Annotated in this window: 177 protein-coding genes, 1 other RNA gene and 1 riboswitch (2 of these 179 only partly in view); of the genes, 123 read left to right on the top strand and 55 right to left on the bottom strand. The window is 52.3% G+C overall.

The window, feature by feature from the left end; translation table 11 throughout:
* Together JNUCC32_RS23870 and JNUCC32_RS23865 are read right to left on the bottom strand one after the other, a co-directional pair.
* Nucleotides 1-818 carry the 5' portion of a hypothetical protein gene (locus JNUCC32_RS23870; protein WP_192570070.1) on the bottom strand. 241 nt of this gene lie to the left of the window's left edge, so the window shows 818 of its 1,059 coding nt (coding positions 1-818); its start codon is at nt 816-818; its stop codon lies off the left edge, out of view.
* Nucleotides 819-1,135: 317 nt separating this feature from the next.
* On the bottom strand, nt 1,136-1,900 hold the full coding sequence (locus tag JNUCC32_RS23865) for a DeoR/GlpR family DNA-binding transcription regulator (protein WP_145040375.1): 765 nt from the start codon (nt 1,898-1,900) through the stop codon (nt 1,136-1,138).
* 251 nt (nt 1,901-2,151) lie between these two features.
* Here JNUCC32_RS23865 and JNUCC32_RS23860 point away from each other — a divergent pair, with 251 nt between their 5' ends.
* Genes JNUCC32_RS23860 through phnX form a run of 6 tightly spaced genes read left to right on the top strand, consistent with a single transcriptional unit; the run spans nt 2,152 to nt 7,646 of the window.
* Nucleotides 2,152-2,904 (top strand): ABC transporter ATP-binding protein, encoded by a 753-nt coding sequence (locus tag JNUCC32_RS23860; RefSeq protein WP_192570069.1) that lies wholly within the window; start codon nt 2,152-2,154, stop codon nt 2,902-2,904.
* Nucleotides 2,897-4,513 carry an ABC transporter permease subunit gene (locus JNUCC32_RS23855; protein WP_192570068.1) on the top strand — a complete coding sequence of 539 codons (1,617 nt, stop codon included), beginning with the start codon at nt 2,897-2,899 and terminating at the stop codon, nt 4,511-4,513. Before JNUCC32_RS23860 ends, JNUCC32_RS23855 begins: the two co-directional genes overlap by 8 nt.
* On the top strand, nt 4,486-4,680 hold the full coding sequence (locus tag JNUCC32_RS23850; RefSeq protein WP_192570067.1) for a hypothetical protein: 195 nt from the start codon (nt 4,486-4,488) through the stop codon (nt 4,678-4,680). Before JNUCC32_RS23855 ends, JNUCC32_RS23850 begins: the two co-directional genes overlap by 28 nt.
* A gap of 44 nt (nt 4,681-4,724) precedes the next feature.
* Complete coding sequence (locus JNUCC32_RS23845; RefSeq protein WP_192570066.1) at nt 4,725-5,714, top strand: extracellular solute-binding protein; 990 nt, start codon at nt 4,725-4,727, stop codon at nt 5,712-5,714.
* A gap of 22 nt (nt 5,715-5,736) precedes the next feature.
* Nucleotides 5,737-6,831 (top strand): 2-aminoethylphosphonate--pyruvate transaminase, encoded by a 1,095-nt coding sequence (phnW, locus tag JNUCC32_RS23840; protein WP_192570065.1) that lies wholly within the window; start codon nt 5,737-5,739, stop codon nt 6,829-6,831.
* Complete coding sequence (gene phnX, locus JNUCC32_RS23835; protein ID WP_192570064.1) at nt 6,828-7,646, top strand: phosphonoacetaldehyde hydrolase; 819 nt, start codon at nt 6,828-6,830, stop codon at nt 7,644-7,646. Before phnW ends, phnX begins: the two co-directional genes overlap by 4 nt.
* Nucleotides 7,647-7,851: 205 nt before the next feature.
* Here the strand turns inward: phnX and JNUCC32_RS23830 are convergent, their stop codons facing one another.
* On the bottom strand, nt 7,852-8,061 hold the full coding sequence (locus JNUCC32_RS23830; protein ID WP_192570063.1) for a hypothetical protein: 210 nt from the start codon (nt 8,059-8,061) through the stop codon (nt 7,852-7,854).
* A 311-nt stretch (nt 8,062-8,372) separates the two neighbouring features.
* Entirely contained in the window at nt 8,373-9,305 is a 933-nt protein-coding gene (locus tag JNUCC32_RS23825) for an alpha/beta hydrolase (RefSeq protein ID WP_323373381.1), read from the bottom strand.
* A gap of 236 nt (nt 9,306-9,541) precedes the next feature.
* Here JNUCC32_RS23825 and JNUCC32_RS23820 point away from each other — a divergent pair, with 236 nt between their 5' ends.
* Nucleotides 9,542-9,988, top strand: a complete 447-nt coding sequence (locus tag JNUCC32_RS23820) for a DUF3888 domain-containing protein (protein WP_192570061.1) — start codon at nt 9,542-9,544, stop codon at nt 9,986-9,988.
* 121 nt (nt 9,989-10,109) lie between these two features.
* Here the strand turns inward: JNUCC32_RS23820 and JNUCC32_RS23815 are convergent, their stop codons facing one another.
* Together JNUCC32_RS23815 and JNUCC32_RS23810 are read right to left on the bottom strand one after the other, a co-directional pair.
* The gene (locus tag JNUCC32_RS23815; protein ID WP_096774939.1) at nt 10,110-11,858 is read right to left on the bottom strand and encodes a M28 family peptidase; all 1,749 of its coding nucleotides are present in this window, start codon (nt 11,856-11,858) and stop codon (nt 10,110-10,112) included.
* Between the two features lie 161 nt (nt 11,859-12,019).
* Nucleotides 12,020-12,781, bottom strand: coding sequence for a kanamycin nucleotidyltransferase C-terminal domain-containing protein (locus JNUCC32_RS23810; protein ID WP_192570060.1), 762 nt, complete (start codon nt 12,779-12,781; stop codon nt 12,020-12,022).
* A gap of 79 nt (nt 12,782-12,860) precedes the next feature.
* Between JNUCC32_RS23810 and JNUCC32_RS23805 the strand changes: the two genes are divergently transcribed.
* The 4 genes from JNUCC32_RS23805 to JNUCC32_RS23790 all read left to right on the top strand — a co-directional run bounded on the left by JNUCC32_RS23805 (nt 12,861) and on the right by JNUCC32_RS23790 (nt 15,982).
* Complete coding sequence (locus JNUCC32_RS23805; protein ID WP_096774912.1) at nt 12,861-13,259, top strand: hypothetical protein; 399 nt, start codon at nt 12,861-12,863, stop codon at nt 13,257-13,259.
* 98 nt (nt 13,260-13,357) lie between these two features.
* Complete coding sequence (locus tag JNUCC32_RS23800; RefSeq protein ID WP_192570059.1) at nt 13,358-14,071, top strand: SAM-dependent methyltransferase; 714 nt, start codon at nt 13,358-13,360, stop codon at nt 14,069-14,071.
* A gap of 281 nt (nt 14,072-14,352) precedes the next feature.
* Nucleotides 14,353-14,946: a TetR/AcrR family transcriptional regulator gene (locus tag JNUCC32_RS23795; protein ID WP_192570058.1), complete on the top strand. Its 594-nt coding sequence runs from the start codon at nt 14,353-14,355 to the stop codon at nt 14,944-14,946.
* A gap of 292 nt (nt 14,947-15,238) precedes the next feature.
* Nucleotides 15,239-15,982, top strand: a complete 744-nt coding sequence (locus JNUCC32_RS23790) for an SDR family oxidoreductase (RefSeq protein ID WP_192570057.1) — start codon at nt 15,239-15,241, stop codon at nt 15,980-15,982.
* Nucleotides 15,983-16,157: 175 nt separating this feature from the next.
* On the opposite strand, the gene JNUCC32_RS23785 is transcribed toward JNUCC32_RS23790, so the two are convergent.
* Nucleotides 16,158-16,736: an LOG family protein gene (locus tag JNUCC32_RS23785; protein ID WP_012818487.1), complete on the bottom strand. Its 579-nt coding sequence runs from the start codon at nt 16,734-16,736 to the stop codon at nt 16,158-16,160.
* 215 nt (nt 16,737-16,951) lie between these two features.
* Here JNUCC32_RS23785 and JNUCC32_RS23780 point away from each other — a divergent pair, with 215 nt between their 5' ends.
* A complete protein-coding gene (locus JNUCC32_RS23780; protein WP_192570056.1) occupies nt 16,952-17,269 on the top strand; it encodes a MazG nucleotide pyrophosphohydrolase domain-containing protein in 318 nt (105 codons plus the stop codon).
* A 165-nt stretch (nt 17,270-17,434) separates the two neighbouring features.
* Here the strand turns inward: JNUCC32_RS23780 and JNUCC32_RS23775 are convergent, their stop codons facing one another.
* The 3 genes from JNUCC32_RS23775 to JNUCC32_RS23765 form a co-directional block, all read right to left on the bottom strand.
* Entirely contained in the window at nt 17,435-18,412 is a 978-nt protein-coding gene (locus JNUCC32_RS23775; protein ID WP_192570055.1) for an electron transfer flavoprotein subunit alpha/FixB family protein, read from the bottom strand.
* Nucleotides 18,413-18,685: 273 nt separating this feature from the next.
* Entirely contained in the window at nt 18,686-19,453 is a 768-nt protein-coding gene (locus JNUCC32_RS23770) for an electron transfer flavoprotein subunit beta/FixA family protein (RefSeq protein ID WP_192570054.1), read from the bottom strand.
* A gap of 38 nt (nt 19,454-19,491) precedes the next feature.
* The gene (locus JNUCC32_RS23765) at nt 19,492-20,082 is read right to left on the bottom strand and encodes a fatty acid metabolism transcriptional regulator FadR (protein ID WP_009590197.1); all 591 of its coding nucleotides are present in this window, start codon (nt 20,080-20,082) and stop codon (nt 19,492-19,494) included.
* 483 nt (nt 20,083-20,565) lie between these two features.
* Between JNUCC32_RS23765 and JNUCC32_RS23760 the strand changes: the two genes are divergently transcribed.
* The 13 genes from JNUCC32_RS23760 to JNUCC32_RS23695 all read left to right on the top strand — a co-directional run bounded on the left by JNUCC32_RS23760 (nt 20,566) and on the right by JNUCC32_RS23695 (nt 38,334).
* The gene (locus JNUCC32_RS23760) at nt 20,566-22,746 is read left to right on the top strand and encodes a (Fe-S)-binding protein (RefSeq protein WP_192570053.1); all 2,181 of its coding nucleotides are present in this window, start codon (nt 20,566-20,568) and stop codon (nt 22,744-22,746) included.
* A complete protein-coding gene (locus JNUCC32_RS23755; RefSeq protein WP_192570052.1) occupies nt 22,743-25,184 on the top strand; it encodes a 3-hydroxyacyl-CoA dehydrogenase/enoyl-CoA hydratase family protein in 2,442 nt (813 codons plus the stop codon). The genes JNUCC32_RS23760 and JNUCC32_RS23755 overlap by 4 nt, the downstream gene beginning before the upstream one ends.
* Nucleotides 25,185-25,530: 346 nt before the next feature.
* Nucleotides 25,531-26,721 carry an acetyl-CoA C-acyltransferase gene (locus JNUCC32_RS23750; protein WP_012818493.1) on the top strand — a complete coding sequence of 397 codons (1,191 nt, stop codon included), beginning with the start codon at nt 25,531-25,533 and terminating at the stop codon, nt 26,719-26,721.
* A gap of 591 nt (nt 26,722-27,312) precedes the next feature.
* Nucleotides 27,313-29,103: an acyl-CoA dehydrogenase FadE gene (locus JNUCC32_RS23745; RefSeq protein WP_192570051.1), complete on the top strand. Its 1,791-nt coding sequence runs from the start codon at nt 27,313-27,315 to the stop codon at nt 29,101-29,103.
* 101 nt (nt 29,104-29,204) lie between these two features.
* A complete protein-coding gene (locus JNUCC32_RS23740) occupies nt 29,205-30,881 on the top strand; it encodes a long-chain-fatty-acid--CoA ligase (RefSeq protein ID WP_192570050.1) in 1,677 nt (558 codons plus the stop codon).
* 100 nt (nt 30,882-30,981) lie between these two features.
* Entirely contained in the window at nt 30,982-31,431 is a 450-nt protein-coding gene (locus JNUCC32_RS23735; protein WP_192570049.1) for a PaaI family thioesterase, read from the top strand.
* 301 nt (nt 31,432-31,732) lie between these two features.
* Complete coding sequence (secG, locus tag JNUCC32_RS23730; protein ID WP_009593367.1) at nt 31,733-31,963, top strand: preprotein translocase subunit SecG; 231 nt, start codon at nt 31,733-31,735, stop codon at nt 31,961-31,963.
* A gap of 192 nt (nt 31,964-32,155) precedes the next feature.
* Nucleotides 32,156-34,792, top strand: a complete 2,637-nt coding sequence (rnr, locus tag JNUCC32_RS23725; RefSeq protein ID WP_192570048.1) for a ribonuclease R — start codon at nt 32,156-32,158, stop codon at nt 34,790-34,792.
* A 152-nt stretch (nt 34,793-34,944) separates the two neighbouring features.
* The gene (gene smpB / locus JNUCC32_RS23720; RefSeq protein ID WP_036664873.1) at nt 34,945-35,424 is read left to right on the top strand and encodes an SsrA-binding protein SmpB; all 480 of its coding nucleotides are present in this window, start codon (nt 34,945-34,947) and stop codon (nt 35,422-35,424) included.
* 309 nt (nt 35,425-35,733) lie between these two features.
* Nucleotides 35,734-36,098, top strand: a transfer-messenger RNA (tmRNA) gene (ssrA, locus tag JNUCC32_RS23715).
* A gap of 94 nt (nt 36,099-36,192) precedes the next feature.
* Nucleotides 36,193-36,390, top strand: a complete 198-nt coding sequence (locus tag JNUCC32_RS23710; protein WP_192570047.1) for a hypothetical protein — start codon at nt 36,193-36,195, stop codon at nt 36,388-36,390.
* Nucleotides 36,383-36,961 carry an ATPase gene (locus JNUCC32_RS23705; protein ID WP_192570046.1) on the top strand — a complete coding sequence of 193 codons (579 nt, stop codon included), beginning with the start codon at nt 36,383-36,385 and terminating at the stop codon, nt 36,959-36,961. The genes JNUCC32_RS23710 and JNUCC32_RS23705 overlap by 8 nt, the downstream gene beginning before the upstream one ends.
* Before the next feature lie 494 nt (nt 36,962-37,455).
* On the top strand, nt 37,456-38,334 hold the full coding sequence (locus tag JNUCC32_RS23695; protein ID WP_228468814.1) for an AAA domain-containing protein: 879 nt from the start codon (nt 37,456-37,458) through the stop codon (nt 38,332-38,334).
* A 62-nt stretch (nt 38,335-38,396) separates the two neighbouring features.
* Here the strand turns inward: JNUCC32_RS23695 and JNUCC32_RS23690 are convergent, their stop codons facing one another.
* Nucleotides 38,397-38,657 carry a hypothetical protein gene (locus JNUCC32_RS23690; RefSeq protein WP_192570045.1) on the bottom strand — a complete coding sequence of 87 codons (261 nt, stop codon included), beginning with the start codon at nt 38,655-38,657 and terminating at the stop codon, nt 38,397-38,399.
* A gap of 1,015 nt (nt 38,658-39,672) precedes the next feature.
* The gene (locus JNUCC32_RS23685; protein ID WP_192570044.1) at nt 39,673-40,680 is read right to left on the bottom strand and encodes a hypothetical protein; all 1,008 of its coding nucleotides are present in this window, start codon (nt 40,678-40,680) and stop codon (nt 39,673-39,675) included.
* 147 nt (nt 40,681-40,827) lie between these two features.
* Here JNUCC32_RS23685 and JNUCC32_RS23680 point away from each other — a divergent pair, with 147 nt between their 5' ends.
* From JNUCC32_RS23680 to JNUCC32_RS23575, 22 genes are all read left to right on the top strand, one after another.
* Complete coding sequence (locus JNUCC32_RS23680; RefSeq protein WP_192570043.1) at nt 40,828-41,343, top strand: hypothetical protein; 516 nt, start codon at nt 40,828-40,830, stop codon at nt 41,341-41,343.
* 642 nt (nt 41,344-41,985) lie between these two features.
* A complete protein-coding gene (locus tag JNUCC32_RS23675) occupies nt 41,986-42,891 on the top strand; it encodes an ABC transporter ATP-binding protein (protein ID WP_192570042.1) in 906 nt (301 codons plus the stop codon).
* 27 nt (nt 42,892-42,918) lie between these two features.
* Nucleotides 42,919-43,662 (top strand): ABC transporter permease, encoded by a 744-nt coding sequence (locus tag JNUCC32_RS23670; protein WP_192570041.1) that lies wholly within the window; start codon nt 42,919-42,921, stop codon nt 43,660-43,662.
* Nucleotides 43,663-44,835 (top strand): sensor histidine kinase, encoded by a 1,173-nt coding sequence (locus tag JNUCC32_RS23665; RefSeq protein ID WP_192570040.1) that lies wholly within the window; start codon nt 43,663-43,665, stop codon nt 44,833-44,835.
* Entirely contained in the window at nt 44,836-45,441 is a 606-nt protein-coding gene (locus tag JNUCC32_RS23660) for a response regulator transcription factor (protein ID WP_036664865.1), read from the top strand. It begins immediately after the preceding gene.
* A gap of 689 nt (nt 45,442-46,130) precedes the next feature.
* Nucleotides 46,131-46,988, top strand: coding sequence for a hypothetical protein (locus tag JNUCC32_RS23655; RefSeq protein ID WP_012818510.1), 858 nt, complete (start codon nt 46,131-46,133; stop codon nt 46,986-46,988).
* Nucleotides 46,989-47,153: 165 nt separating this feature from the next.
* Nucleotides 47,154-47,750 (top strand): hypothetical protein, encoded by a 597-nt coding sequence (locus JNUCC32_RS23650; protein WP_012818511.1) that lies wholly within the window; start codon nt 47,154-47,156, stop codon nt 47,748-47,750.
* A gap of 171 nt (nt 47,751-47,921) precedes the next feature.
* Nucleotides 47,922-48,125 (top strand): hypothetical protein, encoded by a 204-nt coding sequence (locus JNUCC32_RS23645; protein WP_228468813.1) that lies wholly within the window; start codon nt 47,922-47,924, stop codon nt 48,123-48,125.
* A 227-nt stretch (nt 48,126-48,352) separates the two neighbouring features.
* Complete coding sequence (locus JNUCC32_RS23640) at nt 48,353-49,147, top strand: sensor domain-containing protein (protein ID WP_192570039.1); 795 nt, start codon at nt 48,353-48,355, stop codon at nt 49,145-49,147.
* Nucleotides 49,148-49,535: 388 nt separating this feature from the next.
* Nucleotides 49,536-51,593 (top strand): pectate lyase family protein, encoded by a 2,058-nt coding sequence (locus tag JNUCC32_RS23635; RefSeq protein ID WP_192570038.1) that lies wholly within the window; start codon nt 49,536-49,538, stop codon nt 51,591-51,593.
* A gap of 325 nt (nt 51,594-51,918) precedes the next feature.
* On the top strand, nt 51,919-53,751 hold the full coding sequence (locus JNUCC32_RS23630; RefSeq protein WP_192570037.1) for a cache domain-containing sensor histidine kinase: 1,833 nt from the start codon (nt 51,919-51,921) through the stop codon (nt 53,749-53,751).
* Nucleotides 53,752-53,761: 10 nt separating this feature from the next.
* Nucleotides 53,762-54,526 (top strand): response regulator transcription factor, encoded by a 765-nt coding sequence (locus tag JNUCC32_RS23625; protein ID WP_192570036.1) that lies wholly within the window; start codon nt 53,762-53,764, stop codon nt 54,524-54,526.
* A 170-nt stretch (nt 54,527-54,696) separates the two neighbouring features.
* Nucleotides 54,697-55,989 carry an ABC transporter substrate-binding protein gene (locus tag JNUCC32_RS23620; protein WP_192570035.1) on the top strand — a complete coding sequence of 431 codons (1,293 nt, stop codon included), beginning with the start codon at nt 54,697-54,699 and terminating at the stop codon, nt 55,987-55,989.
* Nucleotides 55,990-56,015: 26 nt separating this feature from the next.
* Nucleotides 56,016-56,708 (top strand): hypothetical protein, encoded by a 693-nt coding sequence (locus JNUCC32_RS23615; protein ID WP_192570034.1) that lies wholly within the window; start codon nt 56,016-56,018, stop codon nt 56,706-56,708.
* Nucleotides 56,709-56,734: 26 nt separating this feature from the next.
* Nucleotides 56,735-57,682: a carbohydrate ABC transporter permease gene (locus JNUCC32_RS23610; RefSeq protein WP_096774888.1), complete on the top strand. Its 948-nt coding sequence runs from the start codon at nt 56,735-56,737 to the stop codon at nt 57,680-57,682.
* Nucleotides 57,672-58,529, top strand: a complete 858-nt coding sequence (locus tag JNUCC32_RS23605; RefSeq protein WP_009593372.1) for a carbohydrate ABC transporter permease — start codon at nt 57,672-57,674, stop codon at nt 58,527-58,529. Before JNUCC32_RS23610 ends, JNUCC32_RS23605 begins: the two co-directional genes overlap by 11 nt.
* Nucleotides 58,530-58,563: 34 nt before the next feature.
* Nucleotides 58,564-59,919: an FAD-dependent oxidoreductase gene (locus JNUCC32_RS23600; protein ID WP_192570033.1), complete on the top strand. Its 1,356-nt coding sequence runs from the start codon at nt 58,564-58,566 to the stop codon at nt 59,917-59,919.
* 446 nt (nt 59,920-60,365) lie between these two features.
* Nucleotides 60,366-61,622: a DUF438 domain-containing protein gene (locus tag JNUCC32_RS23595; protein ID WP_192570032.1), complete on the top strand. Its 1,257-nt coding sequence runs from the start codon at nt 60,366-60,368 to the stop codon at nt 61,620-61,622.
* A gap of 263 nt (nt 61,623-61,885) precedes the next feature.
* Complete coding sequence (locus JNUCC32_RS23590; RefSeq protein ID WP_192570031.1) at nt 61,886-62,365, top strand: DUF5381 family protein; 480 nt, start codon at nt 61,886-61,888, stop codon at nt 62,363-62,365.
* 170 nt (nt 62,366-62,535) lie between these two features.
* Nucleotides 62,536-63,789, top strand: coding sequence for a mechanosensitive ion channel family protein (locus JNUCC32_RS23585; RefSeq protein WP_192570030.1), 1,254 nt, complete (start codon nt 62,536-62,538; stop codon nt 63,787-63,789).
* A 176-nt stretch (nt 63,790-63,965) separates the two neighbouring features.
* Entirely contained in the window at nt 63,966-64,850 is an 885-nt protein-coding gene (locus tag JNUCC32_RS23580; RefSeq protein WP_192570029.1) for a glycoside hydrolase family 43 protein, read from the top strand.
* Nucleotides 64,851-65,009: 159 nt separating this feature from the next.
* Nucleotides 65,010-65,684, top strand: coding sequence for a uracil-DNA glycosylase (locus JNUCC32_RS23575; protein ID WP_192570028.1), 675 nt, complete (start codon nt 65,010-65,012; stop codon nt 65,682-65,684).
* Between the two features lie 120 nt (nt 65,685-65,804).
* Here JNUCC32_RS23575 and JNUCC32_RS23570 read toward each other — a convergent pair whose 3' ends face one another.
* Together JNUCC32_RS23570 and JNUCC32_RS23565 are read right to left on the bottom strand one after the other, a co-directional pair.
* A complete protein-coding gene (locus tag JNUCC32_RS23570) occupies nt 65,805-66,575 on the bottom strand; it encodes a response regulator (protein ID WP_096774883.1) in 771 nt (256 codons plus the stop codon).
* Nucleotides 66,575-69,514: a histidine kinase gene (locus tag JNUCC32_RS23565; RefSeq protein ID WP_192570027.1), complete on the bottom strand. Its 2,940-nt coding sequence runs from the start codon at nt 69,512-69,514 to the stop codon at nt 66,575-66,577. Before JNUCC32_RS23565 ends, JNUCC32_RS23570 begins: the two co-directional genes overlap by 1 nt.
* A gap of 242 nt (nt 69,515-69,756) precedes the next feature.
* Here JNUCC32_RS23565 and JNUCC32_RS23560 point away from each other — a divergent pair, with 242 nt between their 5' ends.
* The 3 genes from JNUCC32_RS23560 (at nt 69,757) to JNUCC32_RS23550 (ending at nt 74,586) form a co-directional block, all read left to right on the top strand.
* Nucleotides 69,757-73,398 carry an S-layer homology domain-containing protein gene (locus JNUCC32_RS23560; RefSeq protein WP_228468812.1) on the top strand — a complete coding sequence of 1,214 codons (3,642 nt, stop codon included), beginning with the start codon at nt 69,757-69,759 and terminating at the stop codon, nt 73,396-73,398.
* Nucleotides 73,399-73,692: 294 nt separating this feature from the next.
* On the top strand, nt 73,693-74,112 hold the full coding sequence (locus JNUCC32_RS23555) for a DUF1259 domain-containing protein (RefSeq protein WP_012818536.1): 420 nt from the start codon (nt 73,693-73,695) through the stop codon (nt 74,110-74,112).
* 54 nt (nt 74,113-74,166) lie between these two features.
* The gene (locus JNUCC32_RS23550) at nt 74,167-74,586 is read left to right on the top strand and encodes a DUF1259 domain-containing protein (RefSeq protein ID WP_192570026.1); all 420 of its coding nucleotides are present in this window, start codon (nt 74,167-74,169) and stop codon (nt 74,584-74,586) included.
* A 64-nt stretch (nt 74,587-74,650) separates the two neighbouring features.
* Here the strand turns inward: JNUCC32_RS23550 and JNUCC32_RS23545 are convergent, their stop codons facing one another.
* The 5 genes from JNUCC32_RS23545 to JNUCC32_RS23525 all read right to left on the bottom strand — a co-directional run bounded on the left by JNUCC32_RS23545 (nt 74,651) and on the right by JNUCC32_RS23525 (nt 80,190).
* Nucleotides 74,651-74,827, bottom strand: coding sequence for a hypothetical protein (locus tag JNUCC32_RS23545; RefSeq protein WP_012818538.1), 177 nt, complete (start codon nt 74,825-74,827; stop codon nt 74,651-74,653).
* 184 nt (nt 74,828-75,011) lie between these two features.
* Entirely contained in the window at nt 75,012-76,013 is a 1,002-nt protein-coding gene (gene pdxA / locus JNUCC32_RS23540) for a 4-hydroxythreonine-4-phosphate dehydrogenase PdxA (RefSeq protein WP_192570025.1), read from the bottom strand.
* On the bottom strand, nt 76,010-77,305 hold the full coding sequence (locus JNUCC32_RS23535) for a four-carbon acid sugar kinase family protein (RefSeq protein WP_192570024.1): 1,296 nt from the start codon (nt 77,303-77,305) through the stop codon (nt 76,010-76,012). The genes pdxA and JNUCC32_RS23535 overlap by 4 nt, the downstream gene beginning before the upstream one ends.
* A gap of 54 nt (nt 77,306-77,359) precedes the next feature.
* Nucleotides 77,360-78,343: a 2-keto-3-deoxygluconate permease gene (locus tag JNUCC32_RS23530; RefSeq protein WP_192570023.1), complete on the bottom strand. Its 984-nt coding sequence runs from the start codon at nt 78,341-78,343 to the stop codon at nt 77,360-77,362.
* Nucleotides 78,344-78,504: 161 nt separating this feature from the next.
* Nucleotides 78,505-80,190, bottom strand: a complete 1,686-nt coding sequence (locus tag JNUCC32_RS23525) for a sigma-54-dependent transcriptional regulator (RefSeq protein WP_192570022.1) — start codon at nt 80,188-80,190, stop codon at nt 78,505-78,507.
* A gap of 241 nt (nt 80,191-80,431) precedes the next feature.
* On the opposite strand from JNUCC32_RS23525, the gene JNUCC32_RS23520 reads away from it, so the two are divergent.
* The 22 genes from JNUCC32_RS23520 to JNUCC32_RS23420 all read left to right on the top strand — a co-directional run bounded on the left by JNUCC32_RS23520 (nt 80,432) and on the right by JNUCC32_RS23420 (nt 112,937).
* Nucleotides 80,432-83,218, top strand: coding sequence for a glycoside hydrolase family 3 C-terminal domain-containing protein (locus JNUCC32_RS23520; RefSeq protein ID WP_192570021.1), 2,787 nt, complete (start codon nt 80,432-80,434; stop codon nt 83,216-83,218).
* A gap of 354 nt (nt 83,219-83,572) precedes the next feature.
* Nucleotides 83,573-83,773, top strand: coding sequence for a cold-shock protein (locus JNUCC32_RS23515; protein WP_006207692.1), 201 nt, complete (start codon nt 83,573-83,575; stop codon nt 83,771-83,773).
* A gap of 218 nt (nt 83,774-83,991) precedes the next feature.
* Nucleotides 83,992-84,234, top strand: a complete 243-nt coding sequence (locus JNUCC32_RS23510; protein ID WP_096774876.1) for a cold-shock protein — start codon at nt 83,992-83,994, stop codon at nt 84,232-84,234.
* Between the two features lie 65 nt (nt 84,235-84,299).
* A complete protein-coding gene (locus JNUCC32_RS31635) occupies nt 84,300-84,527 on the top strand; it encodes a helix-turn-helix domain-containing protein (RefSeq protein WP_228468811.1) in 228 nt (75 codons plus the stop codon).
* A 302-nt stretch (nt 84,528-84,829) separates the two neighbouring features.
* Nucleotides 84,830-85,288 carry an Hsp20/alpha crystallin family protein gene (locus JNUCC32_RS23505; RefSeq protein WP_192572719.1) on the top strand — a complete coding sequence of 153 codons (459 nt, stop codon included), beginning with the start codon at nt 84,830-84,832 and terminating at the stop codon, nt 85,286-85,288.
* 158 nt (nt 85,289-85,446) lie between these two features.
* Nucleotides 85,447-86,151, top strand: a complete 705-nt coding sequence (locus JNUCC32_RS23500) for a PspA/IM30 family protein (protein WP_192572718.1) — start codon at nt 85,447-85,449, stop codon at nt 86,149-86,151.
* Between the two features lie 27 nt (nt 86,152-86,178).
* A complete protein-coding gene (locus JNUCC32_RS23495; RefSeq protein WP_009593950.1) occupies nt 86,179-87,210 on the top strand; it encodes a TFIIB-type zinc ribbon-containing protein in 1,032 nt (343 codons plus the stop codon).
* Nucleotides 87,207-87,995, top strand: coding sequence for a TPM domain-containing protein (locus tag JNUCC32_RS23490; RefSeq protein ID WP_192570020.1), 789 nt, complete (start codon nt 87,207-87,209; stop codon nt 87,993-87,995). Before JNUCC32_RS23495 ends, JNUCC32_RS23490 begins: the two co-directional genes overlap by 4 nt.
* A 21-nt stretch (nt 87,996-88,016) precedes the next feature.
* Nucleotides 88,017-89,036: an SPFH domain-containing protein gene (locus tag JNUCC32_RS23485; protein WP_192570019.1), complete on the top strand. Its 1,020-nt coding sequence runs from the start codon at nt 88,017-88,019 to the stop codon at nt 89,034-89,036.
* Nucleotides 89,037-89,424: 388 nt separating this feature from the next.
* Nucleotides 89,425-91,650, top strand: coding sequence for an AraC family transcriptional regulator (locus JNUCC32_RS23480; protein ID WP_192570018.1), 2,226 nt, complete (start codon nt 89,425-89,427; stop codon nt 91,648-91,650).
* Between the two features lie 173 nt (nt 91,651-91,823).
* Nucleotides 91,824-92,759 (top strand): ABC transporter permease, encoded by a 936-nt coding sequence (locus JNUCC32_RS23475; RefSeq protein ID WP_113059096.1) that lies wholly within the window; start codon nt 91,824-91,826, stop codon nt 92,757-92,759.
* Nucleotides 92,760-92,943: 184 nt separating this feature from the next.
* The gene (locus JNUCC32_RS23470) at nt 92,944-93,810 is read left to right on the top strand and encodes a carbohydrate ABC transporter permease (RefSeq protein WP_192570017.1); all 867 of its coding nucleotides are present in this window, start codon (nt 92,944-92,946) and stop codon (nt 93,808-93,810) included.
* A 108-nt stretch (nt 93,811-93,918) separates the two neighbouring features.
* On the top strand, nt 93,919-95,469 hold the full coding sequence (locus JNUCC32_RS23465; RefSeq protein WP_192570016.1) for an extracellular solute-binding protein: 1,551 nt from the start codon (nt 93,919-93,921) through the stop codon (nt 95,467-95,469).
* A 302-nt stretch (nt 95,470-95,771) separates the two neighbouring features.
* Entirely contained in the window at nt 95,772-98,672 is a 2,901-nt protein-coding gene (locus tag JNUCC32_RS23460; RefSeq protein ID WP_192570015.1) for a DUF4855 domain-containing protein, read from the top strand.
* A 411-nt stretch (nt 98,673-99,083) separates the two neighbouring features.
* A complete protein-coding gene (locus tag JNUCC32_RS23455; protein ID WP_012818556.1) occupies nt 99,084-99,272 on the top strand; it encodes a hypothetical protein in 189 nt (62 codons plus the stop codon).
* A 367-nt stretch (nt 99,273-99,639) separates the two neighbouring features.
* Nucleotides 99,640-100,749 (top strand): BMP family lipoprotein, encoded by a 1,110-nt coding sequence (locus JNUCC32_RS23450; protein WP_192570014.1) that lies wholly within the window; start codon nt 99,640-99,642, stop codon nt 100,747-100,749.
* Between the two features lie 383 nt (nt 100,750-101,132).
* Nucleotides 101,133-102,665 (top strand): ABC transporter ATP-binding protein, encoded by a 1,533-nt coding sequence (locus JNUCC32_RS23445; protein ID WP_192570013.1) that lies wholly within the window; start codon nt 101,133-101,135, stop codon nt 102,663-102,665.
* A complete protein-coding gene (locus JNUCC32_RS23440; protein WP_192570012.1) occupies nt 102,658-103,713 on the top strand; it encodes an ABC transporter permease in 1,056 nt (351 codons plus the stop codon). Before JNUCC32_RS23445 ends, JNUCC32_RS23440 begins: the two co-directional genes overlap by 8 nt.
* A gap of 6 nt (nt 103,714-103,719) precedes the next feature.
* The gene (locus JNUCC32_RS23435; RefSeq protein WP_192570011.1) at nt 103,720-104,673 is read left to right on the top strand and encodes an ABC transporter permease; all 954 of its coding nucleotides are present in this window, start codon (nt 103,720-103,722) and stop codon (nt 104,671-104,673) included.
* A gap of 182 nt (nt 104,674-104,855) precedes the next feature.
* Nucleotides 104,856-111,110, top strand: coding sequence for a 5'-nucleotidase C-terminal domain-containing protein (locus JNUCC32_RS23430; protein WP_192570010.1), 6,255 nt, complete (start codon nt 104,856-104,858; stop codon nt 111,108-111,110).
* 352 nt (nt 111,111-111,462) lie between these two features.
* Nucleotides 111,463-111,951, top strand: a complete 489-nt coding sequence (locus JNUCC32_RS23425; RefSeq protein ID WP_009593946.1) for an RNA polymerase sigma factor — start codon at nt 111,463-111,465, stop codon at nt 111,949-111,951.
* A 68-nt stretch (nt 111,952-112,019) separates the two neighbouring features.
* A complete protein-coding gene (locus tag JNUCC32_RS23420) occupies nt 112,020-112,937 on the top strand; it encodes a hypothetical protein (protein WP_228468810.1) in 918 nt (305 codons plus the stop codon).
* Between the two features lie 138 nt (nt 112,938-113,075).
* Here JNUCC32_RS23420 and JNUCC32_RS23415 read toward each other — a convergent pair whose 3' ends face one another.
* The gene (locus JNUCC32_RS23415; protein ID WP_192570008.1) at nt 113,076-113,951 is read right to left on the bottom strand and encodes an AraC family transcriptional regulator; all 876 of its coding nucleotides are present in this window, start codon (nt 113,949-113,951) and stop codon (nt 113,076-113,078) included.
* Nucleotides 113,952-114,104: 153 nt separating this feature from the next.
* Between JNUCC32_RS23415 and JNUCC32_RS23410 the strand changes: the two genes are divergently transcribed.
* Nucleotides 114,105-115,430 carry a sulfatase-like hydrolase/transferase gene (locus JNUCC32_RS23410; RefSeq protein WP_192570007.1) on the top strand — a complete coding sequence of 442 codons (1,326 nt, stop codon included), beginning with the start codon at nt 114,105-114,107 and terminating at the stop codon, nt 115,428-115,430.
* Nucleotides 115,431-115,548: 118 nt separating this feature from the next.
* Here JNUCC32_RS23410 and JNUCC32_RS23405 read toward each other — a convergent pair whose 3' ends face one another.
* Complete coding sequence (locus JNUCC32_RS23405; protein ID WP_192570006.1) at nt 115,549-117,465, bottom strand: beta-N-acetylhexosaminidase; 1,917 nt, start codon at nt 117,463-117,465, stop codon at nt 115,549-115,551.
* Nucleotides 117,466-117,903: 438 nt separating this feature from the next.
* Between JNUCC32_RS23405 and JNUCC32_RS23400 the strand changes: the two genes are divergently transcribed.
* The 9 genes from JNUCC32_RS23400 to JNUCC32_RS23360 all read left to right on the top strand — a co-directional run bounded on the left by JNUCC32_RS23400 (nt 117,904) and on the right by JNUCC32_RS23360 (nt 142,871).
* Nucleotides 117,904-118,917, top strand: a complete 1,014-nt coding sequence (locus JNUCC32_RS23400) for a LacI family DNA-binding transcriptional regulator (protein WP_192570005.1) — start codon at nt 117,904-117,906, stop codon at nt 118,915-118,917.
* 158 nt (nt 118,918-119,075) lie between these two features.
* A complete protein-coding gene (locus tag JNUCC32_RS23395) occupies nt 119,076-120,746 on the top strand; it encodes an ABC transporter substrate-binding protein (protein WP_036664819.1) in 1,671 nt (556 codons plus the stop codon).
* 101 nt (nt 120,747-120,847) lie between these two features.
* Nucleotides 120,848-122,758, top strand: a complete 1,911-nt coding sequence (locus JNUCC32_RS23390; protein ID WP_228469018.1) for an ABC transporter permease subunit — start codon at nt 120,848-120,850, stop codon at nt 122,756-122,758.
* A gap of 12 nt (nt 122,759-122,770) precedes the next feature.
* Entirely contained in the window at nt 122,771-123,601 is an 831-nt protein-coding gene (locus JNUCC32_RS23385; protein ID WP_145040227.1) for a carbohydrate ABC transporter permease, read from the top strand.
* Nucleotides 123,602-123,628: 27 nt separating this feature from the next.
* Nucleotides 123,629-125,773 carry an alpha-L-rhamnosidase C-terminal domain-containing protein gene (locus tag JNUCC32_RS23380; RefSeq protein WP_192570003.1) on the top strand — a complete coding sequence of 715 codons (2,145 nt, stop codon included), beginning with the start codon at nt 123,629-123,631 and terminating at the stop codon, nt 125,771-125,773.
* A complete protein-coding gene (locus tag JNUCC32_RS23375) occupies nt 125,773-128,178 on the top strand; it encodes an alpha-L-rhamnosidase-related protein (protein WP_192572717.1) in 2,406 nt (801 codons plus the stop codon). The genes JNUCC32_RS23380 and JNUCC32_RS23375 overlap by 1 nt, the downstream gene beginning before the upstream one ends.
* Before the next feature lie 106 nt (nt 128,179-128,284).
* A complete protein-coding gene (locus JNUCC32_RS23370; RefSeq protein WP_192570002.1) occupies nt 128,285-132,118 on the top strand; it encodes a DUF5722 domain-containing protein in 3,834 nt (1,277 codons plus the stop codon).
* Between the two features lie 48 nt (nt 132,119-132,166).
* Nucleotides 132,167-134,854, top strand: a complete 2,688-nt coding sequence (locus JNUCC32_RS23365; protein ID WP_192570001.1) for a family 78 glycoside hydrolase catalytic domain — start codon at nt 132,167-132,169, stop codon at nt 134,852-134,854.
* 433 nt (nt 134,855-135,287) lie between these two features.
* Nucleotides 135,288-142,871 carry a pullulanase gene (locus tag JNUCC32_RS23360; protein ID WP_192570000.1) on the top strand — a complete coding sequence of 2,528 codons (7,584 nt, stop codon included), beginning with the start codon at nt 135,288-135,290 and terminating at the stop codon, nt 142,869-142,871.
* Nucleotides 142,872-143,086: 215 nt separating this feature from the next.
* Here the strand turns inward: JNUCC32_RS23360 and JNUCC32_RS23355 are convergent, their stop codons facing one another.
* Genes JNUCC32_RS23355 through JNUCC32_RS23340 form a run of 4 tightly spaced genes read right to left on the bottom strand, consistent with a single transcriptional unit; the run spans nt 143,087 to nt 147,526 of the window.
* Nucleotides 143,087-143,863 carry a PHP domain-containing protein gene (locus JNUCC32_RS23355; RefSeq protein ID WP_192569999.1) on the bottom strand — a complete coding sequence of 259 codons (777 nt, stop codon included), beginning with the start codon at nt 143,861-143,863 and terminating at the stop codon, nt 143,087-143,089.
* A 37-nt stretch (nt 143,864-143,900) separates the two neighbouring features.
* Nucleotides 143,901-144,710: an energy-coupling factor transporter transmembrane component T family protein gene (locus tag JNUCC32_RS23350; RefSeq protein ID WP_192569998.1), complete on the bottom strand. Its 810-nt coding sequence runs from the start codon at nt 144,708-144,710 to the stop codon at nt 143,901-143,903.
* Entirely contained in the window at nt 144,685-146,643 is a 1,959-nt protein-coding gene (locus JNUCC32_RS23345; protein ID WP_192569997.1) for an ABC transporter ATP-binding protein, read from the bottom strand. The genes JNUCC32_RS23350 and JNUCC32_RS23345 overlap by 26 nt, the downstream gene beginning before the upstream one ends.
* Nucleotides 146,636-147,526 (bottom strand): DUF8171 family membrane protein, encoded by an 891-nt coding sequence (locus JNUCC32_RS23340; RefSeq protein WP_192569996.1) that lies wholly within the window; start codon nt 147,524-147,526, stop codon nt 146,636-146,638. Before JNUCC32_RS23340 ends, JNUCC32_RS23345 begins: the two co-directional genes overlap by 8 nt.
* Nucleotides 147,527-147,724: 198 nt before the next feature.
* Between JNUCC32_RS23340 and JNUCC32_RS23335 the strand changes: the two genes are divergently transcribed.
* From JNUCC32_RS23335 to JNUCC32_RS23320, 4 genes are all read left to right on the top strand, one after another.
* Complete coding sequence (locus JNUCC32_RS23335; RefSeq protein WP_192569995.1) at nt 147,725-148,567, top strand: MurR/RpiR family transcriptional regulator; 843 nt, start codon at nt 147,725-147,727, stop codon at nt 148,565-148,567.
* 429 nt (nt 148,568-148,996) lie between these two features.
* The gene (locus tag JNUCC32_RS23330) at nt 148,997-149,740 is read left to right on the top strand and encodes a hypothetical protein (RefSeq protein WP_192569994.1); all 744 of its coding nucleotides are present in this window, start codon (nt 148,997-148,999) and stop codon (nt 149,738-149,740) included.
* Between the two features lie 15 nt (nt 149,741-149,755).
* Nucleotides 149,756-151,444 (top strand): vWA domain-containing protein, encoded by a 1,689-nt coding sequence (locus JNUCC32_RS23325; RefSeq protein ID WP_192569993.1) that lies wholly within the window; start codon nt 149,756-149,758, stop codon nt 151,442-151,444.
* Nucleotides 151,445-151,500: 56 nt separating this feature from the next.
* Nucleotides 151,501-152,640: a toxic anion resistance protein gene (locus JNUCC32_RS23320; protein WP_192569992.1), complete on the top strand. Its 1,140-nt coding sequence runs from the start codon at nt 151,501-151,503 to the stop codon at nt 152,638-152,640.
* Nucleotides 152,641-152,717: 77 nt separating this feature from the next.
* Here the strand turns inward: JNUCC32_RS23320 and JNUCC32_RS23315 are convergent, their stop codons facing one another.
* Nucleotides 152,718-153,341, bottom strand: a complete 624-nt coding sequence (locus JNUCC32_RS23315) for a TetR/AcrR family transcriptional regulator (protein ID WP_192569991.1) — start codon at nt 153,339-153,341, stop codon at nt 152,718-152,720.
* A gap of 245 nt (nt 153,342-153,586) precedes the next feature.
* Between JNUCC32_RS23315 and JNUCC32_RS23310 the strand changes: the two genes are divergently transcribed.
* The 7 genes from JNUCC32_RS23310 to JNUCC32_RS23280 all read left to right on the top strand — a co-directional run bounded on the left by JNUCC32_RS23310 (nt 153,587) and on the right by JNUCC32_RS23280 (nt 160,891).
* Nucleotides 153,587-154,534: a phosphotransferase enzyme family protein gene (locus tag JNUCC32_RS23310; RefSeq protein ID WP_228468808.1), complete on the top strand. Its 948-nt coding sequence runs from the start codon at nt 153,587-153,589 to the stop codon at nt 154,532-154,534.
* A gap of 310 nt (nt 154,535-154,844) precedes the next feature.
* Nucleotides 154,845-156,443, top strand: a complete 1,599-nt coding sequence (locus JNUCC32_RS23305) for an ABC transporter substrate-binding protein (protein ID WP_096774844.1) — start codon at nt 154,845-154,847, stop codon at nt 156,441-156,443.
* Between the two features lie 99 nt (nt 156,444-156,542).
* A complete protein-coding gene (locus tag JNUCC32_RS23300) occupies nt 156,543-157,493 on the top strand; it encodes an ABC transporter permease (protein ID WP_096774843.1) in 951 nt (316 codons plus the stop codon).
* 15 nt (nt 157,494-157,508) lie between these two features.
* On the top strand, nt 157,509-158,414 hold the full coding sequence (locus JNUCC32_RS23295; RefSeq protein WP_145040211.1) for an ABC transporter permease: 906 nt from the start codon (nt 157,509-157,511) through the stop codon (nt 158,412-158,414).
* Between the two features lie 22 nt (nt 158,415-158,436).
* Complete coding sequence (locus tag JNUCC32_RS23290) at nt 158,437-159,459, top strand: ABC transporter ATP-binding protein (protein WP_192569990.1); 1,023 nt, start codon at nt 158,437-158,439, stop codon at nt 159,457-159,459.
* Nucleotides 159,443-160,429: an ABC transporter ATP-binding protein gene (locus JNUCC32_RS23285; protein ID WP_012818590.1), complete on the top strand. Its 987-nt coding sequence runs from the start codon at nt 159,443-159,445 to the stop codon at nt 160,427-160,429. The genes JNUCC32_RS23290 and JNUCC32_RS23285 overlap by 17 nt, the downstream gene beginning before the upstream one ends.
* Before the next feature lie 42 nt (nt 160,430-160,471).
* On the top strand, nt 160,472-160,891 hold the full coding sequence (locus tag JNUCC32_RS23280) for an OsmC family protein (protein ID WP_192569989.1): 420 nt from the start codon (nt 160,472-160,474) through the stop codon (nt 160,889-160,891).
* 154 nt (nt 160,892-161,045) lie between these two features.
* Here JNUCC32_RS23280 and JNUCC32_RS23275 read toward each other — a convergent pair whose 3' ends face one another.
* The gene (locus JNUCC32_RS23275; RefSeq protein ID WP_145040207.1) at nt 161,046-161,459 is read right to left on the bottom strand and encodes a DUF2500 domain-containing protein; all 414 of its coding nucleotides are present in this window, start codon (nt 161,457-161,459) and stop codon (nt 161,046-161,048) included.
* 261 nt (nt 161,460-161,720) lie between these two features.
* The gene (locus JNUCC32_RS23270) at nt 161,721-162,314 is read right to left on the bottom strand and encodes an NAD(P)H oxidoreductase (protein WP_036664794.1); all 594 of its coding nucleotides are present in this window, start codon (nt 162,312-162,314) and stop codon (nt 161,721-161,723) included.
* A gap of 203 nt (nt 162,315-162,517) precedes the next feature.
* Between JNUCC32_RS23270 and JNUCC32_RS23265 the strand changes: the two genes are divergently transcribed.
* Complete coding sequence (locus tag JNUCC32_RS23265; protein WP_009593955.1) at nt 162,518-162,856, top strand: winged helix-turn-helix transcriptional regulator; 339 nt, start codon at nt 162,518-162,520, stop codon at nt 162,854-162,856.
* 388 nt (nt 162,857-163,244) lie between these two features.
* Complete coding sequence (locus JNUCC32_RS23260; RefSeq protein ID WP_192569988.1) at nt 163,245-165,263, top strand: bifunctional diguanylate cyclase/phosphodiesterase; 2,019 nt, start codon at nt 163,245-163,247, stop codon at nt 165,261-165,263.
* Between the two features lie 104 nt (nt 165,264-165,367).
* Here JNUCC32_RS23260 and splB read toward each other — a convergent pair whose 3' ends face one another.
* Nucleotides 165,368-166,393, bottom strand: a complete 1,026-nt coding sequence (gene splB / locus JNUCC32_RS23255) for a spore photoproduct lyase (protein WP_192569987.1) — start codon at nt 166,391-166,393, stop codon at nt 165,368-165,370.
* 228 nt (nt 166,394-166,621) lie between these two features.
* Here splB and JNUCC32_RS23250 point away from each other — a divergent pair, with 228 nt between their 5' ends.
* The 8 genes from JNUCC32_RS23250 (at nt 166,622) to JNUCC32_RS23215 (ending at nt 181,408) form a co-directional block, all read left to right on the top strand.
* Complete coding sequence (locus JNUCC32_RS23250; protein WP_192569986.1) at nt 166,622-167,782, top strand: GntR family transcriptional regulator; 1,161 nt, start codon at nt 166,622-166,624, stop codon at nt 167,780-167,782.
* Between the two features lie 451 nt (nt 167,783-168,233).
* Nucleotides 168,234-169,469, top strand: a complete 1,236-nt coding sequence (locus JNUCC32_RS23245) for a glycoside hydrolase family 125 protein (protein ID WP_192572715.1) — start codon at nt 168,234-168,236, stop codon at nt 169,467-169,469.
* A 59-nt stretch (nt 169,470-169,528) separates the two neighbouring features.
* The gene (locus JNUCC32_RS23240; protein WP_009593953.1) at nt 169,529-170,809 is read left to right on the top strand and encodes an ABC transporter substrate-binding protein; all 1,281 of its coding nucleotides are present in this window, start codon (nt 169,529-169,531) and stop codon (nt 170,807-170,809) included.
* Between the two features lie 41 nt (nt 170,810-170,850).
* Nucleotides 170,851-171,771 carry a carbohydrate ABC transporter permease gene (locus tag JNUCC32_RS23235; protein ID WP_009593927.1) on the top strand — a complete coding sequence of 307 codons (921 nt, stop codon included), beginning with the start codon at nt 170,851-170,853 and terminating at the stop codon, nt 171,769-171,771.
* Nucleotides 171,772-171,798: 27 nt separating this feature from the next.
* Nucleotides 171,799-172,689: a carbohydrate ABC transporter permease gene (locus JNUCC32_RS23230; protein WP_192569985.1), complete on the top strand. Its 891-nt coding sequence runs from the start codon at nt 171,799-171,801 to the stop codon at nt 172,687-172,689.
* Between the two features lie 76 nt (nt 172,690-172,765).
* Complete coding sequence (locus tag JNUCC32_RS23225; RefSeq protein WP_192569984.1) at nt 172,766-174,883, top strand: glycoside hydrolase family 76 protein; 2,118 nt, start codon at nt 172,766-172,768, stop codon at nt 174,881-174,883.
* 790 nt (nt 174,884-175,673) lie between these two features.
* On the top strand, nt 175,674-180,776 hold the full coding sequence (locus JNUCC32_RS23220) for an AAA family ATPase (protein WP_192569983.1): 5,103 nt from the start codon (nt 175,674-175,676) through the stop codon (nt 180,774-180,776).
* Complete coding sequence (locus tag JNUCC32_RS23215) at nt 180,755-181,408, top strand: response regulator (RefSeq protein ID WP_096774829.1); 654 nt, start codon at nt 180,755-180,757, stop codon at nt 181,406-181,408. The genes JNUCC32_RS23220 and JNUCC32_RS23215 overlap by 22 nt, the downstream gene beginning before the upstream one ends.
* Before the next feature lie 204 nt (nt 181,409-181,612).
* Here the strand turns inward: JNUCC32_RS23215 and JNUCC32_RS23205 are convergent, their stop codons facing one another.
* Together JNUCC32_RS23205 and JNUCC32_RS23200 are read right to left on the bottom strand one after the other, a co-directional pair.
* Nucleotides 181,613-182,089, bottom strand: a complete 477-nt coding sequence (locus JNUCC32_RS23205; protein WP_192569981.1) for a hypothetical protein — start codon at nt 182,087-182,089, stop codon at nt 181,613-181,615.
* Nucleotides 182,090-182,248: 159 nt separating this feature from the next.
* Nucleotides 182,249-183,604, bottom strand: coding sequence for a sodium-dependent transporter (locus tag JNUCC32_RS23200; RefSeq protein ID WP_192569980.1), 1,356 nt, complete (start codon nt 183,602-183,604; stop codon nt 182,249-182,251).
* Nucleotides 183,605-183,931: 327 nt separating this feature from the next.
* Here JNUCC32_RS23200 and JNUCC32_RS23195 point away from each other — a divergent pair, with 327 nt between their 5' ends.
* Nucleotides 183,932-184,159, top strand: coding sequence for a DUF896 domain-containing protein (locus tag JNUCC32_RS23195; RefSeq protein ID WP_012818607.1), 228 nt, complete (start codon nt 183,932-183,934; stop codon nt 184,157-184,159).
* Nucleotides 184,160-184,280: 121 nt separating this feature from the next.
* Here JNUCC32_RS23195 and JNUCC32_RS23190 read toward each other — a convergent pair whose 3' ends face one another.
* From JNUCC32_RS23190 to JNUCC32_RS23180, 3 genes are read right to left on the bottom strand one after another with little or no spacing between them, the layout of a single operon-like run.
* Nucleotides 184,281-185,576 (bottom strand): glycosyltransferase family 2 protein, encoded by a 1,296-nt coding sequence (locus tag JNUCC32_RS23190; protein WP_192569979.1) that lies wholly within the window; start codon nt 185,574-185,576, stop codon nt 184,281-184,283.
* The gene (locus JNUCC32_RS23185; protein ID WP_176502464.1) at nt 185,569-185,712 is read right to left on the bottom strand and encodes a hypothetical protein; all 144 of its coding nucleotides are present in this window, start codon (nt 185,710-185,712) and stop codon (nt 185,569-185,571) included. The genes JNUCC32_RS23190 and JNUCC32_RS23185 overlap by 8 nt, the downstream gene beginning before the upstream one ends.
* Nucleotides 185,713-185,751: 39 nt before the next feature.
* Complete coding sequence (locus tag JNUCC32_RS23180; protein ID WP_012818610.1) at nt 185,752-186,627, bottom strand: GGDEF domain-containing protein; 876 nt, start codon at nt 186,625-186,627, stop codon at nt 185,752-185,754.
* 303 nt (nt 186,628-186,930) lie between these two features.
* On the opposite strand from JNUCC32_RS23180, the gene JNUCC32_RS23175 reads away from it, so the two are divergent.
* Nucleotides 186,931-187,830, top strand: coding sequence for a sigma-70 family RNA polymerase sigma factor (locus JNUCC32_RS23175; RefSeq protein WP_192569978.1), 900 nt, complete (start codon nt 186,931-186,933; stop codon nt 187,828-187,830).
* Here JNUCC32_RS23175 and JNUCC32_RS23170 read toward each other — a convergent pair.
* From JNUCC32_RS23170 to JNUCC32_RS23145, 6 genes are all read right to left on the bottom strand, one after another.
* On the bottom strand, nt 187,799-188,245 hold the full coding sequence (locus tag JNUCC32_RS23170; protein WP_009593821.1) for a carboxymuconolactone decarboxylase family protein: 447 nt from the start codon (nt 188,243-188,245) through the stop codon (nt 187,799-187,801). The genes JNUCC32_RS23175 and JNUCC32_RS23170 overlap by 32 nt on opposite strands.
* A 215-nt stretch (nt 188,246-188,460) precedes the next feature.
* Entirely contained in the window at nt 188,461-190,110 is a 1,650-nt protein-coding gene (locus tag JNUCC32_RS23165; RefSeq protein ID WP_192569977.1) for a DUF4179 domain-containing protein, read from the bottom strand.
* Entirely contained in the window at nt 190,097-190,630 is a 534-nt protein-coding gene (locus JNUCC32_RS23160) for an RNA polymerase sigma factor (protein WP_036664778.1), read from the bottom strand. The genes JNUCC32_RS23165 and JNUCC32_RS23160 overlap by 14 nt, the downstream gene beginning before the upstream one ends.
* A gap of 274 nt (nt 190,631-190,904) precedes the next feature.
* Nucleotides 190,905-193,709 carry a glycoside hydrolase family 3 protein gene (locus JNUCC32_RS23155; protein WP_192569976.1) on the bottom strand — a complete coding sequence of 935 codons (2,805 nt, stop codon included), beginning with the start codon at nt 193,707-193,709 and terminating at the stop codon, nt 190,905-190,907.
* Between the two features lie 407 nt (nt 193,710-194,116).
* Entirely contained in the window at nt 194,117-194,866 is a 750-nt protein-coding gene (locus JNUCC32_RS23150) for a Crp/Fnr family transcriptional regulator (protein WP_192569975.1), read from the bottom strand.
* A 22-nt stretch (nt 194,867-194,888) separates the two neighbouring features.
* Nucleotides 194,889-195,953, bottom strand: a complete 1,065-nt coding sequence (locus JNUCC32_RS23145; protein ID WP_192569974.1) for an FAD:protein FMN transferase — start codon at nt 195,951-195,953, stop codon at nt 194,889-194,891.
* A gap of 159 nt (nt 195,954-196,112) precedes the next feature.
* On the opposite strand from JNUCC32_RS23145, the gene JNUCC32_RS23140 reads away from it, so the two are divergent.
* From JNUCC32_RS23140 to JNUCC32_RS23120, 5 genes are read left to right on the top strand one after another with little or no spacing between them, the layout of a single operon-like run.
* A complete protein-coding gene (locus JNUCC32_RS23140) occupies nt 196,113-196,493 on the top strand; it encodes a NusG domain II-containing protein (RefSeq protein WP_009593819.1) in 381 nt (126 codons plus the stop codon).
* The gene (locus tag JNUCC32_RS23135; protein WP_009593823.1) at nt 196,477-197,022 is read left to right on the top strand and encodes a Gx transporter family protein; all 546 of its coding nucleotides are present in this window, start codon (nt 196,477-196,479) and stop codon (nt 197,020-197,022) included. Before JNUCC32_RS23140 ends, JNUCC32_RS23135 begins: the two co-directional genes overlap by 17 nt.
* Before the next feature lie 16 nt (nt 197,023-197,038).
* Entirely contained in the window at nt 197,039-197,914 is an 876-nt protein-coding gene (locus tag JNUCC32_RS23130; RefSeq protein WP_192569973.1) for an energy-coupling factor transporter ATPase, read from the top strand.
* Nucleotides 197,863-198,720, top strand: coding sequence for an ATP-binding cassette domain-containing protein (locus JNUCC32_RS23125; protein WP_192569972.1), 858 nt, complete (start codon nt 197,863-197,865; stop codon nt 198,718-198,720). The genes JNUCC32_RS23130 and JNUCC32_RS23125 overlap by 52 nt, the downstream gene beginning before the upstream one ends.
* A gap of 45 nt (nt 198,721-198,765) precedes the next feature.
* Nucleotides 198,766-199,557 (top strand): energy-coupling factor transporter transmembrane component T family protein, encoded by a 792-nt coding sequence (locus tag JNUCC32_RS23120; protein ID WP_192569971.1) that lies wholly within the window; start codon nt 198,766-198,768, stop codon nt 199,555-199,557.
* A gap of 59 nt (nt 199,558-199,616) precedes the next feature.
* Here JNUCC32_RS23120 and JNUCC32_RS23115 read toward each other — a convergent pair whose 3' ends face one another.
* The 8 genes from JNUCC32_RS23115 to JNUCC32_RS23080 all read right to left on the bottom strand — a co-directional run bounded on the left by JNUCC32_RS23115 (nt 199,617) and on the right by JNUCC32_RS23080 (nt 208,265).
* Nucleotides 199,617-200,552 (bottom strand): MORN repeat-containing protein, encoded by a 936-nt coding sequence (locus tag JNUCC32_RS23115; protein WP_192569970.1) that lies wholly within the window; start codon nt 200,550-200,552, stop codon nt 199,617-199,619.
* Nucleotides 200,553-200,785: 233 nt separating this feature from the next.
* Complete coding sequence (locus tag JNUCC32_RS23110; protein ID WP_228468807.1) at nt 200,786-201,967, bottom strand: PCYCGC motif-containing (lipo)protein; 1,182 nt, start codon at nt 201,965-201,967, stop codon at nt 200,786-200,788.
* Nucleotides 201,968-202,057: 90 nt separating this feature from the next.
* Nucleotides 202,058-203,062, bottom strand: a complete 1,005-nt coding sequence (locus tag JNUCC32_RS23105) for a polyprenyl synthetase family protein (protein ID WP_192569968.1) — start codon at nt 203,060-203,062, stop codon at nt 202,058-202,060.
* 32 nt (nt 203,063-203,094) lie between these two features.
* Nucleotides 203,095-203,532 (bottom strand): hypothetical protein, encoded by a 438-nt coding sequence (locus tag JNUCC32_RS23100; protein WP_009593826.1) that lies wholly within the window; start codon nt 203,530-203,532, stop codon nt 203,095-203,097.
* Nucleotides 203,533-203,655: 123 nt separating this feature from the next.
* Nucleotides 203,656-205,530, bottom strand: coding sequence for an FAD-dependent oxidoreductase (locus JNUCC32_RS23095; RefSeq protein ID WP_192569967.1), 1,875 nt, complete (start codon nt 205,528-205,530; stop codon nt 203,656-203,658).
* A 50-nt stretch (nt 205,531-205,580) separates the two neighbouring features.
* Entirely contained in the window at nt 205,581-206,492 is a 912-nt protein-coding gene (locus JNUCC32_RS23090; RefSeq protein ID WP_012818625.1) for an FMN-binding protein, read from the bottom strand.
* Between the two features lie 158 nt (nt 206,493-206,650).
* On the bottom strand, nt 206,651-207,583 hold the full coding sequence (locus JNUCC32_RS23085; RefSeq protein WP_192569966.1) for a dihydroorotate dehydrogenase: 933 nt from the start codon (nt 207,581-207,583) through the stop codon (nt 206,651-206,653).
* Nucleotides 207,564-208,265: a dihydroorotate dehydrogenase electron transfer subunit gene (locus tag JNUCC32_RS23080; RefSeq protein ID WP_192569965.1), complete on the bottom strand. Its 702-nt coding sequence runs from the start codon at nt 208,263-208,265 to the stop codon at nt 207,564-207,566. Before JNUCC32_RS23080 ends, JNUCC32_RS23085 begins: the two co-directional genes overlap by 20 nt.
* 165 nt (nt 208,266-208,430) lie before the next feature.
* On the opposite strand from JNUCC32_RS23080, the gene JNUCC32_RS23075 reads away from it, so the two are divergent.
* The gene (locus JNUCC32_RS23075) at nt 208,431-208,967 is read left to right on the top strand and encodes an NAD(P)H-dependent oxidoreductase (protein WP_192569964.1); all 537 of its coding nucleotides are present in this window, start codon (nt 208,431-208,433) and stop codon (nt 208,965-208,967) included.
* A 132-nt stretch (nt 208,968-209,099) separates the two neighbouring features.
* Here JNUCC32_RS23075 and JNUCC32_RS23070 read toward each other — a convergent pair whose 3' ends face one another.
* From JNUCC32_RS23070 to nikC, 4 genes are all read right to left on the bottom strand, one after another.
* A complete protein-coding gene (locus JNUCC32_RS23070) occupies nt 209,100-210,104 on the bottom strand; it encodes an ABC transporter ATP-binding protein (protein ID WP_192569963.1) in 1,005 nt (334 codons plus the stop codon).
* Entirely contained in the window at nt 210,101-211,114 is a 1,014-nt protein-coding gene (locus tag JNUCC32_RS23065; protein WP_192569962.1) for an ABC transporter ATP-binding protein, read from the bottom strand. Before JNUCC32_RS23065 ends, JNUCC32_RS23070 begins: the two co-directional genes overlap by 4 nt.
* Before the next feature lie 1,670 nt (nt 211,115-212,784).
* Entirely contained in the window at nt 212,785-213,708 is a 924-nt protein-coding gene (locus tag JNUCC32_RS23060) for an ABC transporter permease (protein WP_012818632.1), read from the bottom strand.
* 19 nt (nt 213,709-213,727) lie between these two features.
* The gene (gene nikC, locus JNUCC32_RS23055; RefSeq protein WP_096774799.1) at nt 213,728-214,624 is read right to left on the bottom strand and encodes a nickel transporter permease; all 897 of its coding nucleotides are present in this window, start codon (nt 214,622-214,624) and stop codon (nt 213,728-213,730) included.
* Between the two features lie 160 nt (nt 214,625-214,784).
* Here nikC and JNUCC32_RS23050 point away from each other — a divergent pair, with 160 nt between their 5' ends.
* The 4 genes from JNUCC32_RS23050 (at nt 214,785) to JNUCC32_RS23035 (ending at nt 218,479) form a co-directional block, all read left to right on the top strand.
* Nucleotides 214,785-216,434, top strand: a complete 1,650-nt coding sequence (locus JNUCC32_RS23050; protein WP_096774798.1) for a glutathione ABC transporter substrate-binding protein — start codon at nt 214,785-214,787, stop codon at nt 216,432-216,434.
* 288 nt (nt 216,435-216,722) lie between these two features.
* Nucleotides 216,723-217,055 carry an ArsR/SmtB family transcription factor gene (locus tag JNUCC32_RS23045; protein WP_228468806.1) on the top strand — a complete coding sequence of 111 codons (333 nt, stop codon included), beginning with the start codon at nt 216,723-216,725 and terminating at the stop codon, nt 217,053-217,055.
* Nucleotides 217,056-217,131: 76 nt separating this feature from the next.
* On the top strand, nt 217,132-217,674 hold the full coding sequence (locus JNUCC32_RS23040; protein WP_192569961.1) for an SRPBCC family protein: 543 nt from the start codon (nt 217,132-217,134) through the stop codon (nt 217,672-217,674).
* The gene (locus JNUCC32_RS23035) at nt 217,655-218,479 is read left to right on the top strand and encodes an alpha/beta fold hydrolase (RefSeq protein WP_192569960.1); all 825 of its coding nucleotides are present in this window, start codon (nt 217,655-217,657) and stop codon (nt 218,477-218,479) included. Before JNUCC32_RS23040 ends, JNUCC32_RS23035 begins: the two co-directional genes overlap by 20 nt.
* 73 nt (nt 218,480-218,552) lie before the next feature.
* Here JNUCC32_RS23035 and JNUCC32_RS23030 read toward each other — a convergent pair whose 3' ends face one another.
* A complete protein-coding gene (locus tag JNUCC32_RS23030; RefSeq protein ID WP_192569959.1) occupies nt 218,553-219,410 on the bottom strand; it encodes a LysR family transcriptional regulator in 858 nt (285 codons plus the stop codon).
* Nucleotides 219,411-219,535: 125 nt separating this feature from the next.
* On the opposite strand from JNUCC32_RS23030, the gene JNUCC32_RS23025 reads away from it, so the two are divergent.
* The 7 genes from JNUCC32_RS23025 (at nt 219,536) to JNUCC32_RS22995 (ending at nt 227,188) form a co-directional block, all read left to right on the top strand.
* Nucleotides 219,536-220,447: a DMT family transporter gene (locus JNUCC32_RS23025; RefSeq protein WP_192569958.1), complete on the top strand. Its 912-nt coding sequence runs from the start codon at nt 219,536-219,538 to the stop codon at nt 220,445-220,447.
* Between the two features lie 231 nt (nt 220,448-220,678).
* A complete protein-coding gene (locus tag JNUCC32_RS23020) occupies nt 220,679-221,638 on the top strand; it encodes a LacI family DNA-binding transcriptional regulator (protein WP_012818640.1) in 960 nt (319 codons plus the stop codon).
* Between the two features lie 164 nt (nt 221,639-221,802).
* Nucleotides 221,803-223,065: an ABC transporter substrate-binding protein gene (locus JNUCC32_RS23015; protein WP_192569957.1), complete on the top strand. Its 1,263-nt coding sequence runs from the start codon at nt 221,803-221,805 to the stop codon at nt 223,063-223,065.
* A 168-nt stretch (nt 223,066-223,233) separates the two neighbouring features.
* The gene (locus JNUCC32_RS23010) at nt 223,234-224,109 is read left to right on the top strand and encodes a carbohydrate ABC transporter permease (RefSeq protein ID WP_012818642.1); all 876 of its coding nucleotides are present in this window, start codon (nt 223,234-223,236) and stop codon (nt 224,107-224,109) included.
* Nucleotides 224,109-224,945, top strand: coding sequence for a carbohydrate ABC transporter permease (locus JNUCC32_RS23005; protein ID WP_009595886.1), 837 nt, complete (start codon nt 224,109-224,111; stop codon nt 224,943-224,945). The genes JNUCC32_RS23010 and JNUCC32_RS23005 overlap by 1 nt, the downstream gene beginning before the upstream one ends.
* Entirely contained in the window at nt 224,942-225,703 is a 762-nt protein-coding gene (locus JNUCC32_RS23000; RefSeq protein ID WP_192569956.1) for a polysaccharide deacetylase family protein, read from the top strand. The genes JNUCC32_RS23005 and JNUCC32_RS23000 overlap by 4 nt, the downstream gene beginning before the upstream one ends.
* 51 nt (nt 225,704-225,754) lie before the next feature.
* Entirely contained in the window at nt 225,755-227,188 is a 1,434-nt protein-coding gene (locus JNUCC32_RS22995; protein WP_192569955.1) for a serine hydrolase domain-containing protein, read from the top strand.
* A 68-nt stretch (nt 227,189-227,256) separates the two neighbouring features.
* Here JNUCC32_RS22995 and pruA read toward each other — a convergent pair whose 3' ends face one another.
* Nucleotides 227,257-228,804 (bottom strand): L-glutamate gamma-semialdehyde dehydrogenase, encoded by a 1,548-nt coding sequence (gene pruA / locus JNUCC32_RS22990; protein WP_192569954.1) that lies wholly within the window; start codon nt 228,802-228,804, stop codon nt 227,257-227,259.
* Between the two features lie 198 nt (nt 228,805-229,002).
* Between pruA and JNUCC32_RS22985 the strand changes: the two genes are divergently transcribed.
* A complete protein-coding gene (locus JNUCC32_RS22985) occupies nt 229,003-229,923 on the top strand; it encodes a proline dehydrogenase family protein (protein WP_192569953.1) in 921 nt (306 codons plus the stop codon).
* 149 nt (nt 229,924-230,072) lie between these two features.
* On the opposite strand, the gene JNUCC32_RS22980 is transcribed toward JNUCC32_RS22985, so the two are convergent.
* The gene (locus JNUCC32_RS22980) at nt 230,073-230,537 is read right to left on the bottom strand and encodes a hypothetical protein (RefSeq protein ID WP_192569952.1); all 465 of its coding nucleotides are present in this window, start codon (nt 230,535-230,537) and stop codon (nt 230,073-230,075) included.
* A 136-nt stretch (nt 230,538-230,673) separates the two neighbouring features.
* Nucleotides 230,674-230,686, bottom strand: a riboswitch (cyclic di-AMP (ydaO/yuaA leader) (it continues 160 nt past the right edge of the window).

Here is a 230,686-nt window from a genome sequence, read left to right as displayed (position 1 = left end):
CAGAAGACGGCTTCCCGATGGCTTCCGTTTAGGATCAGCTCGCGGCTGCCGTCAATGGCAATCGGTCTTGCTTCCGGCGTAATGTCACTGCTGAAGAAGAAGGGCGTCTTGGCAATCGCAGCAGCGGCGTCGAAGGTGCGGGCCAGTCCGTTGAGATGATTCATGGCTTGCTCGGCAGTCATGTCTTTACAGCCCAGCAAACGTAACAGCTCCTCGTAGACCTGCTCTTGGTTATATTCCTTCAGCACGTCGCGAACTGCCGCATAGCGGAGTCTGACCGTGGGGTTGCGAAGCCCGGCGACCAGAAGCATATGGGTGGTTACGCCGGTAGGGAACAGCCAAGAGGTCACCTGGCGATGCCAAGGAGCGGAAGGATCTATGGATTGGAGGCCGTTCATGATACGTTCGCGCACGTTCTCACAGCGGCGGGTGACCCAGATCCGGTCGGCAAAGTGCCGCGAGACGTCCGTCTGCAGCTTGCGCAGCTGCCCGGTCGGGTCGGACATCAGGGTGTCTACGCGGAAGCTGCCGGCCAGATGGTAGGACGTTAATACTTGCTCGGGCGAAGCTAGGTCCTGCCAGGACAGATAGGTGACCTCGATCAAGGCGTCCTGGTAGATAAACTTCCCCGGTTTCAGCGGGGGCTCCGGATCCGCGGTGACTACAACGACGTCAATGTCTGATGACGGAGCCATCTCGGCATCGTCCGGCTTGCCGACCGTGGAGCCGCTGAAATAGGCACCCATGAATCCAGGCTCCCTGCTGGCATGCTGCAAGACCCAATCCGTTGCCGCTGCTCGTGCTGATCCAACGTTCATAATCAGATTCCTCCTCTACCTGCATGGTGTCGCAGAACATAACAAAAATATCCTAATTTTCATTCCTTCATCATTATATGGACTTCCCTTCTAATGTACAACCGCTTACAAAGGGGGCTTGGTCCGTCATCCACATAAAAAAGAGATGGAGATGCATGCAAAGAGAAGATTAATCCTTATGGATGCAGGATACTGGAAAAGGCTCGATACATATAAGCTAGCACCGGTCTCCGCCAGTGTGAAATAAAAAACGGACGTTCCCATACTCGCTGTCGTTCGGCGATCGGTAATGTCCGTTTTTGGCGTGATTCTCTATTCTATTCATCTGCAATCACAAGCGTTGTATTGGTTTTCTTGAAAGTTGGAATAAAGCTTGGATGGACGTTCGCATCCGTCACGATGGTATCGATTCTGTCGAGCGGAGCGATGGAAATGGTAACGTCTTTGCCAAACTTGGTGCTGTCCGCCATGACAATCACCTCTTTGGACAGCTCGATCATTTTTTTGCGCGTGATGGCTTCTTCCAGGTTGTAGTCGGAGATGCCTTTTTCGATGGTGATGCCGCTGCAGCAGATAAACGCCTTCAGCACATTCAGCTCATGAAAGTTGAAGATGTATTCATACGCGACGACGGATTGCTCCTCCCGCCGGATTTTGCCGCCGATCATAATCAGCTCCACGTCGCTGTCCATCAGTTCGATCGCAACCGGAAGTGAATTCGTAACCACCGTCAGCTTCTTCTTATGCTTCACGTATTTGGCGATTTGGTACGTGGTCGAGCCGCTGTCGATGTAGATGCAGTCGCCGTCATGAACGAATTCGCTACATTTGCGGGCGATCCGGTCCTTTTCTTCCAGCTGGCTGACCATGCGCTCATCCATGGAGGATTCGCCGAACCGGGACTCCACGAGCTTCACCCCGCCATAGATCTTCTCAATCCGCCCTTGCTTGGTCAGGGTGTTCAAATCCCGTCGCAGCGTATCCACGGAGACGTTCAGCTCTTCCGTAAGCTCCGTGATCTTCAGTACTTTTCGAATCGTAAGCAGCTCAAGTATTTTCTTTTGCCTCTCCAATGGAAACATTCGCTCACCCATTCAATCCGCCTTAGTGGTTGATGCCTGTATTCATGTCTAGTTTACCGATTCGCACGGCCATGTTCAATACAATTACCTACATTATTCATAAGTTAGGCATCTGTTAAGGATGAATATGGTCAATAGTTAGTATTGATTTATGAATGATATATGCATAATTTACTTACATTTAACAGTTCCCATGATTCTTATTTACATATGGTTTCTATACTGAGGATGTGTTTAAGGAGGTGAGCCGTTTGCTGAAGCTAGAGCATATCTGCAAACAATTCGACGATAAAGTGGTTTTGGATGACATCAACGTAGAAATCGGCACGGGCGAGATTGTATCGCTGCTCGGTCCGAGCGGGAGCGGGAAGACCACATTGCTGAATATTATTTTGGGACTCACCCGAATGGATCAGGGAAAAATCGTGTTCCAGGGTCAAGATCTGAGCAGCGTACCGATGAAGAAGCGGGGATTCAATATCGTGTTTCAGGACTATGCCTTATTCCCGAACTTGAATGCCTACGACAATATCGTATACGGCCTGCGCAATAAGAAGGGGAGCGTAAGCGAGCAGGAGGTCCGTGAATATATCGATTTTCTGGAGCTCCAGCCCCACTTGGACAAGCGGATCGGCGAACTGTCAGGGGGGCAGAAGCAGAGAGTGGCCCTGGCCAGAACGCTAGTCACGAAACCGAAAATCCTGCTGCTTGATGAGCCGCTCAGCGCGCTGGACGGCGTGATCAAGGAATCGATCAAGCAGCGGATCCAGTCGATCGCCAGGGAATTCAAGCTGACCACGATCATTGTGACGCATGACCCGGAAGAGGCGCTGACGCTCTCGGACAAAATCCTGATCATCCATCAGGGACAGATTGCCCAATTCGGCACGCCCCAGGAGATTGTCCATCATCCGAGCAATGATTTTGTGAAGCAGTTCATTATCAAGCAGCTGCATATCAAAAGGCAGAACATCTACAACCTGTTCGGTGAACAGTATGCGTAGCGCGAAGCCGGAAATGCGGGTTATCTTTACCGTCATCCTGTTATTGTTCGCCGTGTTTCTGTTCCTGCCGCTGCTCATATTGCTGATCCGCTCCTTCGGATCCGATCAGGGATTTACCCTTGGACACTATGCATCCATGGGGTCGAATCGGGAATTCGTCGCGGCGATCGGCAACAGCGTGAAGGTATCGGGCGTAACGGCCGTAATCACGACCGTTCTGGGGTTCGTACTCGCGTATTCCATTCATTGCACCAAAATATACCGGCCCGTCAAAGGCCTGCTGAAAACCGTCATCATGGTCCCCATGCTGCTTCCGACCATTACCTATGGGTTCGCCATCATGTATTCGTTCGGTAACCAAGGCTTGATCACCCGGCTTGCCGGGCGCAATCTGTTCGATATCTACGGATGGAACGGGCTGCTCATCGGCTACGTCATTTATACGCTGCCGCCGGTTTTCCTGCTGATTCATAACGCGTTTAAGTACATTGATAAAAAATTCATCATCGTATCCAAGTTAATGGGTGACGGCACGATGAGAAGTTTCATGAATACGATTTTGCGTCCCCTTGCGGGAGCCCTTGGCGGGGCCTTTGTGCTGTCCTTTATCTTAAGCTTTACGGATTTTGGGATTCCGGCTTCCGTCGGCGGTACCTATCCGGTCGTGGCGACGCAGCTGTACCAGGTGATGCTGGGTTCCATTCCGGACTTCAATCAAGGCGCTGTCATTGCGGTGATGATGCTGATTCCGGCCGTGTTCGGCATCTGGCTGCTGAATTATCTGGAAAAGTGGAATTTCCACTATGACAAGCTGTCGGATATCGAGCTGCCGCGGCAGCGCGTTCGGGATATCGCCTTCGGCGTGATGTCGTCGGCCATTGTGACGGGCATGCTGTCCATTTTTGCGGTGATGTTCATCGCTCCTTGGTTGAGCAGTTACCCCTATGACATGACCTTCACGTTCCAGCATGTGCGGGATGTGATTCAATCGAGCGACTTGACGGGGGTATATCGCAATTCGCTCTGGGTCGCCTTCTTGACGGCGCTGTTCGGTACCTTGATGGCGTACTTATCCGCGCTGCTCAATGTGCGAACATCGTTAAAAGCCCGGTCCGCGGTAGACATCGTATCCATGATAACCAATACGGTGCCCGGCATGGTGCTGGGGATATCCTACCTGCTCTTCTTTAACGGGAGCAGCCTGAAGGGAACCTTTATCATTATCGTTCTGTGCAACATCGTTCATTTCTTTACGACGCCGTACCTGATGGCCAAGAACTCTCTGTCCAAGATGAATCCCTCCTGGGAAACCACGGGAGAACTGCTGGGGGATAGCTGGTTCAAGACCGTGTATCGGGTGATCCTGCCGAACTCGGCCTCAACCGTCATTGAGATGTTCAGCTACTATTTCATCAACGCCATGGTGACGATCAGCGGCATCATTTTTCTCGTATCGGCCCAGACGTCGCTCGTCGCCAGCAAAATCAAAGAGCTGCAGCATTTCGCCAAGTTTAATGAGATCTTCGTGCTGTCGATGCTGATCTTCTTCACGAATCTGATCATTAAGCTGGTGTGCGACGCATGGCAGAGGAGAACGGCGCAACGCTAAAGCTGCCCTATTACGTGCTTGTCCGCTATGTTGCCGGATATGTGGTTGAAAAACATACACCCGGCAGAGACGACGTGTCGTACTGGGGACGCGAATGCGTTCGCCTTTGTCTGCGGATTTCTAGATCGGAGGTACGATACGGTATCGCAGCGGACATCAAGCACTGAACCTATTTTAAAGCCAATAAAAACATTCAAGGAGTGAGTTAATCATGATGAAGACGCTGAAGGGAATGCTGCTGTCATTGATCGCAATCAGTATGGTGTTTGCTTTGGCCGCTTGCGGCAGCGCGGGGGAAGCGAAGAAGGTAGTCATCTACACCAATGGGGATGAAGAAGCCGTTGCGGCAATGGAGACCTCGTTGAAGAATGCCGGATATGAAGGACAGTATCTTGTCCAATCCCTGGGCACCTCCGAACTTGGGGGCAAATTGATGGCGGAGGGGAACAAAATCGAGGCGGATCTCGTCACCATGAGCTCCTACTTCATCGAAAGCTCGCAGAGCAAGCATTCGATGTTTAAGGTTCTGGCCTTTGACGCAGGCGCTACCGATTCTTATCCGGCATATTACACGCCGATTCTGGCGAATACCGGCTCCATCTTCGTGAATACGGAAGTGCTGAAGGACAAAGGATTGCCGATGCCCACCTCCATCACGGACCTGACCAAACCGGAATTCAGCGGACTCGTATCGATTCCGAACATCATGGATTCTTCCACCGGCTGGCTGCTCGTTCAGGCCATTATTACGCAATACGGCGAAGATGCGGGACGTAAGGTGCTTCATGACCTGATCGCCAACGTGGGACCGCATCTGGAGAGCTCGGGCTCCGGTCCGATCAAGAAAGTGCAGGCGGGCGAAGTGGCGGCCGGGTTTGGACTCCGCCATCAGGCGGTAGCGGCTAAAGCCACCGGTGCACCGATTGACTACGTAGATCCGGTCGAAGGAAACTTCTCGCTGACCGAATCGGTTGCGGTCGTGGACAAGAAGAATGCAACGACGGATCTGGCGATGAAGATGGCCGAGACCATCGTAAAGGATGCCCGCAAAGATCTGATTGCGAACTACCCGGTGGCCCTGTACGAAGGGGAGACCGTCGATGAAGTCAACAAACCTGCATACTCGATGACCTTCGAGAAGCCGCTGACCGTGGAGCTGCTGGAAGAGCATCAGCAATTCTTCAACGGATCCAAAGAATAAGCCGAATTAGGAGCGATGCGACATGAAAACCTACAAGCTTTTGACACCGGGACCTTTGACCACAACCAAGGCGGTAAAAGAGGAAATGCTCTTTGACCGCTGCACGTGGGATGATGAATACAAATCGATTACGCAAAAAATCAGATCGCAGCTCCTGGCACTGGCCGAAACGGATCCAGAGCTGTACACCGCCGTGCTGATGCAGGGAAGCGGCACGTTTGCCGTCGAAGCCGTCATGACGTCCGCCATTTCGAAAGACGATAAGGTGCTGATCGTAACGAACGGCGCTTACGGCGAGCGGATCGTGAAGATGGCGGAGTACATCGGACTGAATTACGCGGAGTACAAGGTGAATTACGATGAACATCCAAGCGAGGATGAACTGCGGGCTAGGCTCCATGAGGATCCGCGGATTACGCATATCGCGATGGTTCACTGCGAGACGACCACCGGCATTCTGAACCCGCTGGAGATGATCTCGAAGCTGTCCAGGGAATATGGAAAAACCCTCATCATTGATGCGATGAGCAGCTTTGGCGGCATGGAGATCGATGTTCAGGGGCTCGGCATCGATTACCTGATCAGCAGCGCGAATAAATGCATTCAAGGCGTTCCGGGGTTTGGCTTCGTGATCGCCAAGCTGGAGAAGCTTGCGGCCTGCGAAGGGATTGCGCGCAGCTTGTCGCTCGACCTGTACGACCAATGGAAGGGCATGGACAAGGACGGCAAATGGCGTTATACCTCGCCGACCCATGTCGTGGCGGCTTTCTCCAAAGCGTTGGATGAGCTGAATGAAGAAGGCGGCGTCCCTGCCAGGTTCAACCGTTACCGGAATAACAATCGCCTGCTGCGGGAGAGATTGGGGCAGATCGGCATCCAGGCTTATATCACCGATGACAAACAATCCCCGATCATCACCACGTTTTTATTCCCGAACGAAGGGTTCAACTTTGAGCATTTTTACGCTTATATTAAAGAAAGAGGTTATGTGATCTACCCGGGTAAGCTGACCGACGTGGATACCTTCCGCATCGGGAATATCGGGGAGATCTATGAAAAGGATATCGAGCAATTATGTGCGATTATTGAAGAATATATGGGGGTGACGGCACAATGAACCGAATCGAAGGCGTTATATTGGACTGGGCCGGAACGGCCGTGGATTTTGGATGTTTTGCGCCCGTGAACGTGTTTGTCGATATTTTCAAGAATTCGGGTATTGAGGTAACGATGGAGGAAGCGAGAGCGCCGATGGGGATGCTGAAGATCGACCATATTCGTGCCATGCTGTCTATGCCGAGAGTGTCTGCGCTATGGGAGGCGAAGTACGGCAGAGCTTTCGGTGAGCAGGATGTAGAACGGCTGTATGCGGAATTCGAGCCGGCCTTGATGGTCTCCTTATCCGAGTACACGGACCCGATTCCGGGTGTCATTGAGGCGGTTGAAGCGCTGAAGGCGCAAGGCTTGAAAATCGGTTCCACGACCGGTTATACGAGCGGCATGATGGAGGTCGTGGTTGCCAATGCGCGGCAAAAGGGGTACAGCCCGGATGTTTATTTCACGCCGGATGACACGCGCTCCCAAGGAAGACCTTACCCCTACATGATCTACCGGAACATGGAGTTTCTTGGATTATCGGCTTCATGGAAAGTCATTAAGGTCGGCGATACCGTCTCCGACGTGAAAGAAGGCGTGAACGCAGGCGTGTGGTCGGTTGGCGTTGCTATCGGCAGCTCCGAAATGGGCTTGGGCTTGGAAGAGTTTCATGCCCTGTCAGAGTCGGACCGGGAAGCCGCGATCTCGAAAACCGAGGAAACGTTTATCCGTAACGGGGCGGATTTTGCGATCCGGACGATGAGCGAGCTGCCGCAGTTGATCGAGAGCATTAACGGCATGCTGGCTGAGGGAAAAAGACCGGGCATTCAGCGCTAGGATGGTATTTAATGAAGAAACCGCGAATGATATTCTTCGCGCATAAGCTCTGGTCTCGGTTTCTACTTTGCTTTTTTGTTGGCTTCCTTCATTGAGAGGGTGCTCACTTTAAACCTCAATAAAACAGATCCGGCAGAATTGCCGGGTCTGTTTTAGATTGAGTTAAGTTTCTAACGCGAATCGCTAACAATGAATGAGGTAGCATTTAGATTTCTTTATTCTTACGATCCCCAAGTGTTTTTGCCGAATGATCTACTAGCAATTTCTTTATATCTATCAATTCGTTCTTGAGACTATCCATTTCCGATTTCAACCCTGAATTTGAAATAGCATTACTAACAATCAGGTAAATTAGTAAGTAATTTGCTGCTAAAATAATGATAAAAAAAATGAGTTCTTGTACTCCAACAACCATGAAGAATCCATCCTTTCAACAATGGAACTAAAAACCTTTTAGTTTATTTACTCATTCCAAAAATAATGTTTGTTTACAGAATATTCTAATTATAGCATGACTCTGAATCTAAACAGGAACATGTAGTTGATCTCTGAGGGAAACCAGGTCAAGTGGTCTCATATCATGCATCCAACATTTATGTTCTAAACCTGAGTTCGCTCAAATGGTATAGCTCACCAACATGGGCTTAATTGTGACCGCAAAGCTGATCAGGGGTATATTCACCTCACCGAAAAAGAGCAGTCCGCATGGACTGCTCTTCTTTCAATTTATTGCACATACGTGCCGATAAACTCCTTCACTTCCCGGTCGTACCCTTGTGGATCGAACTGGCGTGCCAGGCCGTGGCCTGCATCGGGGACGATGAACAGCTTCTTTTGCTCCGGACCGTTCTCGTACAGCTCATACACCATCTCGGTAGGGACGAACAGATCCCCGCCGCCGTGTATGAACAGCGTCGGCGTCTTGGATTTCTTCACCTGCTCCAGCGCGGAGGCCTCGCCGAAGGAGTATCCGGCCCGGATCTTGGTGAGCAGGCTCGTGGATTGAACCAGCGGGAAGGATGGAAGCTTATACATGCGCTTCAGCTGATAGGTCAGCTCATCCGTGACCGAGGTATACCCGCAGTCCTCGACGATGGCTTTTACCTGGGGCGGAAGCTCTTCGCCGCTGGTCATCATCACCGTTGCCCCGCCCATGGACACGCCGTGCAGGACAATCTGGGCGTCTTTCCCTGTATGCCGGATGACACGTTCAATCCATCTGAGATAATCCATCCGCTCCGGCCAGCCGAAGCCGATGTAATCGCCTTCGCTCTTTCCATGGCCACGCGCGTCGGGAAGCAGGACGTTGTAGCCCAGGTCCTCATGGTACATTTGGGCGAATCCGCTCATCTGCTCCGAATGGCCGGAGTATCCGTGCGCGATCATGACGGTTTTATCCGTAGGCACTTCGGCAGGTAAATAGTACGCATGCAGTTTCAAGCCGTCGTCTGAGGTAAGACTCCATTCCTCGAAGCTTTGCTTGGCCCACCAATCCTTGCTGTCCGCAAAGGGATTGTCGATATTCGAGTTGGCTTCCAGGTCCGGGTTGCCGTTCAGGAAGGCCTTGTCGGCCCGGGCAATAGCGACGTTATAAAAGTAGAAGCTGGCTGAAATTATAATGATTGCTAGTAAAGCGATAATAGCTGCAGACATGGTCATAATCCTTTTTTTCTTAATGATGTATATCCTCCCGTCGGTGTTGATCGTATGCGCCGAAGGCATGCCGAGAGGAAGGAATGTGCCGAATCGATAGCTTCCTTCCACCTATCATATCGTACGTAACTTGATTCATCCATATGGCAGATCACATTCGTTTCGGATGGCGTTACATCAATCTTATCGGATGGGAGAACCTAATCCATAAGAGCTGTGGCAGGAGGTGCGAAGAGAGGAACATGAACAAATGCTTTATCGGCCTGATCCTTGCCGTCGTCACGATTTTCGGCTTGCCGCTGCCATCCCATGCCGAGGTGACCGATTATACATCACCGAAAAAGGATAGTGCCCAGCTGCAGTATCAAGATATACTGATGCTGTTTCTGCTTCCCCATATCGATGAAGTGGTCGATCGGCATTATAGCCATACGTTGAAGGAGCTTCCGGTTGTCTATCCCTATTTCGTGGACGTGATTCAAGTGAAGAGAGTGAACGGATTCCGCGGCTTTCATTTCGTCATCACGCTGGAGGCGCGCCCGGTGGTCGGCCCCCATATCCCGGTGGGCAAGGACCGCCTTGTCTTTGAGGTCGCTCCGACGATTCCCGGCGGTATGGTGAAGCTGGTAGAATACAAGCATCTGGAGACGTATGAGCTCCCTACGCATTGGCAAGACATCGTGAAGTAACGGGGGCTGGGCTGTTCAATGTAAAAAAACAAGCAAACGCGGTGTTCGCGTTTGCTTGTTTGGCATGCAGGATAGAGTGCACTTATCAGGTGTAACAACTATCAGTTGCTCTAGGGGAACCCTATCGGCTCTCATAAACCGGCCGATCCGGCCCGGGTTCAGCTTGGCTCCAGCCGATGCCGAGCAGGACAACGATGGCGATGAAAGCAGCCGGCAGCACCCATTTCCAAGAATGCGCGAGCATTCGAACTGCCGGGGACATCAGGGCCAGTATCAGTCCGATCAGCACAACGCTGAACAGATGAATCCCCGGCGGGAGCAGGAGGAATACGATGTGAAAGACCGACGTGAACATCAGAACCGGGATAAGCGACGTTCCCAGCACGACGGCCGGATGGGTTAAGGTTTCGCGCGGGTCCCGGGTAAATGCCGCCCACGTCAGAGCCGCGAAATGAACCAGCAGCGGTATCGCGAATAAATAACTTGCGCCCGGCAGAAGCCAGGTCGAGCCGATGAGCAGCAGCAGGAACAGGAGTGCGCCGCCAAGCAGCATCTCCACTTCATTTGCTTTTCGCACCACCCAGCGGGTAAGCGCGACATGAGCGATGAGGGTCACCAGCACAAAGCTGACGCTGTACAGAAGCGAATCGTAGGTTGCGCCTGTAGGCTGCGTCATTTTGCCTGCCCACAACGCATCGATGAGCGTCCACAAGCCATAGCTGAGCGCGGTTGAGAGCACGACGGCCAGAATCGGAGTTCCGAGCCCGATCAGGCTTCCCTTAACGGTAAGCAGGGAGAAGCGGGCAAACAACCAAGCAAAAGCCAGCCATAGCGCTGCGATCGCCACAGTGATCGGAATCGCCCATTGCGCAGGGTAATGAACCAGCAGGCCAAACAGATTGAAATAGATGCGGTCGCCTGTGGAGGTCAGGTCAGCCAAGTCCAGATTGCCAAAATGCTTTGCCATGGCGAGCGCATTCTCGCCTTGATGCTGCATGGTCTCAAGGGAGACATTCTCCGTGTTGTCCATCGGGGTATGGTAAGCTGCCCACCCGTCGCCATAGGCAAAGTTCAGCCCCGGGAGGCCATGCTCCAGCGCCACCGTCAGATCGGTATCGTTCGGCAGTTGTTTGTAGAGATCCACCAAGAGGGAGTTGCTGACAGGATTGGATACGGCCCGGGCATATTCTTCAATGATCCGTCCATTGCCGTCGCTGGTCTGGAACATGAAGGACGAGCCCTTCGATCCCCGCGCTTCAAAATTCGCAATCATGCCGATCTCGCGGTGCGCCGGGTCCTGAAAGAACACCTCGGCACCGAGCAGGCCTCTTTCCTCCCCGTCTGTCAGCAGGATCCAGATGTCATTTTGCGGCGGAGTTCCGGCCTGGATCGCTCTTGCCGTCTCCAGCAAGGAGGCTACGCTGACCGAAGCATCATTCGCCCCGGGGCCGGTAGGGACCGAGTCATAGTGCGACATCAGAAGGAGCGGTTTACCAGATCCGGTTCCTTTAATGACGCCGAGAATGTTCGTAAGCTGCACGTCGGCGTCGACGTACTTGGTTGTCAGACGGTCATTAAACTCCTGAACCTCCGGGTTCAAGCCGAGCTGCTTCATCTGTTCCACCAAATAAGCCCGGACTTCCGCATTGGCAGGGGACCCCATCGGGTGGGGCTCTTGGGCAATCCGTTCGACATGTGCCATGGCGCGTTCCGCCGAGAACTCGGTTGCGGGTGCATCGATCTTTCTGGCTTCCGGCGGCTTCTCGAACCACAGCATGAGGGAGATAAAGAGTATGACGGCCAGGATGGTTGTAAGCGGCAGCCAATAAGGAGGTCTGCGGTCCGGCGGTCTGCTCAATTGAATTTGCATGATCAATACTCACTTCCTTTTAGGATCATTCAGGGTCATTCGCGGTGTGATCTTTCATCATATGTAAGAAATAGGCCCTTACACAGCGTAGTTCCAGAATATGACATGTGTCAATATAAGATTGAGAACGATGGCTCCTTACCCTAACAAAAGAGCCTCCATCAGAATGGAAGCTCCTTTAATTTATATTCGATATTCATCTGTTCATACCATGCGTTTAGTCCGGTCCAGAGCTGCTCGCAGAGTTCATAGACATGATCGATTTGGAGAAGCTGTCCGCGCATGACCAACTGTGCCAGCTCGTCATAACCGGAAGGTCGGGATGGGAGGGTAAGGGATTCCTCCAACGTCCGGGCCCTAGTATGATAAAAGGTTCGGTTGGCAAGCCCAATCAGCTTGGCCGTCTGCCAGGTCAGGTCCTTAGCGCCAAGCGGGAGATAGTTTAGGTTCCCGGACTGGACGTTGTTTCGGATTTTGCCCATCGTTTCGTAGGGCTCCCAAATCATGAATTCCCGCATCGTTTCTTTGATCGCCTCGTCCGAAACTTCAAGGGGCAGCTTCCGAATCTCGGCGAGCAGGTTCCCCAGATCGTAGATTTCCTGCAGGTGTACATAGGCGCCGGCTTTAATTGCCCAGGAGTCATCCACTGACGCGGCAGCCTTGAAGATGTCCTGTTTCTGTTTCATTCCGATTTCGATTTTGAATGGGGGATATATGAATTCGTATCCGGGCAGGGAGACTCCGTCCTGCGTAACAACCCGAAGCTCAATGTCCGAGTAAGGGCCATCCATTCCTTGCGCAATCGAACCGTACAGGCCGATGGCCAGAATGTCATCGCCGTGCAAGTGAAGCAGCCGGTCTTTGATGTGATGAATGATGTTCATTTTCTCTTCTCTGGTCGTAGCCGCAGGATAAGATAGCATAAAGAAATCCCCTCCGAAGAAAGTTAGTTATCTATATTATAGTATAAATAGAACGGGTGCATTAGGGGGTGACGGGTTTTTGAAGTTTAAGAGCGTTCTAACCGGGTTCGTCTTGGCGACGGTGATTGGTTGTTCTGGATTAAGCAAGATAGCTGTGCCTGAGGATCTGCTGGCGGAAGAAGATGAATTACGAATTCATTATTTCTACGAGGATGCAAATGCCGCGAAAGGGCCGAATGAGCAGACGCATGTTGCATGGTGGAGTGAAGAGGTCCGTATGTCCGATGCCGATCGAGAGGTTTTGCAGGCTGCCATGTTGCATAATGTAAGGGACGAGACCGGCAGGCAAAGGGCGGATGCTATAGGACTAGCCAGATTTCCGATTATTGTATTGGTGAATGATAAGGAAATCGTCTTGAAAACGGATGACTTAGATGATGTTATAGATTTTCTTAAAAAGAACAGGCAGGGATCATAATATTCCAATTCCCTTACCCCATATTATGGTAGTATATCCTTGCGGAGTGTGCAGGAGCTGCCGCATCCGCAGCCAATCTATAGCTGAGGTGAGAAGAGATGAGTAAAGCTGAGCAGAGTAGAGGTAAGACCAAGCAGGAATTGGACCGGGTTGTATTCATTGGCCGCACGTTTGAAGAGTACGCGCACATGTTTGATTTGAAGATGCCGGAGCTTGCCGGTAAAAGGGTGCTGGATTGCCCTTCCGGCGCGTGTTCGTTCACCGCTCACGGTTCGAAGCAGGGTCTCGATATAACGGCAAGCGATATTGCTTATGATCACAAACCGGATGATCTGGAGGCCAAGGGACTGCGGGATATCGGGCATGCCATGGAAACGATGGAGCAGGCAAAAAGCAATTATGTCTGGGATTATTACGGGGATGTGGAGGGGCTCCGCCGGCATCGCGAGCAAGCGCTCCGCGATTGCGTTAGGGATATGCGGGAGTTTCCGGATCGCTATGTCGCTGCGGTACTGCCGGAGCTGCCTTTTGATAACGAACAGTTTCACCTGGTGCTGTCCGCCCATTTTCTGTTCATGTACAGCGACCGATTGGACTATGACTTTCATGTCCAGACGGTTCGGGAGCTGCTGCGAGTGGCCTCGGAAGAGGTGCGCATCTTCCCGTTGACCGATTTATCGGGGAGCCGCTACGTCCATTTGGACCGTCTGATTCATGAGCTGGAGGCAGAAGGCTTGCGGGTAGCGGAAGTTAAAGTACCCTATGAGTTTATGAAGAACGGCAATTCGCTGCTAAGCATTCGCAAGATATAGAAGCTTGAGAAGGCAAGAAGCGAGGAAGCCGGCAATGTGCCGGCTTCCTTTTTTTCTGGGGATGGTGATTGTAGCCAGAGCAGCAGGATCTGTCGTATTCATTGATCCCATGTATGCTTCAATCCTACAGGAGCACGGAGAATGGTATTCATGGTGGGAAGGACAAATGACAAAAACTCAATATTGATATGATGAAGTTGTTTGCTATAATGTGTTCAACAGAGAGGGGGCGTGAAGGTGGGCGGTCGGGTGTTAACGTAAACCCCGATGCCCATGAACCTATGGCACATGACCAACCACTAACGAAAGAAGCTATATTAGATGCGGCTGAGCAGACGCTTCGGCGTTATGGCCCAGACAAAACTTCGGTTGTCGATGTGGCCAAAGCGCTGCAGGTGAGCCACGGCTCGCTGTATCGGCATTTTCCCAGCAAGGCCGCTCTCAGAGAAGCCGTCACGGAGCGGTGGCTGCAGCGGATTGCGGAGCCGCTGCAGATCATTGCAGACGGGACGGACGGCAGCGCCACCGATCGCTTGCGGTTATGGACGGATACCCTGATCCGGGCTAAGCGGACTTACGTTCTCGAGGATCCCGAGATGTTTGCCATGTACGCGTCCGTGACGCTGGAAGCTGTCAAGATCATTGATACGCATGTGAATTTGTTAGTCGGGCAGATCGCCCAGATCATGGATCAAGGGATGCGAGCCGGTGAATTCAAGCCAGGCCAGCCGGAATCGGCGGCGAAGGCTTTTTTCATGGCCACCTCCTTGTTTCACCATCCAGCCCATGCCTATCAATGGACTTCGGATGGGATCGAAGCCGCCTTTGAGTCGGTGTGGACGTTATTGTTGGCCGGGATTTCGATGAACGGTTAGCGGGAATAGGGATACGGCCAACCGCCGTCATCAGAATGCGGCAGGGCACTTTGGGAGCTAGCATGAAGAGATCATTCCTTATGTAAAAAAGATGCTATTCTTGGCGATACTCGCATGGGATAGCGTCTTTTTTGTTTTGGTTCGTTTACGAATGACAAAATTATAAATCTGTCACTTGTAATTTGTTATTGGGCGACATATAATCAAATTACTAATAATAAGAAGTTGCAAATCAGAACATCGATCTGGGGCAATAATCGTGTATCTCAATTCATATGCGGGAGGTTTTATCATGACAAAGGGCTTATCGGGCAAGGTAGCAATCGTAACGGGAGCATCGAGAGGCATCGGGCGTGAAATTGCAGAGAGACTTGCGGAGAACGGAGCCAAGGTTGTCGTAAACTATGCAAGCAGTCCGGCTAAAGCCGAGGAAGTGGTGGGCCGCATTAAGCAGGGCGGCGGCGAAGCACGGGCCATTCAAGCCGATATTAGTCAGGTAGCGGAGGTCGAACGGCTGTTTCGTGAAACGATCGAAGCCTATGGCGGAATCGATATCCTCGTGAACAATGCCGGCATCATGACCACCAAGCCGATTGCGGCCATGACGGAGGAGGATTTCGATCAGCAGTTTGCGATTAACGTGAAGGGGACTTATTTTGCGATCCAACAGGCTTTTCATCATATGAATTCGGGCGGTCGCATTATCAATTTCTCGACGTCGGTCGCTGGGCAGATGTTCCCGACTTACAGCGTGTATGCAGGGACGAAGGGAGCTGTGGAGCAGTTTACGCGTCAGCTGGCCAAGGAATTCGGGCCTAAAGGGATCACGATTAACGCAGTGGCGCCCGGGCCGGTTAATACGGAGCTATTTACCGTTGGCAAATCGGAGGAACAGATTGCGGGGATTGTCAAAATGAATGCCTTCGGACGTCTGGGGGAAACGGATGATATTGCAGGTGTCGTGCTGTTCCTGGCCAGCGAAGAGTCGAAATGGATCACGGGTCAAACGCTGCGGGTGAACGGCGGGTTTGTATAATATCGCCTCTATCTCTATGGGAAAAAATAAAAATGCACCGGGATTCCGGTGCATTTTTGAAATGCGGCAGGCCACGCCGATGCGTCATAATGCCTGCAACATATTCTTGTACCCAAGGATTTTTCTTTAGAGAGCGCTATTTCCCTCAAGCCCCTCAAGCCCCTTCAAGGCACCCTTAATCCAGGTCCTTCCACTTCAGGTCCAGCGTCGGAGGCGTGTAGCTGTCCATGAGCTCTAACAGCTTGAGCGGATCATCGGACATGTTGATCAGGTTCAAGTGAGAGGAGTTGGAGAAGCCCTCGGTAATGCTGTACTGAATCAGCTTCATGAACGGTTCGAAATAATCGCGGATACTGAGCAGCCCGATCGGCTTCTGATGAATGCCGATTTGCGACCAGCACAGCACCTCGAACAATTCCTCATAGGTTCCAAAACCGCCCGGCATGGCAATAAACCCGTCGGCCAGCTTGCCCATCGTCGCTTTGCGTTCATGCATATCGGCTACTTCAATGAGCTGGGTCAGCTCGGTATGTACGATTTCCCCCTTGAACAGCCCTCTCGGCATGACCCCGATCACTTCGCCGCCATTTTGCAATACGGCGTTGGCTACTTCACCCATCAATCCGATGTTGGAGCCGCCGTACACTAATTTGTATTGGTTGTGGGCAATATGCCTGCCAAGTTCGGCCGCTTTTGCTTTATAGTCCGGATGCTCGCCCATGTTCGATCCTGCAAATACGCATATGGATTTCAATTTGCACACTCCTTACCCAGATGTTGATATTTCGTTCGAGTAATTATACTATATATAGTGATTTATGTCATGGAATGCTCGGCATATCCTTTCGGCGCCGACATGGCACCTTTTTATTTTATGGCATGCATGTTCGTTTTATCATGGATTTAATCTCGGATTGTGTAAAAAGAAGGATGCAGTCATCCCAAGAAATCGCGGAGGTAACACACGTCATGGATATGAATGAAGCGCAGCAATGGATTAAACAGTTCTACGGTGAAAGAGGCTGGGCCGGGTACGGTCCCTTTATCCGGGTTGGATTTTTGATGGAGGAAGCAGGGGAAACGGCGCGCGCCGTACGCGCTTATGAGATCGGCAGGGACCGCCCCGATGAGGAGGTTCAGTCGAGGGAACGGCTCAAGCAGGATCTGGTCGAGGAGATCGGCGACGTGCTCGGCAACATTTCGCTGCTGGCGGATCTCTATGATATTTCGCTGGAAGAAGCGTTTACGGCGCATCAGCAGAAGCTGTTGAAACGGTTTGGTTCTTAAAGGGGACAGGCTAGTGCCTGTTCCCATTCAGTTGTGGTAGTCCTTCGGAATGCTTTATAGGCGAAGGATGCTGCAGGCGCAAAACTTATGAAGTAAAAGGCTGCTCCAGGTTCCCAGACCTTTTGGAGCAGCCTTTTTTTGAATATGATAAATCGTTATGAAATCCTAGGATACCAACACCTTGCGGAATTCCTGCGTCAGCAGCGGGACGACATCGAACAGATCGCCGACGATGCCGTAATCGGCAACTTTAAAGATGGGCGCCTCCGGGTCCTTATTGATGGCAATGATGACCCGGGATTGGCTCATACCCGCCAAATGCTGGATCGCGCCGCTGATGCCGCAGGCAATATAGATCTCGGGCGTGACGACTTTGCCGGTCTGCCCGATCTGGAGCGCGTAATCGCAGTAGCCGGCATCGCAGGCGCCGCGCGATGCGCCGACCGCCCCGCCGAGCAGGTCGGCGAGCTCCTCCAGCGGCTTAAAGCCGTCCGCGCTCTTCACGCCGCGCCCGCCGGAGATGACGATTTTGGCTTCCGATAGGTCGATTTTTCCCGTGGTTTTGCGGACAACGTCCTTTATCACGGAGCGCAGGGAAGGAGCCGGGTAAGCGATGTCCTCAATGCCGGCGCTGGCGCCTTCGATGGCTTCCGCGGCGGGAATATTGTTCGGTCGAACCGTGACCACCCACGGTCCGTTCTGAAAGACGCGTTTCTCAAAGGCTTTACCCGCATAGAGCGGACGCGTGAATACCGCTTCTCCGCCTTCGTTGTGAATGGCGGTGACGTCGGAAATCTGTCCGGCATTCAAGGAAGCGGCCACCAGCGGTGCCAAGTCGCGGCCGATGGCCGTATGTCCGAAGAGGACGGCATCGGGCTGTGCCTGACGGATTACCGCTTCGATGGCGGCCATATAAGCTTCGGGATTATAGCTCTCCAGATCCTCATGCTCGACGGTATAGATGGTATCGGCACCATAGCCGTTCAGGGCCGATACGGCCTCCGTAATGTTGGAGCCCGCAACCAGAATACGGATGCTGTCGCCATCTTCCGCAATTAAACGGGCAGCGCCAAGCGTCTCGAGAGCAACCTGACGCAGCTTCCCATCCCGGTTCTCGGCATACACTAATATCGTTTTGCTCATATCATAACCTCCTAAGATCCATTTGGGGTTGAAAGTAAAGAGAGTTTTACGATGTCGGCCAGCCTGAGCGTCCAGAGCGAATGCGGGTCATTCCTACAATCGCTGCTGCCCCCGATTTCCAAGACGCATTAAGCGAAAAGCGTGCATGACGGACATCCCGTAAACCATACAATCAGAATACATAAGGCACGATGGCAGGGGCTCTGCCGCTGCCATGTAACCGCATTCAACAATGAGAATCGAAGGAATTCACAGGTTCAATTTGTCCTTTTATTAAATCACTTTCGACTGCGTCCGCAGCAAGGATACCAGCTCATGCGCCACTTCGGCAGGCTCCCCCTTCAGAATGCGCCCGGCGCTTCGCTCCGGCGGCAAGGACAGCTCGCTTTGCTTCGTTGCCGGCTGAATATCGGGTTCGGATAACCCGAGATCATCCAGGCTCAGCGTCTGAAAAGGCTTCTTCTTGGCCTTCATGATGCCCGGCAGCGACGGATAACGGGGTTCGTTCAATCCCTGCTGTGCGGTGAAGATGGCCGGCAGCTGGACTTCAAGCACTTCCAGATCGCCTTCCGCATCCCGGTGCACTTCAGCGGTGGTCCCGTTCAGCGTAAGTTTGGTAATGGAGCCGGTGTGCGAAATGCCGAGAAGCTGTGCCAGGCGGATGGCCACTTGGCCCGAGCCGCGGTCCACGGAGAAGTTGCCGCCGAGGATCAGATCCGGGCTTTCCTTGGACAAATACGCATGCAGCACCTTTGATACCGCATATTCATCGTCCGGAATCCGTTCGTCGGAGATCAGCACCGCATCGTCCGCCCCCATCGCAAGGGCGGTCCGAAGGGCTTCTGCCGTACGGTCGGGTCCGACCGACAGGAGCGTCACGCTGCCGCCGTGGTCATCCCGAAGCTTCACGGCTTCTTCTACCGCATATTCGTCATACGGATTGATGACGAATTTCACCCCATCCTCGGCAATCGATCCGTTCTCAATCGTGATTTTTTCCTCCGTGTCAAAGGTCTGTTTAAGCAATACGACAATCTTCATCGGTTAAACTCTCCCTTCAATATGAATATCAGCAGGACTTATTGTCCGCCGGAAACACCGCTCAGAAAAAAGCTTAGCGTCTCATCCGCTTGATCGGACAACGAATATTTACGGCCGGAGATCAGCCAAGAGGTTACCGCTTCGTCCATCGCACCAAAAATCAGGTTGCGGACCAGCTTGACGTTCAGATCGGAACGGAATTTCTGTTCTTGGATGCCCTGTTCCAGGATATTCTCGATCAGTACGATATATGGCTTGAGCGCGCTGCCGATTTCCTTGCGCAGCTCCAAATCGCTCTGCCGCAGCTCAATCTGCGTGACATATGCAAGTTCGGGATTGCTCTCCAGCTCAGAGAAATGGATGCTGCACACCGTCCGCAGCGCTTCCACGGCGTCCGTGGTTCCTTCCACGCTTTCGTGGAATTTGCCGACCAGCTCCCCAAGCTTTTCTTGGAACAGGCGGATCAGGATATCCTCCTTCCTCTTAAAGTACAGATAGATGGTGCCGTCGGCCACGCCGGCAGCCTTGGCGATCTTGGATACCTGGGACCGGTGATAGCCGTTTTCGGCAAAAACTTTCAGGGCGCCCTGGAGGATCAGGTGGTATTTTTCATTTTTTTTACTTGTCATATGCTCACCCCGGTGTTAGAATACAGTTAAAATTATGAATGAATACTCATTCATTTCTTGTATCCATCATAAAATACGTTCATGTCATTGTCAACGATGGGTTATCGATGACGCGTAAAATGAATGAAGCAGACCTGGAAGAGCAGCAGAATAAGGCGTTCATATCAGAGCAATAGACGGCAGTTTAACCGGAAGAAACGAATAGCTGGGTATCCGAAAGGCAAGTACACAAATAGGATGTAGCGTTGTACAGATGAAGAGATGCAGCTAGCAGTCATGATGTTCGGTTTAGAGTGGTCGGCACGGCACGATGTGGAGGTCTTATTTTTGTCTCTATAATGAAAGCGCTTCATATATTGCCCCAATCTTGACACAATGACGAGCCGGTTTTGGAAGGAGTGACAGGAGCTGTAGAATTGGACGCTGCAGAGACGAAATGAAGGGTGTTGAAGAAGGATCTTTTAACGCAAGGGGCTGAGAGGGATGATTCCAACATTAATCAACGCGCTGCTCTTTGTCTTGATCACGGGCTGGGCAGTGTACATGTTCGCCACCGTGGTGTATCGCCGTTACCTGTATATCCGTTTGGGCAAGCCGGCGAATCTGAAGAAGGATCTGAAGGAGCGCCTGAGCCAGTTCGCCATCCAGGTGTTCGGACAGAGCAAGCTGTTTAAGGACCGCAAGAGCGGCATCATGCACTTTATCGTGTTTTACGGATTTATCATTTTGCAGTTCGGGGCGCTCGATATCATCTGGAAAGGGCTATCGGGTCACAGCTTGCCGATTCCGGGCCATGCGGGCTTCATCCTCATGCAGGAGATTACGGTTGCGCTGATTCTGCTGGCCATCGGTTATGCGGCATATCGCCGCTATGGCGAGAAGCTGAAACGGCTCAAGCGAGGATGGAAGCCAAGCATTGTCGTGTTTTTCATCACCACGCTGATGGCTTCGGTGCTGCTGACGATGGCCTTTGAACGGCTCATGGAAAGTCTGGCATGGTCGGCCATGGCACCGATCTCCTCGAGTATCGCGGCCGCGTTTGCCTGGATGCCGCCGGTGGCTGTAACGGTGTGTTATTACGTATTCTGGTGGCTTCACCTGTTGATTCTGCTGTCTTTCCTTATTTATGTGCCGCAATCGAAGCATTTTCACCTTATTACGGCGCCGATCAACATTCTGGTTCGTCGCACGGATCCCCCGGGCAAGCTCAGCAAGCTTGACTTGGAGGATGAAGAAGCCGAGGAGTTCGGGGTAGGCAAAATCGAGGACTTCACGCAGAAACAGATGCTGGATTTCTATGCCTGCGTTGAATGCGGACGATGCACCAACGTGTGCCCGGCCTCGAACACGGGCAAGCTGCTGTCGCCGATGCACATGATCGTGAAGCTGAGGGATCATCTCACGGAAAAAGGTGCCGCGCTCACCTCCAAATCGGCGTGGATGCCTGCTTCCGTGTTTGGGTCGCCGGGCGTCCACTCCATGGGCGCAACGGATTTGGCGCTTGTCGGCTGGAAGGGCGAGGGCATCACCGACATCGGACCGACGATGGATGTGCAGAAGCGTTCCTGGCACCAAGTCGAGGGCGTAGACCCGAAGGATATTCAATTGATCGGCGGCGTCATGACCGAGGAAGAGATTTGGGCGTGCACGACCTGCCGCAACTGCGAGGATCAGTGTCCGGTCGCAAATGAGCATGTCGACAAAATCGTGGATCTCCGGCGACATCTCGTTCTGATGGAGGGCAGCGTGCCGCAGGAAGGCCAGCGAGCCATGCAAAACATCGAACGACAAGGCAACCCTTGGGGAATCAGCCGCGCGGACCGGAGCAAGTGGGTGAAGGAGGTTGACCCGGAAGGGACATTGGATCTGAAGATCCCGACCGTGAAGGAAAATCCGGACTTCGACATTCTGTTCTTTGTCGGTTCCATGGGTTCCTACGACAATCGCAGCCGCAAGATCACCCGAGCCTTCGTCCGGCTCATGAATGAAGCGGGCGTCAACTTCGCCATTCTCGGCAACGAGGAGAAGAACTCGGGCGACACTCCGCGCCGGATGGGCAATGAATTTCTGTTCCAGCAGTTGTGCATGGAGAACATCGAGACGTTTCAGAAATACGATGTGAAACGAATCGTCACGGCTTGCCCGCATACCTTCAATATTTTCAAGAACGAATATCCGGAATTTGGACTGGAGGCTGAGGTCGTCCACCATACGGAGCTGCTGGATCAACTGGTGAAGGAAGGGCGTCTTAAGCCCAAGTATCAGGTTCAGGAGAAAATCACCTATCATGACTCCTGCTACCTGGGACGGTATAACGACGTATACGATCAGCCGCGCAGCGTGCTTCGCGCCATTCCCGGCGTCGAGCTGCTGGAGATGGAGCGGAATCGCGAGAACGGGATGTGCTGCGGCGCCGGCGGCGGTCAGATGTGGATGGAGGAGGACGCAGGCAAGCGCGTGAACCTGGCGCGTACCGAGCAGGCGCTGGCCGTATCTCCGACGATGATCAGCTCCGCCTGTCCGTTCTGCCTGACGATGCTGGAGGACGGCACGAAGCTGAAGGAAGTGGAAGAAAGCGTGAAAACGCGAGATATTGCGGAAATTCTGGAGTTATCCGTATTCGGTCTATCCGAAATCCATGAACAGGAGGTCGTTGTGCAATGAGTAATACCATTACCAAAGAAGCCGTCAGCGGTTCCGGGGTCGCAAGTCGAAACATCACTAAAGCCGCCGTGATCGGCTCGGGCGTCATGGGATCGGGGATCGCCGCCCATCTTGCCAACGCAGGCATTCCCTGCCTGCTGCTCGACATCGTTCCGAATTCCTTGACCGCCGAGGAGGAGAAGGCCGGCCTGACGCTGGATCATCCGAAGGTACGAAACAGGCTTGCCGCCAAAGCGATTGCGGCTCTGCCTAAATCAAGCACCGCTCCGCTCTACAGCGCTGATTTTGCGGGCCGGATCACGCCGGGAAACACCGAGGACCATCTAAGCCTGTTGAAGGATGTGGACTGGATCATCGAGGTGGTTACGGAACGCCTGGAAATCAAAAAGAGCATCTTCAAGCAGATTGAAGGCGTGCGTAAGGAAGGATCGATCGTCAGCACGAACACCTCGGGCATTTCCGTCAATGCGATGGTCGAAGACTGCAGCGAGGAATTCCGCAGCCACTTCCTGGGGACGCATTTCTTCAATCCGCCGCGTCATATGAAGCTGCTGGAGATTATTCCGGGCTTTGATACCGATCCGGACATTACGAAGTTCATGGTTGAATTTTGCACGAAGCGCCTTGGGAAAGGGGTTGTGCTTGCGAAGGACACGCCGAATTTCATCTCGAACCGGATCGGCACCTACGGACTTCTGGTCACGCTGCAGGAGATGGTGAAAAACAGCTATACCGTGGAGGAAGTAGATGCGGCCACGGGTCCCGTTCTGGGACGTCCAAAGAGCGCCACCTTCCGCACGCTGGATCTGGTAGGCATCGATACGTTTGTCCATGTGGCCAGAAACGTGTACGACTCCGTACCGGACGGCGAGGAGAAAGACGTGTTCACGGTGCCTGACGTCATGAATGAGCTTGTCGCTCGCGGCTGGACCGGGGAAAAGGGTGGCCAGGGCTTCTATAAAAAAGTAAAAGGCGATCAAGGCAGCAAAATCCTATCGCTCAATCTGTCCACGATGGAGTACAATCCGAGCGCCAAAGTGAGCTCCGCTTCCATCGAAGCCGCCAAAGCGGTAAAGGGAGCCAAGCGGAAGATCAAGGCTTTCCTGGGAACGCAGGATCGTTACTCGGAGCTGGCCTGGAATGTATTGAAGCAAGTGCTCGTCTATGCGGCCGGCAAGCTGGGAGAGATCGCGGATTCCATCCAGGACATCGACAACGCGATGAAATGGGGCTTCAACTGGGAGCTCGGTCCCTTCGAGACCTGGGATCTGATCGGACTGCCGGAATCCGTGCAGCGCATGGAAGCAGAGGGCGTGACCGTCCCGGCGTGGGTGAAGGAGTGGGTTGCCGCAGGCAACAAGTCCTTCTATCAAGAGAAGGACGGCGAGGTGTTCCATTATTTCAAAGGCGAGTATAAAGGCGTTGAGGTTCAGCCTGAGCTGATCTCGCTGCAAGCGCTCAAATCGCAAAACCGGATCATCCGCTCAAATACGGGGGCGAATCTGATTGATATTGGGGATGGCGTTGCGTGCCTTGAATTCACTTCGCCGAACAACGCGATCGGCGCCGATATTCTGGTCATGATTCAGCAGAGCGTGGAAGAGGTCAGGGCCAATTACCGCGGACTGGTGCTGGCGAACGAAGGCCGGAACTTCTGCGTCGGCGCCAACCTGATGCTCATGCTGATGGAAGCGCAGAGCGGCGACTGGGATGAGGTGGATTACATCATCCGTCTGTTCCAGGGCAGCATGATGAAGCTGAAGGGGCTGGAGAAGCCGGTTGTGGCCGCGCCTCACCGGATGACGCTGGGCGGCGGCGTGGAGGCGTGTCTGCCGGCGGACCGGATCATCTTCTCGGCGGAGACCTATTTCGGCCTGGTGGAGACGGGGGTCGGTCTGATACCGGCAGGCGGCGGCTGCAAAGAGCTGGCGCTGATGACCAGCAACCGCCATCCCGACAAGGACAGCGACCTCCAGCCGGAGATCAACAAAATCTTCGAGATGGTGGCGATGGCCAAGGCATCGACCAGCGGACATGAAGCCATCCGCATGGGGTATGGACGCAGCGGGGATACGGTGGTCATGAATCAGGATTACCGGATCCATGAAGCGAAGCAGGCCGTGTTAGCGATGGACCGGGCGGGTTATGTCCCGCCGCAGCCGGGCAAAGCCCGCGTTGTCGGCCGCGATGGCCGGGCCGTGCTCCAAATGGGCGCGATCGACATGAAGCGAAGCGGCTATATCAGCGATCACGATCTGTTGATCGCGAAGAAGCTGGCGCATATCCTGACGGGCGGCGACGTCCCTGCGGGAACGGTCGTGAGCGAGCAGCATCTGCTCGACCTGGAGCGAGAAGCGTTCCTCAGCCTGCTCGGGGAGGCCAAGACCCAGCAGCGCATGCAGCATATGCTGGCAAAAGGCAAGCCGCTGCGGAATTAAGGCGATTCAGCTTGGACTGTACTTCCTTGGCAATTTTGAGCGTCTTGCCTTCCGGTCTCTCCTTGCCTGCGGCATCTTGAAAAGCAATCAGGACATGACGAACGATAATGTTGGTATAGTCCTTAAAGCTTCACAGCTAACAGATCAGCTATCGTCCGCAACGTGCGATTTGCCAAATCAAACGTGCATACGGTACATGCGGCAAACTGTCCGCACTGCTGGATGTTTGGGTGATGGCGGCTCTTTAATCAGTTCCACCCGTTACGTACTCATTTCAAGGCCGATGAAAGGCCAGCAATCATATCGGTATTGGATCCAACCATTTCTAGTTGATGAGGTGAATGGCATGAGAGAAGCAGTCATAGTATCCCTTGCTCGCACCCCGGTGGGGAAGGCGAAGAAGGGCAGTTTTGCCCAGACGCGCGTAGAGGATCTCGGCAAAGCCGTACTGGAAGCCGTCATTGAGCGTGCGCCGGGCCTGAAAAAGGAGGACGTCGAGGACATTATCCTCGGCTGCGCGATGCCGGAAGGCGAGCAGGGCCTTAACGTTGCGCGGATTATTTCCTTGTATGCGGGTTATCCGGTCACGGTGCCGGCCTTGACCGTCAATCGCTTCTGTTCGTCCGGACTTCAGGCGATCGCTTTTGCTGCGGAACGCATTATGCTCGGCCATGCCGAGGTCATCGTCGCCGGCGGCGTCGAGAGCATGAGCCATGTGCCGATGACCGGCTTCAAGCCGGCACCGCATCCGACGATCGTCGAAGAGATGTCGGAGGTTTACATCGGCATGGGCCATACGGCGGAGGAGGTAGCACGCCGCTTCGGCATCACCCGCGAGGCGCAGGATGCCTTCGCGGCCAGCAGCCACCGCAAGGCCGCAGCCGCTATCTCCGAAGGCAAGTTCCGGGACGAGATCGTACCGGTGAACGTAACGCTGGCTGCTGCCGATGAGCAGGGCAAAGTGCGCAGCAAAACCTTAGCCATCGATACGGATGAAGGAGTTCGGCCGGACACAACACCGGATGTGCTGGCCAGACTGAAGCCGGCCTTTGCCCTCGGCGGCTCGGTTACCGCGGGCAACGCGTCGCAGACGAGCGACGGCGCGGCGGCGGTAGCCGTCATGAGCCGCGAGAAAGCCGAGGAGCTGGGCCTTACCCCGCTGGCTACCTTCAAATCGTTTGCTCTGGCCGGCGTGGAGCCGGAGATTATGGGCGTCGGCCCCGTCGAAGCGATCCCGAAGGCGCTGCGCATGGCGGGCATCGAGCTGGATCAGGTGGATGTGTTCGAGATTAACGAAGCGTTCGCTTCGCAATGCCTCCACATCATCCGCGCGCTGGGGATCGACGAGAGCAAGGTCAACGTCAACGGCGGCGCCATTGCACTCGGCCATCCGCTCGGCTGCACCGGCGCCAAGCTGACCGTCAGCCTCGTCTCCGAGCTCGCCCGCCGCGGCGGCGGCTACGGCGTCGTGAGCATGTGCATCGGTGGCGGAATGGGCGCAGCGGGAGTGTTCGAGGTGCACGCCGCTGGGGCGTAATTGCCTCTTCCGAAGGAGTCGTAACTCGTTCGTTATTGAAATAAAAACCAATCCTGTCAGTTGTCAGGCCCAGGGAAGCAGCCTCCTTCTTGACTGGGGGAGAGCTGGAACAAGTCCCAAGGAGGGAAATGTGGCCAGCCAAGATCACCAGGGTCGACGACCAATCCAAGCATGCCCCGGACCACGCATCGTGCGCACGGGGAGCAGTGCGCACGATGTACCCGTGTCCGCTCCGTACACGACCGGACACGGCACCACTCACTCCAACCACAGGGGAGTGCAAGGATTGCCGGAGGCAGGGGTTTGAACTTAGGGGATTAACTAGTTTGAAGCTAACCCAGCGGAGAGGGCGGAATTGTACTGGATAAGCGGCAGCGGTCGCCTTTGAGTTTGGATTTCTACTATAGATAGATCCATTCCCCGAAATCCAAACTCAACAGCGATCGGAAGTACAATCCGCACGCGGAGCGCCAATATTGCGCCGCAGTAACACATACACCATCTATGATCAACCAGCAAGTTCGCAACCTAGCAACACCAAGGCCACCATTGCACTCCACCTTATTCCAATTCCGAAAGGGGAAACCAATCATGAGCGATAACCAAACCAAAGAACCGAAAATCAAAGGCGGCAGCTTTGTCATCGACAATCCCGATATGCAGCGCATCCTGACACCGGAGGATTTTACGGAAGAGCATCGGATGATCGGCGAGACGGTGCGCGATTTTATTGACGGCGAAGTGGTGCCGCACGATGAAGAGCTGGAGAAGCTGAATTACGAGATGACGGTAGACCTGCTTCGCAAAGCAGGCGAGCTGGGCCTGCTCGGAGCCGATGTGCCGGAGTTGTTCGGCGGAATCGGACTGGATAAGGTCAGCTCTACGATTATTAACGAAAACTTGGCGAAGGGATCGTCCTTTGCGCTTTCTTTCGGGGCTCATGTGGGCATCGGTACGCTGCCGATCGTGTTCTTCGGCACGACCGAGCAGAAGCAGAAGTACCTGCCGGATCTTTCGACCGGCGCGAAAATCGCGGCTTATTGCTTGACGGAGCCGACCTCCGGCTCGGATGCGCTGGGCGCCAAAACGACGGCACGCCTGTCCGACGACGGGGAGTATTATATTTTGAACGGATCGAAGCTATATATAACTAACGCCGGATTTGCGGATATCTTTATCGTCTACGCCAAGATTGACGGAGAGCACTTCACCGCGTTCATCGTTGAGAAGGAGATGGAAGGCTTCACGCTCGGGCCGGAGGAGAAGAAGATGGGCATCAAGGGCTCGTCGACGCGTCCGCTCTTCTTCGAAGACGTGAAGGTGCCGAAGGAGAACCTGCTTGGCGAGATCGGCAAGGGCCACCGGATCGCCTTCAACATCCTGAACATCGGCAGGTACAAATTGGCAGCCGGCACCGTCGGTGCAGCGAAGGAATCGATCGAGCTGAGCGCGAAATATGCTAACACCCGCAAACAGTTCGATACGCCGATCTCGCAGTTCCCGCTCATGCGCAAAAAGCTGGCCGACATGAACATCACCGCTTTCGTGATGGAGAGCATGGTGTACCGTACGGCAGGACTGCTGGACGAAGCGATGCAGGACATCGATTACAACAGCGAAGATGCAGGCATCCACTCGGCGGCCGCGATCTCCGACTATGCCATCGAATGCTCGATCAACAAGGTGTTCTGTTCCGAAGGACTGGATAACGTGGCAGACGAAGCCGTGCAGATTCACGGGGGCTATGGGTACATCCAAGAGTATAAAGTGGAACGCATCTATCGGGACTCCCGCATCAACCGCATCTTCGAAGGCACGAACGAGATCAACCGGCTCCTGATTCCGGGCACGCTCGTGAAGAAGGCGATGAAAGGCGAAATCGCGCTCCTGCAAAAAGCGCAAGGCCTGCAAGGGGAGCTGCTGCAGCTGGTACCGGGCCAAACCTTTGAAGGAACGCTGGAACAGGAGGCGCATTTCCTGGACATGAGCAAGAAGATTTTCCTCCTCGCCGGCGGTCTGGCCGTTCAGAAGTTCGGCACGAAGCTGGAGAAGGAGCAGGAGGCCTTGTCCAACCTGGCGGATATGATGATTGATATTTATGCCCTCGAAAGCGCATTGCTGCGCACCCGCAAGCAAATCGAACGCACCTCGGAGGAAAAGGCAGCGAGCATGATCGAGATGACGCAGGTGTTTGCTTACGAGGCGTTCCAGCGCATTGAAGCGCTCGCCAAAGAAACGCTGGCTTCGGTGGAAACCGGCGACATGCTGCGGATGCAGCTGTCGGTGCTTAAGAAGCTGACGCGCTGCACGCCGGTCGATACGGTGGCCCTCAAGCGCAGCATCGCAGCCCGCGTGGTCAAGAACGAGCGGTACACGGTGTAATACGCGTCAACGCCAATACGATGCGTAAGTAACCGCAAAAGAGAGAGATTTTTCTTGGAGTAGGAAAGAAGGAGCATTCCTTAGGAAAGGGTTGGTTTTGTATGGATACAAAGCCTTGGCTGCCGTTTTATCCGCCCGAAGTAGCCCCCGCTTTTGATTATCCGAAACAGAATTTGGCATTATTTCTCGTAACGTCGGCGCAGAAGTTTCCGAATCGTCCGGCCCTGTATTTCATGGGAAAGACAATCAACTACAGAAGTTTGCTGGATGCGTCCTACCGGATGGCGAACGCGCTCCGCAGCAAAGGGATCAAGAAGGGCGACCGGGTAGCGATCATGCTGCCCAACTGCCCGCAGGTCGTTATCTCCTATTATGGCGTGCTGCTGGCCGGAGCCGTGGCCGTCATGACCAACCCGCTCTATATGGAGCGGGAAATTGCGCATCAGATGAAGGATTCCGGTGCCAAGATCATCATTACGATGGATATGTTCGTATCCCGCGTTGAAAAAGTCATCGAGGAGACGGAACTGGAGCATATGATCGTCACGTCCGTGGCGGATTATCTGCCGTTCCCCAAGAATCTTCTCTACCCGATCAAAGCCAAGAAGGAAGGCCCTCTTCCGGTCGTCGACTATGGAAGCCGCGTCCATGCCTTCAAAAAGCTGCTAGCGGGCGCGCCGAATGATCCCGTCTGCGAATCGGTGAAAGCGGAGAAGGATTTGGCCCTGCTCCAGTATACAGGCGGCACGACCGGCGTACCCAAAGGCGTCATGCTGACGCATATGAATCTGATCGCCAACACCGTGCAGTCCGCGAACTGGTGCTTTCAGGTGGAGGACGGGAAGGAGCGGTATTTAGCCGTTCTGCCGTGCTTTCACGTGTTCGGTCTGACCGTGCTGCTGAACCAGGCGATCTATCGTGCGGGCATGCTGATATTGGTACCTAAATTCGAAGTGACGATGATCCTGAACCTGATCAAAAAAATGAAGCCGACGCTCTTCCCGGGCGCCCCGACCATGTATATCGCATTGATTAATCATCCCAAGATCAGGGAATACGACCTCTCTTCGATCAATGCCTGCGTCAGCGGCTCTGCCGGGCTTCCGGTCGAGGTGCAGGATAAGTTCGAGGAGCTGACCAAAGGGCGGCTGATCGAAGGCTACGGCCTGACCGAAGCGTCCCCGGTTACCCATGTGAATCCGATATGGGGAAGGCGGAAGATCGGCACCATCGGCGTCCCCGTTCCGGATACGGACGCGAAGGTCGTGGATCCGGAGACGGGCGAAGAAATGCCGGTCGGCGAGCCGGGCGAGCTGATCGTGAAGGGTCCGCAGGTGATGATGGGCTATTGGAACCGGCCGGAGGACACGTTCGACACGCTGCGCAACGGCTGGCTGTTCACGGGCGACATGGCCACGATGGACGAAGATGGGTATTTTACGATCATTGACCGCAAGAAAGACATGATCATTGCAAGCGGTTTCAATATTTATCCTCGGGAGATCGAGGAAGTGCTGTATGAGCATCCGTCCGTGAAGGAAGCCGTCGTGGTCGGAACGAAGGACGATTATCGCGGCGAAACCGTAAGAGCGTATATTGTGTTGAAGGACGGCGCGTCTCCGGACCCTTCGGGTCTTGAGAAGTTCTGCCGCAGCCAGCTGGCGGCCTATAAAGTGCCGCGCGAGTACGTGTTCCGCGATTCTCTGCCGAAGACGATGGTAGGCAAGGTGCTGCGCCGCAAGCTGCTGGAGGAGGAAGAGGAAGGCAGAACGGGCTGAAGCGAAAGAACAGCCGTGCAGGTACGACCAACGATTCATGTTATCCCGCTGGAATGGATACAGTATCTAACAACGTCAGAAGAAAAAAGGAGGCGGCCTGATGAATCATACCAATGTCAACCCCGACGCGAAGGCCGAACAGCCGGGATTCGACCGGGAGGCGTACATCGAGGCCATGACCAAAGCGGCAGAGCCCACCTTCTGGGGATATCTCGGCTGCAAGCTTGCGTCAGCCAGCCCGGAGGCGGTTGTTGTCACGCTGGATGCGCAGCCTCATCATATGAATATGATGGGCATCGTGCATGGCGGCGTACTCTCCTCACTGATGGATAACGCCATGGGCATTGCCGTCATGCTGGAGCGTCCCGGCGAATCGACGGTGACAAGCAATCTGAACGTGCATTTTGTCATGCCGGCCAGGGCCGGAACCCTTACGGTTACGGCAAGCATCGTGCATCAGACGCACCGTTCGGTCACGACGGAATGCAGGATAACGAATGATAAGGGCGAGCTAGTCGCGATCAGCACAGGGTCGTTCCGAGTGAAATAATGCAGCTTTCCGCTGCTAAGAAACGGATGGTCTGTCATCTCAACAGGGGGCAGGCCATTTATTTTTTGGCGAGCGAATCAAGGTGTGGCCGGATATGAAGCGTCAGTCCATGCCGCCAATCGACGATGTTAGGCGACTTCCAACCGGCTGGCCGAGCAGATTTTCTGTCGGGATTGTTCTTCGCACTTCTTGTCAGGCCACTAAAGCTGTGGTACAATAAGAATGCTGTTTTTCATGTAGAATCTAGAATGTCTCTTAAGATCATAAATTTAGATGTTTACATACGTAGGAGGTGGAAGTCATGGTTGTATTTTTTGAAGTATTGCTCGTTATTTTCTCCATCGGGTTGATTACTGTCGTTCTTCTCCAAAAAGGGAAAAGCGCAGGTCTTGCCGGTGCCATCTCCGGCGGTGCGGAACATCTTTTTGGTAAAACGAAGGCTCGCGGTATGGATCTCGTACTGCAGCGTACAACGGTAGGTCTTGCAGCAGGATTTATGATTTTGGCCATCGTTGTTGCCATGTTGAAATAACAATTGCGTTACCCTCGCTTTTTCACTCTTGGAAGAGCGGGGGTTTTTTATTGCCTGAATTTCGGATTACATAGGTAAGGGCGGTGTTCGGAAGGATACCGGGGATTAAATTCGTGTATACTAGGGTATGAGTATATAAAGGTAAAGAATGGATAGAGGAACGATGAAATTGCAGGTTCCCGAGGTGATAACATGATAACTGAAGAAACATTACTGAACTTTATGCGGGAAACTGCATACAAACCGATGACGTACCAGGAGCTGGAGCGGCATTTTGCGATTGAGGATGCCCATGAATTCAGGGAGTTCCTGAAGCTGCTGAATGAACTTGAGCAATCCGGAAAAATCATTCTGACGAGCACCGAGCGCTATGGCGTGCCGGAACGGATGTCTTTGCTGCGCGGACGGCTGCAGGCCCATGCGAAGGGTTTTGCTTTTCTGATTCCCGATGACCGCGAGCATCCGGACGTGTACATTCATGCCAATGACCTGAAGAGTGCGATGAATGGAGATACCGTGCTGGTTCGGATCAGTTCCAAAAGCAGCGACGGCGGCAAAATGGAAGGCGAAGTGGTCCGCATCGTGACCCGCGCCGTTACCCAGGTGGTGGGCGTGTTCCAGAACCATGAAGCCTATGGCTTCGTGCTGCCGGACGACAAACGGATTAACCGGGATATTTTTATTCCGAAGCATGCGATCAATGGTGCCGTTGACGGCGTGAAGGTCGTTGTGAAGCTGGTGAGCTATCCGGAAGGAAGAGCTGCGGCAGAAGGCGAAATCGTGGAGATTCTGGGGCATAAGGATGATCCGGGCGTCGACATCCTGTCCATTATCCGCAAGCATCAGCTGCCGGAGGGCTTTCCGGAGGAAGTGCTGGCCGAAGCGGACGCAGCGCCCGATGCGATTACGGAAGAAGAGATCGTGCAGCAGGGCCGCCGCGATCTGCGCGGTCTGAACATCGTGACGATTGACGGCGAAGATGCAAAGGACCTGGATGATGCGGTCAACGTGGAGCGTCTGCCAAACGGGAATTACCGTCTGGGCGTTCATATTGCCGACGTCAGCTATTACGTGCGTGATCGGTCCGAGTTGGATAAGGAAGCGTATAACCGCGGCTGCAGCGTGTATTTGGTGGATCGGGTCATTCCGATGCTCCCTCATCGCTTGTCCAACGGCATATGCAGCTTGAATCCGCAGGTGGATCGTCTGACGATGTCCTGCGAGATGGAATTCAATGAGCAGATGAAGGTCGTGAAGCACGACATCTTCACCAGTGTTATCCGCACGAAAGAACGGATGACGTACAACAACGTGCGCAAGATTTTGGTGGATGAAGATCCGGAGCTGATCGAGCGCTACGGCGATCTCGTGGAGGATTTCCGCTTGATGCGCGAGCTGGCCCTGAAGCTGCGGAACCGACGGATGCGCCGGGGCGCGGTGGATTTCGACTTCGTGGAGTCGAAGGTCATCGTGGACGAGAACGGCAAACCGGTGGATATCGTCAAAAGAGAACGCTCCATCGCGGAGCAGATCATTGAAGAGTTCATGCTGGCGGCCAACGAAACGGTGGCGGAGCATTTCCACTGGATGAAGGTTCCCTTCATTTATCGGATTCACGAGGATCCGGATCAGGAAAAGCTGCAGAACTTCATGGCGTTTGCGGCGAATTTCGGGCATCACGTGAAGGGACGGGGCAATGCGATCCATCCACGGGCTCTGCAGAATCTGCTGGAAGCCATTCAAGGCACGAAGGAGCAGACGGTGCTCAGCACGATGATGCTCCGTTCGATGAAGCAGGCGAAATACGATGCGGAGAGCACGGGTCACTTCGGCCTTGCCGCGGAATACTATTCTCACTTCACGTCCCCGATTCGGCGGTATCCCGATCTGGTCATTCACCGGGTCATCCGGGAAGTGCTGGAGAACGGCGGGTCGCTGAATGAGAGCCGTCATGAGCAGCTGGCCGGCCGGATGGCCGACATTGCGCAGCAATCCTCGGAACGCGAGCGCGTAGCCGTGGATGCGGAGCGTGATACGGAAGCGCTCAAGAAGGCCGAGTTCATGCTGGATAAGGTCGGCGAAGAATTCGAAGGCATTATCAGCAGCGTCACCAGCTTCGGCATGTTCATCGAGCTGGAGAACACCGTTGAAGGCTTGATCCGCCTCAGCGCGATGACCGACGATTATTACCATTTCGATGAAGGCCATATGGCTCTCATCGGGGAGCGTACGTCGAAGGTATACCGCATCGGCGACGATGTGAAGGTTCGCGTGGCGAACGTGAACATGGATGAGCACACCATCGATTTTGAGATGGTGGACATGAAGCCGCGCCGCCAAGGGCGCGGCGAAGGCGACCGCGGCGGCAGCGGCGGCCGCGGGTTCGGTGCCCGCGACGGTGGAGGTCGCGGGGGCAAGGGCCGCGGCGGCAAACGCGGCGCGGCTGAAGGCGGCGCGCCAGGCGGGCGCCGCAATGACAGCGCCGGCGGCCAGGGCGGCCGCGGCAAGCGCGGCGGCGAGGCGCCAGCTGGAGCGGGCGCTGGTGCTGGCGCTGGCGAGCAGCAGCCGGCGAGCTTCGCCTTTGGCTCCGGCAAAGGCGGCTACAGCTCCGCCAGCGGCGGCGCTCTTGGCTTTGACCGCAACGCGCGCTCCGGCGGCGCTGGCGGGAAGGGCCGACGGAAGAAGACGTCGGGCAGCGGCATTTTCATCGGCGAAGGTCCAACGCCGGGCGGCGGTAACGCTGGAGGCAACTCCGGCGGGGGTGGCCGCAAACGGAAGAGCAAGGGCGGAAACGGCACGGCCGCTTTTGTCCGCAAGAAGAAAAAGTAAGAATCCTCTCTTGATCCATCGAGGGAGTCGCTTGCCCCGCCTTGCTTTTGGAGGCTGACGTTTGATACAATGGACTTCTGGTGAGATTGCATGTTGGCGGTCTGCCGGAAGTCCTTTTTCCATTATCATTGTTGATGACAAGGGGTGAGACCATGGGTAAGAAAAGTGACGGGAAGGTTCTGGCCCAGAACAAAAAAGCTTCCCATGATTATTTCATCGAGGATACGTATGAAGCCGGGATGGTGCTGACCGGAACGGAGATCAAATCCATACGGAACGGCCGTGCCAACATCGGAGATGCATTCGCAACCATCAGGAATGGCGAAATTCATATCCATAATATGCATATCAGCCCGTTCGAGCAAGGGAACCGCAACAATCCGACGGACCCTACGCGTACACGGAAGCTGCTGCTGCACAAGGAGCAGATCCGCAAGCTGCTGGGCCTGTCCAAGCAGGAAGGCTACGCGATCGTACCGCTGAAGATCTACATCCGTAACGGCTATGCGAAGTTGTTGCTGGGCCTCGGTAAAGGTAAGCGTCAGTACGACAAGCGCGCCGATGCTGCTAAGAAGGATGCACAACGCGATATCCAGCGTGCACTGCGCGAGAAGCAGAAGATTGCAAGGTAATTACGGCTATTCGTGGCATGTCGCTTAAGAAATCGGCATCATGTGTAATGAACGTTGTGGGATGGCAGCTTTTAGCTGTGTTACCTGCATTGTATATATCATTTTGATGTCGAATGTGATATACTAAGTGATGTAAGAGATCAATAAGATCTTTGACAATCGGCATACAGTTGGCGCATTCTTCTTTCTTGGAGGGAAAGAGTGTGTGGCATCAATCGACTGCTATGGCTGAATATTCTTTGATTTAATCCGATAGCCCTTTTTGGCAGGAACGCTAAGGTGCGAAGCACCGGCATTTCTCCAACTTAAGGGGGCGTTTTTGGATTCGACGGGGATAGTTCGGGCATGAGTAGCGGGTAGTGGGGACGCGTCCACTTCATCAACGCTAAAGCCAATTAAACGGCAAACAACAAAACAACTACGCTTTCGCAGCTTAATAACCTGTGAGCGTGCTCTCGCTCTGTATCGCCCATGTACCGGGATGAGGGCTCAACTTTAGTGGGATACGCTGTCTAGTCTCCGCCTGGGGCTAGCTGAAGAAGACAATCAGGCTGACCTGAAGGGAATCCGGTGACAGGGAGTTCCTAGGGTGACATCAAATCTGTCACTACACCCGTAGAAGCTTGTGTTGTCGTTATCTTCGGACAGGGGTTCGACTCCCCTCGCCTCCATACATAACAATGATAGAGCCATCAGCCAGTGATCTGGTTGGTGGCTCTTCTGTTTATGATATAATAAGCGTAATTAGAAAACTGGAGGGGACTCAGGATGGTTGCCAATCGAGAGCAGCTCCAAGAAATTCTGAAAAAAGCGAATCAACATGCACGCAAGCAAGCCAGAGAGTCAGGGGCATCCATTTACTATATCAAGAATAATAAACGAGTACGTGAGGATGCTAACGGTAATAAGTTCGAAATCATTTATGATGCAACCGGAAATCGACATGAGTTCGAATATCATGAATAAACTAAAACCAGTTATGACGGTTTTTGCAGGAACAAATGGGGCGGGAAAAAGCACGCTCAGTATGCAGATGAGAGCATGGTTAGGCGAGTTGGTTGACCCTGATCAGATTGCCCGTGAACTAAAACCAGATGATCCAAGAAGTGTCGATCTTTCGGCGGGAAGAGAAGCGGTCAAAAGAATCAGATCGTTGATAAAAAGACAGGAGCATTTTGCAATTGAAACTACACTATCAGGTACATTTGTTCTAAAGCATATGCAAATTGCTAAGGAAAGCGGTTATGACATCGTCATGTACTATATTGGACTTCAAGATGTGCAAATGCATATTGACCGTGTGGCCTCTCGTGTCGAGCAGGGTGGACATTGGATTGCTGAAGAGGATATTCGTTTTCGATACGGTCAGTCATTGCAAAATTTAAAGCCTGCACTAGCCATTGCAGATCAGGTTTTTATTATAGATAACACAAACCAACCAACGATTGTTGCTGAAATCGCAGAAAGTAAGCTGATATATTGCATAGAGAATATACCTGCTTGGTCTGCGAATGTTATTAGGGATCATAGTTGGTAGTGCGTTTTGGGGTGGTATGGCAATTAGCTTAATAACCTTGCACGTGTGCTCTCGCTCTGTATCGCCGTGTACCAGGAAATGAGGGCTCAACTTTAGTGGGATACGCTGTCTAGTCTCCGCTTGAGGCTAGCTGAAGAAGACAATCAGTGACCTGAAGGGAATCCGGTGACAGGGAGTTCGAGTATCGCATACGATGCTAGCATTGCTTCGCAATACTTTCAGGTGACATCAAATCTGTCACCACACCCATAGAAGCTTGTGCTGTCGTTATCTTCGGACAGGGGTTCGACTCCCCTCGGTTCCATCATAATGAACACCATCCGCATGAGGATGGTGTTTTTGTTTTATATTAATACTATAGGTTAGAACATGTCGTACAGATGGAGTGAAATCGATGAATCATAGTCATGATGGAGAGGAACCATTGATAACGGTACTCAATATGGATGGGCAACAACTAACACCATGTTTACCCCATCGGGCTTGGCGGGAAGTTGAGCGATCGCGAGCTTGATGTCATTGAACAGGAGATTCTGTTGGGGTACCTCGAAGCGGCAGCAGGTCATGCGGATATCGGCTTTGTGACGCCTTACCGTAAGCAGGTGGAGAAAGCGACCCAGCAATTCACTGCTGATATAGAGAGTGACACGATCCATAAATATCAGGGACGTGAGAAGTCCGTTATGATCATGTCTACGGTGCTCGACCGAACGAGAGCAGGAGGCATGGGGATGAAATTTGTTAATGATCCTTGCATGATTAATGTGGCTGTGTCCCGTGCGCAGGAGAGGTTTATTCTGGTGACCGATCAGTCTGCGTTTCGCAAGTATGGGAATGAAGTGGGAGATCTCATGCGATATATGGAATATAGTACGCTGGACAACAACGTCGTGGAGAGCCAGATTCATTCTATATTTGACTTGTTATACAAGGAATACTCTGATCATCTGCAGGAATTTCGAGAACGCGTACGTTTCTTTAATAAATCAAGGCATCGGAGCGAGAATATTATGCACGCCTTGCTCGACCAGATACTACAGGAGCCTATGTTCAAGGATTTTGAACTAGGGAATCAGGTTTTACTAATGAATTTGTTTACCGACCTGGAACGGTTAAATGAGGAAGAGCGCAGATTCGTCAGAAATCGTTCTTCTGTTGATTTTGTGATTTATCATAAACTGGACAGATCGCTAGCGATGGCGATCGAAGTCGATGGATTTGCCTTTCATGAGAACAATCCTGAACAACTAAAGCGAGATGAGAAAAAAGAAGAGATTTTCAAGAAATTTGGAATGGAATTAACAAGGTTCCGTACAAACGAGAGCGGGGAAGAACAGAGGATTAGGGAGCTGTTAAACTCTATGTTGTATTAGGTGGAATGACTTAAATAGAGCTAAACATCACCGATTCAACTTATTAGTTGCAGGTTTACCTTTTAATGTTCGACTCCCCTCATCCATGAGTAACCACTGTCGGGAGCAATGCAATCCTGATCCGGACGATCCTTTACGAAATGGAGGACTGCGTAGTAGGCTCCGTTATGAAAAACGCCGGTCCAGTCCCGAATGACTCCATGAAATGTGAATCCCGCAGACTCGAAGTAATCCCACATGTCCAAGATGACCGTATTATAGTCTTTTAGGCGGTTCTGGATACCAACCTTAGTAGTGTTTTCGACTCGTTCATATGTCTCCATTGTTTCTATATCCCTCCCTCTCTAGCATCCAGAAGCATGAATGTTGAAATAAATCTGGATGTAGTGCTCGTCAACGATGTCATATGCCCTGACTATCAGATGTAACGAGTAAGAGTTAAGAGTTTCGGCAATACAGCTCCTTTCCCCTGATGAAATATACTTCTCCTCAATCGTGTCGAGTTGTTCTGAATCGATACGGCTCTCCAATGCAGTAATTCGGTTTACATTGGGAAGGCATAAGATCAACCGGTCATCACTATAAACTTGTAGCATCCTCAATACGTCTTTTTTCAAATACTGTCTCCAAGCTGCTCATCTCTATTTCCTCCTAAAATTTGGACATAAAAAAGAAGGCTATAAAGCATACGTGTAGCGCGTATGCTTTATAGCCCTCCTGTTTCAATCCGATTTTTTATTAGCTGTAGCCAGCTATTCACCATCTTTACCGGATTAATGATGGCAAAGAAAATACAAAGAGAAATCTTAGTGATTTTATTTTAAAGCTGGATAAATGCGTTGTAAATAAAGAAGAACACAAGAATCTCCTAGTTATTAAAATTGAAAATATTTATAACTAGAAAAGCCCTGATCTTCCGTACCATCACGAGTAATCAGAGGTTTAACATTATTTTGGTGTTTATTCGTTTAGCATTGCCCGTTCCGGATCAAGATGGGAATAAACATGCAAAGTCATTGTTTAGCGCTTGTTCAACGTATTGTGGTACGGATGGAGCAACTGAAGGATTGCCAATCCTGAGCCGCTTGAAACAATGGCTTATTTTTTAGCCATTTCTTTTGTGATAGCACTTTCTAGTAAATTTTAAAAGAGTAAATTCTCGAAAAAATTCAGTTACGGCGCGAATTATGGCGATATTACGATAAAATTAATCAATAAATTTAGCTTCCAACTTCTATATTCTCTATATAAAAAGCCGGCAATCTGCATAAGAATAGCTGTCGAGTAAGTCTCGACAGCCTTCAAGTCTTCTCTTATTTTTTATTTTTTATCAAAAAATTATGGAGCAAGATCAAGCGGACCACCCGCGTAGTGTGGAAAAACACTTAATACTTCTTTTTTATCATAATCTCGGTAAATAATAGCTCTAACTGGATCCTTTAAGTAAGTGTTACCTTCTGAAACTGCTAAAGTTTCAATTTGATCGTACAATTCTCCCCAAACATTTTTTGTTTCAAGTTTAGAGCTTTCAGTAAGTCTGCCATTAAGGTAGCCTCTCTCGGAGTGTCTTTCATTCGTTTGTACATTATTAGAAGAAGCCTTTAATTGCCATGTTGATCCATTTTTAACCCAAACATACTTCATTTTTACAGCATAGGATATTAAAGCGTCGTGAGTATCAAAACTAGTATACCCTTGGATTGCAGGCCACCAAAATTCGTGAAATGATGCTTCAAAGAGTTTGGACTTTCCAGCCGCTCTTTGAATCAATACGTCAATAACTTTTTCTCTTGCTTTGGCGAACTCGAAAGGTTGTTTCATTAATTTTATTGAATCGTAATGTTTAACTAACGGAGCGCCACCTCCATTTTTCGGAACAGCATAATTCACCCAAATTGTATGGCTTCTACCATTTACAGTAATAGTTTTTTCACCGTAAGTAAGCATGTCAACATATGGGTATGGTCCCCATGTGGGTGGGCCAGCTGTAACATGGTTTCCATTTTCCGCACTTAAATATGTAGATTTATTTAGAATAGTGCGTTCCTCTTCTGTTATAGGTCGAACTCCTTCAGCCTCAAGTAAATTAATTAACTCTTCTTCCTTGTCGTCTAAAGCTTGTATAGGTGTAGAAGCAGTATCAGTTATTAAATTTGCAGGATTAATTGTTGATTTTTCTAACCTAACAGAGATAAGATCATCAATTAATGATTCAATCTTAAGTTGATGATCCTTATCAAATGCTGGGGCTTTTAGATCTTGGCTAGAAGCTGATGCCATGCCAGAAAAACAAGACATGGCGGTTGTTACAGCAAGCATCATGGTTAAAAGTTTCTTTTTATTCATGCGGCACCTCCACTATTTTTGATTTGAATATAACAGGTTAATAATGGAAATACAAGGATAATTTATATTTATTGATAAAATAAGGATACTTATATATAATAGGAGAATCTTATAGCAGATTTCATTACTGGAGGTGCTTCGCCAACTATGAAAAGGTATAAAAAAAAAATGATTATTACTTTCGTGTCAATTACTGTAGTTTTAGTATTATTAGCTGTATATTTCTTTAGAACATTTACTCCCGAAGGGATACTTTGGAAAAATGGAATATCGAGCAAAGAAGTTATGTTAATATCAAAAGAGGACTATCAATTTCACCATTACTTATATGAAAAGAACGGTAAAATTAAAGGGATTATTACTCTTCAGAAAAAAGGTTGGAACTTATGGTCCCTATATAATCACGCTTATCAGCAAAAAATAGAGTCTTCAGACATAGAAATCATAAAAGCTTCCTATCCAACGTACAAAGATAACCATTTAGAGCACATTCCAGTTTGGGGTGGTGTTGTTATATTAGGAGATGAAAACTCATTCAGCATTCGAATAAAAAATAAAGAACAGGTACCTAATTTAACAGCGAAAATTGATGGGAAGATGTATTTTTTCTACAGTTCACCAGATCTTAACGATGATGACGAAATTGAAGTGACTAAGCCTTGAAAATGATTTTCAACCTTCAAATTGGATTATATAAATCTTCATTTCCATGGGTGTGAATGTTGCTGCTATATAGATAAACACCATCGAATAGAAAAAGTTTGATACTTTTTTAAATTAGTCTAAACGCAGTCGATGTTAATGTGCGTACATATGTCTAAGGGGTTTTGTGAAATAGTCTGTCGCTCCGATCCCCAAAACAGGCAATTTTCGACGCTGGCGGACAATTAGGTGTTTCCGAATTTAGAGTGCCTAGTTTAATGCCCTTATCCATCTTCCCAAATGGCGTTGAACCAGAAACTGTAGCTACTAATGTCGCGCCTTCCGAACACCTGATAGCCTGTACACCCGCATTGTCCGTTGAATCATTCATGGGGTCACTTCAGAGGTTGTGGATTTTTCTGTGTTCGATTAAAAGTGTAAAATCCTTAGCTATAAGTTTGCAAAGCAGGACACCTCACTCAAAGAGTGTCAAATGCAGTTATGCTGAAGAAGGGCCTAGAGGTCCTTCTTTTTTTTGCTTTCTTTTTTCTGACATTTGTCATAACCGGCTTGTGACAACCCACACTAATTGAATCTCGCGCTTTTTCAATATAATGAGGACATCAAGTAACGAAAGAAGAAATTAGCGGAGGTTAGGACAAAATGACAAAGGCGATTGAATGTATAAATCTAGTGAAGAAATTCGGCGATTACTGTGCCGTTGATCATATGAATCTATCATTTGAGAAAGGCCAAATAACAGCATTGCTCGGACCGAATGGGGCAGGCAAGACAACAACCATTTCCATGATACTCGGAATGGTCAAGCCAACATCAGGAGAAGTCAGGGTCTTGGGGATGCCGTCTGGAACAAAGGAATTACGGCAGCGTGTTGGAGCGCTTTTGCAGGATGTTAAAGCGGCAGATGGACTTACGGTGAAAGAAGTGCTTCAATTGTTCCGCAGTTATTATCGTAATCCGATGTCGCTAGAGCGATTGTTAGACATTTCGGGTCTCCACGCAGATCAGAAACGACGCGCATCCTCGCTGTCTGGAGGACAACGTCGTAGATTAGCTTTCGCCCAGAGTTTGGCGGGAAATCCAGAGCTTCTCCTGCTGGATGAACCAACCGTCGGAATGGATATCGAGGCTCGTGGCCGCTTTTGGGACACCATCCAAGCGCTGGCAAGTGACGGACGTACGGTGCTTTTGACTACACATCATTTAGATGAAGCTGATGCTGTCGCAGATCACATCGCACTCATCGCCAGGGGACAGGTTGTTGCGGAAGGGACTCCGGAACGTTTAAAGGCTCAAACAGCACTTAGAACCGTTTCATTTCGAGCGGCGAACGCGCCAGCGGAGCAGGAATGGCTCACATTACCTGGTGTAGAAAAGGCAGAATGTAGTGGCGAGCGAATTCGTCTGTATGCTCAAGAGACCGATGTGTTGTTATTTACACTGATGCAGTCTGAATGGGGAATTTCAGATATTGATATACAATCCGCCAGTTTAGAAGATACATTCCGAAGTCTTACAGGCTCAAATAAACAAGCGATTATACGATAATAAAACATTTTTAGGAGGAAAATAGCCATGTTACATATGTTTGTTGCCCAGACCAAAGCAGAAAGTATACGAATTATCCGCAGTCCGTTCTTCTTACTCTTCTCCATTGCGATGCCGCTTGCTTTCTACTTTTTATTTGCAAGTATGAATGGGGTAGATCAATCGATTCAATCAACAACTTGGGGTGTCTTTTCATTGATGTCAATGACTGCATTCAGTTTGATTGGTACAGCCGTATCTCAATTCGGTATCCGTCTATCGTTCGAGCATCAAGATGGGTGGGTACGCCTGTTGAAGCTGACTCCACTATCTCCTGCCGTCTGGATTGGCAGCAAAATCGTATCGCAAATGGCTGTTCACTTGATCGTCATTGTTGTTATATTTGTATCTGCCAGCCTTGTTCATGATATACAATTGACAGCCGGGCAATGGATATTATGCGGATTATGGTTATGGATTGGGAGCATATCTTTTCTGGCGCTTGGTGCCTTGTTAGGAACGCTTAAAAATGCGAATACTTCCGTTGCCATCGGAAATGTGTTACAGATGGGGCTTGCCATTGTGGGGGGGCTTTGGATGCCGCTTAGTACTTTGCCAAGTTGGATGGGCTCGGTCGGGGAATGGCTTCCATCTCACCGTTACGCTAATGGGGCATGGAATATGATCGCTGGACAAAATCCAGCAAGCATCGATTTCATAATTTTGACAGGATGCGGTCTCCTCTTTATGCTACTATCAATCTATATATACAATCGACGGGATGCGGTCTAATTGAATAGAGAAAAGTGGCGTCTCTTTCCAAAATCGGAAGGAGTCGCTCCTTATATTTTGTTAACAAATGTAATGATACCCATGTACTTTCTACTCTATGAGCCATCAAGTATACAGTGGCTTGGCTTTGTTCTGTTAGGCATATTCGTTCTATTGTTTCGACAATCCTACTTTTATTTAAAGTGGGCCACGCCAATATTGATCGTTCAGGTGGGTATACTTTTAATTTTAGCAGCTGTATTTCACCCTATGTATACGTTTATGGGTTTTATGATAGCTGCTCCGCTGAGCAAACAAAAGCTGCCGATATTACTCTCTATAACGATCGTTTTCACTGTAGCTATGGGATTTATCGCCGTTCCTTACTTGGATCGGATGGGCAGCCTAGTATGGATAGGGCTGGTGCCTATGTTTGGCATCTGTATTCTGCCGTATATTATTCGAACTTCGACCCGATTTCAACAGAAGTCTGCTCGGCTGCGGGCAGAAACTGCTGAACGAATGGCACAGCAGGAGGAGCGCCAGCGGATCGCACGTGAATTACATGATACATTGGGACATACGCTGTCATTAATCGCACTAAAAGGTGAGGTCGTTGAGAAATTGGTCAATCGTCAACCCGAGAGAGCGATAGAAGAGGCTCGTGAAATACGAGAAACGGCACGCGCAGCCTTGAAACAAATGCGAGAATTGGTTACGGAGATGAAAGTTACATATCTCGCTGACGAATATAAGCATGCTGTATCGTTATGTTCAGCAGCGGGCATACCGCTTTTATTTCAATATCAATCGATTTCAGATCCCAGACCTTCTAATGTAGGGACGGAAGACGCTTTAGTGAACAATCCGCTTCCGTTAACACCCTTGCAGGAGACGATCTTGGCGATGTGTTTTCGCGAGACGATTACAAATGTGGTTCGTCATAGCCGAGCAACAAGTTGCAGCGTTCTTCTCGACATTCAGGAAGGGGAAGTTCGTGTATCCGTAAGTGATGACGGTATTGGGGCAGATATGGATCAATTCTATACTAGCAGTAATGGCCTCGCCGGTTTACGGCAGCGGTTGGTTATGATCGATGGTCGTATGTCGCTGTCTTCGTCCCCAGGCAAGGGGACGAAAGTCACCTTACATATACCTAGGGTAATACGAAATGAAAAGGTAGGTAGTGCTTAGATGATTCGTATTGTTTTGGCAGAAGATCAAAAGTTATTAAGGGGAGCACTGGCAACGTTACTCTCGTTAGAAGATGATATTGAAGTCGTCGGTCAAGCTGAAAATGGGGAAGAAGTGATGTCCATGATTCAGCAATATGAACCCGATGTAGCTGTTCTGGATATTGAGATGCCGCTGAAAACGGGGTTAGATATTGCGGAATTAATTCAAAAGAATAAGTCAGCTTGTCGTGTCATCATCTTGACGACATTCGCGCGTCCTGGATATTTCCAGCGGGCTATGCAGGCAGGAGTTTATGGATATCTTCTTAAAGATACGGGCAGCGAGGAACTGGCTGATGCGATTCGTCGGGTCTATGATGGGAAACGTGTCATCAATTCAGAATTGTCGCTCGCGGTATGGGATGATCCATGTCCATTATCACCCAGGGAGCGTGAAGTCATGAAGTTGGCTGCCCAAGGCTTAGTTCTTCAAGATATTGGAGCACAGCTGTTTCTATCCTATGGAACGGTACGGAACTATATGTCTGAGGCGATTGGGAAGCTCGGGGCGAATACACGGATCGAGGCAATCGATATCGCACGTAGCAAGGGATGGTTGGATTGAGGAGAACTCCGAGGTATGGAGGTAAGCGGATCACCCCACTCAAGGGATGATGCAGCCAGCCTATAGAGAGCTTTAGAAGCTCTCTTTTTTTTTATGATCCGCTGCTTAGCATACCGTAACCTAATCCATACACTGCGGCGAATTGTGGATTTGCATAGCCACGGTTCGCCTCCATACATACCATCAGAAAAGCGACCGTTATCGGTCGCTTTTCTTGCTGTGAAGAGGCAATGGTCTCCGAGCTCCCAACATACTGAATGTACTCTCTTTTCATTGCGCATGTGCCGGGGAGTTTCTTGGGAGACATCAAAACTGTCATTACACTCGTAGAAGCCTATGTGATGTTACCTTCTCCCCTCAATACATACCATAAAAACCCGCTCATTGAGCGGGTTTTTTCTCGTTGTATTTATGGTTCTGTATAAGTTAAAAGAAGAACGTCTTCTCAGCATTGGGCAATCTTTTAATTTGATATGAGTTCAAATAATAGATTTTCAATAGATTTTTAAGGGAAAATATTCCAATTTCGCTAAAATAGTATATACTAAATAACAGGAGGTGACCCATATTATGGAATAATACAACAGTTTTTTGCTATTTAAACAAGAAGACTTTGGTGCGCGGCTCTCAAATCAGTCAATACATAGGAAGATAAAGCAAATTTCAATTCAATATTAGGAGGAACGCTTGTGAAAAAAAGTTTAAAAACACTTTCTGGGTTATTAGCGCTCGTCATACTATTCATTTCCTTTATACCAGCAGCCCAGGCCAACGCCGATAGTGATCCGGTTGCAATCGAAAAGCTGTCGTATTTAAGCGGTGAAGAACAGTTAGACGCCCTTTTAGAAAATGGACTCGTATTGCCTGAAGCATTTGAACAGGACGAGTATACGGTAAATGCCGTAAAAACGATCGTAGCTGATATTCAGCGAGGAGTAACGACCGTAGACCGCATACCGTATAACTATACGGAGTTAGCGGAGCTGGCCAAGAGAATCCTGGATGTGTCCGGGCAAGAAAGCATATCTGCTTTAGCGAACTATACGTTAAAAGATAGTACGGTAATAGGAACATGGTCGAACAGCTATACAGGATATAATTGCTACGGGTATTCCATAGGCGTGCATGTCTTTCAAAATCCGGGCTATCATTCCAATCAGAGCTTCAACATGAATCTATCGATTGCAAGTATGGCAGATTTAGTCGTTGATGATCTGGAGGCCCTTGGATATTGGGGTTATAAGACTGCGACTAAACCATCATCGTTGGCTAATTATGAACGTGTGGTGGCAATCCGAAAAGGAAGCGTCGATTACCATTTCATGAAAGGAACGACGACGGCTTCGGATTGGACTCATAAGCCAGGAGGGACGAATCCTTTGAGATGGAATTATTCTTCGCCTGGGTATAAAACTTGGACAAATGAATATTCCTACAATAATGTAAGTTATCAAGGAGACATCACCTACAATAGCTCCATTTATTACATCATCTATTGGCCTAAAAACGTCGGTCCACAGCCTGACAAGATTGATTTTTCAATTTGAGTGAAAAAGGCGATTCCTTTCCAGTAGTCGCCTGCGTCAAGAGCTAATCCTAAGGAATAGGAATTGTTGTTCTTGGAGGTGTTGGACTAAAAGGATTTCCTTTTCAATTTATCGGTGATTTGAAGTTGATTTTATCCTTATTCGTACACAGGAGGTGCCGGGTTGATGTCCAACATAATCAAAGTCGGCGGACTTAAATTACTGTTCATCTGTGCGGGCCTGGGATTGATTCTGCTTGGCGCCGGGTGCGCTCCGAAGACGGAGGAAGATGTGAAACCGGAGGTTGTAAACGTACCTGCGGAAGAAATGATCGCCATACTTTGGAATAAAGGATGGTCACCGGCTATCAGCGTCACTCGGGGCATTCCGTTTGAACTGAGCGGCAGTGATGAAATCGCGTATGACATATCAGGCGATACCGACTACTTATGCGCGGAAATCAAGGGCAGGCTTGAAAGCATGAGCAAGACGGGAACCTCAAGGAAAGCGGGAGAGCAATTTTACTGGAGCCCTCTCTGCGGGGACCCTCCGGCTGATCTCGCCGAAATTGAAACTTCATGGGTCACCGTCGTTCGTAAACAGGATGGGTATCCGACCGGAATGGTTCTGGTCAGGATCTCGCCGGAGCGAGACAACGGGAATGGAGGATTGACGTTCAAGGCAGACATCATCGCGAGTTTGGCTTTTCCCCAACAAGACGGGGCTTACCAAGACATTTCTGACGAGGATTTAAAGGAACTTGAAGCCACCTACAAAAATTGAAAGGACAGAGGCTCCATTCCCACTCAAAGATTATTTGCTGATTTAGAAGTATGAATTGTCCATAAAATGTATGGAAAAGTCATCAGCCCATGTTCGGGTTGGTGACTTTTCCATTTGTGGTATAATAACCCGAAATGTCCACATTAACTGAAGATTGGCTGGTGAATTGGAATGAGCGAAAAATTCTGGTTAGTGGTACAGTATCCTCTGAAAAGTGCAAAAGGCAGCCAACGCGACCACTGGTTAAGAGAAAAAGTAATGGAATATTTAGAATTATCTCTAGCGGATGCCGATTTAGGCCATGTTGACGGCTTTGATATGGGGACATGCATATGGAAAAGAAGAAGAAACCTTCATTCTGAAGTATGCCTATAAGAAGGGCGTTACCGATTTTTCACTATAGCCTATACGGTGTTTAAATGTCGTTCGGCGAGTTGGTCATAGTGTCTTCGCTTCAATAAATTCACCAGAGCCAGGCCCATTCCTAGTCTAAGGTCTAGGTTCAGATACCCCCTAAGACGGTTATGTCAGCCAAATAACGCGGATATAATGGATTTATAAACTTGGAGCGTGACTTATGAAGCCATAAGGGGTGTTTGAATATGAAGGCAACAGAAGCGACTGCCATGTCGCGGGCAGGCAAGGTGAATTGGGTGCTTTTTAATCCGAAAACCTATGCAACGATTCTCTATTTATTGCTATCTCTCCCGTTAGGGATTATTTATTTTACAGTTGCGATAACGGGACTTACCTTATCCATCGGTTTGACTCCGATATTTATCGGAATACCGCTGTTTTTTGGAGTAGCTAAGCTATTGAATGGGATTGTGGTTTTTGAACAAAGCATGATTAGACAAATTTTGGGTTTACCTAATCCTACTGTATCGTATACCTACAATCAACAGTCTGAAGCTGGGCAGAATTGGTTGAAACGAATGGTGAGCGGTTTTGACGGAGCGCTCTTTATTCGAAACCTGCTGCTCGTATTCCTAAGATTTGTTACCGGCATCGTATTCTTTGTTATTATGGTAACGGTGATTGCACTGGGACTCGGATTGATTGCTCTTCCGGTCGTGCATATCATTTTGATGAATGAACTGCAGCTTGATATTTTGGAAAATAGCTTGTTCAGTTATTTTCATATCGATTGGACCTATAATCAGCAATACCTGCTGTACGTAGGCGTAGGCCTTATCCTGTTCTGGGTTGCGCTGCGCGTTGTGAATGGGCTTATGCAAATTCTGCGCAGAATCATGTATGTGGATGAGCCCTATCAGCAGCCGTCAGTGCCGCCGATGGAAGCACAAATCCATGCGCCCGTTCAGTCGCAATATTACGAGTACCCAGAGGATCACCCCACTCAAGGGATGATGCAGCCAGCCCATAGAGATCTTTAGAAGATCTCCCCAAAGCGACCTTAACCGGTCGCTTTTTCGTTTTTGCGTCCGGTTTAAGCCTGAAATATAGCCCGATCTACGCCTTGTATCTGCAGCTTTCAGCCGTTCACGACCATCCCGGATGGATGTTGTCCAAGAGAAAGTGTCATTTCCCCGACCTATAATCATTAACTCAGAATATCGCGGAATGCGCAGGTTATAACAAAATGATTGTTTCGGAACTGTTTCCGCAGCTGATAAGCTGTGGGTGGAATTCCAAAATTTGTTGATTTTAAACAAGGACATTGTTTGACAGACAGGGTCCATAAAGCGAGGAGGCTGATAAGAAAGCTCTAATTTATTGCAAGCGATTACAAAGTACAAGTGAATAAAAAAAGGAGGAGATGAAATGAAGAACAGCGTTGCAAAGGTAACCGGCATGGTATTGTTGTTTTCTCTGGCGCTAGCTCTCATAGCGGGAGGATGGGTGAATAAGACAACGGTCGATGCTGCCGGTCTTTCGATTATCGGCGGCGGGGGCTGGAATGAAACGGCGTATATAGAATGGTCACCCGTGAGTAATGCGGAGGGATACAATGTCTACGTGAAACACGCCAATGCGCCGGATTCCAGCTATCAACAAATGGATAATGAGCTGATCCGGCAATACCCTTCCTATTGGAGAGCAGATGCCGTTGGACTCGCAGCAGGAAATTATGTGATGAAGGTTGAAGCCAGGCTGTCGGACGGTTCAACGGTAAGTGTCGTTTCGAATAACCTATCCGTAGCGCCGCATGATCGATACGGATTTGCTTTTTCCTCAGACTCGCCATACGGGACTGGCTCGGGTGCCTACAATGATGACGGTACGCTTAAAGATGGTGCACAAGTTATTTATGTGACCTCCGAGACGGCACGAACCGTAACCCTTGATGTGAAAATCAACAGCTCAGGCGGGGTTCAAACGGGCGTGGGGATCGGCGAGATTTTGACGCTAAGACAAAAAGGCTATGACACAACCCCTCTTGCGATCCGGTTTATTGGAAAAGTTACCGATGACGACATGAGCGGACAGCTGAATAGCAGCGGCTACCTTCAAGTAAAAGGCAAAAACAATTACTCGGAAATGAATATGACGATCGAAGGGATCGGAGACGACGCTTATGCTTATGGGTGGGGATTGCTCCTTAGATACGTAGGGAATGTGGAAGTAAGAAACCTCGGGCTCATGTTGTTTCCTGATGATGGAATTTCCATGGATACAGGAAACGTCAACGTGTGGGTGCATAATAACGATCTATTTTATGGAACCGCAGGAGGAGATGCCGACCAGGCCAAGGGCGATGGTTCAACGGATCTGAAAAAAGGATCGACCTATATTACAATCTCCTACAATCACTACTGGGATTCGGGAAAAGCGGCTTTGGTCGGGTTGAGTGAATCGGAGGAATTCTTTGTCACCTTCCACCATAACTGGTTTGATCACTCGGACTCCCGCCATCCGCGAATCCGATTGGCATCGGTTCACATCTATAATAACTTCTATGACGGAGTCTCAAAATATGGGGTCGGTGTGACAACGGGAGCTTCAGCCTTCGTGGAATCCAATTACTTTAGACATGCCAAATACCCGATGTTGAGCTCCTTGCAAGGTACCGATGCTTTAGGGGAAGGGACCTTTTCGGGCGAAGACGGAGGCGTGATTAAGGCCTATAACAATAGGATCGTAGATGCGGACAGCCTGATTTATGCAAATTCCAATACCGGGACAGCTCCGGCAAATGTAACCTCATTCGATGCATACTTGGCTTCGTCAAGAAATGAAACCGTACCAAGCTCATACAAAGCATTCGTGGGAGGAACGGCTTATAATAACTTCGATACAACCGTCAATACGGGAGTGAATAGCGCCGACATCGATAACGTGAGCGATGTAGAACAGATTGTTACCGCACAAGCCGGACGCCTGAATAACGGGGACTTCACCTGGGAATTCAATGATGCCGTTGACGACACATCCTATGCCCTCAATACAGCTTTAATGGCTAAAATAAGCAGCTACACCAGCGGGCTTGTATCCGTAGGCGGGAATTCAACCGGGGCGGAGCCGGAACCAGAACCAGAGCCGTCCACCGGAGAACAAGTTCACAACTTTACAACGTCCGGATTGGCAAGCGATTTCTTTAATATTGTAGGGAATCTCTCCACAACCAAGGGAACTGTGGCGTATAACGGCTTGACGCTAACCCAATGTTTGAAAATCGAGAGTTCAACCCGTATTACCTTTACCTCTACGGAAACGGCAACATTAACATTAGTGTTTAATTCGGCAGACGGAACCAAGATCAAGATTGATGGAACGAGTTATCCGATGACGAATGGTGTTGTCAGGGTGTCGCTTGCTCCAGGAGCGCATACGATTACCAAAGATCATACGACGAATCTATTTTATATGGCGTTGGAGTAGAGCAGGACAGGGTTTGTGCTCCCGCGCGTCTCTCATACGAATATAAAAAGCGACCGTGATTCGGTCGCTTTTTATATTTTATCTGTTGATTTGGTTATTGGGACACCATGCTTCTGAAATGTAGCTGCTAAGCCGGGAAACTGATATTTATGATTAACCATATCTACCGTAAAATCCTCAATCGTTATAACAATTATGAAATCGATACTCACAGTCTAACTCTAGCCAACTTCGGGATTCGATTTAGTACCCCATAGTCATCCCCACCATGTTCCTGTACAATGAAGTGAAAATAAACGGGACTGGCGGAAGGGGTGTGGCCAGCGTGTCTTTCAGGTTCAAACCGCTTAAATCCTGGAGTCTTCGCGCTAAAATTTTGCTGATCTTCCTGCTGCTCATTTCGGTTCCGCTCAGCCTGCAGGGCGTGGCGACCTACGTGGGTTTTTCCAACTCCGTTGAACGAAGAACCTCCGATTATACCGCCCAATTGGTGGACCAGATCAACCGGAATTTGGACAGGACCTTGATGGAGATGCAGAGATTGACGTTGATGCCTTTATACGATTCGGGGGTATTGTCCATCTTGCGCAAGTACAGGGAGGAGGATAGTCTACATCAGCAGCCTACGGTGGAAGAACGCTCCAAAATGCAGCTTTATATTGCCAGCATGACCTTCGACAGGCCAGAGATTGACAGTATCCAGATTTTCGCCGGAAGCGGTTACACCTTCTCGAGCCTGGCTCCTAGCGCAATCGCTGCCTATTCGGACATGGAGCGGCAGCCCTGGTACCCTGGAGTGGTAGAAGCGAGAGGAGCTTGGGTGCTGCTTCCGCCGCATCGGCCTTCTTACTATCTGGACGGCAATCAAAGCTATTTTTCCGTAGCCCGGCTGATCCGTGAGCCCAATACCAACCGGACGCTCGGGTTAGTCAAAATCGATTTGAAGCAGACTTTGTTCAAGCAGCTTGTCGAAAATGTCAAGCTGGAAGAGAACGGCGGCATTGTCGTGCAGAATAGCCGGGAAGAACTTTTCTACACGGCGACCGCAGATGGGGATACGGAAGCCTCCAAGCTGCTTTCGGATCGGATTCTCGGCCTTTCAGGGCGTTCGGAAACGGCCAGCGAGATTCTGCATATGGAGGGCAGCAAGTATTTGGTTGTCTCCAACTATTCCCGATATTCCGATATTAATATCGTCAGCTATATTCCGGTCGCATCCCTGCTTGTGGAGACCAAGGAACTTCGCAACTTTACGCTTCTAGCCGGCCTGATATGTCTCGTTATGGCCGGGGCCTTAGCCATCTACTTCTCTTATCGGCTGACCCAACCTCTCGGGACGCTGGTACGAAAAATGCGACTCGTGGAGCTCGGCGATTTCAAGCAGAGCGTGCCGGTAACTGAGGATGAAATCGGTCGGCTTGGTTCCGGCTTCAACCGGATGGTAGAGGAAATCGACCGGCTCGTCCATGAAGTATACGTGCTCGGCATGAGGGAAAGAGAGGCGGAGCTAGCCGCGCTGCAAAGCCAGATCCAACCCCATTTTATATATAATACACTGGAGTCGATCAGCATGCTTGCCCGGCAGCGCAATAATGAGGACGTCTCGGAAATGGCCACGGCTTTGGGACGACTGATCCGCAGCGCAGTGGAGCAGGACCGAAGCCTCATCCGGCTTGGCGAGGAGCTTGAGACGGCGGAGTCGTATATTCGCATCCAAAAGATGCGCCATGGTTCCAGGCTGCAGGCTATGTTCGATATCGAAGAAGGGTTGGACGATTGCCTGGTCCCGAAGCTGCTGCTCCAGCCGCTCATTGAAAATGCGATAATGCACGGGATTGGAGACCGCGAGCAAGGGGGCACGGTATACGTTACGGTGGCACGATTTGAGGATGAAGTGCTGTTGACCATTCGGGATGACGGGCGGGGCTTGTCGGAGGATGAATTGGCGGCTTTGCAAGCCTCATTGGAAGAGGCCGGGGATGATGTGGCAGCAAAAACGCCGGCGATGCCATTACGTGGTCATGGAGTTGCGCTGAAAAATATTAAACAGCGGTTGCGGTTGATTTACGGCCGGGACTGCGACTTCGAAATCGATGGAAGCTTGGGACAAGGTGCGGCTTTTACCGTGACGCTGCCGTTCGCGAAACAAGAAAAGTAGGAGGTCATCCATGATCAAGCTCATGTTGGTGGAAGACGAGGACATTATCCGTAAAGGCATCCGCGATTTGATCGGCCGTGTGGCTCCTGATTTTGAGGTCGTATACGAAGCCGCTCACGGCAAGGAAGCGCTGGCTTATCTGGAACGCAATGTGGTGGATGTGCTCATTACGGATATTCGAATGCGGGAGATGGACGGGCTTCAGATGGTGGAAAAGCTGCGGACCGCAGGCCATGAGATGCCGATTGTCATTATTAGCGGCTATGGAGATTTTGTATACGCCAAAAAAGCGCTGCAATTCGGGATCGCCGATTACCTGCTGAAGCCCATAGACCGTAAGGATTTTACGGTTGCATTGGACAAGATTCGGCTAACCCTGAATTCTTCAAATCGCTATGCGGGTGGGACTGAGCCGCAAAGCGAGGCGGACGGGGGGCCGCCATCCAGCGAGGGGCGCAGGATGATCCGGAAGCTGAAGGCGTATATCGCTGAAAACCCCGACGGTGATTTGCGTCTGCAGACGTTAGCGGAGATGGTGCATTTAAATCCTTCCTATCTAAGCCAGCTCTTTAAGCAGGAAGGGGGCGGCAATTTGTCCGATTATATCGCCGAAACGCGCATCCGGCGAGCCTGCAAGCTGCTGGAGACGACCAACCTGAAGGTTTACGATATCGCCCGTTTATCGGGATATCAAAGTCCGAAGCATTTTATGCTGGTATTTAAACAGCATATCGGAATGACGCCGGGAACCTACCGGGAACAATACAGTGTGTAATACTACATAACAAATTATGTTATGTAGTTCTTTTTTATGGGCTAAAACGGAAATGACCTAAAAAAATCGTACCTTTTCTGAACGTTTAGTGATTTTTTATATGACCATATGTAAATATAATTAACCACATCACAACCTTAACTTGAACAATGCAGAGGGGGAAGCGGTATATGAAAAAATGGTTGACCGGTTTATTGGCATTAACACTTGGTGTAGGGCTCATGGGCTGCGCCGGGAAAGAACAGTCGAATCATACGCCAGGCGAAGCCAGTGGCGAGAAGGTACTGCTCAAATTCGCGACATGGGGAAATCCGGCGCAGCTTGAGCTGTACAAAGGGCTGACCGACGCTTTCACGCAGGAGCATCCGAATATTGAGGTGCAAATTGACACGATCCCGTTTGCGGATTATCAGCAAAAAATGTCCGTACTGGCGGCAGGCCAGGAGCTGCCCGACATTGCCTGGGTATCGGAGCGGATGGTACCGCAATTTATGGCCAACGACATTCTGGCCGATGTCACGGATATCGTTCAGGATGATGCTTTTGACATCGATGACATTATACCTTCGACGCTTGAACTGTTTCGCCAGGACGACAAGCTATATGGACTGCCGTTTTCCACTCCGCCCAGCGTGGTGTTCTACAACGAGGATCTGTTCAAGCAAGCGGGCTTAAGTACGCCGAACGAGCTTGCGGAAAAAGGCGAATGGACGTGGGAAACGTTCGAAGAAGCCGCAAAAACGATCAAGACGAGCGCTGCTTCATCGAACGTTTACGGGGCTAACTTTTTCCGCGACTGGAAGACATGGATTATTCTCGCTTCGTATTCTTGGTCAAACGGGAGCGGACCCTTTAATCCAGAGATGACGGAATACACTTGGAATGATCAATACGGGGTTGAAACCTTGGACATGCTGAAGCGCATGATGTTTACGGAAGGCTCGCACCCGAAGGCGGGAGAGCAGGTTAATTTTGAATCCGGGCAAATCGGCATGATTTTCGACAACTATAGCTTTGTATCCAAAGCCAGGGAGATCCAAAATTTCAAATGGAGCATTGCGCCAATGCCATCGGGTTCGAAAGGCAGCGTTCCGATGATGGGTCAGGCGGGTTACGTGCTATTTAAAGAAGGAAAACATCCGGAGGAGGCCAAGGAACTATTGAAATTCCTTGCCGGCAAAGAGGGTGTGCAGAAAACGTCGGCCTTCTTTGTGCCGCCGCGCCAATCGGTGTTGAACTCGGATGAGTTCCTGAGCGTGGAGGGCAATCCGGATGCCGGGCACATCAAGCAGGCGGTCATCGACGAAATGCCTAAAGCGGTCGTGCAGCCGGGACATATCCGCTGGCAAAACATCGACACGGAGATTTTGACTGGCTTTGACGAGTTATTTGCCGGGCAGGGCGAATCGCAGAAAATTCAGGATGAGGTAAAAAGCAAGGTGGATACTCTGCTGAGCAAATAGAGGCAGTTACGTTAGGAGGAATGGGCATGAATCGTTTGGATAAAGCATTAAACGAAGCGCCGGGGCTGCAGCTGTTCGTCAGCCTCCCGGCCAATGACATCAAGCTTGCAGAGGCAGCCTTGGCTTCGGGCGCCGACGGCTTGAAAGTCCATATCAACGTAGGGCACCGGGCCAGCGGCAATCGCTTCGGCACGCTGGACAGCTATGCCGACATTTTCAAGGACATTCGCTCCCGCTTTAACGGCCCCCTTGGAATTGTGCCCGGAGGCTCGGTGGAAGAGGTAAACGCGGAGGAAATCAACCGGCTCCCTGAGCTTGGCGTCGATTTCTACTCGATTTATGCCTTTCATCATCCTGCTTCTCTGCTGCAGGCCCCGGGGCTGGCAAGAACGTTTGCAATCGATAGCGAGTTCGACCGGGGCGTCGTGGAAGGAGGCCGGACCTTCGGCATCAGCGCGCTTGAGGCTTCCATCGTTCCCGGCCATGAATATGGTACCAGGCTTACCCTTGCCGATCTGCTTCATTACCGCTGGCTGGCGGCACACGGCGGTTTGCCGGTCATTGTGCCAACGCAGCGTAAAATCGGCCCGGAGGATATCCCGGCCTTGGCCGATAGCGGCGTCAAGGTGCTGTTGGTCGGAGCGGTGGTCACGGGCAATGAAGCGGAAGGCATCCTTAGGGAGGTTGCCGCTTTACGGAATGCAATCGATCGTCTGTAGAGGTGCCCCACAAGGAGGAAAGCGACATGACCACACTTGAAACGATAAAATCTGAAGGGCCCGGCCGTCCATTCCGTAGGAAGGCAAGGAAGAACAGGCCCTTAAACCGCGGAGACCATTTGGCGGGCTGGCTGTTCGTGCTGCCGATGGTGCTGGGGTTCGTTCTGCTGCTGCTTGTCCCGCTCATGATGGCGCTTTATATGAGTTTTACGGATTGGCCGCTGCTGGGTGAGGCCAAGCTCATCGGATTTGAGAACTACCGCACGATTGCGGGGGACGCAGAATTTTGGCGCGTGCTGGGCAATACGCTTTATTTTGCCGCCGGACTTGTTCCGCTGAACATTATTTTGGCATTGCTGCTTGCCATCCCGTTATCAAAAAATATTCGCGGAGCCGGCTTTTTCCGGACATTGATCTTTATTCCGGTTATGACCTCGCTGGTGGTCTGGTCGATTGTCTGGAAGTATATGTTTGCCACGGATTCCGGGTTCATTAACCAGCTGCTGCGTATGATCGGCATTACCGGACCGGCCTGGCTGTACGATACCCGGCTTGCCATGCCCGTTGTTATCGTGACCAGTCTCCTGAAAAATGTCGGTTTGAATATGGTGTTGTTCATTGCGGCGCTGCAGCAGGTTCCGGCGCAGCTCTACGAGGCGGCCAGGATCGATGGCGCAGGGAGAATGCGGATTTTTTTCCGAATTACCGTACCCATGATCACGCCGACGATTTTTTTGACCCTGATGATGACCATTATCGGTTCGCTGAAGGTGTTCGGACAAATTTACGTGATGACACAAGGGGGTCCTTCCGGAAGCACCAAGGTGCTCGTCTACAACATTTGGGAACGAGCCTTTAAGCTGTTCGAGTTCGGATATGCTTCTGCGCTGGCTTATGTGCTGTTTATCATCACCCTGCTGCTTACGCTGGCACAATGGCAGATGAGAAAAAGGTGGGTTCTGAATGAAAGCTAGTCTATTTGCTAAAAGGGGCAACCCGGCAGGCGGGAACCTGTTCCATTATCTGCTGCTGCTTGCCGTTTCGGTGGTCATGATGACCCCGTTCGTGTGGATGGTCTCTACTTCGCTCAAACAGCCGGCTGATGTGTTTGTTTTTCCGCCGCAGCTGATTCCGTCGCCGATACGATGGGCGAATTATGCGGAAGTGCTGGAGACGATCCCGTTCCATCTATTTTATGGCAACAGCGTATATATCGCCCTACTGGTTACCGTGGGCACCGTGCTTTTCTCTTCCATGGCGGGGTATTCTTTCGCACGAATTCCTTTTTGGGGGAGAAGCCTGGTGTTTCTGCTGCTGCTGAGCACGATGATGATTCCGAACGAGGTCATTGCCATTCCGATGTTTCTGTTTATGCGTGAGCTGGGTTGGATCAATACGCATTTACCGCTGATTATTTTGCCTATATTCGGCGCGGGCGGTGTGTTCGGGGTGTTTGTGATGCGGCAGTTTTTTCTGGGGATTCCGAAGGAGCTGGAGGAGGCAGCGATGATCGACGGCTGCTCGCGGCTGCGGATTTATTCCACAATCATGTTGCCGTTAGCAAAACCCGCGATCGCCACGCTGATCATTTTCACGTTTTTGACGAGCTGGAACGATTTTTTTGATCCGCTGATCTTTATTAATGACCGTAAGCTGATGACCTTGCCGCTGGGATTATCGCTGTTTACCGACGAGTCGGGAACATCGTGGCATTTGCTGATGAGCGCTTCGGTTATGGCGACATTACCACTGCTCATTGTGTTTTTCTTTGCGCAGAAGCAGTTTGTCGAAGGGGTATCCATGACGGGTCTCAAGGAATAGGGTAAATAACGCTTAAAAGGAGGAGTGAAAAGAGATGGACAGCAGGACAAGGATCATGGAGGCGGACGTGGTAGTTATAGGTGCAGGGCCGGCGGGCATTGCCGCCGCCATTGCCGCCGGCAGGCAGGGGGCAAGCGTCATCTTGATTGAACGGTACGGATTTGTCGGCGGGATGTCTACGGCTGCCGGGGTTTATCCTTGGATGACGTTTCATACACAGCAAGGGGTACGGGTCATCGGCGGCATTGCACAGGAAATTGTGGAGCGCCTGATGGAGCGCGGGGGCTCGCCCGGCCATCTTCGCGATACCGTCGGTTTCGTGCATACGCTGACGCCGTACCATCCAGAGATATATAAGGTGCTTGCCGTCGATATGCTGCGCGAAGCGGGGGTGAAGCTCGTCTCACACAGCTTCGTTGACGAAGTCGGGCGTGAAGGCGAATACATCCAATCCGTGACCCTTACTGGAAAATCGGGGCGAATCAAGGTGGACGGGAAGATGTTCGTCGATGCGTCCGGGGATGCGGATGTCGCTTATCTGGCGGGAGCGCCGACGCTTCAGGGGCGCGAAAGCGACGGGCTGTCGCAGCCGATGACGATGAAATTCCGGATGCGGGGCGTTGACGTGGAGGCGATTCGGAAGGCGATGCTGGCTGATCCCGACAACTTTTATCACAAGACGCCGTTTGCCGAGCTAGAGAAGGAGCTTATTCCGCTCACGGGGGTTTCCGGCTTTTATAAGGAGTGGAAAGCTGCCGAGGTCCCGATCAACCGCGATCAGGTTCTGTTGTTTATCGGACCGGAGAAGGATGAGGTGCTGATCAATTGTACGCGGGTACAAGGCTTAAGCGCGACCGATGTCGAGGAACTGACTTTGGCGGAGGAGGAAGGGCGCAAGCAGGTGCTGATGATGGCGGAATTTTTGAAATCGCGGGTGCCCGGATTTGCCGAGGCCTCCATTTCCTCGGTCGCACCCCAGATCGGAATTAGGGAGTCGCGCCGAATCGACGGTCTGTATCGGTTAACGATGGAGGACGTGGTGACGGGACGACATTTTGAGGACGGCATTGCGAGGAGCGGTTATCCGGTTGACTTGCATGATCCGTCAGGCAAAGGGATTATGGAGGCTTCCATCGAGAATGACGGTTCCTACAGCATTCCTTACCGCTGCCTGGTGGCCCGAGGGCCAGTAAATCTGCTCGCGGCGGGGCGCTGCATTTCAACCACGCATGAAGCACTGGCGACCACGCGCTTGACGCCAAGCTGCATGGCTACGGGTGAAGCGGCGGGCACCGCGGCGGCCCTGGCCTGCAAGGCGGGAATCACCGCGGCGGAAGTCGATGCATCGCAGCTCAGGGAGATGCTGCACGCCCAAGGGGCGATTGTGTGAAGAGACGCGGGCTAGCCGCTCCGGTATTAAACCTGGGGCGGCGCCGTATTTTTGCTGATTCAGAAGTATGAATTGTCTAAAAATCTATGTGATCGTCATCACCTGTGTTACGGATTTTTCAATATAGGGGTTTGACTACCCTCCATATATTCAATAAAAAAGCGACCGTGACCGGTCGCTTTTTGTGTGCCAGCTCAATACAATTCGGAAACAAGGGCTGCTGCTACGTATTTATGGCTGAGCGGGCTTCGCGTCAGTCGTGCGGGCCATTTCGTCCAGCGGACAAATATTTTTCGAAGAAGACGGGTCACCTATTGTTGTTCAATGAATTTTCATTCCCTATGTGCTTTTAATCACAAGTCATGGAGTATGAGGATGCTAGTTTAGAGATGTAAACAGAATAGAAATTCATCTTTATATATTGAAACAAAACAGAGGTGATGAACATGAGTGAATTCATTAATAACCGTGAGGAAGGAATTTCTGCTCATCGAACGGCCCGTATACATTTGCTCAAGGAAATCATTAAAGAGCTGCACCATGGAAAAAGCGTGGAAGAAGTGAAGTCAAAATTCAATCAAGCTGTAGGCGAAATATCAGTTGATGAGATTTCGGAGCTGGAACAAGTGCTGATGCAGGAGGAAGGAATACCGGTAACCGAAGTACAGCGACTGTGCAGCGTGCATGCTGCTGTATTCAAAGGTTCCATCCAAGACATTCACAGAGCTCATAAACCCGAAGAGCAGCCTGGACATCCTGTGTTTACGTTTAAGAGGGAGAACCAAGAAATCGATCGACTGGCAAATTTCACAATCGCGCTGCACCTGGATCAATTTCTGAAGGATCAAGGGGAGGCCAATCGCCTCAAATTGCTTGAGGATTTCAGTCTCCTCTATGACGTAGACAAACACTACAGCCGCAAAGAAAATTTGCTCTTTCCATTTCTCGAGAAATACGGAATTTATGGACCGACCAAAGTGATGTGGGCAGTCGATGACGGTATCCGAATGGGAATAAAAGAAGTGAAAGCCAAACTCACTGATTTTGAGGGCAATGCGCAGAGCGTAGTGGACCTTGCCAAACGCGTCTTAAATGAAGTAACAGAAATGATCTATAAAGAGGAACATATTTTATTGCCAATGGCTCTGGAGAAGTTGACGGAAGATGAATGGCTTCAAATTGCTGCCCAAAGCGAAGAAGTCGGTTATTGCTTGGTTGCGCCGGATCAACCATGGATTCCTGAAAGGGCAGCTGAACCTGGCGCAGATCAGGGATTGGGGTCTTCTCCGCTGCAAGAAGGTTACATCCGGATGAGTACAGGCATTTTATCGGTCAAACAGATGGAATCCATCTTAAATCATTTACCGGTCGACCTAACCTTTATTGATGAACATGATATCGTTCGATATTTTTCACAGGGCAAAGAACGAATCTTCGTTCGTACCAAAGCGGTGATCGGCCGAAGTGTTCAGAACTGCCATCCTCCGCAAAGCGTTCATGTCGTCAATCAGCTGCTCGCTGATTTCAAAGCAGGTGTCAAAGATGCAGAAGATTTCTGGATCCCGGTTAAAGATAAATTTGTCTACATTCGTTATTTTGCCGTAAGGGATGAAGAAGGAAACTACTTAGGCACGCTGGAATTCACTCAAAACATTAAGCCGATCCAGGAGCTCACCGGTCAAAAGCGGATCCTCTCACCGTAAGTTTCGTATGTTCAATTTAGTCAAAATGCGATCCGGCGAACTGTGGTTTCTAACAGCCACGCTTCGCCATCATACATACTAAAAGGGGCTGTCTCAAAAGTCATCGTAAATGACGGAGACAAGGCCTCTTTTTCATCTAGCCAAACAAAAAGAAACGGCTCTTTGATACAATAGAGGTATCACCACGGTACAGCTTAAGCAGTCGAAAGTGGAGTTAGCTGGATTAAAGGACTGTTCAAATCATTTTAGAAAGGCGCTAAATCATGAACGGGATATCGTATCGAAAATCCGTGGCATGGGGCAAAGCACTTGGTAGTTTATTGTTTGTGCTGGCCTGCCTGTTTCTGCTGTACGCGGCCTTTATTATGGATACTTCCTTTATTCGTAAGTTTTTTTGTATCACATCAGCCATAATAGGGATTCCGTTTTTTGGAGGTTATCTATATGTCAGCTTGCCAAAGGCGCTGAAATCAGACACGCAGCTGTTGATCTACGATCAAAATTCCATTTCAGATGGAACGCGGACCATGGCCTGGACGGAGATTACAAGTGTCAGCTATAGCGGCCCTTCCATTCGGAAGTGGCTGCTTCCGAAATTTCCTGTGCTGATTTTTCATTTGAACAACAGAGAGATCTGGACTGTGAATACGTATTATTTGTTGACCGATACCGAAATTCAGTCTGTCATGAAGCGCCTGCGAGGGTTGATCAGCCGTAACGGAAAGGAAACGAAACGGATCTGATCGAATCAGACCAAGAGAGCACCCTTTCGGTGCTTTTTGTTTTTCAAACAGACCGTCTTACACCAAGCATCTTCCAAATCAACCCAGCGATGTCTGATTCTGAACTTTGCGCAGTACTAGAATCTCCTCTATAATAATAGGCTAATCTTAAACTGCGTCAGGAGGAAGCAATGGACTTTATCAAAAATCAACTAGACGGATATGGCATGAGCGAACAAACCATTGGATATCTCTCGAATATGATCATGGTCGTTTTTATCGCGGTGGTCTCCATACTGGCCAATTTTATTACCAAAAAAATCGTGCTGAAGACGATTATTCATATCGTCAACAACAATCGGTACACATGGGACAATATCATCGTGGAGAAAAAAGTGTTCCACAAGCTGTCGCATCTTGTGCCGGCAATCATTATTTATTTTTCGGCGTCCATCTTTCCGGCGTACCAAATTCTGATTGAAAAAGCGGCCATGACGTACATGATTATCGTCACCATCACGGTGTTGAATGCGCTGCTTAATGCTTTTGATGACATTTATCGTTCATTTGAAGTTTCCAAGATCCGACCGATTAAGGGATACATTCAGGTGGTGAAAATCGTTCTGTTCATCATCGGAGGCATTGTGGTGATCTCGAACCTCATCGGGCAGAATCCTTTGATCATTCTCAGCGGGCTTGGTGCTCTATCGGCCGTTCTGATGCTGGTGTTCAAGGACTCCATACTGGGCTTGGTGGCAGGCGTTCAATTATCATCGAATGATATGGTGCGCGTCGGCGATTGGATTGAAATGCCGAAATACAATGCGGACGGCGACGTCATCGACATTACGTTGAATACGGTAAAAGTGATGAATTTCGATAAAACGATCACGATGATTCCCAGCTATGCCCTCATCTCGGACTCGTTCAAGAACTGGAGAGGCATGCAGGTATCCGGCGGCCGAAGAATTAAGCGAAGCTTCTATGTCGATACGAGCAGCATCTGTTTTTGCACCAAGGAAATGATCGAGGAATTTCAGAAGATACACTACCTTACCGATTATGTCACGACAAGACTACATGAGATTAACGCATACAACATCGAGAATCAGATCAATACGGAAAGCAACGTGAACGGCAGACAACTTACGAATGTGGGCGTGTTTAGGGAATATATCCATCAATACCTGCGGAATCATCCGAAAATCCATAAGGATATGACGCTGATTGTCAGGCAGTTAGCGCCGGGAGATAACGGACTGCCCTTGGAAATCTATGCGTTCAGCAATGATACCAACTGGGGTGTGTATGAATCGATTCAAGCGGATATCTTTGACCATATCTTTGCCGTTGCGCCGACCTTCGGGCTCCGTGCCTTCCAAAATCCAACCGGCCACGATATCGTCCATCTCAAAGAAAGCCCGGAATATTCCCGGGGATATTGAGAACGATTCCGGGGGGAGTTCAACGAGTTACAAGGATTTCATGCGGGAGGAGATTGGCTATCCGTTGTAGAAGCAATGGTAGAACGAGGCTATCGCTCAATCGAGCGCCATTGGTCGGGGACGATGCCCTCTCGCTCGAACTCGACATTGCCAGCACAGGAAAGGAGTGTCTACCATTGAACATCAACAATCCGATCATACCCGGCTGGTATGCAGATCCCGAAGCCAGAACGTATGAGGGAAAGCACTGGATTTATGCAACGCGGTCCTTCACGGAATATACGATGCAGATGAATTTGGACGCATTCAGTTCCGACGATCTGATCCATTGGGAGAAACACGAAGGCATTATCGAAATGGCGGATTTCCCATGGATATGGAGGGCGGTTTGGGCACCGACCCATATCGAGCACCAAGGGAAATATTATCTCGTGTTTGCATCGAACGATATCCAATCGGACGAGGAAACCGGCGGCCTGGAGATTGCCGTTGCGGACCGTCCGGAGGGGCCGTACAGAGGCTACTTAGGGAAGCCGCTCGTGGATAAGTTCATTCATCAGGCACAGCCGATCGATGCGCATCTATTCAAGGACGAAGATGGAACGATCTATCTGTATTATGGCGGATGGGGGCATTGCAACGTTGCGCGGATGAATGAAGAGATGACGGGATTCGTTCCATTGGCCGACGACGGCAATGAAATTTTCCGTTCCATTACGCCGGAGGGATACGTGGAAGGTCCTTGTATGATTAAGAAGGACGGACTTTATTATCTGATGTGGTCCATGGGCGGATGGACGAATGGAACCTATCGCGTAGCCTATGGCGTAAGCGACAATCCGCTCGGTCCATTCAAGAATGAAGGCACGATTCTGGAGCGTCAGGAGCCGATTGCCGAAGGACCCGGCCACCATGGCTACTTGCATTTGCAGGAGAAAGATGAATGGCTAATCGTATACCACCGCCGGATCATTGGAGACACCGAGCCGGGACATCGCCAGTTATGCATAGATCGGATGCGGATCGGCAACGGCAAGATTGAGCCGGTCATCATGACTTGACTTAGGGGGAATCAAGGGTGAAAAAGCGACTCGTGCAATCGGTCGCTTTTTTGCGTCTTCGTGAGGGTTAGGTGTCAGGAAAATACCGGAAATAATCCATATGATATAATCTAGTTATATCTTATTTCTTATGACCATGGCAGGAGGAAAGAACCCGAAATGGCGATATTGAAGAATGACTGGGCGACATATTTAGAGCAGGAGTTTACGAAGCCATACTACTTACAGCTGCGGGAATTTCTTATTGAGGAATATCGGACGAAGACCATTTTTCCCGATAAATACGATATTTTTAACGCGCTGCACTATACACCGCTGGCCGACACCAGGGTGGTCATTTTGGGCCAGGATCCTTATCATGGACCGGGTCAGGCCCACGGCCTAAGCTTCTCTGTCAAAGAGGGCGTCAGCACGCCTCCTTCCTTGCAAAATATGTACAAGGAGCTTCAGGATGATCTGGGCTGCTTCATTCCCAATAACGGCCATCTGATAACATGGGCGAAGCAGGGGGTACTGCTTCTAAATACGGTGCTCACCGTAAGGGCCCATGAAGCGAATTCTCATAAAAACAGGGGATGGGAAAGCTTTACGGATAAGGTTATTGAGACGATCAACCGGAAAAATGAGCCTGTCGTGTTCCTGTTATGGGGAAGCCACGCCCAGAAGAAGGCGGGGCTCATTACGAACCGGCAGCATAAACTGATTCGTTCGCCGCATCCGAGTCCGTTGTCTGCGCATCGAGGCTTTTTTGGCAGCAAGCCGTTTTCTCGCGCGAACGAATTTCTACGCAGTATGGGGCTTCAGGAAGTGGATTGGCAGATTCCGAACTTGTAAGCGGAAGGAGAGGGCATTAGCGAAACCTCTGCATTCCGCAAGCGATAGTATCTAAACAAAAAACCACATCCGCATGAGGATGTGGTTTTCGTTTACTATTAAGGATAGACTCTTGCTTTTCTAACGGCCCGATTCGAAAGCGTAGGCCCACAGATATCCTTTCGATTCCAATAGAAGGGCATCCGGCCTTTCTTTCGGCTTCATGACGATGCTGTTGTTCGCATTCATGATATAACCATCATTCACTCGTTCGATGACGATGGGAATATCGAGCTCCATAAACAGCTGACGCATCCGGTAAATCGTATTGTACAGATTGGAAAGCGCTCGTTTTTCCTCCACGTTCGTCCAGAGATCATCGAGGATTCTCCACTTCGGGCACAATTTATTCTCATGCAGCAGCAAATAGTAAAACAGCTCCTCCGTGATGCGGGTTGGCCATTTGACAAGCTGCTCGCCTTTCATAACGGAAGCTTCCCCATATAACTGGACGTCGAGTTCCTTCTTCTGGGCCTGCTTTGGTCTCTGGCCGTAATACTTCTGAAGGCGTTCATCCAGATGCTTCACCATATTGATGGTCATCGGTTTCAAGAGATAATCCAGGGCTTGCACGCGAAAGGCTTGCACGGCATACTGCTGGTGAGCGGTCGTGAAGATCACAGGCACGTCGATCCCGTTCTCCACCAAGTTCTGAGCCAGCTGAAGTCCCGTCATTCTCGGCATTTCAATGTCGAGCACGAGTGCGTCCAGATCCAGCTTCGGTATTTCCTGCAGCGCATCGAACGGCGATTCGTAGCAGCCTACAACCTGAAACGGGCCATGCGTTTCAAGCAAACGGGCATGCAGGCCCAGAATCGGTTTCTCATCCTCCACGATAATGATCTTCCACATTACCCTTGTCCCTCCTTCACGGGAATCGTTATTTGAATGGTTGTTCCGTTGCCCGGCGACGAGTGAAGCTCCAGGCTTCCTTGGGTAAGATCATGTACGCGCCGACGTACATTCGTGAACCCGATTCCGGCATTGGCGGCCGTTCCCCCCATCAACTGAGCGCACTGCGCGGCCGACATGCCAACGCCATCATCAGCGACGCGTATGTTCAGGCGGGATGCGTGCAGGGAGATGGTGACCTGGACATGTCCCGGACCTTCCTTGTCGAATAGGCCGTGGCGTATCGCATTCTCGACTAAAGGCTGCAGGAGCAGGCTAGGAATCCGAACATGCTCCGCGGCAATGGACGGATCGATGTCATAAGCGAAGGTTAATCGTTCGCCGAATCTGGCTTTTTCCACCTCGACATAGGCCTCGATAATTTCCAGCTCCTTTTGCAGGGTGGAGAATTGTCCATCCCGGCTCGTTTCAAAGATATAACGCAGGAAAGAACTGAGCATCGTTAGAAGATAGGCAGCACGCTCCCCGTCCGTATAACAAAAGGCAATGATGTTGCTAAGCGCGTTGTATAGAAAATGCGGTTTAATTTGGGTCTGCAGAAAGGCCATTTCATACTCAATCGCCTTCAGCATCGACTGCTTCGTTTGTTCCGCAGCGTTCAAGCGGGCCATCAAGGTCTCTTTGGAAAAAGGCTTCAGCAAATAATCATTGGCACCGGCTGCAAAAATCATTTCAACATGTCTGGGATATTCGGAAGAAATCATCATCAAGATCGGCAGGTCCATTAAGGATGCCTGTGTACGGATTTGCCGAAGCAATTCCAGACTATCCATGTCGCCTGGAATGATGTCATCCATGATCATCATCGCGATTTCCGGATGATTCCTGTAGTAGTCAAGCGCTTCTTGAGCCGAATAAGCGATTCGTACCTTGTAAGCGTCCCCCAGCATATCCCTCATGACTTCCGCATGCATCACGTCATCATCCACAATCAGGAGCGTTCCTAACGTCCGATCTTCTGCGTGCGCCGCAGACTGTAGATCGTATTCATGCTCCGCTGCGTTAACCGGCTCTTTACATTCGCTGAAAGCCAGGGTGACCGTAAAGCGAATGCCGCGTTGCAGGCGTTCGTATGCGATGCTTCCATTCATCTGTTGGACGAGTTCCTCCGTCATCATAAGCCCCGAAGAATGCGGGCGCTCCCGATTCGCTGCCATGGATTCGCCGCTTGACGTCACTCGAAGCAGGACTTCCGTGCCCACCTGTACGGCTTCAATGCTCAGCCGATCATCTACGGTATCGTGAGAGATCTCGGTCATGATCCGGATGAATACCTGCGTCAGGCGCTGCTCATCCGCCCATACGTAAAGCTGCTTCGGAATCTGTTCATTGATTGCGATCTTCTTCTTCGTGAAGGTAAACTGCATCAGCTGAATGACATGGAGCATGACCATCCGAACATTGGTGGACTTGAGCTGGATCGCGTAATCATCAAACCGAATGCGGGTGAAATCATGCAGATCCCTCAATAAATACACCATGTTCCCCATCAGCTGTTCAGCCAAGTACAATTGCTCGCCTTGCTTCTCGCGACGGGGTTCCCGGTTGATGGACCCCACCAGATGAACGGCATCGTGCAGAGGCCTCTGCAGGTCTTGCGTCGTGACCTTCAAGAAGGCATCCTTCGCATCGTTAGCCTTCTGCAGCCTGGTGCTCAGCTTCTCCGATTCCTCGGCCCGGTTCATCAGGCGTATGCCCAGAAAAACATTCATCGTCATGACAAACCCGACCAGCCCGATTCGGTTCATATAGTTGCGCCCGGTGAAGAATAAGCTGTCCGATGAAGCGCTTATCGCGAATACGGCTAGAAACAGAAGCATCGACATGAGAATGACGGCTTCATTCTTACGGATGTTGATTCGCTTCTTCATCGTCAGATAGAAGATGCGAATAATAATGCCTAAGATTAATCCATCGTTGTAATAAAAGAGCGGATACTGCGTAATCGACATGGTTCTGGCCGGAAGAACCGCATTGAAGAACGCGTAGGCCAGGATCGGCAGAAACAGCAGATACATCGTCTTTCGGCTCATGATGGAAGGAATCATTTTGACGATAAAGACAATCAGCAAGGTGGAGGCCAAGAAGGTCAAGCTGTCCTGCAGGCGAAAATAGAGCTCAAAGGGAAATGACGGAAATTCCCGAATGAACAGCCGCTCTCCTCGCAGCACGATGACCCATGCCAATAGCAGAAAGTGCAGACCGCTGTACAAGAAGGCCTCGTCCTTCGTTCGCAGCATGTAGATCGTGATATGGAACATGCTGAACAGCAGCAAACATAAGGTAGCCGTCCATTCCAAGGAAAGATCCCGCTGTACGTCTTCCTTCATCTGCTCGGCGTCGCCGAAATCGATCGGCAGGACGATGCCGCCTCTCGTGTTATAGAAATTGGAGGCATGAATGGTAATCAGCAGCTGCCGGCCCTCCGGTTTAAAATACGCTTCATAGGCAGGATTATCCGGGGTTGTCGCATGTTTGGTTGCTGCCACGGTCCCTTTTTTCGATAGGGGTACGCCATCAATATAGATGGTGTGGGCAGACCAGATATTCCGAACACGGAGACCGATCTCATCGGTCCAGTGGTCCGGCAGGTAGACGATTAACTGATAGGATCCCCACTCGACATCCGATGCCCAGGGACCGGGTACTGAAAGATAATCGGTTTCGCTTGAAAAGTCGGCCGGGTCGACAAAAGATTCGGCGGTGAATTTCCAATCGCCGGCTAGCGATACAAACGGCGAATCCTTGAGCTCTCGCAAGTCAAGCACGCCGTCTACGGCTTTGATATGGACGGCACCCGTGTCCCGGTCGCTGAAAATCATATAGAGAATGGCGATTAAGGCGCAAATTGCACCCAGATAACCCATCCACTTTTTCATGTATAGTCACACCCTTATGGACTCTATCATATGGCAAAGATCTCTCAAAAATCTACCTGTCGATAATAGTCGAAATTTGAGAGATTTTTGAGAGATGCTTCTGATATGTTGAAATTAACAATTTTTACAATCTGCTTCGTTGGAGGGAGTTATCCGCACAAATTTATATCTGAATGGGACAAGGGGTCAAGGGTCGTTGTTGGATGTCATACGGTTACTAACTTACAGGATGGGTGAAATAGTTGAAGAAAAAGATAATTTCAATGATCATGGCAACGCTGTTAATTGTTACGAATATGCCAATGGCATATGCGCTCTCGCCGGTAGCAGAGGTTTACTATAATGCCGGAACGAGCATCTATGATTCCAGTGATTTTGAGAGCCAGTTGAATGATGCAATTAAAGCCCGGTTGAGCGCACAAGGCGTAAATCCTAAATATGTGTCCATCATGGACGCGAGCGCAGACCGGACAACGGTAACGGATACGACGTATGTGCATGCCGGATATGACAGCTGGTATATAGACCAATTTGGCTATGCGATTCCCCCGGCGGTTGAAACTGCCGATTACAATCACGTTCAAGCTTCCAACGGCGGCAACACGTTAACCTTCTATGGTTATACCTCGCCCGCGTATAAGGATTTCATGCTGACGCAGGGAAGCCCTTCAGGCAAGAAGATCATTACCTTCGACATGGATGAATCCAAAGTGGATTACCACAGCATGGAAGGCGGCGGTTTTCTATTTAATACCCAAATCGACGTCAGCGGGAAATTAAGCGGGTATGCGATTTTATATGTTCAAGGTGCCATCAATGTATATAAGATCGATGGCGTAGACGCATCCGCTCTGCACAATGAAACATGGAGTCCTTTGAGTTCCATGTCAGGCGTTACCTCCATCGGAAGTTTTCCGAAAGGGGCATCCACCCACCACAGCATTAAAATCGTCGTAACGGATACGACGCTGAGCATGTGGGATAATGGCGACCAAATCATTCGTAATCTAGCCCTCCCGGACGTTTACGGAGATGAATTTGGTCCGATCGTCAGCCATATAGGCCATGGCTGCGAGATCATTTCGATTTTTTCGTTCGACAATATGAAATTATATTCAACTTCGAGTAAGCCGTTGGATGTAGCGGTCGATAATATCCTGTGGGGGACGTCGCCGCTGCGTTATGTCGTGAACATTAACGATGACCCGCGCGGGGATTTGGATCAGGGAACGAACCAATCCAAGCTGACGGAGTCGTTCAATAACAAAGGCACACAGTATATCGGCGTTACGGAGTCGACTTATACGGACACCAACGATGATTTTATCCGCGGCCTGAACGAAGGCGGACTGCATGTCGATTCCGACAAATCCACCGACGACATCATTCAAGAAATTGCGAATCGGATCGCGGATCAGCTTGTTTCCGATTATAAAGAAGCCATTCAAGCCATTGAAACGGCAGAGGACAAAACCGATATCGAGTACCATCCCGGCGACACGAAAAATTCGGTGAAAAACAATTTAACATTGAAGCAAGACGATGACGTCACTACTACCTGGTCCTCCGACCAGCCGTCGGTCATCGCACCTGATGGAACCGTGACGAGACCGGTTACGAACCAGTCGGGAACTTACGTGACCTTGACGGCAACCATCACCAAAGACGGGCTGACAAGCGAGAAGACGTTTACCGTCTATGTTCTTGCCGCAGATCCGGCTCCCTTAAGCACATTGAGCGCTGTTGCGGGCAATGGGCAAGCGACATTGAAATTCCCTGCTTTAACAGGTGCAACAAACATCGTGGTTGAACAGTCTACCGACGGTACCAACTTCACGCAGGTAAGACCATCGGAAACGCTGGATGCGTCTTCAACAAGCGCAACCGTAACCGGATTAACGAACGGTGAAACCTACTATTTCCGACTGAACGTCGAATCCGGACTATATGACGGCGTATCCAACGTAGTCCAAGCCTCGCCTTCGAAATCGTTAACCACGTTATCGGCCGATGCAGGCAATGGGCAAGTGACATTGAATTTCCCGGCATTAACAGGTGCAACGAGCATTGTGGTTGAACAATCTATGGACGGCACCGCGTTTACTGCGGTTAGCCCATTGGAGACATTAGATGCTGCTTCTACAAGTGCAACCGTAACCGGTTTGACGAACGGCGAGACCTATCATTACCGATTGAACGTCACATCGGGTCCATATGCTGGCTTGTCCAATGTGGTTCAGGCTTCCCCTTCGGAACCGATCACCACGTTGTCGGCCGTTGCGGGCGTTGGACAAGTGACATTGAATTTCCCTGCTTTAACGGGGGCAACGAACATCATTGTGGAAAAATCTACGGACGGCACCACGTTCACGCCGGTCAATCCAGTGGAGACCTTGGATGCCGGTTCCACGAGTGCAACCATAGCCGGTTTATCGAGCCGTGAAACCTACTATTTCAGATTAAATGTCGAATCAGGTCCACATGCAGGTTTGTCCAATGTGGTTAGCATCAAGCCAAACGCGCCTGCGGTACCAGTAGAAAATCCGCCTGCAGGGAATACAAACGTCGTACAGCAACCTGCACCTACTATGAAAACGGACGTTGTTGTTTCCGATCAAGCCAACGGGGGCAAGGTCGTTCAGGACAAAATTACGAAGCTCGTCGGAGACAGTCTGAAAGTATCGGGGAAAATAAAATCGGCAAACGGTCAAGAATTGAATCTGCCGAATATTGTCATGAATCAGGACGGCAGCTTTACGCTTCCAAAAGTTGCATCAGGCGAATATACGTTGTCGCTGAACGTGATCGCGCCTAACGGAGAGAAGCTGGCTGGCCCTGCCGGCAAGCTAAGCGTCGATAGCAATGGAAATGCCAAGTTATCGGTTGATTTGGTTGATCCATATGGCACGATTCTCGATAAGGTGACGGAACAGCCAGTTGCAGGCGTGAAGATGCAATTGTATTGGGCCGATACGGAGCTGAATCGTTCCAAAGGCAGAGTGCCGGGAACGCTTGTCCATTTGCCTGAGCTTCCGGATTTTGCACCCAACAAGAACCATAACCCGCAAATGAGCTCAGACAGCGGTCAATATGGCTGGATGGTTTACGCCAATGGCGATTACTACTTCTTGGGCGAGAAGAACGGATACGTTGTTTTTGACAGCCGTACCGATAAGCGTGAAGAGCGCTTTGGCGCTGACAGTTATATTAAGGACGGAGTCATCCACGTCGGCGACACGATCGTGAAATTCAGCTTCTCCCAGGAGCCGAAAGTGAAGGCCGCAGGCGATCATCGCGCATACATGGTCGGATATCCTGACGGCACGTTCCAAGCGGATCGTGGCATTGTCCGGTCCGAAATGGCTGCGATCCTGTCCCGTTTGTATACATCCGCAGCGAGCTCGAAGAAAGTATCGTATTCGGATGTGAGTGCGAAACATTGGGCAACGAACGCGATTACGACCGCAACCAACAATAAATGGATGGTCGGTTTCGGCGACAATACGTTCAAACCGAAGAAACAGATCACGCGGGCGGAATTTGCACAGATTCTCATGAATTTGTATAAATGGGACGCTGCCCAGGAGAGCACATACACGGACGCAGCGGGACACTGGGCTGAAAAAGCCATTGCAACGGCTCAGGAGCAAGGTGTGCTGTTCGATTTCACGGAGGAGACCTTCCATCCGAATCAGCCGATTACGAGATTAGAGGTTGTTCGAATCCTGAACCAACTGCTGGATCGTAAACCTTGGGATATCAAGGTTGAACCGAAGTGGACCGATGTTCCGGAAAACCACGACTATTATTCAGACATCATGGAAGCTTCGATTCCGCATGGGTTTGAGCAGCTTGAGACCGGAATTGAAGATTGGAAGGAATAGGGGCGTCAGCGAAAGGTGGCTATCAATAGTCACCTTTCGCCTCCACGCATACTTTAAAGACCACCTTTTTAAGGTGGTCTTTTGCCGTTGGATATACATTTTGGTTCTGCGAAACGACGTATATATATAATTTGAAGACGACAGCATCATAAGGCTGTCGCCTTCAAATTTTAGAGTTGGGTATAGACGCAGATATATTAATATCTTTTTATTCTTATAAATAAGTTATTGGTCCAATACTATTTTCTCCTTCGATCATATGATACCTAGAATACGATTAAAGGAGGACTTATCATGGCTGAACAGGTTAGAGTGAGCCCGCAATTCAAAAGGCTTTGCAACCAATTTGGAAGAATCCTAGGCGGCGAATCGGAAATCGAAGAAGGTCCGGTTTGTTTTGTCACGCGGATGACGAACTTAAGAGAGACGATTTTGGGAAGAAGAACGCGTTCCCCTTTGGTTCAAATGCAGATGTTTTCGTTTGAATCGCTTGATCAGTCGGGCCGCGCGCTTTGTTTGGGTGAGACTGCCGTGCATCAAAACCAGGTGAATCGATTGATGTCGAATCTCCGCAAACGGGGGATTAAAGTAACGGCGCTCCATAATCACTGGCTAAAAGAACAGCCTCGTTTAATGTATATGCATTGGGAATCGATTGACAATCCGGTTGCGTTTGCCAGAAAAACAAAAGAATCCATTGCCTTCTTGGGTTGATGCAGTTGGGCTATATCGTTCGTATTCTATCATTTCATGAGAGGATGATTTCGTATGGCGGAAGTGCAAGCAAGTCCTCGTTTTAGAAGGTTATGTAACCAGTTCTCAGCCATTTTAGGCGGAACGGAGCATGAAATTACAAAAGGTCCGGTTTGTTTTGTCTCCAGAAATAGAATAATTAAGGCATCTATTTTAGGCAGACGTACCACTTCTCCTTTGGTCCGTTACCAACTCTTCTCGTTTGAATCGCTGGATAGTTCCGGTCGCGCGCTTTGTTTGGGAGAAACGGCTCTCTTCCAAGGCCAAGTGAATCGATTGCTGTCGAATCTTCGCAAGAACGGGATTAAAGTAACGGCCGTCCACAATCACTGGTTGTTTGAAAATCCCCGCCTGATGTATGTGCACTGGGAGTCCGTCGATGATCCCATTGCATTTGCAAGAAAAGTAAAGCGTTCTATTGCATTTTTAGGTTAACTATCGGATGGGAAAATATTAGAAAAGCGACCGTAATCGGTCGCTTTTTTACGAGTTTATATCTCTAGTGATAGTTCTTGGACTCATTCTCCTTGTATTTGCCGTCGCTGTCATGCAGAGCCTGTTTACGGCGATCATTGCGGGCTTGCTGCTGTTGCTGGGCCTCATGGCTGTTCACGGGTGTCTCTGCCAATTGTTCCACCGTGTTGATCAGGTTCTTGTCCGGTTGGTTCGTGCTCAATGGAAAGGTCCTCCTTATTTACTGGAATCGATTGTGATGTTTATTATGTGCTGGCGGTTGTGCAGCTATTCGTAACTACAGCTTTGGTTTGAACGAGGGCCTAGACTTGTTCTCTCCAGGCATAGAAAAAAAGACCCGGCGGAAGCCGGGTCTTCTACATATGACATCTTCGATCATCAATCGATTATATTTGATCCTTCGGGGCAAGTTCAATGGCAGAACGAATCGCGGCGAGCATGCTCTTGTCATCGGCGATGTTCTTCCCTGCAATATCGAAGGCGGTGCCATGGTCGACCGAGGTGCGGATGATGCCGCCTTTCAGTCCGACCGTAATGTTCACGCCCTCTTCGATGCCCATGACCTTGATCGGGGCATGTCCCTGGTCATGGTAGCAGGCCACGACGATATCGAAATCGCCTCGGCCGGCTCTGAAGAACAACGTATCCGCAGGGAGGGGGCCAACCACGTTAATGCCTTCCCGTTGGGCACGCTCGATGCCCGGGAGCAGCTTTTCTTCTTCTTCGCCGTTGCCGAACAATCCGTTTTCGCCCGCATGCGGGTTGATTCCGCAGACCGCGACTCTTGGATTGTCGAAACCGGCCTTTTTCAAGGTATCGTGGGCCAGTTTGACGACGGTATACGTTCTTTCCGGGTTGATGCTCTGAATGGCCTCGATCAATCCCATATGCGTCGTCAGATGAATGACCCGGAGGTTCGGGGTCGTCAGCATCATCGAGAAATCCTTGGTATCCGTGAGATCAGCCAAAATTTCGGTGTGACCCGGATACATATGTCCACCTTGATGCAGAGCTTCCTTGTTCAGCGGAGCCGTACAGATGGAATGGATCTTCCGCTGCTTCGCCAGATCGATGGCTCTGGCCAGAAATTGAAAAGCGGCATCTCCCGCGACGGCTGATACCTCGCCGAATGCAAGGTCAGCCGGCACGAGGTCCAGATCGATGACGTCTACGGTGCCAAACTCGTATTTTGCCTCGGAGGGCTCTTGAATGGCGTTTACCTTCAGGCTTGAGCCGATAATCGGCAGCACGCGTTCCAATATTTTGGCGTCGCCGATCACGAGCGGGTTGCAGTTATCGTACATCTCCTGATGGGATAAGGCCTTCATAATGATTTCGGGTCCGATGCCTGCCGCATCGCCCATCGTAATTCCAACCGTCGGTTTCATGCTGGATTACCTCCTTTTATCGTTTGAATCGCATGGATAAATACGTCCGGCTTGCCGAATCCGCCTGCCTTGGTGACCACATACAGATCGTCAATCCCTATAAATTTCGAGATCGGCACGCCGATTTCCAGCTCGTCCAGCAATTCGAAGCCGCTAATGCTCCATTGCATGCAGATTTGTTTGGCCGTGTCTCCGCCTGTCATGGATACGCCCTTGAAATAACCTTGCTCCAGCAGCTGAGCACAGATTTCTCCCATGACGCGGACAATCTCATTACTGACCTCGGTGTGATTGAGCCCGCGGGCTTCGCCTACGGCACGGGCCTGTTCGATGTCGGAAGACTCCGCCGTCGAATAGATTACGATATCTTTGCCTTCCAGTGCGTGCAGCTTGACTTCTTGATATACGCGATCCATTTCTTCCGTGCGCTCCGCTGAATCGGACACAGCCTTATAAGACACGAATTGCACGGGAACCACGTCGGTATGCTCAAGCAAAAGCTTCAGCTGGGCACGGGAGTTCTTGTTCACGCTGCCGACCACGGTAAGGATGGGTCCCTGATTCTGCGCGATAGCTAGCTCCCTCGGTTTGGACGAAATATGGTAATGGGCGGGCAGATAATTGGCGATGCCTGCAGAGCCGGCCCATGCGAATTTGTATGGAAGCTGCTCGGTGATGTGCAGGATGAACTCCAGATGAGCTTCTTCCGTGGAATCGATCAGCACATACGGTATGTTATGTTCTTGAAACTCTTTTAATTTGCCTTCAATGCGGCCTGCTCCAGCCTCCAGATCACGGACTGAGATCTCGCCGACGGCATACTTGGTTTGCAGCTTCAGCAAGTCGGGAAGATAGGAGTGGGTGACAGGCGTTTTGGGATCATGGGCAATCTCGGTTTCGGCTAACGGTACTCCATTCAAGTAATGGGTAGCGTTAAGAATGGTTCGATTGTTCTTGGGATAACCCGGAGCGATCATCATAAAGTCCGGCTTCGCCACATCATACAGCGCATCAATTTCGGTCCCGATATTGCCGCGCATGGTGGAGTCCATTTTTTTGAAAATCGTATCAAACCCGGCATCCGTTAAAAATCGAGCGGCCCGGCTTACTCGCTGATAAGCTTCTTCGGGTGTTATGGAACGGCTGTCCGTATCGAAAACAACGGCATCGTAATGACGAATGTTGTCTTTGTCCATATCGAACAGAACGCTTGTTTTAAGGCCATGACGAGCGAGTTGGACCCCGCTGTCATTGGCGCCAGTCAAATCATCTGCAATGATGGCTAATTTCATGCAGTTACCTCCTCCTTGAGAAAAACGATGCATTCGAGGGGTTAGGGATAACCTCTATGCTGCAGGGTTGTTGTATTTTTCGACGCCGCCTGATTTCTCCAGTCGCTTGGACAGGAATCCAATAAAGACAGGCAGCAGTATGGCGGTCGTCACGACGCTCGCGGCGATTTGCACGGTCGCGATTTCGGCAATCGGCGCGAAGGAAGCATTCGCGGCGACGATCGCAGCCGGCGTGCCTACCGCATTACCCGCTGTGGAGCCCTCGGAAGCACCGACAATCGGATTCCAGCCGATCGCCTTGAACAGAAGAAAACCAATACCGCCCGTGAGCAGGACCGTCAGCACGCCAAGCAGAATACCGCTCAGTCCGCCTTGAATGATGGATGAGAAATTGATGCCCATACCGAGCGAGAAGGCAAAGAACGGAACCAGCTTGTCACTGCCTTTATGCAGCCATTCTGCCATATTCCGGTCCAGGTTCCCGATGACGACGCCGACGAGCAGCGGAAGCAGTACGGCAACGAAAGACATCGCTGAGAACATGCCGTTGGCAAAACCCATGGCACCGAAGATCGAGAGCGCGACCATCGTCAAGAACGGTCCGTCGCTTAATGCCAGGAAAGGATAGGCTGCTTTGTCATCCTCTTTTCCGTATTGTCCGGCTAACGCAATATACAGTCCGCCGTTTGAATTCGTCATGGCCGCGATAATGGCCAGAGGGGCAAGGCCCAGGAATAATCCGCTGGAATCCGCAAACAGGATGGCGACCAAGCCTAATAGCGCGCCGATCGTCCACTTAAACACAAGCAGCGTGACGCCTTTTCCCACCGACGAACCCGCCGTTTTGAACGTGATCTGCGTGCCGGCAATCAATAAGAAAAGAGCGATGAGCGTACTCGAGCTATTCACGAATAAGGCTTCCGTAAACCCGCCGATCCGCAAAGCGTTTGGTGCGAATGTATTGATGCACGCTCCGATGAGGAGGGGAACAACCATCATACCGCCAGGGATACGATCTAATGTCGCTTTAATTTTCATAATGTTAGCTCCTTGTGTAATCGTTTTATTGAAGCGCTTGCAGTAATTATACTAGTTCAAATTGTTTATTTTAGCAACATATAATTTCTGTAAATATGAAAAATCTAATAAATTGTTTAAAATTGCAACACTAAAGATGAAAAAAAAGCGTAAACTTAAATTTATTCTTTAAGTTTACGCCAAAGCGTGGCCCGATTAATCCCTAATCGTTCGGCTGCTCTAGATTGGTTATTCTTTTCCTCGTGGAGTACGTATTGAATAATGTCTTTCTCGATCTCCTTCAGAGTCCCTTTCAACGGAACAGGGGTTGAGGCTGGAGGCTGATGATCGAGCAAGCGTGCTAGCGTATCGGCTGAAATCACATAGTCCGTTTCGTTCATCGCAGCCTGTTTAATGAGCTGCTTTAATTGGCCGATCGTCATGTGCGAAGCATTCTGCCTTATCAGCTGCAAGGCCTCTTCCTTTATTTTGACCGCCGCCGTCCCGTATTTTTGATGGTATCGGCTTAAAAAGAGCTGAATAAGCGAAGGCAGATCCTCCAAACGGTCCGAAAGCGAAGGCATGATGATCGTATTCAGGCTCATGTTCGGGGTTTCGTGTAGGTCAATCGCCCGATCGCTAAGTATGAATACGCCAATCCGCCTATTTAGGCAGGTCTCCACAAAGGCTATCAAATTCGGATCCTGTATGCATTCTTCCACATGGATGAATTCCACAGTCTTGGCTTTGGTCAGCGGAAGGGTTCCTAACTGATCCGGGGAAACTTGGGCTAGATCGATCTGGAGCAGCAAACCGCCGTCCGAGTACAATTGATGAATATACTTCACGATGAAGGACTTGCCCGTATCTTCCCGGCCAAGCAGATGGATGGGCTCATGATGTTGATACAGAGCTTGGATGCTAGCCAACGTGGTGCGCATGGCAGCGGATTCGGCAATCATCGGCTCTGCTAATGATTCAGCGTAGGCTTTGATGCCTGACTGCGCAAATTCATAGGGCCGCCCTTTTTCCAAGGAGTATACTTTATAGCTTCTGTTCTCCAATGAGGTTTCATAGGCTGTGACGGAAAGCTGGTAATCGTCCATCGTAAAAACATTCTGCACTTGGGATTTGTGGAATTCCACATTAGTATTGATCAGATAGATATGGTTATCCGTCAAAGGGCTGTGCTCAAAATCGGCCAATTGCTCGTACACGATTTCATTCTGATCGTTAAAAATCACGAGATTGGGATGTTCTTTGGCAACCAGGTCGTTCAGAATGGCCGAGACGGTATGGTTGTTGCTCAGGTAGCGGTAGATGAGCTGGGCATCGTCCAGGGCTCGCATGATGGATTCTTTGCCGGAATGGATGAGGAGGCCCTTTAACCCGTAAGCCTCGGCCGTATGGACGGTGATGACATCCCCCACTACCTGCCGGTATCCGGCAGCTTTCAGCTCCAGCAATAACCGTGCAACATCTTCGGAGCTGTGTATGGTATACACTTTTAAAGGCAGATCCATTAAATCAATAATCGATTGGGCGCCCGATGTAATATTGGAAAAGCCGACAATCGCGGTTTTTCCGTTAAACTGGCTCGCCAGCGTCAAGGAACGGATCATGTCGTATCCGGACAGGTGGACGTCAATGACGGGAATCGATACCGCGGCTTTAATCAGCTGGGCCGTTCCGCCGCGGCTGATAATCACCTCGGCTCCGTTGTTTTGAGCCGAAGCTGCCAGCTCGGCCCCTTTTTGCAAGTCGCCGACGGCGTATTGTATGTCTAACTGGGGAAACAGAGGAATGCACTCTTGTATGATGGGAACCATCGCTTCATAAGGAGCGATCATATGGACACGTATACGCATAACTGATCCTGCTTTCATTCAAAATCATCCAATCGCATATCCCGTGATCGCGGAATATCGATGTTTACATTATTATAGCCAACTTCATCGCATCCTGCGAACATTGCACTGTATTCCCCTACGGAATTTGTTACTATGATAGTACATAGATGCCTAATACCTATTGTTGGAATTCGTCAGGCATTTACAATCTTTCTTCATATGGCTTGGTGATTTGGAGAAACAAACAGGAGGGAACATATTGAATACACAGAGAGTGGGAGCTCCTTTGGAAGGCTTTGCGGAGTTCAGCCGAAAAGTCGCCGCCGAAGGTGCCGTACTGTTAAAGAATGAAGGACAGGCTCTGCCCCTGCAGCCGAACGAAACCGTTTCCGTTTTTGGCAGGACGCAGATCCATTATTACCGCAGCGGTACGGGGTCTGGAGGCAGCGTTCATGTTTCCCATACAACGAATCTGCTGGGCGGTCTTCGGGATAAGAAGGGCATCGCAATCAATGAAGAATTGGCTGCCGTTTATGAGCAGTGGATCGAGCAGAATCCTTTCGATAACGGCGGGGGCGGCTGGGCGGCTGAGCCGTGGCATCAGAAGGAAATGCCTTTGACCGATGAACTGGTCTCCGCGGCAAGACGCGCATCCGACAAGGCGATCGTTGTCATCGGACGGACGGCCGGAGAAGATCAGGACAACGCCAATGAGCCGGGCAGCTACCAGTTAACGTCCGAAGAAAAAGCCATGCTGCAGCAGGTAACCAAGCACTTCGAGCAAACCGTTGTGGTGCTGAATGTGTCCAACATTATCGATATGAGCTGGCTGCTCGATGAAGGTTATGGGCATCCTATTTCTTCGGTCATTTATGCTTGGCACGGCGGCATGGAGGGCGGCAACGCCATTGCAGACGTATTGGTGGGCGAGGTTACGCCCAGCGGCAAACTGACGGATACGATTGCTTATTCCATCGAGGATTATCCATCGACCCGCAACTATGGCAATGAGCTTAAGAACCTGTATCAAGAGGATATTTATGTGGGCTACCGTTTTTTCGAAACGTTTCGACCCGCAGTCGTCCAGTATGAATTCGGGTTTGGATTGTCCTATACGCAGTTCCGAATCGAGCCGCAAGAAGCCAAACTTGCGGTTAGAGAGGGAGCGCCAACCGTAGAGATCGGCGTGAAGGTGACCAATATCGGGACCGCCTATGCAGGTAAAGAGGTTGTGCAAGTTTATTATGAAGCACCGCAAGGATGGCTGGGCCAGCCTGCCAAAGTTCTGGCCGCCTTCGGGAAGACGCAGGAGCTCCAGCCGGGGGAATCGCAGCAGCTAACGCTCCAGTTCCCGGTTCATGCCATGGCCTCCTATGACGATGCAGGCGTGACGGGCCACCGTTCAGTCTATGTATTGGAGGCCGGAACGTACCGTCTGTACGCGGGAACCAGCGTGAGAAATGTGCAGCCTATCGGCTTGGATGGTCAAGAAGGTTATGTTGTAGAAACGCTGCAAGTTGTCGAGCAGCTCCAGGAAGCCATGGCGCCAACGGAGAGCTTCACGCGAATGAAGCCGGGCAATCGCAGGGAGGACGGCTCGTACGAGCTTACTTTTGCGGAGGTGCCGAAGCGCACGATTGCCATGGAAGAGCGCATTCACCAAAACCTGCCGCCGACCTTGGAGCAAACGGGCAATCGAGGCTATACCTTAAGGGACGTCCATGAGGGGAAAGTCAGCATGGAGGCTTTCATCGCCCAGCTTAGCGATCAAGATCTGGCGGTCATCGTCAGAGGAGAAGGCATGAGCAGTCCGTTGGTTACGGCGGGGACGGCATCGGCTTTTGGCGGCGTGAGCGACCGCCTGCTCGACTACGGCATTCCGGTGGCTTGCACCGCGGATGGACCGTCCGGTATTCGGATGGACAGCGGGCAGCAGGCAACGCAGGTGGCGATTGGCACCCTGCTTGCAGCAACGTGGAATACGGAGCTGGTCGAAGAGCTCTATGTGATGGAAGGCCGGGAGCTGCTCAGCTACAACATCGATGCGTTGCTGGGCCCAGGTCTGAACATTCGGCGCAGCCCGCTGAACGGTCGCAATTTCGAGTATTTCTCGGAAGATCCGCTCATCTCCGGCGCCTTTGCTGCGGCGTGCACGCGCGGGATTATGAAGGGCGGCTCCAGCGCCACGCTGAAGCATTTTGCATGCAATAACCAGGAGAAGCATCGGAGCAAAGTCGACGCCGTCGTATCCGAACGGGCCCTTCGGGAAATTTATCTGAAAGGCTTTGAAATCGCGGTGAAGCAAGGCGGGGCGAACTCCATCATGACCTCGTATAACCCGATCAATGGGCACTGGGCGGCATCCAATTATGATCTGAACACCACGATTCTGCGCGGAGAGTGGGGATTCCAGGGCATCGTCATGACGGATTGGTGGGCCATTATGAACGACGTGGTAAACGGAGGCCCGGCCGATCGGAAAAACACGAACTGGATGGTCCGTGCCCAAAACGATTTATACATGGTGGTCATGAACTACGGAGCAGAAATCAACGCCTGGGAAGACAACACGCTGGCATCCTTGGAAAATGGCACGCTGACCCGCGGAGAGCTGCAGCGCAGCGCCATGAACATCTGCCAATTCCTGATGCATGCGCCGGTCTTCTCCAGAAAGCAGGTGATCGAGGAAGCCGTGGGTTCATTTAAAGCCGATCCTTCCCTCGGGTCGGTACCAGCACAAGCCTTATCGGAGAATACGCAAGTGAAGCCGGCTGCTGCGGGATCGACTTATGTGAAGGTGGAGGAGTCCGGCGAGTACCGGATCATTGTGCGCATCATGTCGCCGGAATCGGAACTGGCCCAAAGCGCCTGCAACGTCACGCTGAACGATCAGCCGGTAACCACGATTCAAACGAATGGTACCGACGGCAGATGGATTCGGCAGAAGCTTGTCAAAGTGGAACTGGAAGCGGGTTATTACGAGATGAAGCTGGACTTCGTCAAGCCGGGCCTGCAGATCGAGTGGATTGAATTTAAACGGGTTTAGATTTAGAACACTATGGGACATCGCAAAGTAAACCGTTTAGGAAAAAACTTGATTCATTGATGCATGAAATTTAATGGTAAATGTCCGATGCTTCTCGTTTCAACATAACGAAGGTGGCCCGCTCATGGAGCGGGCCACCTTTTAGGGTTTCTTAAAAATTCCGGCTGTGAATTGGGAAACATTCGTCGTTTGCTATTCCAGATCTGTTGAGGTATAATAAGTTTATTGGGATTTTGACCTGAGATTCACATATTGCAGAGGGTTATTATTTTGATTATGAACCTTGTGCAATATGTGAATTTTTTGTTTTTTAACCAAAAATGAGAAAATCATATAAATTTAGGAGGTGTTTCTATGCAAACAGGAACAGTGAAATGGTTTAACGCAGAAAAAGGATTTGGTTTCATCGAGGTTGAAGGCGGCGAAGACGTATTCGTACACTTCAGTGCAATCACTGGCGATGGCTTCAAGTCGCTTGACGAAGGACAACGCGTTGAATTTAACGTAGTTCAAGGCAACCGCGGACAGCAAGCCGAGAACGTTGTAAAACTGTAGACGTGAAAGGATCCCCAAACGTATCGTTTGGGGATTTTTTTTAAGATATCAGAAAGTATGAATTTCGGAGGATCTGCTGCCAGGTATTGCAAGAAAAACTACCGCTAATCGCGTCTGTTTTCTTAGAGAGTACGTCGATAGACATTTTTCATATAAAGGGTAGGCTTGCTGGTTTAAGGTACGAAAGCGTTAAAAAATGTAGCTGAGGGGGAAATGCATTGTCTTATTCTTGGAATAAACCACTGGAAAATCTGCCGGAGGAGATGACCGCCATCTGGTCTTGTACGAAGGAAGGGTGTAACGGTTGGATCCGAGACAACTTCTCGTTCAAGGAAGTTCCCGTTTGTTCACAGTGCGCGTCGTCCATGGTCAGCAGCAATAAAATCCTGCCGATTCTCGTTTCGTCGGATCAGCAAATCAAGCTTTACCGCAAGAATCAGCGCAAGGACGCGAAGTCGTAGGGCAGTTCTCACAGCCCCATCACCATCCTGTCTCGTTCGTTGCGTACAAGAAAGGTTGAGATTTCATGCAGGCATTCGAAGATTGGAATCTAAAGGTGAAAAAAACGTTTAATGCTACAAGTAACAAGGAGGTATTAACCGTTTCTGAGGCAGGTCATTTGTTAGGTCTGTCCAAAGATCAAATGAAGATCTATGTCGACCAGAATAAGCTGACTAAGGTTCCGATCATGCGAAGCGTGCATCGATACCTTTTGTTGAAAAGTGAAATCGATCAAATTATGGAAAAGCAATAAAAACAGAGCCTCGCGCTCTCCGATCAGTATCGATCTTCCAGATGAATATATAAGAGAAGAGAGTGCCCTAAGGGCGCTCCTTTTTATTTCATGCCTCTAGTCGATCGGTGGAATTTTTAAACCAATCATCTTAAAGGTCAAAAAAGGTCAAATTTAAAGATCCAAACAAATTCTGTTGTCAAACCGGCCGATAACGAGCTATTTTAGCGCAAATTCCTGCATCATCGGTTTTGGCATTTAAACGTTCCGGGCATATAATAAAAGCGTAAGGTCAAATAAGGTCAAAGAAAGGGGAATTCATGATGTTTGAATTGATGCCATTCGGCAAGCGCAGAGAGGATGCCTTCGGACAACTGATGAAGTCATTTCATGATGCCTTTAACGACGCTTTTCCTGATGATGTATTCGCGCCGTTCAAGGGTTCGATGATGTCGTTTAAGACGGACGTCAAGGAGACGGAGCACGCTTATCTGGTTGAGGCGGAGCTGCCCGGTTTTCGCAAGGAAGACATCGAAATCAGCTACGCTGACCCTTACTTAACGATCAAAGCCGTGCGCAAGGAAGATCAGAGCGTGGAGGATTCGAACCAGCACATCGTCCGCAAGGAGCGCCGTTACGGCGAGTATGTGCGCAGATTTTACGTTCAGAGCATAGCCGAGGACCAAATCGACGCTTCCCTGAAGGATGGAGTCCTTAAGCTTGAAATACCAAAAAAGTCTGACCCTGGTAAGAAACGCATCCAGATCCGGGATGAAAACTAATAAACATGCCCTCCGATCCAAAAGGTCGGGGGTTATTTTTTTGTGTTTTCTTAGTCATAAATTTACATATATGCCAATGAATTTCGGCAAATGAAACCTATCGGGAGTATATAGGGTATTATAAGTTAAATGTAAACTTTTCGAGGGGGACGCACATGATGGGAATCTTATCGAGGTTTAAGGATATTATGAGGGTGAATGTGAATTCGTTATTGGAACGGACGGAAGATCCGGAGAAAACGATCGATACCTATATGCGGAGCTTGAACGGCGATCTGGGTAAGGTGAAGGCGGAGACCGCTTCCGTGCTCTCGGATGAGCGGAGAGCGAAGCGGGCACTGGATGAGTGCAGCGCCGAAATCCAGAAGCTGCAGCGGTATGCGGAGAAGGCCGTGGAAGCGGGGAATGAAGGCGATGCCCTGAAGTTCCTGGAGCGAAAAGCAGCGCAGGCCGAGAAGCTAAGCGACCTGCAGGCAGCTCACGAATCGGCTTCCGCAAACGCCGTCAGGATGAAGCAATTGCAGGATAAGCTGGTATCGGATATGAGCCAGCTGGAAGCTCGCTATGCCGAACTGAAAGGGAAGATCGCCGCTGCGAAAACCCAGCAGGAGCTGAATGCCGGCCGATCCTCCTTGGGCGGTGCCAACGCGGCATTCCATACCATGGAGGAGAAAGCGAACCGTGCTTTGGATGAAGCGGAGGCCCTGGCTGAGCTGCGCGCAGGAGCGAAGGAAGATGACCTGGACGATTTGATCGCGGAGTTGGAGAAGAACATGGGCAAGGACGGAGTTGCCCCGACCGCACCTCCTAATGCCGAGGATGAACTGGAAGCGATCAAAGAAAAGCTGAACAAGAAGGAGTAACCATTTCATTGTTATCGAGGTGAGCAAATGCCGGTAATTGAATACAAATGTCCGAACTGCGGCAGCGGCATGGTTTTTGACGGCGATACGGGAATGTTGTCTTGCCCCAGCTGCGGAAGAAAAGACAACATCGAGGAAATCCCCGACCCGCTGAAGAAGCAGGTGTTCGCGGAAGACGAGGTAAAGGAGTACCATTGCAATAGCTGCGGAGCCGTGATCGTGACCGAGCCGGAGACCAGCGCAACGACCTGCAGCTTCTGCGGATCGGCCGTCGTGCTCAGCGACCGCTTGAGCGGCGAGCTTGCTCCGGTGAAGGTCATCCCTTTTTCGATTACGAAGGAAGAGGCGATGAAGGCGTTCAAGAAATGGTGCCGGAACGGCCTGTTGACGCCAAGCGGATTTATGACAGCGGACCGGATCAAGGGCATCACCGGGATCTACGTCCCCTTCTGGCTGTATGAGCTGCATAATCGGGTTGAGGTTCATGGCCAAGGCACCAAGGTGAGAACATACACGCAAGGAGATTACCAGTACACGGAGACCGAGCATTTCGACATCTACCGGAAGATTCGCTTGAATTATGTGAAGGTGCCGATCGATGCTTCCGAGAAAATGAACGATGAGCTGATGGATAAGCTGGAGCCTTTTCCCTATCAGCAGCTGAAGGAATTCAAGACGCCTTATCTGGCCGGGTACATAGCGGAAAAATACAGCCATGACGACGAGCAGCTTCTTCCGCGCGCTAAGGAAAAGATCAGTTCCTTCATTGATTCGTATATTTCGTCGGCGGTCTCAGGATACACGACCGTGAGTTATACCAACAAACGGATCGATACCACCAAGAAACAGGCCGATTACGTTCTCCTTCCGGTATGGATGGTGCACTATGATTACAACAAATCGGAGTATACGTTTGCGATGAACGGCCAGACGGGCAAGGTGGTCGGCAAGCCGCCGATCAGCAAAGCGAAGGTGGCCGGGTGGTTCGCGGGCATTTCGGGCGTCTCCTTGCTATCCTTGAAGCTGATCTCCTGGGCAATGGGAGGAGGGTTCCTGTGAGAAGACGATATGCGTTATGGACGGTCTTATTTTTACTAACGGCATATTTGATAGCGCCCTCCGGGATCGTCAAAGCCGCGGATGATAAGCCTTTGATCTTTGATGAAGCCAATCTGCTTAGTCCGGAAGAACGGAATGAGCTGAATGCGATGGCGAATGAGTACGGCGCCGAACGCGAGACGGATTTTATGATCCTAACTGCTAACCGTGTAGAAAATGATGAAGTTGAGGCATGGACGGAAAACTTTTACGATGAATACGCACCTGGGTATGACAGGCGGCACGGCAATACCGTCATTTTGACCATCGTATTGGATACCCGCGATGTGCATTTGGAAGGTTATTATAAGGCCGAAAAGTATCTCGACTCCGGTAGGCTGTTAAAGATACAAAACAAGATTACTCCGGACTTGTCGAGCGGCAATTACAAGCAGGCTTTTGAAAAATACATCAAAACCGCTCATCGGTACATGGGCTTTGAGCCGGACGTGAATCCGGATAATATTATATTTAATCTCTGGTTTCAGCTGGGAGCTGCCGCTGCCATCGGCGCGATTGCCGTGGGCATCATGGCTTACCGCTCCGGCGGGCGCGTGACGGTCAACAGCCGAACCTATGAGGATGCCAGCACATCGGGGATCTTGAATCAGCAGGACCGATATATCAGAACGACCGTGACAAAGCGGAAAATAGAGCGCAACACGAGCAGCGGCTCGGGCGGCGGAGGCGGAGGCGGCGTCACCGGCGGGGGCCATTCGCACAGCAGCAGCAGCGGAAAATTTTAATGGGAAGGGAATGTAGCATCAATGGGATTTTTCAAGAACCAATTCTCCAACGTAGTGGAATGGGAAGAGTTTAGAGATGACATGATTTTCTGGAAATGGCGCAACCGGGAGATCAAAAAAGGAAGCAAGCTGGTCATTCGCTCCGGTCAGGATGCGATATTCATCAATAACGGCAAAATCGAAGGGATTTTCGAGGATGAAGGCGTATATAATATCGATTCGGATATCATCCCGTTCCTTTCTACCCTAAAGGGATTTAAATTCGGCTTTAACAGCGGCATGCGCGTGGAAGTGCTGTTCGTGAACACCAAGGAATTCACCGTTCGATGGGGTACGCAGAATCCGGTTCTGATCCCGACGCCGCAGCTGCCGGGCGGCATGCCGATCCGTGCCAACGGCACGTTAAATTTTAAAGTGAACGATTACGTAACGCTGATCGACAAGATTGCCGGGATCAAAGAAAGCTACCTTGTGGAGGACGTGAAAATCCGGATCAGTTCGGTGCTCGATCAATTGTTGATGAAGTGGATCAGCCGCGAAGGCAAGGATATGTTCAATCTGCAGGCGAACGCTTCGGACATCGCCAGAGGGATTCGGGAAGACCTCGACATGGAAGTGATGGACAACGGGATGACGATTACCGGCTTCCAGGTGATGAGCTTCAATTATCCGAAGGAAATTCAGGACATGATCACGAAGACGGCCTCCCATGAAATGATCGGCAATCTGCAAAAGTACCAGCAGGTCAGCATGACGGACGGGATCGCGTCCGGCAAGGTGAAAGGCGGCGGTGCGGCTTCGGATATGGCAGGCATGATGATGGGGATGAACATGGCCAATGAAATGATGAAAAATATGAATCAGAACCAGGGCCAACACAATCCGAATCAAAGCCAGCAGTCTCCGGCCGCGAAGGAGCAATCCGCCCAAGCAGCCTCGTCCTCTTCCGAAGGAAACAAGAAGCCCAATTTCTGCCCGAACTGCGGCGCGAAGAACGAAGGGGCGAACTTCTGTCCGAATTGTGGTCATAAGCTGGGTTGAATGAAAGCCAACAGCACGAATAAATGCACAACCTTGGGATGGACCTAAAGGTTTTGATGTCACGGTTAAAACGATGCGAACTGCGTTATTTCTTCTATATAAAAGTCAATTTAACTCACGACAGCTCCCCTCACTTATGAAGTGAGGGGCTTTTTTGCTATGAACGCCGTAGCTGAGTTATGTTGCTACCTTTCCGCAGAGGGAAGTGGCTCACAACTGGAATGAAGAACAGTCTCCGAGGGCAGGAAGGAAGGTGCTGCAGCGCGAATCCGGAGAAATAGAACTTGACGGACAAATGAGAACTAGGCAAATGGAAAAGGGGTACATTATGATAGGACATATCGGTCATAAGAGAACTCCGAAAGACGAAGGGGGACAGGGGGATACTATGTTCAGATCGACATCCTGGCGCATATTTGTGATTAGCGGCATCTTTTTTGCAATGACCATCATACCGTTCTCGTTGTTTCTGGCCAACCGATTTTCCCATTTCGCATACTCGCAGATGGGAACGTTTAATCAGGACCGCATCGATGAAATGGCGGAGCGGGTCGAGTACATCCTGGCCAAGCTGAAATGGTACAGCCTGACCATGTACGAGGATCATTCCGTGCAAAACTGGATGTATGCTTCAGCCGACAATCTGCTGCAAAATGCCAGCACGATGGGGGTGTTATCTAAATATTTATCTCACGAGCCTTATATTGAAACCGCTTACTTATTCAGCATCCGCAAACGTGAGGTGATCGACGCCAAAGCTGGATTACTTTCGTTCGAGGAATTTGCCGATCAGGCGATGCTGCAGCGGATCGAGCGCACTCCCGGGAATTTTCTCCGCTATTTTGATCACCGGATAGGAAACCAATCGTATTTGGCGCTTCAGCTTCCTTCGACACCTGTGCAGAAAAACCGGGACGGGTATCTTGTCGTCCTGTTCGACAAGAAGGAGCTGCAGAAGCATTTGATCTCAGGCGACGAGAGGGCGGATACGCTGCTTTCAATCGTGGATGATCGAGGAAGATTGATTCTGGGCGAAGGGGATGGTCGGCTCGAGGAGACCATCGATAACATCCAGACGGGGCAGAAGCGGGGATCATTCGAGATGAACAGCGCCGGAGGAAAAGCATTCGTCAACTATGCGCGGATGGGATCGCCGGAGTGGACCATTATATCTGTCACTGAAATGAAGCAATTCCGCGAAAAGGCCGGGGCGTTCAAAACAGTCATCATCGTCTGCTCGCTCCTGCTGCTCGTGGCGCTGCTCCTGGTCGCCTATTGGAATTCGCGCCGTTTCGTCGGGCCATTCCGCCGGCTGGCGGATCAACTGCAGCGGAAGCTGGGCGTGAAGGGGGAGAACGATTACGGCGTTATCGAGCAGGGCGTCGTTATGCTTCGCGATCATTATCCGCTGATCAAGACCGAATATTTGCGGCAATGGCTGCTGCAGGGCAGGCTGAGCGACGGCGCCAGAGCGGCGATTGCGCGCGAATCGTGCCTGCTTGACTATGGGTGGCTTCGGTTGGCTGTTATCAAGATCGATTCCTATTATGAGATATCCGAGCGGTATGATTTCTTCTCTCGCAAGCTGCTCAAGTATGCAATCGGCAATATCGCAGAGGAGCTGCTCGGCACATCAGAACGGCCGATCGAGGTGGTCGATTTTGGGACCGACCATCTGGTCGTGCTGGTTGGCACGGCCAGTTCCCTCCCTGATCCCGAGTTGACCCAAGAGCTCAAGGAGCTTAGCCGTCAAGTCAGCCGTTACGTAAAGCTGGACGTGACGATCGCCGAAAGCGAAGCGCGGCGCGTACATGACGATTTACGCAAAGTATACGACGACATGAACGAACTGACATTATTCAAGTTTGTCAGCGGTGATGACAAAATCTACGTCGAACAAGACTTTGAACGGTATGCCGATTTACAGGCGCCGATCGACTCCGCCGTGCATGAAAGCTTGATCCAGACGATTCGAAGCGGCAAAGAGGAGAAGGTGCTGGCCATGCTGGACGAGGTGTTTACGCGCCTGCAGACGATGAAATATACCGAGTGCCAATTCCAACTGAAGCTGCTTCTGTTTGCGATCGTCAAGTCGTTCAGCAAAGTGATGTCTATCCAGAGCGTTGAAGGGATTGAGCGCCATTTGAGGCAGTTCGCCACGCTTACCGAGGTCCGCGAATGGCTGAAGGAAGAGACCGGGCGGATGATCCGGCAGCTTAGCGACCAAAAGGGATTCAATCGCAAGGAAAAGCTGATTGGGGAAATCATCGAGTACGTCCGCTACCATACCCATGACCCGATGCTGTCGGTAGACGATATCGCTGACCATATCGCTTTGTCGGCCAAATACGTCCGGCAGCTGTTTCACGAACATTACGGCATGCCTCTATCGAATTTCATTTTGAACGAGCGGCTCGGGAAGGTTAAGGAGCTGCTGGAGCAGACCAGCATGCAGATCACCGAAATTGCAGAGCAGTCCGGTTTTCAGACGAAAAGCCACTTTTTCACCGCATTTAAAAAAGCCACCGGCATGACGCCGAGCCAATACCGCGACAGCAAGGCGGGCGAGCGGATGGAGCGGACGCGGCAGATAGCCGGGAACTCTGTGAATTAGAAAGGTCAGCGGGCGATTGAGAACCGGCCAGACCAATAACAACCGGTCGAACGCTCGCGAATCGGCCGCGCGAGAACCGAATCCGGCCAATGAGAACTAGGCAGCAGCAGCCGTGAATGCTACGATGGCTCCGTTCGAATCCTGCAAGCCGAACAAGAAAGGAGGGACGCTCTTTGGAGCGACGTAGAAGGTTCGGCGGGTCGTTTGTGCGCGAGCTGTCGCGGAACCGGTATTTGTACTTGCTGGCGCTGCCTGGCATTGCGTTTCTGGTCGTATTTGCTTATATGCCCATGGCCGGGCATCTGCTCGCCTTCCAGGATTACCGACTATCCGATGGAATATGGGGGAGCGAATGGGTCGGATTTAAAAACTTCGAGTTTTTCTTCAATGGGAAAGACTGGCTGCGGGTGACGCTGAATACCGTTTTCCTGAATGCACTGTTTCTCGTAACCGGTCTCGGCAGCGCGGTCGTGCTGGCTATCTTTCTGAACGAAATCCGTAACAGGCTGTTCAAGCGAATCACGCAATCGTTTATTTTTTTACCGTATTTCATTTCTTGGCTTGTCGTCAGCATGATGACGTTGACGCTATTCAGCACATCCGAGGGGCTGATTAACCGCGCGCTTGCCGCTCTTGGCTACGAAGGAGTGGACTGGTATTTGACGCCTGGCGTATGGCCGTATATCTTAACCGTCATTAGCGCCTGGAAGATTGCCGGCTATAATTCCATTATTTTTTTAGCCGTCATTACGGGCATCTCCTCGGAATATTACGAGAGCGCCCGAATAGAAGGCGCGAGCCGGATGCAGCAGATGCTCTACATAACGCTGCCGTTGATGCGGCCGACCGTGATGATATTGGCGCTGCTTGGCATTGGCCGTATTTTCTACGGCGATTTCGGCATGATTTACGCGATCATCGGAGATAACGGCATACTCTTTCCAACGACAGATGTCATCGATACGTATGCGTTTCGTGCGCTGAGGCAGCTGGGGAACTTCAGCATGTCCGCTGCCGTTGTCGTGTACCAGTCCTGCATGGGGCTTGTCACGATTCTGATCTTCAATGCGATCGCGCGCAAGGTGGACGCGGATTCAAGACTATTCTAAAAGGAAGGTTGGGCGAGTTGGCATGAGGCCGGACTTGGGCTTCCGATCGCTGTTGTCCCCGAATCGTTATGATCGTGTAAGCTCGTTAAGCGGATACGATTCGGGAACAAAGGCGACCACTTGCGTTTCTCCAGCTCCGAACCGGCCCTTTGCTTCAGTCCCAACCAGTTAAGGTGTGATCGAAGTGAGAGAACGGTTGTTTCTTGTTTTGATGTACGCGGTGCTGGGCGCTTTTGCGCTGTTTTGCTTCATTCCGTTCTGGATTGTGTTCATCAACTCGTTCGCCGACGAATCGCTTCTGCAGACGGCGGGGTACCAGTTGCTGCCGAGCAAATTCAGCCTCCATGCGTACAAATTTTTGCTTTCCGGCAAGCAGGTGTTTCTAAGCTACGGCATTACGATTATCGTGACGATCGCCGGCACGGCGCTGGGCGTACTCTTGACAGCCGCTTATGCGTACACGCTGAGCCACCGGAAAGTGAAGTACCGCAATATTTTATCGTTTCTAACCTTCCTGACGATGCTGTTCGGCGCAGGACTTGTCGGCTTTTACATGCTGATCGCCAACTGGCTGCAGCTGAAAGACTCGGTGTGGGCGCTCATTTTGCCCTATCTGCTGAATCCGTTCTATGCCTTCATTCTTGTCTCTTACTACCGGACGCTGCCGTATGAATTGAATGAAGCTGCGACTGTGGACGGCGCCAATGATCTCTATATTTTCTTTCGCATCATCTGGCCGATTTCGCTGCCTGTTATCGCCACGGTGAGCCTGTTTTACGCGCTGCAATATTGGAACGACTGGTACTTGTCATTGCTGTTTATCGACAATCACAAAATGCTGCCGCTGCAGATGATGATCCGCCAGCTTATGTCCAATTTGAATGTTATGGCTTATGTGAGCGGGAGCCAGACGCAGTACAACGTCGTCGTGCCGACCTATGGCATGCAGCTGGCGATCGTCTGCGTTACCATCGGCCCGATCGTGTTCGTCTATCCCTTCATCCAGCGCTTCTTTATAAAAGGTTTGACGCTTGGTTCGGTAAAAGGATAGAGCGGCAAACGTGAGGGGCGTTTGGCCGGTTCGAGCTTTCAATCGCTGCTGTTTATGAACCGGCTCATCCGCCTATTTTCTCTATTATTGATTCAGGGGGAAGGAACCATGAAAAGATTATTGTCCATCGCGCTTGTGTTATTGATCGCGCTCGTCGCGATTGCGGGTTGTTCGGGCAAGAACGAAGGGGAAGGGAAGATGCCCGGACCGTCGGGTCAAACCGGAGACAGCGCCGGCGATGACGCCAAACTTGAAGAGGTGACGCTGAAAATCATGATTCCCGGCGATCGGCCGTCGGATATGGATTTGGTCATCGCCGAGGCAGAAAAGCGGATGAAGGATACGATCAACGTCAAACTCGACGTCGTCTTCGTACCCTGGTCCGATCTGGCGCAAAAGACACAGGTAACGCTTGCTTCCGGCGAAAACATCGATCTCATCTTCGATGCGCCATGGCTGCACATCAATCAGATGATTGCAAACGGATTCTATGAACCGCTGGATGACCTGTTGGCCCAGTACGGCCAAACGGTGCTGGAGAAACGGCCGCAGCAAATGTGGGACTACAACAAATACGGCGGCAAAATTATGGCCGTTCCGCTCGGCGTCAGCTACATGTCCGGCAATTCGTACATGGTGCGTAAAGACATTCGCGAGAAGCTGGGCGTACCGCCGATCAAGACATATGAAGAATTGATCGCTTTCGCATACAAGGTAAAGGAGCAAGAGAAAGGCATTATCCCGATGAGCGCAGGCTCCGCCACTTATTCATTTGTCGCTCACCATGCGCTGAACGATTACGAAACCCATGTCAGACCGACCCACGCCCTGGGCAACAGCCTGATGCTCTACTACAAGAACAATGACGGCAAAGTTTACAATTTGCTGGAGGATCGGGAGCCGATCGGAACGTGGCTGGCGAACACCCACAAATGGTTTAAAGACGGACTGATCTTCAAGGACATTTTGACGACAAAAGATTTTCACCAGCCGATTTCGGCAGGCAAAGTAGCAATCGTCACAAACGGCGCGTTCGGCATCGGCGATTCCCTCAAGAACACGTTCAAGAACAACGTACCGGGAGGCGAGCTGGAAACGGTCACCTTCTTTAACCCGGAAAAAGGCGCGAATTTGACCAATTTTAAACAGTGGAATTTCCTCGCTGTTCCGAAGGTGAGCAAGAACAAGGAGCGGGCGATTATGTTCCTGAACTGGGCGAATGAGAAGGAAAACTACGACCTGCTCTCTTATGGAATCGAAGGAAAGCACTGGGAAGCGGTAGGAGAAGACAAAATGAAAAACCTGGATACATCCGGCTATTCTGCATTCGGCTATGTTTGGCTATGGAATCCGGTCGATGAGCGCAGTGTTGTAGGCGGCGATCCGCAGAATGATGAAATGGATGCCGTGCTTCGCGATGCCGACATGTTCACCACCGACATTTTGGCCGGCTTCGAATTTGACAGTACTCCGGTGCAGAACGAAGTTAGCCAGTACAATACAGTCGACGGGCAATACTACACGGCGTTGTTTAACGGGGTTATTGATCCGGAGGACACATTGAAGAAATTCGAAGCGGAAGCCGGTCCCGCCCTCCACAAGATTCAGCAGGAGCTGCAAAAGCAAATTGACGAGTTTCTGGCGGCGAAGGCGGAATAAAACAGAATCACTTGAACACGGATAAACCAAAGTTTACTTATCCACTGCCTATCCACACCTCAGATCGCTTGAAGTGCGGAGTGTTTGGCTGCGCTGTACTACTGCCGTTGCCACTGGAAACTTCGCCCGGCGGTAACGGCTTCCTCTTTCCGGAGGAAGCCGATCTTATACGCTTTGCTGCTTGCTTATGGCGGAATTCGGGAAAGGGGGGATTAAAATCTAGCGTTCACCCGGAACAGAAATAAGGGTTTAAAGTTTTTGATATTTCTGTACTCGAGAATAAAGAAAAGGAGCTGGCCTTGATGAATTTGAATAAAAAATGGTTATCAGGATTAATGGCAGCCGTATTACTACTGACTCCGCTCTCAGCGGTTCAGGCGAAATCGCTTGATCCGGATGTGACTGTCCTGCAGGCAGCAGGTGCAGACCAGATGGAAGCAGGGAATGATTCGGGTAATCCACAGGTCGATCTAGATCAATTGACGGATGCTGGTGAACCGGCAGCGGAACAGGTACCACAAGCAATAGGCGAAAATCAAGCGGCAGTATCTTCGGCTGTGCAGGAGACGCAATTCCGCAATCTCGCGGCAGGTCTTCCGTATGAATGGTCTGAAGCTCCGGAAGCTTCGCATCCCGATGACGGATACAAGCTTACGGACGGAAAATACGGCGCATTGGATATGAACGACCCGGCATGGGTAGGACATCTGCGCGGAAAGGCTCGCGAAGTTGTGTTCGATCTCGGTGAGGAAAAGTCAATTGGAAAGATCACGGCTAATTTCTTTCAAGATTTTCCTACGAATTCGATTCTCGTGCCGCTGTCGGTATCGATGTATGTCTCCGACGATAAGGAAAATTGGGGGCTGCTTTCCCATAACGCTACGCAGCTTCTGTGGGGAGAAGGACCGCCCAGACAGGAGACCTTTGAATGGGATGGCAGCCGGGATGGAATCAAGGGCGGGAATACGGATGGCAAGCTGGCTTATGCCCGTTATGTGAAGGTGACCTTTTATATGCATCCTACACAGCGGGAATATATTGACGAAATCGAAATTATGGGTATGGACGGCAAGATTGAAGGGGCGGTAAAGGTTCCTGCCGAGCAGCCTCGTTTTTTGGAGCCGGGGGAAGCTACGGCCGGGATCCGGAATCTGAATCTGTTTTATAACGGACAATATGCGAATGGTTTGGGCGATTGGAACAAGGAACGGATTATCCCAAATATCAGTTATGTAAATAAAGACGGCGAGCCGGTCGATTGGCTCTATGACGGCGTTCTATATCTCGGGATTGCTTCGCCTGCCGGCCGCGATTTCGGTCAGGGACAAACGAACCTGGACGATTGGAAATGGTATTTGGATAAAACATTTGCAGCTACGGGCGATATGCAGCAGTTGAATGAGGCTGCCAAGGAAGTTGGGGCCAAGCTGAAACAGCCCGATCATCAAGTCAAGGTTGTGTTAATGATTCCGAATCCAGGGGAATCCTTAACCAATTTTGGCGACATTGACGGCAGCGGCTCCTTAAATTTCAACGACTCCGTCGTAGGCAAAGAAAAAGCGTCTGAAAACAGAGGAAAAGCGGTGCAGTGGTGGCTGGACCAGACCCGGCAAAGATGGCAGGCTGCCAACTACTCGAATCTTGAGCTTGTCGGCATGTACTGGATGCCGGAACAAATCGACATATCCGAATCGGGACCGGACATAGCTCGCATGGTGTCGGATAAAGTGCACGCCATGAACATGAAGGTTTTCTGGATTCCACACTCCTATGCTTACAAAATGTTTATGTGGAAAGACGTAGGGTTCGATGCCGCGGCGCTTCAGCCTAACTATTTCTTCGGCGGAATGGATTCCGACCGTCTGGACGATGCTACGGATACTGCAAAGCGATACGGAATGGGGAACGAAGTTGAATTTGATGACGGAATGCTGACAGATCCCGTACTTCGTCAGCGTTTTGTCGAATACTTGGACAGCGGCGTTAGATCCGGTCTGATGCAAAATGGCTTCAGAGCTCACTATCAAGGTAATAATGCAGTATACAACTTAGGGGTAAGCAAGGATCCAAGTTTGCGTTTAATGTATGACTGGCTGTACCAGTATTTGAACGGAACGTACGCCATCGATAGCAGCCCGGCGCCGGAGACGATGGCGGAGGTTGTACAGCGTTATGTCGCATCGAACGAAATCAAGCCGGCTTTTGGTAATGATTTGACGTATCGATTGCAGACCATCAAACTTCTTCTGGACGATAACAAGCCGAAGGAAGCCGTGACGTATATGCAGGATTTTCTCGCGCACATTCACGACCCGGCCGTCCAAGCGCAAGGGTTGATTTCGGTCCCGGCCGCAACGGTGCTTGATTCCTACGCCCGAGTTCTCATTCATACCTGGTCTGACGAAGGGGGACTCAGCAATCTGGTTCTTGGCCAAAGCTATACAATTTCACAGCAGCCTAACAGCAACTATCCCGATTCCGGGAACGAACTTACGGACGGCCGATTCGGCGGGGCGGATTACCGCACCGAGCAGTGGCAGGCCCATGCGGGAAGCGACTACCCTGACGAACGAAGCCGCACCATCACATTTGATTTGGGCGGCAACAAATCGATCGGGGCCATTAGAGCCCATTTTCTTCAGGATCAAGGACCCGGCATCTATTTCCCTCAGAACGTCACTTTTTCCGTTTCATCTGACGGCGAGTCCTGGAGCACGCTGGCAACCGTTACTCCGCCACCGGCACAGGATGCTGCCTCGGCCGAGTTCGTGGGTTGGAGCGGGATAACAGACGGTGTGCCGGGGGAATCGGGAGCCGATAAAGTGTCTGCCCGCTACGTTAAAGTGGAATTCCCGGTCAACGTCTGGGTCTTCCTTGATGAAATCGAAGTTCTCGGCGTTGACGGCCATGCGGGGGGTGGCACTACAATCGACGGCGCAAGAGCCATGGTGGATGCCGCTGCGAAGAAATTGACGATCGACGGTCTGGTCGTGAACGGCAGCCAGTCCCAAGTGAATTTGAAAATACTCGATTCGAAAGGGAAAGTTCGGTACGAAGGCCAGACGACCAGTACGGAAACGGGAAGTTTCCAATTCACGATCAAGCTTACCGGCAATTTAAAGGGAACCTGCGACGCCTATCTCTCTATGGAAGGAATGTCGGCTCCCGTTAAGATTTCATTCGAGTACAATAAAAAGGACTGACGAGTTATTCCAGCACGAGCTCAGATTCCGATGGCATGCGGCCTGATTTCCATGCTGTTGATTTAGGATGAGGGCATTCCGTGATAATTTCTGTCGGGGCATAATGCATGATAATTAATTTATGTTTCGTAAAAAAGCCATGGACGCAGCGTGATTTCCACGCTGCGTCCATGGCTTTTATTTTTGAATCGGTCTTGATGACCGCATGGAAAATATGTGGCGCATCACGATGTTTATGAACCGTCTCATCAATGAAGAAATTGCGGGCTATCCGAAAAATTCACACTGCGCAGGTTAAGATTAATGTAAACGCATACTTATTCATGGTATAATGCATCTAATAGATGAAGCTAAGCGACTTAAGTGGTTTGTGTTTGAATGGTTTCGAAACTGCCTGGGGGTGTTGCGAGGATGAAAAGGTACAGCGTGTGGCGTCCGGTCATGCTGATTGCGGTGGCGCTGCTTACGAATAACTTGGTTACGAGTTTGGCGGGCGTGTTTGGCATGTCGCCGGAGTCGGCGAGCAATCTGGGTTTTATCGCGATGATTATTGCCGCATTCATTACATATAACCGCATGATGAAAATCCGTCGCAAGTGAATAATCATTCACAGCCATTCATTGAATGAACAGCATGTTTATAAGCACCTTGCCGAGGTGCTTTCTTTTCGTAAAGCGTATTTATTTTTTACCAAATCAAAGGGTCTGAATCCCTGTCCACGCTTCGTATCACACCGCCTGTAATCCCCGTGTTATCTATAAAAACCGTCAAATCAACGATGCGAAAATTATCTCTCCCTATCTCTACTAGAATTGGAATAAAACATGTCTTAAACGTTTCACCGCGGCACAGATGCAGTTTGACAGATTCACCCAAATTTATGTTGAAAAGGGTCACTTTTATTAATATATTGTAAATAGCGCGAATCTAGTATTCGGGCATATATACCTAGGAGGGTTATCCTTAATGAAAAAAGGGGTCATATCTTTAATCAGTTTGGCGTTATCTGTCACAATGCTGGCAGGCTGCGGCGACAAACCGGCGTCAGAGCCAAGCGGCGGCGCAGGCGGCGACGCACCTAAGGCAAACTTCAAGGTAGGGATGGTTACGGATGCGGGAACCATCGATGACAAGTCGTTTAACCAAGGCACATACGAAGGTATCGTGAAGGCGAACGAGGACTTCAAAATGGAGCATAAATACCTGAAGCCAGCTGGACAGACAGAGGCTGACTATTCGAAGGAAATTGTAAACCTTTACGATGCCGGATTTAAATTCATCGTAACGCCAGGCTTCAAATTCGAGACAGCTGTGTTTAAAGCACAGGAAAAGTACACAGACGCTAAATTCGTTATTATCGATGGATCACCACGCCCTACAGCTGACGCCGATCCAGTCGTTAAGGAAAATACCGTATCCATCTTCTTCGCAGAGCAGGAGTCCGGCTTCCTGGCTGGCGTAGCAACAGCGCTTCATGTGAAGGATGGACAAGCAGGCTTTATCGGCGGCATGGAAATTCCGCCTGTACAGAAGTTCAACTGGGGCTTTCAGCAGGGTGTAGCTTATGCTAACGAGAATCTCGGTACGAAACTGGTGATTAACAAAGAAAACGTTGTATACCAAGGAACCTTTGACGACACTGCAGCAGGCAGCCAATTGGCGGCACAGATGTATGACCGCGGCGTAAATGTTATTTTTGCAGCAGCAGGCGGCGTTGGCGTCGGAGCTATTAACGAAGCGAAGACTCGTGTGCAGCAGGGATCCGAAGTTTGGATCGTCGGCGTCGACGTTGACCAGTATCAAGACGGCGTTTACGAAGGCGACAAGTCGGTTGTCCTGACTTCGGCTGTCAAGAAAATCGACCATGCGGCTTACGATATGATCAAAGCTGAAATAGAAGGCAAATTCCCGGGCGGACAGACGCTTACTCTGGATGCGACCAATGATGGCGTCGGACTTCCTGAGAATAACCCGAACTTGAGCGAGGACGTTCTGAAGCAAGTAGACGAAGTGTTTGGGAAGATTAAAGCCGGCGAAATTAAAGTAGCCGCAGAGCAAGGCGAATTGATTAAATAATTCAAGACACTAAGATTATCTGCGGAGCGTGGATAGGCTTACTTGAAAAGCAGCGATACCGCATGAAAAAAGACGGATTCCCTCCGTCTTTTTTTAAGGTATTATTTCAGCGAAGCGTAAGCAATTCTGTAATCGCATGTATATGTTTTGGGGCCCCCGCAAAGTATTTGCAACAAGCATCGAAGCATAGGCTCCACTTTGTGGGGCTATTTTAGGTATCAGACCGTATCACTGGCGCAAGCGATTGCACCCTGATATTGAATGTAGAATGATCTCTATCGAACTGCGTTCTGGCTGTTTGGAAGTGAGTCGATCCGCGTTTTTTAGCGGTTAATGATGAACAGGAAGATATCCAACAAAAAAGAAGGAGAGGACCCAAAACCATGGACTATGTTGTCGAGATGGTGGGCATCCGCAAGGAATTTCCGGGGATCGTGGCCAATGACGATATCACGATTCAACTAAAGAAGGGCGAGATTCACGCGCTGCTCGGCGAGAACGGTGCCGGGAAGTCGACCCTGATGAGCATCCTGTTTGGCATGTACCAGCCTGACCGTGGCGTGATCAAAGTCAACGGCAAGGACGTGCGGATTTCGAATCCGAACGTCGCGAACAAACTCGGAATCGGGATGGTCCATCAGCATTTTAAATTAGTCGAGCCGTTTACCGTGACCGAGAATATTATTCTCGGCAGCGAGACGCGCAAGTATTACTTTGGTTTAGACGTGAGATCCGCAGCCAAGCGGGTCGAGGAGCTGTCCAAACGATACGGGCTCAACGTAGACCCCTATGCCAAAATCGAGGATATCTCGGTAGGGATGCAGCAGCGCGTGGAAATTCTCAAAATGCTGTACCGTGATGCGGAAGTACTCATATTTGACGAGCCCACGGCGGTGCTGACCCCTCAGGAAATCGAAGATTTACAGGGCATTATGAAGAACCTGGTCAACGAAGGCAAATCCATCATTCTGATCACGCATAAATTGAAAGAAATTAAAGCGGTTGCGGACCGCTGCACCGTCATTCGCCGGGGGAAAACAATCGGCACCGTTGACGTAGCCGATACGAGCCGCGAAGCGATGGCCGAAATGATGGTAGGCCGCAGCGTTTCCTTTAAGGTGGATAAGCAGGAGAGTAACCCTGGCAAAGCCGTTCTTCAGATCCAGTCACTTACGGTAAAAAACAGTAAAAAAGTCGAAGCACTCAAAGGATTTAGCTTGGATCTGCATGCCGGTGAGATCGTGGGCATTGCCGGCGTGGACGGTAATGGTCAATCGGAACTGATAGAAGCCATTACCGGCTTGCGTCAAGCGGAGAGCGGAACGGTGAGCTTGAATGGAAAAACGCTCAACGGTCTATCTGTCCGTCAGCGTAATGAGAGCGGAATCGGCCACATTCCGGAGGACCGCCAGAAGAGGGGCCTCGTGCTGGATTATACGATTGAAGAGAATTTGATCCTTGAGGTGTATAACCGCCCACCGTATTCCAAGAACGGGCTGCTGCAGCCGGCAGCGATCCGCAAGCATGCGGAGCATATCATTCAGAGCTTTGATGTGCGTTCCGGAACGGGCGGCCGGTCGATCGTGCGTTCGATGTCCGGCGGTAACCAGCAAAAAGCAATCATCGGCCGCGAGGTAGAGCGCGATCCGGATCTGCTTATTGCCGTTCAGCCGACCCGGGGCCTTGACGTAGGCTCGATTGAATATATTCACCGTCGTCTGATCGAGCAGCGGGACAAGGGGAAAGCCGTTCTGCTGGTTTCCCTGGAGCTTGATGAAGTGCTGAATCTGTCGGACCGCATTGCCGTTATCAATAACGGTGAACTGGTAGGAATCGTAAAAACCTCCGAAACGAACGAAAAAGAGCTCGGACTGATGATGGCCGGGTATCAAAAAGAGGAGGCACCACATGAATAACAGCGTAAAATCGTTGCTTGCCGTCCTGTTCGGACTCATCGCGGGGGCACTGCTTATGGCGCTGACCGGGCATAATCCGGTAGAAGGATATAAGTATCTCCTCCAAGGCGGGCTTAAAAATCCCGAGCGGATCGGTAATACGCTGGCGACGGCGACTCCGCTTATTTTGACCGGTTTGTCCGTGGCTTTTGCCTTCCGTACCGGGCTGTTCAATATCGGTGCTGCGGGCCAAATGCTGATCGGCGGGTTCTGCGCAACGGCTGTCGGCCTTTCACTTGATCTGCCGCGGGCCCTGCTCCTGTTGGTCATGGTGCTGGTCGGGTTCATCGGCGGCGCACTATGGGCGGTGGTTCCCGGTTTCTTGAAGGCTAAATATAACGTGCATGAGGTCGTGTCCACGATCATGATGAACTGGACGGCCTACTGGACCGTTTATTATGTCATTCCGGGTTACTTCAAAGGGGCGAGCCTCGAGACGGAATCGCGCCAGCTTCCGCCGGAAGCCATGCTGCATCAGCAGTGGCTCACCGATATGTTCCAAGGTTCTTATGTCAATCTGGGCTTTTTTATCGCGGTGATCGCCGTTCTGGTCGTCGCTTTCCTTATTAACAAAACAACGCTCGGATACGAATTGAAAGCGGTTGGATTCAACCGGCACGCTTCCGAATATGCGGGGATCGCCGTTAAACGCAGCATCGTGCTGTCCATGTTCATCTCCGGCGGCCTCGCGGGCCTCGCGGGTGTTGCACAGTATGCGGGGAATGCCTCCAGCATGCAGATCGGCGTGCTGCCGAGCCAAGGCTTTGACGGCATTGCCGTAGCCCTGCTTGGAATCAACGCACCTATCGGTGTTTTGGTGTCGGCCCTGTTCTTCGGGATTCTCTACTCGGGCAGAGGTTTTATGAATGCTATGACGGAGATTCCGCCGGAAATCGCCGATTCGATTATCGCCATCATTATCTATTTTGCGGCAACCAGCATTTTGATCGAGCGTCTGTACCGTAAATTGAAGCTGCGTCGCGCGGCAAATAAAAAGCAGGGGGAGTAAGGACATATGTGGACAACGATTGAACAGATTTTTCCGTATGCCATCGCTTACACGATCCCGCTTTTGATTACTGCGTTAGGCGCACTGTTCAGTGAACGAAGCGGGGTCGTCAATATCGGCCTTGACGGCTTAATGATTGTCGGTTCTTTCATCGGCGCCTTTGTCATTTTCAAAATGCAGGCCCAATGGCCTGGCCAATCGTGGGTATTATGGGTAGGGCTTTTGGCCGCGGCGGCAGCGAGCGCGCTATTCTCGCTACTGCATGCATTTGCCAGCATTAACCTCAGTGCCAATCAGATCATAAGCGGTACGGCGATCAACATGATTGCGGGTGCCTTGACGATTTTCCTTGCCCGTAACATTACGGGCAGCGGCAAGATTACGATCACGAATGGTTTTGCGCCGTTTGATGTGCCTCTGCTCTCCAAGATACCGGTTATTGGGGATTTGTTTTTTACCAAAACCTATGCAACAACCTGGCTTGTTCTATTAGTATTAGTGCTAAGCGCGCTCATATTGTACAGAACACCTTTCGGTCTGCGGCTCCGGTCCTGCGGTGAGCATCCGCACGCGGCTGAAGCAGCCGGTATTAAGGTGCAGTCCATGCGGTATGTGGGCGTCATGATCTCGGGTGCTTTTTCCGGACTCGGTGGGGCTGTCATTCTGTTGACGTATTCCGGCGAATTTACGGGGAACGTTGCGGGACTGGGGTTCCTGGCCCTGGCATCCCTCATCTTCGGACAATGGAAGCCGCTCGGCATCCTGCTGGCGACCTTGTTCTTCGGATTTGCCACGACGGTAGCCAACGTATCCCAAGTCATTCCGTCCTTGGCGGTAATCCCGCCGGTCATTCTCAAGATCTTCCCTTATATCGTCACGCTGATCGCGCTCGTGATTTTCTCCAAATCCTCGAATGCGCCGAAAGCGGTAGGGGAGCCGTTCGATTCAGGTAAACGGTAACGCATTGCGCAAGTCGATGTAAGACAAATAGAACCTCTGATATGCCTATCCAGCTTTGGGTTTAGGTCTATCGGAGGTTTTTTTACATCCAGCATACTTTAGGTTAGAACTCCCAAAACATATCTGGTATATATAGTAAATAAGGTAAGAAAATTTAATAGAATAGAGGAGTGAACACCTGAATGCGCATTCGATTATATAGGTGCCAAAGGCCGTTAAGTGTGCTTTTGGTTATCGTGATGCTTCTGAGTATCATCGTTCCTTTTAGTCCCGTGAAGGTGGCGGAGGCTTCTCCCCGACATGACCAGGTTGTGATCAGCCAAGTGTACGGTGGCGGCGGGAATAGCGGGGCATCTTTTACTCATGATTTTATCGAATTGTTCAATCCGACCAGCAGTCCGGTCGACCTTACAGGCTGGAAGGTACGTTATGCAAGCGCATCAGGCACTTTTAACGGCACGACCTCTTTAACTGGTACCATAGAACCTTATGCTTATTACTTAATCCAACAGCAGAGTAGCGGCTCGGTAGGTGCTTCTTTGCCGACAGCTGATGCTGCAGGAGCATTGAACCTTAGCGGCTCCAATGGCAAAGTAGATCTGGTGAACGCCGCTGGCGATCGCATCGACCTCATTGGCTATGGGTCCGCTTCAGAGTATGAAACGAGCCCGACCGCAGCTCTATCCAACAGCACGGCAGCGATCCGCAAGGAATTGACCGTTGGTCAAAATGACCGCGGCCGCGACACGGATAACAATGCGGCCGATTTTACCGTTACGACGCCCGATCCCCGGAACAGTGCGAGTCCCGTTACGCCGGTCACGCCTGGCTCGGGCCTGGGAGCGGTAACGGCCAATCCGGAGCCTAATGCCTGGCCAGCCGGAACGGAGATTACGCTGAATCCGCCTACAGTAGGCGCTTCCGTTTATGCGGATGTATATTTGTCCGGCGGGAACGGGTCCGGATTCCAACTCGTCACCGGCCCGATCATCCTTAACGAGCCTACGCGGGTGCATGCCTATGCAGCCCAAGATGGCCAGCCGGATGGGCCGGTCTCCTCGTTCCAATACGATATTTTAACGCAAACGTCCGTCGCTGATGCCCGCAGCAAGGCGAAAGGCGAGCATGTTTGGACGGAAGGTATCATTACGCATATCGAAGGGAGAGAGACCTATATTCAAGACGATACGGCAGGTATCGTGCTCTATGATTACCCGCTTAATGCCAGCGTTGGCGACCGGGTGAGCGTGGCCGGCGTGATGGAGATTTACAACAATCTTCAGGAGATAAAACCGCACGCCTTGCTGCCGCACGACGTAACGGGGAACCAAGTCGGAGTGCCGCAGGCTCTCCCAATTACCGGAGCTGATCTATCTTCAGCTGCAGGGGAGAATTATGAGGCAAGACTAGTCTCCCTGAATGATGTCACCATCAAATCCGAGAATAGACCTGGGGAATACACAGCCGAGCAAGGCGGGCATGAATTCATCATCTATTCCGGCTTGTCCAAGCTGAAGACGGTGAAAACCTTCAGCCGCATCACGGGCGTGGTGAAGCAGTTCGGAAATATCTATGAGCTGATTCCATTAGGCGAGGATGCCTTAATCGAAGAGATGTTCTCCGTAATCGCAAGTCCGGGCGCCGGACCGATCATTACCGGGGGAACGGTGACGCTGTCCAGCCCTACGCAAGGCGCAAGCATCTATTATACGCTTGATGGATCGGTTCCTACGACAGCAAGCACGCTGTACAGCGCACCGATTCAGATTGACCGTGACACAACCATCAAAGCGATCGTCGTCTCGGGTGTGGATGTGAGCAAGGTATACGAATTTGCTTACAAGGCTACTCAGCAGCCGCGCATCGCGGATATCCAAGGCGAGGACCATGTTTCGCCGTATAACGGACAGACGGTAACCGATATTGAAGGCGTTGTAACCCAGTACGGTTATACGTTCTCTAACGGCAGCATTAAGGGATTCTATATCCAGGATCCGAAGCCGGATTCCAATCCGAATACCTCGGATGCCATTTTCGTGTATTCCACGGATCCAAACCGTCCTCTAATCGGAGATCTGGTAAGCGTAGCCGGTAAAGTGGCCGAGTATAACGAGGGAAGCTCCAGCAACCTGACTTCCACTCAAATCGAGCTGCAATCGTTCAAGAAGCTCGATCAGGCACAGCAGCTGCCGGACCCTGTTCTATTAGGCAAAGGCGGACGTCCGATTCCGGCTGCCATTATCGATAATGACGGCATGACCACGTTCGATCCGGAGGAGGATGCCATCGACTTCTACGAGTCGCTGGAGGGCATGTTGGTCAGACTTCCGCAGCCAACGATCATTAGTCCCTATTGGACAAGCAGCGGAACCTACAACATTGCGACCCGGGTCGAAAATGATGTCGCCGATGTCACTACGCCGGCGGGCGGGCTGGTTCTGAAAGAGAACGGCAATTTCAACCCGCAGCGTCTTTTGATTGCTTACGGCAATCCGGGTCAGGAAGTGAGCACGGGCGATACGTTTGCCGATGATGTGATCGGCGTGATCGGGTATAACGGCGGGAACTTCAAGGTGATCCCTGCCAAAGACAGCTTGCCTCCAATCGACAGCAGCTCTTTTAAGCAAGAGGTATCTACTATTGACGTGAATGCCGAACAGCTCAGAGTAGCGACGTATAATATTGAAAATTTCTACCCGGGCGTAAGCTCCGCCAAAATCAACAAGCTGGCGGAATCGATCGTAAACAACATCAAGTCTCCGGATATTATCGGTCTCGTCGAAGTACAGGATAACAACGGAGAGCAGAACAACGGAACCACCGCGGCCGATCAAAGCTACCAGACCTTGATTAACGCCATCAAGGCAGCCGGCGGACCAACTTACAGCTTTACCGACATTGAACCAGAGAATAATAACGACGGGGGAGCGCCGGGAGCCAACATTCGGGTCGGTTTCCTCTACAACGCGGATCGCGTCCAGTTATCGGACAGCGTTCAGGGCAAGAAGGGATCCCCGACGGAATCCGTGGCGTATGATGCGGCGAAGGATCAGTTAACCCTGAATCCGGGCCGGATTGATCCGCAGAATGCGGCATTCAACGCATCGCGCAAGCCGCTGGCAGCACAGTTCGAATTCCAAGGGGAAAAAGTGATCGTCATCGCGAATCATTTTAACTCGAAATCCGGAGACCAAGGACCATTCGGCAATACCCAGCCGCCGGTTCTCTCCAGCGAAACCCAGCGCCATCAGATCGCAGCGGTCGTGAACGGATTCGTGAAAGACGTGGTGTCCGCTAATCCTGACGCGAACGTCGTCGTGCTGGGGGATTTGAATGATTTCCAATTTACCGAGACGGCAAACATTTTAAAGGGCAACGAATTAGACAACCTGATCGAGACGCTTCCGCTTAAGGAGCAGTACACGTACACGTATGACGGAAACTCGCAGGTGCTGGATCATATTCTGGTCAGCAAGAACCTGACCCGTTCTACGCAAGTCGATATCGTGCATCTGAACGCCGATTTCCCGGCCTCCAAGGGCCGCGTATCGGATCATGATCCGGTCGTCGCCCAGATCGACCTGAAGGAAGAAGCCGTGGACGGCTTCCCGCTGACGATTTTGCATACCAATGACACGCATGCCAATCTGGACACCGTAAGCTCGCCGGATAATATTGCGCGCCGGGTTACGGCAATCAAGGAAGCCAAAGCGAATGCGGTCAATCCACTGCTCGTGGATGCGGGAGACGTATTCTCAGGCACGCTGTATTTTAATCAATATTTGGGACTTGCCGATCTGGAGTTCATGAATTTGGTTCAATATGATGCCATGACCTTCGGTAACCATGAGTTCGATAAAGGCTCCGAGGTGCTGAACGATTTCATCGAGCATGCGAAATTCCCGTTTGTTTCCTCGAACGTGAATTTTTCGGCCGATGCTTTATTGACCCAGAAATTCAAGGATGAAGTGACCCGGGATGCCAAGGATGGAACCATCTACCCGGCCATCATCATGGAGGTAGACGGGGAGCAGGTTGGCCTCATCGGACTGACAACCGAAGACACGGCAAACATCGCTTCGCCGGGAGACGTCACCTTTGAGAATGCGGTGCAAAAGGCAAAAGACACCGTAGCGATGCTGAGGAATGAAGGTATCAACAAAATCGTCGTACTGTCGCACCTCGGTTATGACGTGGATGTCAACCTTGCGAAGGAAGTCGAGGGCATCGACATCATCGTGGGCGGTCACAGTCACACCAAGCTGGATCAGGCGGTCGTGGACCGTACGGACAGCGAACCGAAGCTGATCGTGCAGACAGGTGAAAAAGGTCAATTCTTAGGCCAGCTTGAGGTCGTATTTGATGACGAGGGTGTTCTGCAAGAGTGGAACAGCAGCCTCATTTCCGTTGACGAGAAAGATAGCAATGAGCAGTATGTAATTCAGCCGGATCCCGAAGCCTTGCAAATTCTGAATACCAAATATAAGCCAGGCGTGGAGGAACTGAAACAAACGGAGGTTGGCACGACAGAAGTGAAGCTGAACGGCGTCCGCGCCGATGTCCGCACGAAGGAAACGAATCTCGGCAATCTGATTGCCGATGGCATGCTGGATGCGGCGCAAGCCGCCGGCACGAATGCGGTCATCGCCCTGCAGAACGGCGGCGGCATCCGCGAATCGATTGAAGCAGGCAAAATCACGATGGGTGACGTCATGACGGTGCTTCCGTTTAACAATGATCTCGTCACGATCACGTTAACGGGCGCCGAGATCAAAGAAGCCATGGAAAACGGGGTCTCCAAAACCCCTGCTCAGGACGGGCGCTTCCCGCATATCGCTGGGATGAGGTTCTATTATGATTCGACCAAGCCGATTGGATCACGCGTCCTGCGCATCGAGGTGAAAGGCAAGAACGGATACGAGCCGATCGACATGAATAAATCGTATGAAGTAGCGACGAACGCATTTACCGCTAAGGGCGGCGATTTCTATGCTTCGCTCGAGAAGGCTTATCTGGAAGGGCGCGTGAACCTGCTTTATAAGCCTGACTATGAGGTGTTCTCGAACTATGTGAAAAAGGTAGGCACCATCACGGCCAAGACCTCCGCCGTGGAAGGACGGATTACGGACTTGAAGGGATCGCCGCTTCCGGGTGGTCCGGGAGAGCCTGGGCCGGGCAACCCTGGAAATCCGGGCACGCCTGGAACTCCAGGGCCGACGACGCCTCCCGTGAATCCTTCCAACCCTGGCACGACGCCGCCGGCGGAGCCAGGCAAGATTAAGGTGCCGGTGAAGGTGGAGAACGGTATGGTTACAGGCAGCGTGACCGGAGCGGCCATGAAGGAAGCCCTGAAACAGCCTACGGGTGGAAAAGTTACCGTAGAGGTAACAAGCACGCAGCCCATCTCTTCTTCATCCGTTACCATCGAGAATGAAGCGCTGCGTGCGTGGCTTGATCAGACAAGCGCGCAGGTGCTGGTGGTAGCGACGCCTTACGGAAGCTATGAGCTTCCGAAGACGGAGATCGATCTTCAAGCGCTGGCAGCCCAAGCCGGCTCGGACATGAGCAGCCTTCAATTGGTCATTCAGCTTGCTGTCGATGCGGATGCCCTTAAATCAGCGGCGTCCAAAGGATATAAAGCGCTGCAAGCCGTGAGCTACACCGTGACGGTGAAGTCCGGCAATGGCAAGACTTTCACGCTGGATTCGTTCCAAACGTATGTGAAACGGTCCCTGAATGTCGACAAATCGCATGCGTTGACGGACATTGCAGTTGTTCGAGTGGATGGAAACGGCGAATACACGCCGGTACCATTCAAGGTGAACGGCCAACGTATCGATATCTATAGCCGCACGAACAGCACGTATCTGGTGTTGCAGAACCCGGTAACGTTCCAGGACATCGCGTCGCATTGGTCGAAGGGTGAGGTTGAATCGCTTGCAGCCAAAATGATCGTAACCGGGCGCACGGAGCAGACCTTTGTTCCGAACGCTCCAGTTACTCGGGCCGAGTTCGCAGCGCTTGTCGTCCGGGCATTGGGACTTTCTGCAGACGCTGCGTCAGGCAGCTTCCAGGACGTGGCTTCATCCGACTGGTACGCGGGAGCGATCCAGGCAGCCGTCGATGCCGATATCATTAACGGCTACACGGACGGCACTTTTAAGCCGAATCGGACGATCACGCGCGAAGAGATGGCCGTGATGGCCTACAACGCGCTGGAGTATGCCGGATACAACCCCGTCGACGCGGCAAAAGCTCATTTTGCCGATGCGTCCGCGATCGGTGTTTGGTCTCAGGTGGCGGTGTATGAATTGGCGGCACTTGATATTCTGAATGGAGATCCGAAGCAGCGCTTCCATCCTAAATCGAATGCCACCCGCGGCGAAAGCGCCGCTGTGCTCCATCGTTTGATGCAGGATTTGACGTACGTAAAATAAACAGGTTCTATAGCGGCTGGATGCATTTTGGGTTAGCCTCTTGGTTATAAACGAGAGGGGGGCGTCCACCAGCAAATCTGCTAAAGAACACTCCATTGATCAACAAAATGGGAAATAGAAATGGCGGTGCTAAGGAGGCGATCCTTGCACCGCCATTTTCTTGTTTTTTACTTTCGTTGCACCGCTTCTTTCGTAAACGATTCGTACACGGAGCGTCTCCTAACAGAAAGAGGGGCACACGAGATCTAAGAGCTTTTGGGACACCCTCTTTTTTAATCCGAAAAACTTAAAAACAAAATGTGACCGATCCGCGTCCATAACTGTGTTAAGGGTAAAAGGAGGTCTAAAGGCGATGCAGATCGATTCGCTCCGGCCGGGCGGAGATATTACGGAAACCTATGAATTATATGGCGATATGCTTTTTAAAATAGCGATGGTGTACCTTGGGAATAAACAGGATGTCGAAGAAGCCATTCAGGAGACGTTCATTAAACTGATATATAAAGCGCCCGACTTCAGGGATCAGGAGCATAAGAAAGCTTGGCTCATCCGGGTGATTACGAACCACTGCAAGAACATGCAAGGGAGCCTGTGGCGCAAGCGGGTAACCAAAATGGAGCATATGAACGATTATTTTGTCGAACCGTCGGAACGGACGCTGATGGATAACGTCATGAGTTTGCCGTTCAAGTATAAGTCGGTCATCCATCTGTTTTATTACGAGGATTATTCCGTTAAGGAAATCGCCGGGATTTTGCAGATTAATGAGTCTGCGGTCAAGATGCGTCTTCAGCGCGGCAGGAAGCTGCTGCGCATGGACTTGGAAGGAGAGGACGATTGATGAATCGGAGTGACTACAAATCATTGATAGATCGAATAGAACCTGATAAAGGAATGGAGGAGCGGATTATGAAAGGAATGAAACAAAATCAGCGTCAAACGACAAGAATGAGCCGACTGGGGGTCGCCGGCGTCACCGCGGCCATTATGCTGGGGCTGGTGGTAGTGACTTCGCTGGTATTGAATCTTGAGAACGAGCCAGCGGTCAGCGATATTCCGGTGGTTCAACAAGGGACTGGGGCGAATACCCCGCCGACCGCGAAGGTTGGTCACGATCCGGTAACCATTCCGAAAATCGAGCTTCCGGGCGAGAGCAACGTCAAAGCCGACATGATCGGTTTGGTTGTATACCAGGGCAATATCTACACCCAAACCGGTACGCAAATCACGCCGGAAATCGCCAAGCAGCTGAGGGGCGACAAGCTCGGACGGTCGAAGTCGGGGATTACGGAATGGAGCTCCTCCGATGATTACACGGAGCTTGCCTCGACGATCGGCGAAATGGACATCTTTACGGTTAAGGGATACGACGCCGATTTTAGAATTATGTCCTACATGGAGCACGACGGGGAAGTCTACGCCGAATTGTATGAGCATCTGAACGGGATTACGGTGGCCAAGGGCGAGGATATTATCGGCAAGCTGAATCTGATGGGGAACATGACTTCGGTCAAATGGCAGGATTTCGACAGCTGGAACATGGGCGAGAACAAACTGCGCGAGCTTTCCGCCGATGCGGAGGTGCAAGCCTTCGTTGAAGCTTTATATGAAGCGAAGCCGATAGCGGCCGAACCTTTGTTTGAGCAAGGGATCTACGAGACCGGGCCTAGCGAGCAGAAATTTCTGTATATCCAGCTGCAGGACGGGACGGAAGTCCAGTTAAGACTGTTTAAAGGCGGCCAATATGTGCGATATGCCAATGCGCCTGTATTCTTTCAATTGGAAGGTGAGGCATTCACCACGCTGTGGGAGCTGATGGAGGAGTAGGTTGTCCTGCCGTTTGTAACAACGAAAAATAGATAATGTAATAAGACTAGAGGCTATCCCTAATCGGATGGCCTCTTTTCGTTGCTGTAGGATCGATAACGGCGATCCCTTTATCGTTTATCGTATGGCCGTTCCCTGTTATTCGCTTGTTCTCGATGATGGGCGGTTCGCTTTCACGAATGCGCTTGGCGTCATTCCGAAATACCGGGTAAAGGCGCGGGAGAACGTAAACAAATCCGAATAGCCCAGAGATAAAGCGGTTTGCGTGATGCTGGTTCCCTCGGCGGATAACAGGCGGGTCGCTTTCTCCATGATCAACTGCTGCATGTAGCGGGACGGAGAGATGCCGTATCGGCGGGTAAACGCGCGGGTGAAGTGACTGCGATGCACGCCGGCCCAGGCGGCAAGCTCCTCCACGGACAGGTTCTCCGTGCAATGAAGCCCCATATATCCGGGCACGGACTCGAGCCAGTCGGAAGCAGCCGAAGCAGCGGGGAGGTGCTGGTCCCGGTTGGGATCGATGCTGTGGATCAACTGGAATCCCAGCGACATCAGCTGAAGGCTATGGTCCTGCTGGGGCTGCCGGAGCAATCGCTGAATGTCCTTGATGACTGCCAAGGCATCGTCCCTGAAGGCATTTTGACGATAGGGCCGTTCCGGACATAAATCGACATGCTTCAATATGGACGGCATCAACTCGCCCATAAAGGCCGTCCAGGTGATCATGGTGGACGGCTCGTCGCAGTCCTTGACATATGTATAGACCGAGCCGGGGAAAAGGCAGAAAAGATCGCCTTCCGAGAGGGAGATGCTGCTGCCGTCCCATCCGAACCGCACCCTGCCGCTGGCAACGAAATGTATACTATAAAATTCGACGGACCGGGGACCGACTTTTTCGGTGAAAAAGGGGTGGGATCCGGATTTGAATATCCATAATCCCAGTTGTGTCTCAAAGTGAGCCGGGTTGTTAAAGTATTCTTCTCGGGATGGCCGCTGATTCACTGTTAAACTCATGTGTCCTCCTTCCGCCTATAGCGATCATTTCTTTTGTTATTGCTATGATGCAACATATTGTATAACGATTGCAAGGCTGGAGCATTCCGTATTCGTCCGCCAAAAGGTACGATGATGAGGAACAAGTCGAGCATAGTAGAGGTGAATGGAGATATGAAACAACCGAATTTTATCGTGATTTATTGCGATGACTTAGGGTATGGAGATCTTGGATGCTACGGTTCGGACACCGTGAAAACCCCGCATCTGGACGGGTTGGCTGATGAAGGCATTCGTTTTACGAATTGGTATTCGAATTCCCCGGTCTGCTCTCCTTCACGAGCTTCTTTATTGACGGGCAAGTACCCGGCCCGAGCGGGAGTCGGCGAGATTCTGGGGGCGAAGCGCGGCTCGCATGGACTGCCTGCGGACGAGGTGACGTTGGCCAAGGCGCTCAAGCCTGCCGGGTACAGGACGGCGCTGTATGGAAAATGGCATTTGGGCTTGTCCGAGGAAACCAGCCCGAATGCGCATGGATTTGATGAGTTTTTCGGATTCAAGGCAGGCTGCGTCGATTTTTACTCGCACATTTTTTACTGGGGCCAAGCCCATGGCGTCAACCCCCTGCATGATCTATGGGAAAACGAAACGGAGGTTTGGGAGAACGGCCGGTACATGACCGAGCTGATCACGGAACGATCGGTTGATTTCATTCAGCGGTCGCGGGAGCAGGAGCAGGAGGCTCCGTTCTTCTTGTTTGCGTCGTACAACGCGCCGCATTATCCGATGCATGCGCCGCAGGAATACATGGACCGGTTTGCGCATTTGCCTTGGGATCGGCAGGTCATGGCCGCCATGATTGCCGCGGTGGACGACGGCGTCGGGGAGATCGTGAGAGCGCTGAAGCAAGCCGGCTGTTACGAGGATACGGTCATTTTCTTCTCCAGCGATAACGGACCGTCCTCCGAGAGCCGGAACTGGCTGGATGGAACGGAGGACGTGTATTACGGGGGAAGCGCGGGGATTTTCCGGGGGCATAAAGCAAGCCTGTTCGAGGGCGGAATCCGCGAACCTGCCATATTGAGCTGGCCGAACGGATGGGAAGGCGGACAAGTGCGAGATGAAGTGGCGGCTATGATGGACATCGCACCGACCTTTTTGGATCTGGCCGGCGTCGATCCGGCGGCAGGACCGCTTAAAGGCATACCGCTGGATGGAAGCAGCCTGAAGGAAATGCTGCAAATGCGCGAGCCGTCGCCGCATAAGCAGTTGTTCTGGGAGTATCAAGGCCAACTGGCTGTCCGGGAAGGGGATTGGAAGCTGGTGCTGAACGGAAAACTCGATTTTGACCGGGTGGTTCCGGATCAGATTCACCTGTCCGATCTGTCCAGGGATCCCGGGGAGCGCTCCAACCTGGCGGACCGTTACCCGGAGATCGTGGAACGGCTTAGCCGGGATGTGCGAGACTGGTATGAGGAAGTGCAGCGGCACGGATCCTGAGCGTGAATAGAGCATATCGCCTAAGCCTCAGCGATAAATGCAAAAAAAGCCCCGGCAACCGGGGCTTTTTATTATGTGTTGATGACAGGGCATCAGCAGAATCCGACAGCCGGAACCCTTAAAAAGGATTCAGGACATGGTAGAACACGTTCGGCGAAGCCATGCGGTAATAATGGCTGCACCAGCCGACGCCCTTGTGGTTGTCGCGGTTGGTCGTGCTGAACACCAGCCGTTCCTGCTCTAGCTCCTCGATCCGTGCCGTCCGTCCCTCCACGTATTCCAGAATGCGGAACGATGCGGTTTCCAGGCGGGTGATGACGCCTCCATAGCGGATATCGATGACCTCCCAGCCGAAGGGCTTGAACATCCGATGCCACTGCGTACGGTGGGCAATGCGCAGCTCTTGCACGGCTTTGGAGATGGCAGGGAGCACGTTCTTGGCCATATGCCTTAAGGTATCGACGTCCTTGGCATCATAGGCTTGCCTCAGCAGAATGCCGATTTCGCTCTTGCGTTTGAGGACGGCGCTCAGCTTCTCCGGCATCTCGAACAGATAGTCCAGTTCGGCTGTGCTATCGCGCTTCGCGCGCAGGTTTTGCTCCAGCTCGGCATAGTGGTTCGAGAGGTCCAGGCCTTCGATCTGTTTGTCGAACATCCCGAGGAGCACATCCTGATACAGCAAAAATTTCGACGGGTTGCTCTGCTTGGCGTTGTTCGGCTCCTGGCCGGGAATCTCGTCCAGATCCTTCAGCAGGAGGAACGACTCCATGTCGATGCCCGTACAGAATTTCACCCGTTCCGCCAACTGAGCCGGGGAAGGCTCCTGTTCCGAGTAGGCATGCTCGGCATAAAGCTGCAGACCGAGCAGCGCCGCGAACGGATTTCCTTCGTTGCCGTCGTCGCCCCACATCGTGGCGTATACCTCGCGGATTCCTTCCTGCTTGCACACTTGAAGCGCAACATTCGATGCGTTCAGGGACAACCCGTAGTTGACGCCGAATGTGTTAAAGATCCAGACGGCTCCGGCAAACACGAGGTTGCAGCCCAGCGGGCGGTGATTGGCGATCAGCTTCTCATAGTCCGCCGGCTCCATGTGGGTATAATCCCAGTACACCATGTCCACATCCTTCGGGATGCGGCGGGCCATATCCTCCGGGATCGAGGTGTCCTTGTCGTAATACGCCGCATCGCCGCCTCCGCCGGCAGCGAGCTTCAGGAACATGTCGCTCCACATCATCGGCTTCAGGCCGCGCTTGCGAACGGCAGCCAGGACTTTGTCCAGATGGGCGATCATAATGTCGAAACGGCTCACATAACCGTTGTGATCCAAATATTTACCACGTCCGAGCTCCTCCGCTTCGTCCATCCCGATATGAATCTTGTTGCTGCGGAACGGAGCGCTGGCAGCCTCGATCATCCGTTCAATCAGGGAATCGGTCTGCTCGCTGCCGACGAGCAGGGCACCCTTCGTATCGCGGTAATGCTTGATGGGCTCCCACTTCAGGAACTCCTCCAGGTGCGCCAAGGTTTGGATGCTTGGAAAAGCCTCGATGCCGAATTGATCGGCATAATCGTCCATCTCTTTCAGCTCCGCCTGCGTGTAGCGACCGCGCATATAACCGAAATACGGCTCGCCTTCGATCTGGTAGGTGTCCTCCATGTACAGCATCACGCTGTTCATGCCCATCAGGGCCATTTTATTCAGCATGAGCTTAAAGCTGTCCATGGTCAGCACGGCGTTGCGGGACAGGTCGAACATCGGGCCGATTTGGTCAAATTGCTGGCGTTCGTGAAGGTGGAACGAATCGCTTTGGCGGCTATGTTGAACCAGCAGGCCGAGTCCCCGGAAAAATTGATGTTTTCGTCCGTAACGAATATAGGCGCGGTCTCGGTCCCTGCCGACCTCCAGATCGCCATCGGACAAGGCTACCTCAACGGGGATGCCGTTTTCCAAAAGTTCGACGCCAAGCTCATCCAGCAGCAGCTCAATGCCTGGCATGACATCCGTAACAGCGCCCTCGAAACGAAATTTCATATGAAATCCCCCTGCATCCATGATTTTGCGAACATTAAACATTATATCATTATAATGTTTAATGTTATGGGAATCGCCGCTGGAAATCAATCCTTTGTTTGCAAAGTTAGAGGAGTTATCACGGACCTATATCAAACGTACAGCGGTTCGTTGACGAGCTATTCATTTACGAAATAGATAAAATAAGAACAAAAAACAGGATTGACACTGCCGATAACCCGGTGTATTTTATATACAAAACGTTTTTGCAAAAACGTTTTGCATCAAGAGAACATCAATCATTGCGTCATTCGGCGATTCTTTCTTCAACGCGATAACGCCGTAATCGGCTAATACCTGATAGCGTTTACATAAGTAGTTGGAACTCTGCGGTTTTACAGTTCTGCATTTATAGTCTAATTAAATGCTTTCCTATAATTTTGGATAAGGATGATCATGATGGCAGCAACCATAAAAGACGTCGCCCGTGAGGCCGGCGTAGCGGTTTGTACCGTGTCGTTTGCGGTCAATGGCTCCGCGCATGTAGCGGAAGCGACCAAGAAGCGGATATTCGATGCAATCGAGAAGCTGAATTATCGGCCGAACCAATCCGCGCGCGGATTGGTTACGAAGAAGACGAACAACATCGGCCTGGTGGTCGAGGATACGGTGGACGGTTTGGAGAATACCATTCTCCTCGACGTCGTCAAGGGACTTGGGGAGGCGACGGGAGACAACAATTACGATTTGCTGCTGTCCTTTCAGAAGCCGAGTACGAATAAATTGGCGGATCACCTGCTGGACGTCTACCGCAAGCAATCGGCGGATGGGCTGATCCTGATGGGGGCGGCCATTAACCAGCCGTATGGGGAGCTGATCAAGAACCGGTTTCCTTTTGTCCTGCTCGGGAGGCCGACCATGCCCGGGGTGTGTCACAGCGTCAATGCGGATAACGAGCAAGGCGCCTATGAAGCCGTTAAATATCTGATCGGCAAGGGTCATCGCCGGATTGCGCTCATCACCCCATGCTCGCTGGAAGTGGATGCCTCGCTGGACCGGTATAACGGCTACCGCCAGGCCATGGAGGAATTAGGCGACGGGTTCGATGAGCGGCTGGTGGAGATCGGTTCCTTCGAAGAAGACAGCGGGTATACGGAAACGGAGAAGCTGCTGAACAGAGTCGAGCCTCCTACCGCCATCATCGCCGGACGCGACGTGATCGCTTCCCGCGTCGTCGAGAAGGCTCAGGAGCTGGGTTACATGGTGCCGGAGGACCTGGCGGTGATCGGATTCGATAACACGGCCGTGTCCCAGTTGGCCCGGCCATCCATTACATCGATCGAGCTGCCGATGCGGCAGATGGGCCTGGAAGCAGCGAAGCTGTTAATGCAGCTGATTGACGGCGAAATTCGTTTTGACGATATTCAGACGATCGTTTTGCCGTGTACCGTCATTGAAAGAGAATCGACCTGAAAACGGATATTTTCGTTGGACGATTCTTTTTTTTGAAGGGTGCAAAAACGTTTTTGCACCCTGTTAACCTTGAAGGGAGTGATGCGGGTCCAATTTAGACATCTAAGACTTCACATAAATGTAAGCGAATTCATTAAACGCTTAGGGGAGTGAACGTCATGATCCATTTTAGAAAAATCGTAAGCCTCATTTTGATTTCCTCACTAATGATCATCATCGCAGCGGGCTGTACCAGCAGCGGACCCAATACCGCCAGCCCGTCACCATCCGAACAGCCTACCCCAACGGATAACAAAACACCAGCCGAACCAGCCGGAGAAGATACGGAAAAACCTAAAAGCGGCACGATCCAAATATCCTTGCGCGGTGCCTCAGCCGAGGTTTGGGGCAAGGTAGCCGACGCTTACATGGCTAAGCATCCGGACGTGAAGGTCGTCGTGGATATCAAGCCGGCCGAGGGTTACCGCGAATGGCTGCAGGCTCAGTTTGCCGCCGGAGAGCCGGAGGCCGATTTTGTGAACACGAATGAAAACAGCGACCTGAACGAAGACCAGAAATTCGTGGACTTCAAGCCTTGGCTGGAGACGGAGAACCCCTACACCGGAAAGCTCTGGAAGGAAAGCTTCAACTTGGACGGCATGGGCGTTAATCTGGATGACCCTAACCTACAAACTTTGCAAGCGCTTAACTTTGAATCGGTTCAAATCCTCTGGATGTACAACAAAGAGATGTTCGAGAAAGCGGGGATTACCGATACCCCTAAAACGTTCGATGAACTCATCGCGACCTACGACAAACTAAAGGCGGCGGGTTATATCCCGTTCACGATCGGCGGCAACGCGCTCTCCCTGTGGAGCGGTCAGGCGGGCTGGCTCATGCGCATTTATCCGGACCAGTACTTCCGCGATTACGTGGAGCTGATCAAATCAAAGCCGGAAGATTATACGTACATGCCAAACATCGACGATAACTGGAAGTTCGACCTGAGCGACCCGTACAACGATTCCCGTTCCAAAGTATCGACGAACGAGCTGCGAATGTACCAGGCGATCAAAAACAAAGTCGGCCCGTATAAAGTCGAGGGCAATCCGGCGTGGCGCGAAGTCATGACAAATCTGAAAACCTTGTTCGGTTATGCCCCGGACGGTTTCATGGGCATGTCCGAGGAGCAGGCCTACAAGCTCTTCCTGACAGGCAAGGCCGCAACCATGGTCGCGCTTCCGTCCTCCTATTGGCAGCTTCCCAAGGATTTTGCCGATGCGGAAAAAACGGGAGAGAGCGGCGGCGTGAAATCCTTCGACTTCGGATTCTTCAACATGCCTTCCATGGAAGGGGAGCTGGTCCAGGCTCCGGCGAGAACGATTCACATCTACACCGGCTTCTACGGCTTCGTGAAGAAGAATGCGGAGCAAACGGCCCTGAACGTGGATTTCATGATGTATTTGACCAGCCCGGAAGGATATAAAGTGTACCTGGAAGCTATCCAGAATTCCAAAGACGCCTCCTTGAACGGCGCGCCGCTGCTTAACGACATCGAGCTGCCGGAAGAAATGAAGAAGACGTTCGAATCGTTTGACGCGATCGGGAATACGGAAGGGCTGAACAGCCCGGGCAACGTGTTGGCCCGCGGTCTCCATGACTATCAGCCGTCCGTGCAGAGCTATATCGGCCTGATCTCCAAATACTTCAACGATGAAATCGATGTGGATCAGCTGCTGAAGCAGTACCAGGCGGATATTGACGCCAAATTCGAAGCCATGCTCAAGGAACGCAAAAAAGAACTCTCCGATATCGAGAATCCGGAGCGTCAGCCGCCTGTCAGACAGTAGCATTAGAAGGCTGTAAATGGCTGTAAGGCGCAGGACTTCGCCTTCATCGGTGAAGTCCTGCGGGTTCACTTGGCATGGAAGGGAGTGTGAACACGAAGGTGATGAGAACAATATATTCCTGCCTGCTGGCTTCGCTGCTGCTATTTCTATTTGCCCAGCCGATCCATGCCTCTGAGCCGATCTGGACGATGGAGCAGGGCCTTACGATCAAAGCCTTGTCCATATCGGAAGACGGCGAGCTGGTGGCGGTCGGTACGCAGAACGCGAGTGCCATTCTTCTTCAGCGTGATGGCACCCAGCGATTCGAATTCATGGCAAACAACGTCGTGACCGGTGTCGCCCTCCTGAATGACGGCCGCATGCTCGTCACTTCCGATGACCGGCATCTTTATATGCTGAGTGCTGACGGCAAGGAGCTGTGGAAGCGGGATTTTAAGAAAATGATCAAGAATCTGTCGGCAACGCCCGACGGCAAGCTGGCTATCGTGACGCTGCATAACGAAAGTTTGGTGCATGTCCTGGACGAACAAGGACAGACGCTGCGTGAAATTTCGATCGGCATCGCGGTGAAGAGCGCCGCGGTATCCCCGAACGGGCAATGGCTGGCAGCCGGAGCCGCGAACCAGTATGCCTATTTGTTCAATCCTGCCGGCGAGCTGCAATTCCAGACGCCGCTGGAGGGCGACATTCTTCATGCTTCCGTTGCGGATAACGGAACGATGGTGGTCGGAACGTCCAGCAATAAAGCGGTCCTCTATTCGGCGGAGGGCAGCAGGCTTGGCGAATTGTTGACCAAGGATAAAGTGACCTCCGTTCATGTCACCCATGACGGGGAGTTTATCGGGGTAGCGGATTACTCGGGCAATTATTACGTGGCCAATCAAGACGGCGATTTGTTGTGGAGCACGAAGGAGGCCGGAGCCGGCCAGCAAATCCGGTTCAGCAAAGACGGCACGCGGCTCTTCGCAGGCTCGGACAAAGGAGCCGTCTTCCAATATGAAGTCGGGGCCGTGCTGGAGCAAGGCAAACAGGCGGCGATGGTCAAAACCGTGGTACAGGTAGCGGCCGTGATCGTATTCGTTCTGTTGACGGCCCTGTTATTTTTCTGGTTATGGCGCAAAAAACCTTACATTCTTCACCGGTTGTGGAAGAGCAAACTGGCGTATGCCATGCTGCTCCCCAGCTTTACGCTCATTATTATATTCCTGTATATCCCGGCGTTCTCCGGCTTGATTCATTCTTTGTACGACTGGAATCCCGGGGCCAGAAGCGAGTTTATCGGGCTGGACAATTTCAGGCGAATGGCGAACGATCCGTACGTCACCAAAGGCGTGGGCAATCTGCTCATCCTCATCGTCACCGGATTGTTCAAGGCTCTCATTCCGCCGCTGATCGTGGCGGAGCTGATCTATCATCTGAGAAGCAAAAGGTCCCAGTATGTATTTCGCACGTTTTTCGTCATTTCCATGGTCATCCCATCCGTTGGCATGCTGTTGGTCTGGCAGGACATGTACGATCCGAACATCGGCCTTGTGAACCAGCTGCTGCGCATGATCGGACTCGGCTCGCTAAGCCATCCTTGGTTGGGGGACCCGAATACGGCGCTGTGGGCCATCATTATGATGGGCTTTCCGTTCGTCGGCATCCTGCAGCTGCTGGTGATGTACTCGGGGCTGATTGCCATTCCGGAAGAAGTGATCGAAGCGGCGAGAATCGACGGCGCCAAATCCTTCCGCATTATCCGGGCGATTCACCTGCCGCTGCTGGCAGGGCAATTCAAGCTGCTGATCGTGCTCGCGCTGATCGGCATCATTCAGGACTTCGGCTCCATCCTGATCGTGACCGGCGGGGGGCCTGCCGATTCGACCTACGTGCCGGCGCTGCAGATGTATTTTGCCGCAACGAAATTCAATGACCTGGGCTATGCGTCGGCGCTCGGCGTCAGCATGTTTGCCATCATCATGGTGATTACGGTCATCAATATGAAATTCATCAAAACCAATACGGATTAGGAGGGAAACGGCATGAATGCTAAGGCTAGACTCGTTCAGCAGTCGGCGCTTTATGTGCTGCTTATCGTTTTTGTTGCGTTGACCCTCGCCCCCATCGCTTTCACCCTGATTTCATCCTTCAAAAATAACGCGCAGATTCTGGGAGGCATCTGGACGCTGCCCATCCCGGCGCAGACCGCGAATTATGCGGAAGCCTTCGCGGCGATCTGGCGGTATACCTTGAATACGGTGCTCTATGCGGCGGTGGGCGGCACGCTGGTCGTGGCCCTGTCCGCCGTTGCGGGCTATACCTTTGCCAAGAAGGACTTTCTCGGCAAGGAGGTGCTGTTCATGCTGATGCTGGCCATCATGATGATACCGGGCGTCATGACGCTGATCCCTTCTTATGTGCTGTATGCGAATCTGGGGCTGGTGAATACGCCGTGGGTCATCATTATCAGCGCGGCCGCGGGAGGCCAGATTTTCGGCACCTTTCTGTGCAGGAGCTTCATGGCGGGCATTTCCAACGAGCTGTTTGATGCCGCCAAAATCGACGGTGCGGGAGAGTTCGTGGTGTTCACGAGAATGGTGCTGCCTCTGTCCGTTCCCGTCCTCATGACCTTGATGATCATGCAGTCCGTCGGGATCTATAACGATTACATCTGGCCGCTTTTGACCATTAAATCGAACAGCATCCAGATGATTGGCGTCGGGCTTACGCAATTCACGAACCAGTTCGGCATCTCCAACATGGGCGTGGAATTCGCGGCGTACATCATTTCGGCGATTCCGCTGGTGCTGCTGTTCAGCTTCGGGATGAAGTATTACATTCAAGGCGTTACGCAAGGGGCTTTAAAAATATAAAACGACGGACCAAATGGAGAGAGATGGATGAATATACACAGGCAAGCGGAGAAGATACCCAGCTGGATCTGGCACAGGGAACGTGAGGGCCGGCGGCATGTCGTACTGGAAAAAACCTTTGTCCTGCATGCCGCGGTTGAGCAGCTTGAGATGAGAATCGCCTGTACGGGAGAAGCCGAGATCAGGCTGAACGATGACGTGATCGGCCATTTCCCGGAGCATGCCAGGCATACGTCCGCATTTTATCCGGTAGAGGGGCTCCCCGGCAGTTTGGAGCCTGGAGCCTATACGCTCCGAATCGAGCTCCGAAATACGGAGCCGATGCCGATGCATCCCATCAATATGCATCTGCATGACCGCTCGGTGGGATGCATCGCCTACTTGAGCGGAAGCGAAGGCTTATGGCTGGCAACGGATGATACCTGGGAGGCCGGGGACGGTCCGGCAGAGGTGGTATGCGTTTGGGGCGAGGAGCCCTTCGGAGACCTGGATCATGCGCCTCCTTGGTTTATTGCCGGAGGATACGGCGATATCGTGGTCGAGCCTGTTCAAGGCATAAGAGTCATGTCCGCAGCCGGAGTGGAAGCGGTCAGCGGCATAGATGGTGTAATTCAGATGAATGGAACAGCCGGAGGGCGAATCATCCTAGGCGAAGTGGAGTCCCGGAATGAACGGCATATTTTTTATCATCTTCTGAAGCAGGGCGAATGGAAGGAACGCAGGACTCAGCAGAAAGGGCTGAATTTGAGCCGGATGCCGAAGCTGCTGCTGGAATTGCCCCATGAGCTCAATGTGCGGATGCAGGTGACCAACCACGGCGATTCCGAGATCGGTTTGCTGTGGAATGGCGCTGAATCCTTGCAAGAGCTGCGGCATTATGACGGATGCATGACCGAGTGGTTGGCGATTCCGCCGGGGAGCCTGTCGGCAACGAATCCCCAGGGCATGCGGTACGTGCAAATTTACGTAAGCGGGGACGATGGAGGAACATTCCATATCGAGCTCCGATTGGAGGCTGCCGGTGCTGCGCTGAACCAGGCGGGGCAGCTGCAGACGGACAACAACCTTCTACAGCGCATCTATGACGTGTCGGTGCATACCAGCCGGGTCTGCCATCAAATCGGATTGTGGGACGGCATCAAGCGGGATCGCCTGAATTGGGCTTACGATATTTACCTGGCCGCCAAAACCGAATACTCGCTCTGGGACGATTATTCGGTATTGAAGCGGTCGCTCCGGGAGCTGGGCCGGACCCCTTACGGCTATTGGATGAACAATCTCCCCTCCTATACGCTGTGGTGGCTCAGCAGCATATGGGATTACTACTTCGAGACGGGAGACCGCGAATTCGTATGGGAAATCCGTGAGGATCTGCAGCGGCATATCGCTTGGGTGAAGGCGAATGCGGATCCGTGCAGCGGGATTTTCATGCCGGATGCCAGAGAGGCACATTCCTTTATCGAATGGTCGCCCATGGGGACGTCTGAATCGTGGGCGTGCCTGAACGCGATTTACGGCATGGCGAAGAGCCAAATGAAACAGCTGGCGGATTACATGCCGGAGCTTGGGCTCCATTGGGATGAACCGCAAGCGGAGCTTAAGGAGGAGCAGTTCATCGGGCCGTCATACGCGCTGCTCACCTCGGTCATCGGCATTAAGAGCGGGTACGTGGGAGAAGACAGCGCACGCAGATTTCTCCTCGACTATCGGCTGAGGGACCCGCTCACGCCATTGTCCGCCTACTGGCTGGCGGAATGCTACTCGGAGTACGGCATGCACGAACGGGCGTGGGCGGTTATCGCTACGGTCTGGGGAACGATGCTGGATGCGGGAGCAACCACGTTCTGGGAGGGGATCAGGCTGACGCCGAGCAGCGATATTCACCATGCCCTGACCACGTATACCGCGTACGATTCCTATCGGATGAGCCTGTGCCACAGCTGGTCGAGCACGCCGGTGGTCTGGATTGCCAGGTATGTCCTGGGGATTCGCGCGCTTGAGCCCGGATATGCCCGCATCGCTTTCGAGCCTCATGCGATCGGAGGGCTCACGGCCGCACGGGGCGTGATTCCAAGTCCCAGGGGCTTGATTAAGGTGGAATGGAAGCTGGAGCATGGCCGCATGATCAAATCAGCTCGCATCGGGGAAGCCGAGCTGGCAGGGAGGGCATGATGAAAGAGCACTGGCAAGCGAGCTGGATCTGGGGAGATTTCCCCCCGAATACGGCCAACGTGTATCTGGAAGCGAGAAGGAGCTTTGACTTGCAGGAAGCGCCGATGGCGGGCCGATTGTACGTGTCAGCCAACCAGGAGTACTTGCTCTATGTCAATGGTACCGTGGTCGGGAGGGGGCCTTCACCTGCCGACCAGCAGTGGAAATATTACGACGAGATCGATGTGACCCCGCTGCTGGCGAAAGGTAGGAATGTGCTGGCCATCGTCGCCTACAATTTCGGTTCGACCGATATCGTGACAGGCCAGATGCAAGGGCCGGGGGGATTGATTGCCGAGCTTGAGATCGAGCAGGGGAACGGAGTGTTCTGCGTGGCCGCCACGGATGCGGATTGGAAGGTCCGGCGATCGCCAAGATGGATGGCCCGGGTGTCGCGCCAGCATCAGTGGAACGGATTCCGCGAAATTTATCTCGCGGAGCAGGAGGACGGATGGGAGGAATCCGCTTACGACGATTCCTCCTGGAGCGGGGCGGTGGTTATCGCCAAAGCATTGGATCCGGATTCGCCATGGCCGCGACTGCTTCCGCGGGAGATTCCTCCGCTGCACAGGGAATGGGTCAGTCCGGCCGCGATCGTGCGGACCGAGGCCAATTTCGGCGTCAGCCTGGGGGAGTCGGGCATGCTGCGGAATCGCTTAGGCAGCACGGAAGCGTTCGGTACGCCGGAGCATGCCCCTTCGAGTCAAGAAGTTATTGGCTTGCCAGAGGAGGGAAAAGAAAGAGATCCAGGCGGGTTAGCGGGAGGTACAACGGACTGGACGCTCGATGCCAGTATGCCCGGCTCGCTGCCGGGTGTTGTGTATGACTTTGCTAGCGAAATCGTGGGGTATCCCGAGCTGGAGCTGGACGCACCCGAGGGCGGCGTGATCCAGCTGTCGTACGGAGAATCGCTGGAGCTGCAGTTGTATGACACTTTCATCCTGCGCAAGGGGCGAAATCGGTTGAAGCCCTTTGGCCGCCGGGCTTTCCGTTTCCTTCAGGTTACGGCACAGGCGACGCCGGCCGCGCTGACGATATCGCGCTTCGGCGTCGAATCCGTCCACTATCCGTTTGACGAATCCGGCTTTTTTCGCTGCAGCGATGAGCGTCTGAACCGGATTTGGGAGGTCGGGGCGTATACGACGCTGGTGAACAGCCAGGACCATCTGGAGGATTGTCCGCTGCGCGAGAAGGCGCTCTGGGTAGCCGATGCCGTGGTCATGGGCAAAGTCATCTACCATGCGTTCGGAGACGATCGGCTGCTGCGCAAATGTCTCTTGCAAGGGGCGCGGATTCAGAACGACGACGGCTCCATACCCGGTACCGGCCCGGAACGAAACTCGTTTCTGCTGCCCGATTTCTGCGCGCATTGGTTGTTCGGCGTGCATTCCCACTGGCTGTATACGAAGGACCGCGGTTTCCTGGAAGAAATCTGGCCGGCCATTACGCGGTTGATGGCGTGGTTCGCGCTGCAGGAGGATCGGGATGGCCTGTTTGCCGGCGCCGACCGGCCTGGCTGGTGGTGCTTTATCGACTGGGCCGATTACATCGACCGGCGCGATCGGGTGACGGCCGTCTCCTGCTTCTATTACAAGGCGCTCGGGTTGGCGGCGGAGCTGGCGCAAGAGGTTGGACACGGTGAACTGGCAGGGCAGTGGAACGACCAGGCGGTCCGGCTTCGCGCTGCCATAAGGGAGCAGATGCGGCCCCCTGGCGAGATCGTGTTTGCGGATTGCATCGGATCGGACGGATTATCGAAGCAGATCACGGCTCAGACCAACTTTGCGGCGATATGGTCCGGCCTGATGGACCCGGCGGAAGAGGACCGCTTCCTGGACGAATGGTACGACGGCGGAAAGCTGCCGCCGTTAAGAGGCGCTTTTTTCTATCATGTGGTTCTGGAGACGCTGATGAGCAAAGGACGCGTAGACCGCGCCCTGGAAATCATAAGAAGCTATTGGGGCGGCATGCTGGACCGGGGAGCGACGACCTGGTGGGAGACGTATGATCCGTCAACGCCGGCCTGTACCGTGCCGAGCGCTTATCAAGGCAATACGCCAACTTATTTAGTTGATCATATTCCCGTGAGCTTTAGTCACGGCTGGGGCGCATCGCCGAGTTATATTTTGACGCAATCCGTGTTGGGCCTTGATTTAAGCAGACTCGGCGATCAGGAGGTATATCTTGCTCCGCATGCCGGTGATCTCGATTGGGCGGAAGGCGCTGTGCCGACGCGCTTTGGCATGATGGAAGCAAGCTGGAAGAGAGGGAAGGGAGGGAAGCTGAAATACGAGCTCACGATTCCGGAGGGAATTACCGTGAAAGCGATCGACGGGACGGAGCTTGTGCTTAGAATCAGAGATTAAGGCGATCGGCTTGGAGAAGAGCGAATAGGGGTTTGGAAAGGGGGTGAATGGCGTCGAACTGCGGTAATCGTATCAACAGAATCCATTTTGAGGAGGAACAAGCGTAATGAAGTTGAAGGGGTTTAAAAGGCTGCTGCTGTATTCCGTCCTGCTGGCGCTCACCCTGCAAGCGTATCCCGCCGGGATCGCGTTTGCGGGCACGTATGATCCGGATTTAAAGGCATCACCCCATGTGCTGAACGTGACGGGTTACACGCCTTCGATTGTCATTGACGATTTTAACGAGCCCGATGCGGTAAACCAGCCGGGAAAATGGACCAGCGGAGCGGGGGCGGAAAAAGTCACCTACGCCGACCGTTATGCCAACGGCCCGAATTCTCCATATGAGGGAAGCCATGTGCTCGAGGTATGGTCGGATGAAGTCAAGGCTTATGAATGGAGAACGGTATCCAGGGATTTCGATCAGCCGCTCGACTTGTCGGGCGTGAACTATCTGACGTTTGCGGCCAACTGCTACGGGTGGCAGACGGAGGACTATCTGATCAAGGTTACCCTGTTCAGCGGCGAAGATTCCTATGAGAGCATTGCCCAAATCAATCCGAACAGCTGGAGTAAAGTGGCGGTGCCCGTCAAGGATTGGGCCCAGCGGGACCACGTCACCAAGATCGAATTCGCGTTCATGCTCAACTTCGATCACGGCGGACTGAAGCCGGGCGATCCGGGATACGAATTCTGGGGCGGCAATTACCAGATCGATTATCTCAGCGGATCGAACGCCATCGGCATGGATTTTAACGTGGACGGGGAAACGGAAGGGTTTACCGCCCAAGGCGCCGAGGTGGACGCAGCCGGCGGAGAGCTCCGATTGACACCGGCGGGTGCCGCTCCCGTATTGCAATCTCCGGTGATCATCCAGGATATCGATCATTACAATACATTAAGCGTCAAATGGAGGAACGAGTCGCCATTCAACAAAGTGAAGGTCGAATGGATTACGGAGGAAAGCCCCGATTGGGATGAAGCGAAGTCGGAGGTGTTCGACATCGAAGCGAATAACAGCCAATCCGTTGAACAGGAATTTAATCTGTCGCTGCATCCGGAGTGGAGCGGCAGCCTGAAGCAGTTCCGGTTGACGTTCTTGAGCGACGGAGGGGCAAGCACGGGAGAGGTCGGCATCGATCAGATCCGATTCAAACAGCTGGCACCGATCGAGGTTTTCCCCGGGGAGCTTACGAGGCATGAGATCGCGGCCTCCCGGGATCGGATCGTGATCGAGGGCGCATTAAAGCCCGGGGAAGCGGAGCTTTATGAAGGCGGAGAGCTCCAATTGTTTGAGCTGCAGCCCTATGAATCCGAAAGGGATCTGGCGAATCGAGAGCCGATTGCCGAACAGGGGATTCAAGAACAATTTAGGTTTGAGCTGGATCTGGCAGGAGAAGAGGGACGCACCCGCCTGCAATCCAAATTTGCGGTCGCGGCCATGCTTCCGGACGGATCGCTGGAGCTCGTAGATCGCGCTAAATACGTAAGCAACCCCGAGATTCTTGCGCCGAATACGTATCCGTTCCCAGTGGCGAAGAGCAAGAAGGGGCTGCAGGTGCAGATGGTCGGCGATGCGGAGGACCTCGGCATCAGCCATGCCGCACTGAACGTGGATTACAATAACGCCCTGTACATGAACGGGGCCGTCAATCCGGCCAATACGTTCGAATATTCCTACGAAGGGGAGACCTTCTACTTCAAGAAGGATTGGATCGAGGAGCGGGATAATTCCATCAAGAGTTTGTCCGATAACGGAGTGACGGTATCCCTGATCCTCCTCTTGTATAAGGGGGGAATGGACGATACCACGCCTAACCGGTATTTGCTCCATCCGGATGCCACGGAAGGCATCGTCTATGCATTTAACACGACGGATGAGCTAGGGACGAAGTATTATAAAGCCATCACCGCTTTCCTGGCGGAGCGCTACTCGCGCGAGGACGAGAAATACGGCAGAGCCGTCAATTACATCGTTGGCAACGAGGTGGACGCCGGGGAGACCTGGTACAATATGGGCAACGATAAAACGGTCAGGGAATTCGTTCAGGACTATGCCCGGACCGTGAGAATAACGAATACCGTCGTAAAAAGCTTTTACAGCAACGCCAGAGTGTATATCTCACTGACGCATAACTGGGATCAGCAGCTGCCGTCCACGCAGATCGGCTCGTTCGACGGCCGATCGATCATCGATACGCTTCAGGCGGAGATCGCCGCAGCGGGCGACATTCCGTGGCATATCGCTTATCATCCTTACCCGGAAAACCTGTTCGATCCGAGGGCCTGGGTTGCGCCGCAGTCGCTAGAGCAGTTCGATACGCCGAAAATCACGTTTAAAAACCTGCACGTCCTCGTTGATTACATGAAGCAGCCGAAGTTCATGTACGGCGATGAGGCGCGCCGGATTATCCTGTCGGAGCAGGGCTTCCACAGCGGCGACAATTCGCCGGAAGGCCAGCAGCTGCAGGCGGCAGCTTATGCGTATGCCTATTACATTACGGACTTCCTGGACGGCATCGACTCCTTCATTCTGCACCGGCATGTGGACCATGCCGAAGAGTACGGCTTGAATCTCGGATTGTGGACGCATGATCCGGATACGAGCAGGGGCGCCAGCATCCCTGCGGAGCACAAGCTGGTGTATGATGTCTTTAAGTATATCGACACGGAACGTTCGCTGGAGGTGACGGAATTCGCGAAGCCGATCATCGGCATCGCCGACTGGCAGGATATCGCGCCATCCTTCGATGCCGGCATGCTTGCTCGGCGGGAGATACCGGATACGGGGCAAGCAACTGTCATTCCTCCGGAACAGCTGGAGGGCGCGGAAATGCTGTTTGATTTTGAGAACGGCGATGAGGGCTGGACCCATGCAGAGTATGTATCCGGCGTCGAAACCGATGCTTCCCTCATCTGGACCGGCAGTCAAACGCTCAAAGCTACGGTGATGACCAGAGAGCAGCTGGGCGACAGCAAAGGCATCGCCAAGCGGTTCGACGAGCCGCTGAATGCCGAGGGCAAACCCTACCTGTTCTTTGGCATCAATCCTTCGAACGGGCCTGCGGCCGAATCCTATACCGTTCGGGTAAAGGTGTACAGCGATCAGCATGTGCTGGAAGCAGAGGCGAATGTTCCGCCGAAACAGTGGAGCAATCTGGCGGTTAACTTAGGGGATTGGGCCTTTAAGGACCGGATTACCAAAATTAAAATCGGGCTTGTGCCGGCAAGCCGGGTGCATTGGCAAGGAGGATATTTCCATGTGGACGGCATCGGTTTGGCCGACGGCATGGAGGCGGCAGAGCTTACCGCCGCTTTGACGCCGGAGCAGCCGGATGGCAACGACGGCTGGTACCGAAGCCCGGTAACCGTGAAGCTCGGCGCAGCGAATGGCATGCCGGACGGCTACGGCATTCAGTATCGCGTGAATGACGGAGAATGGCAGACGTACGGTTCCGAAATCATCATGAATACGGACGGGATTCATGGGCTGGACTATCGGACGATGAGTCCAGCCGGGGAACCGGGTTCCATCAAGTCGTTGACCTTGAAGATCGACCAGACCGCGCCCGTGGCGACCGTAACGGCGGATCCGGTTAAGTTGTGGCCGCCTAACCAGAAGCTGGTCCAGGTCACGGCTTCCGTTGACGCCAGCGATTCGGGCTCGGATATCGGTTCCGTCGTGCTGTCCTCCATTACAAGTAATGAGGAGCTGCAAGCGGAGGATATTCAGGGTGCGGAGCTGGGCACGATGGATACCTCATTCAGCTTGCGCGCGGCAAGATCGGGTGCAGGCTCCGGCAGGATCTACACGATCACTTATACGGTCACGGATCAAGCCGGCAATGAAACCGCGGCCGTGACCGAGGTGAACGTGCCGCATGATCAATCGAATCCATGATGGATGGATTCTAACGCCCGATAGACAGTCTGGAAGGGGAGAAGCAACGTGCTTACGATACAAAAACCGCTTGTGCATGGTCTGGAGAATCCATTGGGGCTGGATGTGTCTTCTCCCCGTTTTTCCTGGCTGCTGGAGAGCGATCGGCGCGGAGAGGCGTGCGCGGCTTACAGGGTGAGGGTGTGGGTGTCCCTTTCCGCGGAGGGTCTCTCTAACAGGGACGACGAAGATTTGGTGTGGGACAGCGGCAGGCGGAGTGGCCAAAGCCTAAGCCTTCTGTATGATGGTCCGCCGCTACAGAGCAATACGCGTTACTGGTGGCGGGTTACGGTCTGGGACCGTCAGGGAAAGGAAAGCGAAAGCGTACCGGCATATTGGGATACGGGCTTGTTTCCCGGCGATTGGAGTGCCGAATGGATATGGCGGTCCGAGGAGATGAAGCTTAATGATTTTGCCTATTTCCGCAAATCCTTTGATCTCCGGGGAGCCGTTGCGCGGGCCCAAATATTCGTATCCGCCCACCATGTATTCCAATTGTTCGTCAACGGACAACGGGTTGGAGGCTATGGTTCACCCGCACCGACGGGGGTGCCTCACCGCAAATATTATTTGGCTTATGATGTGGCCCCCCTCTTGTCGACCGGTTCCAACTGCATCGGCGTTGCCGCTCATTATTTGGGCGGAAGCGGCCAGAATTACGTGAACGGCGTCCCGGGAATGCTGCTCCAGCTGCACGTGGAGCATGAGGACGGGACGGAGCAAATGGTTGTATTGGATCTGACATGGCAGGCCTTAAGGCAGATTCCGCATCGCATCGGGTCTCCTTATCAGCAGAATCGCCGCTTATCGTCCATAGAGGACTATGATGCGGCTCTTCTGGAACCGAACTGGCTGCAGCCCGATGTTGGAGAGGAACGCTGCAGTTCGGTTGTTCTTGCTCATCCATCCGCACAGCAATGGTCACTCCATTGGCAGCAGCTCCCCGAGGCGGAAGAGCTGGAGTCCATCATTCCATCCGTGGCAGCGGCGCCGTCGTTCGTAAACGGGGAGGAGGGGCTCATTCAGGTATTCGACGCTGGCAAAATCATATCGGGCTGGTCGCAATTGGCCTTGCCCGGTATGGCAGGCGTCACGGTACGGCTGCGGTATGCCGAAACGCTCGATGGCAGCGGGCGGGTCGTTCATCAAGTGTGCAACGAGACTTCGCATCATTATTACGACCTGTATACGATGCATGGACGCGGGGGGATCGAATATTGGCAGCCGGATTTCAGCTTTAAAGCCTTTCGTTATGTGGAGGTTACCGGCTATCCGCAACCGATTGAGGAAGGCCAGCTGCGAATTTGCTCAGCAGGTACGGCCATGGCACGTACGGGGCATTTTCGGTGTTCGTCTGACTTCTTAAACAAGCTGTACGACGTTTGCCTGCAGACGCAGCGCAATAATGTGCTGGGCCAAGTGGTCGATTGCCCGCATCGGGAACAGGCGCAGTATCTCGCGGATACCGATCTCCAAGCCGAGACGCTGCTCTATAACTTCGATGCCTATCCGGTGCTGGATAAGACGCTGCAGGACTTTGCGGACGGCCAATTGGAAGACGGCTCCTTCCCTTTTGTGTTCCCATCGAACTACGAGCATCCAGACTTTTTCATTCAAATCCCGGAATGGGACCTGCATTATGCGACCTTGCTGTGGAAGCTTTACCAGTTTAGCGGAGATACGGAGCTGCTCTCGCGATATTATGAACCGCTCCGGGTCATGATCGAGGGTTATCTATCGCTGATATCGCCGGCAACAGGCCTGATTCCGGTTGGCCGCGGATGGCATATTAGCGATTGGCCCTACCCGACGGTTGAGCATGAAGGCGAACATCTGACCGTGCAGCAGATCAAGGCATGGCAGGCGTTGCGGATTCTGTCCGAAGCCGCTGCCTTGCTGAACCGGGCAGATGACAGTGCAGCGTATGCTGCCCATGCCCAGAAGCTGCAAGTCAGCGTCCTGAATGGGCTGTACGATGCTTCCGGCAAGCTGCTGCATGACAGCTCGGGATCGACTGCCACCCACCAAGGCGTTAATGCGTTGGCATTATATGCAGGGCTGCTGCCGCAGAAGGAGCGGGAGGCTGCATTGAAGGCCGTGGCAGGCAAACCGTGGGAGAGCAAGACGGTATTGTCGCTCCCGCTGCTCCGTCTTTTGTTCGAGGAGGGATTGCAGGATCGGGCCTACCATTTGCTGAGTAAACCGGATTATCCGGGGTGGGGCTACATGATTGCACAAGGAGCCGAGACCATGTGGGAAGGCTGGGATGATATCGAGTCCCATTGCCATGCATGGAACGGTTATCCCGCCCGCTTGCTGCAGGAGTATGTCTGCGGGATTCAGAGCGGAGCTCCCGGATTTGCGACGGCAAGAATTCGCCCCTTTTTCGCGCCGGATCTGGACTTTGCCGAGGCTTCCGTTTCCACCCTAAGAGGCAAGATCGCTGTGCGCTGGGAGCGGGTCAGCGAAGCCGGCATTCGGATGCGGCTTGAGCTGCCCTGCACGATGAGCGCTACCGCTGCATTGGCTTCACCGAGCTCCCGCCCCATTACCGGTCTCTCGATCGATGGTATTGAGATATGGGGAGGAGCAGCTTCAAGCTGCATGCCGGACGGCATCGTCCGCTGCGGACTGGACCACAGCATGCTTGAACTTGAGCTGCTGTCCGGACGTTATGAGTTAACGGTTCGCTATTAGGCAGCGTTGTGCTTGCGGCCGACCAGCTTCAGCAATTCCAAGCCTATTTACAGGCAACGGCCATACCATACATGTAAAACTTAGTAGGGGAATCAGTCATCCGGATGGCTGATTCCCTTTATTTGTTAGAGCTAGATGCTGTTGGAGAAAACCCGCTTGAGCCGCAAAATTCATGATGAAAACAGGTCAAAATGTGGTTGACGAGAAGGAGCCTCAATACTACAATAAATGATGCAAACGTTTCCATTGTAATCGCTTTCATCTGTTTTTGTTTCATTCTATATTTCGAACTTATTCTCTAACTCTTGTAAGTAATTGTCGTACTTTATTTGATGGAAGCTCAAACCTGTTTATGCAAGCGTTTGCGCAATGATTGGCATCAACATCGTACCAGCTGTACCTAATCCAAGAACAGAAGGAGGTTATTTGTTTCATGAGAATGACGGTTTCAAGCAAACGAACGTGGTCCATCATCATGATTGTTTCGCTGATTTTCTCCATGCTCGGCATTCCGCCATCAACGGCCGATGCCAATAGCGCGCCAAGCCAGGTTACGCTGGTGGGGACTCTGCAATCCGAATTAGGCCATAGCGGGGATTGGGATCCGGCTGCCGCCGCGACTACCATGAACGATATGGGGAACGGAGAATACAGGTTCACCGGCAGCTTGCCCGCGGGATCGTACGAATACAAGATCGCGATCGACGGCAAGTGGGACGAGAATTACGGCTCCGCCCATTATTCCAATCCGAGCGGAGCAAACAAGGATGGCAACATCCTCATAGAGCTCGCCCAAGATTCCCAGGTTACCTTTTATTACAATCATGGGACCCACCGGATCGCGGATTCTACATACTACGCTCCGATCGAGGCGGATAAGCTTCCCCGAGTGATCGGCAGCTTCCAATCGGGCATCGGCGAAGCGGCCGACTGGTCGCCTGCGGATGCGAGATTAATCATGCAGGATTCCGATTATGACCATGTATACACGGTGACGGCCGACGTGTACGAAGGGGATCATGAGTACCAAATCGCTTTGGGCAGCGATGCGGCAAGTCCGGTTCACCCCGCTAATCGGGAGGCGCTTCAGCTGCCGCAGGACGTTAAGGTTACGTTCAGCTACGATGCGGCCAATCACGGCGTTGCCGCTCATTTCACGATACCCGCCGATCCGGGAACGCCGGTGCCGGCTAACCATCTGCGCGTCCATTACAACCGGGCTGACGCGAATTACAGGAGCGTCGGACTGTGGATATTCGATGACGTCGCATCCTCGTCCGCCAATTGGCCGGCAGGAGCAACGCCATTCCCTGGCGGGCAGCAGGACGCCTACGGGGCCTTCGTCGACATTCCGCTCAAGGACGGCGCCCAAAAAGTCGGCATCGTCGTTGTCGATCGCATCAGCGGCAATAAAGACGGCGGCGACAAGAAATTCACCCTAGCCTCGCCGGACATGAACGAAGTCTGGCTCAAGGAAGGTTCCGATACGGTATACAGCTTTGAGCCTGTTGACCTGCCGGCGGATACCGTGCGCATCCACTATCAACGGCAGGATCAGAACTATGATCCGTACGGTTTATGGTTATGGGGCGACGATGTCGCTGCGCCTTCGAAAGACTGGCCGACGGGGGCTACCATGTTCCCTTCAGGCCAAACCGACCGATATGGCGCTTATGTGGACATTCCAATGAAGCCGGGGGCCCAGAAGATTAACTTCCTCGTGCTGGATCCGGCCAAAGGAGACGCCGGCAAAGACGGAGGCGACAAAGGCTTCACCCTGGTAGACCGATACCAGCATTTGTTCATTCAAGAAGGCGACAACACCGTCTACACATCTCCGTATGGGGAAGTGCCTACCGGGTTGGTCTCGGCCGAGGTATTGGCTCCCGGAAAGCTCCAGCTCGGATTTACCATGACCGATGGTTTGGAAGCGGATACGCTGAAGAATGAGCTGCAGATTAAGAATAAGGACGGCCATCCGGCTGCCATTCAAAACGTGAAGATTACCGGAAACACGACCATCGAAGTATCGGCATCATTTCAGCTGGATCAAATACCGTTAAGCGTAACCTACGCCGGAAAAACCGTATCCGCCTCCACCGGCTGGAGAATGCTGGATGAGATGTACGCTTACGACGGCGATGACCTCGGGGCGAGTTATCAGGCTGGAGGAGCCGAGCTTAAGCTGTGGGCACCGACGGCGACCGAAGTCACCGCAAAGGTGTACAGCAAGGATGATGCCACGCAGTTTATCGGCAATGCCGCTCTCCAAAAGGGTGATAAAGGGGTATGGTCGGTTCGGTTGAAGCCGGGAGACCTCGGCATCCAAGATTTTAGAGGATATTTTTATCAATACGAAGTGACCAACAACGGCGTGACGAAAACCGTGCTGGATCCATATGCCAAATCCATGGCGCAATTCAGAGTGAACACCAAGGGCGAAGTTGGACCGGACGGCGATGCCGTCGGCAAAGCCGCAATCGTCGATTTGAGTCAAACGGATCCCGCCGGCTTGGATTTTGCGGACATTCCGGGCTACGAGCAGCGGGAAGACGCCATCATCTGGGAGATTCACGTCCGGGATTTCACGTCGGATCCGACGATTGAGAACGACCTGCATAACGCGACTTGGGGATCCTACGACGCGTTCAAAGAGAAGCTCGAATACATCAAGTCCCTGGGCGTCACCCATGTTCAGCTGCTGCCCGTGATGGCTTGGTATTACGGTGACGAAGCGGCCATGAAGAACAGGGAGCTGGATTATTCGGCCAAAGACAATGAGTACAACTGGGGGTATGACCCGCACAGCTATTTCTCCCCTGACGGTGCTTACTCCGAGGATCCTACGGATCCCGAGCTTCGCATCAAAGAATTGAAGGCGATGATCAACGCCATTCACGAGGCGGACATGGGCGTCGTATTGGACGTGGTCTACACCCATATGGCCAAGGCCGATTTCTTGAATGATATCGTGCCGAACTATTATGCATTCCAGGATGCCAACGGCAATTTCATCGGCGGCTTCGGCAACAATCTGGCGACCAACCGCAAGATGGCCGAGAAGCTGATGGTGGACTCCGTGAAATACTGGTTCGACGAATACAAAATCGACGGCATGCGCTGGGACATGATGGGCGACGCCACCTATGAAGCCGTGCAGAACGCCTATGATGCCGCTGCAGCCATCAACCCGAAAGCGCTGTTTATCGGCGAGGGCTGGGTCACGTTCGGCGGTCATCTGTCGGATCCCTCCCTGGCAGGCAAGGGCGCGGACCAGAATTGGATGGATAAAACGGACGACGTCGGCGTTTTCTCCGATGAGTTCCGCAACGAGCTGAAATCCGGCTTCGGCAATGAAGGCGAGCCTCGATTCATTACAGGCGGCGCGCGCGACATCCAAACCATTTTCGACAATATTAAGGCGCAGCCGAGCAACACGAAGGAAGACGATCCGGGTGACATGGTTCAATACATCGAAGCCCATGACAATCTGCCGCTGTACGACATTATTGCGCAGTCCATCAAAAAGGACCCGTCGGTTGCGGCGAATGATCTGGAGATCCATAAGCGCATTCGCCTGGGCAACCTGCTCACCTTGACCTCGCAAGGAACGGCTTTCCTCCATGCAGGACAGGAGTACGGGCGGACCAAGCAATGGCTGGGCCCAGGGGTTCCCGAGCAGAAATACCATGAATTAGAGGACGAGGCAGGAAACCGCTTCGGTTATTTCATCCATGATTCCTACGACTCCTCCGATGCCATCAACATGTTCGATTGGGAGAAAGCGACGGATGAAGCCAAATATCCGGAGAATAACAAGACGCGTGAATATACGACCGGACTGATCGAGTTAAGAAAATCGTCCGACGCTTTCCGTCTCGGCGATCAGTCGATGGTGAATTCGAACGTAACGCTGCTGCAGATTCCCGAAGTAAAGGCGCAGGATCTGGTCATTGCTTATAAGAATAAAGCGACGGACGGAACCGGACATTATTATGTGTTCGTTAATGCGGATAACGTGTCGAGAACGTTGACGCTTAACGAGGATCTGAGCTCCGGCACGGTGGTGGTCGATAACGATGAAGCCGGCACGACCAGCGTCAAAGCGAAGTCCGGCTTCAAGTTAACCTCCGGCTCGATCACGCTTGAGCCTCTGACGGCCGTTGTGATCAAGACGGACGCCGCGGCGGCCGTACTCCGCGCGATATCGGTAGATCAAGAAAGTTACTCTTTGCAGACCGGTAAGACGCATCAAACCGCGGTATACGCTGAATACGAGGACGGCAGCAAACGAGCCGTAACGAAACAAGCGGCTTATGCATCCAGAAACCCGCAGGTGGCATCGGTAACGGCCGCAGGCGTGGTGAAGGGAGTCTCGGAAGGAACGGCGGTCATAACCGTTTCCTATCGGGGGTTCCAGAAAGAGATTACCGTAACCGTTACAGCCGATGAAGTGGACAATAAACGGTATGTGCAGCTTAACTACATTCGGCCGGATCAGGATTATGCGGATTGGAATTTGTGGGTTTGGAATACGGGGGTAAAGAACGATCAGATCGACTTTGAAAAGATAGAGAATGGCGTGGCTACCGTACAGATTGAGGTGGCACCCGAAACAACAGGCGTTGGTTTCGTTCTGCGCAAAGGAACGAATTGGGATACGGCCAAGCAGGATATCCCGGATGACCGGATCATTCCGCTTCAGCTAGGCGAGGCCTTCACGAAGGTGAATGTGACCAGCATGGTGCATGAGCTGGAGATTTTGCCGAGCATTACGGGGCCGACGCTTGAAGGCGGTAACATTACGTTCCATTATCGGGACGATCAATTGTTCAGGGACGGCCGGATGGATAGCATCTCTGACGTGAAAGTGAAGATTAACGGGAAGCTGGAAACGATGGTCTACGTTCCTGACAAGGAATGGTTCAGTTATACGCTTAAGGGCGTTGCTCCCGGAACGTACGAATACACGTTCATCGTCAATCATAACGGAACCACGAAGGAGGTCACCGATCCGAAAAACACGGTGAACGGAAAGTCGCAGGTGGTTTACCGCGATCCGACCGTGACCATCGGGGCGAAGGTAACCCCTGGTTCCATCTCTTATGATGAAAATGCGGTGCTAAAATTGAATGTAACCTCTTCGGAGCCCGTTGCTTACAAGGAGGCGTTCGTCGACCTGACGGAACTGGGAGGACCGACCCGAGCGAAGGTTGATACCGAGCTGCTGGAGCACAGCATTGCCGTAAAGGATACGGTCACGGCCGGCAGCAAGAAAATTGGAATCACGCTAGTCGACCAATACGGCAATAGGCATACCGGAGAAGCCGCGGTAACGGTGAAGCCAAGAATCGCAGGCGGCAAACTCGATTTCGATTGGGACGAGGCGCGCATTTATTTTGTGCTGACCGACCGTTTCATGGATGGGGATGCTTCCAACAATGCAAATGTTGACAAGGATCACCCGGAAGCCTATCATGGCGGGGATTTCAGAGGACTGATCGATAAACTCGATTACATCGAGGATCTGGGCGTGAATACGCTGTGGATCACGCCGATTGTGGATAACATCGATTTCAATCAGGGTGCAGGCTTCGGCGGCAAGCAATATGCGTATCACGGCTATTGGGCCAAAGATTTTACGAAGATCGATGAACATTTGGGCGATCTGGATACTTTTAAGGAGCTAATCGATAAGGCGCATGACCGGGGCATCAAAATTATGGTGGACGTCGTGGTCAACCATACGGGATATGGCCTGAAGCCGGGAGACAGTGCGCCCGGTATCACGCAGGAAGATAAGGACCGGTTCAAAGATATGCTCCGTACAGACGGTCTGTCGGCCGATACGGACCCGATCAAAGGCGAATTAGCGGGGCTTCCTGATTTCATAACGGAGAATCCGGCTGTTCGCCAGCAGATCATCGATTGGCAGGCAAGCTGGCTGGAGCGTGCCAAAACCGACCGCGGGGACACGATCGACTACTTCCGCGTGGATACGGTGAAGCACGTGGATGAAACGACATGGAAGACGTTCAAAAATGCGCTGACCCACCTCGATCCGAGCTTCAAAATGATTGGCGAATATTTCGGAGCCACGGTTGACAGCGATGGCGGAACGCTTCAGAGCGGCCAGATGGACAGCTTGCTGGACTTCGGCTTCAAAGGAAAGGCCAAGGAATTCGTGAACGGCAGCGTGGAATCGGTTGAGGCCTACCTGGCTGACCGCGAATCGAAGCTGGATAACACCCGAATGATGGGGCAATTCCTAAGCAGTCATGACGAGGATGGCTTCCTGTCCCACTACGTGGATGGCGACAAGGCAAAGCTGATGGCGGCCGCAGCGCTGCAGATTACATCCAAAGGCCAGCCGGTCATCTATTATGGCGAAGAGCTTGGGCGCTCCGGCAAGAATGCCGGTAAAATGGAAAACGGCGAATTTTCCGAGAACCGCGGCGATATGCCATGGGACCAACTGGAGGCCGAGAAGAAGCTGCTCACGCATTACCAGAAGCTCTTGAACATTCGAGCGGCAAACTCGAAAGTATTTTCAAAAGGAACGCGCACATCCATTGCGGCTTCGAATGCCGATGGTTATATCGCATTCGACAAGCAGTATAACGGAGAGCATATCGTTACCGCGATTCATGTGAAGAACGAACCGAAAGAAGTCGTCCTGCCTGTGCCGTTTAAGGCGGGCAGCAAGGCGAAGGACTTGTACGGCGGCAGCGTGTATAACGTAACGGCCGATCAGAAAGTGACGCTGACGCTCCCTGCCATGTCGGATGGCGGTACCGTCATTCTGGCTGCAGTGCCAACTGAAGGCGGCGGCAACGGCAGCAACCCCGGCAGTGGAAACGGAAGCGGAGGAGCAGGCGGCAATCCGTCTACCGATCCGGGAACGAAACCAAATCAGGGTCAGCGGATCGTTAACGAAGAATCGCTGCGCGGTGGGCAAGAGAAAGTGACGATTCAGCTCGGTGCCGAGGATATCGAAGTTCTCCTGCCGCTGACGGCAGGGGATATTCTGGGGGCGAAGCCGCTGGAGATGAAGCAGGACGGCGTGACGGTACAGCTTCCGTCGGCGCTGCTCAAAGCGCTGCGCCAGCTCGTACCGGCCGAGCAGGCTAAGGATGCGGTCATCTCGTTTAAGCTGAAGGAGGTTGGATCGCAGACAGCCGCCTCTCTCGTAGCCAAAGCAGCTGCTGCCGGGAAGGCTAAACTGAAGCAGGGCAGCAAGATGTACGAATTAGATCTTAACGTCCGTACGAAAGACGGCAAGGCATATAAGCTGGAGCATTTCATAGCACCTGTAACGATTGCCTTTCCCGTCGACAGCGCCATTCACGGCGAGCTGGCCGGCATCTACGGCATTTCGGAATGGGGACCATTGAAATATGCCGGCGGCAAGCCGGTAAACGGGCAGCTGACGGCTGAAGTCAGTCAATTGAGCTACTATGCCGTGCTGGAATACGACAAATCGTTTGCCGACCTTGCCGGCCATTGGGCGGAGCAAGCGGTAAAAGAGTTGACAGCCAAGCATATTGTGAATGGGACCAGCGATACGAAATTCAGTCCGCATCAGCCGCTGACGCGCGCGCAGTTCGCCGCGATGCTCGTTCGTGCCCTGGGCCTTGAAAGCACCCAAGACACGACCTTCACGGATGTGGACGGCGATGCATGGTATGCTTCGGCGGTTGCGGCGGCTTCCCAGCACGGGCTGGTGAACGGCAGAGGCAAGGAGACGTTCGCGCCGAACGCGGCCATCACCCGCGAGGAGCTGGCCGTGATGCTTTATCGTGCTTACCAGACCAAGGGGGACGCTTCCTCTTTAGAGGAAGCACCGGACCTGAAAGATAAGCAGCAAATTTCTTCATGGGCACGCCAAGAGGTGAATGAAGCCTTGGCCCTTGGCTTGATGAAGGGGCATGCCAATGGCATGTTTACGCCTCAAGCCAAGACCACCCGTGCGGAAAGCGCGCAAGCGATGCTAAATCTGTTGGATCGACTGCAGTAATTCCGCCCATCCTGCCGATTCGTGCAACGCTGGAATGGGGTTAGAGAGCAGGTTCGGACGGGAATGACATGGGTCGAGTCGCAATGAAACAATCTTTCGGAAACGCAAGAAGCCTGGACATGGATACATGTCCAGGCTTCTTTTTCGTACATGAATGTAAATGAATACACGGCGGGGGGGCCTATCGAACTTTGGCGTAGTTCACGTTTCACTAGCTAGATGACGGCTGAGGGGGACTGGAGCCGGATGATCTCCTTCATGAGCTTTTTCAGCATGACGGATGCTTTGACCTTAACAGGCAGGCTGTCCGAGACATGAAGCTGGTAAGCGCCTTGCATAATGGCATCCTTAAGCTCGGCGGCGGATTCGCAAGGCATTTGCAGCTCGTTATAGACGCTTCCGAATTGGAGGCATTGATGCGTATCGCTTCCCGCCGTAACAGGTTTGCCGAGATCGGCGGCGAAACGTTGAACCTGATCTTGATTGGCTTCGCTGCCGTATTGGTACATATCCTTGGCATTGAGATCAAAGGCGTCTAGGCGGCTCAACTGGCTGCGCGTGAGATGGTGGAGCGGCGTGTTCTCCCGGAACGGATGGGCTCCGATCTTGAGCAGCGGGAAGCCTTCGGCCAAGTCCATCAGATCATCGAAAGGGATGAAGGCGCCCTTCTCCGTATACCCGTCCAGGCGACGGCGGGTTTCCAGAATGAACTCCTTCCGGCCGATCAGCAGAATGTGTCCGGTTTCCCGGATGTCCACTTCCATCCCCGGAAAGATCTTCAATCCGCCTGCATCGTAGTATTCGCCATTATAGGGAAACATGCAGTCAAGCTGCCGGTACACCTCGTCAAAATGGCGCGTGTTAAAATGCTCGGTCAAAGCGAGCGCATCAAGTCCGTTGTCCAGCGCCTCCCGGATCATCTCCTCATAATAATTTTTAGAGAAATCGGACGCTTTGGACAATTTGGCGTGGGTATGGAGATCAATTTTCATATTCGAACACTCCTTGTCGAAGTCAGTAATTTTAAGGTTAGCCGAACCAGAACAATAATGCGGTATATGCTGCCGTTCCGATCAGGAACACCACATCCCGCGCCGACAGGGTCAGGTGGGACAGCTTCAGCTTCTTGGCATCCGGATTCTTCATGCCGTAGGAGAACCCGCGGGTCTCCAGCGCTTCTACCGTCGTGCGGGAACGCTTGGCGGTGGCCAGCATCAAAGGGAAAAAGGATAGCATCAGCAGCTTCATGTAATAGGACGCGAGCCGCCAGTAGAGAAAACCGGGATGTTCCGGCGCTTTTCCCCGAAGCCGGTAAGAAAGCAGCACATGGCGAAATTCTTCGAACAATACGGGGAGTATCCGATAGCCGTACGACAAGCTGAACGAGAAGGCGGCAGGCATGCCGAGCGCAAGCAGGCCGTCGCTGATTTTCTCGGGATCCATGCCGGAGAACACCGTAATGCTCGCAAGCGATACAACCGACAGCTTTAAAGTGAGTTTCAGCAGCGGAAGCGCCGAGCTGACGTCCCCGCCGAAAAAGAGGGACACCACGAACAGCCAGCCGACCTGGCCGATCAGGCCCAAGCAAAGTACGACGATAATAAACGGTGTAACCCGCGACAGAATGGTGGTGACCACCATCATGAGAAACAATCCGGCCAGCACGGTCATGCTTGAAATAAACCAGGGCGCTATAGCAAAGAACAGGTACCAGATCAGCATGCATCGGGGATCGAGCCGGGAAAGGGCGGCATGGCCGCTCCCGTAGGCGGTATTCATCAACTCGAGTTGAATCCGTTCAATCGACATCTTGTTAAACCAGTTGCGGACTAGCTGCATGGCAGTGAATCTCCTTTCCGCTTAGAATGCCGTATATATGGCGGGCAAACTCGTCCGGCGAGCTGGTCGCGGATACGACACCCAGCCTTATAGATAAATCCATCATCTGGGTCGGTGCGAGGCCGGCCCGGGAAATAAGCTCCGAATCCCTGAAAATCTCGGAGACGGTGCCGTCGCCGGCCACGACGCCTTGATTCAAGACGATCACTCTGGTCGCCCATTCGTGAACCAGCTGCATATCATGGGTGGCGATGACAACGGTACGGACATGGTCCTCCAGCTCCTGCAGCGTATCCAAAAGCTCTTCGCGAGTGGACATGTCCAGATTGGCCGTCGGCTCATCCAGCAGAATCAGCTGGGGCGTCATGGCAGCTCCAATTGCCAGGGATACGCGGCGCTGCTGACCACCGCTGAGGAGACGGGCATCCCGTTCCTTGAGAGGCTGAAGCCGGAAATGGGTCAGCATGCGATGAACCCTATCCTCGGCTTCCGGGTGACGGCGGCTCTTCAAGCCGTAAGCCACTTCTTGATACACATTGTCTTCAATGAACATATCCTCGGGATTCTGGAAGACGTAAGCCACGTTAGCGGATATTTGCTCCATCGATACATCTTTGGTATTCCTGCCCATGATTGAGACAGAGCCGCCGGAAGGCTTGGCGATGCCGGCGATCAGCTTCAGAAGCGACGATTTGCCCGCGCCGTTGTTGCCGACAAGCGCGATGCGTTCGCCTTCATACAGGCGAAGATCAATGCCTCGAAGAACCTCGTGCTCCGTTTTATGAATCGTTCGGTAGCGGAGTACGGCATGGTGGAACTCCACCAGCGCACCATGCTCCCCTTGCCGTTCTGATTCATCGCCCTGCTGGATGCGGTGCTGGTCGGAATCTGGGTCCTTCGCGGTTGAGTCAGCAGATGAAGCATCATCAGCTCTTGCGTCGGTTGTTGGATGATCAAGCAGCGACAGGGTATCCGCGTGTCTGTGCAGAAGCTCTCCAAAATAGACTTCTGCTTCCTCAGCCGTAATAGGGTAAGGCTGCTTCAGCTGATTTCCGGACAATCCCATAGGATGAGAGCCGGAGACGTCCGTTATCGAGTGCCCATCCTGCGGACTGCCGGAGGCCATGCCGCCCTTCAGCAGAATCGCAGACAGCTGTACCGCGGCTTTGGTCACCTGGGGCGGCTGGATGCCCAGCCGCTCCAGATCATCAAGGCTGTTCAGCGCTTCAATGACCGGGCGCTGCCACAGCACCTTCCCCTTCTCCATCAGGCACACTTCCTCGCAGTAGTCGGCAATAAACTCCGCATGATGCTCAATCACGATAACGGTCTTTCCATGGACCTGATTCAATTGGCGGAGCACATCATACACTTGCCTGGCGTGCTGGGGATCGAGCTGGGATACCGGCTCATCCACCACGAGAATGTCCGGTTCCAGCGAGAGGGCTCCCGCCAAGGCCAGCAGATGTTTCTGCCCTCCGCTCAGTTCCCATATATAACGGTCCTTCAGATGGGTTAATCCGCACATATCGAGTGCCCTGGCGCCCATGGTCCGGTAGTCCGAAAGCCCGTAATTGAGCGGAGCGAAATGGGCTTCATCCATGACGGTGGGGCGGACCAGCTGGTTATCAAAATCCTGATAGACATACCCCACCATGCGCGATAGCTCGGAGACTGTCCGATTCTCGGCGGAAACCCCGCAGATTTCGACGGTACCGGTGAAATCGCCTGAATAATAGTGGGGAATCAATCCGTTGAACAGCTTGCAGAGCGTGGATTTGCCGCAGCCGTTCCCTCCGATGATCGCCGTAAAGCTGCCGCGGCGAATATGAAGGGAAGCTTCCTTCAGCACAGGCTGCTCCGAACCGGGATAGGCAAAGGTGACGCCTGCGATTCGGATGGCCGGATGGTCATGAACGAACGGATTAGGCATAAGGCGGGTTCTCCGGCATTTTCTCTTCCTGAAGGCCGCGGTTTCTTCTGGCCCGCATGAAAGCCAGTACGGCAACGGCCACGATGGCGGCTGCACCGATGCTGATCCAGATCGCGCCGATGCCGAACCGGTCTGCAAATCCGCTGTCCCACTCGCCGAGGTTCCAGTCCGTTTCCGAAAGGGATTCCGCTCCGAAGGCAATCAGTGCCAAAACGATTCCAGCCAGGACCAGCTTGGGCGAGACGATGCCGGCGGCTTCGTATTGGGTAAGCTTCTGGCGGGGTTTGATGCCGAGCAGCGGCTCGATTTTTCCATACAATCTTGGAACCAGATATAATGTAGGCAGAAGAGCGAACAGAATGCCGGAGAACAGCACATCGTTCAGGAAACCGATGCCTTCGACAAGGACCACGCTTTGTGCAAGCCCGGGCACGGCTTCGAATTCCTCGACGCCGATCCAGACCTTGCCGATATCCACCAGAGAGCTGCACAGCTGGTGGATGATGACGCCCGACATGGCAGCGATGCCGACCTGAGCGCGGCTGAGGGGGTTTTTGACCAGACGGCCGGCAACGTACATGGCGAAGGAAAAGGTAAGAAACTTCTCCAGCTCTCCGAGACCGCCGAATTGCCCGAGCATCAGTTCACCGAAGATAACCTCGCCGAGCGCAGCCCCTACAGCAGCATAAAAAGGATGAAACAGCATGCAGAGGGTTAGGGGAATGAACGCGAAATATTCGACCGAAAGCTCGATCGGACCCAGGCGAAACGCGGGAATGAGCTCGGTGAACATGTTGGACAGGCCGTACAGCGACATGGACAGCACGAAAATCATCATTTTCTGCGAAGAGGTCAGGGTATAGACCCGTGAATTGCTTGCCATTAGAGAGAAGCCTCCTTGGGAATGGGATTTGCTATCAGTATAGGAGGCGATTATTAAAATGAACGGAGTACTATGTCAACGCATTGTAATATTTTTTACAAAAATATAATCATGAAATAAAATTTACATAACAATCACGGCGTATGATGAACTCATGCTCAATTACGATGATTTCATTGCAGAAGGAGTGCAGCATCATTGAAGAATTGGTTTCCCGATACATCCGGGCTGTCGCCGAGCCAGCTCAAAATCGCCGATTTTATCGAACGTAATCCCGAGGAGATGCTGTTCATGACCGAGCAGGAAATCGCCGACAGGCTTGGCACCAGCATTGCGACCGTTTCCCGGTTTTGGCGTGCCGTCGGGCACGAGAATGCCAAGGCGTTCAAGCTGAAGCTGCGGGAATCCTCGGATACGACGCCTGCCGTAAAGCTGGAAAAAACGATATCCCGGCTGGACGCGTCCAGTCTGCCCGCGAAAATGCTGGAACAGGCGAAGCATCATCTGCAAGACACGATGGAGAAGAACCGCCCGGACGAGCTGGAGGAGGCAGCCCGTCTAATGGCCTCGGCAAGACGCGTGTATGTGCATGCGCCTGGTCCGTCCCTCTCGCTGGGCGAGCTGTTATCGTACCGTTTATCCCGGTTTGGCATGTCGGTGCGAATCATGTCCGGCAGCGGTCATGAACTGCTGGAATCGCTCGCGCATGTAGAAAGAGAAGATGTCGTACTGCTCTTCAGCTTCACCCGGATGCTCCCGGAAACGGAGGTCATCCTGGACTGCGTAAGCCGCGTGCAGAATGCGGCGATCATGATCACGGACCGGGAGGACTTCCGGTATGGAACGCCCGCGCAGATCTCCTTTTTTGTCAGTCGGGGGGATATGGGCGAATTTCATTCCATGGTGACGCCATTGCTGCTGATCGAGCAGCTCATTCTGAGCATGGGCATGCTGAATAAAGAGAAGGTGCTCGGCAAGCTGGATTACTTGGGCGAGTTGCGGGCCCGATATGCGGATAAGCTGCCCAGAGGCAAAGCTTGAAGGTTTATAGTCCCCGGGAGGCCATCCCTAATAGAAGTCGTTCAGGCGAGCCCTGAAGGACTTTTTTTGTGTCTTTTGTCGCAGAACCATTGGATTATTTATGTAATTTTGATATAGTTACCCTACCTCTATGAACTTGCTCGCCTCGGCTTGGCCCCTCTGTTTTGCCGCCGTTCTCAGCGTATTCGCCATGGCTTTCTTAAACACGGGACGGTCATGCCCGCATCATGTTATCCAAGTGAAAATCCGATAAAGAAATGAATGGATTACATATCGGCAGGGCTGTCTGGAGAGGAAAATGCATCTAACTTCGAATTGAGACGTAGTATGTGTTATATCCTTTAATTACCTATGTTTTTACGGATGTTTTATAAGCGGTTATAGGTCGAATCAGTCATCGCTCTATAGGAGTAGGGGAGGTGTTAATTCTTGAATGGCTCGAAGTCCGCGAAGCTGCTCCTGCTTATGGCGGTTATCGCGATCGTGAATATTGTCCTGGTTTCGCCCGGGCTGCTCGGCTTCCAAGTCGGCGGCGATAACGCTTTCCAGTCTGCACTGGTCATCACCGTATGGGTGGTCAGTGTTCTTGCACTCTTTTATGGAAGTTATGTTTTGTTGTTCAAGTCTCCGGCTGCAAAACCGATTCAAACGATTCAGACCCGCGAGGATTACATAGAGGCGCTTCACCATTACCGCAACGTGAAAGTCCTGAAGAATGATATCGCTCTTGCCCTGGACCAATTGGAGCGAATCGAGAAGAAGAGAAACGCGCTGCTGGGCGTTCTGGGTCAGCGTTTTCAGCCAACGGAGCTCAGTTACAAGAAATTCATGGGGGTCATCGATGAAGTCGAGAAGCTGTTCTACCTCAATATCCGAGGGATACTGAACAAGCTTGGCGTCTTTGCCGCATCCGATTTCGCCCGCATGGCGGATCAGCCGAAAGCCTCCCAGCTGTCCAGCAAGGTGGCGCAGAAAAAAACGGCGTTATACCAAGAGTACTTGGCTTACGTGACCGGTTATCTGGAGGCGAACGAGGAAATCATGCTCAAGCTTGATAAGCTGCTGCTGGAGATCTCTTTGCTCGGCAGCACCGATTACCGGGATGTGGAGGATATGCCGTGCATGAAGGAAATCGATGCGTTAATCAAGCAAACCAAATTATACAAGCAATAAGAGAGGGAGATGATTATGCGAAGCAAGGGTAGTGCCTTTGTCGTATTAGTGGCCATTGCAGTGGTCGTGTTTGTACTAGTGTACGCGGGGATCACATTAACCTCCAATCTGGGCAAAAGCCAAGCCGAGGTCGATTCGGAAGGAGCGGCTAAAAAGATCAACAAAATCTACAAGGATATAACTGTCACATCAGCCGATCCCATCAAAGGCCAAGTCGATCTGGACCCGGTGGCCGTCGCGGATTCCCTGCCCGATATATCCAAGTTCCCGATCTCGGTCGAGAATACGACGGACTTGTACGTGGAGATTTTCTCCTCGCCGGAGAAGGCGGGACCGGGCATTGACGGATGGCTGAACGAAGTGGCAGAGGAATTCAACAAATCCAAGCCGGTAGTGAACGGCAAGCCGGTATCCGTGAAGATCCGTAATATCGCTTCGGGAACCGCAACCGATTACATAACATCCGGGAAGTACGTGCCGGACGCTTTTACGCCTTCCAATGAGCTGTGGGGGGAGATGGTCAAGGAATACGGCGTCAAAGCCGAGCTGGTATCCAAGCGCCTGACGGGGAACGTCACCGGCGTCGTCACCCGAAAAGCCAAATACGACGAGCTGGTGGAGAAGTACGGCTCCTTGAACGTCAAGACGCTGACGGATGCGATAGCGAATAATGAATTGGCGATGGGATACACGGATCCTTTTGCCAGCTCCACGGGTCTCAACTTCCTGATCACGGCCCTTGAAACGTTCGACAGCAACGACATACTGGGTGAGAAGGCGGTACAGGGCTTCGAGAAATTCCAAGCAAACGTTCCTTTCACGGCTTCCACCACGATCCAGATGCGCGATGCGGCGAAGTCCGGCATGCTGGATGCCTTTGTCCTGGAGTATCAGACCTTTGTCAACGCGGCGGATATGAAAAGCGGTTACGTCTTTACCCCGTTTGGCGTAAGGCACGACAGCCCTTTGTACGCGCTCGGGAAATTGCCGAAGGAGAAGCTGGACATCATCAAGAAATTCGCGGAATTCGTTGAGCAGGACAAATACCAGCAGATGGCCGACAAAAAAGGGTTCAACGGTCTTAACGATTACCAATCCGAGCTTGAGGTCGTTGACAGCAGCCTGCTGCCGTCCGCCCAGAAGCTGTGGAAGGAGAAGAAGGACGGCAACAAGCCGGTTGCGGCCGTGTTCGTGGCGGACGTATCGGGGAGCATGGACGGCGAGCCGTTAAACCGTCTCAAGGAATCGCTGTTGACGGGACAGAAGTATCTGGGCCGGGACAACAGCATCGGCTTCGTGTCGTATTCCACGGACGTTACGATTAACCTTCCGATCGGCAAGTACGATTTAAATCAGCAGTCGATGTTTGTCGGTGCGATCAACAGCCTCGAGGCCAGCGGGAATACCGCGACCTTTGACGGCATCGTCGTGGCGATGAAGATGCTGCAGGACGAGATGGCGGCGAATCCGGACGTGAAACCCCTGATTTTTGTGCTGAGTGACGGGGAGACGAACGTCGGGCATTCCCTAGACGATATCCGCGGACTGATCCAAGCCTTCAAAATCCCGGTGTATACGATTGGCTATAATGCCGACATTCAGGCGCTCCAAAGCATTTCCAGCATCAATGAAGCTGCCAGCATCAACGCCGATACCGATGATGTCGTATACAAAATCGGCCAGCTGCTGAATGTGCAGATGTAGCAATTTTTCATAACGATGTAAATCTGGTTTATCAGAAACTTGTAGGAGGGATTATATTGTCATTTACGATGGAAGTCATTCGTCCCGAAGAGATCAAGACGGCAATCGAGGAGCAGGTGAAGCCTGAGCCGGAAGAAGTCACGCAGCTGAAGGAGCTGGCGGCTAACAATGTTCAGGCCATCATGGAGCTGGATATTGAATCGCTCGAGAAGCGAAGACAGGTGCTGCAATCCATTGACAGCTTTGGCATCAGCACGATGAGATCATCCTCGGAGAAGAACGCGCTCCTGCAGGTTCAGGTGGGGAGATTATCGAAAACCGGGGACGAAGGCGGTCAAGTGGCCAAAGGGTTAACGGAACTGCAGCTGCAGCTGAAGGATCTGGATCCGAGCGTCGTGGATTTTGCGAAGAGCGGGCTGCTGGGCATGGTGTTTAATCCGCTGCGCCGATATTTTGCCAAGTTCCAAAAGGCGGATGCCGTCATTTCGGACATCATCATTTCTCTGGATAAAGGAAAAACCGTATTAAAGAACGACAACACCACATTGGAGATTGAACAGCAAACCCTCCGCGATCTCACCAAAAAGCTGCAAAAGGAAATTCAGCTGGGCATGCTCATGGATACAGAGATCGAATCCCAGGTCGAGGCGGCCAAAATACGGCAGGAGTCGGAGGATAAAATCCGGTTTATTACCGAAGAGGTGCTGTTCCCTCTGCGCCAGCGCGTGATGGACCTGCAGCAGATGCTGGTCGTAAACCAGCAGGGTATCATGGCGATTGAAGTCGTCATTCGGAACAACAAGGAGTTAATCCGTGGTGTGGATCGGGCAAGAAATGTAACGGTAACGGCGCTGAAAATATCGGTGACGGTCGCAAGTGCCCTGTACAACCAGAAGATTGTCTTGAAGAAAATCGAGCTGCTGAACGAAACCACGAACAACCTGATCAGCGCCACCTCCAAAATGCTGAAGGATCAAGGTGCGGCGATTCATAAGCAATCGCTGGAAACGAGCATTTCCGTTGATACCTTGAAGCAAGCGTTCACGGACGTGCTGTCAGCGCTTGATTCCATCAGCACTTACAAGCAGGAGGCTCTCCCGCGCATGCGCGAGACGATCCATCAGTTCAGCGAGCTGGCGGTCACGGGCGAGCAGCAGATTCAGCGCCTGGAGCGGGGGCAGAAGCTGGGCCTGTAGGAGTAGCCAGGGATACCAACAAGAAAAGAGTGTGCAGTCGTGATGCTGCGCACTCTTTTTATTTGGATCCAAGCCCCTTATGCCCGCAAATAATTAAGCAGAATGTGCTTGAGAATCGCCAGCTGCTTCTCCGGCGCGAGGTCCGGCTCGACCACCAGAATGTTTTTCTGGAGGGACAGCTTTCTGGCAAAAATGCCGAATGTATTCACGATGGTGGTCAGCGTCTCGGCAATCGGAAGGTCGGCTTGAACCGATCCATCCTCGATGCCCTGCTCCACGATGGTCGAGAATACCTGGGATATATCCCGGTAGACGGCGTTAAACAGCTCAATGTCTTCGAGAGGCTCTGTAAACTGAGCCGCATAACTCTCGAAGTTCTCGAGCAGCTTCACGTTCGAGCTGGTCTGCTGCTCCAGCAGGGAAATAAAGTGGTCGAACAGCAGCTCCAGCTTCTCCATACAGGAAATCGGCTGTTCCGCGACGGAGCGGAAGGTCTCGAGAACGGTTTCCAGCATTTTCGTGGCAACGGCAACGACGAGTTTCTCTTTGCGGGGAAAAAAACGAAAAACGGTGGCTACGCCCATGGCAGCCTCGGTGGCTATATCCTGCATGGTGGCTTTTTCAATGCCTTTATGTGTAAATACGCGCTCGGCTGCTTCGATGATGAGTTGGGTTCGGGCGTTTCGGGTTTCGGGATTCATAATAAGGCCCTCTTTCTTGCATGACGATTTTATTTTATCCGTATTATATCCTCCCGCCCTTTTGACGACAACAAGAGCGTATACATCGGCGGAGAAAGCGGCCGGCACAAGGACCCTGTTTGATGGCGTTATTTCAATGGAATATTCATGAGGACCGGGCTTAGCATGCAGGAGCCGCTTACATATTTGCAGAAATCATTCATCATTGATTTCAATATCATCCGGCTTGAAGGGAGGAGCTTCAATTGGAACGACGGAGCGAGCTTATGGCCGCGGCTGCGAGCAGGTTCGGACTTTTGGAGCGGGATAGACTCCAGACGCATTTTTCCGAACACAGCCTTGTCCGTTCTTATCGAAGGGACGAGAAGACCGTGTATGTGCGCTTGACCGACGAGTCCCACAAACCCTATGCGAAGATTGCCGGGGAGGTGCAGTGGGTAGAGTTTCTTGGGAGTAAGGGCGTTTGCGTTTCGAGGCCGCTCCATTCGGCAGCCGGGAACCTTGCGGAGCGGATCCGGATGGAGGACCGTGAATATACGGCAGTCTGCTACGAGGAAGCCAAGGGGCGTCCGGTTGGGGAGAACGAAGCCGGCGAGGATTTATACAGGCGAATGGGCCGATTCATGGGGGGCATGCATCGTATCACCCAAGAGTATACCCATCAGGACCCCTCCACGAGACGACCGAATTGGTCGTACGAGGCAGAGAAGGTTCGTCATCTCGATTTACCGCCGTCTGAAAAGGAAATTGCCTTTCGTTATCAAGCCTTGTGCCAGTATATATCGAAGCTCCCGGTTTCTAGGGAGGCTTATGGATTAATCCATGCCGATTTTCATTACGGCAATTTTTTTGTCCAGGGGGATGCGTTGTGCCTGATTGATTTCGATGCGAGCCGTTATTCATGGTTCGTGGATGATATAGCCGTCGCCGCCTTCTTCTCGGGTTTGACCGAAGGAGCCGATCCGGACAGAGGTAAATTCATGATCCCTTTCCTGGAAGGATACCGTCTGGAGCGTTGCCTGGAGGAGGAGTGGCTTCGGGAAATCCCCTATTTCATGAAGCTGAGAGAAATGGGGCGGTATATGAAGCTGTTCCATGCCTGCCGCGGAAATTTCGACAAACTTCATCCCTGGGGACAGTGGTATATGAAAGGGCGCAGGGAAAAGATTTTGCAAAGCGATCTGCCACTTTAATAAAGAGCCTTGGTTCGAAAGACGGACCAGGGCTTTTTTATTTTCGGGGGAAGGCCGGTTGCAGCGGTTAAGGCGATGGAGAGGAACGAAGTCCTTGCATGTTGGATCTATTTATTTTTGCGAACAGGAAATTAATTCTAGTGCGATCAATTATTGCATTGACAGCCCATAGCGAATCTATTAGTATGTGCATAGCTTATTAAACCTACCAGATAACTTAGAATTATGGGGTGCGTTCGTTTTACGAGTTTTTGACAGAGCATGATGCATACATTTCGTATGCATATGTCTACTACATGGGGGGATTACAATGAAAGCCAGAAAGTTAGGTTTACTCTTATCGTCGATCATGCTGATGCTGTTGATCGCGGCATGCGGCAACGGCTCCGATCCGGCGGCAGAAGGCGCAGCCGAAGACAAAGGAAGCGAGAAGCAAGCCGAACAACAAGAGTACAAAGACGAGCTGAACATCGCGCTTACGGCTCAGCCGCCAACGCTGGATACGGCCTTGACGGTATCGGCGGTTGCACTGGATACGGCCGGCAATATCTTCGAACAGCTCTACACGCTGAATGCAAACTATGAACCCGTACCGGCTCTGGCAGAGTCGGTTGAACGAAGCGAGGATGGTTTAACGTATACGTTCGCTCTTCGCCAAGGCGTGAAGTTCCACAACGGGAAAGAGATGACGTCCGAGGATGTTGTAGCCTCGATGAACCGCTGGCTGGTGACTTCGTCCCGGGCGAAGGTGCTGCTGACGAATGCCAAATTCGAAGCCGTCGATGCGTATACCGTGAAGCTGACCGTAGAGTCGCCTACGTCGGACGTGTTGATTCTTATTGCATCGCAAGCGCAGTTCCCTTCCATCATGCCGAAAGAGATCGTGGACGCAGCGCCGGCTGACGGAATCAAGGAGTACATCGGTACAGGACCTTATAAATTCCAGGAATGGAAGCAGGATCAGTACATCCATTTGGTGCGAAACGACGATTATCAGCAGGTGTCGGATGCGGAGCCAAGCGGATTTGACGGTCGAAAAGAAGCTCCCGCCAAAGACCTGTACTTCCATTTCGTCACGGACCACTCCACGCGCATTGCAGGCGTGAAGACCGGCCAGTACGATGTGGCGGACAGCATTCCGATCGAAAGCTATGATGAGCTGGCTGCCGACAACAACATCAACCTGCTCTCGTTCCCTGGCGGTGCCCTGACGGCATTTTTCAATACCAGCGAGGGATTGTTAAAGGACGTGAAGATTCGCCAGGCCATTCTCGCCGCGTTCAATAATGAGGAGATCATGTTGGCGAGCTTCGCCAAGCCGGATTTGTACTCTTTGGCGCCGGGTTACCTGAATACGAATCAAGTCCAATGGTCGACCGAAGCCGGAGCGGAGTATTACAACCAGTCCAATCCGGAGAAGGCCAAGCAGCTGCTGCAAGAAGCCGGGTATAACGGCGAAGAAATCACGCTGCTGACGACCAAGGATTATAACGAGATGTACACGGCTACCTTGGTCATCCAGGAGCAGCTTCGTCAGATCGGCATGAACGTAAAAGTGGAGAACTTCGATTTCCCGACGTTCCTGGAAACGAAGAACGACCGTTCCAAGTGGGATATCTTTGTTGCCAGCACGGGCTATCAGCTTACCCCGCCGCAGCTGCTGGCCGTTAATCCGGATTGGGCCGGACTCGAGAATGAAACGGTCAAGCAGGCACTGATTGATATTCGCGGCGCAGCCACGCCGGAAGCCGCCAAGCAGGAATGGGAGAAGCTGCAGGGCTTCCTGTACGAATTCGCTTCCTCCACCGTAATCGGCCATTATAATGGCGTCGTCGCCACAACGAAGAAGCTTGAAGGCTTCGAGCTGTTCGAAGCTCCGGTGGTTTGGAATGCCAAAGTAGCGAAGTAAGCGTGTAAGGAGGGTGTTACAAGTTACCGGAGTAACTTCGATAACACCTTCCTTTTTTGAAATTGGATTCATAGACCATGTACAAATGAGGGATTTGCCGTGCTGGCTTATATTACGAAAAGACTTTTGTCGCTGATTCCCGTACTGGCCGTTGTCACCATCGCTATATTTCTGATCATCCACATAACGCCAGGGAATCCGGCGGCGGCCATCTTGGGAATGGAGGCGTCGCAGGAGGAAATAGAGCAGCTGAATCAGGACCTTGGACTGGACCGCCCGATACTCGAACAATATACGAGCTGGGTAGCCAACGTGTTCAAGGGGGATCTGGGGGATTCGATTTTCATGAATCAGCCGGTCAGCGAAGCCATTGCGGAGCATATTACCCCCACGCTATCGCTGGCCATTCTGGCACAGGTCATCGCGATCCTGCTCGCGATTCCCTTCGGGATTATCGCCGCTTACAAGCGAGGGTCCATCGCCGATTATACATTGATGGGGATATCCTTGCTGGGCATGGCCTTGCCCAGTTTCTTGCTGGGACTATTCCTTATGCTGTTCGTGGGCGTCAAGCTGCAGTGGCTGCCGGTCGCTGGATATGAACCGCTGAGCAGCGGGCTATGGGAACATATGAAGTATCTGATTCTTCCCGGCATTTCCCTTGGAACCATACAGGCGGCCCTGATTACGCGGATGACCCGTTCGTCCATGCTGGAAGTGCTGAATTTGAATTTCATCAAGACAGCCAGATCCAAAGGCCTGCATGAAATGAAGGTGCTGTTCAAACATGCGTTTCGGAGCGCGTTTCTGCCCATTCTGACCGTCATTGGACAAACCTTCGGCACGTTGGTGACGGGAGCGGTGGTCGTGGAGGCCATATTCAACATTCCCGGTCTGGGTCAATTGATCTTGAATTCCATTGCCAGAAGGGACTTTGTGGTGATCCAAGGGGTGGTGCTTGTCGTCACGCTGATGTACGTCACCATCAACTTGATCATCGACTTGTTATACGGCGCGGTTGATCCGCGCGTTCGATTGGATCGCAAATAAAAGAGGTGTAACGGGATGGCTACAGTTCAGGAAAAGGAATATGTCGCTCAAGTCAGCAAAAAGCTGAAAAAAGAGCAGCGAGCCTTAGGATATCGCCGCCTGAAGTCCAACTACGGGCTATTGATTGGAGCGACTATCTTTGTGGTATTGGTGATTCTGGCGCTGATCGGACCGCTCTTCACGAACTACGGTCCGTACGACATGAAGGTTGTGGACCGTTTAACTCCGCCAGGGGCCGAGCATTGGCTTGGTACCGACGAATTCGGACGGGATTTGCTAACGAGGCTACTCTACGGTGCCAGGGTATCGATTAGCGTCGGACTGGCGGTTGCGCTGCTATCCTCCGCTCTGGGACTCGTGATCGGCGTCTATGCAACGTATTATAAGACGTTGGATCATATTCTCATGCGCATTTGCGACGGGTTGATTGCGATTCCGGGAATCCTGCTCGCCATTGCCTTAATGGCCGCGCTCGGCGCATCCGCCTTGAACGTTATCATTGCGCTGACGATCGTGTTCACGCCGAATATTGCCCGAGTCGTCCGCTCGGCAGCACTGGTGGTGCGCGAGCAAACCTACATCGAGGCCATGCATGTCCAGGGGGCCAGCTCCACGCGCATTATATGGCAGCACATCGTGCCTAACACGCTGTCTCCACTACTGGTACAGGCGACTTTCGTATTTGCCGAGGCGATTATCTCGGAGGCCGCGCTCAGCTTTCTCGGTGCGGGCATTCCTGCGCCCGAAGCCAGCTGGGGGAACATTTTGCAGGCAAGCAAGCTTGTAATTTACAAGGCATGGTGGATGGTCGTATTTCCCGGGGCCACGCTCGTCCTGTCCGTCCTTAGCCTGAATTTGCTGGGAGACGGGCTGCGCGATTTGCTGGACCCCCGCGTGAAGCAAAAGTTTAGAAAGCGATGAATATAAGGCTGGAGGTGTTTCCATGAATAAAGAGCCTCTATTGGAAGTGAAAAATCTTAAAACGCATTTTCATACTGAGCGCGGAAGAGTGACGGCGGTGAACGGAGTCAGCTTTTCCATGAATACTGGCGACATCATCGGTATCGTCGGAGAGTCCGGCAGCGGAAAAAGCGTGATGTCCCAATCCATCATGAGATTGTTGGATCATACGGATGCAATCGAGTACGAGGGAGAGGTCGTATTCGAGAATCAGAACCTGCTGTCCCTCCCCCATTCTAAATTACGGGCGATCCGGGGTGATCGAATATCCATGATATTTCAGGACCCGCTAACCTCCCTGAGCCCTGTCTATACGATTGGAAACCAAATCGGAGAAGCCATTCGCCTCCATCAGAAGAAGTCCAAGAAGGAAGCCCATCAGCAAGCCATCGAAATTTTGCGGATGACGGGCATTCCTTCGCCCGAAATCAGGGTTAACGAATATCCCCATCAGCTGTCGGGGGGGATGCAGCAGCGGGCGATGATTGCCATGGCACTCTCCTGCGAGCCGAACCTGTTGATCGCGGATGAGCCGACAACTGCGCTCGATGTGACGATTCAGGCGCAGATCTTGGAATTGATCGCCGACTTGAACCGCAAAATGGGCATGGGCGTGCTGTTCATTACGCATGATCTGGGCGTGGTCTCGGAAATTTGCACGGGCGTGAAGGTGATGTACTTGGGGCAGATCGTGGAGGAAGCTCCCACGGAACAGCTGTTCCAAACGCCGCTGCATCCTTATACCCAGGGGCTGATCCAATCCATCCCCAAGCTGGAAGGGGACAGAGAGGATGAGCTTTACGTCATTGAGGGAACGGTGCCATCCCTGACGGATATTCCGCAGGGCTGCGGCTTCTCAACGCGGTGTCCTTATGCTGACGAGCTGTGCCGTACCTCCGAGCCGCCGATGCAAACGGCCCAAACGGACCATCGAGTGAAGTGCTGGCATTACGAGGCCCTAAACAAGCAGGAAGGGAGGGAGACAACCGTTGGAACAAGCAGCTGATCGTTCGATCTTAAAGGTAAGCTCCCTTCACAAGCAGTTTCCGGTGTACGGATCATTCGGCAAGATAGGGGGCGCCAAAGCGTACGTCAACGCGGTCACGGACGTTTCCCTGCAATTGAACGAGGGAGAAACCTACGGCCTGGTCGGCGAATCAGGCTCCGGGAAAAGCACCACGGGACGCACCATCCTCGGATTAACGCCGGCAAGCCAAGGGCAGGTCCTGTATCGGGATCGGGAATTGGCGGCCATGACGAGGGAGGAAATGCGGAATTTCCGCAAGGACGTGCAGCTTGTTTTTCAAGATCCGTTCTCTTCGCTCAATCCGAGGAAACGAATCGGCCGGATGCTGGAGGAGCCCTTGATCATTCATAAAATGGGGGACAAGGCGGAGCGTCAGGAAACCGTGTTCCGCATCCTGAAAACCGTCGGCCTGCAGCCGGAGCATGCTTTTCGCTTTCCCCATGAATTCTCGGGCGGTCAACGCCAGCGGCTGGGCTTGGCGCGCGCGCTTATCATGAATCCGAAAATCATCGTGTGCGACGAGCCGGTCTCCGCCCTGGACGTGTCCATCCAGTCGCAAATTCTGAACATGCTCAAGCGCCTGCAGCGCGAAATGAAACTAACGCTATTATTTATTACGCATGATATCAGCGTGGTTCGGTATATTTCGGATCGGATTGGCATTATGTATCTCGGAAAAATAATGGAAGAGGCTTTGACGGACGATTTGTTCCATGAGCCGTTGCATCCCTATACGAAGGCGCTGTTCTCGGCCGTACCGGATTTTAACCGCAGCCGATTAAAGGAACGGATCATGTTGCGGGGGGAAATCCCGTCCCCGATATCGCCGCCGAGCGGCTGTGTTTTCCACACGCGCTGTCCCTATGCAACCGATGTATGCAGAACAGACATACCGGCTGTAAGAGAAGTGCGGCCGGGCCATAAGGTCGCCTGTCATCTTGTTGACTAGAACAGATAAGTTCGCAACCCCAACCAAAAGGAGAGAAGGACCATGACAACGTTACAAATCGTAGAAGGCCAGGATCGGATATTCAATGAGGCCGGGTTTCAGATCGCGGGAAACCACGGCCCGAATCTGGAGGGCGGCTTGTCTCCAAGAGAGCTGCTGGAAGCGTCCCTGGCGCTGTGCGTATCCATCTCGCTCCAAAAAATAATGGCTTACGACGGCGTGGAATATGATAAGTCTTCCATTCATATCGAAGTGTCGTCGGTAAAAGCAGAGGATAAAAGCAATAAATTCTCGCATTTCAACGTCCTTGTAACACTGCCGCCAACGCTGGAGCCTGCCTACAAGGAGAAGCTGAAATCCGTCGTAGAGCGTGCATGCACGATCGGCAATACGCTGAAGAGCGAGGCCGTCGTTGAATTAATCGAAGTGAATGAACCCATCGAAACAAGCAGCAATGCGTAAAGGATAAGATTAAATATTAACCATTCAAGTCGATTCAACAAGAAGAGCCTTAGTCCGGGTTCACCGCGGACTGAGGCTCTTCTGTTCTTAAGGGACCGTGCAAATAAAATACGGAGACGCGATGCGTCTTCATTTTTACTGTAAACGCGTCCGGTTACGACTGCGGCTGCATATTCCGCTCAAACGCGACGATCCAGTCGCCCTGGATGGCGGCATAGCCGGTATCTCCCTCCACAACAAGACCGTACAGATTCTTGACGTCAAGGTACTCTTTTCGTTCTCCATTATCAAATTCGAGCGTGATGTAGTAATACGTACGGGATGAATGGTTGGCGTGCATCATTCCGTTATCGTTGTTGTGGTGATTGGTATGATGGCGGACATCCATCCGTTTGGAGACCACCCGGGCAAACTCGGAAGTGCGCGGGGACTTGGCATTCTTAACATAACGAGCGCCATTGGAGATGAAGCCCACAATCACAATGACGAATACAATCCCGATCAGAATGGGAACCAGCGTAAACATAAAATCAAAACCTCCGCCAAAAGACGGTCCTTGGGGCATCATCGACGGCACTCCTCCTCTTCCGTTATTTTTCCATTGATTATATGTACGGTAAAAATGACCGAAATGTTTCAAATTTTGGTTATTGGTGTCACAGCAGTAATGACCAACGGTTGAGGCCAACCTGGATTCCGCCGCTCCTTACTGACGTATCCATGAAGTGAGAGCGAACGATCCGAAGTACAGTAAAAATAAATCGGCCTCAAGAGCGAGGCCGATTTATTTTTATTGTATGAACAAAGCTCTAACTCCACTAGGGAGCCTTCACTTCACATGTACTCCCGAGCCCGCATAATGCAGCCCCAGCTGATATGCCCGCTCCAGCAGGCTCTCCATGTGCTCCGGCCTGCCCTCTAACGTATCGTAGAAGAATTCCACTCGGGAATCTTCGATTCCGGAATAGTTGGCCATGCCGACGTTGAGAGAATGGGACAGCATCGTATCATAGCTCCGCTTGGCAAAATGGTCCTCCGACGCTCCTGCCAATGCGATCCATAACGCCTTCTTGTGATGGAGCTTGGAACCGCCGCCATATGCGAAGCCGTGATTCCAGACACGGTCGATATATCCCTTCAGCATAGCCGGAACCCCGTACCACCATACCGGGAAAATATATGCCAGCGCGTCGTGCTGTTTCATTCGCGCGATCTCGTTTTCAACCTCAGCGGAGAAAACCTTGCCAGCATCAGACCAATCGGGTTCGTCCGCCTCCCACAGAACCGGATCGAAACCGATGCGGTGAAGATCCAGAACCTCCGTCTCATGTCCGGCATCTTGAAGCCCCTGCACAAATCGCTCCGTGACAGCAAATGTAAAGGAGTTCACTCTGGGATGAGTGACAACGGTCAGTACTTTCATCATGAATCACCTTCGCTTTCTTCTATAATGTGTTGAATGTGCTTTGTTTTCTTGCAGTACTGGTATAAGGGGATTATGTATCATATAATGGCTGGAAGGAAGTACGCACTTATTTGTTCTATAGGTACCTAAAGGTGCTATTAGCACCCTAAAGTGCCCTTCATAGTCGCAGTAATTTTACGTCCGGGAGGTGAGAGGATCTTATGAATCGCGATCGGCAATACCATATTCCGTCCGAAGCCACCATGGAGGTGATCGGCGGCAAGTGGAAGATCGTTGTGCTGTGCCACCTTAGTTATGGGCCCAAGCGTACGAGTGAAATTAAGAAAGAGATGCCGGATATTACGCAGAAGATGTTAACCCAGACCCTTCGGGAGCTGGAGGAGGATGGGATTATTACGCGAACGGTCTTTAATCAAGTGCCGCCGAAGGTCGTGTACGAGCTGAGCGAATTGGGCGTTTCACTGCAGCCCATCCTGGATCAAATCTGTGAGTGGGGCGAGAAGTATATGAATGGAGAAACGAAGGTAAGTGCTCCATGAAGTCATGATAAAAGCTGCTGACCTGAGGGAATGAGTCGGCAGTTTTTTTGTTTTTCACGTTATCCATCCGGCTGAAATGTCCGTTCTGCGTGCCATTATTTTAAATCGGTTAGAAGGAAAGGCAGGGATATTGTGGAATATATAGTCCTTTGGACTCATGCGGGTTCCGAAAGTTTCGGCCAAAACGGAGTTTGTCGAGAAATTGAATAGTTACTAAAGATATAATAGGTAGAAGACTCAGGGCCGGGCGGGCCGTAACCATAAGAATTATCACTTTGGGTATGCAGGGAGAGCCATCCTTGAATTAATAGAAACGTTTGTCTCTCGGGTAACGTATGAATTTCATAGGACCTAAGGATTACTCACAAAAGGAGTGTGCACAGCTCAGATGGACGGCAATTATAACTTGTATATTGTTGGGCTTTCAATTGCGATCGCTATACTTGCTTCATACTCGGCTTTGAATATTACGTCCAAAATTTCGGACGCGAACGGCAAATCCAAGTTTTTTTGGCTATTCGGGGGAGCCATGGTCATGGGAAGCGGCATTTGGTCCATGCATTTTGTCGGCATGCTGGCGATGCACATGAATATGAACGTGAAGTACGATGCCTTTCTGACCATCATGTCGATGCTGGCCAGCGTGATTTCCTCATTCATCGCGTTTTATATCACCATGCCCAAGGATATTAACTGGTCCAAAATCGCCATTGGCGGTTTCGTTATGGGAAGCGGCATCGTGACGATGCATTACATGGGAATGGAAGCCATGGTCGTACACGCCGACATTCGTTACGATCCCGTCTTTTGGATATTGTCCGCCGTCATTGCGCTGGCGGCCTCCTATGCGGCCTTATTATTGTTTCTTCGTTTTCGCAACCATTCCAAGTCCAGCTTTCTCAAGTGGGGCTCGGCGGTTGTCATGGGATTCGCCGTGTGCGGGATGCATTATACAGGGATGAAGGCGGCGCGATTTGAAGCGCATGCCGGCATGATGACGCATCAGCCGCAGTCTGTGGATTTCTTCCTCTTGTACTGCGTGACGGTTGCGATTTTTGCTATTCTGTTGATTTCCTGGGGCGCGATGTTCTTTGACCGGCATGTGCTGGAAAAGCTGGCCTACCAGGATACGATCACGGGATTGCCCAACCGCAATGAGATGAACCGGTTCTTCAGGACGAATGCCGAAACGGATAAGATCACGATCCTGTTTCTGGATCTGGACCAATTTAAGGCCATCAACGATACGCTGGGTCATAATGTCGGGGATTTGCTGGTTCAGGAAGTGGGCAAGCGGCTGCGTCAATTCATTCGAAGCGGCCAGCAGGTGTTCCGGATCGGGGGCGACGAATTTCTGGTTATTTTGAAGCAAAGCGACCCGAATTATGCCCAGCGCTTAGCCGATGATATACTCCAACAAATTAAAAAGGTGTACCATATCGACGGCAACGAGCTGTATGTGACGGTTAGCATCGGCATCAGCATCGGTTCCGTCCATAGCTCGGATCGTACGACGCTGCTGAAGAATGCCGACACCGCGATGTATAAAGCGAAGGGGCTCGGCAAGAATCAGCAATGCCTTTATGACGAGGAGATGGGGCTTCAAGAGGTTCGCAAGATGGAATTGGAGAAGGACCTGCAAAGAGCGCTGGAGATGAAGGAGTTCTTCATCGTGTATCAGCCGAAATGGAATGTGCAAAGCGACCGCTTGGTCGGATTCGAGGCGCTGCTTCGCTGGAAGCATCCCCGACTCGGCGTGATTTCCCCTCAGGAATTCATTCCGATAGCGGAAGAGACGGGGCTGATTATTCCGATGACCCGATGGACGCTTGAAGAAGCATGCAAGCAGTGCAGGGTGTGGCAGGATAGCGGGGTTGTCCAGCCGGTCTCGGTGAATCTATCGGTCCGTTTATTTCATGGCGACAATCTGCTGGAGCTGATTCAAAACGTGCTGCGCAAGGCAGATTTGGAGCCGCGGTTGTTAGAGCTGGAGATTACGGAGTCCATGGTGCTGCACGATGTGAACGATATCATCCGTCAGCTTGGGAGTATCCGATCCTTAGGGGTTAAGGTCTCCATGGATGATTTCGGAACCGGCTATTCCTCGATTGGGCTCTTGGACCGGATTCCGATTGATGCCCTGAAGCTGGACCGCCAGTTCACCAATGATTTGGACACGCCCAGCAAGCGAGCCATCGTCAACGCCGTCGTTCTTATGGCGGAAAAGCTGAATCTGGACGTAATCGCCGAAGGCGTGGAGAACAAGGAGCATATCGACTTTTTGACAGGGCTCGGGTGTCATGTCATGCAGGGTTACTATTACGGAAAGCCGATGGATATCCATGAGATTGAGGTTTGGATGTACGACCAAGATCATAAGGCCGAAGAGTTTGCGGCCCTTCGATGAAGAGCGGAAGGGAATAGATACAGTTCATAAGAATAACGGGCACCGGGAGGTGTCCGTTATTTGTTGCTTTTGGGTACATCAAATGACTGGCGTTCCCGGGTATTTTAGACAAAATAGGCAATTTCCGCGCGCGGGAAATATTCTTGGATTCCCTTTTCGAACAGCTGCTGAAACTCCTCGACGGTTTCGGCCTTATAGACATACTTGAATTTTCCATATCTTCCCCACTTTAACTGCCGGTCCTCCTCATCCATGTCCAGCTTGGTTTTGGGGTACCGTTTCAAAATGGTGTTTTTGGCCGTTTTGGTAAACCGGTGCTGAATGAGCTCAAACGTCAGATCCTTAACCTCCACATGGCTCAATCGCTCATGGAGCTTCTCTAATAAATGCCAGTATCCTTCCTGCCATCCGTCATATTTGACGATCGGGGCAATGATGAAACCTAACGGATATCCGGCTTCGGCAATTTTCCCCGCGGCTTCAATGCGTTCTTCGAAGGAAGAGGTACCCGGCTCGAAATAACGGATCACATAATCGGAATTGATGGAGAAGCGTACCCTGGTATGGCCGCCGTGATCGATATTGAGCAGGGAATCGATGTTGGCGAATTTCGTCACGAATCGCAGTCGGCCATGGTCCTGCTTGGCCATAAATTCAATGTAATAGGCCAGTGCCCCGGTCAAATGCTCCAGAGATACGGGATCGCCGGTACAAGCGGCCTCGAACCGGGTGATTTCGGGCGACCGCTCAGCGATGTACTGCTTCGCTCGGTCCAAAATTTCATCCAGATTGACATAAATCCGGACATAAGGCTTCGAGCTCATGGTGGTTTGCAGGTAGCAGTAATGACAATGTCCTGCACATCCCGTCGTCAGCGGGATGGCATACTCCGCAGAAGGCTTGGACGTGTCGAAATCCAAGGTCTTCCTAATCCCAACGACTAGGGTGCGTTTGGCGTTTCGGTATTTTTCGGTTTCGGTCTCCCCCGGAATGCCGGTTACCCGATTATGGGAGGTGGTCATTTTGATGGGTGTGCCTAATTCCTCAAACCATGCTTGCAGCTTCTTTCCAAGCGGATACTCCAACGCATCCGGCTCAAAAAAGACGAGTTCCGGGTCAAAACGCTCCAACTAATCTTCCTCCCCCGCAAAAATTTAAGTATATGGATTATAGAATGGGCAATGGTCGGGTTGATCATGCATTGTTCAAGTGATGAGTTTGTATGGTGCTGTTTCAAGCAAATAGGGGATGTGATGAATCTGTGAGCGATCATCGTTCAACATGGACAATTTTAATATATCATGTTATATTGTTATATAAATTAGCAGGTTTTGGAGTACCGTTGGAGGGATATCAATTTGAAAGATGCAGCTTCCACGAAGCCGATGTATGAACAGATTTTTAACGAGATGAAGCGAAAGATCTCAACCCATATGTTTCGGATTGGAGATAAAGTTCCATCAGAGAAGGAACTTGCGGATGAGTACGGAGTTAGCCGAATCACGAGCAAGAAAGCCTTGGATCTGCTGGCGGCAGAAGGCGTGATCGTGCGCAAGCCGGGCAAGGGATCGTTCGTAGCCGATCCGGAAGAGCCTGTGGTACACAGGGAACCCATCTCCTCAGAGAGCACAGAAACGGGAACGGCCGGCCGGGAGAAAATGATCGGCCTGGTCATCACGGATTTTTCTTCAAGCTACGGGACGCGGCTGATCTACAGCATGGAGCAGTATTCCAGGGAGAATGACTGCTTTCTGGTCCTGCGCAGAACGTTCGGGGACCAGGATAATGAGGAATTGTCCATCCAGAAGCTGCGCAATCTCGGCGTGAACGGTCTTATCGTATTTCCCGCGCAGGGTGAATATTTTAATGCCGAAATATTGAAAATGGTCATTGCCCGCTTCCCGCTCGTCCTGATTGACCGCAAGCTGAAGGGGGTCGCTGCGGCTTCCATCAGCACGGATAATCTTGGGGCAGCCGTGCAGGCGGTGGAGCATTTATTCGATTTGGGTCATCGCCATATTTGCCTGCTGTCTCCTCCGCCGAGAGATACGACGGCGGTCGAAGAGCGGATTGAAGGATTCGTTCAGGCTCATGCCGCCCGGGGCATCGCGTTTGACAAGGAAATCTGGATCAGTGACGTAACGGCCACGCTGCCCAATGCTTTCTACGAAAGCAATATTGAACGGGAAATACAGCGGATCATGCAGCATTTGCAGGATCATCCGTCGATTACCGCTTTTTTTGCGATTGAGTACAATATTGCATTGCTTGCTAAGGTTGCAGCTGAACGTCTCGGTTTGCGGGTCCCGGAGGATGTATCGATCATATGCTTCGACAGTCCGCAATTAAATATCGGTGAGGGGTACTTGTTTACCCATATGCGACAGAACGAGGAAGAGATGGGAAGGCTGGCGATCGAGACGGTGCTGGGCATCATGAACCACGACGCGGTTGCGGTCGAGAAGAGATTGCCTGCGGAATTGGTGGTTGGCGCATCTACCGGTCCTGTCAAGGAATAGCAGAAACTTGTTCAAACGTCTGCGCAGCTGGCGCAGCCTTCGATGCATGGTGTGTTGGAAAGTGACCGGCGCATTTGTAATTCCCTGACCGACCAAATGGAAATTCGAATTCGATAACGAAAACCTTGGAGGTTGAACCTTACAAAGAGGAAACGTGAAACGGAATGTTTGTAATGTTTTCACTTACCCTTGCACGCATGCAAACCATGCGCTCACGAACCTGTGAGCGCATGGTTTTTTTGTTCTTAACTCGGTGAGGAGCGGCGTTGTTTTTGTGTCGACGTTCACCCAACGCCTAATATAACATTTAATTTATTTTATATATTGACATATTAACTAGATAACAATATACTGATTCGTGATAACGGTTTCATAATTCCATCAAGTGAAAGGGGAACATCACGTGCAATCCATAACTGAACTGCCAGAGGCCATTAGGCGGTTATCGGACATGGTTCGGGCGAAGCAGCCGAAACGAACGGCTGACATGTTCGAGAGATGCCTAGCCAATACCTGGAATACCACCTTGAAGCGAATGGAGGACGGCACGACGTTTGTCATTACTGGGGATATTCCTGCCATGTGGCTGCGCGATTCGGCTGCGCAGGTCAGGCCCTTCCTGGTGCTTGGAGAGGACCGCGAGATCGGCGACATGATCCAGGGCGTGGTCAGGCGCCAGTTTGACTATATTCTGCGGGATCCGTATGCCAATGCGTTCAATGAGTCTGCAAACGGGATGGGACATCAGGATGATGCAACCGAGATGAGTCCGTGGATTTGGGAACGGAAATACGAGATCGATTCGCTGTGTTATCCGATCCAGCTCAGCTACCTGCTGTGGAAAAACTCCGGAAGAACCGGCCATTTTGACGAAACCTTTCGGGCAGGCGTGCGGCAGATTATCGAGTTGTGGACGACAGAGCAGCACCATGAACAGAAATCGGCTTACACCTTCGAGCGGAGCAACTGCCCTCCGTCGGATACGCTGGTCCGTGGCGGAAAAGGAGCGGAGACGGCATATACCGGCATGACCTGGTCCGGCTTCAGGCCGAGCGACGATGCTTGTGCCTACGGTTACCTGGTTCCGTCGAACATGTTTGCGGTCGTTGTGCTGGGGTATGTGACGGAGATTGCCGAGGAGATTCTGAAGGATCGGGAGCTGGCAGCGGCGGCGGAGGGGCTAGCGGCACAGATCGAAGCCGGCATACAGCGGTGCGGCATTGTGGAGCATCTGGAATGCGGCCCTATCTATGCATACGAGGTGGATGGATTGGGTTCGGTTAACCTGATGGACGACGCGAATGTGCCCAGCCTGCTGTCCATTCCGTACTTGGGATACCGAAATGCGGAAGATCCGATATACGCGAATACGCGGAGGTTTATCTTGAGTGAGCGGAACCCGTACTACTTCTCCGGGACCGCTGCATCCGGCATCGGCAGTCCGCATACGCCCGATCAATACATATGGCATATTGCGCTTGCGATGCAAGGGATGACCGAACAGGATGAAGCCGAGCGGCAGCGCCTCCTTGAACTGCTGCTGGCAACGGACGGAGGAACCGGGCTCATGCATGAAGGGTTTCATGTGGATCGGCCGCAGGAATATACCCGGCCTTGGTTTTCATGGGCCAATATGATGTTTTGCGAACTGGTGCTGTTGTGTTCCGGTATCGAGGTTAAACGGTAAAGCTAGCAGCGGGATGAAGCGGCGAACCAAGCTTGGAATTCATAAGGGAGGGTTAACGAATGAAAAAGCAGTGGAAGATCGTATGGTCGATGATAGTTGTGATTGGGCTTCTTGCAGGCTGCTCAGGGGGCAGCGGCGGCTCCTCCGGCGGAGAGGCCAGCGGCGGCAAAACGGTGCTGACCTTCTGGGGAGACTGGGGCGGAGAAGGGCAGGAACAGATCCAAACCATGGTGGATGCTTTTAATAAATCCCAAGATAAAATCGAGGTGAAGTATGCTCTCCAGCAGGACGTGGTGACGAAGTTTCTGACCGCGGCCACGAACGGGGGGACGCCGGATGTCGTGTTCTGGGACCGGTGGCGGACCGCACTCTATGCACCTAAGAACGTGCTTCATCCCGTGGACGAATACCTGGAGCGCGACGGCGTCAACAAGGAGGATTTTTACGAGGAGGCTCTGAAGGAGCTTACCTATGATGACAAGCTATACGGATTGCCGTTGACGGTGGACGCGCGGGCCCTGTTCTATAACAAGAAAATGCTGGAGGAAGCCGGGCTTGAGCCGCCAACGAACTGGGACGAGCTTGAGGCGGCAGCCAAAGCCACGACCAAGTGGAACGGGACCAAGCTCGAAACGGCAGGATTGTCGATGGGGGATCCCGGACTGTTCAACATGTATTTACAGCAGGCGGGCGGAACGATGCTGACCCCGGACAACACGATGAACGTGAACAACGAAAAGGGCAAAGCGGTATTGGACTTCTGGGGACGTTTGCTGAATGAGGACAAGGTGTACAAGATCGGTTTCGAGGACGGCTTGGGCGAAGGAACGGATGCGTTTGTCACCGGAAAAGTCGCCATGCTCTACACCGGCCCGTGGATGCTGAGCACCTATGATAAATACGGCAAAGACCTGGAGTATGGCATCGTGCCGCCACCGGCAGGACCGAACGGCGACAAGGGGAGCGTTATGGGCGGCTTTGGGCTTGTCATTCCGCAAGGCTCGAAGCATCCGGAGGAGGCTTGGGAGTTTATCAAATGGTGGACGGCCAACAAGGACAATGCCGTGTTATGGGCCAAAACGAGCCTGAATATGCCGGGCTTCAAGCCTGCCTTTGAAGATCCGTTCTTCGCGGACGATCCGAAATGGATACCGTTTATGGAAACGCTTGAATTTGCCAAAACACGGCCGACGCATCCGGGTTACTCCGTCATGGAGGAGAACGCCGTCATTCCGAATCTGGAGCTGTTCATGCAGAACAAGCAGAGCGCCGAAGAGACCCTCCGGCTCAGCCAGGAGCAGGGCGATAAGCAACTGAAGGAAAATGCCGTTGCCCGTTAACGCATTCGGGGATTCTAGGAGCTACAGAAAGGAGCATGAGGATGACTTCCGCCACGAAGCCAGTCAGCGCCAAGCCTGCTTCCGTCACGAGGCTTGGCAAACACCAGGCCAGGATGGGCTACCTGTTCATTATGCCGACAATGCTGTTATTTGCGGTATTCATGGTGATCCCGGTTGGAATGGCGCTATACCTGAGTTTTACCAATTATGACGTGCTCAGCTCGAACGACTGGGTCGGCATGGACAATTACAGGCGACTGTTCGGCGATGATTTGTATTGGAAAACCTTCGTTAACGTGATGATCTATGCGGTGGTGTTCGTGCCGCTCAACGTACTGATCTCCCTTCTGCTGGCGATCCTGCTGAACCGGGCGGCGAGGGGAGTCAAGGCGCTGCGGACGTTTTACTATCTTCCGACCTTGACGTCGGCGGTCGCGGCGGCCACCGTCTGGATCTGGATGCTGCATCCCGAATACGGGCTCGTTAACGGGATCCTGTCGCTGTTCGGCATCACGGGCCCGGCCTGGGTGTCCCAGACCGATACCGCCATGCTGTCGATTATTATGATGACGCTGTGGCAGAGCGTAGGCTCCAATATGATCATTTACCTGGCCGGACTTCAGGGCGTGCCGGATTATCTGTACGAGTCCGCTCGTCTGGACGGTGCCAGCAAATTCGATTGCCTGCGTTACATTACCTGGCCGCAGCTGCGGCCGACCACATTCCTTGTCAGCACGATGTCGATTATCGGCGCGCTGCAGCTGTTTGATCAGGCATTCGTGCTCACGCAGGGCGGACCCGCCAATGCAACGAAAACGCCGGTTTATCTCATTTATCAGCAGGGCTTTAACCAGCTGCAGATGGGGTATGCATCATCGCAGGCCTTCGTGCTGGCGATGGCGATTCTGGTCTTCTCGCTGATCAGCATGAAGATCAATAAATCGGAAGAATCGATTGTGTAATCGGGGCTTAGAGGAGGAAGACAAGAGATGAGAGCAATTGAGAGTCAGGCCAAGCGGCAGCGAATCCTTACCGCGAGCGTCTTTTATATCAGTGCCATTCTGATCGCCATCGTCATGTTTCTCCCGTTCTACTGGAGCGTGATGACCTCTTTTAAGCCGGATGAGGATATGTTCTCGATGCCGATCAAATGGTTCCCTACGGACATCACGCTGGAGCACTATAAAAAGGCGTTCACAACCGTACCCTTCGGCCTTTATTTCTGGAATTCATTCTTTCTGGCCATTACCGGCGTGCTGCTCAACCTGTTCTTCGGTTCGCTCAGCGGCTACGCTTTTGCCAAGCTGAAGTTCAAAGGCAACTCGGGACTCTTTCGCGTGCTGCTGGCCGCGATGATGGTCCCGGGCATCGTCACAATGATTCCGAGCGTGTATGTGCTGCGCCATATACCGCTGATGGGAGGCAACGACCTGTTCGGAAGCGGCGGCATGGGGCTGATGAATTCCTTCTGGGGGATCATTCTTCCGGGGGCTTCCGGCACGTTTGCGGTGTTCTTCATGCGGCAGTTCTTCCTGACGCTCCCCTCCGACATGATGGAGATGGCACGGATTGAAGGCTGCGGCGAATTCAAAATTTTTTGGCGCATCTATTTGCCTCTGACCAAGCCGGCGCTGGCAACCCTGAGCATCTTCACGTTTCAGGCGGGCTGGAACAGCTTCCTGTGGCCGATGATCGTGCTGAACGATCCGAACAAGGCGACGATCCAGATGGGGCTCCAGGCCTTCTCGTTCAATTTCCAGACGGATTACGGCCCGATGATGGCCGGGGCGCTGGTGGCTATTTTGCCGATCCTTGTCCTGTTCCTGGCTCTGCAGCGGTACTTCATTCAGGGCATCGCATTTAGCGGGATCAAAGGCTAGCGGGATGGAAGCTGGATATGCGTAACTCATGGAAAAAGGAAACTTGCATATTGAGATGTCAGGAGTGATTTCGACAATGATAACGGTGTCCGGTATATGGACCAAAAGGGCCAATGAGGCGCAGCGCGCGCTGGAACGTCATTTCTGGAATGATTCGATCCGTATGTACAATATAGAAACGCCGTGCCCGGACGGGGCGTGCAACACGATTTTCCATTATTGGTGGATGGCGCATGCGGCGGATGTGCTGGTGGACGGTTATGTTCGCACGGCGGATCCGTTGTATGCGGAGCGGCTGGAGCAGCTGTATGAGGGAGTGCTCCGCCGGAATGACGGCACATGGCCGAATGAGCTGTACGATGACATGGAATGGATGGCGCTGGCATGGCTGCGCGCCTATGAGGCGACGGGGCTGGAGAAGTACAAGCAAGCGGCGCTGACGCTCTGGGAGGATATTCAAACCGGCTGGAACGATGTTCAAGGCGGGGGAATTGCTTGGCACAAGGAGCAGCTCGGTTATAAGAATACCCCGGCTAATGCGCCTGCGGTTATTTTGGCGGCACGGCTGTATCGGGCTTTCGGTAATCCGGCCGACCTGGAATGGGCTCGGAAAATTTACGCTTGGCAGAAGAATGCCCTCGTGGATCCTGCCACGGGTTTTGTCTGGGATGGAATGAACCGTACCGGAGACGGGGCCATCGATAAAGATTGGAAATTCACTTATTGCCAAGGCGTATTTATCGGAGCAGCGGTCGAGCTGTTTCGGGTTACGGGTGATTCGGCGTACCTTGAAGACTCCAAGCGGACCTTTCAAGCGATGCGCGTAGAGCTGGCGGATTCGGCAGAAGGCATCCTCCCGGACGAAGGCGGAGGCGACGCCGGATTGTTCAAAGGCATCCTGATCCGTTATGTAACGGAAGCCATCAAGGTGTGGCCTGAAGCAACAGAAGCTGCAGGGTGGCTGAGCCGGAACGCCAATGTGCTCTGGGAACAGGGAAAGACTGCAGATGGCGCGTTGTTCGGGACCGATTGGAAGAGCCGTCCACTGTCTGACGCTATCGTTCAGCTCAGCTCGCAGCTGAGCGGCGTGATGCTGCTTGAATGTGCGGCCGAGTTGGAACAGTCTGCGGAGCAGGCTGGGGGGAGCGGTGGTGGGAATTCTGCGGCGAACTGGGATGAGAGAGCGGACCGGCTGCAGGAGGCCATGTACCGAAATTACGGAAACCCGGATAGCGGCATTATGGATCAATGGTTTCCGCGGGAACATGCCGCAGCAGGCGAGAATTTCTATTATTGGTGGCAGGCGCATGTGCTGGATGTGCTGGTGGACGCTTATCATCGCACGGGAAAACCGGTGTATGCCGACCGAATGGAAGCATTCAGCCGAAGCCTGTACAAGTACAACGGCCATACGTTCACCCACAATTACTACGATGACATGGAATGGACGGCACTCGCACTGCTTCGTGCGCATCAGGCTACCGGACGCGAGTGGTACAAGGAGCAGGCGCTTACGCTGTGGGAAGACATCAAGACCGCTTGGAACGATCACTGCGGGGGCGGCATGGCGTGGAAGAAGGATCAGCTGGATTACAAAAACACGCCGGCTAACGCGCCTGCCGCCATTTTGGCGGCGAGGCTGTATCTTTTGGAGCGAAACGAAGAGGATTTGAATTGGGCAAAGCGCATCTATGAATGGAACAAAAGCCGACTTGTCGAGCAATCGACCGGGTTTGTATGGGATGGCATGAACCGGCTGGGCGACGGTGAGATCGATTACGATTGGAAATTCACGTATTGCCAGGGCGTGTTCCTCGGTGCCGGAGTGGAATTATACCGTTGTACGGGGGATAAGTTCTATCTCGAAGACGCGAAACGGACCGCTGACGCGTGCATGCTGGAGCTGTGCGATCCAAAAACCCTGCTTCTGCCCGATGAAGGCATTGACGACACGGGTCTGTTTAAAGGCATCCTGATCCGTTATTTGCTGCTGCTGCTTGAAGAGGCGCCCGAAGAGGACGCCGTACGCCGAATGATCCAGTGCAACGCGGAAACGCTATGGGAGAAGGGAATGCTTGAGGATGCTGGTTTATGCGGCCCTGCCTGGGACGCTCTGCCGACTCTTCCCGTTCAACTGAGCGTGCAGCTGAGCGGAATGATGCTGACGGAGGCTGCGGCCGTGTTGAGCAAATAGCCTTGATTCGCTGTCAGCGATGATGGTGTCTTGTGAATGATTGGAGAAGAGGACGCAAATTGGCGTGCTCTTTTTCATTTTATTTCCTATTCCACCAATTCGAGATGATTGTCATATGACAATATTCATGACAACACACACTGTTGGTCGCACGGGCCATGCGTTATATTTATGAGGTAAATCACATCCTGGCTTGGATACAAAATATGATTTCAGATGCTCTGTGAAGTAAGGTCATATCCGTTCATGAGGTGATGTATGTCCATTAATCTGAAAATAGAAGACGTTTGTATTCAGCTAGGAATTGACATTCATAAATTCAACTTGGAGAACACTGAAATCAAGACCGAACCCGTCGTCCTCTCCCCAAGTTACCCTCATCAACCGTCACCGCGATTTGGCAAACCTCTGTCATTCCCTAAAATCTGATCGATGTCATATGACAATTTAATGACACCACTCACTATTTGTCGCGCTGCCCTTCTATTATATTAAATATGTTCGGTACAACAACGATGATTGTCATGAATAAGGCCATGCTTGATTGCAGATGTTTCGCAGCGTCAATACATACGGCAAGCCATGAGAACAGACCACCAAAAGGGATGGTCTGTTTTCCCCATTCGTTCTGCCGAAGATTGCGGAACCGAGCCTACTGCATATCAGAAGAAAAGAAATGCCGCAAGCTTTTTGCGATTGATATAGCACGGCAATGACGAATGCTATAATAGCCTTAATTAGCCTGCGATCATTAAATACGCTGTTACATATAATCAGGGAGTGGAACTTTATGTTTGAAATGCCAGGATATCAAACATTGGACGTAATCCATACTAATGGAGACATTCAACTCTTTAGACTTTCGCGTTCTATCGACGGTTTGCGCGTCTTAGCCAAGACAACGCGCGATGCAGGTCCGGAATCGGCCATGGTGGCTGCTTTTCGATACGAGTATGACGTATTGAAGAAGCTGGATGGCCGTGGAGCCTTGGAAGCGTACAGTTTGGAGATGATCGCAGATCGGCCGGTTCTTATCCTGAAAGAGATGGCCGGGGTTACATTGGAACAGCTGCTGCGGGCATATTCTGACGTTCCGGAACTTCCGGATCTCCTGCGCATGGCTGTTGCCATAACCGATTGTCTTATTCGGATTCATCGAGAGAATATGACGCTGAACGAAATCACGCCCTCTCATCTGATGGTCAATCCCCGCACCTATGAAGTGAAGCTGATCGATATCCGTATGTGTTCAACCGAAGCGGGCAAAAGCCCGTTGTCTTCCTTAAGCCGGCCGGATGCGTTTCTTCCTTATATATCGCCCGAACAGACACGCAGAACGGGAATGACGCCGGATTACCGATCCGATTTTTATTCCCTCGGGATCATATTATACGAGTGGTTGTCCGGTACGTTACCCTTTGAACATATCGACCCTGTAAATACGGTATACCGCCATCTTGCCGGCACCCCTGAGCCTCTGCACCGCAAATTCCCCTTCATCCCCAAAATAGTGTCCGATATTATACAGAAATGCATGGAGAAGATGCCCGACGATAGGTATGTCAGCGCATTCGGTATTCAAACGGACCTTGAGGAGTGTTTCAATCGGCTTCAGGTTACAGGCGAGGTGGAACCATTCCGACTTGGAAGCCGGGATATACCGGAACGATGGGTGGAATCGGCCCAATTCTACGGACGGCAAGCCGAGCTGCAGATGCTGAAGGATGCCGTGCGGAGGGCGGCTAACGGGTCTGTTGTGCTGGTTGGCGTTAGCGGTACGGAGGGGATAGGAAAAACTTCTTTTCTCATGGAAGCTCTGGAACAGGCTGCATCTATGGACTATTTCTTCATCAGGGGCAAGTTCGGCACCCATCAGACGGCTCAGCCTTACGATATTTGGATTCAGGTGATCCGTAAACTGATTCGTCAACTGCTGACCGAGGGCAAACTGCAGGCCGAAGTATGGAAACTGCGGATTCTTCAAGCGGTTGAGGATTACGGGAAAATTCTGATTGAACGGGTTCCCGAGCTGGAACTGCTGATAGGCCAACAGCCGCCTGTTCAACCGCTGCCGCCCGTGGAAGCCCAGGAACGGTTTCATCTGATCATGAACCGATTTATCCAGTTGTTCCTTCGTCCGAACTGTCCCCTGGTTCTATTTCTTGACGATCTTCAATGGGCGGACGAAGCATCTCTTCGATATCTGGAATTTCTTCTGGACGACAGAGCAACCAAGCATTTGCTGGTTGCATTGGCTTACCGTGATCAAGATGCCGACCCGATCCGTCGATTAGAAAACCGTTTGACTCATGATCGTATAATACGGAATCGTATCGACCTGCAGCCGCTTGCCTTGGAGGATATAAACCAGCTGTTAAAGGATGTCATGCGTCATAAAGATGGCGATGTAGAGGAGCTGGCTGTTGCCTTGCTTAGGAAGACAGACGGCAACCCCTTCTTTCTCAAGCAGTTTCTTGGAGATTTAATTGCCCATGGCCATGTGTTCTTTGATCCATCGAGCAAAAGCTGGTCATGGGATTTGCCGTTTATTGCCGAAATGAACATTCCCGATAATGCGGTCTCCTATCTGACGGATCGATTGCAAGTAATGCCACCATCCACAAAGATTGTGGTCGGCTATGCTTCATTTCTCGGAAGCCGATTTGATCTGGAAACCCTCTCCATTATATCCGGGCTCCACATAACGAAACTGGCGAAGGAACTGGAGATGGCAGAAAGGATGTCATTGGTGCAGCTCATCAACGACGGTAGCCGAAGCTCCTATAAATTTCAACACGACCGCATCCAGCAGGTGGCTTACACGCTTGTTCCGGAAGAAGAACGCTCGGAATTGCATTGGAGCATCGGCTTGCTCTTCCTTGACCGAATGAATCTCGGTCAGGGAGAAGGTACGGAGGCTTTATTTGAAGCTGTTAATCATATGAACCTTGCCGGGGAGGGGAACCGTCAACCTGAACAGAGAACAAGGATGGCGGAGCTGAACCTTAGGGCAGGCTTGAAGGCAAAAGAATCGACCGCCTATGAGACTGCTCTGCGATATATGCGCCTTGCAACGGCTTATTTGGAGGCGGACGGGGATAACTGGGGGACAAATTATGAGCTCGCTTTTCAGGCTAACCGGGAACGAGCCGAATTGGAATATTTATGTGCCCATTTCCAGCTCGCCCACGACTTGTTCCAATCTTTGATGGAGAAGGCGGTTACCCCTTTGGACAAAGCATCGGTTTGTGTACTGAAGATGCATCTGAAGGCAAGTCAGGACCATTATGGGGAAGTGATCTCGTTAGGTCAAGATGCCTTAAGGCTGCTGCAAGTTGATTTTCCGTCTGATTTCGGTTCATTCGGATTGACTCTCCAGTGGTTACGGCTAAAGCGGAAATTAGGCAAGTATTCGATGAAAGAACTGGATCAATTGCCTCCCATGACGGATGCGTCCCGGCAGCTGGCCATATCCGCGTTGGTTCATATGAGCAATGCCTCGTTCTATGTCAATCGGAAGGGATGGCTTTCTTATACTCTAACGATCGTCGATATGACGCTGCGTTACGGCATGACCCCGGAGGCCTCCATCGGGTTTATGGGCTACGCCCTGTTCATGTATTATCGCTTTCGTCATGAAGAGGCATTTAAATGGGGAATGCTCGCATATCGCTTGTCGAAACCATACCCGCAGCTGCATGTGAGAACGCTGACCGCATTTACTTTGTGTTCCGATAGTTGGCGGCGATACGACCCGGCTCTACTCGGGGTATTTACCGAGAAGGCAGGCAAGATCGGGTTAGAATCCGGCGACTTGTGGCAAGGGAATCAAAGCGTGCTGATCAATTGTGGTTCCCTCTTACAGTTTGGTCATCCGTTAGGTGAGATATATGACCGGCTAATCGCAAGCTCAGGGAATATCTTAAGACATCATAATCATCTTCATTCCAAGCAGCTTAAAGTATTTATTGCGCTTCTCATTCGGTTGACGGGCGTTCGATCACCTGATGATCCCTTCGATACCGGGCAGATTACGGATGCGGAGTTTGCCGAGTCGGTTCACGGGGATTCATTCCATGTGATCGAAGAGTTAGTATGCATTTACCGATATTTGCCGGGGTATCTGTTTGGCGAGTATCGGGAAGCGAATGAAGCGTTAGCGAGGTCAGCCGTTATCTTGGAAAAGCGGAAAACGGCTGGTGATCCGATTCTTCAATACTATTACGAGTCGCTGGTATGGGCAAAGCTTTACGAAGAAGCGCCGATGGAAGTGCAGAACGATTATATGGGGAAATTGCGCAAGCGGCTAAGCAAAATGAAAGAATACGCCATTCGCTGCCCAGAAAATTATCAGCATAAATATTTGTTGATGAAAGCGGAGATATTTCGGTTGATGCGGAGGAACCGTCAAGCCGAGGAGTTATACGAGCAATCGATAGAGGCTGCCCGCCAATATGGACATATTCACGATATGGCGATGGCGGCGGAGTGTTACGGCAAATATGGCTTGCGTCAAGGCAAGCCGCGTCTGGCCAGAATATATATGGCGGAGGCTTATGAAGCTTACGTGCAGTGGGGGGCTTTGGCGAAGGCTGCGGTCCTTAAGCAGGAGCACCCTCATCTGCTGCAATTGAGGCCCGAGTCTGGATTGGAACGCGTGGATACGCTCTCGGTCATGATGTCCGCACAGGCTTTATCGGGTGAAATGGAGATGAGCCGGCTGTTGGATTCGCTGATGCGAATTATGCTGCACAATGCGGGCGCGGAGTATGGAGCGGTTATTTTCGACGATGAGGGCAAATGGACAATTGAGGCTTGGGGCACATCAGCGGATATCCGGATCGAGTCCGTGCCGTTGGGGGAGGAATCCGAAATCGTACCTGCCCCCATTGTCGGTTATGCAGCCAGAACGCAAGAGGTCATTGTTCTCCATGACGCGTCGAATGAAGGAATGTTTGTACGCAATACGTATGTCAGGAACAATGGGTTAAAATCAGTGCTGTGTCTACCGATTATCCATCAGAATCAACTGACTTGCGTTCTATATATGGAGAATAAATTATCGCGCAGCATATTTACGCCCCAGCGGCTCGATATATTGAAATTGCTAGGCTCTCAATGCGCAATTTCGATTAAAAATGCCAAGCTGTATACCGGGATTCAATATTTGAAGGAAAATCTGGAGCTTCAAGTGGAAGAGCGAACGCGAAGTCTGGAGCGATCGATGAGGGAAACATCGGCCGCGCAGGCTGAGGCCTCAGTCTATGAGGAACGGAATCGTATCGCGCAAGAGATTCATGATATTGTTGGGCATACGCTTACTTCGACGATTCTGCAGATTGAAGCAGGCAAAAGGCTGCTTCATAAGGATATGCAAGCCGGAGTTCAGCGGCTGAACGAGGCACAAGATTTGGTGCGCCACAGCCTCAATGAAATCCGGGGCTCGGTACACATGTTAAGGGAGGACAAGTATGCCCATCTTCCCAATATGCTTCAGGGATTAATCCGGGATACGGAGCGAAACGCTGGAGTTACCATCCATGCGTCTATCCATGATCTGCCCGAATGGTTGTCTACAGCATGTAAGAAGACGATCTATCATGCGCTGCAGGAGGGATTAACTAACGGAATACGACATGGTGGAAGCAAGGTGTTCCATTTTAATCTGATGCTCGTGGGGTCGGAGCTTGAGTTCAGGCTTCAAGACCAAGGTATCGGGGCTCGCACAATCGTTAATGGTTTTGGACTGAAAACAATGAGAGAACGCGTTGAACAATTGGGAGGCAGCTTGACGGTGGATTCCAGACCTGGTCAAGGGTGTCTGCTTCGGATTAATTTGCCTTACCAAAAGCAATGGATTGGGGAAAAGGAATGGAAAAAATCACGATTGTAGTGGCTGACGACCAGCTGTTAACACGCGAAGGGCTACGGACGATACTGGATCTGGAAGACGACATGGAGGTTGTAGGGGTAGCCAAGAACGGGGAAGAAGCTTGTGAATTGGCGGATGCCCTCCAACCAAAACTTGTACTGCTCGATATTCAAATGCCCGTCATGGATGGAATCCAAGCGCTGAAGCATATAAAACAGAGCCATCCGGATATCTTTATTCTTATTTTAACTACGTTCATTGAGACGGATTACATCGTAGAAGGAATGGCGCACGGAGCGAACGGATACATGTTAAAGGATATGGATGCGGATAAAATGATTGCATCGATTCGGGATACGATTGCGGGACAGTTCATTCTTCCTGCTCCGGTTGCTGCTAAATTGGCGGCAAGAATGAGCAGAATGTCAGAAGGGCATTCTGGTATGCTAAGAAATCGGTTGGATCGAATCCGGTTGACCGAAAGGGAAGAAGAACTGGCAAGACTGATGGTCCAAGGGTTGAACAACCGGGAAATCGCAGATATGCTGCATATTGCGGAAGGCACAGCCCGTAATTACATTAGCAATCTCTATAGTAAATTGGAGGTTGTCGATCGGGCACAGGCTATCGTCCGGCTTCAGGCGATGTTGTGAACGGGTGCGACGAACGAAATGACCCAGGATCTGCTGATCTGTGCAGGATGGACGGTCATCTCCATCGTTGCAGCTGCCGCGGTGTACAGCCGTAAACGATTCGATCGATAGCGCTGGCTGTCGTCGGTACCGGCCATTAGGTTCAATTAAAAAGGTCTTTCCCAAAGCGAACCGGGGAAGACCTTCTTGCCGTTCAAACTTCCCTCAACCGGATCCGGCGACCGCAATGCCGCTGAAGGAGACCGGACCGCTGAGCAGCAGTGAATTTTCGCCGGGGGAGACTATATAGAGAGTATACCGGATCCATCCTTGGTTAACGACCGCGGCGGGAGGGAAATCACCGGCCGTCAGGGAGATGGGAAACATATTGAACGAGAGGTTCCCGGGATCGACGAGCTGCTCGTAAATGATCGTTCCGGAACCCGGCGTTCCGCTGCCGTCTCGCTCAATCAATAGAGTCATGGAGGAAGGCGCTGCCTCGGTTGTGGCCGGACGTAACAAGGATACCGTGCCGGACAGCCATACGCGCACGTCCGTGACGTTGACCGTTCCAAGCGCCGGGATGGTTTGAAGTCCGATATCTCCGATAAGGAGCGGCTCGGAAATATCGATGGGTTCACTATCGCTGGCCCGCATCGGCATATGGACGGATAGACGCATGTCCAACAATTGAATCGGCATGGAGAGAAAACACCTCCTTTTAGGATAGTATATGATCCGCTTCATGGAAGGTGTGCCAATCTGCAAGTGTTCGGTCCATCTGCGGCCGTCCGGTGGCCAAGTCCATAGAAAAGGCAGCCTCCTGGGCCGGGAAGGGCCAAGGGGCTGCCGAGAGCATGATTATTCGAATGTGATAAGCCCCGTGGTATGAAGCAGCACCAGAAATACGAGAACCGGCGCAATATAACGGAGCATGAACAGCCATACCCGGAACCAGCCTGCTTTCAGACCAGCGGCATCTGCCGCCTTCTTCCAGAAGTATCCCGCGAAGATGGTGGTGATCAGCCCCCCGACCGGAAGCAGGATGTTGGATGTGATGAAATCCAGCCAATCAAAGAAATTTTTGCCGCCGATATCGGTAAGTCCTGGCACGATGCCGAATGACAACGCGGAGGGTAAGCCGACCAGCAGAACCAGTGCGCTGATAACCACAACGGCTTTGGTGCGTCCCCAATGCCAGCGGTCCATGACATACGAGGTCGGAACCTCCAGCAAGGAGACCGCGGAGGTTAAAGCGGCGATGGCTAGAAGGACGAAGAACAATCCTCCGAAAAAAGCACCCAGCGGCATGGCCGAGAAGGCAGCCGGCAAGGCAATGAAGACAAGGGAAGGGCCGGCATTCGGCTCGATCCCGAACGAAGCGGTTGTCGGGAATATGATAAGCCCGGCAATAAATGCATAGATCAGGTCGCCTGCGCCGATGGCGAGGGTAGCCGGACCAAGGGATTGCCGCTTATCGACATAAGCCCCGTAGGTCAACAGAATTCCCATCCCAAGCGAGAGGGAGAAGAAGGCATGTCCCAGCGCGACGAGTGCCGCTTCCGGGCTCAGCTTCGAGAAGTCAGGATTCAAGAAGAACGATACCCCTGCTCCGGCCCCTGGCAAGGTTACAGCACGGATCATTAACACAATTAACAGAATGATCAGTCCCGGGATCAGGACCTTGTTGAATTTTTCGATTCCGCCGGAGATGCCTTTGGCCACTACCCATCCTGTGATCGCAATAGCGACAATCTGCCAAATGATCGGCATGTAGCCTTCGGTAAACGCGGTGAATTGACCGCCGAAATCGGTATTGCTGTACAGATTGCCGCTAAACGACATGACGGCATAATGAAGCGTCCAGCCTGCCACAATGACATAGAAGGTCAGGATGAGAAACGGCGCGATAACCTGGAGCAATCCAAGCTGTCCGAAGACTTTCGGTCCGCCCGCTTTAACGAAGGAAGTCGCGGCACTCCCGCGGCCGGCTCGTCCGATGGCAAGCTCCGCCAGCAGGACGGGCAAACCGATCACGATGAGACAGATAATGAAGAGCAGGAAGAAAGCTGCGCCGCCGTGCTCTCCCGTAATGTACGGGAACTTCCACATGTTTCCGAGGCCGACAGAGCTCCCGATCGCGGCCAGGATGAATCCAGCAGAGGAAAAACGATCGCTTTTCCCCGGTGAAGCTGGGTTGTTAAGCTGAGATTTCATAGATGTTCCCCCAGTTGTTTAAAGTTAAGTTCCTCTATTATATTTCATGTGCTGCCAGAAAGGCATAAGCAATTTTTCCTAAGGGATGAAGACCTGCATTTGTATTATGCTGCGAACACCAAGTTTTCAATACTAACATTAACCACGATTTGTAAATAAATAAACCTTAAACACCAAGTTTAAGGAAAGGAAGGGACTTTCGATAGGAAAATAATCACAAATGCGCCTGACGGCAATGAAGGTTGGCAGGGGTTGACAAATACCTCTAAATAATATATCTTTATATTAAGATAAATAAACAAACAAATAACGGAAAAGAGGGATATCATGATCCAAAGCTTAACCCGGATTAACGAATTGGCACAAAAACAGCGGGAAGGAGTGCTCACTGCTGCGGAAAGAGCCGAACAGCAAGTTTTGCGCACGGAATACCTGCGCGAAATTCGCGGACAGGTGCTGAGCACCTTTTCGGGATTAAGCATCGTGGATCCCGCCGGTAATGACGTGACGCCTGAGAAACTTCGCAATGAGCAAAAGAACTGGAAAATCGAATAGCCATGACGATGTAAATGCTTTTACACAGCATGGTGAACATAGTGGAACAAGAAGAAGGATCGCCATGACATGGCGATCCTTCTTCTTTTATTTTTCTAACACCAAATATAAGTGGCGCCCTCTATCCAAACCGCTCCGTCTTATACCACTTGGATTCCCTGCCCGTAATCTTGTCCACGATCATGGAGTAAAACGCCTTAATGGAGATGACGAGGAACAGCTGAGCGTAGGTGAAGTACGACACGCAGGATAGAATGAAGTTGCGCGTGGTGCTTTGGCCGATGTCCGTTGCGAGCGCCAGGTTAATCTGCAGGACGTAGATGTAATACATTAAGGCCCAGGCAATGACGAGATACATGTAGACATCCCCTTCAAACCGGAAAGGGGAGACGACGGCTGGATTAAACAGCGCGATGATCTGATACACGATATTGGCGATAAATATAATATCCGAGATGATGATGGCAATCATAAACCAGAAGTAACTGGCCGCGTAATACAGCACATGCAGCTTAATCCGCCAGCTGCTCCGGTCGAACAGATGATGAATATTATCCGTGACGACGCTGTAGTTGCCTTTGGCCCAGCGTTCGCGCTGCTTCATGTACACCTTCAGATCCTCGGGCTCCTGCTGATAAGCTTCGGCTTGGGGAGCCAGGGCAATCAGCTGCCCTCTCGTCAGGATCTCGAACGAAATCGCGGTATCTTCGGTGATCGCATGCTCATCCCATCCGCCGATGTCCTGAATGAGCGCGGTTTTCACGATAAAGTTCGTGCCGGGAATGGTACCCAGCTTAAATAGCTGCCATAACCCGGTATGATGCACGCGCTGAATGGTCACCAGCTCCAGATTGATGCAGCGGGACAGGAAATTCTGCCCGCGGTTTCGGGCCTTGTTGCGTCCGAAGACGGCCCCGTAGCGTTCGGGCTGCTCCATCGCCTTCTGCGTGAGGAACAACAGCGCATTTTTCTCGGGAGCGGCGTCCGCGTCGTAGACACAGATCCATTCGCCGGTTGCCTGCTTGAGCGCGTCGTTCAAAGCGCCCGATTTGCCGCCGGTTCCCGTTCTCTCCAGGATCAGAAAGTCGCGGTCCCGGTAACGCTCATTCGCTTTCAGCGCTTGTAACCGCTCGGCCGTATGATCCTTGCAATTGTCGGCGATGACAATCAGCTGCATTTTGTGGTGAGGGTAATTCATCTGCAAAATGTGCTCGACCGTTGCCTGGATGACCAATTCCTCATTGTGCGCGGGCACCATGACCGTCACGGTGGGATAATCCTCCAAATTGCCGGGATTCACCAGCTTCTGCCGGCTTTGTTTATGAATGAACACGATGGCGCCGGCCATGATAATAATCGACTCCAGTACGGCAATCCATATGCTGATGATGGAGATAACAAGGAAAAAGTCAGTCACTAAACTTCCCCCGATCGTACTTTCGTTTGATTTTCGAACGGAAGCTTAAGGTTGCGATCGTCAGTATCATGATGGCGGTGGAGAACACGATGCTGACCCCGATGCATAGAGGGATAAACCAATGGGTATACGACATCGGCTGCAAGCCTCCTTTTTCAAGGTGATGATAACTTCGTTAAATATATTCACCGATGAGGTCGGTCTCGGTATTACGTTCTAAAGCGGAGATGACATCATCGATATGTTCGTATCGGCTGAACTGCTCTTTCTGGAATACGAGGCCGCCGGCTCTTACCACTAGCTTGAGGGACATGCCTTTTTTATCCCGGAAGGGGACGTTCATCATGGCGACTTTGATGCGGTCCATGAGGCTTTTGAGGTATTCCGGCTTGGTGAGCGGACATAGAATGATAAACCGCCCTTCGCCGATGGAGAACTTATAGTCTTCGTAACGGATCTGCTTCTGAATCGTATTGGACAATTCCACAATCAGCCTGGCAAAGCGGTGGGAGCCGACGTTTTCTCTGGTCAGGGGGAGGAAATCGAGCTTGAACATCATAATGCAGAATCCGTATTGATCGGAGTACCGGTTTGCCAGATTTGCTTGTTTCACCAGCGTGCTTTCAAAAGCCTCCTTGCTGCCGAGCGAGGTATCGATGTCGATGTCCGGGTTGGTTTTCCTCAGTTGCTCGAGACGGCGGATAAATCTTCGGCTTCGCACGAGGGCCAGCTTAATGAAGACGGCAATGGCGGTATTGGCGGGCAGCAGCAAAATCCAGGACAGCGTAAGCGCGTGGATTGGAGCCAGCGTGGACAACCAGACGAAATACGTGACCAAATACACAAAAACGGCAACCGTCGAAACGCCGACCGGCAGAAAGAACCCGATAAGTAAAGCGGCCAGCGAGCCGGCGCTAAACATAAATTCCATGAAAGTAAAACTTTGGTTTACATGGATGTGCCAAAATAATAACGCCTGCTGGACGATGGCAAGAGCAATCAGCAGAAAATAACCGAATTCGACGCGACGTAAAGGGGTGGATTTTTTCATGTGTTTCCCTACTTTCTAAGCTCTTAAACCTTTTACGTTTGTGGTGAGGTCATCCCATATGTTATTTAAAAATTACCCAAATGTCGATAGATTTATCGTACCTTGTCCACAATGTTCATATTGGATCGCGAACGCAGCGTTTGTTGACCCTCAAACTCTCCGATAAACTGCCCCTTTTAGAGATCGGGATCTATAGGATAGAGTAGGATTAGGGCGTCTTGATGTCACAGACGGTAGTGTTCATCTGTCTTATATGTGGTGTAGCTTACTGCCGACAATATACAGAGTAAGAAGGTGTGCCTGATGTTATGGGATCAAATCTATATCGAATACAAGCCGATGATGTTCGGCCTGGCTTACCGGATGCTGGGGAGTGCGGCGGATGCCGAGGACATCGTGCAGGATGTTTTTTCCCAATTCGTGCAGATGGATCGGGGAGAGGTGATAAACGAGAAGGCATATTTGGCCAAAATGACAACGAACCGCTGCATCAACCTGCTGAAATCGTCCAGGCGCCAGCGCGAAACGTATACCGGCCCCTGGCTGCCGGAGCCGATGCTGGATTATGACATGATAAAGCGGTCCGATCCTGCGGAACGCCGCGAGAATATCGGCTATGCCTATCTGGTGCTGCTCCAACGCCTGACGCCGCTGGAGCGTGCCATCTATATCGCCAAGGATACGCTGGGTCTCGAATATCATGAAATCTCGGAGATGCTTGGAAAGACGGAGATCAGCTGCCGCAAGACCTTCAGCCGTGCCCAGCAAAAAATGGGCCGACATACGGAGAGGCCGGTGGGAGAAGGGACCCGTACGGAAAAGCAGGAACGCTTCGTTGAAGCCTTCCTGCGGGCGTCCGATTTGGGTAATTTTAAACCGCTGCTCTCTTTCCTGAAGGAAGAGGTTACGCTGCTGTCGGATGGCGGCGGCAAAGCAAAAGCAGCCATCAATCCGATACTGGGCGTGAAGCGGGTACGGGCTTTCTTCGAGGGATTGTCTGCCAAAGGCTCGTTTCGGGAAGGGTTTGAACCCGTCTCCATCAATGGGGAGCCCGGTGTATTGCTGAAGCGGGAAGGCAGGGTCTCCATGGTGCTTACGGCAGAGTGGGAACCCGATTTGTCCCGCATCAGCCGGATCTTTCTTGTGGTCAATCCGGATAAATTGCAGCTGTTTAATCAAAACAGCCCGGGAACAGCCCTGTAGCAACGCCGATCCGGTTCCAGGCATTGATGGTCGTAATCGCCATGACCAGATCGACGAATTGCTTCTCGTCAAAATGCTTGCGCACGCGTTCGTATACCTCGGCGGGAACGCCGGCTTCGGACAGCTTGGTCACGCACTCCGTCAATTCGATGACGGCCCGTTCCTCATCGGAATAGATCGGCACTTCGCGCCACATTGGCAGAAGAAGGAGGCGGTCCACGCTCTCGCCCATGGAGAGCAGATCCTTCGAATGCATATCCACGCAGAAGGAGCAGCCGTTGATCTGGGACGCCCGGAGCTTAATGATCTCGTACAGCTTATGATCCAGTCCGCTTTTTTGGGCCGCTTGCTCCAGGGCTAGCAGGGTTTTGAAGGCTTCGGGATTGGCCGACCGGTAATTCATTCGCAGTTCCATGTTCAGTTCCCCTTTACGTTTGATGGTTGATGTTCACCAATATGACAGTCTGCCGCCCAGAATTGTGACATGTGAACGAAAAAAAAGAAGAAACCCTTCATTGATGGGGTACGAAAGATACGAAAGGGGCAGCATTTCTTGGCAGAAATGCTGCTCCGGGTAACGTTTTCGTCCTCTGCATGGGGTTTCTTTATCGTTTATAACGCTGTATAGGTTTATTTTCCGGTTTTGAGCGGAATGCGCAGGACGTCGTCCCGCTTATGGGTGGTATAGTTCCAAATATAAACCTCGAGCTCGGTCTTGTCGAAATTCTTATACACGTCCATATGTTTATTGCTGTCATCGCCGAGCAGGCCGATGATGGCCGGCATGCCATAGTTCCGATCTTCGCCGTCCAGATAATAAGTCTGGTTGACGCCGCCGAACGCCGGGTCGGAGCTCAAGGATTCCACATAGAGGTTGTGGTCCTTCATGTAATAGGTCCACGTGATCGGATAGCCGGCGATGCTGGACGTTAAGGTCTGATGCTCAGCCGAAATATCGGTCAAGCGGATCGGATTCTTATCTCCGGCGAATTCATCGACGCGGTGCTTGGCGACCAGAGACACGGGGCGGTTCGCCAGAGAGGCTGCATCCAGTCCGGTCATTTCAAAGCGCAGCTCCGTTTTCTTGGACTGGCCGGGCACATGCCACATGCTTCCGCTTAACAGCGTTCCGCCTACGTCCAGCTGATAGTCCATGTATGGAAAACGGGCATGCTTTTCCTTATGGGTCAGGATCAGCCGGACTTGGGTTGGCGTCACGATCATTTCATGGATCTTCGATTCGCCAGGCACCTGATCTACAGGGATATTCAGCACGTCCTTCCATGTGCCGTTGGCCATTTGTTTCTTGGATAGAGCCATATTCAAGCTCCAGGTATCATCGACGCTTTGCAGCGTGCGATCATAAGCCAACTGGAATGTCGTACCTTCCGCACGCAGGGAATCGGACTTGAATATTTGCTGGCTCAGGTATTCTCCGGTGGCTGCCGGAGTTCCGAAAGTAGAAGGTTTAACCTCCTTAATCATCTCATTCTTGTCATCGGCTGCTTGAATTCGCACCCAGCTTCTGCTGTTCATTTCAGGGTCCGTAAATCTAATGGCCGATTGAAGCAGGACATTGCCTTCGGCCTGCTCGAAGGACTGCAGGGTCACGCTGTCAATGCCATCCTTTTGAATGGGGAATACCTGCGTATTCGGGTTTTGAGGGTCGTAAGGAATGGACTGTTTTCCATCGCCGGTAAAACGAATATTCTCCATCGCAAACTCGATATCCGCGATCTGGCCCTCAGCAACCCAATCGGTCTCGAAATACCCCTGGAATACGCCTAACTCCTCGCTCCACTGATGCGAATAATGACCCTCGACGGAATGGCCTTCCTTATCTTTAAGCCCGATTCGATCAAAAGCGATTTGTTCGCCGGCCCGCTTCGAGCCAGGATCCAGGCTGTAGAGCAGGAACGTGCGGTTCTCATCGATAAACGCCGTGTGCACCGTTAGCGTGATGCCATCCTTCGTAACGGATTTCTCAATTGCCTGGCCAAGCCCTTGTTCTAACGCAGTCTGGATCCCGGCCTTGTAAGACAGAAGATGGGACCAGTCATAATTCAAGGCTGCATAGACCGGCGTAGCCATCAGGGCGACGGATATCCCGGTAATGATCGCAATTCGCTTTCGCTTACGCGGACGAAGCGGAGTCGATTCCCCTCCGGCCACCTTCAATTCGTCCTGCTGTATGCTGCTCCACATCCGGTCAAAATCAGGATAAGACACGTTATTCGCTGTGTTCATCTGATTTTTCAGAGTATTCTCAAAACGTTCCAAATTGTTTCTCCCCCTTCAGCCAAAAGCCGTTATGATGCTCGAGCTTTTTGCGCATGATTTTCAATGCTTTGTGAAGCCTTGATTTAACCGTTCCTACAGGGATCTTCAACGTTTCGGCAATTTCCGCCATCGACAGCTCGCCAATATAGCGGAGCGTGACCACGGCCATCAGCTTGTCCGGGAGCTGCCGCAGCAGGCTCTCCCATTCCGCCGCCGCTGCTTTTTCCAATACGATGGTGTCCACGGATTTAACCGATGCCGCGGTCTGCTCGTGGAGCCAAGCGACCTGGCTTTGCTTTTCCCGCTGGGTCTGATTCCTTCTAAGCAGGTTCAGGCAGTGATTCATCGCGATGCGCATGATCCAGGCGCGTGTATGTTCTACGCTTCTCCAATCCTGGCGAAATACGGTGACGAATACGTCGTGGCAGAGATCTTCCGCATCTTGGGCGTTCCGCAGCATGTAGTAGCAGGTACGGTACACGTCCTTGTTGTATGAATCGAATAACTCGCGTTCCGTCAATCCAAGGCACTCCTTTCTTTGCGTTATGTCTAATAAACAAATGACCCTTGGAAAGGGTTCATATTTTTTTGCGGAGGTGGCCTTATAACGAAGGCGGAGACATTTTCTTATATTTTCGGATTGACTTCATTCTAACAAAAAAGAACATCTGCCCATCGTATAAAACGTAGGGCAGATGTTCTATGGATATCTGTAAGATAGGGTGCCGCTGACAGGCTCGTTAGAACCGTCGATTAAGCATATTACAGAGGGTTATCACTAGATCGCTGGCGGCTTAAGCTATGCGGAACCAGCTGATCTGCACCTCGCCTTTCATGAATAGGAAGACGTCGGCCCGTCCTGCTAACCCCGTCAGATCGGCCTGAACCGTCGTCCAGGCCTGGCGCCCTCCGGTCGGCAGGACCCTGCAGCTTCCGGCTGCGGGGCCATCCGGGCTGCCGGTCGTAACGACGATGTCGCCGCCCTTGATATGTCCGCTCACCCTGGCCTCGAACGTGGCCGGAGAATCGCCGAGATCGGCGTCATGGAAGGCGATCCATCCCGAGTCGCCGATTAAACGGATGCTTTCGCCGCCTTCGCGGCATTCATCGAGGAAGACACCCTGGTAGTCGTCATAATTCACTGCTCGAACAGGCTCCCGCAGCGTGCGTGGCGGGATCGTTTCTCCTTCGACTTGAAGGACTGCGGTGACCGGCAGCCGGCCGGAGGATGGTCCAGCCATGAGCGTATAGGTCCCGCTTTCCACGCAGTAACGCTCCCGGGTGACATCCCAGAAGGCCAGATCCTCGGCTTTGAGCTGAAAGGTTACCGTTTCCGAAGCGCCTGGAGCCAGATGAACGCGGCGGAAGCCCTTCAACGTTTTGAGAGGACGAATGACGCGGGAGGAGTCAGCCTTCACATACAGCTGAACCACCTCATCCCCGGCCAGCTGGCTCTCGTTCCTAACCGCAACGGTGACGGTTACGCTGCCTTCGGCCGTGATCTGCGGACGGCTAAGCGATAGACCGCTGTATTGGAAGCGGGAATAGCTGAGGCCGTGACCGAACGGGTACAGTACATCCCCCTCGAAATATTGATAGGTCCGCCTCCCTTTGATAATGTCGTAATCCATGATGTCCGGAAGCTGTTCGGTTGACTTATACCACGTCATGTTTAAGCGGCCGCCCGGATTATAATCTCCGTACAGAACGTCGGCCACCGCGTGGCCCAGCTCCTGCCCGGCGTGAGACGTAAAGAGGATGGCCGGCACATGCTCCTGTTCCCAGTTCACCGCGAACGGATACCCGCCTACGATGACCACCACCGTATGGGGATTAGCTTCGAACACCGCCTGTATCAAGGCCTGCTGTGCAGGCGGAAGGGTGATGTCGGGTCGGTCGATCGTTTCCTTGCCGTTAATGAACGGGCTGTTTCCCACGAAGACGATGGCGGTTTCAGCCGATGCTGCCGCTGCAGCGGCTTCAGCGATGCCGTCCTTTACCGTTTCGATGGTAAACGGCGTTCCCGTTTCCTCGATGCCGCCAACAACAAGCCGGCCATGCTCATCGAGCAGGATCGGTTTGCCTTCCCAGTTTTTCATCAGGAAGCTTCCATCCGGCAACGCTTCGAAGCCGAAAGCCTCCTTCACGAACCAGCCGCGAGCTTCGTCGGCCGCTGCTTGCAGTCCCGTCTCCGTTTCGGTTACGAATTTGCCGCTGCCGACCAGGCGGAGCGTGACAGAGCCCCAGCCCCAGTCGTTTCGCTCGAATACGGCGGCATCGGCGGATGCTGACGTGCCTGCAAACAGGATGCCCTGCTCCTCGGAAGACAGGGCGACATACGTGCCGCTGACGGCAGAACGAAGGCGCACCTGATCCAATCCCGTATGGAATTGAACGTTGCGGTCTCCCGCTTTGGCCTGCACGCCCTGAAGCGGCGTAATCCGGTAGGGAGGCGTGCCGCTGTACCAATCCGTGAACGCTTCGTTGGCGAGCGGTCCGATCACGGCCGCGGATTTGAACGGATCACGCGGAAGGGGCAGCAAACCGTCATTCTTCAGCAGCACAATCGACTCACGGGCGGCTCGAAGAGATAATTCGGCATGCTCCGGCGCGCAGAGCTTCGTCTCCGGTACGCGGCTGTAGGGATTCCGCTCCTCCGGGTCGAATTCGCCAAGGCGGAAGCGGACGCGGAAGGTATTGCGGAGGGCATGGTCCAGATGCTGCTCCTCAAGCAATCCTTGCTCCAAAGCATCGCGGAGAGCGCGGAAGGAGATGTCCTGATCGTCGGTGATGCTGTCGATTCCGGCTTTGACGGAACCCGCAACGGCCTCTGCGTAGGAAGCGACATAATGATGGTCCATGACGGTACCCAGCACGTCACCCGCGTCCCCTACGACGAATCCGTCCATGCCCCATTCCTGCTTGACGATATCGTTCACTTCATGGTTCAGGTTGCACGGCGTGCCGTTGATGCCGTTATACGCGGTCATCATGGAACCGGCTTTCCCTTCCCGGAACGGAGCCTCGAAAGCCTTCAGATAATATTCGCGCTTGTTCCTCGGATCGATGCTTACCGAGGCGCTGCCGCGGTCGGCTTCATTGTTATTGCCGTAGAAGTGCTTCAGGGTAGCTACCGTTTTGTAGTAGAAGGGATGGTCTCCCTGCATGCCCTTCACCAGCCCGGTGGATAGCTCCCCGGTCAGGTGCGGGTCTTCCCCGTAGGCTTCTTCCGTTCGTCCCCACCGGGGATCGCGTTCCAGATCCACTGTCGGCGACCAGATGGTGAGTCCGTTGATGGCCCGGTCGCGCTGGTAATAGACCCGGGCTTCCTCTGCGATGACCGAGCCGATTTCACGCATCAGCCCGGGATTCCACGTGCACGCAAGTCCGGTGTTTTGCGGAAAGACGGTCGCTTCGCCAAGCCATGCCACGCCGTGTGCGCCTTCGGTGCCATGCTTATATTTTTGCACGCCGAGACGGGGGATTTCCGTCTGGTATTGGCACATTAATTCGATTTTTTCGTCCAAGGTCAATCGGGATACCAGATCGTGAACCCGCTCTTCCAGCGGCAGATCCGGATCCTGGAACGGATATTTCATGAGCAAAACCTCATTTCTAAGCAGAGTTGGAATGGAAACGCTCTCAGATATACATGCAAAAAGTGTGCGTTCCCCTTAAACCGTTAATCCAACTCCATCATAGCGCGCAAGGCGGAGTCATGATACACCGAGAATTAGCGCAGTTTTCATGTGGAAATTTCGAATGTTTGCCCAACCTCTGCATGCTTGAAGGGAGGTCGTTAATCAGACGGCAGTATCATTTCAGGAGAGAATTCGTTTTTCTAGAGCGGGTAATGGAATCATGTGGTGATCACGAATCCTTGGGTGCTGGCGTGTAAATGAAATTCATGAAAGGGGCCATGAGAATAAGAAACCTCTGTTTAGATACGGGTTAGAGTACTGCTGTTGACTCCGTGTTCCATTCAGAGGTTTTTTGTCGATGTCCGTTACATTCGGCAAATCTCTTTAGGGCAGTCCTCACAGTGGCAAATATTCCGCAAATAGGCGGGGTCATTCAGAACGATGCGCCCCCGCTCGGTAGAAATCACGCCAAGATCCTTAAGCTCGTTCAAGATACGGTTGACGCTTTCGCGAGTAGAGCCGATCATCTCCGCCATCTCCAGATTCGTGATCCGCTTGCCGATGATGGCTCGGGTATCCTTGACGCTCCAGCCGGTGCCGTACATATTGTACAGCCGCAGCAGCAGAGAGCATAGGGCGCCGGATTTGCCATGCAGCAGCAGATCGCGCAGTTTGCTCTGCGTGGTACGCTGCATAAGCGCCATCCAGCCCATATATTCCACGGCAAAATCGCCGTTGATGCGGATGATTTTATCCAGCTCGGTCTGGGGCACGACGCCGACCTCGCTATCCTCCATGGCCCTGGCTTCGAAATGATGCACGGCTCGTCCGAACGGATCGGGCTCACCGAACAGATCGCCCGGGATGTGGAGCGACAAGGTTGCCGACAATCCGCCTTCCAGCAGCTTGGATACCTTCAGGCTTCCCCGGTTTACGAAGTACAGCCGGTCGGCAGGATCGTTCTCCTGATACAGACAATCGCCGGCAAACAAACCGATTGGCTCGGCCATTTCCCGGATTAAAGCGAGATGCGGCGGCGAAAAGACGGAGGAAGTGCCCGCAGGAAACAGCCCTCCATCCTTCGCATCGGACCTTGCAGCTCGATTCTGTTTCATACGATCTTCTCCTTTTCGTAACTTATTCGGCAAGCTGATAATCGTCATTCGTCAGTTTGAATGTATCCGTCAGACCTGAGGTGAGATAGATTTGATGGTCGGTGGTGACGAAAATGGCATCGGCGTCATCCCGGCTCTCGACGAACTGCCGACCTTCCGTAAGCCCAAGCGAAAAGACGGAAGTCGACATGGCATCGGCGTCCATGGACGTGTCGGTCACGATCGTTACGCTGAGCAGGTCGTTATCGACCGGATAACCGGTGAAGGGGCTCAGAATATGGTGATACACTTTTCCCTCTGCTTCGAAGAAACGCTCGTACACGCCGGAGGTCACGATCGTCTTATTGACGACTTCAAGCGTCCCCAGGGATTGCCCGCGATCTTTACCGGGGTCCTGAATGCCGATGTTCCACGGCGAGCCGTCAGGCTTCGAACCCATGGCCAGGATGTTGCCCCCGAGGTCGATAATGGCGGAGCGAAAATCCTGCTGCTGCAAATAGTCCGCGATGACATCTGCGGCATATCCTTTGGCGATGGCGCCTAAATCCAGCGACATTCCCTCCTTCTCCAGCCGGATGGCGTGCGATGCCGGATTTAAAATCACATCCTTGTAGTTCATTCGCTGCATGGCGGCAGTCAGCTCATCTTTCTTCGGTACAGCGGGGTGTTCGCCTCCAATGCCCCAGAGATCCACAAGCGGGCCTACGGTCGGTTCGAAATGTCCGCCGGAAGCCGCCGCGTAATCGATAGCGGTCTGGACCACCTTGAAGGTCTCTTCCGAAACGCCGACCTCGGATTTGCCCGCCGCTTGATTGACCTGATCGATCTCGCTGCCGGCCAGTTGCCGGTTCATACGCTGGTCGATCCGTTCCAGCAGAGCCTTAACCTCGTCGAAATGCCGGGGTGTCATCCGTTCATCGTAAACACGGAGACTTACAATGGTATCGAATATAAAGTAACGTTCGGCTGCCGGTTCGGTGCTGGCGGCTGTCTTCTGATCCGCTTTGGTTGTGCAGCCGATCGCTCCCGTCATCAGCAGGGCGAGCATGATCAACAGGCTGCCGCGGGAAAGAAACTTCCTATACATGATAGTGCCTCCTCTTCGAATTCTGATGCTGTTTTTGCATCGAGTTCCGATGATCTCAGCGTATCAGACCCTTATCCCGCTGAATGTGAGAAAAATCATTTCTGGCACTTGGTGCAGCCCTGATAATGAAGATAAGCAAAGCGAAGTGGAGAGATGCTGATGAAACGCGGAGATATTGGAATAGCGCTTGTGCTGATAGCGGCTGTCGCCTGGTTTGGAATATCCAAGTTTATGGGGGAAGACGGAACGGCAAAGGGAACTTATGCCATGATCGAGGTGAACGGAAAGCATTATGATACGGTGGCGCTGACGGAAGAGCCCCGAGACATAGAAATCCGGACGGAGCGGGGATACAACCTCTTGAGGATCTCGCGCGAAGGGATCGAGATGGTGGAGTCGGATTGTCCGGATCAGCTCTGCATCGGGTTCGGCCACGTTCACGACATCCATGGCACCATCGTATGTCTGCCTAATCGCGTGTTCGTGGAAGTGACCGGAGAACAAATTAAAGGAAGTGAGCCGGATGCCGTTGTCTCCTGATCCGTATGCGCTCCGCAAGCTGGTCGTGATCGCCATCTGCGCATCATTATCGGTGGTGCTGGGCATTGTGGAAGCCCTGATTCCGTTCGCGGTCACGATACCCGGCGCCAAGCTGGGGCTCGGCAATATTATGGTTCTGACCTGTCTGGTCTGCCTTGGGGGCAGGGATGCCCTGTGGCTCATTGTCTTAAAAACATTGTTGACCGCCTTTATACTCGGCAGCTTCTCGACCTTTCTGTTCAGCATGTTCGGCGCTCTGGCGAGTTATCTGGTGATGTATGTCATGCTGAGGCTCGGGGGGAGCAATTTCAGCTTAACCGGCGTGAGCATCGCTGGCGGCATCGCTCATAATATCGGGCAATTGACGGCAGCCTCGCTGGTATTGGGAACGGCAAAAATTTATTATTACCTGCCCTTTCTGCTCGGGGCGGGCGTGGTGACCGGGATCTTCGTCGGATGGGCCGCAAAATATCTGATCGAATCCCTGCGGCGTATTGATCCGTTCGGCATGTTTCACACAGAAAGCTAAGGGGGAGGCGTTAGGCATGGCGGGCATAACCGATAAGTCAGAGCATGCAGTAAAGCTTAAGCATGTATATTACGGGCAGGGCTGTACGAACGTGCTCAAAGATGTCTCGCTGGCGATCCCCCATGGACAGTGGGTATGCATCGCCGGAAGAAATGGGGCAGGCAAGTCCACGCTCATTCGGCTGTTGAACGGCCTGCTCCTCATGAGCCGGGGACGCATTCTGATCGATGGGCTGGAGCTGAACGGCCGCACGCTGGGCGACATTCGCCGTCATATCGGCATGGTGTTTCCCAACCCGGACGATCAGTTTGTCGGCCTCACCGTAGAGGATGATATCGCGTTTGGCCTGGAAAATCTGTGCCTGAGCCGGGAAGAAATGCAGCAGCGGATTCGAACCTATGCGGAGCGGCTGGATATCGTCCATCTGCTCCAACGGCATCCGGCCACTCTGTCCGGCGGACAGAAGCAGCGGGCGGCCATCGCTGCCGTGCTGGCGATGGAGCCTTCCATCGTTGTCATGGACGAGGCGGCCTCCATGCTGGATGAGAAGGCCAAGCATGAGCTGCTGGGCCTGATGCGGGCCATGCACGCCGAAGGCAGGTACACGCTCATCTCCATCACCCATGATGTGGAGGAGATGGCCGAAGCCGACCGGATGGTCGTGCTGGACGGCGGCATGGTGGCAGCGGACGGCAGTCCAAAGGAGCTGCTTCTGCAGGACGACTTGCTGCGGCAGTGCAGGCTGAAGGCGCCTTTTGCCCTCCAGCTGTGCAGGGAGCTGAAAGCGAGAGGAATCGATATCGGCGAGCTGGTCAGGGAGAAGGAGGTGCTGGAGGCATTATGGTCATATCATTCGAAGAGGTTTCTTACCGCTACCGGGACCGGGGGATGAGTCCTATTCTTGGGCTTGACGGCCTGAATCTGGAGCTGGAGGAAGGCCGAATGATTGCCGTCCTCGGTGCGCCGGGCTCGGGGAAATCAACGCTTCTCCAGCATATGAACGGTTTGATTCGGGCGGATGACGGCCTGATTCGCATTTTGGATTTCCGCCTTGAATCGGGCGACGGCAAGAAAATTCCCGCCGGGCTGCGGCAGCGGGTCGGCCTGGTGTTTCAATATCCGGAGCAGCAGCTGTTTGAAGAAACGGTGGAGAAGGATCTCTTGTTCGGACCCCTTAATTTCGGACGGAGTCCAGCTGAAGCCGCAGAGGCGGTCCGCAGAGCGGCATCCTTCGTCGGATTGGATGAGGAGCTGCTGGGGCAGAGTCCCTTCAAGCTAAGCTCGGGCCAAATGCGGAAAGCGGCGGTCGCGGCCGTATTGGCGGCCGATCCCGACATTTTGGCTTTGGATGAGCCAACGGCCTCCCTCGATCCTGCCAGCCGGGAGGATCTGATGCAGCAGCTGCATGGATTAACGAGGACGCAAGGCAAAACCGTCCTCGTCGTCACTCACCGATTGGAGGAAATCGTGGCCTTTGCCGACGAATTCGTGGTAATTAAGGACGGCAAGGTCCTGTTTCAAGGAAAGGCCGGGGAGCTCGTACACCGGCAGGAGGTGCTGGAGCAGGGAGGCCTGATGGCTCCTTCCTCCATGCGGATGGCGGGTATGCTGGCCGCACAGCTTGGACTCGAACCTGCGGAAATGCTTCCGGATGCGGCAGCATTGGCGGAATGGTATGCGGAACTGCTGGGATCATAGGACAGGGCCGGCAGGGCTAGGCAGAGGAGATAGGAGGGAGCCGACATGAAACGAAAAATCATCCTGGGCCGATATATGGAAGGCGATTCATGGGTTCACCGTCTGGATCCCCGCGCCAAGACGGCGGCCATGCCGCTCTTTATGGTGGCGGTGTTCCTGGTTGACGGATATATGGGGGTACTCGCGCTGCTGCTGTTCACTGCGGTGGTGATCCGGACCACGCGCATCCCGTACCGCTATTACATCAGAGCCATGAAACCGCTGATGTTCCTGCTGTTGTTCATCCTGGTATTTCACATCCTTTATGATGCGGGAGGCGGGAAACTGCTGGATGTGGGCGCGTTCAAGGTATATGCCGGCGGATTGGAAAAAGGGATCGTGTCCGCTTCGCGGATGGGACTCTTCATCATGCTGGCGGCGGTGCTGACCTTCACGACCCAGCCGGAGCAGCTGGCCCAGGGGCTCGGCAGCCTCCTGCGGCCGCTGACCTGCATCGGAGTGCCGACGGATCGGCTGGTGCTGATGCTCGGCATTGCCCTCCGGTTCATACCGACCATCTTCGAGGAAGCCGAGCGGCTGTGGAAGGCCCAGCAGTCCCGGGGACTGGACCTGTCATCCCGCCCGCTGAGGGAGAAGGCGCGGCTGATCATTGCCCTGCTGGTCCCGGTAACGACAGGCGCTTTCCGGCGCGCGATCGGGCTGGCCGATTCCATGGAGGCCCGGGGCTATCGCCTGGGTGCGCGGCGAAGCAGGTTCAGGACGTTTGTATGGAAGCGGGCGGACACGTTATTCGTGGCGGCATTTCTGCTGCCCGTGGCCGCAGCCGCGCTGCTGTAACGGCGGTCTGAAGAGCATGAAAACCGCAGTCCTTAAGGACTGCGGTTTGTGGTTCATTGTTACTCGAATTGGATAGGAAAGGTCCCGCAAACGCTGGTGGACGAGTTGCTGCAGCCTTCTGGCTCTGATTCGTTTTCAATGTCTTTTAATAGCTTTGAGAATTCACCTAGATAAGGCTGAAGGACATGCTTCTTGTTATTGATTTTCCCTTGAACGATCCTGGCAAACCGTCCGTTCTCCGGTACTTCTCTTGCAGAGACGAGTCTCCCGTTCTTGTAATCCTCTACTCTATAGTACTCTTCGTCCTCGAAGCGTTGATTCAGTCCAGTATAGAGCTCCATCACCCCGTAGTCACCCGTTCGATATACGCCTTCGCTGACGGAACTCCCGTAGTCCTCCATCTCGTTTGCATATGCGAACCCTTTGTAGTCAGGCGTGAACTTATCCCTTTTGTAATAATTCAGCAGTTGAATGCGGCCGCGGGCCAATTTGGATTGCATCAATTCATTTGCCTGCTCCTGGTCCGATACGGAAAACTCCAAGAGAGTGTTCCCATTCCGGTATTCAAACCAAAGGATGTCCAGGGATTGCATCACGGTATAACCTGACAGCAAGTCATGATCCTTGAAAATGCCCTTCGAGATTACATGAAATTCAAGATCAGGGTTGCTTTCGCTCCGAATTCCCGTTCCGTTAGGACGATCGTTTCGCCATTCCCCTTCGTAGACGATTTTCATATCCTCGGGAAGCTTGTCCGATATGTATTTGCCTGTACCGGATCTTTGCCCATGGTACCACTCGCCGCTGTATACTTTGGAAGGTCCCCATCGCATCGTGCCTTTTCCGTGAGGTTTGTTGTTCTTCACTTCACCATAGTAGCTGGCCCCGTTAGGGAGGGTCAAACTAACTTTTTGGCTGGAGGCTTCCGTCTCTTCATGGGTAAACATAAGAAACAGCAATGCCAGTGTAAAAAAGCTTAGGTATGTTCTGATCACGTTGTAATACGTCTCCTCTAATCTGCTGATTTTTAATTTTGGCGTATCCCATAAGGTGGATGATTTACCCAGTCAAATCATAGATGAGATGCATGTCTGCCGTAAAGTTATAATATGGGAATTATATCAGTGAACTGGGATTTGACCATCTTTTTTGTAAGTTTTACAATGCATCTCATAGAAAATATAGATAAAAAACACCGATCCTTTACGGAACGGTGTTTTTGTCATACCTATTCATTCATCGGCATCGGTGTATCCGTCGGCTCGATCCCCTCGTAGGCCCGGTCCACGGACTGCCGGATTTCCTTCAGGCTCAGCCCCTGCTGCCTGCCGTCCAGGTACATGTTCGTAACGTCCAAGCAGGTTTGGCAGAATTTCGCGTGCGTGGTTGGCGTGAGCCTGCCGTCTTCCTCTTGAGCATAGTAGCAATTGAGGTTGCTGCTATGGCCGGCATCGCCGCATCCGCAGAAGCAGGGCATGAAGGCCAAGTGGCTGGCATGGAGGATGGCTGCATTGTATTCCTTCACGCTGGACATATGTGGTAGAGGCGTATCGGGATGCAGCAGGTAGTCGGTTTTGCCGTCGGAACGGCCAGCAAGGGCTTCCGCATAGAGGATGTCGCTGCGATACGCGCCGCTTACCACTTGAACGCCGTTCACGCCTTCAAAGGTTTGCAGCGTAAGCGCAATGGCTTCTACCGTCCGTTCTCCCTCCTCGGAGCCGGTAAAGGCACGAAACGATGGGGACAGCTCCACCACGGTCACCCCGTGTTCGGTTCGGATTTCTACGAAGTTTACGCCGGCCGGGATGGCACTTTCAAGTTCAGGCGGCAGCAGATCCGAAAGCTGGGTCAGCATCGTCATGGCACTGACTTTGGGATAGCTGACGGAGGTATCCGTCTGCACGTACTGGGATACCCGCGTGAATAAACCGGTATGCGGGTCATAGGCATGGAGGGTTACGCTGGGCATCGTGCTGGGGATGGCCGAGAGAATCGTTCCCTTGGGCTGACGTGTACCGTTCACAGCGATATCTTCCAGCTCCCTCAGGATCACGTCGCTTGATATATCTTCGGTCAGTCTTCCGAGTTCTTCCTCCTGAGCGTTCAGGAACAGGATGGTCGGGTGCTCCGTAATACCGTACCGGTTAACGGCTTCCGTATCCTCCGAAATGCTGAAATACTGGTAACGGTAGTCCGGCGAGGTTGCTTCCATCTGCTCCATGACGCCCAGCGCCTTGGAACAGCCGCCGCAGCCCTTGAGCGCAAAAATGGCGATGGAGCTCACTTGCGTGTCAACGGTCTCCTGTTCCGCAAGAGGAGATGTCCTGAATAGCATGAAGCCCCCGGCAGCAAGCAGGAGCAGGAAGGCCGTCAGCGCAATTCGCCACCGCCAGATTCGTGTGCGATGCATGTCTATTAAACATCCTTTCATATCGAACAGGGATGCATCCATGATGGACGTATCCCTGTTCGTTTGGAGTATATGGCTTCATGTCTGTCTTTAGGGCAGGAAATAATGGAGCAATGCCTGCAGATCATGCTGAGCCGGGTGATCCGCGAAGTCGCCGATCATGCGCTGGGCATGTTCCGCATAGGAACGGGCAAGCTCTTCGCTCTGCTCGATCGCGCTGCTTGCGGCGATGCGGTGGATGACGTCATCCATGTCTGCCGCGGCGGAATGAGGGCCGAGCTGCCTGATTCTAGGTGCAAGGGCAGGATCGTTTAGGGCGTAAAGCACCGGCAGCGTAATGTTGCCGTTTCGCAGGTCTGCGCCAGCCGGCTTGCCGATGGCCTCCCTGGGCTTCGTGAAATCGAGCAGGTCATCCCGGATTTGAAAGGCCATGCCGAGCGACTCCCCGAATTGAAAGAGCCGTTCAGCGGTTCCGGCATCCGCATGGGCTGCTTCCGCGCCCGCTTTCAGGCAGTGGGCCATCAACAGGGCCGTTTTGCAGCGCGTTTTCTCCAAATACTGCTCCATCGTCAGTCCGAAGTCGAAGCGGTGTTGAAGCTGATCGTATTCTCCCATGCAGAGCTCGGTGACCAGCGCCGCAAGCTCGGCTAATCGGTAGGCCTCGTCTTCGGAGACGTCTTCGCTGTTCCCGTCCGGGTCGCCGCCCGGATGACCGGCGGCCCATTCGATGGCACGGGCAATCATGTAGTTGCCGATGTGCACCGCCGTCTGGACATCGGTCGTCTCGTGCAGGGTCGGCATGCCGCGTCGCATATCGGATTGATCGATAATGTCATCGTGCACCAGCGAGGCCATGTGCAGATATTCAAGCAGTACGGCGGTTTTCATGACGGCCGGCTCATGGCCGCTTTCCCCGAAACGGCTGCCGAGCACGACCATAAGCGGGCGCAGCCGCTTGCCGCCGGCATTAATGAGATCCATGACGCTGCTCAGCACCACGGAGGAAGGGGGGAGGTCGCGGTCTGAGCTGACGACCTCCCGGAGCAGGCGATCGAAGGAAGCGAGATCCACTCCGATTCGGTTATGAAGGTTCATCTGTATCCGCGCCCCTTTCCATGGATGGCTCCTTACGCGCTCCGCTGCTCCAGATAGCTGCGGATTTCGCGCTTAAGCTCGTTGAATATCCTTTCGGGTGAAACGTTCTTGAGCAGGCTGAGCTGCATGCGCTTATGAAAGGGGAGAAGCCGGGACAGCAGCTTCCATTCCTTTCGCTTGACGGCTATCCGGTACATGAGTCCGGTCAAATAATCGCCGTCCAGCAGCAAACGCGTCAGTCTCTCGTTATCCTTCGCTTGCAGCTTGCCATGCTTGTTTAGCGCAGTATGAATCAGGATGCAGCAAGCCAGCACCGTCATTTTGCGTGAATAGGCGAGTTCATAAGCGTTGAGCATATCGGCGATGTCCCTCACCGGTCTGTTATCCATCTCCATCCAATCGATATCCGTTCCGGAATCGATATGCGACCGAAGCAGGTCGATCGTATCCTGTAATAGCTTCATATCCATCGTTATTGACTCCTTCCGGAAGGCTCGTGTTGATCAGAGTGTGAATGCCGGCAGAACGGTTAGGGCTTGAGCTTGATTCGTCAAAGCGCGATACGATCAGCCGTTCTATTGAATAGAGAAGAATTAGTCCGTATACACGTACCAGCGCCTTACGATCGGTATTCGCTTCCACACCTTTTTCAGCCAAGGGTACACATAGTAGTCAAGTCCGAACGTGCTGCCCGATCCGCCGATCAAGGCGATTCCTGCTGCCAGGTACCACAGCATCTCGTTAGGCGCCATACCCGATACCCAAACCATGGCGCCCATGGCGACGCTGGCTACGGCTGCAGGTGCCGTGAACAATCCGACGATCAGCAGGATGCCGACGATCAGCTCAGCCAATACCATCGAGGTCTGAAACACATAGGCAAGCGAAGTATAGCCGCCGTCTCCGGTATAGAACATCAGGTCCATCGACCAGTCGACGATGGATTTCAAGAAATCCGGCACCGGAAGGGCTGTGACCGCTTCTGCGGTATAAGCGGAGGCGGCGGATACCGCGTCTGCCGCTCCGGCTCCGGCTGCATCGGCGCCTGCAGCGGAAGCTGCGCTTACGCCGTCGGCTGCTTTGGCAGGAATGAGGAACATTTTATTCGGATCGTCAATGATCTTATGAATCTTATCCCACCCTTGGGACAGCCACATCCATCCGGCAAAAATCCGCAGCGGAACGAGCCAGAAATTCGGCGAGCGTTTGGCAAAATGCCCGCCCACGAAGCTGCGGTTGTTCCGGACATGGAAGAATTCATGCAGCATATAATGATATACCTTGTTGAAGCCGCAAACCTGGAACAGATAGAGCATGTTGATCAGATGTTTGACCAGCATGGCCGGGAAGCCGCTGAGCCTGAACATATGGCCCGGCACGCCGACGTTGGCTACCCCGTAGCGGCTGCCAATACAGACCATCGTACCGTGGAACGTCGGCTTGTAGGATTTCATCGGTTTGTTCGATATTTCAGCGACGATGTTATGCGCAATGACCGGGGCCGCGAGTTCCGCGTTTTCCACCATTTGAGGTACGGGTGCAGCCGCGCCCTCAGGAATGTAGAAAATATTGTCCCCGACGACGTATACGTTCGGATGAGCAGGAACTTGAAGCTTGTCGTTGGTCAAAATCCGCTTGCGGCCTTTTTGCTCGACATCCATGCTGCCGACCACATCGGAGCCTTCCACCCCCGCGGTCCAAATAACGGTGCGGGATTTGATGTCGCTGCCGCCGACGGTAACGCCGTCCGGCTTAACCTCCGTAATCTTGGAGCCGGTGATGATGTTGACGTTCATTTTGCGCAGCCGCTTCTCGGCTTTGCGTATTAACGGCTCCGGCAGGATTGGAAGGATCTTGTCGACCATGTCGGCAACGTGAAGCGTAACCTCGCTTGGATCCACGTAGAATTCCTTGCATAACTGCTGCGTGAACTCGGCCAACTCGCCGATCATTTCCACGCCGGTGAATCCGCCGCCGACAACGACGAAGGTCAGCATTTCCTTGCGGACCTGCGGGTTGCGCTCAAGAACCGCTTTGCGGAACATATTCAGGGTATGTTCTTTCAGGCGGACCGCATCATCGTAAGACCACAGGGTAAAGGCGTGTTGATCCGCACCCGGTATGCCGAAGAAGGTCGGCTTGCTGCCTGTACCGATGACTAAATAGTCGTAGTTGTAGGTCCGTTTCTCTCCCTGGAGCGTTTGGCCGTCAAAGTCGATGCCGCCGATTTCATCCAGCACCACGTCCACGTTCCGGAATCCGGAAAATACTTTTTTCAGGTCGATTTTGATGGAATCCTCCTCGACCCGGTTGGCGGCCACTTCATGAAGCTCGGTCAGCAGCGTATGATACGGCTTGCGGTCGATGAGCGTTATCCGCAAATCCTTCTGTTTGCGCAGTCGTTTAGCCAGCTTCTTGGCGGTAAGTATACCGCCGTATCCGCCGCCCAGCACGATAATCTGTTTCATGCGAATCTCCCCTCAAGGAATAGTTGTCTTCTTTCTATCGTACTTGTGGCTTATTTGGCGCCTTCGAGCGCCTTCGCTGCCAGTTCTACGAATCCGTTGACGTGGATGGATACCCCGGAGATGGCATCGGTTTTGCCGTCTTCACCCGTTACGATGGCCTGCGGATCTTGCTTTTCGATCAAATACTGCTCGGCTTGATAAGCCTGCTCGTGCCATTCGGATTGAGCCCCGCCGTTCTTCATGCCGTACTCGCCCGATTTGGAACGGGTGACTTTGTCGGTGCCTCCGTCTTTATGAACGCCGTTCCAGCTGACTGCGGCGATTTTCCCGTTAATTACGGTAACGTCGACGGTTTCCTTCCAGCCGGATTTGGCATCGAAGTCAGCCGCTTCCGCGTGGTAGCTGCCGTCTTTGTATGGTCCTGCTTCAACAGGTCCCGCGGCCAGTGCTTTTGCTGCCAGTTCCGTAAAACCGTTGACATGGATCGACACCCCGGATACGGCATCCGTTCGGCCTTCGTCGTTCAAGGCGAGCCCTTCAACCGACTGCTGAGCCACCAGGTATTCCTCCATCTTGGCTGCCTGCTCATGCCATTCCGCTTGAGCGCCGCCTTTTTCCTTCATGCCGTAGAAGCCTTTTTCGGAAAATGTCTTTTTGTCCAACCCGCCGTCCTTATGAAGACCGTTCCAATTGGCGCTGACGATTTTACCGCCTTCGACTTTAATCGCGACGAGTTCCTTCCAGCCGGAATCCTCGGCAAATTCGCCTTCGGCGTAATATAAGCCGTCCTGCAGGGCCGTTCCTTCTTGGGCCGGTTGCTCCGCGTTTCCGGCATTATCCGTGTTTTGGCTCTCTGCCGGTTTGTCCGTGGTGACAGGCTCTTTGTCTCCGTTGCCTCCGCAGCCTACGAGCAGCGCGAACATCAACATGACGGAGAGGGATAGAGAGAGTGTCCTTTTCATTCTGGTTTCCTCCTATAATTTTGTGAATTACTTCACAAATATTGTTCTTGAGTTCATTGTATTCTGAAAAAGAATAGTTATCGGTGAAAAAAATCACAAACTGACGCGGTGCTTCATGTCCAGGCGAGCATGCTGAATTTCAGGAAGTTGAGCATCCGTCAAATAATGCCTCGAATGTCATCCAGGGATTGAATGCCCTCGTTCTCCATCAGTTGAATCAGTTCTTCAGCCAGGGTATCTCCCGCACGGAGGTTGATGAAGTTGTACGTACCGATTTGTACGGCTGCGGCGCCTGCCATGATGAATTCGAGGATATCCTCGGCACTGCAGATGCCGCCGATTCCCACCACCGGGATGGACACCGACCGGGCCACCTGATGGACCATCCGCAGGGCGATCGGCTTAATCGCCGGCCCGGATAATCCGGCGTAGGCTCTGTCAAAAACGCTGCGACGTTCCCGAATATCAATTGCCATCGCTTGAATCGTATTGATTAGCGAGAGGCCGTCGGCCCCTTCGGCTTCACACATCCGTGCCATTTCCCTCAAATCCTTCGCCCCGGGAGAGAGCTTGACGAGCAAAGGCAGCGTGGTGGCGTTGCGGACTGCGCGAACCACCTCTCGAGCCTGCTCATTCTCGATGCCGAAGGCAAGCCCGCCTTCCTTGATGTTGGGACAGGAGATGTTAAGCTCGATCATGTCGACGGCCCGTTTGCCGGCTGAGCGCAGCTTGCGGCCGGCTTCGGTAAGCAGCTCGGCGCCCTCCGCATATTCCCGTACAGTGCCGCCGCCGAGATTGACGATGACCGCTGTCCCGTGCGAAGTCATGTCGGATAATTCGTGCTCCAGAAAAGCCCGGATTCCCGGATTCTCCAGGCCGATGCTGTTCATGATGCACGATGGCGTTTCATAGATCCGCGTACCCGTATTGCCTAGCCGCGGGGTCAGGGTCAATCCCTTGGAGACAATGCCACCGAGCTTGCGAAGCGGATACAGATCCGCATACGGTTTGCCGAAACCGAAAGTGCCCGAGGCTGCTAATATCGGATTCGACAGCGGCACTCCCGCCAGTTCACAATCGATGGAGATCATTCCAGTTCACCTCCTTCGCCAGAAATACGGGGCCGTCGGTGCACGCCTTGCGGTTCGAACCCGCGGCAGTTAACGTGCAGCTGTTGCATGCCCCGATGCCGCAGCCCATTCGCTTCTCGATGGAAACGTGGAGCTTGGCGTTTGTACCTTCGGCTTTTTGCGCCAAGCTGTGCATCATCCCAACCGGGCCGCAGGCAAATATCGTGTCATAGCGGCTCGGGTCCACTGCATCGACGATGGTGCCGCCGGACTTCACCGTGACATCCCGGCTGATTTCGTGGAATCCGTTGACTCCGAAGGGAACGCCGGCGTATCCCAGATACACGCTGGCTTCGGGAATTTCCTTAGCTGCGAGCAGCAGCGGAGCCACTCCGATACCGCCTCCCACCAATGCCGTCCGTCCTTGGGGTTTAGGAAACCCTTGCCCGAAAGGCCCTTCCAGCTGTATTTTGTCACCCGCTTGAAGCGCCGACAGCAGCCACGTACCGGTTCCCTGCACGCGATATAAGAAGGAAACGGAATCCTCCGTCAGGTTATGAACGCTGATCGGCCGTGACAGCACGGGGTAGGCATCCCAGCAGCGAAGCATGAAGAACTGTCCCATTCGTGCCGAATAGCTGCCTTGAACGGTAAGTCGATAGATGCGATGGGCCAGTCTGACATTTTGAATAACAAGGGCCACGTTCTCATTCTCCTCCCTTGGCGTACTTTTTCCGCCCGCTATGTTCCTTGCTACAGTATCACAGACAGATAAGGCTACCTGTGACATTTCTCATATTCGGGCGTTGCCGAGGCTTGATACTTTTTGTATACATAACGCTTGGCGAGAAAAGGGTGGGGATCATACATGAAAACACTAGTGATCGTTGCACATCCGGGTCTGCATGAGGGATCACGGATCAATCGCGAGCTAACCGAAACGGTGGGACATCATCCTGAGGTGACGTTGCATGACCTGTATCAGCGGTATCCGGATGGCATCATCGACATCGCGGCCGAACAGCAATTGCTGCTTCGGCATGACCGCATCGTGTTTCAATTCCCTTTCTGGTGGTACAGCTCGCCGCCTCTTCTGAAGCATTGGTTCGACGAGGTGCTGACCTTCGGATGGGCTTATGGCCCGGGCGGCGACAAGCTCCGGGGGAAAGAGTGGGGCGTGGCCGTGACGACCGGCGGAGCAGCGGAAGCCTATGGCAACGCAGGATATAACCGATACACGGTGGAAGAGCTCACCCGGCCTTTTGAAGTGGCGGCCAGTCTGGTAGGGGCGGTCTACTTGCCGGTATTTACCGTGCATAATGCCATGCAGCTGACAGATGAAGAGCTGCGGCGTCATGCGGAGGATTTTGCGCTGCACGTGACAGGCGCGGTGAGGGCCGGATAATAAGTGGGGCTGAGTATCATTTTTCGATTCGGAAACGAAGGATACGGTTTTACAAAATGAAAAAAGCGAGATCAGGGATCTCGCTTTTTTTCGTATATATTGAGCTTCATAATCAGTTCGGTGGCGTATAAGCTACACCTTCTCCAACGTACCGGCCGAAATCTCTTCAATATAGTGGCAGGCCGCCTGATGGCCTCTCTGCTCTTCGACTTCCCGAAGTAACGGCGCCTCGGATCGGCAGCGATCCGTGGCATACATGCAGCGGGTATGAAACCGGCAGCCGGAAGGCGGGTTGATCGGGGACGGAACATCCCCCTTGAGAATGATGCGTTCCTTCTTGCGGTCGGGATCCATTGTGGGGATGGCCGATAACAGAGCACGGGTGTAGGGATGCTGCGGGCGCCGGAAGAGGGAGTGTTTATCCGCGATTTCCACGATCGTCCCCAGATACATCACGATAATTCGGTCCGAAATATGTCGGACGACCCCAAGATCATGAGAGATGAACAGATAGGTCAGCTTGAATTCGGTTTGCAGCGATTTCATCAGATTGAGTACCTGTGCCTGGATGGACACGTCGAGCGCGGAGACCGCTTCATCACTGATGATCAGCTTAGGGTTCACGGACAAGGCACGGGCGATCCCGATTCGCTGCCTTTGTCCGCCACTGAATTCATGAGGGTACCGATTGGCTTGATAGGCGGCCAGGCCGACCGTTTCCAAAAGCTCAATGGCACGGGACCGACGATCCTTCTTTGGCACGACATTTTGGATGTCCATCGCTTCTTCGAGTACTTGGAGGGCTGTTTTTCTAGGATTAAGCGAAGCGTAGGGGTCCTGAAAAATCATCTGCAGGTCTTTACGCCTTCGGGTCATCTGCGCTTTGTTCAGGGTGAGCAGATCGGTTCCCTCGAACAGCACCTCGCCGGAGGTCGGTTCGTCCAGTCTCAGAATAGCCCGGCCCGTGGTTGATTTACCGCAGCCGGATTCGCCCACGATACTGACGGTTTCCCCCTCGTGCACAGAGAACGAAATGTCATCCACGGCTTTGACGACGTTGACGGTACGGCCCAGGATGCCGCCTTTGATCGGAAAATACTGCTTGAGGTTATTGACGGTTAACAGCTCTTTGCTCATGACAGTACGTTCACCTCGCTTTCCGGTTCCCACTGATCGGTGTATTTCCAGCACCTGACTTGTTGGTTATCATCCAGTACCTGAAGCTCCGGCAGTTTGTCGTAACACAGCTTGGCTGCATGGGGGCAGCGTGGGGCGAAGCGGCAGCCTTCCTGCGGATCATAGGGGCTCGGAACCGAGCCCTTAATCGGCTCGAGCGTTTCCTTATCGATATCATGCCGCGGCAGCGAGTTCATTAGGCCGATGGTGTAGGGGTGCTTCGGATGCTTGAACAGGGTCCGCACATCGGAATATTCCACCACCTTTCCGCAGTACATGACCGCCACGTCATCGCAGGTTTCCGCGACGATGCCCAGGTCATGGGTGATAAAAATAATCGACATCTGCAGCTTTCGCTGCAGCTCCTTCATCAGCTCCAAAATTTGAGCCTGAATGGTCACATCGAGCGCCGTGGTCGGCTCGTCTGCAATGAGCAGATCCGGATTGCATGCCAGCGCCATGGCAATCATGACACGTTGGCGCATACCCCCGGACAGCTGAAAAGGGTACTGCCGGACTCTTTTTTCCGGGGAGGGGATGCCGACCAGCCTCAACATCTCGACGGCTTTGTCCATGGCTTGTTTTTTACTCAGACTTTCATGGATTTGATAGGCCTCCGCGATCTGGTCGCCTACGGTGAAGACCGGATTGAGCGAAGTCATCGGCTCCTGGAAGATCATCGAGATTTGATTGCCCCGGATTTTCCGCATCTGCCGGTCCGATTGTTTGAGCAGATTCTCGCCGTTATACAGGATTTCGCCTCCGACGATTTGCCCCGGATCAAAGATCAGCCGCAGGATGGACAGGGACAGTATGCTTTTTCCTGAACCGGATTCGCCCACGATCCCGAGCGTCCTCCCCTTGCGTACGGTTAGGCTGATATCATCCACGGCTTTCACTTCGCCCAGTTCGGTAAAAAAAGAAGTGCGCAGGTTCTTGATCGTCAGCAGATTTGATGCGTGCTCTTCCATCTGTCGTAGCTCCCTTCGCTTTCAATTGGTCTGACTGTATTTGCGATTATGAGGACTATGGTTTTGCTATTACTTGATTTTCTGCTTTTGTGTGCATGGACTTGAAATGAGCTCAGTTGGCCACATTAGCGTAGTTGAGGACTCTGGTTCCGCTATTTCATTAAATTCCGCCTTTTAGCAGCAGGCTGAGGACACCAGATCCGTTATTGCGAGATATTTCAGGATTAGTCGGTGACTTCGGGCGCATTAACGGATCGTGTGTCCGCATGGACTCGAAAATAGGTCGATTATCGGCAAATAGCGGATCGTGTGTCCGGACGGGCTCCCCAAATGGCTCGATTAGCAGATCGTAAGTGCGCACGGGCTACCCAACGGCTCAATTACAGTAATTAGTGGGTTGAATGTCCGCATGAATTCGAAAAATAGGTCGGTTATCAGCATATAGCGGATGGTGTGTCCGGATGGGCTCTCCAAACGGATCAATTACAGTGATTAGTGGGTTGAATGTTCCGCAGTGGCCCGTAGCTTCTGTAATCTCGGGTGTGCATGGACTTAAAATGAACTCAGTTGGCCCATTAGCGTAGTTGAGGACTCTGGTTCCGCTATTACTTGATTTTTCGCCTATAAGCAGCAGGTTGAGGACACCAGATCCGCTATTGCGAGATATTCCGGGATTAATCCGTGATCTTGGGTACATTAACGGATCGTGTGTCCGCGTGGATTCGAAAATAGGTGGATTATCGGCAAATAGCGGATCGTGTGTCCGGACGGGCTCCCCAAACGGCTGGATTAGCAGATCGTAAGTGCGCACGGGCTACCCAACGGCTCAATTACAGTAATTAGTGGGTTGAATGTCCGCAGTGGCCCATAACAACTTCAGTAAATCTCGGTTGTACATGGACTTAAAATGAGCTCAGTTGGCCGCATTAGCGTAGTTGAGGACTCTGGTTCCGCTATTACTTGATTTTCTGCCTTTTAGCAGCAGGTTGGGGACACCAGATCCGTTATTGCGAGATATTTCAGGATTAATCGGTGACTTCGGGCGCATTAACGGATCGTGTGTCCGCATGGATTCGAAAAATAGGTCGGTTATCGGCAAATAGCGGATCGTGTGTCCGGACGGGCTCCCCAAACGGCTGGATTACAGTAATTTAGTGGGTTGAATGTCCGCAGTGGCCCGTAGCTTCTGTAATCTCGGGTATGCATGGACTTAAAACGGCTCAGTTGGCCGCATTAGCGTAGTTGAGGACTCTGGTTCCGCTATTTCATTAAATTCCGCCTTTTAGCAGCAGGCTGAGGAAACCAGATCCGCTAATGCGAGATATTTCATGATTAATCCGGGATTTCAGGCGTATTAACGGATCGTGTGTCCGCGTGGACTCGAAAATAGGTCGATTATCGGCAAATAGCGGATCGTGTGTCCGGACGGGCTCCCCAAACAGCTCGATTACAGTAATCAGCGGGTTAGATGTCCGCATAGCCTCGAAATTGTACCAATTATCGTCAAATAGCGGATCGTGTGTCCGGACGGGCTCCCCAAATGCTCGATTACAGTAATCAGCGTTTATAATATAAGTCCGCAATGGGCCCCAAACAGCTCGATGTTCGGCAGATAGTGAATCCCGCCGTGTCTGCCTACACTCAACCCGCGATCGACGAAAAATCGCCAATCAATCGAAATCAATGCGCTTGTTGAAGTACCGGTAGGAGATGTCCACGAGCAGATTCACGAGTACAAACATGATCGAGAGCACAAGCACGGTTGCCTGTACGACCGGGAAATCCCGCGCCCGGATCGAGTCGATAACGTACCGTCCCATGCCGTTCACGGCAAATACGGACTCGGTCAGCACCGCCCCGCCCAGCAGGCCTCCGAATTCCAGGCCGATGACGGTAATGACGGGAATCATGGCATTTTTCAAGGCATGCCGGTAGATGATGACGCGCTCCCGGACGCCCTTCGCCTGGGCGGTACGGATGTAGTCCTGGCCGATGACCTCCAGCATGCTGGACCGGGTCATTCGGGCAATAATCGCGGCGCCCCCGGTCCCGAGCGTGATCACGGGCAGGACGGTTTGCGACCACGTGCCCCAGCCGGAGGGACGGAACCAGCCCAGATCCACGGCAAAATATTGGATCAGCATGAGCCCCAGCCAGAAATTCGGCATCGACAGCCCGAACAGGGCGATGAACATGACGCCGATATCGGCGGGGGAGCTTTTTTTGACGGCGGAGATGATGCCGGCCAGAATGCCGAGAAATACGGCCAGGATCGTTGAGTACACGGCAAGCTCAACGGTGATCCAGAACCGGCTTTTGAAAATTTCATCGGCGATGGGGCGGCTGCTGCGGATCGAATCTCCCAAATCCCCCTGAAGCAAGCCGCTGACGTAGTTCCAATACTGAAGCGGCAGCGGATCGTTCAATCCGAGGTTCTCGCGGATCTTCTCGACCTGCTCCTTGGGCGCCCCTTCCCCGATAATGACCTGCGCCGCATCTCCCGGAATGAGGTGCATCAGCAGGAAGACAACGATGGTCACGCCAATGACGACAGGTATCGTTTGAATCAGCCTTCGAATGGAATAGATGAGCATGGCCCGGCAGCTCCCTTCATTATTTTTTCATTTTCGGGTCAAGGACATCCCGCAAGCCGTCACCCAGCAGATTAAATGCGATGACAACGAACACGATCGACAAGCCGGGAAACAGGGCCACATGAGGGTGGTCCATGATATAGTTGCGCCCATCATTCAGCATGGCTCCCCACTCCGGCGTGGGCGGCTGCGCGCCAAGACCAAGGAAGGACAGGCCGCTGGCGGTCAGGATCGCTACCGCAATCCGCAGCGTCGCCTGCACGATGATAGGGGATGTGATATTCGGCAAAATATGCCCGAAGATGATTCGGCCGTCGCTGGCGCCCAACGAACGCATGGCATCAACATATTCGAGCTTGCGGACGGCCAGCGTGGAGCCCCGAACGACTCTGGCAAAGGTAGGGATCGAAAAAATACTGACGGCAATGATCACGTTGAACAGGTTTTTTCCAAGGACACTGACAACCGCCAATGCCAACAGAATGCCGGGAAACGCCAGCATGACATCGGTCACTCTCATAATGAGCGCATCCCATTTACCTCCGTAATAGCCCGAGATGATTCCGAGCACGACACCAAAGGCTGCACCGATGATCACCGAGATAAAGCCGACCGAGAGCGTGAGACGCATGCCATGAATAATCCGCGTGAAAATATCTCGACCGTTGTGATCCGTACCAAACCAATGGTCGGCGGACGGCTTCAGCAGTTTCGTAGAATAATCCACTTTGGTCGGATCATACTGGGTGAGCAGGGGGCCGAAAATCGCGATAAGGATCATCAGCAGGAGAAAATAGCCCCCGAATAAGGCCGCTTTGTTCTTCTTCAGACGGTGGTAGAAAGATTTCCATTGTACAAGGCGGGTTCCACTAGGGAGCGATTCTGGTGTTCTGGCATCAGCGGTCATGTTAGGCACGTGAAATCATCCTTTCTCCAAGTATGGATGTCAGAATTGGTGTCGTATAAACGTGAGGTAAATCTGGCTTCTTCTGGTATAAATATCAAATAGTAAAATATATGTTAACTGTGTATAAAATATTTTCCTATTTTGATTGAGAAGGGGGAGTTTGTTTCACATGACAGGTAATAGAAGATTCAAATGGCTTGTCTGCATTCTGGTCATGCTTACCGTACTGCTGTCGGCGTGCGGCAGTCCAAGCAAGAGCAGTAACCCGGAAACGCCGCCAAGCGGCACCAATACGCCGGCACCTGAACCGGGGGCTAAAGATCCTCCCGAAGGAACAACCGACACCGGTGCGAATGAGCTTGTGATTGCCTGGCTTTCTGATCCGCCATCCATGGACCCTCATATGTCGACGGACCAGCAAACGAGCGTAATGACAACGCATATTTATAACACGTTGGTGATTCATGATAAGGATCTGAATATTCAACCGGGGCTCGCCGAGAGCTGGAAGGCAATCGATGAATTGACCTGGGAATTCAAGCTGAGACAAGGCGTGAAGTTTACGGACGGCTCTCCATTCAATGCAGAGGTGGTCAAAGCCAACATCGACCGTATGCAGGATCCGGAGGTTGCTTCTCCGCGCGCTTCGCTTGTGGGCATGATTAAAGAGGTTAAAGTCGTTGACGAATATACGGTACAGCTCGTGACCGAGTATGCTTTCTCGCCGCTGCTTGCCCATCTGGCCCACTCTGCGGTCAGCATGGTTAGTGCGGAAGCCATCAAGCTGGATTACGAGAAGCTGAAGGCAGGCGAGAAGGCAGGCGCTTATCTGGCGCAGAACCCTGTTGGCACGGGCGTATTCAAACTAGAGAGCTGGAACCCGGGACAGGAAGTGAAGCTGGTGGCGAACGCCGATTATTGGGGAGATAAAGCGAAGGTTGAACGGGTCACGTTCAAGGTGGTGAGCGAAGAGGGAACGCGGATCGCGGAGCTGGAAACCGGTTATGCGCATATTATCGACCCGGTGTCGCCGAGCAGCATCAGCCGTATCGAGAGCACGGACGGCATGTCCTTGAACCGCCAGGCTTCGCTCAGCTTGTCTTATATCGGATTTAATAACAACAAGGAGCCGTTTAACGATGTGCGGGTGCGGCAAGCCTTGTCGATGGCCATCAATAAGGATGAAATCATCTCGGGCATCTACGAAGGCACGGGCATTCCTGCCGTCGGTCCGCTGGCACCGGACGTGAACGGCTATGATGCTACCGTTAAGCCGATCGAACATAACATCGACAAAGCGAAAGAGCTGTTGAAAGAGGCCGGATACGAGGGTGGCTTCTCAACGACCATCTGGACCAATGACAACCCGGAACGAATTAAGATCGCCGAGTACGTACAATCCAAGTTGAAGGAATTGAACGTCGAAGTCAAAATCGAAGTGGTCGAGTGGGGTGCGTATTTGGCCCAAACTGCAGAAGGCAAGCACGACATGTTTGTTCTCGGCTGGTCCACGGTAACGGCCGATGCCGACTATGGCATGTATGAGTTATTCCATTCCAAGAATGTAGGGGAGCCGGGCAACCGTACCTTCACGAAGGATCCGGAACTGGATAAACTGCTGGATGCCGGGCGTAAAGAGAACGATCCGGAGCAACGCAAGCTCATCTATAAACAGGCGCAGGAGAAGCTGGTTGAGTTAGCGCCGATGCTGTATATCCATCATCAGGAGTATTTAAACGGAGTCAGCAGCAAGGTGGAAGGCTTCTGGCGGCATCCGAACGGCATCATGCAGCTGCACCAAGTGTCCATTCAGCCATAAGGATGTCCTGAAAGCTTTATAGCTTTGAATCGTCATGATATAAAGAGGATTTACAGCAAGAGGCTCCTATCCGGGGGCCTCTTTTTTGATGTTGTTCGGTGCTGGGACAGGAGATAGGGTTAACCAGCCAATGGTTCATGATCATCCTCGTCGGGCATCCGGATAGATCATACGGCTTGCGAGAAAGGAGAGGAGTTGATGTGCTGTCTTGTTTTTTGATGTCAAAAGCATGTTGAAAAAATATTATATACGTTGACACGTATATACGCATTAGTGTATATTATAGCCATGAATACTTCAGCTATGCAATTAACCCTCTTCACGATCTCGGAGCCGAACCGCTTCAACATTGTTGAACTCTTAAAGCAAGGGTCGAGATCGGTCAGCGACATCGTAGAGACTTTGGGAATCGGCCAGCCTCAAGTATCCCGCCATCTGCGGATACTGAACGAGGCCGGGCTCGTGAAAGTCCGCAAGAACGCACAGCAGCGCATTTATAGTCTCGAAGCCCAGCCGTTCCAGGAGCTGGACGTCTGGCTCGATTCGTTCAGCCGATTGTGGGAGGAGCGACTCGACAAGTTCGAGGACTATATGAGCGACTTTAACGGAGAGGAGAGTTAAGCCAATTCTTTTACTAGCTCCACAGGAAGATGCGGCTCTGCACGCAGAGCCGATTTCACAGATAGGAGGAATTCACATGGGCAGGAAGACCATCATCACGAAAGACCGGGAGCAGCGGAAGCTGACCGTGGAGCGTGTCGTATCGATACCTCTGAAGCTGTCCTGGCAGGGATGGACTAAGCCGGAACACATCGAACGCTGGTGGGGACCAAAAAACTGGAATGCCACGGTATATGAGATGGATGTCAGACCGGGCGGCGTATGGCGCTACAGACTGGCTCCCGATGCGACGGGAGAAGGGAAAGAAGCCTTCTGCAAGGCGACTTACTCCGAAGTGGCGGAGTTATCGAAGCTCGTCTATACGGATACATTTACCGATCAGGATTGGAACCCCGTTGCAGGCAGCGACATGTTGACCTCGGTTACATTCGAAGCAGTCAAGGATGGGACCCGATTAAGCATCATCACTCATTTTGCGAGCGAAGAGCAGCTTGAGGCTGCTGAAGGCATGGGAATGGTGGAAGGATACGCGGATACGCTGGAACGGTTTGAGAACGAAATAAGTTTGTACATAAAGGACAATAAAAGGAGAGATGATCATGAATTACGTGATGTCTAATGACGGTACCCGTATTTTTTATGAAAAGAAAGGGACTGGTCCGGCTGTCATTCTTGTAGCTGCGGCAGCTTCGGATCACAACGATACAACGCGTCTTGGAGAGTTTCTGTCTGAACAGTTCACCGTCTACAATTATGATCGGCGAGGACGGGGCAGCAGTACGGATGCGGCTCCGTATGCCGTTGAACGTGAGGTCGAAGATATCGATGCCCTTATTCAGGAGGCGGGCGACAGCGCGTATGTATTCGGAAGTTCCTCGGGCGCTGTTCTGGCCCTGGATGCGGCGAGCAGACTTGGCCGCAGTAAAGTTAGTAAACTGTTTCTATACGAGCCGCCGTTTATCATTGACGACAGCCGTGCATCCGTACCGGCGGAATACGTGCAGCGTTTGAATGCGCTGATGGCAGGAAATCGGCGCAGCGAAGCCGTAGAATATTTCATGACAGCCGCGCTGGGGATCCCAGCGGAATATGTAGAATTCATGAAGGCAGATCCTTCTTGGCAGGTCATGGAGGGCATGGCGCATACATTGGCCTATGACGGCATGATTATGGGGAGCACGCAATCCGGTCAACCGCTGCCGACGGATCGCTGGGATGTCGATGTCCCGGTTATGGTGATGACGGGCGAGAACAGCGGAGCCATGTTCCATGGGGCCGCGAGCGCATTGGTCGACTTGCTCCCTCAGTGCGAGCACCGAATGCTGCCTGGTCAGGATCATTCTGCCGTCGTGATGGCGCCGGAAGTGCTGGCTCCGGAGGTGTCGGATTTTCTGTTGCCTTCGGCAAATCAAATTCCGGGATAAGCGTGCTTGGCTCATCAAGAAACCGTGACCCTTAGGGCCACGGTTTTTTTGTTTCCTGTTCCGGTCGAAGTATTTATTCGGTCTTCTCAAACGGCTCAATAAAATGATTAAAGGCGCTGGTGCGAAACAGGTCGCGCCGGAATACAAAATGGACTTTGGAGCTGCGGTAACGCTTGGGAATTTGGAAGGCCTGCAATTTCCCGGCATCCACCCAGTCCTGGACGGAAGAACGCGTTAACAGCGAGATACCCAGCCCGGCGGCCACACCGCCCATGATGGCTTCCAGCGTGCCAAACTCCATAATGTTCATGGGCCCCACATTCTCCTCATGGAGCCATTGCTCCAACCGTTTACGGTGGTAGCAGCCCTTGCCAAAGAACAGCAGCGGTTTGGTGAGCAAATCGCGAAGCGCAGCCTCCGTGGGTTCCGAGATGAGGACAAGCTCCTCGTCAAAGGCCCGGATTTCGTTAAAGTCCGGGTAATCCAGAGGTCCGCTGATAAACGCCCCGTCCAGTTCATATTCGTTCAGGGCTCGGATCAAGTCGACCCTGTGGCCTGTAATCAATGACAGTTTCACATTAGGGTACCGTCTATGATAATCCAGCATGATACCGGGAAGATGTACCGCCGCTGTGGTTTCCGATGAGCCGATCCGCAGCGGCCCCGACGGTTCTTCCGAAAATTGCGTCGATTTCACGGCCTCGTCAAGCAAACGCGTAATCTGATCGGCATACTTGAGCAGATTACAGCCGGCCGAGGTTAAGGCAACGCCGCGACTGAGCCGATAGAACAGGGGCGTGTTCAGCTCGGCTTCAAGCTGCCGGATTCTAGCGGTCACGTTCGATTGCACGTAACCCAGGCTTGCGGCAGCCTTGGTTATGTTTCCTTCACGGGCAACGGCCTGGAATATCTTCAGATCCCCACTCTCCACCTTAGCAGCCTCCTTATATCCATCATTCACAGTGATGGTTCGAATCTTATTTAATTATTTTACATGATACGAAGGTCGGAATAAACTGAGGATACACTTGGTTAAGGAGAGGGGAAATCATTGGCATGAGCAAACCGCGTATGCTGTTTCTGACGATATTTACGATGCTGGTCGCGGGACTAAATTTCCCGATCGGCAAAATTGCGCTGTCCTTCGGTTCCCCATTCGTGCTGCTGGCGATCCGGTTCGTGGGAGCGGGGCTTCTGATGCTGCCCTTCATTGTAAGACGGCCCCATCCCAGGAGCGGCGCTGCCTGGCTGAAGCTGGCCACGATCGGTCTGTTTCAATCGGCACTCGTGATGAGTGGCATCTACCTGAGCATGCAGACCATTTCCTCCGGCAGCTCCTCGGTTTTATCCTCCAGCAACCCGATCTGGTTCATCGTGTTCAGCTTCCTGATTTTCGGTATAAGGTACCGTCTTCTTCAGTGGGCGGGCGTAATCATTGGTTTTGTCGGCGTGTTCATTACGCAAGGCTTGGAGATGCAGATGGAGAGCGGATTCTGGTTTGCGTTGGGTTCGGGGATGGCTTGGGGCATGGCGACGCTGCTAAGTTCCCGTTGGGGCAAGGAGTTTGACGCTTGGGTCATGGCTGCCTATCAGATGTTGATCGGAGGCATCCTCCTGCTCATCGCAAGCCCGCTGCTGGAGCAGCCGCATTTTGTATGGGATTCATCTCAGATCTTGAAGGAGCTCTTTGTTCTGGGCTGGATGATTCTGATGAGCTCGATTGCCCAATTCGTCACTTGGTATTATGTGCTGCGCAACAGCGATCCCAATAAAGCCAACGTTTATCTATTCCTCATTCCCGTGTTTGGCGTATTATCCGGATGGCTTATACTGGGCGAGCAGCTGCACTGGTACACTTTGGCTGGCACAGTGTGCATTGGGCTTGGCATCTATCTGGTGAACCGGCCTGGACGAGTGGACGCAACAAAGGATCCATTCATGATCAAGGAGCGGTGCGGTACCGCATAAAGGCAAGAAATCTAATATATTCGAATTTAGCAGGTCGCGACGATGCCATTCGTGCGGCCTGCTTTTTGCCATGACAAGCAAAGGTTTTCTGGCCTGAGTAGGTATCACGATAAGTTATGACAAGGGGAAAATCGAAGAAAAATCTTGTCCCAGCAAAATAAGTAAATTTTATTAAAAATAAATCCATGTTATATTAAATTTACTAACGCCTTTGGAGAGGGGATAGGATTCATGAGTGGTTTAAAGGAAATTGCAAAGCTCGCGGAGGTCTCGGTGTCTACGGTGTCCAACGTGCTGAACGGGCGCAAGAACGTGGGGCGGGAGACGAGGGAGCGGGTGCTGAGGTTATGCTCGGAGCACGGCTATTTTCCGCATAAGTCAACCAAATCCGATAAAAGCAACACGATTATATTCGTCTTCAGCGACTTTGATCGCGATTATTATTTAAAAATCATCAAGGGGATCAGCCATTGCCTCACGGAGAATGGATACGACCTCATCATCTGCACGAATAAATCCAGCACCAATTTTATGCGCAGCAAGTTTGCAAGCGGTACCATAAGCCTCGACCGGAACATGACGGACGAATATTTAGTCTCGGTAGCCACGCCGCAGTTCCCCGTCGTTCTCATGGACCGGATTATCGATAACGAGTATGCCAATACCAAAAGCGTGATCGTGGACAATTACCCCGTGATGTGCGAAATGGTTCAGGCGCTGGTGGATAAACAGTTCAGAACCTTTGGATACATTGGCGGACTGGAGTTTACCCTGGATCATAAGGAACGCTTCGCCGGATTTATGGATACGCTTTCGAAGAATGGCATCGCGTTTGACAGGCGGAATTACTTCCATGGCGATTACAGCGAGGAAAGCGGATATCAGGCGGCCAAGATTCTGATCCTTAGCAACGCATTGCCGGAAGTGCTGGTCTGCGCTAACGACAATATGGCTCTGGGCGCAATCAAAGCTTTGGAGGAGAATGGCATACGGGTGCCGGAGGACATATCGATCACCGGCTTCGATAATTCGGACGCGGCGGCGATGGCCGGCTTGACGACCATTGCGATCCCGCGTTATGAAAGCGGTTATTTGGCGGCGAAGGAGCTGCTCGAGATGATTAAGGGCACGACGGGCAGGGAGCCCTTTAAACTGAATGCCACGATCCAGTGGAGAAAAACGGTGAGATAAACTTTATTTTTACATCTAGTAAAATAACATGGATTTTACTAGTTTTTTTACTTAGTATTTTTATGAAAACGCGTACATTTTTTATTGACATTCTAGGTAAACCGCCCTATGATGGGTTTGTAAACGTTTTACTTTATAGAGTCCTTGAGGGGGAGGCGTGTCACTTGAAAAAAGTAAAAAAGGTATTGAGCATACTTACGGCAACGGCTTTGGTTGCGACACTCGCGGCCTGCGGCGGTACATCTGACAAAGATTCTGGAGCAGCAGCCGGAGGAAATGGGGGAGATAAGCTGAAGAAGATAACCCTCTTCCAATCGAAAGTCGAAATTACGGAACCTCTTGAAGCCTTGGTTAAAACCTATAAAGAAGAAACCGGCAACGAGGTTGAGGTATGGGGTGCCGCGGGCGATGCTTATTCGCAGCAGCTGGTGGCGAAGCTCAGCAGCAACCAGGGCCCAACGATATTCAGCGTGGCTCCTGGACCCGAGTCCGAGAAGCTGAAGTCCTATTTTTCCGATTTGAGCGGCGAGGAGTACGTTAAGAACATTGCGCCCGACATGGAATTGAAGGTCGAAGATAAGACCGTCGGCGTTCCGTACGGCGTAGAAGGCTTCGGTCTCGTATATAACAAGGATCTGGTGGATCCGGCCAACATGAAGGACCTGGACTCCTTCACCAAGACGCTGGAGCAGCTGAAGGCTGACGGCAAGAACGGTTTGAGCCTGTCCCAGGAGGCTTACTTCCTGATCGGACACATCATCAACACGCCGTTTGCGCTTCAATCCGATCCGCTGGCCTTCATCGACCAGCTGAACAAGGGCGAAGTGAAGATGGCCGACACGAAGGAGTTCCAGGAATGGGCGAAATTCATGGATGCCATCAAGGCCAACACCAAGAATCCGCTGGAAGTGAAATACGATAGCCAGATGGGCGACTTTGCAACGGAAAAAACGGCTATGGTGCATCAGGGCAACTGGAGTTATTCCATGCTTGCGGACTTCGGCGATTTCGGCTCCAAAGTCGGCATGATGCCGTTCCCGCTCGCCGGCAACGATAAGATCGCCGTAGGCGTAGCCAGCTACTGGGTCGTCAACAATCAGGCGGACGCTGAGGAAGTCAAAGCCGCAAACGCTTTCCTGAACTGGCTCTTCACGAGCGAGACGGGCAAGAAGGCCATTGTGGACGATTTCAAATTCATCCCGGCTTTAACGAACATTGAAGCAGGCGATCTGGATCCGTTGTCTCAAGCGGTGCACGAAGCAACCACGAAGGGTGAGACGATCACTTGGGCGCTGAACTACTTCCCATCGGGTATCATCACCAACGATTTGGCTCCGGCTACGCAGGAGTACTTCATGAATCCGGGCATGACAGGCGAGCAGTTCCTGCAGAAACTCGATGAAGTATGGGCGAAAGCATCGAAGTAATCTAATTGAAGCCGAAAGGCAATCATCTGACATCACAATTCCATGAAAACGAAAGCCTAGCCTCAGACGTTCTGATGATGAGCGTTAGGCTTTTGTTTTTTCTAACACGACTTCAAGGTTTGATGCCGCCTTGCGGGAATCATCCGGAACGGAAAGAAGGTATGGATTATGAGCAAAAGAAAGGATAAAGCCTGGTTTGCCCTGTTTACGGTGCCGCTTCTGTTTATTTTCACGACCGTGGTCATCATCCCGTTCATTATCGGGATCGTGTACTCCTTCGTCAATTGGGACGGCATTCCGGCGAATCCGAAAGTATTCGTAGGGTTCGACAATTACGTTCAGCTGTTCCAGGACGACCGATTCCTGTCATCGGCTTGGCATACGGTTCAATTCACGCTGCTCGCGCTGGTATGCGTCAACGTACTGGGACTGGGCTTTGCGCTGCTGGTGACGACAAAGCTCCGCTCGAGAAATGCGGCGCGGACGATGTTTTTCATGCCGAACCTGATCGGCGGCCTGATTCTGGGTTACATCTGGCAGTTTATTTTTACGGATGCGTTCAGCTTCCTGGGCGAGAAGACCGGATTCGACAGCGTGTTCTTTAACTGGCTGCTGCATCCGCAGTTTGCGCTGTATGCGATCGTTGCGGTATTCACCTGGCAGCTGGCGGGTTATACGATGATCATCTACATCGCGGGCATCCAGGGGATTCCGGATGAGCTGATGGAAGCGGCGAAGGTCGATGGCGCCAACCTGTGGCAGAGACTGAAGAGCATCGTGTTCCCGCTGTTAATGCCTTCGTTCACGATCTGTCTGTTCCTGACGCTGTCCGGGGCATTCAAAATCTATGACGTGAACCTGTCGTTGACCAAGGGCGGTCCGAGCAATGCGACGGAGATGTTTGCGATGAATATTTTCAACGAAATTTTCGCTTACGGTAATTATGGATTAGGTCAGGCGAAAGCGATCATCTTCTTCCTGATTGTGGCCGGACTCACGCTGACGCAAGTCATCATCACGAAGAGAAGAGAGGTGCAGATGTAATGAAGAAATCAGGCAAATGGCTGCTCGATATCCTGCTGTTCCTCGCCTCGCTGGTCTTCTTGTCTCCTGTCTTCATCATGCTGATCAACTCCTTTAAGGATCGTGCCGAGCTGTATGAGAATGCGCTTGCGCTGCCTTCTTCCTTCAGCTTTGAGTATTATAAATCCGCGATGGAGAAGATGAATTTCTTCACGGCACTAGGTAACTCGCTGTATGTCACCGTCATCTCGGTGATCATCGTCATCGTGCTCGCCTCCATGACGGCATGGATGCTGGTACGGACGGACAATAAGCTGAGCAAGGTCATTTTCTTCACGTTTGTGGCGACCATGCTGATTCCGTTCCAGACGCTGATGATGCCGCTGATGCAGGTGATGGACTGGATTCGCACCAATCTGCACATTCCGATGCTCAACACCCATGAGGGCTTGATCTATATGAACGTCGGCTTTACGTCCAGTATGGCGGTCTTCCTGTACCACGGGTTCATCAAATCCGTGCCCGTCGCGCTGGAGGAGGCGGCTACGCTTGACGGCTGCTCCAAGCTGGGCGTGTTCTGGCGGATCGTGTTCCCGCTGCTGAAGAACATCAGCGTGACCATCGCGATCCTGAACGTCATCGCGCTGTGGAACGACTATCTGCTTCCATCGCTGACGCTGTCGGACAAGGGGCTGCGGACAATCCCGCTCTCGACCTTCTATTTCTTCGGAGAATTCACGATCGTGTGGAACCAGGCGATGGCCGGCCTGACGCTGACGATCATCCCGGTTGTCATTTTCTACGTTTTCGCGCAGAAATACATTATCAAAGGGATTGCCGCAGGTGCTGTGAAATGAGGCGGATCATTACGAGAGCCGACGACTATGCTTCCAGCCGTTCCGCCAATGCTGCGATTGCCAGGACCGTTGAGGCCGGATTCATCAAAAATGTGTCCATTATGGCGCCCGGTCCTTATCTTGCCGAGGCCGCGCAGCTGCTGGCGCATCGCAAGGACATCTGCTTCGGCTTCCATATGACGCTGAACGCCGAATGGGATAACGTACGCTGGGGACCTGTTGCCGCGAAGGAACAGGTTCCTTCGCTTGTCGATCGGGCCGGGTACTTCTATCAGGACCCGAGCTTGTTTCAACATCATCCGCCTTCGCTGCAGGAGATCCTTATGGAGTGCGAAGCGCAGCTGGATAAACTGACTGCGGCTGGCTTCAACATTTCTTACGCGGATTCCCATATGCTGCCTGAGCGCTTCATTCCCGGGCTGCAAGAGGAGCTGGACCGCTGGATGGAAGCGAAGGGGCTCATCAACCACCGATATTACTACAACTTTTTCCCTGGCGGCGTTCCGGACGGGGCCGAGTCGTTTGAAAGGCTGCTTGGCGGCCTGACGGACGAACAGTACTTCTTCCTGTCCCATCCGGCGCTGTATTCGGAGGAAATGGTGCAGTGCGGCAATGCTCAAGTGGATGGGGAGGAGCTGGCACGAGGGCGTGATCAGGAGGCCGCTTTCCTTGCTCGGGAGGACTTGAACGAGATTAGCGAACGTTGGGGCTTCCGTGCCGTGCGATATGATGAAGCGGCGCCGATATCTGGTGTATAATGGAAGGGTCATGATGAATTTATCTTGTTATACAGGGAGAGGCGGAATAGGATGAACACGAACACGGTTCGATTATTGCCAAGAAGTACCCCCGAAAACCAAGGAATCTCATCTCAGTCCATCAAACGTTTTATCGGCTCGATTCAGGAGAAGGAGCTTGAGCTGCACAGCTTCATGCTGGTTCGGCACGGGCATTCCGTCGCGGAGGGCTGGTGGAAGCCGTACGACGCGGACAAACCGCATATGCTGTTCTCGCTAAGCAAGAGCTTTACCTCTACCGCGATTGGACTCCTGGTCCAGGAGGGCCGGATTACGCTGGAGGATCGGGTGATCGGCTTTTTCCCGGAAAACAAACCGGAGGATCCGTCCCCGAATCTGTCCGCGATGACGATACGCGACTTGCTGATCATGGGCACGGGACATGCCCAGGAGCCTGCCATCCAGTCCGATATTTGGGTGGATGATTTCTTCAAGCAAGCAGTCGAGCATGAACCTGGAACCCACTTTGTATATAACAGCGCAGCGACGTACATGCTCTCGGCCATTCTGCAGAAGGTCACCGGCATTACGCTGCTGGATTATTTGCAGCCCCGTCTGTTCGAACCGCTCGGCATTCAGGGGGCTGCATGGGAAAGCTGCCCGCAGGGAATCAACACCGGCGGCTGGGGTCTTAAGCTGAAGACCGAGGACATCGCCAAGTTTGGCCAGCTCTATCTTCAGAAGGGAGAATGGGATGGCCGGCGCCTGATTCCGGAGGCTTGGATTGAAGAAGCGACCTCCAAGCAGATATCCAACGGACCTGCGGATTCCTCTTCGGACTGGACCGAAGGATACGGCTATCAATTCTGGATGTGCCGCCATGGAGCATACCGCGGCGACGGCGCGTTCGGACAATTCTGCATCGTGTTCCCGGAGCAGGATGCAGTCCTGGCGATTACCTCCGGCCTTGGAGATATGCAGGCCGTGCTGAATGAGGTATGGGAGCATGTGCTGCCGGCGATGGGAGCAGATCCGCTGCCGGCCGATGCGGACGCGGCCTCATCCCTTGCCGGAACGCTGCAAGCGCTTAAGCTGGATCCGCCAAGCGAGGAGGCTTTATCTCCGATTGAGAAGGACGTATCCGGGATCGTCTATGATCTCGAAGAGAACGAGGAGAAGCTGCATTCGTTCTCCGTCCGGTTTGAAGAGGATGAAGGGGTGATGGAGCTTACGGGGGAACATGGCGTCAACTCGATTGCCCTTGGCCGGAGCGAGTGGAAGTCGGGAACCACGAAGCTGATCATGATGACGGATCAAGCGTATGCTGCCTCCATGACCTGGAAGGATGACCGGACGCTGCAGCTGACCGTCAGGCTGACGGAGACGCCGTTCTTCTTAACGACGGAATGCACCTTCAGCGAAGAAGGCATTCATCTTGCCTACTGGATGAACCAATCCTTCGAGGGCAAGGTGGTCCGGGAGATGAAGGGCAAAGCCAGGGCATAATGCCGACAAAACAAGGTACAGTAAAAACCTCTCCATGATCATGGAGAGGTTTTTTTGGCATGCCGTATTCAGAACCGTTCCGACACCACCTTCGGCTGAGTGAATAAGAGCAGGTAGTCGCGGCCGCCGGCTTTGGAATCCGTTCCGGACATATTGAAGCCGCCGAACGGGTGGGTGCCCACCAAGGCGCCGGTGCATTTCCGGTTCAAATACAGGTTGCCGACATGGAAATCGCGCCGTGCCTGCTCCAGATGCGCGCGGTTGTTCGAGATCACCGCGCCGGTCAGCCCATAATCGGTATTATTGGCGAATTGAATCGCTTCGTCGAAGGAGGCTGCCTTCGTGAAGGCCACCACCGGGCCGAAGATTTCCTCCTGAGAGATACGGGCAGTGCTGTCCACATCCGCAAAAATCGTAGGCTGAATGAAATACCCCTCCGGATCGCCCGGAAATCCGCCAAGTACCAGCTTGCCTTCGCTTTTCCCGATTTCGATATAGTCGAGAATTTTACGGTACGCCTTATCGTCGATGACGGGTCCCACCTGAGCCTCGGCATGGGAGGGGCTTCCGATCACCAGCTTCTTGGAGCGCTCGATGACCTTCTGCAGCACGGTATCATAAACGTCCTTATGCACGATGGCTCTGGAGCAGGCGGAGCATTTCTGGCCGGAGAAGCCGAAGGCCGAAGCGGTAATCGCATCCGCAGCAAGGTCCAAATCGGCTTCGTTGTCCACGATGATGGCGTCTTTCCCGCCCATTTCGGCGATGACGCGCTTGATCCATCGCTGCCCCGGCTGCGTTTTGGCCGCACGCTCTTGAATTCGCAGTCCAACGTCGCGGGAACCCGTAAAGCTGACAAACCTGGTCAAAGGGTGATCCACCAAATAGTCGCCCACTTCCTGACCCGGACCAGGCAGGAAGTTAACGACACCCGGAGGCAGGCTGACTTCTTCCAGAAGCTGCACGAATTTGGCGGCTATGACCGGGGTGGTGCTCGCCGGTTTCAGCACAACGGTGTTGCCGGAGACGATGGCCGCCGTAGTCATACCGGCCATAATCGCGAGCGGGAAGTTCCAAGGCGGAATGACGATGCCGACGCCAAGCGGGATGTAATCGAGATGATTCTCTTCCTCCTCGTGGACCGTCAGCGGCTGGGGCGCGCTCAGGCGCTGCATTTCGCGGGCATAGAACTCCATGAAATCGATCGCTTCGGCCGTATCCGCGTCCGCTTCGGCACGCGTCTTGCCGGCTTCGAGGGTCATCAGCGCGGAGAACTCGAGCTTGCGCCGCCGCATGATTGCCGCGGCCTTGAACAGGTAGCGAGCCCGCTCGTTCGCCTCGGTGTGCTTCCACGTCTCAAAAGTACGCGCCGCCGTCTGAATGGCTTGCTCGGCAAGCTCGGTATCCGCTTGGGACACGACGCCGATGACTTGGCGCTTGCGCGACGGATTGACCGACTTAGCGGTACGCTCCGTATGGATTTTGGCACCGCCGATAACCAAGGGGTACGATTGGCCAAGCTCGGCTTCGACCCCGGATAACGCCGCATCGTATAACTTGTTGTTCCACTCGTTGTTGAAGTCCATAAATGGTTCGTTCCGAAAAGGTGCTCGCATGGGGAGGCCCCTCCTTAACATGATATGAATCGAAGCTTCAGGCCAATGGTCCATCTGCGGATCGTCATGGTGGCATGGTTAGGATCTCCTGGTGAAAACCTCTATTTAAATATGTATGTCTTCCTGCATGCCGTCATGATTTTTGCATATGAGTTAGATAGAGTGCATTTTGGTTTACCTTGCAAAGGGGGCGCGCGCATGGACGGAACCGAGCTGTACCGTAAAGTGATCCTGACGGTGTCCGGCAATAAACTCGTGAAATGGCTGTCGATCAAGTACGGCCGGAAATTGGCTGGCCGATTCATTGCCGGCGATACCTTGGATGAGGCGCTGGACGAAATCGAGAGGCTGAACGCGAAAGGCATTCTCGTTACGCTGGATCATTTGGGGGAGGGCATTACGACGCTGGATGAAGCGGCCGGGTACCGGGAGGAATATTTGAAGCTGGTGGAAGGGATTGCGAGGCGCGAAGTGCAATCGAACGTATCCTTGAAACCGACGCAAATGGGCATGGCCCTGAACCCCGAGAAGGCTTACGAAAACATCAGGTCGGTGGTAAGAAAGGCTAAAGAGCACCGCAACTTCGTTCGCCTGGACATGGAGGATTCGCCGTATACCCAGGCAACCATCGATATGACGCTCCGCCTTCATAAGGAGGGGCTGACCAATGTGGGGACCGTGATGCAGGCCTACTTGTTCCGTACGGAGGAGGACGTGAAGAATCTGTTAAGGGCCGGCGTTAATCTGCGGCTGGTAAAGGGCGCGTACAAAGAGCCGGGAACCATCGCCTTTCAGCAGAAGCGGGAGGTCATTGACAACTACAAGAAATTGGTCAAAATGCATTTCGACCAAGGAGCCTACGTCGCGATTGCCTCGCATGATGACAACATCATCGACTGGGTGAAGGTATTTGCCGAGCAGAGCCGCATAGACAAACAGGACTATGAATTTCAGATGCTGTATGGACTGCGGATGAACGATCAAGCAGCGCTTGCGCAGGACGGCTACCGTATCCGGTGTTATATGCCTTACGGAACGATGTGGTACCCGTATTTCACCCGGCGCCTGGCGGAGAAGCCCGCCAACCTGATGATGGTGCTCAAAAATATGTTCAAGTGAGCGGGATCCGATTGCAGAACCCCGTCAAAATGCCTGATGAAATAAGTGGCTTTTTGACGGGGTTCTTCATGGTTTCAAAAAACATCAGGCTGCTTAGAAGTGCCCAATCCAAAGGAAACGGGTACAGCAGCTCTCTGTAGCTGCTGCCCCTAGAAATGATAATACGCCTCCGAGCAATTCATAAGGAAGGAGCGCTCCAGCGGCAGTCCGCCTAACCGCTCTCGAGTGATGTGCCGATGCAGGTTGATCTCCAGATCGGCGAGGGCCGATACAGCAAGTTGCATCCGTGCGGGTCCCCACTGCTGCTGCTTTCGGGCATAGCGAATGGCCTCAGTCACGGACATGCCTCTCAGCCTTGAGAAGACGGATGCCCAGCGGACCAGGTCCGAAAATTCTCTCGTGCTTGGCAGGGCATATTCGACATATCCTGCCGCGTCTTTGCAGCTGACTTTGAACAAGCCGCAGTTCCAGCCATGATCGCTCCATGGGATAAAGCGTTCGGCCGAGCCCCGGTCGAAACGAAATATCTCCATATGGCCGATAGTCTCTTCACCTAATGCAGGCACTGCGGTTTCGATGACGGGTGTAAGCGCTGCCTCGATGAGTTTCGTCATGATATGATCTACGCTCCTTTATAAGAATGTTATATGCACGGCAAATAGGCCTGGTGAGCAGAGAAACCCCGCTCTCCAGGCCTATTTATGGTTAGAGCCCCAATTCCGGCGGCCGCTATGCCAAAGCTTGGATGGTATTCTCTCTCAAC

The sequence above is a fragment of the Paenibacillus sp. JNUCC32 genome, assembly GCF_014863545.1.
GTDB classification, from domain to species: Bacteria; Bacillota; Bacilli; order Paenibacillales; family Paenibacillaceae; genus Paenibacillus_AQ; species Paenibacillus_AQ lautus_A.
The sequence above is the reverse complement of the archived record's forward strand: the minus strand, read 5'-3'. Positions and strand labels throughout refer to the sequence as shown.

Coding starts and splice junctions, on each gene's coding strand:
- JNUCC32_RS23865 (WP_145040375.1), bottom strand. CDS start 1,900: ATGTTTCCATTGGAGAGGCAAAAGAAAATACTTGAGCTGCTTACGATT.
- JNUCC32_RS23855 (WP_192570068.1), top strand. CDS start 2,897: ATGCGTAGCGCGAAGCCGGAAATGCGGGTTATCTTTACCGTCATCCTG.
- JNUCC32_RS23850 (WP_192570067.1), top strand. CDS start 4,486: ATGGCAGAGGAGAACGGCGCAACGCTAAAGCTGCCCTATTACGTGCTT.
- JNUCC32_RS23845 (WP_192570066.1), top strand. CDS start 4,725: ATGATGAAGACGCTGAAGGGAATGCTGCTGTCATTGATCGCAATCAGT.
- phnW (WP_192570065.1), top strand. CDS start 5,737: ATGAAAACCTACAAGCTTTTGACACCGGGACCTTTGACCACAACCAAG.
- phnX (WP_192570064.1), top strand. CDS start 6,828: ATGAACCGAATCGAAGGCGTTATATTGGACTGGGCCGGAACGGCCGTG.
- JNUCC32_RS23830 (WP_192570063.1), bottom strand. CDS start 8,061: ATGGTTGTTGGAGTACAAGAACTCATTTTTTTTATCATTATTTTAGCA.
- JNUCC32_RS23825 (WP_323373381.1), bottom strand. CDS start 9,305: ATGACCATGTCTGCAGCTATTATCGCTTTACTAGCAATCATTATAATT.
- JNUCC32_RS23820 (WP_192570061.1), top strand. CDS start 9,542: ATGAACAAATGCTTTATCGGCCTGATCCTTGCCGTCGTCACGATTTTC.
- JNUCC32_RS23815 (WP_096774939.1), bottom strand. CDS start 11,858: ATGCAAATTCAATTGAGCAGACCGCCGGACCGCAGACCTCCTTATTGG.
- JNUCC32_RS23810 (WP_192570060.1), bottom strand. CDS start 12,781: ATGCTATCTTATCCTGCGGCTACGACCAGAGAAGAGAAAATGAACATC.
- JNUCC32_RS23800 (WP_192570059.1), top strand. CDS start 13,358: ATGAGTAAAGCTGAGCAGAGTAGAGGTAAGACCAAGCAGGAATTGGAC.
- JNUCC32_RS23795 (WP_192570058.1), top strand. CDS start 14,353: ATGGCACATGACCAACCACTAACGAAAGAAGCTATATTAGATGCGGCT.
- JNUCC32_RS23790 (WP_192570057.1), top strand. CDS start 15,239: ATGACAAAGGGCTTATCGGGCAAGGTAGCAATCGTAACGGGAGCATCG.
- JNUCC32_RS23780 (WP_192570056.1), top strand. CDS start 16,952: ATGGATATGAATGAAGCGCAGCAATGGATTAAACAGTTCTACGGTGAA.
- JNUCC32_RS23775 (WP_192570055.1), bottom strand. CDS start 18,412: ATGAGCAAAACGATATTAGTGTATGCCGAGAACCGGGATGGGAAGCTG.
- JNUCC32_RS23770 (WP_192570054.1), bottom strand. CDS start 19,453: ATGAAGATTGTCGTATTGCTTAAACAGACCTTTGACACGGAGGAAAAA.
- JNUCC32_RS23765 (WP_009590197.1), bottom strand. CDS start 20,082: ATGACAAGTAAAAAAAATGAAAAATACCACCTGATCCTCCAGGGCGCC.
- JNUCC32_RS23760 (WP_192570053.1), top strand. CDS start 20,566: ATGATTCCAACATTAATCAACGCGCTGCTCTTTGTCTTGATCACGGGC.
- JNUCC32_RS23755 (WP_192570052.1), top strand. CDS start 22,743: ATGAGTAATACCATTACCAAAGAAGCCGTCAGCGGTTCCGGGGTCGCA.
- JNUCC32_RS23750 (WP_012818493.1), top strand. CDS start 25,531: ATGAGAGAAGCAGTCATAGTATCCCTTGCTCGCACCCCGGTGGGGAAG.
- JNUCC32_RS23745 (WP_192570051.1), top strand. CDS start 27,313: ATGAGCGATAACCAAACCAAAGAACCGAAAATCAAAGGCGGCAGCTTT.
- JNUCC32_RS23740 (WP_192570050.1), top strand. CDS start 29,205: ATGGATACAAAGCCTTGGCTGCCGTTTTATCCGCCCGAAGTAGCCCCC.
- JNUCC32_RS23735 (WP_192570049.1), top strand. CDS start 30,982: ATGAATCATACCAATGTCAACCCCGACGCGAAGGCCGAACAGCCGGGA.
- secG (WP_009593367.1), top strand. CDS start 31,733: ATGGTTGTATTTTTTGAAGTATTGCTCGTTATTTTCTCCATCGGGTTG.
- rnr (WP_192570048.1), top strand. CDS start 32,156: ATGATAACTGAAGAAACATTACTGAACTTTATGCGGGAAACTGCATAC.
- smpB (WP_036664873.1), top strand. CDS start 34,945: ATGGGTAAGAAAAGTGACGGGAAGGTTCTGGCCCAGAACAAAAAAGCT.
- JNUCC32_RS23710 (WP_192570047.1), top strand. CDS start 36,193: ATGGTTGCCAATCGAGAGCAGCTCCAAGAAATTCTGAAAAAAGCGAAT.
- JNUCC32_RS23705 (WP_192570046.1), top strand. CDS start 36,383: ATGAATAAACTAAAACCAGTTATGACGGTTTTTGCAGGAACAAATGGG.
- JNUCC32_RS23690 (WP_192570045.1), bottom strand. CDS start 38,657: ATGGAGACATATGAACGAGTCGAAAACACTACTAAGGTTGGTATCCAG.
- JNUCC32_RS23685 (WP_192570044.1), bottom strand. CDS start 40,680: ATGAATAAAAAGAAACTTTTAACCATGATGCTTGCTGTAACAACCGCC.
- JNUCC32_RS23680 (WP_192570043.1), top strand. CDS start 40,828: ATGAAAAGGTATAAAAAAAAAATGATTATTACTTTCGTGTCAATTACT.
- JNUCC32_RS23675 (WP_192570042.1), top strand. CDS start 41,986: ATGACAAAGGCGATTGAATGTATAAATCTAGTGAAGAAATTCGGCGAT.
- JNUCC32_RS23670 (WP_192570041.1), top strand. CDS start 42,919: ATGTTACATATGTTTGTTGCCCAGACCAAAGCAGAAAGTATACGAATT.
- JNUCC32_RS23660 (WP_036664865.1), top strand. CDS start 44,836: ATGATTCGTATTGTTTTGGCAGAAGATCAAAAGTTATTAAGGGGAGCA.
- JNUCC32_RS23650 (WP_012818511.1), top strand. CDS start 47,154: ATGTCCAACATAATCAAAGTCGGCGGACTTAAATTACTGTTCATCTGT.
- JNUCC32_RS23645 (WP_228468813.1), top strand. CDS start 47,922: ATGAGCGAAAAATTCTGGTTAGTGGTACAGTATCCTCTGAAAAGTGCA.
- JNUCC32_RS23640 (WP_192570039.1), top strand. CDS start 48,353: ATGAAGGCAACAGAAGCGACTGCCATGTCGCGGGCAGGCAAGGTGAAT.
- JNUCC32_RS23635 (WP_192570038.1), top strand. CDS start 49,536: ATGAAGAACAGCGTTGCAAAGGTAACCGGCATGGTATTGTTGTTTTCT.
- JNUCC32_RS23625 (WP_192570036.1), top strand. CDS start 53,762: ATGATCAAGCTCATGTTGGTGGAAGACGAGGACATTATCCGTAAAGGC.
- JNUCC32_RS23620 (WP_192570035.1), top strand. CDS start 54,697: ATGAAAAAATGGTTGACCGGTTTATTGGCATTAACACTTGGTGTAGGG.
- JNUCC32_RS23615 (WP_192570034.1), top strand. CDS start 56,016: ATGAATCGTTTGGATAAAGCATTAAACGAAGCGCCGGGGCTGCAGCTG.
- JNUCC32_RS23610 (WP_096774888.1), top strand. CDS start 56,735: ATGACCACACTTGAAACGATAAAATCTGAAGGGCCCGGCCGTCCATTC.
- JNUCC32_RS23605 (WP_009593372.1), top strand. CDS start 57,672: ATGAAAGCTAGTCTATTTGCTAAAAGGGGCAACCCGGCAGGCGGGAAC.
- JNUCC32_RS23600 (WP_192570033.1), top strand. CDS start 58,564: ATGGACAGCAGGACAAGGATCATGGAGGCGGACGTGGTAGTTATAGGT.
- JNUCC32_RS23595 (WP_192570032.1), top strand. CDS start 60,366: ATGAGTGAATTCATTAATAACCGTGAGGAAGGAATTTCTGCTCATCGA.
- JNUCC32_RS23590 (WP_192570031.1), top strand. CDS start 61,886: ATGAACGGGATATCGTATCGAAAATCCGTGGCATGGGGCAAAGCACTT.
- JNUCC32_RS23585 (WP_192570030.1), top strand. CDS start 62,536: ATGGACTTTATCAAAAATCAACTAGACGGATATGGCATGAGCGAACAA.
- JNUCC32_RS23575 (WP_192570028.1), top strand. CDS start 65,010: ATGGCGATATTGAAGAATGACTGGGCGACATATTTAGAGCAGGAGTTT.
- JNUCC32_RS23570 (WP_096774883.1), bottom strand. CDS start 66,575: ATGTGGAAGATCATTATCGTGGAGGATGAGAAACCGATTCTGGGCCTG.
- JNUCC32_RS23565 (WP_192570027.1), bottom strand. CDS start 69,514: ATGAAAAAGTGGATGGGTTATCTGGGTGCAATTTGCGCCTTAATCGCC.
- JNUCC32_RS23555 (WP_012818536.1), top strand. CDS start 73,693: ATGGCTGAACAGGTTAGAGTGAGCCCGCAATTCAAAAGGCTTTGCAAC.
- JNUCC32_RS23550 (WP_192570026.1), top strand. CDS start 74,167: ATGGCGGAAGTGCAAGCAAGTCCTCGTTTTAGAAGGTTATGTAACCAG.
- pdxA (WP_192570025.1), bottom strand. CDS start 76,013: ATGAAACCGACGGTTGGAATTACGATGGGCGATGCGGCAGGCATCGGA.
- JNUCC32_RS23535 (WP_192570024.1), bottom strand. CDS start 77,305: ATGAAATTAGCCATCATTGCAGATGATTTGACTGGCGCCAATGACAGC.
- JNUCC32_RS23530 (WP_192570023.1), bottom strand. CDS start 78,343: ATGAAAATTAAAGCGACATTAGATCGTATCCCTGGCGGTATGATGGTT.
- JNUCC32_RS23525 (WP_192570022.1), bottom strand. CDS start 80,190: ATGCGTATACGTGTCCATATGATCGCTCCTTATGAAGCGATGGTTCCC.
- JNUCC32_RS23515 (WP_006207692.1), top strand. CDS start 83,573: ATGCAAACAGGAACAGTGAAATGGTTTAACGCAGAAAAAGGATTTGGT.
- JNUCC32_RS31635 (WP_228468811.1), top strand. CDS start 84,300: ATGCAGGCATTCGAAGATTGGAATCTAAAGGTGAAAAAAACGTTTAAT.
- JNUCC32_RS23505 (WP_192572719.1), top strand. CDS start 84,830: ATGTTTGAATTGATGCCATTCGGCAAGCGCAGAGAGGATGCCTTCGGA.
- JNUCC32_RS23500 (WP_192572718.1), top strand. CDS start 85,447: ATGGGAATCTTATCGAGGTTTAAGGATATTATGAGGGTGAATGTGAAT.
- JNUCC32_RS23495 (WP_009593950.1), top strand. CDS start 86,179: ATGCCGGTAATTGAATACAAATGTCCGAACTGCGGCAGCGGCATGGTT.
- JNUCC32_RS23485 (WP_192570019.1), top strand. CDS start 88,017: ATGGGATTTTTCAAGAACCAATTCTCCAACGTAGTGGAATGGGAAGAG.
- JNUCC32_RS23480 (WP_192570018.1), top strand. CDS start 89,425: ATGTTCAGATCGACATCCTGGCGCATATTTGTGATTAGCGGCATCTTT.
- JNUCC32_RS23465 (WP_192570016.1), top strand. CDS start 93,919: ATGAAAAGATTATTGTCCATCGCGCTTGTGTTATTGATCGCGCTCGTC.
- JNUCC32_RS23460 (WP_192570015.1), top strand. CDS start 95,772: ATGAATTTGAATAAAAAATGGTTATCAGGATTAATGGCAGCCGTATTA.
- JNUCC32_RS23455 (WP_012818556.1), top strand. CDS start 99,084: ATGAAAAGGTACAGCGTGTGGCGTCCGGTCATGCTGATTGCGGTGGCG.
- JNUCC32_RS23450 (WP_192570014.1), top strand. CDS start 99,640: ATGAAAAAAGGGGTCATATCTTTAATCAGTTTGGCGTTATCTGTCACA.
- JNUCC32_RS23445 (WP_192570013.1), top strand. CDS start 101,133: ATGGACTATGTTGTCGAGATGGTGGGCATCCGCAAGGAATTTCCGGGG.
- JNUCC32_RS23440 (WP_192570012.1), top strand. CDS start 102,658: ATGAATAACAGCGTAAAATCGTTGCTTGCCGTCCTGTTCGGACTCATC.
- JNUCC32_RS23435 (WP_192570011.1), top strand. CDS start 103,720: ATGTGGACAACGATTGAACAGATTTTTCCGTATGCCATCGCTTACACG.
- JNUCC32_RS23430 (WP_192570010.1), top strand. CDS start 104,856: ATGCGCATTCGATTATATAGGTGCCAAAGGCCGTTAAGTGTGCTTTTG.
- JNUCC32_RS23425 (WP_009593946.1), top strand. CDS start 111,463: ATGCAGATCGATTCGCTCCGGCCGGGCGGAGATATTACGGAAACCTAT.
- JNUCC32_RS23420 (WP_228468810.1), top strand. CDS start 112,020: ATGAAAGGAATGAAACAAAATCAGCGTCAAACGACAAGAATGAGCCGA.
- JNUCC32_RS23415 (WP_192570008.1), bottom strand. CDS start 113,951: ATGAGTTTAACAGTGAATCAGCGGCCATCCCGAGAAGAATACTTTAAC.
- JNUCC32_RS23410 (WP_192570007.1), top strand. CDS start 114,105: ATGAAACAACCGAATTTTATCGTGATTTATTGCGATGACTTAGGGTAT.
- JNUCC32_RS23405 (WP_192570006.1), bottom strand. CDS start 117,465: ATGAAATTTCGTTTCGAGGGCGCTGTTACGGATGTCATGCCAGGCATT.
- JNUCC32_RS23400 (WP_192570005.1), top strand. CDS start 117,904: ATGGCAGCAACCATAAAAGACGTCGCCCGTGAGGCCGGCGTAGCGGTT.
- JNUCC32_RS23395 (WP_036664819.1), top strand. CDS start 119,076: ATGATCCATTTTAGAAAAATCGTAAGCCTCATTTTGATTTCCTCACTA.
- JNUCC32_RS23390 (WP_228469018.1), top strand. CDS start 120,848: ATGAGAACAATATATTCCTGCCTGCTGGCTTCGCTGCTGCTATTTCTA.
- JNUCC32_RS23385 (WP_145040227.1), top strand. CDS start 122,771: ATGAATGCTAAGGCTAGACTCGTTCAGCAGTCGGCGCTTTATGTGCTG.
- JNUCC32_RS23380 (WP_192570003.1), top strand. CDS start 123,629: ATGAATATACACAGGCAAGCGGAGAAGATACCCAGCTGGATCTGGCAC.
- JNUCC32_RS23375 (WP_192572717.1), top strand. CDS start 125,773: ATGAAAGAGCACTGGCAAGCGAGCTGGATCTGGGGAGATTTCCCCCCG.
- JNUCC32_RS23370 (WP_192570002.1), top strand. CDS start 128,285: ATGAAGTTGAAGGGGTTTAAAAGGCTGCTGCTGTATTCCGTCCTGCTG.
- JNUCC32_RS23360 (WP_192570000.1), top strand. CDS start 135,288: ATGAGAATGACGGTTTCAAGCAAACGAACGTGGTCCATCATCATGATT.
- JNUCC32_RS23355 (WP_192569999.1), bottom strand. CDS start 143,863: ATGAAAATTGATCTCCATACCCACGCCAAATTGTCCAAAGCGTCCGAT.
- JNUCC32_RS23350 (WP_192569998.1), bottom strand. CDS start 144,710: ATGCAGCTAGTCCGCAACTGGTTTAACAAGATGTCGATTGAACGGATT.
- JNUCC32_RS23345 (WP_192569997.1), bottom strand. CDS start 146,643: ATGCCTAATCCGTTCGTTCATGACCATCCGGCCATCCGAATCGCAGGC.
- JNUCC32_RS23340 (WP_192569996.1), bottom strand. CDS start 147,526: ATGGCAAGCAATTCACGGGTCTATACCCTGACCTCTTCGCAGAAAATG.
- JNUCC32_RS23325 (WP_192569993.1), top strand. CDS start 149,756: ATGCGAAGCAAGGGTAGTGCCTTTGTCGTATTAGTGGCCATTGCAGTG.
- JNUCC32_RS23315 (WP_192569991.1), bottom strand. CDS start 153,341: ATGAATCCCGAAACCCGAAACGCCCGAACCCAACTCATCATCGAAGCA.
- JNUCC32_RS23305 (WP_096774844.1), top strand. CDS start 154,845: ATGAAAGCCAGAAAGTTAGGTTTACTCTTATCGTCGATCATGCTGATG.
- JNUCC32_RS23295 (WP_145040211.1), top strand. CDS start 157,509: ATGGCTACAGTTCAGGAAAAGGAATATGTCGCTCAAGTCAGCAAAAAG.
- JNUCC32_RS23290 (WP_192569990.1), top strand. CDS start 158,437: ATGAATAAAGAGCCTCTATTGGAAGTGAAAAATCTTAAAACGCATTTT.
- JNUCC32_RS23280 (WP_192569989.1), top strand. CDS start 160,472: ATGACAACGTTACAAATCGTAGAAGGCCAGGATCGGATATTCAATGAG.
- JNUCC32_RS23275 (WP_145040207.1), bottom strand. CDS start 161,459: ATGATGCCCCAAGGACCGTCTTTTGGCGGAGGTTTTGATTTTATGTTT.
- JNUCC32_RS23270 (WP_036664794.1), bottom strand. CDS start 162,314: ATGAAAGTACTGACCGTTGTCACTCATCCCAGAGTGAACTCCTTTACA.
- JNUCC32_RS23265 (WP_009593955.1), top strand. CDS start 162,518: ATGAATCGCGATCGGCAATACCATATTCCGTCCGAAGCCACCATGGAG.
- JNUCC32_RS23260 (WP_192569988.1), top strand. CDS start 163,245: ATGGACGGCAATTATAACTTGTATATTGTTGGGCTTTCAATTGCGATC.
- JNUCC32_RS23245 (WP_192572715.1), top strand. CDS start 168,234: ATGGTTCGGGCGAAGCAGCCGAAACGAACGGCTGACATGTTCGAGAGA.
- JNUCC32_RS23240 (WP_009593953.1), top strand. CDS start 169,529: ATGAAAAAGCAGTGGAAGATCGTATGGTCGATGATAGTTGTGATTGGG.
- JNUCC32_RS23235 (WP_009593927.1), top strand. CDS start 170,851: ATGACTTCCGCCACGAAGCCAGTCAGCGCCAAGCCTGCTTCCGTCACG.
- JNUCC32_RS23230 (WP_192569985.1), top strand. CDS start 171,799: ATGAGAGCAATTGAGAGTCAGGCCAAGCGGCAGCGAATCCTTACCGCG.
- JNUCC32_RS23225 (WP_192569984.1), top strand. CDS start 172,766: ATGATAACGGTGTCCGGTATATGGACCAAAAGGGCCAATGAGGCGCAG.
- JNUCC32_RS23220 (WP_192569983.1), top strand. CDS start 175,674: ATGTTTGAAATGCCAGGATATCAAACATTGGACGTAATCCATACTAAT.
- JNUCC32_RS23215 (WP_096774829.1), top strand. CDS start 180,755: ATGGAAAAAATCACGATTGTAGTGGCTGACGACCAGCTGTTAACACGC.
- JNUCC32_RS23205 (WP_192569981.1), bottom strand. CDS start 182,089: ATGCCGATTCAATTGTTGGACATGCGTCTATCCGTCCATATGCCGATG.
- JNUCC32_RS23200 (WP_192569980.1), bottom strand. CDS start 183,604: ATGAAATCTCAGCTTAACAACCCAGCTTCACCGGGGAAAAGCGATCGT.
- JNUCC32_RS23195 (WP_012818607.1), top strand. CDS start 183,932: ATGATCCAAAGCTTAACCCGGATTAACGAATTGGCACAAAAACAGCGG.
- JNUCC32_RS23185 (WP_176502464.1), bottom strand. CDS start 185,712: ATGTCGTATACCCATTGGTTTATCCCTCTATGCATCGGGGTCAGCATC.
- JNUCC32_RS23180 (WP_012818610.1), bottom strand. CDS start 186,627: ATGAAAAAATCCACCCCTTTACGTCGCGTCGAATTCGGTTATTTTCTG.
- JNUCC32_RS23175 (WP_192569978.1), top strand. CDS start 186,931: ATGTTATGGGATCAAATCTATATCGAATACAAGCCGATGATGTTCGGC.
- JNUCC32_RS23170 (WP_009593821.1), bottom strand. CDS start 188,245: ATGGAACTGCGAATGAATTACCGGTCGGCCAATCCCGAAGCCTTCAAA.
- JNUCC32_RS23155 (WP_192569976.1), bottom strand. CDS start 193,709: ATGAAATATCCGTTCCAGGATCCGGATCTGCCGCTGGAAGAGCGGGTT.
- JNUCC32_RS23150 (WP_192569975.1), bottom strand. CDS start 194,866: ATGAAACAGAATCGAGCTGCAAGGTCCGATGCGAAGGATGGAGGGCTG.
- JNUCC32_RS23145 (WP_192569974.1), bottom strand. CDS start 195,953: ATGTATAGGAAGTTTCTTTCCCGCGGCAGCCTGTTGATCATGCTCGCC.
- JNUCC32_RS23140 (WP_009593819.1), top strand. CDS start 196,113: ATGAAACGCGGAGATATTGGAATAGCGCTTGTGCTGATAGCGGCTGTC.
- JNUCC32_RS23135 (WP_009593823.1), top strand. CDS start 196,477: ATGCCGTTGTCTCCTGATCCGTATGCGCTCCGCAAGCTGGTCGTGATC.
- JNUCC32_RS23130 (WP_192569973.1), top strand. CDS start 197,039: ATGGCGGGCATAACCGATAAGTCAGAGCATGCAGTAAAGCTTAAGCAT.
- JNUCC32_RS23125 (WP_192569972.1), top strand. CDS start 197,863: ATGGTCATATCATTCGAAGAGGTTTCTTACCGCTACCGGGACCGGGGG.
- JNUCC32_RS23120 (WP_192569971.1), top strand. CDS start 198,766: ATGAAACGAAAAATCATCCTGGGCCGATATATGGAAGGCGATTCATGG.
- JNUCC32_RS23110 (WP_228468807.1), bottom strand. CDS start 201,967: ATGCATCGCACACGAATCTGGCGGTGGCGAATTGCGCTGACGGCCTTC.
- JNUCC32_RS23105 (WP_192569968.1), bottom strand. CDS start 203,062: ATGAACCTTCATAACCGAATCGGAGTGGATCTCGCTTCCTTCGATCGC.
- JNUCC32_RS23100 (WP_009593826.1), bottom strand. CDS start 203,532: ATGGATATGAAGCTATTACAGGATACGATCGACCTGCTTCGGTCGCAT.
- JNUCC32_RS23095 (WP_192569967.1), bottom strand. CDS start 205,530: ATGAAACAGATTATCGTGCTGGGCGGCGGATACGGCGGTATACTTACC.
- JNUCC32_RS23090 (WP_012818625.1), bottom strand. CDS start 206,492: ATGAAAAGGACACTCTCTCTATCCCTCTCCGTCATGTTGATGTTCGCG.
- JNUCC32_RS23085 (WP_192569966.1), bottom strand. CDS start 207,583: ATGATCTCCATCGATTGTGAACTGGCGGGAGTGCCGCTGTCGAATCCG.
- JNUCC32_RS23075 (WP_192569964.1), top strand. CDS start 208,431: ATGAAAACACTAGTGATCGTTGCACATCCGGGTCTGCATGAGGGATCA.
- JNUCC32_RS23070 (WP_192569963.1), bottom strand. CDS start 210,104: ATGAGCAAAGAGCTGTTAACCGTCAATAACCTCAAGCAGTATTTTCCG.
- JNUCC32_RS23065 (WP_192569962.1), bottom strand. CDS start 211,114: ATGGAAGAGCACGCATCAAATCTGCTGACGATCAAGAACCTGCGCACT.
- JNUCC32_RS23060 (WP_012818632.1), bottom strand. CDS start 213,708: ATGCTCATCTATTCCATTCGAAGGCTGATTCAAACGATACCTGTCGTC.
- JNUCC32_RS23050 (WP_096774798.1), top strand. CDS start 214,785: ATGACAGGTAATAGAAGATTCAAATGGCTTGTCTGCATTCTGGTCATG.
- JNUCC32_RS23045 (WP_228468806.1), top strand. CDS start 216,723: ATGAATACTTCAGCTATGCAATTAACCCTCTTCACGATCTCGGAGCCG.
- JNUCC32_RS23040 (WP_192569961.1), top strand. CDS start 217,132: ATGGGCAGGAAGACCATCATCACGAAAGACCGGGAGCAGCGGAAGCTG.
- JNUCC32_RS23035 (WP_192569960.1), top strand. CDS start 217,655: ATGAATTACGTGATGTCTAATGACGGTACCCGTATTTTTTATGAAAAG.
- JNUCC32_RS23025 (WP_192569958.1), top strand. CDS start 219,536: ATGAGCAAACCGCGTATGCTGTTTCTGACGATATTTACGATGCTGGTC.
- JNUCC32_RS23020 (WP_012818640.1), top strand. CDS start 220,679: ATGAGTGGTTTAAAGGAAATTGCAAAGCTCGCGGAGGTCTCGGTGTCT.
- JNUCC32_RS23010 (WP_012818642.1), top strand. CDS start 223,234: ATGAGCAAAAGAAAGGATAAAGCCTGGTTTGCCCTGTTTACGGTGCCG.
- JNUCC32_RS23005 (WP_009595886.1), top strand. CDS start 224,109: ATGAAGAAATCAGGCAAATGGCTGCTCGATATCCTGCTGTTCCTCGCC.
- JNUCC32_RS23000 (WP_192569956.1), top strand. CDS start 224,942: ATGAGGCGGATCATTACGAGAGCCGACGACTATGCTTCCAGCCGTTCC.
- JNUCC32_RS22995 (WP_192569955.1), top strand. CDS start 225,755: ATGAACACGAACACGGTTCGATTATTGCCAAGAAGTACCCCCGAAAAC.
- pruA (WP_192569954.1), bottom strand. CDS start 228,804: ATGCGAGCACCTTTTCGGAACGAACCATTTATGGACTTCAACAACGAG.
- JNUCC32_RS22985 (WP_192569953.1), top strand. CDS start 229,003: ATGGACGGAACCGAGCTGTACCGTAAAGTGATCCTGACGGTGTCCGGC.
- JNUCC32_RS22980 (WP_192569952.1), bottom strand. CDS start 230,537: ATGACGAAACTCATCGAGGCAGCGCTTACACCCGTCATCGAAACCGCA.